This window comes from Pseudomonas nitroreducens, from assembly GCF_024170165.1.
GTDB lineage: Bacteria > Pseudomonadota > Gammaproteobacteria > Pseudomonadales > Pseudomonadaceae > Pseudomonas > Pseudomonas nitroreducens_C.
The window spans coordinates 57,672-284,396 of sequence record NZ_JALJXP010000010.1; the positions used below are offsets into that span (position 1 = coordinate 57,672).

Annotated in this window: 190 protein-coding genes (1 of these 190 cut by a window edge); 100 read left to right on the forward strand and 90 right to left on the reverse strand. The window is 66.7% G+C overall.

The window, feature by feature from the left end:
* The 4 genes from cobF to J2T47_RS19690 all read left to right on the forward strand — a co-directional run.
* A protein-coding gene (cobF, locus tag J2T47_RS19675; protein ID WP_253450485.1) for a precorrin-6A synthase (deacetylating) crosses the window boundary here: on the forward strand, window positions 1-158 show its end. Its footprint begins 607 nt before the window's first position; 158 of the gene's 765 nt are visible here — the last part of the coding sequence; the start codon falls outside the window, past its left edge; its stop codon occupies window positions 156-158.
* 111 nt (window positions 159-269) lie between these two features.
* Window positions 270-836 (forward strand): cysteine dioxygenase family protein, encoded by a 567-nt coding sequence (locus J2T47_RS19680; protein ID WP_253450488.1) that lies wholly within the window; start codon window positions 270-272, stop codon window positions 834-836.
* A gap of 118 nt (window positions 837-954) precedes the next feature.
* Entirely contained in the window at window positions 955-2,091 is a 1,137-nt protein-coding gene (locus tag J2T47_RS19685; protein WP_253450492.1) for a response regulator, read from the forward strand.
* Window positions 2,092-2,130: 39 nt separating this feature from the next.
* The gene (locus tag J2T47_RS19690) at window positions 2,131-6,093 is read left to right on the forward strand and encodes a hybrid sensor histidine kinase/response regulator (RefSeq protein ID WP_253450496.1); all 3,963 of its coding nucleotides are present in this window, start codon (window positions 2,131-2,133) and stop codon (window positions 6,091-6,093) included.
* Between the two features lie 10 nt (window positions 6,094-6,103).
* Here the strand turns inward: J2T47_RS19690 and J2T47_RS19695 are convergent, their stop codons facing one another.
* Window positions 6,104-6,880: an IclR family transcriptional regulator gene (locus tag J2T47_RS19695; RefSeq protein ID WP_253450500.1), complete on the reverse strand. Its 777-nt coding sequence runs from the start codon at window positions 6,878-6,880 to the stop codon at window positions 6,104-6,106.
* Between the two features lie 177 nt (window positions 6,881-7,057).
* Here J2T47_RS19695 and J2T47_RS19700 point away from each other — a divergent pair, with 177 nt between their 5' ends.
* The 4 genes from J2T47_RS19700 to J2T47_RS19715 all read left to right on the forward strand — a co-directional run bounded on the left by J2T47_RS19700 (window position 7,058) and on the right by J2T47_RS19715 (window position 10,606).
* On the forward strand, window positions 7,058-7,816 hold the full coding sequence (locus tag J2T47_RS19700) for an ABC transporter substrate-binding protein (RefSeq protein ID WP_253450502.1): 759 nt from the start codon (window positions 7,058-7,060) through the stop codon (window positions 7,814-7,816).
* A gap of 110 nt (window positions 7,817-7,926) precedes the next feature.
* The gene (locus J2T47_RS19705) at window positions 7,927-8,583 is read left to right on the forward strand and encodes an amino acid ABC transporter permease (protein WP_081516969.1); all 657 of its coding nucleotides are present in this window, start codon (window positions 7,927-7,929) and stop codon (window positions 8,581-8,583) included.
* A complete protein-coding gene (locus J2T47_RS19710; protein WP_253450505.1) occupies window positions 8,580-9,323 on the forward strand; it encodes an amino acid ABC transporter ATP-binding protein in 744 nt (247 codons plus the stop codon). Before J2T47_RS19705 ends, J2T47_RS19710 begins: the two co-directional genes overlap by 4 nt.
* Window positions 9,320-10,606, forward strand: a complete 1,287-nt coding sequence (locus J2T47_RS19715; RefSeq protein ID WP_253450508.1) for an NAD(P)/FAD-dependent oxidoreductase — start codon at window positions 9,320-9,322, stop codon at window positions 10,604-10,606. The genes J2T47_RS19710 and J2T47_RS19715 overlap by 4 nt, the downstream gene beginning before the upstream one ends.
* A gap of 22 nt (window positions 10,607-10,628) precedes the next feature.
* On the opposite strand, the gene J2T47_RS19720 is transcribed toward J2T47_RS19715, so the two are convergent.
* Window positions 10,629-11,402: an AraC family transcriptional regulator gene (locus tag J2T47_RS19720; RefSeq protein WP_253450511.1), complete on the reverse strand. Its 774-nt coding sequence runs from the start codon at window positions 11,400-11,402 to the stop codon at window positions 10,629-10,631.
* A gap of 221 nt (window positions 11,403-11,623) precedes the next feature.
* Between J2T47_RS19720 and J2T47_RS19725 the strand changes: the two genes are divergently transcribed.
* The 4 genes from J2T47_RS19725 (at window position 11,624) to J2T47_RS19740 (ending at window position 16,742) form a co-directional block, all read left to right on the forward strand.
* A complete protein-coding gene (locus J2T47_RS19725; RefSeq protein ID WP_253450516.1) occupies window positions 11,624-12,718 on the forward strand; it encodes a polyamine ABC transporter substrate-binding protein in 1,095 nt (364 codons plus the stop codon).
* Window positions 12,719-12,946: 228 nt separating this feature from the next.
* On the forward strand, window positions 12,947-14,305 hold the full coding sequence (locus tag J2T47_RS19730) for a glutamine synthetase family protein (RefSeq protein WP_253450519.1): 1,359 nt from the start codon (window positions 12,947-12,949) through the stop codon (window positions 14,303-14,305).
* A 41-nt stretch (window positions 14,306-14,346) separates the two neighbouring features.
* Window positions 14,347-15,432: a polyamine ABC transporter substrate-binding protein gene (locus J2T47_RS19735; protein ID WP_253450522.1), complete on the forward strand. Its 1,086-nt coding sequence runs from the start codon at window positions 14,347-14,349 to the stop codon at window positions 15,430-15,432.
* 14 nt (window positions 15,433-15,446) lie between these two features.
* Window positions 15,447-16,742, forward strand: a complete 1,296-nt coding sequence (locus J2T47_RS19740) for an NAD(P)/FAD-dependent oxidoreductase (protein WP_253450525.1) — start codon at window positions 15,447-15,449, stop codon at window positions 16,740-16,742.
* Window positions 16,743-17,170: 428 nt separating this feature from the next.
* Here the strand turns inward: J2T47_RS19740 and J2T47_RS19745 are convergent, their stop codons facing one another.
* Both J2T47_RS19745 and J2T47_RS19750 read right to left on the reverse strand, forming a co-directional pair.
* Window positions 17,171-17,968 (reverse strand): helix-turn-helix domain-containing protein, encoded by a 798-nt coding sequence (locus J2T47_RS19745; protein WP_253450529.1) that lies wholly within the window; start codon window positions 17,966-17,968, stop codon window positions 17,171-17,173.
* A gap of 170 nt (window positions 17,969-18,138) precedes the next feature.
* On the reverse strand, window positions 18,139-19,185 hold the full coding sequence (locus tag J2T47_RS19750) for an RNA methyltransferase (protein ID WP_253450532.1): 1,047 nt from the start codon (window positions 19,183-19,185) through the stop codon (window positions 18,139-18,141).
* A 112-nt stretch (window positions 19,186-19,297) separates the two neighbouring features.
* On the opposite strand from J2T47_RS19750, the gene ampC reads away from it, so the two are divergent.
* Window positions 19,298-20,437 carry a class C beta-lactamase gene (ampC, locus tag J2T47_RS19755; protein WP_253450535.1) on the forward strand — a complete coding sequence of 380 codons (1,140 nt, stop codon included), beginning with the start codon at window positions 19,298-19,300 and terminating at the stop codon, window positions 20,435-20,437.
* Between the two features lie 187 nt (window positions 20,438-20,624).
* A complete protein-coding gene (locus tag J2T47_RS19760; protein ID WP_437181002.1) occupies window positions 20,625-21,710 on the forward strand; it encodes an MBL fold metallo-hydrolase in 1,086 nt (361 codons plus the stop codon).
* A 595-nt stretch (window positions 21,711-22,305) separates the two neighbouring features.
* Here the strand turns inward: J2T47_RS19760 and J2T47_RS19765 are convergent.
* Window positions 22,306-23,010, reverse strand: a complete 705-nt coding sequence (locus J2T47_RS19765; protein WP_253450538.1) for an MgtC/SapB family protein — start codon at window positions 23,008-23,010, stop codon at window positions 22,306-22,308.
* A 403-nt stretch (window positions 23,011-23,413) separates the two neighbouring features.
* On the opposite strand from J2T47_RS19765, the gene J2T47_RS19770 reads away from it, so the two are divergent.
* Together J2T47_RS19770 and J2T47_RS19775 are read left to right on the forward strand one after the other, a co-directional pair.
* Window positions 23,414-24,208 (forward strand): alpha/beta fold hydrolase, encoded by a 795-nt coding sequence (locus tag J2T47_RS19770; protein ID WP_253450541.1) that lies wholly within the window; start codon window positions 23,414-23,416, stop codon window positions 24,206-24,208.
* A gap of 216 nt (window positions 24,209-24,424) precedes the next feature.
* Window positions 24,425-25,048 carry a cell wall hydrolase gene (locus J2T47_RS19775; protein ID WP_253450544.1) on the forward strand — a complete coding sequence of 208 codons (624 nt, stop codon included), beginning with the start codon at window positions 24,425-24,427 and terminating at the stop codon, window positions 25,046-25,048.
* Window positions 25,049-25,058: 10 nt separating this feature from the next.
* Here J2T47_RS19775 and J2T47_RS19780 read toward each other — a convergent pair whose 3' ends face one another.
* Entirely contained in the window at window positions 25,059-25,580 is a 522-nt protein-coding gene (locus J2T47_RS19780) for an RrF2 family transcriptional regulator (protein WP_253450547.1), read from the reverse strand.
* Window positions 25,581-25,901: 321 nt separating this feature from the next.
* Here J2T47_RS19780 and J2T47_RS19785 point away from each other — a divergent pair, with 321 nt between their 5' ends.
* Entirely contained in the window at window positions 25,902-27,104 is a 1,203-nt protein-coding gene (locus tag J2T47_RS19785; RefSeq protein ID WP_253450550.1) for an NAD(P)/FAD-dependent oxidoreductase, read from the forward strand.
* 205 nt (window positions 27,105-27,309) lie between these two features.
* Here the strand turns inward: J2T47_RS19785 and J2T47_RS19790 are convergent, their stop codons facing one another.
* Window positions 27,310-27,918 carry a TetR/AcrR family transcriptional regulator gene (locus J2T47_RS19790; RefSeq protein WP_253450553.1) on the reverse strand — a complete coding sequence of 203 codons (609 nt, stop codon included), beginning with the start codon at window positions 27,916-27,918 and terminating at the stop codon, window positions 27,310-27,312.
* Window positions 27,919-28,021: 103 nt separating this feature from the next.
* Between J2T47_RS19790 and J2T47_RS19795 the strand changes: the two genes are divergently transcribed.
* The 4 genes from J2T47_RS19795 to J2T47_RS19810 all read left to right on the forward strand — a co-directional run bounded on the left by J2T47_RS19795 (window position 28,022) and on the right by J2T47_RS19810 (window position 31,464).
* Window positions 28,022-29,254, forward strand: a complete 1,233-nt coding sequence (locus tag J2T47_RS19795; RefSeq protein WP_253450556.1) for an oxygenase MpaB family protein — start codon at window positions 28,022-28,024, stop codon at window positions 29,252-29,254.
* A gap of 77 nt (window positions 29,255-29,331) precedes the next feature.
* The gene (locus tag J2T47_RS19800; protein ID WP_253450560.1) at window positions 29,332-30,354 is read left to right on the forward strand and encodes a DNA topoisomerase IB; all 1,023 of its coding nucleotides are present in this window, start codon (window positions 29,332-29,334) and stop codon (window positions 30,352-30,354) included.
* Between the two features lie 100 nt (window positions 30,355-30,454).
* Window positions 30,455-31,153 carry an AzlC family ABC transporter permease gene (locus J2T47_RS19805; RefSeq protein ID WP_253450563.1) on the forward strand — a complete coding sequence of 233 codons (699 nt, stop codon included), beginning with the start codon at window positions 30,455-30,457 and terminating at the stop codon, window positions 31,151-31,153.
* Window positions 31,150-31,464: an AzlD domain-containing protein gene (locus tag J2T47_RS19810; RefSeq protein WP_253450566.1), complete on the forward strand. Its 315-nt coding sequence runs from the start codon at window positions 31,150-31,152 to the stop codon at window positions 31,462-31,464. Before J2T47_RS19805 ends, J2T47_RS19810 begins: the two co-directional genes overlap by 4 nt.
* Window positions 31,465-31,477: 13 nt before the next feature.
* Here J2T47_RS19810 and J2T47_RS19815 read toward each other — a convergent pair whose 3' ends face one another.
* Window positions 31,478-32,122, reverse strand: a complete 645-nt coding sequence (locus J2T47_RS19815; RefSeq protein ID WP_253450568.1) for a TetR/AcrR family transcriptional regulator — start codon at window positions 32,120-32,122, stop codon at window positions 31,478-31,480.
* 117 nt (window positions 32,123-32,239) lie between these two features.
* Between J2T47_RS19815 and J2T47_RS19820 the strand changes: the two genes are divergently transcribed.
* The 8 genes from J2T47_RS19820 to J2T47_RS19855 all read left to right on the forward strand — a co-directional run bounded on the left by J2T47_RS19820 (window position 32,240) and on the right by J2T47_RS19855 (window position 38,679).
* Window positions 32,240-32,575: a hypothetical protein gene (locus tag J2T47_RS19820; protein ID WP_253450571.1), complete on the forward strand. Its 336-nt coding sequence runs from the start codon at window positions 32,240-32,242 to the stop codon at window positions 32,573-32,575.
* A 74-nt stretch (window positions 32,576-32,649) separates the two neighbouring features.
* Window positions 32,650-33,315, forward strand: a complete 666-nt coding sequence (locus J2T47_RS19825; protein ID WP_253450574.1) for a M24 family metallopeptidase — start codon at window positions 32,650-32,652, stop codon at window positions 33,313-33,315.
* Window positions 33,316-33,330: 15 nt separating this feature from the next.
* The gene (locus J2T47_RS19830) at window positions 33,331-33,672 is read left to right on the forward strand and encodes a gamma-glutamylcyclotransferase family protein (protein ID WP_253450577.1); all 342 of its coding nucleotides are present in this window, start codon (window positions 33,331-33,333) and stop codon (window positions 33,670-33,672) included.
* 81 nt (window positions 33,673-33,753) lie between these two features.
* The gene (locus J2T47_RS19835; RefSeq protein WP_253450580.1) at window positions 33,754-34,182 is read left to right on the forward strand and encodes a TOBE domain-containing protein; all 429 of its coding nucleotides are present in this window, start codon (window positions 33,754-33,756) and stop codon (window positions 34,180-34,182) included.
* A 279-nt stretch (window positions 34,183-34,461) separates the two neighbouring features.
* Window positions 34,462-34,737, forward strand: coding sequence for a PepSY domain-containing protein (locus J2T47_RS19840; RefSeq protein WP_253450583.1), 276 nt, complete (start codon window positions 34,462-34,464; stop codon window positions 34,735-34,737).
* Window positions 34,734-36,008, forward strand: coding sequence for a sialidase family protein (locus J2T47_RS19845; RefSeq protein ID WP_253450586.1), 1,275 nt, complete (start codon window positions 34,734-34,736; stop codon window positions 36,006-36,008). The genes J2T47_RS19840 and J2T47_RS19845 overlap by 4 nt, the downstream gene beginning before the upstream one ends.
* Window positions 36,005-36,646, forward strand: a complete 642-nt coding sequence (locus tag J2T47_RS19850) for a hypothetical protein (protein WP_253450589.1) — start codon at window positions 36,005-36,007, stop codon at window positions 36,644-36,646. Before J2T47_RS19845 ends, J2T47_RS19850 begins: the two co-directional genes overlap by 4 nt.
* On the forward strand, window positions 36,643-38,679 hold the full coding sequence (locus tag J2T47_RS19855) for an LTA synthase family protein (RefSeq protein ID WP_253450592.1): 2,037 nt from the start codon (window positions 36,643-36,645) through the stop codon (window positions 38,677-38,679). The genes J2T47_RS19850 and J2T47_RS19855 overlap by 4 nt, the downstream gene beginning before the upstream one ends.
* Before the next feature lie 208 nt (window positions 38,680-38,887).
* Here J2T47_RS19855 and mntP read toward each other — a convergent pair whose 3' ends face one another.
* A complete protein-coding gene (gene mntP / locus J2T47_RS19860) occupies window positions 38,888-39,457 on the reverse strand; it encodes a manganese efflux pump MntP (RefSeq protein WP_253450595.1) in 570 nt (189 codons plus the stop codon).
* A gap of 531 nt (window positions 39,458-39,988) precedes the next feature.
* Here mntP and J2T47_RS19865 point away from each other — a divergent pair.
* From J2T47_RS19865 to J2T47_RS19875, 3 genes are all read left to right on the forward strand, one after another.
* The gene (locus tag J2T47_RS19865) at window positions 39,989-40,204 is read left to right on the forward strand and encodes a hypothetical protein (protein WP_253450598.1); all 216 of its coding nucleotides are present in this window, start codon (window positions 39,989-39,991) and stop codon (window positions 40,202-40,204) included.
* A 375-nt stretch (window positions 40,205-40,579) separates the two neighbouring features.
* Window positions 40,580-42,079: an APC family permease gene (locus J2T47_RS19870; protein ID WP_253450601.1), complete on the forward strand. Its 1,500-nt coding sequence runs from the start codon at window positions 40,580-40,582 to the stop codon at window positions 42,077-42,079.
* A 104-nt stretch (window positions 42,080-42,183) separates the two neighbouring features.
* On the forward strand, window positions 42,184-43,365 hold the full coding sequence (locus tag J2T47_RS19875; RefSeq protein WP_253450604.1) for an iron-containing alcohol dehydrogenase: 1,182 nt from the start codon (window positions 42,184-42,186) through the stop codon (window positions 43,363-43,365).
* 3 nt (window positions 43,366-43,368) lie between these two features.
* Here J2T47_RS19875 and J2T47_RS19880 read toward each other — a convergent pair whose 3' ends face one another.
* Window positions 43,369-44,271, reverse strand: a complete 903-nt coding sequence (locus J2T47_RS19880) for a LysR family transcriptional regulator (RefSeq protein ID WP_253450606.1) — start codon at window positions 44,269-44,271, stop codon at window positions 43,369-43,371.
* A 215-nt stretch (window positions 44,272-44,486) separates the two neighbouring features.
* On the opposite strand from J2T47_RS19880, the gene J2T47_RS19885 reads away from it, so the two are divergent.
* Both J2T47_RS19885 and J2T47_RS19890 read left to right on the forward strand, forming a co-directional pair.
* Window positions 44,487-45,872, forward strand: a complete 1,386-nt coding sequence (locus J2T47_RS19885; protein ID WP_253450608.1) for an NAD(P)/FAD-dependent oxidoreductase — start codon at window positions 44,487-44,489, stop codon at window positions 45,870-45,872.
* A gap of 18 nt (window positions 45,873-45,890) precedes the next feature.
* The gene (locus J2T47_RS19890) at window positions 45,891-46,235 is read left to right on the forward strand and encodes a cupin domain-containing protein (RefSeq protein ID WP_253450610.1); all 345 of its coding nucleotides are present in this window, start codon (window positions 45,891-45,893) and stop codon (window positions 46,233-46,235) included.
* On the opposite strand, the gene J2T47_RS19895 is transcribed toward J2T47_RS19890, so the two are convergent.
* Entirely contained in the window at window positions 46,225-47,709 is a 1,485-nt protein-coding gene (locus J2T47_RS19895) for a PucR family transcriptional regulator (RefSeq protein ID WP_253450612.1), read from the reverse strand. The two genes, J2T47_RS19890 and J2T47_RS19895, sit on opposite strands and share 11 nt — an antisense overlap.
* Window positions 47,710-47,944: 235 nt before the next feature.
* Here J2T47_RS19895 and J2T47_RS19900 point away from each other — a divergent pair, with 235 nt between their 5' ends.
* Window positions 47,945-48,994, forward strand: coding sequence for an ABC transporter substrate-binding protein (locus J2T47_RS19900; protein ID WP_253450614.1), 1,050 nt, complete (start codon window positions 47,945-47,947; stop codon window positions 48,992-48,994).
* A gap of 130 nt (window positions 48,995-49,124) precedes the next feature.
* On the forward strand, window positions 49,125-49,610 hold the full coding sequence (locus J2T47_RS19905; RefSeq protein WP_253450617.1) for a GFA family protein: 486 nt from the start codon (window positions 49,125-49,127) through the stop codon (window positions 49,608-49,610).
* A gap of 2 nt (window positions 49,611-49,612) precedes the next feature.
* On the opposite strand, the gene J2T47_RS19910 is transcribed toward J2T47_RS19905, so the two are convergent.
* Complete coding sequence (locus J2T47_RS19910; protein WP_253450619.1) at window positions 49,613-49,828, reverse strand: DUF1127 domain-containing protein; 216 nt, start codon at window positions 49,826-49,828, stop codon at window positions 49,613-49,615.
* A gap of 109 nt (window positions 49,829-49,937) precedes the next feature.
* Here J2T47_RS19910 and J2T47_RS19915 point away from each other — a divergent pair, with 109 nt between their 5' ends.
* The gene (locus tag J2T47_RS19915; protein ID WP_253450622.1) at window positions 49,938-51,446 is read left to right on the forward strand and encodes a winged helix-turn-helix domain-containing tetratricopeptide repeat protein; all 1,509 of its coding nucleotides are present in this window, start codon (window positions 49,938-49,940) and stop codon (window positions 51,444-51,446) included.
* A gap of 235 nt (window positions 51,447-51,681) precedes the next feature.
* Entirely contained in the window at window positions 51,682-52,671 is a 990-nt protein-coding gene (locus tag J2T47_RS19920) for an AraC family transcriptional regulator (protein ID WP_253450625.1), read from the forward strand.
* 263 nt (window positions 52,672-52,934) lie between these two features.
* Here the strand turns inward: J2T47_RS19920 and J2T47_RS19925 are convergent, their stop codons facing one another.
* Window positions 52,935-54,869, reverse strand: a complete 1,935-nt coding sequence (locus J2T47_RS19925; RefSeq protein ID WP_253450628.1) for a tyrosine-protein phosphatase — start codon at window positions 54,867-54,869, stop codon at window positions 52,935-52,937.
* A 140-nt stretch (window positions 54,870-55,009) separates the two neighbouring features.
* The gene (locus J2T47_RS19930) at window positions 55,010-55,402 is read right to left on the reverse strand and encodes a GFA family protein (RefSeq protein WP_253450631.1); all 393 of its coding nucleotides are present in this window, start codon (window positions 55,400-55,402) and stop codon (window positions 55,010-55,012) included.
* Window positions 55,403-55,613: 211 nt separating this feature from the next.
* On the opposite strand from J2T47_RS19930, the gene J2T47_RS19935 reads away from it, so the two are divergent.
* Both J2T47_RS19935 and J2T47_RS19940 read left to right on the forward strand, forming a co-directional pair.
* Complete coding sequence (locus J2T47_RS19935; protein ID WP_253450634.1) at window positions 55,614-56,828, forward strand: MFS transporter; 1,215 nt, start codon at window positions 55,614-55,616, stop codon at window positions 56,826-56,828.
* Window positions 56,829-57,020: 192 nt separating this feature from the next.
* A complete protein-coding gene (locus J2T47_RS19940; RefSeq protein ID WP_253450637.1) occupies window positions 57,021-59,291 on the forward strand; it encodes a TonB-dependent receptor in 2,271 nt (756 codons plus the stop codon).
* Window positions 59,292-59,624: 333 nt separating this feature from the next.
* Here J2T47_RS19940 and J2T47_RS19945 read toward each other — a convergent pair whose 3' ends face one another.
* Window positions 59,625-61,001: an ATP-binding protein gene (locus J2T47_RS19945; RefSeq protein WP_253450640.1), complete on the reverse strand. Its 1,377-nt coding sequence runs from the start codon at window positions 60,999-61,001 to the stop codon at window positions 59,625-59,627.
* A complete protein-coding gene (locus J2T47_RS19950; protein ID WP_253450643.1) occupies window positions 61,001-61,723 on the reverse strand; it encodes a response regulator in 723 nt (240 codons plus the stop codon). Before J2T47_RS19950 ends, J2T47_RS19945 begins: the two co-directional genes overlap by 1 nt.
* A 188-nt stretch (window positions 61,724-61,911) precedes the next feature.
* On the opposite strand from J2T47_RS19950, the gene J2T47_RS19955 reads away from it, so the two are divergent.
* The 3 genes from J2T47_RS19955 to J2T47_RS19965 are packed head-to-tail and all read left to right on the forward strand — an operon-like array spanning window position 61,912 to window position 64,894.
* Window positions 61,912-63,057 (forward strand): ABC transporter substrate-binding protein, encoded by a 1,146-nt coding sequence (locus J2T47_RS19955; RefSeq protein WP_253450646.1) that lies wholly within the window; start codon window positions 61,912-61,914, stop codon window positions 63,055-63,057.
* Window positions 63,054-64,118 (forward strand): FecCD family ABC transporter permease, encoded by a 1,065-nt coding sequence (locus J2T47_RS19960; protein ID WP_253450649.1) that lies wholly within the window; start codon window positions 63,054-63,056, stop codon window positions 64,116-64,118. Before J2T47_RS19955 ends, J2T47_RS19960 begins: the two co-directional genes overlap by 4 nt.
* Window positions 64,115-64,894 carry an ABC transporter ATP-binding protein gene (locus J2T47_RS19965; protein WP_253450652.1) on the forward strand — a complete coding sequence of 260 codons (780 nt, stop codon included), beginning with the start codon at window positions 64,115-64,117 and terminating at the stop codon, window positions 64,892-64,894. The genes J2T47_RS19960 and J2T47_RS19965 overlap by 4 nt, the downstream gene beginning before the upstream one ends.
* A 31-nt stretch (window positions 64,895-64,925) precedes the next feature.
* Here the strand turns inward: J2T47_RS19965 and J2T47_RS19970 are convergent, their stop codons facing one another.
* The 8 genes from J2T47_RS19970 to J2T47_RS20005 all read right to left on the reverse strand — a co-directional run bounded on the left by J2T47_RS19970 (window position 64,926) and on the right by J2T47_RS20005 (window position 72,127).
* Window positions 64,926-65,849: a 2-hydroxyacid dehydrogenase gene (locus J2T47_RS19970; RefSeq protein WP_253450655.1), complete on the reverse strand. Its 924-nt coding sequence runs from the start codon at window positions 65,847-65,849 to the stop codon at window positions 64,926-64,928.
* Window positions 65,850-65,965: 116 nt separating this feature from the next.
* Window positions 65,966-66,988, reverse strand: coding sequence for a GlxA family transcriptional regulator (locus J2T47_RS19975; RefSeq protein WP_253450658.1), 1,023 nt, complete (start codon window positions 66,986-66,988; stop codon window positions 65,966-65,968).
* A 168-nt stretch (window positions 66,989-67,156) separates the two neighbouring features.
* Complete coding sequence (locus tag J2T47_RS19980; RefSeq protein WP_253450661.1) at window positions 67,157-68,383, reverse strand: MFS transporter; 1,227 nt, start codon at window positions 68,381-68,383, stop codon at window positions 67,157-67,159.
* A gap of 24 nt (window positions 68,384-68,407) precedes the next feature.
* Window positions 68,408-69,148, reverse strand: coding sequence for an SDR family oxidoreductase (locus J2T47_RS19985; RefSeq protein ID WP_253450664.1), 741 nt, complete (start codon window positions 69,146-69,148; stop codon window positions 68,408-68,410).
* A gap of 68 nt (window positions 69,149-69,216) precedes the next feature.
* Window positions 69,217-69,801: a TetR/AcrR family transcriptional regulator gene (locus J2T47_RS19990; protein ID WP_253450666.1), complete on the reverse strand. Its 585-nt coding sequence runs from the start codon at window positions 69,799-69,801 to the stop codon at window positions 69,217-69,219.
* Window positions 69,802-69,881: 80 nt separating this feature from the next.
* Window positions 69,882-70,322 (reverse strand): hypothetical protein, encoded by a 441-nt coding sequence (locus J2T47_RS19995; protein ID WP_253450668.1) that lies wholly within the window; start codon window positions 70,320-70,322, stop codon window positions 69,882-69,884.
* 546 nt (window positions 70,323-70,868) lie between these two features.
* The gene (locus tag J2T47_RS20000) at window positions 70,869-71,831 is read right to left on the reverse strand and encodes a bifunctional GNAT family N-acetyltransferase/nucleoside diphosphate kinase regulator (protein ID WP_253450671.1); all 963 of its coding nucleotides are present in this window, start codon (window positions 71,829-71,831) and stop codon (window positions 70,869-70,871) included.
* Between the two features lie 107 nt (window positions 71,832-71,938).
* On the reverse strand, window positions 71,939-72,127 hold the full coding sequence (locus tag J2T47_RS20005) for a cellular communication/signal transduction (protein WP_253450674.1): 189 nt from the start codon (window positions 72,125-72,127) through the stop codon (window positions 71,939-71,941).
* A 274-nt stretch (window positions 72,128-72,401) separates the two neighbouring features.
* On the opposite strand from J2T47_RS20005, the gene J2T47_RS20010 reads away from it, so the two are divergent.
* The 7 genes from J2T47_RS20010 to J2T47_RS20040 all read left to right on the forward strand — a co-directional run bounded on the left by J2T47_RS20010 (window position 72,402) and on the right by J2T47_RS20040 (window position 77,054).
* Window positions 72,402-73,238 (forward strand): PhzF family phenazine biosynthesis protein, encoded by an 837-nt coding sequence (locus J2T47_RS20010; protein WP_253450677.1) that lies wholly within the window; start codon window positions 72,402-72,404, stop codon window positions 73,236-73,238.
* Window positions 73,239-73,424: 186 nt separating this feature from the next.
* Window positions 73,425-74,333, forward strand: a complete 909-nt coding sequence (locus J2T47_RS20015; protein WP_367399512.1) for an alpha/beta fold hydrolase — start codon at window positions 73,425-73,427, stop codon at window positions 74,331-74,333.
* Window positions 74,334-74,543: 210 nt separating this feature from the next.
* Entirely contained in the window at window positions 74,544-75,131 is a 588-nt protein-coding gene (locus J2T47_RS20020) for a hypothetical protein (protein WP_253450682.1), read from the forward strand.
* Entirely contained in the window at window positions 75,128-75,523 is a 396-nt protein-coding gene (locus J2T47_RS20025; protein WP_045214467.1) for a hypothetical protein, read from the forward strand. Before J2T47_RS20020 ends, J2T47_RS20025 begins: the two co-directional genes overlap by 4 nt.
* 34 nt (window positions 75,524-75,557) lie before the next feature.
* Window positions 75,558-75,878, forward strand: a complete 321-nt coding sequence (locus tag J2T47_RS20030; RefSeq protein ID WP_253450686.1) for a hypothetical protein — start codon at window positions 75,558-75,560, stop codon at window positions 75,876-75,878.
* A gap of 63 nt (window positions 75,879-75,941) precedes the next feature.
* Entirely contained in the window at window positions 75,942-76,460 is a 519-nt protein-coding gene (locus J2T47_RS20035; protein WP_253450689.1) for a hypothetical protein, read from the forward strand.
* Between the two features lie 111 nt (window positions 76,461-76,571).
* Window positions 76,572-77,054, forward strand: a complete 483-nt coding sequence (locus J2T47_RS20040) for a hypothetical protein (RefSeq protein ID WP_253450692.1) — start codon at window positions 76,572-76,574, stop codon at window positions 77,052-77,054.
* Between the two features lie 34 nt (window positions 77,055-77,088).
* Here the strand turns inward: J2T47_RS20040 and J2T47_RS20045 are convergent, their stop codons facing one another.
* Window positions 77,089-77,988, reverse strand: a complete 900-nt coding sequence (locus J2T47_RS20045) for a LysR family transcriptional regulator (RefSeq protein WP_253450695.1) — start codon at window positions 77,986-77,988, stop codon at window positions 77,089-77,091.
* Between the two features lie 105 nt (window positions 77,989-78,093).
* Between J2T47_RS20045 and J2T47_RS20050 the strand changes: the two genes are divergently transcribed.
* Complete coding sequence (locus tag J2T47_RS20050) at window positions 78,094-79,065, forward strand: DMT family transporter (RefSeq protein ID WP_253450698.1); 972 nt, start codon at window positions 78,094-78,096, stop codon at window positions 79,063-79,065.
* 90 nt (window positions 79,066-79,155) lie between these two features.
* On the opposite strand, the gene J2T47_RS20055 is transcribed toward J2T47_RS20050, so the two are convergent.
* Window positions 79,156-80,643, reverse strand: coding sequence for a TolC family protein (locus J2T47_RS20055; RefSeq protein ID WP_253450701.1), 1,488 nt, complete (start codon window positions 80,641-80,643; stop codon window positions 79,156-79,158).
* A 62-nt stretch (window positions 80,644-80,705) separates the two neighbouring features.
* Window positions 80,706-87,812, reverse strand: coding sequence for a DUF4347 domain-containing protein (locus tag J2T47_RS20060; RefSeq protein ID WP_253450704.1), 7,107 nt, complete (start codon window positions 87,810-87,812; stop codon window positions 80,706-80,708).
* Between the two features lie 334 nt (window positions 87,813-88,146).
* Here J2T47_RS20060 and J2T47_RS20065 point away from each other — a divergent pair, with 334 nt between their 5' ends.
* Window positions 88,147-88,734: a phage tail protein gene (locus tag J2T47_RS20065; protein ID WP_253450707.1), complete on the forward strand. Its 588-nt coding sequence runs from the start codon at window positions 88,147-88,149 to the stop codon at window positions 88,732-88,734.
* 18 nt (window positions 88,735-88,752) lie between these two features.
* The gene (locus tag J2T47_RS20070; RefSeq protein ID WP_253450710.1) at window positions 88,753-89,325 is read left to right on the forward strand and encodes a phage tail protein; all 573 of its coding nucleotides are present in this window, start codon (window positions 88,753-88,755) and stop codon (window positions 89,323-89,325) included.
* A gap of 23 nt (window positions 89,326-89,348) precedes the next feature.
* Here J2T47_RS20070 and J2T47_RS20075 read toward each other — a convergent pair whose 3' ends face one another.
* A complete protein-coding gene (locus tag J2T47_RS20075) occupies window positions 89,349-89,651 on the reverse strand; it encodes a DUF6916 family protein (protein ID WP_253450713.1) in 303 nt (100 codons plus the stop codon).
* 97 nt (window positions 89,652-89,748) lie between these two features.
* Here J2T47_RS20075 and J2T47_RS20080 point away from each other — a divergent pair, with 97 nt between their 5' ends.
* The gene (locus tag J2T47_RS20080; RefSeq protein WP_253450716.1) at window positions 89,749-90,240 is read left to right on the forward strand and encodes a GNAT family N-acetyltransferase; all 492 of its coding nucleotides are present in this window, start codon (window positions 89,749-89,751) and stop codon (window positions 90,238-90,240) included.
* Here the strand turns inward: J2T47_RS20080 and J2T47_RS20085 are convergent.
* Genes J2T47_RS20085 through J2T47_RS20105 form a run of 5 tightly spaced genes read right to left on the reverse strand, consistent with a single transcriptional unit; the run spans window position 90,228 to window position 96,218 of the window.
* Window positions 90,228-91,208, reverse strand: a complete 981-nt coding sequence (locus J2T47_RS20085) for a sulfotransferase family protein (protein WP_253450720.1) — start codon at window positions 91,206-91,208, stop codon at window positions 90,228-90,230. The genes J2T47_RS20080 and J2T47_RS20085 overlap by 13 nt on opposite strands.
* Window positions 91,196-91,996, reverse strand: a complete 801-nt coding sequence (locus tag J2T47_RS20090) for an aspartyl/asparaginyl beta-hydroxylase domain-containing protein (RefSeq protein ID WP_253450723.1) — start codon at window positions 91,994-91,996, stop codon at window positions 91,196-91,198. The genes J2T47_RS20085 and J2T47_RS20090 overlap by 13 nt, the downstream gene beginning before the upstream one ends.
* A 33-nt stretch (window positions 91,997-92,029) precedes the next feature.
* Window positions 92,030-94,126: a site-2 protease family protein gene (locus tag J2T47_RS20095; RefSeq protein WP_253450725.1), complete on the reverse strand. Its 2,097-nt coding sequence runs from the start codon at window positions 94,124-94,126 to the stop codon at window positions 92,030-92,032.
* Window positions 94,123-95,442, reverse strand: coding sequence for an efflux RND transporter periplasmic adaptor subunit (locus J2T47_RS20100; RefSeq protein WP_253450728.1), 1,320 nt, complete (start codon window positions 95,440-95,442; stop codon window positions 94,123-94,125). The genes J2T47_RS20095 and J2T47_RS20100 overlap by 4 nt, the downstream gene beginning before the upstream one ends.
* Complete coding sequence (locus J2T47_RS20105) at window positions 95,439-96,218, reverse strand: efflux RND transporter periplasmic adaptor subunit (protein ID WP_253450731.1); 780 nt, start codon at window positions 96,216-96,218, stop codon at window positions 95,439-95,441. Before J2T47_RS20105 ends, J2T47_RS20100 begins: the two co-directional genes overlap by 4 nt.
* 175 nt (window positions 96,219-96,393) lie before the next feature.
* Here J2T47_RS20105 and J2T47_RS20110 point away from each other — a divergent pair, with 175 nt between their 5' ends.
* Window positions 96,394-97,074 (forward strand): phytanoyl-CoA dioxygenase family protein, encoded by a 681-nt coding sequence (locus J2T47_RS20110; protein WP_253450734.1) that lies wholly within the window; start codon window positions 96,394-96,396, stop codon window positions 97,072-97,074.
* A gap of 12 nt (window positions 97,075-97,086) precedes the next feature.
* On the opposite strand, the gene J2T47_RS20115 is transcribed toward J2T47_RS20110, so the two are convergent.
* The 4 genes from J2T47_RS20115 to J2T47_RS20130 all read right to left on the reverse strand — a co-directional run bounded on the left by J2T47_RS20115 (window position 97,087) and on the right by J2T47_RS20130 (window position 99,623).
* Window positions 97,087-97,515: a thioesterase family protein gene (locus tag J2T47_RS20115; RefSeq protein WP_253450737.1), complete on the reverse strand. Its 429-nt coding sequence runs from the start codon at window positions 97,513-97,515 to the stop codon at window positions 97,087-97,089.
* Window positions 97,512-98,270, reverse strand: coding sequence for a class I SAM-dependent methyltransferase (locus tag J2T47_RS20120; protein ID WP_253450740.1), 759 nt, complete (start codon window positions 98,268-98,270; stop codon window positions 97,512-97,514). Before J2T47_RS20120 ends, J2T47_RS20115 begins: the two co-directional genes overlap by 4 nt.
* Window positions 98,263-98,754, reverse strand: a complete 492-nt coding sequence (locus tag J2T47_RS20125) for a MarR family winged helix-turn-helix transcriptional regulator (RefSeq protein ID WP_253450743.1) — start codon at window positions 98,752-98,754, stop codon at window positions 98,263-98,265. The genes J2T47_RS20120 and J2T47_RS20125 overlap by 8 nt, the downstream gene beginning before the upstream one ends.
* A 119-nt stretch (window positions 98,755-98,873) precedes the next feature.
* Window positions 98,874-99,623, reverse strand: coding sequence for an SDR family NAD(P)-dependent oxidoreductase (locus J2T47_RS20130; RefSeq protein WP_253450746.1), 750 nt, complete (start codon window positions 99,621-99,623; stop codon window positions 98,874-98,876).
* A gap of 174 nt (window positions 99,624-99,797) precedes the next feature.
* On the opposite strand from J2T47_RS20130, the gene J2T47_RS20135 reads away from it, so the two are divergent.
* Window positions 99,798-100,703 (forward strand): LysR family transcriptional regulator, encoded by a 906-nt coding sequence (locus J2T47_RS20135; RefSeq protein WP_253450748.1) that lies wholly within the window; start codon window positions 99,798-99,800, stop codon window positions 100,701-100,703.
* 4 nt (window positions 100,704-100,707) lie between these two features.
* Here J2T47_RS20135 and J2T47_RS20140 read toward each other — a convergent pair whose 3' ends face one another.
* From J2T47_RS20140 to J2T47_RS20155, 4 genes are all read right to left on the reverse strand, one after another.
* On the reverse strand, window positions 100,708-101,652 hold the full coding sequence (locus J2T47_RS20140; protein ID WP_437181003.1) for a Dyp-type peroxidase: 945 nt from the start codon (window positions 101,650-101,652) through the stop codon (window positions 100,708-100,710).
* Between the two features lie 142 nt (window positions 101,653-101,794).
* Entirely contained in the window at window positions 101,795-102,412 is a 618-nt protein-coding gene (locus J2T47_RS20145; RefSeq protein ID WP_253450754.1) for a LysE family transporter, read from the reverse strand.
* A 67-nt stretch (window positions 102,413-102,479) separates the two neighbouring features.
* Entirely contained in the window at window positions 102,480-103,142 is a 663-nt protein-coding gene (locus J2T47_RS20150; RefSeq protein WP_253450757.1) for a DUF998 domain-containing protein, read from the reverse strand.
* 179 nt (window positions 103,143-103,321) lie between these two features.
* Window positions 103,322-103,492: a hypothetical protein gene (locus J2T47_RS20155; RefSeq protein WP_253450760.1), complete on the reverse strand. Its 171-nt coding sequence runs from the start codon at window positions 103,490-103,492 to the stop codon at window positions 103,322-103,324.
* A 74-nt stretch (window positions 103,493-103,566) separates the two neighbouring features.
* On the opposite strand from J2T47_RS20155, the gene J2T47_RS29255 reads away from it, so the two are divergent.
* Together J2T47_RS29255 and J2T47_RS20160 are read left to right on the forward strand one after the other, a co-directional pair.
* On the forward strand, window positions 103,567-103,692 hold the full coding sequence (locus J2T47_RS29255) for a hypothetical protein (protein ID WP_301295640.1): 126 nt from the start codon (window positions 103,567-103,569) through the stop codon (window positions 103,690-103,692).
* A 107-nt stretch (window positions 103,693-103,799) separates the two neighbouring features.
* On the forward strand, window positions 103,800-104,441 hold the full coding sequence (locus J2T47_RS20160) for an HAD family hydrolase (RefSeq protein WP_253450763.1): 642 nt from the start codon (window positions 103,800-103,802) through the stop codon (window positions 104,439-104,441).
* An 11-nt stretch (window positions 104,442-104,452) separates the two neighbouring features.
* Here the strand turns inward: J2T47_RS20160 and J2T47_RS20165 are convergent, their stop codons facing one another.
* From J2T47_RS20165 to J2T47_RS20185, 5 genes are all read right to left on the reverse strand, one after another.
* Window positions 104,453-105,226 carry an alpha/beta fold hydrolase gene (locus J2T47_RS20165; protein WP_253450766.1) on the reverse strand — a complete coding sequence of 258 codons (774 nt, stop codon included), beginning with the start codon at window positions 105,224-105,226 and terminating at the stop codon, window positions 104,453-104,455.
* 82 nt (window positions 105,227-105,308) lie between these two features.
* Window positions 105,309-106,145 carry an oxidoreductase gene (locus J2T47_RS20170; protein ID WP_253450769.1) on the reverse strand — a complete coding sequence of 279 codons (837 nt, stop codon included), beginning with the start codon at window positions 106,143-106,145 and terminating at the stop codon, window positions 105,309-105,311.
* Between the two features lie 29 nt (window positions 106,146-106,174).
* On the reverse strand, window positions 106,175-106,675 hold the full coding sequence (locus tag J2T47_RS20175; RefSeq protein ID WP_437181004.1) for a cytochrome P460 family protein: 501 nt from the start codon (window positions 106,673-106,675) through the stop codon (window positions 106,175-106,177).
* Between the two features lie 14 nt (window positions 106,676-106,689).
* A complete protein-coding gene (locus tag J2T47_RS20180; RefSeq protein WP_253450772.1) occupies window positions 106,690-107,697 on the reverse strand; it encodes an alpha/beta fold hydrolase in 1,008 nt (335 codons plus the stop codon).
* Between the two features lie 58 nt (window positions 107,698-107,755).
* Window positions 107,756-109,105, reverse strand: coding sequence for an epoxide hydrolase family protein (locus J2T47_RS20185; RefSeq protein ID WP_253450774.1), 1,350 nt, complete (start codon window positions 109,103-109,105; stop codon window positions 107,756-107,758).
* A gap of 220 nt (window positions 109,106-109,325) precedes the next feature.
* Here J2T47_RS20185 and J2T47_RS20190 point away from each other — a divergent pair, with 220 nt between their 5' ends.
* From J2T47_RS20190 to J2T47_RS20200, 3 genes are all read left to right on the forward strand, one after another.
* The gene (locus tag J2T47_RS20190; RefSeq protein ID WP_253450777.1) at window positions 109,326-112,124 is read left to right on the forward strand and encodes a PAS domain-containing protein; all 2,799 of its coding nucleotides are present in this window, start codon (window positions 109,326-109,328) and stop codon (window positions 112,122-112,124) included.
* Window positions 112,124-112,495 carry a response regulator transcription factor gene (locus tag J2T47_RS20195; protein ID WP_253450780.1) on the forward strand — a complete coding sequence of 124 codons (372 nt, stop codon included), beginning with the start codon at window positions 112,124-112,126 and terminating at the stop codon, window positions 112,493-112,495. The genes J2T47_RS20190 and J2T47_RS20195 overlap by 1 nt, the downstream gene beginning before the upstream one ends.
* 89 nt (window positions 112,496-112,584) lie before the next feature.
* The gene (locus tag J2T47_RS20200) at window positions 112,585-113,214 is read left to right on the forward strand and encodes a response regulator transcription factor (RefSeq protein WP_253450783.1); all 630 of its coding nucleotides are present in this window, start codon (window positions 112,585-112,587) and stop codon (window positions 113,212-113,214) included.
* Here J2T47_RS20200 and J2T47_RS20205 read toward each other — a convergent pair.
* The 5 genes from J2T47_RS20205 to J2T47_RS20225 all read right to left on the reverse strand — a co-directional run bounded on the left by J2T47_RS20205 (window position 113,192) and on the right by J2T47_RS20225 (window position 119,149).
* Window positions 113,192-116,095: an ATP-binding protein gene (locus tag J2T47_RS20205; RefSeq protein WP_253450786.1), complete on the reverse strand. Its 2,904-nt coding sequence runs from the start codon at window positions 116,093-116,095 to the stop codon at window positions 113,192-113,194. The two genes, J2T47_RS20200 and J2T47_RS20205, sit on opposite strands and share 23 nt — an antisense overlap.
* A gap of 112 nt (window positions 116,096-116,207) precedes the next feature.
* Window positions 116,208-116,627, reverse strand: coding sequence for an organic hydroperoxide resistance protein (locus J2T47_RS20210; RefSeq protein ID WP_253450789.1), 420 nt, complete (start codon window positions 116,625-116,627; stop codon window positions 116,208-116,210).
* A 22-nt stretch (window positions 116,628-116,649) separates the two neighbouring features.
* Complete coding sequence (locus tag J2T47_RS20215; RefSeq protein ID WP_253450792.1) at window positions 116,650-117,039, reverse strand: hypothetical protein; 390 nt, start codon at window positions 117,037-117,039, stop codon at window positions 116,650-116,652.
* Between the two features lie 174 nt (window positions 117,040-117,213).
* A complete protein-coding gene (locus J2T47_RS20220; RefSeq protein ID WP_253450795.1) occupies window positions 117,214-117,963 on the reverse strand; it encodes a creatininase family protein in 750 nt (249 codons plus the stop codon).
* Between the two features lie 298 nt (window positions 117,964-118,261).
* On the reverse strand, window positions 118,262-119,149 hold the full coding sequence (locus J2T47_RS20225) for a DMT family transporter (RefSeq protein WP_253450798.1): 888 nt from the start codon (window positions 119,147-119,149) through the stop codon (window positions 118,262-118,264).
* 190 nt (window positions 119,150-119,339) lie between these two features.
* Here J2T47_RS20225 and J2T47_RS20230 point away from each other — a divergent pair, with 190 nt between their 5' ends.
* The 5 genes from J2T47_RS20230 (at window position 119,340) to J2T47_RS20250 (ending at window position 124,380) form a co-directional block, all read left to right on the forward strand.
* The gene (locus J2T47_RS20230; protein WP_253450802.1) at window positions 119,340-120,251 is read left to right on the forward strand and encodes a LysR family transcriptional regulator; all 912 of its coding nucleotides are present in this window, start codon (window positions 119,340-119,342) and stop codon (window positions 120,249-120,251) included.
* Window positions 120,248-121,150 carry a LysR family transcriptional regulator gene (locus J2T47_RS20235; RefSeq protein ID WP_253450806.1) on the forward strand — a complete coding sequence of 301 codons (903 nt, stop codon included), beginning with the start codon at window positions 120,248-120,250 and terminating at the stop codon, window positions 121,148-121,150. The genes J2T47_RS20230 and J2T47_RS20235 overlap by 4 nt, the downstream gene beginning before the upstream one ends.
* Window positions 121,151-121,434: 284 nt before the next feature.
* A complete protein-coding gene (locus J2T47_RS20240) occupies window positions 121,435-122,058 on the forward strand; it encodes a glutathione S-transferase family protein (RefSeq protein ID WP_253450808.1) in 624 nt (207 codons plus the stop codon).
* A 55-nt stretch (window positions 122,059-122,113) separates the two neighbouring features.
* Entirely contained in the window at window positions 122,114-124,150 is a 2,037-nt protein-coding gene (locus tag J2T47_RS20245) for a pyridoxamine 5'-phosphate oxidase family protein (RefSeq protein WP_253450811.1), read from the forward strand.
* Between the two features lie 14 nt (window positions 124,151-124,164).
* Window positions 124,165-124,380, forward strand: coding sequence for a hypothetical protein (locus tag J2T47_RS20250; RefSeq protein WP_253450814.1), 216 nt, complete (start codon window positions 124,165-124,167; stop codon window positions 124,378-124,380).
* 206 nt (window positions 124,381-124,586) lie between these two features.
* Here J2T47_RS20250 and J2T47_RS20255 read toward each other — a convergent pair whose 3' ends face one another.
* Complete coding sequence (locus tag J2T47_RS20255; RefSeq protein ID WP_253450817.1) at window positions 124,587-126,170, reverse strand: amidohydrolase; 1,584 nt, start codon at window positions 126,168-126,170, stop codon at window positions 124,587-124,589.
* Between the two features lie 130 nt (window positions 126,171-126,300).
* Here J2T47_RS20255 and J2T47_RS20260 point away from each other — a divergent pair, with 130 nt between their 5' ends.
* Complete coding sequence (locus tag J2T47_RS20260) at window positions 126,301-127,248, forward strand: LysR substrate-binding domain-containing protein (protein WP_253450820.1); 948 nt, start codon at window positions 126,301-126,303, stop codon at window positions 127,246-127,248.
* Window positions 127,249-127,251: 3 nt separating this feature from the next.
* On the opposite strand, the gene J2T47_RS20265 is transcribed toward J2T47_RS20260, so the two are convergent.
* The 7 genes from J2T47_RS20265 to J2T47_RS20295 form a co-directional block, all read right to left on the reverse strand.
* Complete coding sequence (locus tag J2T47_RS20265; RefSeq protein ID WP_253450823.1) at window positions 127,252-128,313, reverse strand: ornithine cyclodeaminase; 1,062 nt, start codon at window positions 128,311-128,313, stop codon at window positions 127,252-127,254.
* Between the two features lie 309 nt (window positions 128,314-128,622).
* Window positions 128,623-129,111 (reverse strand): Lrp/AsnC family transcriptional regulator, encoded by a 489-nt coding sequence (locus J2T47_RS20270; protein ID WP_253450826.1) that lies wholly within the window; start codon window positions 129,109-129,111, stop codon window positions 128,623-128,625.
* A gap of 119 nt (window positions 129,112-129,230) precedes the next feature.
* Window positions 129,231-130,574 (reverse strand): APC family permease, encoded by a 1,344-nt coding sequence (locus J2T47_RS20275; protein ID WP_192382689.1) that lies wholly within the window; start codon window positions 130,572-130,574, stop codon window positions 129,231-129,233.
* 113 nt (window positions 130,575-130,687) lie between these two features.
* The gene (locus J2T47_RS20280) at window positions 130,688-131,431 is read right to left on the reverse strand and encodes an N-formylglutamate amidohydrolase (RefSeq protein WP_253450830.1); all 744 of its coding nucleotides are present in this window, start codon (window positions 131,429-131,431) and stop codon (window positions 130,688-130,690) included.
* Complete coding sequence (locus J2T47_RS20285; RefSeq protein WP_253450833.1) at window positions 131,415-132,755, reverse strand: glutamine synthetase family protein; 1,341 nt, start codon at window positions 132,753-132,755, stop codon at window positions 131,415-131,417. The genes J2T47_RS20280 and J2T47_RS20285 overlap by 17 nt, the downstream gene beginning before the upstream one ends.
* A gap of 15 nt (window positions 132,756-132,770) precedes the next feature.
* On the reverse strand, window positions 132,771-133,412 hold the full coding sequence (locus J2T47_RS20290) for an isochorismatase family cysteine hydrolase (protein ID WP_253450837.1): 642 nt from the start codon (window positions 133,410-133,412) through the stop codon (window positions 132,771-132,773).
* A gap of 2 nt (window positions 133,413-133,414) precedes the next feature.
* Window positions 133,415-134,272: a MurR/RpiR family transcriptional regulator gene (locus J2T47_RS20295; protein ID WP_253450840.1), complete on the reverse strand. Its 858-nt coding sequence runs from the start codon at window positions 134,270-134,272 to the stop codon at window positions 133,415-133,417.
* A gap of 200 nt (window positions 134,273-134,472) precedes the next feature.
* On the opposite strand from J2T47_RS20295, the gene J2T47_RS20300 reads away from it, so the two are divergent.
* Complete coding sequence (locus tag J2T47_RS20300; protein ID WP_253450843.1) at window positions 134,473-135,054, forward strand: sugar O-acetyltransferase; 582 nt, start codon at window positions 134,473-134,475, stop codon at window positions 135,052-135,054.
* 13 nt (window positions 135,055-135,067) lie between these two features.
* On the opposite strand, the gene J2T47_RS20305 is transcribed toward J2T47_RS20300, so the two are convergent.
* Complete coding sequence (locus tag J2T47_RS20305; RefSeq protein WP_253450846.1) at window positions 135,068-135,319, reverse strand: hypothetical protein; 252 nt, start codon at window positions 135,317-135,319, stop codon at window positions 135,068-135,070.
* A 171-nt stretch (window positions 135,320-135,490) separates the two neighbouring features.
* Complete coding sequence (locus J2T47_RS20310) at window positions 135,491-135,844, reverse strand: VOC family protein (protein WP_253450849.1); 354 nt, start codon at window positions 135,842-135,844, stop codon at window positions 135,491-135,493.
* 142 nt (window positions 135,845-135,986) lie between these two features.
* Between J2T47_RS20310 and J2T47_RS20315 the strand changes: the two genes are divergently transcribed.
* Window positions 135,987-136,763 carry an AraC family transcriptional regulator gene (locus tag J2T47_RS20315; RefSeq protein ID WP_253450851.1) on the forward strand — a complete coding sequence of 259 codons (777 nt, stop codon included), beginning with the start codon at window positions 135,987-135,989 and terminating at the stop codon, window positions 136,761-136,763.
* A gap of 253 nt (window positions 136,764-137,016) precedes the next feature.
* Here the strand turns inward: J2T47_RS20315 and J2T47_RS20320 are convergent, their stop codons facing one another.
* The 5 genes from J2T47_RS20320 to J2T47_RS20340 form a co-directional block, all read right to left on the reverse strand.
* Window positions 137,017-137,883: a hypothetical protein gene (locus J2T47_RS20320; protein WP_253450854.1), complete on the reverse strand. Its 867-nt coding sequence runs from the start codon at window positions 137,881-137,883 to the stop codon at window positions 137,017-137,019.
* A gap of 10 nt (window positions 137,884-137,893) precedes the next feature.
* Entirely contained in the window at window positions 137,894-138,724 is an 831-nt protein-coding gene (locus J2T47_RS20325) for an OmpA family protein (protein ID WP_253450857.1), read from the reverse strand.
* Window positions 138,725-138,774: 50 nt separating this feature from the next.
* On the reverse strand, window positions 138,775-143,475 hold the full coding sequence (locus J2T47_RS20330; RefSeq protein WP_253450860.1) for a YadA-like family protein: 4,701 nt from the start codon (window positions 143,473-143,475) through the stop codon (window positions 138,775-138,777).
* Window positions 143,476-143,523: 48 nt separating this feature from the next.
* Window positions 143,524-144,393, reverse strand: coding sequence for a hypothetical protein (locus J2T47_RS20335; protein WP_253450862.1), 870 nt, complete (start codon window positions 144,391-144,393; stop codon window positions 143,524-143,526).
* 103 nt (window positions 144,394-144,496) lie between these two features.
* Window positions 144,497-146,230: a LuxR C-terminal-related transcriptional regulator gene (locus J2T47_RS20340; RefSeq protein ID WP_367399511.1), complete on the reverse strand. Its 1,734-nt coding sequence runs from the start codon at window positions 146,228-146,230 to the stop codon at window positions 144,497-144,499.
* A gap of 56 nt (window positions 146,231-146,286) precedes the next feature.
* Between J2T47_RS20340 and J2T47_RS20345 the strand changes: the two genes are divergently transcribed.
* On the forward strand, window positions 146,287-146,787 hold the full coding sequence (locus J2T47_RS20345) for an ATP-dependent zinc protease family protein (RefSeq protein WP_253450864.1): 501 nt from the start codon (window positions 146,287-146,289) through the stop codon (window positions 146,785-146,787).
* On the opposite strand, the gene ptrR is transcribed toward J2T47_RS20345, so the two are convergent.
* Complete coding sequence (gene ptrR, locus J2T47_RS20350) at window positions 146,784-147,683, reverse strand: putrescine utilization regulator PtrR (RefSeq protein ID WP_253450866.1); 900 nt, start codon at window positions 147,681-147,683, stop codon at window positions 146,784-146,786. The genes J2T47_RS20345 and ptrR overlap by 4 nt on opposite strands.
* Window positions 147,684-147,805: 122 nt before the next feature.
* Between ptrR and J2T47_RS20355 the strand changes: the two genes are divergently transcribed.
* Window positions 147,806-149,194, forward strand: coding sequence for an aldehyde dehydrogenase family protein (locus tag J2T47_RS20355; protein ID WP_253450868.1), 1,389 nt, complete (start codon window positions 147,806-147,808; stop codon window positions 149,192-149,194).
* Window positions 149,195-149,265: 71 nt separating this feature from the next.
* Here J2T47_RS20355 and J2T47_RS20360 read toward each other — a convergent pair whose 3' ends face one another.
* The gene (locus tag J2T47_RS20360; RefSeq protein WP_253450870.1) at window positions 149,266-151,542 is read right to left on the reverse strand and encodes a nitric-oxide reductase large subunit; all 2,277 of its coding nucleotides are present in this window, start codon (window positions 151,540-151,542) and stop codon (window positions 149,266-149,268) included.
* A gap of 192 nt (window positions 151,543-151,734) precedes the next feature.
* Between J2T47_RS20360 and norR the strand changes: the two genes are divergently transcribed.
* Both norR and J2T47_RS20370 read left to right on the forward strand, forming a co-directional pair.
* Complete coding sequence (gene norR / locus J2T47_RS20365) at window positions 151,735-153,303, forward strand: nitric oxide reductase transcriptional regulator NorR (RefSeq protein WP_253450872.1); 1,569 nt, start codon at window positions 151,735-151,737, stop codon at window positions 153,301-153,303.
* 537 nt (window positions 153,304-153,840) lie between these two features.
* Window positions 153,841-154,164, forward strand: a complete 324-nt coding sequence (locus tag J2T47_RS20370; protein ID WP_253450874.1) for a hypothetical protein — start codon at window positions 153,841-153,843, stop codon at window positions 154,162-154,164.
* 49 nt (window positions 154,165-154,213) lie between these two features.
* On the opposite strand, the gene J2T47_RS20375 is transcribed toward J2T47_RS20370, so the two are convergent.
* The 3 genes from J2T47_RS20375 to J2T47_RS20385 form a co-directional block, all read right to left on the reverse strand.
* A complete protein-coding gene (locus J2T47_RS20375) occupies window positions 154,214-154,432 on the reverse strand; it encodes a hypothetical protein (protein WP_253450875.1) in 219 nt (72 codons plus the stop codon).
* 966 nt (window positions 154,433-155,398) lie between these two features.
* A complete protein-coding gene (locus tag J2T47_RS20380) occupies window positions 155,399-155,635 on the reverse strand; it encodes a hypothetical protein (protein ID WP_253450877.1) in 237 nt (78 codons plus the stop codon).
* A 2-nt stretch (window positions 155,636-155,637) separates the two neighbouring features.
* Complete coding sequence (locus J2T47_RS20385) at window positions 155,638-158,025, reverse strand: DUF637 domain-containing protein (protein WP_301295627.1); 2,388 nt, start codon at window positions 158,023-158,025, stop codon at window positions 155,638-155,640.
* Between the two features lie 475 nt (window positions 158,026-158,500).
* Between J2T47_RS20385 and J2T47_RS20390 the strand changes: the two genes are divergently transcribed.
* On the forward strand, window positions 158,501-159,028 hold the full coding sequence (locus J2T47_RS20390) for an integrase core domain-containing protein (RefSeq protein WP_253450880.1): 528 nt from the start codon (window positions 158,501-158,503) through the stop codon (window positions 159,026-159,028).
* A 306-nt stretch (window positions 159,029-159,334) separates the two neighbouring features.
* Here J2T47_RS20390 and J2T47_RS20395 read toward each other — a convergent pair whose 3' ends face one another.
* The 3 genes from J2T47_RS20395 to hemN all read right to left on the reverse strand — a co-directional run bounded on the left by J2T47_RS20395 (window position 159,335) and on the right by hemN (window position 172,252).
* Window positions 159,335-159,646 carry a hypothetical protein gene (locus J2T47_RS20395; protein ID WP_253450883.1) on the reverse strand — a complete coding sequence of 104 codons (312 nt, stop codon included), beginning with the start codon at window positions 159,644-159,646 and terminating at the stop codon, window positions 159,335-159,337.
* Window positions 159,643-170,691: a two-partner secretion domain-containing protein gene (locus tag J2T47_RS20400; protein WP_253450886.1), complete on the reverse strand. Its 11,049-nt coding sequence runs from the start codon at window positions 170,689-170,691 to the stop codon at window positions 159,643-159,645. Before J2T47_RS20400 ends, J2T47_RS20395 begins: the two co-directional genes overlap by 4 nt.
* Before the next feature lie 163 nt (window positions 170,692-170,854).
* Window positions 170,855-172,252, reverse strand: coding sequence for an oxygen-independent coproporphyrinogen III oxidase (hemN, locus tag J2T47_RS20405; RefSeq protein ID WP_253450889.1), 1,398 nt, complete (start codon window positions 172,250-172,252; stop codon window positions 170,855-170,857).
* Between the two features lie 457 nt (window positions 172,253-172,709).
* Here hemN and J2T47_RS20410 point away from each other — a divergent pair, with 457 nt between their 5' ends.
* From J2T47_RS20410 to J2T47_RS20435, 6 genes are all read left to right on the forward strand, one after another.
* Entirely contained in the window at window positions 172,710-175,358 is a 2,649-nt protein-coding gene (locus J2T47_RS20410) for a nitrate/nitrite transporter (RefSeq protein ID WP_253450892.1), read from the forward strand.
* Between the two features lie 75 nt (window positions 175,359-175,433).
* The gene (locus J2T47_RS20415; protein WP_253450894.1) at window positions 175,434-179,198 is read left to right on the forward strand and encodes a nitrate reductase subunit alpha; all 3,765 of its coding nucleotides are present in this window, start codon (window positions 175,434-175,436) and stop codon (window positions 179,196-179,198) included.
* A complete protein-coding gene (gene narH, locus J2T47_RS20420; protein WP_253450897.1) occupies window positions 179,195-180,754 on the forward strand; it encodes a nitrate reductase subunit beta in 1,560 nt (519 codons plus the stop codon). The genes J2T47_RS20415 and narH overlap by 4 nt, the downstream gene beginning before the upstream one ends.
* Window positions 180,747-181,517 (forward strand): nitrate reductase molybdenum cofactor assembly chaperone, encoded by a 771-nt coding sequence (gene narJ, locus J2T47_RS20425; protein WP_253450900.1) that lies wholly within the window; start codon window positions 180,747-180,749, stop codon window positions 181,515-181,517. The genes narH and narJ overlap by 8 nt, the downstream gene beginning before the upstream one ends.
* A 35-nt stretch (window positions 181,518-181,552) precedes the next feature.
* The gene (gene narI, locus J2T47_RS20430; RefSeq protein ID WP_253450903.1) at window positions 181,553-182,236 is read left to right on the forward strand and encodes a respiratory nitrate reductase subunit gamma; all 684 of its coding nucleotides are present in this window, start codon (window positions 181,553-181,555) and stop codon (window positions 182,234-182,236) included.
* Window positions 182,237-182,261: 25 nt separating this feature from the next.
* Window positions 182,262-183,089, forward strand: coding sequence for a peptidylprolyl isomerase (locus J2T47_RS20435; RefSeq protein ID WP_253450905.1), 828 nt, complete (start codon window positions 182,262-182,264; stop codon window positions 183,087-183,089).
* 6 nt (window positions 183,090-183,095) lie between these two features.
* On the opposite strand, the gene J2T47_RS20440 is transcribed toward J2T47_RS20435, so the two are convergent.
* Window positions 183,096-183,359: a hypothetical protein gene (locus J2T47_RS20440; RefSeq protein WP_253450909.1), complete on the reverse strand. Its 264-nt coding sequence runs from the start codon at window positions 183,357-183,359 to the stop codon at window positions 183,096-183,098.
* Between the two features lie 217 nt (window positions 183,360-183,576).
* Between J2T47_RS20440 and J2T47_RS20445 the strand changes: the two genes are divergently transcribed.
* Window positions 183,577-184,758: a GGDEF domain-containing protein gene (locus J2T47_RS20445; RefSeq protein ID WP_253450912.1), complete on the forward strand. Its 1,182-nt coding sequence runs from the start codon at window positions 183,577-183,579 to the stop codon at window positions 184,756-184,758.
* An 81-nt stretch (window positions 184,759-184,839) separates the two neighbouring features.
* Here J2T47_RS20445 and aguA read toward each other — a convergent pair whose 3' ends face one another.
* Together aguA and J2T47_RS20455 are read right to left on the reverse strand one after the other, a co-directional pair.
* Window positions 184,840-185,955: an agmatine deiminase gene (aguA, locus tag J2T47_RS20450; protein ID WP_253450914.1), complete on the reverse strand. Its 1,116-nt coding sequence runs from the start codon at window positions 185,953-185,955 to the stop codon at window positions 184,840-184,842.
* Between the two features lie 301 nt (window positions 185,956-186,256).
* Window positions 186,257-187,144: a LysR substrate-binding domain-containing protein gene (locus J2T47_RS20455; protein WP_253450917.1), complete on the reverse strand. Its 888-nt coding sequence runs from the start codon at window positions 187,142-187,144 to the stop codon at window positions 186,257-186,259.
* Between the two features lie 446 nt (window positions 187,145-187,590).
* Here J2T47_RS20455 and J2T47_RS20460 point away from each other — a divergent pair, with 446 nt between their 5' ends.
* The 8 genes from J2T47_RS20460 to J2T47_RS20495 all read left to right on the forward strand — a co-directional run bounded on the left by J2T47_RS20460 (window position 187,591) and on the right by J2T47_RS20495 (window position 199,056).
* Window positions 187,591-188,859 (forward strand): OmpP1/FadL family transporter, encoded by a 1,269-nt coding sequence (locus J2T47_RS20460; RefSeq protein WP_437181005.1) that lies wholly within the window; start codon window positions 187,591-187,593, stop codon window positions 188,857-188,859.
* Window positions 188,860-188,926: 67 nt separating this feature from the next.
* Window positions 188,927-189,592, forward strand: coding sequence for a DUF3313 domain-containing protein (locus J2T47_RS20465; RefSeq protein ID WP_253450923.1), 666 nt, complete (start codon window positions 188,927-188,929; stop codon window positions 189,590-189,592).
* 138 nt (window positions 189,593-189,730) lie between these two features.
* The gene (locus J2T47_RS20470; RefSeq protein WP_253450926.1) at window positions 189,731-191,752 is read left to right on the forward strand and encodes an alkyl/aryl-sulfatase; all 2,022 of its coding nucleotides are present in this window, start codon (window positions 189,731-189,733) and stop codon (window positions 191,750-191,752) included.
* A gap of 76 nt (window positions 191,753-191,828) precedes the next feature.
* Complete coding sequence (locus J2T47_RS20475) at window positions 191,829-192,824, forward strand: AraC family transcriptional regulator (protein WP_253450929.1); 996 nt, start codon at window positions 191,829-191,831, stop codon at window positions 192,822-192,824.
* Between the two features lie 181 nt (window positions 192,825-193,005).
* Window positions 193,006-193,539, forward strand: a complete 534-nt coding sequence (locus J2T47_RS20480; protein WP_253450933.1) for a sigma-70 family RNA polymerase sigma factor — start codon at window positions 193,006-193,008, stop codon at window positions 193,537-193,539.
* Window positions 193,536-194,510 (forward strand): FecR domain-containing protein, encoded by a 975-nt coding sequence (locus J2T47_RS20485; RefSeq protein WP_253450936.1) that lies wholly within the window; start codon window positions 193,536-193,538, stop codon window positions 194,508-194,510. The genes J2T47_RS20480 and J2T47_RS20485 overlap by 4 nt, the downstream gene beginning before the upstream one ends.
* 228 nt (window positions 194,511-194,738) lie before the next feature.
* Window positions 194,739-197,264: a TonB-dependent siderophore receptor gene (locus J2T47_RS20490; protein WP_253450939.1), complete on the forward strand. Its 2,526-nt coding sequence runs from the start codon at window positions 194,739-194,741 to the stop codon at window positions 197,262-197,264.
* 322 nt (window positions 197,265-197,586) lie between these two features.
* Entirely contained in the window at window positions 197,587-199,056 is a 1,470-nt protein-coding gene (locus J2T47_RS20495; protein WP_253450942.1) for a sensor domain-containing diguanylate cyclase, read from the forward strand.
* Window positions 199,057-199,084: 28 nt separating this feature from the next.
* Here J2T47_RS20495 and J2T47_RS20500 read toward each other — a convergent pair whose 3' ends face one another.
* From J2T47_RS20500 to hflK (J2T47_RS20515), 4 genes are read right to left on the reverse strand one after another with little or no spacing between them, the layout of a single operon-like run.
* On the reverse strand, window positions 199,085-201,064 hold the full coding sequence (locus J2T47_RS20500) for a heavy metal translocating P-type ATPase (protein ID WP_253450945.1): 1,980 nt from the start codon (window positions 201,062-201,064) through the stop codon (window positions 199,085-199,087).
* Window positions 201,065-201,107: 43 nt separating this feature from the next.
* Window positions 201,108-202,136, reverse strand: a complete 1,029-nt coding sequence (hflK, locus tag J2T47_RS20505) for a protease modulator HflK (protein WP_253450949.1) — start codon at window positions 202,134-202,136, stop codon at window positions 201,108-201,110.
* Window positions 202,129-203,190, reverse strand: coding sequence for a protease modulator HflC (gene hflC, locus J2T47_RS20510; RefSeq protein ID WP_253450952.1), 1,062 nt, complete (start codon window positions 203,188-203,190; stop codon window positions 202,129-202,131). The genes hflK (J2T47_RS20505) and hflC overlap by 8 nt, the downstream gene beginning before the upstream one ends.
* A 27-nt stretch (window positions 203,191-203,217) precedes the next feature.
* A complete protein-coding gene (hflK, locus tag J2T47_RS20515) occupies window positions 203,218-205,176 on the reverse strand; it encodes a protease modulator HflK (protein ID WP_253450955.1) in 1,959 nt (652 codons plus the stop codon).
* Between the two features lie 367 nt (window positions 205,177-205,543).
* Between hflK (J2T47_RS20515) and J2T47_RS20520 the strand changes: the two genes are divergently transcribed.
* From J2T47_RS20520 to yghU, 3 genes are read left to right on the forward strand one after another with little or no spacing between them, the layout of a single operon-like run.
* A complete protein-coding gene (locus J2T47_RS20520) occupies window positions 205,544-206,683 on the forward strand; it encodes a phosphotransferase enzyme family protein (protein ID WP_253450957.1) in 1,140 nt (379 codons plus the stop codon).
* A 33-nt stretch (window positions 206,684-206,716) separates the two neighbouring features.
* Window positions 206,717-207,319, forward strand: coding sequence for a nicotinamide riboside transporter PnuC (gene pnuC / locus J2T47_RS20525; protein ID WP_253450961.1), 603 nt, complete (start codon window positions 206,717-206,719; stop codon window positions 207,317-207,319).
* A 58-nt stretch (window positions 207,320-207,377) separates the two neighbouring features.
* Window positions 207,378-208,214, forward strand: a complete 837-nt coding sequence (yghU, locus tag J2T47_RS20530; RefSeq protein ID WP_253450965.1) for a glutathione-dependent disulfide-bond oxidoreductase — start codon at window positions 207,378-207,380, stop codon at window positions 208,212-208,214.
* Window positions 208,215-208,386: 172 nt separating this feature from the next.
* Here yghU and ycaC read toward each other — a convergent pair whose 3' ends face one another.
* A complete protein-coding gene (gene ycaC, locus J2T47_RS20535) occupies window positions 208,387-209,016 on the reverse strand; it encodes an isochorismate family cysteine hydrolase YcaC (protein WP_192319086.1) in 630 nt (209 codons plus the stop codon).
* 186 nt (window positions 209,017-209,202) lie between these two features.
* Window positions 209,203-209,613 carry a helix-turn-helix domain-containing protein gene (locus J2T47_RS20540; RefSeq protein WP_253450968.1) on the reverse strand — a complete coding sequence of 137 codons (411 nt, stop codon included), beginning with the start codon at window positions 209,611-209,613 and terminating at the stop codon, window positions 209,203-209,205.
* Window positions 209,614-209,975: 362 nt separating this feature from the next.
* On the opposite strand from J2T47_RS20540, the gene J2T47_RS20545 reads away from it, so the two are divergent.
* Together J2T47_RS20545 and J2T47_RS20550 are read left to right on the forward strand one after the other, a co-directional pair.
* Window positions 209,976-212,870 carry an ATP-binding protein gene (locus tag J2T47_RS20545; protein ID WP_253450971.1) on the forward strand — a complete coding sequence of 965 codons (2,895 nt, stop codon included), beginning with the start codon at window positions 209,976-209,978 and terminating at the stop codon, window positions 212,868-212,870.
* A gap of 248 nt (window positions 212,871-213,118) precedes the next feature.
* The gene (locus J2T47_RS20550; protein WP_253450974.1) at window positions 213,119-214,018 is read left to right on the forward strand and encodes an acetoacetate decarboxylase; all 900 of its coding nucleotides are present in this window, start codon (window positions 213,119-213,121) and stop codon (window positions 214,016-214,018) included.
* A gap of 18 nt (window positions 214,019-214,036) precedes the next feature.
* On the opposite strand, the gene J2T47_RS20555 is transcribed toward J2T47_RS20550, so the two are convergent.
* The 7 genes from J2T47_RS20555 to J2T47_RS20585 all read right to left on the reverse strand — a co-directional run bounded on the left by J2T47_RS20555 (window position 214,037) and on the right by J2T47_RS20585 (window position 219,999).
* Entirely contained in the window at window positions 214,037-214,639 is a 603-nt protein-coding gene (locus J2T47_RS20555) for a hypothetical protein (protein ID WP_253450977.1), read from the reverse strand.
* Between the two features lie 137 nt (window positions 214,640-214,776).
* Window positions 214,777-215,028, reverse strand: a complete 252-nt coding sequence (locus J2T47_RS20560) for a hypothetical protein (RefSeq protein ID WP_253450980.1) — start codon at window positions 215,026-215,028, stop codon at window positions 214,777-214,779.
* 138 nt (window positions 215,029-215,166) lie between these two features.
* Window positions 215,167-215,619 (reverse strand): universal stress protein, encoded by a 453-nt coding sequence (locus J2T47_RS20565; protein ID WP_253450983.1) that lies wholly within the window; start codon window positions 215,617-215,619, stop codon window positions 215,167-215,169.
* A 91-nt stretch (window positions 215,620-215,710) separates the two neighbouring features.
* Window positions 215,711-216,751, reverse strand: a complete 1,041-nt coding sequence (locus tag J2T47_RS20570) for an AraC family transcriptional regulator (protein ID WP_253450986.1) — start codon at window positions 216,749-216,751, stop codon at window positions 215,711-215,713.
* Between the two features lie 173 nt (window positions 216,752-216,924).
* Window positions 216,925-218,202, reverse strand: a complete 1,278-nt coding sequence (locus J2T47_RS20575) for a DSD1 family PLP-dependent enzyme (RefSeq protein WP_253450989.1) — start codon at window positions 218,200-218,202, stop codon at window positions 216,925-216,927.
* Window positions 218,203-218,218: 16 nt separating this feature from the next.
* A complete protein-coding gene (locus J2T47_RS20580) occupies window positions 218,219-219,613 on the reverse strand; it encodes a D-arabinono-1,4-lactone oxidase (protein ID WP_253450992.1) in 1,395 nt (464 codons plus the stop codon).
* Between the two features lie 17 nt (window positions 219,614-219,630).
* Window positions 219,631-219,999, reverse strand: coding sequence for a c-type cytochrome (locus tag J2T47_RS20585; RefSeq protein WP_253450995.1), 369 nt, complete (start codon window positions 219,997-219,999; stop codon window positions 219,631-219,633).
* 384 nt (window positions 220,000-220,383) lie between these two features.
* Between J2T47_RS20585 and J2T47_RS20590 the strand changes: the two genes are divergently transcribed.
* The 6 genes from J2T47_RS20590 to J2T47_RS29490 all read left to right on the forward strand — a co-directional run.
* Window positions 220,384-220,866: a formate dehydrogenase subunit gamma gene (locus tag J2T47_RS20590; RefSeq protein WP_253450999.1), complete on the forward strand. Its 483-nt coding sequence runs from the start codon at window positions 220,384-220,386 to the stop codon at window positions 220,864-220,866.
* Window positions 220,860-222,419, forward strand: a complete 1,560-nt coding sequence (locus tag J2T47_RS20595) for a formate dehydrogenase beta subunit (protein ID WP_253451002.1) — start codon at window positions 220,860-220,862, stop codon at window positions 222,417-222,419. The genes J2T47_RS20590 and J2T47_RS20595 overlap by 7 nt, the downstream gene beginning before the upstream one ends.
* Window positions 222,416-225,346: a formate dehydrogenase subunit alpha gene (gene fdhF, locus J2T47_RS20600; protein WP_253451005.1), complete on the forward strand. Its 2,931-nt coding sequence runs from the start codon at window positions 222,416-222,418 to the stop codon at window positions 225,344-225,346. Before J2T47_RS20595 ends, fdhF begins: the two co-directional genes overlap by 4 nt.
* Window positions 225,343-225,558, forward strand: a complete 216-nt coding sequence (locus J2T47_RS20605; RefSeq protein WP_253451008.1) for a formate dehydrogenase subunit delta — start codon at window positions 225,343-225,345, stop codon at window positions 225,556-225,558. The genes fdhF and J2T47_RS20605 overlap by 4 nt, the downstream gene beginning before the upstream one ends.
* 157 nt (window positions 225,559-225,715) lie before the next feature.
* A complete protein-coding gene (locus J2T47_RS20610; RefSeq protein ID WP_253451011.1) occupies window positions 225,716-226,543 on the forward strand; it encodes an FAS1-like dehydratase domain-containing protein in 828 nt (275 codons plus the stop codon).
* Window positions 226,544-226,619: 76 nt separating this feature from the next.
* A partial coding sequence (locus tag J2T47_RS29490; protein ID WP_437181006.1) for a hypothetical protein occupies window positions 226,620-226,725 on the forward strand: 106 nt, incomplete at its 3' end.

The window sequence follows — 226,725 nt, forward strand, 5'->3', positions numbered from 1 at the left end:
ACTGGGGCGCCTACGTCGGCACGGCGGACGAAATCCTCCGTAGCGGGCGGCTCGCCGAGGTCGGCGAAGACATCCAGCGCACTCGCCGGGCAGCCCGCGAGGCCAACGGCTGGATCATGGACACCTACCTGCTGCGGCGCACACCCAAGGACGAATGAGCGCTTGCCTGGGGCGGATACCCCATGCCGGATCAGGTTCCGAGCAGGCCCGGCAAAAGCGGCTAGAGTGATTGGCGTTGTGTCGCCAACGCCCGCCGGAGCGCACCGCTCATGCCCAACGCCAGCCTCGCCCGTTTCATCGAACACGCCACCCAGCTCAACCGCCAGGAATCCGAACCCTGCCAGTGCGTGGCCTCGCTGGCGCCCTTCATGATGGAACTGCTGGCCCATGCCGGTGACTTCCTCGAAGCGCACCACTACCAGAGCGACCCGTTCCACTACGCGCGCAACCTGATCTACCAGGCGCCCGATGACAACCTGTCGCTCTACGCCCTGGTCTGGTCGCCGGGCCAGTGGACGCCAGTACACGACCACGGCAGCTGGGGCGTAGTGGGCATAGTCGAAGGCGTGCTGGAGGAGCGCAGCTACGTCTGCCTGTCCGCCGATCGCCAGCGTGACGAAGGCATCGAACTGGTCAAGGGCGGCATGATCCTGCTGCCGCCGGGCGCGGTCACCAGCTTCGTCCCCAACCCCGACCACATCCACGTCACCGGCGTCCCCGCCGACCGTCCGCGCGCGGTCAGCCTGCACCTTTACGGGCGGATGATGAACAACTACCACATCTACGACGTCGAGGCCGGCACCCGGCACTTCGTCGAGGTCGAGCACAACGGTTGAATCACCCGCCGGGCCTGCCTGCCGAACCACCGCAGAGACTTGCCCGACGCGATCTATACTGACACCGGCGCGCGGACAGGAACTCCCGCAGCGCATGCCCTGTGGCGGAGGATGGTCAATGAATGCACCTGGTCCCGTTGTTCGTCCGACGATCCTGATCGTCGACGATGCCCCCGAGAACCTCACGCTGCTCTCGGACCTGCTCAAGCTGCTGTACCGCGTCAAGGCCGCCCGCAGCGGAGAGAAGGCGCTGCAGGTCGCCCTGTCCGACGAGCCACCGGACCTCATCCTGCTGGACGTGATGATGCCCGGCATGGACGGTTTCGAGGTCTGCCGGCGCCTGCGCGACGATGCCCGCACGCGCCACATCCCGGTGATCTTCATCACTGCGCAGAACACTGCCGACGAAGAACTCCGCGGCCTGGAGCTGGGCGCGGTGGACTACCTGACCAAACCGATCAACCCGCCCACCGTGCTGATGCGCGTGGACAACCAGCTGCGCCTGAAGGCCGCCGCCGACTTCCTGCGTGACCAGAACGAATACCTCGAGCAGGAAGTGCAGCGCAGAACCCGCGAGCTGGCGGCCATCCAGGACGTCACCATCATCGCCATGGCGTCCCTGGCCGAGACCCGCGACAACGAAACCGGCAACCACATCCGCCGCACCCAGCACTATGTCAGCGCGCTGGCCGAGCACCTGGCGCAGCGGCCGCGCTTCGCCGCCGAGCTGGATGAGGAAACCCGGCAGCTGCTGTTCAAGTCCGCACCGCTGCACGACATCGGCAAGGTCGGCATCCCCGACCACATCCTGCTCAAGCCCGGCCGCCTGACGCCCGAGGAATTCGAGCTGATGAAGACCCACACCACACTCGGCCTCGATGCCCTGGAGAAAGCCGAGGAGCGCCTGGGCATGGACGTGCCCTTCCTGCGTCTGGCCAAGCAGATCGCCTACGGCCACCACGAAAAATGGGACGGCACCGGCTACCCGCAGGGCCTGGCCGGTGATGCGATTCCCCTGTCGGCGCGGCTGATGGCGGTGGCCGACGTCTACGATGCGTTGATCAGCAAGCGCATCTACAAGTCGCCGATGACCCACACCAGCGCAGTGGAGTTCATCCGCAGCCAGCGCGGCCAGCACTTCGACCCGGACGTGACCGATGCCTTCCTGGCCCTGCAGGACAGCTTCCGAGGCATCGCCGAGCGCTTCAACGACGGCGCCCCGACCGAACCAGCCCCGGTTCCGACCGGGGCCTGATTCGCAGCGCACGCGGCAACCCTGCCAGGAGGCGGCCCGATGTTGACTCCGCTCGGCTATCTTCAGCGCCTCAGGCTGCGTACCCGGCTGGTGCTCGGCTTCGGCGGCATCCTCCTGCTCGCCCTGTTTCTCGGCCTCTACGGCCTGCACGTACAGCGCCAGCAGATCGAACAGATCAACGTGATCTACGAGAAGGAGATGCTCGGCCTCTCGCACATCGAGGCGGCCCGGGTTGCCCTCGCGGGGATGGGGCGCAGCATTCGCCAGTTCGTCCTGGCATCAGACGAAAACGGCCGGGCCCAGGCGGTCAAGCAGTTCAACGAAGTCCGCAGCAACCTGCGCGAGGAAATCGAACTGGCGCGCCCGCTCATCTACCGTACCGCGGCCCAGCAGGGGCTGGTGCGCTTCGAAGCCGCCTACGAGGAGTACCAGGACCAGATCAAGCACGTGCTGGAGCTCAACGATCAGCCGATCCGCCACGGCCAGTCCACCGACCTGGGCGCCATCGCCCTGCTCTCCTCCACCGCGCTGCAACGGCCGGGCGAGGTAGCCAACCAGGCGCTGGCCGAGGTAGCTCAGGTCAAGCGCCAGGGCGCCGATCTGGAAGTGAACCTGGCCACGGAGCGCTTCTACCGCAGCGTCCAGCTGACCATCTGGCTGCTGGTGCTGGGCCTGGGCGGCGGCGCGCTGTTCGGCATTCTGATCAGCCAGTCGATCCGCCGGCCGGCCGACCAGCTGCGGTTCTCGGTGGATGCCCTGAGCAAGGGCGAGCTGGATGTGCAGGTACCCTTCCAGGATTACCCCAACGAGGTCGGCGAGATGGCGCGGGCGATCACGGCCCTGCAATCGGAAGCCCGGCAGATGGCCGACCAGCGCTGGGTCAAGACCGAGTTGGCAACGCTCAGCGGGCAGATGCAGGCCGTCGCCGGCACCACGCAGCTGGGCGATGCCGCCCTGTCATCGCTGGCGCTCCCCCTGGCGCTGCGCCGCGCGTCATTGCATGTGCATGAGGAGCAGAGCGCCGAGCTGCTCCTGCTGGGCAGCTATGCCGCCCCGCAGGACCTGCCGCAGCGCGTCCCCATGGGGCAGGGGTTGATCGGACAATGCGCGCGGCAGCGGGAACCGATCCGCCTGTCCTTGCCCGAGCGCAGCGTCGAAGGCGAATACGCCTTGCCGCTGTACCTCGAAGTGCTGCCGCTGATCCACGGTGAACGCCTGGTCGGCGTGCTGGCCCTGGAGCTGATGCAGCCGCCCGGCGCAAGCCAGCGCGCGCTGCTCGAAGAGTTCCTGCCGCTGCTGGCGATGAACCTGGAAATCCTCGAACGCACCTCGCGCACCGAGCAGTTGCTCAAGGAGACCCTGAGCCAGGCGGAACTGATGGAGCAGCAGGCTGCTGCCCTGCAGGAAAGCGAAAAACGCCTGCAGTACATCCTCGACTGCAGTCCGGTCAGCGTGGCCATCGCCACCCGCGACCGCCTGCACCTGGTGAATCCGGCGTTCGTCGAGAACTTCGGCCTGAAGGTCGGCGATGCCGCGGTCGGCCTCTATGTCGAGCGGGCCGACCGCGAGGCGGTGTGGAACGACATGCTGGCGGGCGAGCAGATGATCGAGCGCGAGGTGCGCATGTACGACAGCCGCGGTGGCGAGCGCGACATCCTCGCCACCTACCTGCCCGTGCTCCATCATGGCGAGCCCGCCGTGCTCGCCTGGCTCTACGACATCACCGCGCGCAAGCTGGTGGAGCAGCAGACGCGCCGCGCCAAGGAGCTGGCCGAGGATGCGACGCGTGCCAAGAGCGAGTTCCTCGCCAACATGAGTCACGAAATCCGCACACCGATGAACGTCATCATCGGCATGAGCAGCCTCGCCCTGAAAAGCGGGCTGAACCCGCGCCAGCACAACTACGTGCAGAAGGTCCACCGCTCCGCCGAGGGCCTGCTGGGAATCATCAACGACATCCTCGACTTCTCCAAGATCGAGGCCGGCATGATGACCGTGGAGCACGTCGAATTCCGCCTGGAAGACGTGCTGGAGCAGTTCACCGCGCTGGTCGGTTTCAAGGCCGAGGAAAGGTCGCTCGAACTGCTGTTCCAGCTCGACCAGCGCCTGCCCACTTCTCTGGAGGGCGACCCGCTGCGACTGGGGCAGGTCCTGCTGAACCTGGGCAACAATGCGGTGAAGTTCACCGAGCAGGGGGAGATCGTCCTGGGCATCGAGCCGGTGATGATCGGCAGCGGCGACGCCGAACTGCACTTCTGGCTGCGCGACACCGGCATCGGCATGACCGCCGAGCAGTGCGGCCGCATGTTCCAGTCGTTCATCCAGGCCGACACCTCCACGTCGCGGCGCTATGGCGGTACCGGGCTGGGACTGTCGATCTCCAGGAGCCTGGTGGAACTGATGGGCGGACGCATCTGGGTGGAAAGCGAACCGGGCAAGGGCTCGGTGTTCCACTTCCACGCACACTTCGGCATTCCCGAGACTGCCGCACCAAGGCGCATGCTGCGCGCTGACGAACTGCTCGGGGTGCGCGCCCTGGTGGTCGACGACAACGCCTCGGCTCGCGAGATCCTCTCGGGGATGGCGATCAGCTACGGGCTGGAGGTGGACGTCGCACGCAACGGCAGCGAAGCACTGGAATGGATCAGCGAGGCCGAACATCGCCAGTTGCCCTACCACCTGGTGCTGGTGGACTGGCAGATGCCGGGCATGGACGGCATCGAGGTGGTCGCACGCCTGCACGATGGCCACTGCGAAAACGTCCCGGCGGTGATCATGGTCACCGCCTTCGGCCGCGAGGAAGCACTGGAGGCCGCCCAGCAGCGCGGCGTCGAACTGGGCACGGTGCTGACCAAACCGGTGACACCCTCCACCCTGCTGGAATCGATCAACATCGCCCTGGGCAAGCAGAGCGTGGTCGAGCCGCGCAGCCGCGAACGCCAGAGTGCCACCGACGAAGCCCTGGCCCGGGTCGCCGGCAGCCGGGTGTTGCTGGTGGAGGACAACGAACTGAACCAGGAACTGGCGATGGAGTTGCTGGGAGATGCCGGTATCGAGGTGGTGCTGGCCTGCAACGGCCAGGAAGCGCTGGACCGGCTGGCCGTCGACAGGCGTTTCGACTGCGTGCTGATGGACTGCCAGATGCCGGTGCTCGACGGCTACGCGGCCACCCAGGCGCTGCGCCGGCGCCCGGAGCTGGCGCAACTGCCGATCATCGCCATGACTGCCAACAACATGGCCGGCGATCGCGAACTGGCGCTGGCGGCCGGCATGAACGACCACATCGCCAAGCCCATCGACCCGCCCGCGATGTTCCTCACCCTGTCGCGCTGGATCGAGCCGCGGCAGCACCCGGAAACCGCGAGCGCGCCGACCGCACCGCCGGCCGGCCGCTTCGACCTGCCTGGTATCGACAGCCGCGCCGGGCTGGCGACCTGCGCTGGCAAGGCAGCCCTCTACGAACGCCTCCTGCAGCGCTTCCGCACCAGCTACCGGGACTTCGTCGACGAATTCCGCGCCCTGGATACTGCGAGCGACCCGACAGCTCGCCGCCGTGCGGCCCATACCTTGCGTGGTGCGGCCGCCAATATCGGCGCCCTGGCGCTGGCCAGGTCCGCCACGGTACTGGAAGACGCCTGCCAGGGGCCTTCGCCGGAAGAGCTGATCTCGCGACTGCTGTTCGATGTACAGGCGCAGCTGGAGACAGTGCTGACGAGCCTGGAGACTCTCGGCGCCGTGCCGGCCGCAGAGCCGCCGGCCGCCGCCATGCCCGAGGAGCAGATCGCCGCACTCCTCAAGCAGCTGCACGCCTTGCTGGAGGACAGCGATACCGGCGCCGGCGAGCTGATCGGGCGTCTGGGCAGCGCCTTCCCGGACGCGCCCCGCGCCGCGCTGCTGCGGGAGATCACCGAAGCCGTCGAAGGCTTCGACTACGAGCGCGCCCTGGAACAGCTGCAGCGGCTGCTGGACGCGACGCCAGAGCCCCTGCAGCCGCCAGCCTGAGCCGGCGGCCTCAGAGCGTCCGGATCGAGGTGCTGATGGCCCGCGCGCACTCGATGGCCGCCGGCGCCAGGCGGCGTTCGGCGTCCTCGCGGGTCCAGCGGCTGGTGGGCGCCACCACGTGCACCGAAGCCACCGGCCGCCCCTGGCTGTTGCGCACCGGGGCGGCCACCGCCATGTCGCCGAGGAACAGCTCCTCGCTGTTGATCGCATAGCCCTTGCGGCGAATCTCGGCGATCTCCGCGAGGATTTCCTCCAGCGAAGTGCGGGTGTACTGGGTGTGGCTCGACAGGTCGCTGCCCTGCAGCAGCTCGAGCACCTCGTCATCGCTCAGCGCACTGAGGAAGGCGCGGCCCGAGGCGGTGCAGTACATGGGAATGCGGCTGCCGATGGGCAGGTGGATCGGGATGAATTTCGGCCCGACGAAGCGCGCCACGTAGAGCATGTCGGTGCGTACCGGCTCGGTGAGGTTGGTGGTCTCGCCAGTAGTCTGCGCCAGCTCGGCGAGGAAGGGATTGGCGACGTCCACCAGGGTGTCGGCGGCGAGGTAGTTGTAGCCGATCTCCATCACCTGCGGGGTCAGCTGGAAGCGCTTGGTCTGCGGGTGCTTGCTGACGTACCCCAGCGCTTCGAGCGTGTGGATCATCCGCTGCGCCGAGCTCTTGGTGATGTCGGCGGCCTCGGCCACCTCGGCCAGGTTCATGGTGCGATTGCTCGCATTGAATCCGCGCAGCACGGCCAGGCCCTTTTCCAGCGACTGATTGAACAGGCTGTTTTCGTTGTCACTCATGTCTCGTCCTTGGCAAGGAACTCGCCTTTATCAGGCATTGAATATCGATATGCGATATTTATAAATCTCTTTACGATTCTTGTAAATCATTTATATTGCAGCCAACGCCTCCTGCCGATACTCGAGGCCATCCATAACGCATAAAGACAACAATCCGCGTCAAATGGGAGTTCACCAATGCATCCTCGCCTCCGCGTGTTTTCCTGCGCCCTCGCGCTCGTCGCCAGCTGCGCTGCATCTTTCGCCGCCCAGGCCGAACCTCTGAAAGTCGGGGCTACCGCCACCGGCGTGCCCTTCACCTTCCTCGACGTCAAGACCAACAGCATCCAGGGCATGATGGTCGACTCCGCCCAGGCCGTGGCCAAGGCCGGCGGCTTCGAGGTGGAAATCGCCCAGACCACCTTCGCCGCGCTGATTCCTTCGCTCACCGCGAAGAAGATCGACCTGATCTCCGCCGCCATGCTGCGCACGCCCGAACGGGAGAAGGTGGTGCAGTACTCCGACCCGGTGTTCGAATACGGCGAGGGCCTGGTGGTACGCGCCGACGACGACAAGGCCTACACCAGCATGGATGACTTCAAGGGCGAAGTGGTCGGCGCCCAGGTCGGCACCATCTTCATCGACAAGCTCAACCAGCGCGGCATCTTCAAGGAAGTGCGCGGCTACGACTCCCTCGCCGACCTCACCCGCGACCTCGCGCTGGGCCGCATCAAGGCCGGCTTCGGCGACCACCCGATCCTCGCCTACCAGATGGCCAAGGGCACGCTGAAGAAAGTCCGCCTGGTGGACAGCTACCAGCCGCAGATCAAGGGCGAAGTCTGCCTGATCCTGCGCCAGGGCGACCCGCAGCTGCTCGCCCAGGTCAACCAGGGCATCGCCAGCATCAAGGCCGACGGCACCCTCGCCGCCATCATCGGCAAGTGGCACCTGGACTGACGTCCGCCCTTCCTCACGCCGCTACCAAGACTTACCCGTACCTTTCGCCGGCCCCCGCGCCCGGTGAAGGGTAACGGCCGCCCTCAGATTCACGCTCACGGACACCTCCCATGTTTCTCCAGAATGCTCTGGACTTCCTGCCCATTCTCCTGAGTGGCGCGGTGGTCACCGTGCAGGTCACGATTGCGTCCTTCCTGCTCAGCTCGCTCATCGGCCTGGCCTTCGCCCTGATGATGGTGTCGAAAGTCCGCGCCGTGGCGCTGTTCGGCATCTCCGTGGTCAACGTGATCCGCGGCCTGCCGATCATCGTGCAGCTGTTCTACATCTACTTCGTGCTGCCGGACTTCGGCGTGCAGCTTTCCGCCATGCAGGCCGGCATCATCGGCCTGGGCATCGCCTACTCGGCGTACCAGGCGGAGAACTTCCGCGCCGGCATCCAGGCCATCCAGCAGGGCCAGATCGAAGCCGCCGAGTCACTGGGCATGCGCGGTCCGATGATCATGCGCCGGGTGGTGCTGCCGCAGGCCTTCCGCATCGCCCTGCCGCCCTACGGCAACACCCTGGTGATGATGCTCAAGGACTCCTCGCTGGTGTCCACCATCACCGTGGCCGAGATGACCCGCGCCGGCCAGCTGATCGCCTCCTCGACCTTCGAGAACATGACCGTCTACACCCTGGTCGCCCTGCTCTACCTGGCCCTGAGCCTGCCGCTGTCGTACGCCCTGCGCCGCCTCGAAGCGCGCATCGCCACGAGGAAGAAAGCATGATCCGTATCCAGTCGCTGCACAAAAGCTACGGCAGCACCCGCGTTCTCGAAGGCATCGATCTGTCGGTGGACAGCGGCCAGGTGGTGTGCCTGATCGGCCCGTCCGGCTCGGGCAAGTCCACCCTGCTGCGCTGCATCAACGGTCTGGAAACCTACGAGGGTGGCGACATCCTGGTCGGGCAGGAGCGCGTCGACCGCCACGCCCACTCCATCCATGAAATCCGCACCCAGGTGGCGATGGTGTTCCAGCGCTTCAACCTGTTCCCCCACCGCACGGCCTTGCAGAACGTGATGGAAGGCCCGGTCTACGTGAAGAAGGAACGCCCGGACGAAGCCCGCGCGCACGCCCGCGCCCTGCTGGAAAAGGTCGGCCTGAGCCACCGCATGGACGCCTACCCGGACGAACTCTCCGGCGGCCAGCAGCAGCGCGTGGCCATCGCCCGTGCCCTGGCCATGCGGCCGAAGGCAATTCTCTTCGACGAGCCAACCTCGGCGCTGGACCCGGAACTGGTGGGCGAAGTGCTGGCAGTGATGCGCAAGCTGGCCGACGAAGGCATGACCATGGTGGTGGTGACCCACGAGATGGGCTTCGCCCGCGAAGTGGCGGACAAGGTGTGCTTCCTCTATGGCGGGCGCATCGTCGAGGAAGGCGCGGCCAAGGATGTGCTCGGCGCGCCGAGCCAGCCGCGCACCCAGGAATTCCTCCGCCGTCTGCTCAACACCGATGGGGGCCAGGCATGAACGCCCAGCCCCTGGCACTGCCGCCCTCGCTCTGGGCAGCCACTGCGAACGCCGGCCCGGCCACGCCGGCGCTGGCTGAGAACAAGCAGGTCGACGTCGCCATCGTCGGCGCCGGCTACACCGGGCTGGTCACCGCCCTGCACCTGGCCCGCAACGGCGTGCGGGTCTGCGTGCTGGATGCCGGCGAGCCGGGCTGGGGCGCTTCCGGGCGCAACGGCGGGCAGGTGATCCCCGGCCTCAAGCATGACCCGGATGACCTGCGCCGGATGTTCGGCGGCGACAAGGCCGAGCGCCTGATCGAAGTCGCCGGCGGTGCGGCCGATGAAGTCTTCGAGCTGATCCGCCGCTACGACATCGACTGCGAAGCCACCCGCAAGGGCTGGATCCAGCCCGCCGCCTCGCCGGCCGCCCTGCGCGCCATCGAGAAGCGCGCCGAACAATGGCGCCAGCGCGGCGTGCCGGTGGAGATGCTGGACAAATCCAGCGTCGCACAACGCATCGGCAGCAATGACTACCTCGGCGCCTGGGTCGACCCGCGCGCCGGCAGCGTCCAGCCGCTGAGCTACGTGCGCGGGCTGGCCCGTGCTGCGCTGAACGAAGGCGCTGCTGTCCACGGCCATACCCGTGTGAGTGACCTGCGTCGTCACGGCAGCGGCTGGCAACTCGGCACCGACAGTGGGCACAGCGTGACCGCCGAACGGCTGATCCTCGCCACCAACGGCTACACCGATGACCTCTGGCCGAAACTGCGGCAGACGGTGATCGCCGCCAACAGCTTCATCGTCGCCACCAGGCCCCTGCCGGACCACCTGCGGCGCAGCGTGCTGCCCAATGGCGAAGTCTGCTCGGATGCGCGGCGGCTGCTGCTGTACTTCAAGCAGGACGCCCGTGGCCGGCTGTTGCTGGGCGGTCGCGGGCCGTTCGCCGAGCCGCGTTCGCCCGGCGACTGGCTGCACCTCAAGCGCTCGCTGCTGGGGCTGTTCCCGCAGCTGGCCGAGGTCGAGTTCGAGTACCAGTGGAGTGGCCGCGTGGCGCTGACCCCGGACTTCATGCCGCGGCTGCACGAACCGGCGCCGAACCTGAGCATCCTGCTGGGCTACAACGGTCGCGGCATCGCCATGGCGTCCACCCTCGGCCGGCACCTGGCGGAACGCCTGCTGGACCGTGAGAAGGACTTCCCCTTCCCGGTCACGCCGGTACGGCCGATTCCTTTCCACGGCCTGCAGCGCCTGTACCTGGGCGTGGGTATCGCCTGGTACCGCCTGCTCGACGCCGTTCTCTGACGAGTCCCGGCCTGACGCCTTGTCAGGCCGGACTGCCTTCCTGCAGCGCCGCCAGGTAAGCGCGTGGCGGCTGCCCGGTGTGCTCGCGGAAGCAGCGGTAGAACACCGACAGCGAATTGAAGCCCACGGCGAACGCCAGTTCATCGATGCGCGCTGCCGGCTCCTCGCGCAGGCGCTCCAGCAGATGGCCGATGCGCGCCTGGTTCAGGTAGCGGTAGAAGCTCTGCCCGAGCACCTGGTTGAGCAGGTAGGAAATCTGGTTGCGCGTGTAGCCGGTCGCCCGCGCCAGGCGTTCCAGGTCCATCTCCGGGTCAAGATAAGGATGGGCGCTGCCGAAGTAGGATTCGATATCCAGCAGCATCTTCCCCACCTGGGCGGAGTTCAGGCCCAGGCGGCGCTGGTCCTTGACGCCCTCCTCGCGCTGCTCGCGCACTGGCGTGGCGTACTCGTGGACGCGCCAGATCAGCCCGTCGCGCACGGTGATCGCCTCGCTGGCACGGAACGAGGCCAGCCGGCTGCTGCGCCGCAGCGTCAGGCGCGAACGGTACTGGATGAACGCGGTGTCGCCATCGGCGCGAATCTGGTCGATGTGCTCGATATGGTGCTGCGGGCTGCGCGGCATCGCTGTGCGGATGTAGCCGGGCAGTTCGCTGGCGGGGATTTCCAGGTCGTTGTAGAAGTCGCAGTACTGCACCTGCGGATGGAACATCGCCAGCACGCCCTCGACGTCGCGGTTCATCCAGCACTGGTGGTAGCGCGTGACCACTTCGCGGGTGCGCTCGGTTTCATCGTTCATGGTTTTCCCTCCGCCTGGGCCGCAGCGTAAGGCGCAGGCTGCGCGCTGCACAGTGCCGCGGGTCCGCAGCAGCATCGCCGATTCCGCCCGTGCACGGAAGAACGACGCAAAGCCGCGCCGCGCCTAGTTTTCGGCCAGGGCCGAAAACAACAGAACAAGGCCCGTTTCCCACCTGCCGATCGCATTGGCGCCGCGCTAGCCGGCGTCCTCCAGGAGTGAAGATGAACAAGCGTGCTTTGGGTTGTCTGGCCGGCCTGCTGGCCGGTGCCGCGTTGCCGGTGCTGGCGGCGCCGCAAGAGGTGCATTTCGCCAACTGGGCCGACTACATCGGGCCGACCGTACTGGCGGACTTCCAGAAGGAAACCGGAATCAAGGTGGTGCTCGACGCCTTCGAATCCGACGAAGTGCTGGAAGCCAAGCTGCTCACCGGGCATTCCGGCTTCGATGTGGTGGTGCCCTCGGCGGACTTCCTCGCCCGCCAGCTCAAGGCCGGCGTCTACCGTCCGCTGGACGACGCGCTGCTGCCCAACCGCAAGAACCTCGACCCCGACCTGCTGGCCCGCGTGGCCCAGTCCGACCCGGGCAACCGCTTCGCCGTGCCCTACCTCTGGGGCACCGTCGGCATCGGCTACAACCCGGTCAAGGTCAAGGCCGCGCTGGGCGCCGACGCGCCGCTGGACTCCTGGGACCTGGTGTTCAAGCCGGAGAACCTGGCCAGGCTCAAGGGCTGCGGCGTGGCCTTCCTCGACTCGCCGGCGAAGATCCTGCCGCTGGCCCTGCACTACCTGGGCAAGGACCCGAACAGCAACAACCCGGCGGACTACGAAGCCGGCACCAGGCTGCTGGAAAGCCTGAAGTCCTCGGTCACCTACTTCAGCTCCACCAAGTACATCGCCGACCTCGCCAACAGCAACATCTGCGTGGCCATCGGCTTCTCCGGCGACGTGCTGCAGGCGCAGAAGACCGCACAGGAAGCCGGCGGCTCGGTGGACGTCGAGTACAGCGTGCCGAAGGAAGGCACCAACATCTGGTTCGACAACCTGGCCATCCCCAAGGACGCGCGCAACCCCGAGGGTGCCCATGCCTTCATCAACTACCTGATGCGCCCGGACGTGATCGCCAGGACCAGCGACTACCTGCACTACGCCAACGCCAACGTGCCGGCCAAGGCGCTGATGGACCCGAAAGTCCGCGAAAATCCGGCGGTCTACCCCAACGCCGAACTGGTCAAGGGCATGTACGTCAGCCTGCCGCCGAGCCCGTCGATCCTGCGCCTGATCACCCGCAACTGGAGCCGGATCAAGTCCGGGGTCTGATTCCCGACACCTCCACTTCTTCGCAACAGCCCCGGCCGCCCCTGGCGCCCGGGGCTGTTCTGCATTCGAACGGGCGCCTTTTTCACGGCGATTCCCAAGCCTTGCGGAAAGTGGATAGAACGCGGTCGTGCCTCCGGCCGACACTAGCCTCGCTGGCAGCAACACGCTGCACGTGCACCCATTACAAAATCCCCCTTTTATAAAATCAAAAAAACGCCCGAGGCTTGTATGACCACCCCCGCCGAGCAACTGGAGCAACGGCTGAAGCAACAGAAAATCACCGAAGTCGAATGCGTGGTGAGCGATCTCACCGGCATCGCCCGCGGCAAGATTTCCCCCACCAACAAGTTCCTCGGCGAAGGGGGCATGCGACTCCCCGAAAGTGTCCTGCTGCAGACCGTCACCGGCGACTTCGTCGACGACGACATCTACTACGACCTGCTCGACGAAGCGGACATCGATATGGTCTGCAAGCCCGACCCGGACGCCATCTACCTGGTGCCCTGGGCGCTGGAACCGACCGCGATGGTCATCCACGACACCTTCGACAAGGTCGGCAACCCCATCGAACTCTCCCCGCGCAACGTGCTCAAGCGCGTGCTCAAGCTCTATGCCGACAAGGGCTGGAGCCCGGTGGTGGCGCCGGAGATGGAGTTCTACCTGACCAAGCGCAGCAGCGACCCGGACTTCCCGCTGGAAGCCCCCGTGGGCCGCTCGGGCCGCCCGGAAAGTGGCCGCCAGAGCTTCTCCATCGACGCTGCCAACGAATTCGACCCGCTGTTCGAAGACGTCTACGACTGGTGCGAACTGCAGGGCCTGGACCTGGACACACTGATCCACGAGGACGGCCCGGCGCAGATGGAAATCAACTTCCGTCACGGCGACGCACTGAGCCTGGCCGACCAGATCATCGTGTTCAAGCGCACCATGCGCGAAGCCGCGCTCAAGCATGACGTCAGCGCCACCTTCATGGCCAAGCCGATCACCGACGAGCCCGGCAGCGCCATGCACATCCACCAGAGCGTGCTGGACATCGCCACCGGCAAGAACATCTTCGCCGCCGAAGACGGCAGCATGAGCCAGCTGTTCCTGCACTACATCGGCGGCCTGCAGAAGTACATCCCGAAGATGCTGCCGATGTTCGCGCCCAACGTGAACTCCTTCCGCCGCTTCCTGCCAGACACCTCCGCGCCGGTGAACGTCGAATGGGGCGAAGAGAACCGCACCGTGGGCCTGCGCGTCCCCGCCGCCCCGCCGATCGCCATGCGCGTGGAAAACCGCCTGCCGGGCGCCGACGCCAACCCCTACCTGGCGCTGGCCGCCAGCCTGCTGTGTGGCTACCTGGGCATGATCGAGCAGATCAACCCCAGCGCCGCCGTCCAGGGCCGCGCCTACGAGCGCCGCAACCTGCGCCTGCCGATCACCATCGAGGACGCGCTGCAGCAGATGGAAGACTGCGACGTACTCAAGGAATTCCTCGGCGAGAAATTCGTCCAGGGCTATGTGGCGGTCAAGCGCACCGAGCACGAGAACTTCAAGCGCGTGATCAGTTCCTGGGAGCGTGAGTTCCTCCTGCTGAGCGTCTGATTCCGCTTCACCGACTTCACAACAACAATTCGGGAGTCCCCATGAGACTGCTGCGCACCCTTGCGCCCTTCGCCCTGGCAGCCCTTACCTCGGCCGCACACGCTGCACCAACGGTCAGCATCTACAACTGGACCGACTACATCGCCCCGGACACCCTCGCCGGCTTCCAGAAGACCACCGGGATCAAGCCGGTGTACGACGTCTTCGACTCCAACGAGACCCTGGAAGGCAAGCTGCTGGCCGGCCGTTCCGGCTACGACGTGGTGGTGCCGTCCAATCACTTCCTGACCCGTCAGGTGCAGGCCGGCGTGTTCCTCGAACTCGACCGCAGCCAGCTGCCGAACTGGAAGCACCTGGACCCGGTACTGCTCAAGCTGCTGGAACAGAACGACCCGGGCAACAAGCACTCGGTGCCCTACCTGTGGGGTACCAACGGCATCGGCTACAACGTCGCCAAGGTCAAGGAAGTGCTGGGCGTCGACAAGATCGACTCCTGGTCGGTGCTGTTCGAGCCGGAGAACATCAAGAAGCTCCAGGCGTGCGGCGTGGCCTTCATGGATTCGCCCGACGAGATGATCCCCTCGGTGCTCAACTACCTGGGCCTGGATCCCAACAGCACCAACCCGGCGGACTATCCCAAGGCCGAGGCCAAGCTGGTGGCGGTGCGCCCGTACGTCACCTACTTCCACTCCTCCAAGTACATCTCGGACCTGGCCAACGGCAACATCTGCGTGGCCTTCGGCTACTCCGGCGACGTCTTCCAGGCCGCCGCCCGCGCCAAGGAGGCCAAGAACGGCATCGAGATCGCCTACAGCATTCCCAAGGAAGGCGCGAACCTGTGGTTCGACCTGATGGCGATTCCGTCCGACGCCGGCCATCCGGAGCAGGCCCTGGCGTTCATCAACTATGTCCTCGATCCAAAGGTGATCGCCGGCATCAGCGAATACGTCGGCTACCCCAGCGCCAACGCTGACGCCAAGACCCTGCTGCCCGAGGAAATGCAGAACAACCCCGAGGTCTACCCGAGCCAGGCCGTGCTCGACAAGCTGTACATCGCCAAGGCGCCGCCGCCCAAGATCATGCGCCTGATGACCCGCAGCTGGAGCAAGATCAAGTTCAACCAATGAAACGAGAAAGCGCCATGAAGCACACCGAGGAGCACGCCGCGTCCTACTACGCCGCGACCGCCCGCGACCGTCAGCAGTACCCTTCCCTCGCGGGGGAGGTGCGTGCGGATGTCTGCGTGATCGGCGGCGGCTTCACCGGCGTGAACGCGGCCCTGGAGCTGGCCCGCAAGGGCCACTCCGTGGTGCTGCTGGAAGCCCGGCGCATCGGCTGGGGCGCCAGCGGGCGCAATGGCGGGCAGCTGATCCGTGGCATCGGCCACGACGTCAGCGGCTTCGCCAAATACGTCGGCGAGGAAGGCGTGCACTACCTCGAGCAGGCGGGTGTCGATTCGGTGGCCCTGGTCGCCGAGCGCATCCGTGAGCTGGATATCGAGTGCGACCTGCGCTGGGGCTTCTGCGAGCTGGCCAATACCCCGGCGCAGTACACCGCGATGGTCCGCGAGCAGGAGTCGCTGAGCACCTCGGACTACCCGCACGAGACCCGTCTGGTGCCGCCGGAGCGCATGCGCGAAGTGGTCGCCAGCGACCTCTATGCGGGCGGGCACATCGACATGGGCTCGGGCCACCTGCATCCGCTCGACCTGGTGAAGGGCGAGGCGCGCGCGGCCAAGGCCTTCGGTGCGCAGATCTTCGAGCAGAGCCCGGTGCTGCGCATCGAGCACGGCACCACTGCCGTGGTGCACTGCGCCCAGGGCCGCGTACTGGCAAAGACCCTGGTGCTCGGCTGCAACGCGCACCTGGAGGAGCTGGAACCCAGGCTCACCGGCAAGGTACTGCCCGCCGGTAGCTACGTGGTGACGACCGAGCCACTGTCCGAGGAACTGGCAGCGCAGCTGATCCCGCAGAACATGGCGCTGTGCGACCAGAAGGTGGGGCTGGACTACTACCGCCTGACGGCCGACCGCCGCCTGCTGTTCGGCGGCGCCTGCCACTACTCCGGGCGCGACCCGGCGGACATCGGTGCCTACATGCGGCCAAAGGTGCTCAAGGTGTTCCCGCAGCTGCAGCAGGTGAAGCTCGACTACCAGTGGGGTGGCATGATCGGCATCACCGCCAATCGCTTCCCCCAGGTCGGCCGGCTGAAGAGCCACCCCAACGTGTACTTCGCCCAGGGCTATTCCGGCCACGGGCTGAACGTCACGCACTGGTCGGCCAGGCTGCTCGCCGAAGCCATCCACCAGGGCGAAAGCAAGGGACTGGACCTGTTCAGCGCCGTGCCGCACCTGACCTTCCCCGGAGGCAAACTGCTGCGCTCGCCGCTGCTGGCACTGGGCATGGCATGGTATCGGGTGCGGGAATTGCTGGGCTGATCGGCGTCGCCGGATGCCAATCGCGGACGGAGTCCGCTCCTACGTAGCCGTCCAGCGCAGGAGCGGACTTTGTCCGCGATGATTCATCGGCTGCTGCGTCTCACGCGATACGCGCCCGCATCCTTGAAATCACTCGCCCCGTAGGGCGCATAACCCGGAACGGGTTATCCGCCGCAATGGCGGATAACGCCACAGGCGTTATGCGCCCTACGTGTTGCATCGGTGCCAAGCGGGTTCGCGAGCAAGCTCGCTCCTACAAGGTCGGCTCCGGTGCGCTCTTCGTAGGAGCGAGCTTGCTCGCGAACCAGGCCCAACATCGAAGTAACCGGATAGCAATCGCGAACGGAGTCCGCTCCTACGTAGCCGTCCAGCATAGGAGCGGACTTTGTCCGCGATGATTCATCGCCCGCTGCGGCGCCAACCTGGAATCAGGCGCGCCCCTGCCGGGCGGTGACCTTCGGATACTCGCCAAACAGCGCGAAATAAGACTGGGAAAACCGCCCCAGGTGCCAGAACGACCACTTCATCGCCACCTCGGCCACGGTCATGCCAGACTCGGCGGCGGCCAGCAGGTCGCGGCGGGCGGCGTTCAGGCGGCGGTTGCGCAGCCAGACGATGGGCGGCATGCCGGCGTAATGCAGGAACGACTGCTGCAGAGTACGCGGCGAAACACCCGCCTTGGCGGCGAGGTCGGCCATGCCGAACTGCTCGTCGGGGCAGTCGTTGACCACTTCCTTGACCCGCTGCACCACGCGTTTGGCCTGGACGATCGAGCGCGCGCGGCGCCCCTCTTCCAGCGGCGCTTCGCAGAGCAGCGAGAAACAGTGGGAGACGATGCTCTGCGCCACACCCGGCGCATCCATCGGGTCGTCGCCGGCCGAAGCGCCGGTGAGCAGGTTGCTCAGCGTAGTCGCCACCGACTGGCAGTGGCCCGAGCGCAGCGGCGTCAGCACCAGGTCAGCGAAGGCGTCGGCCGGCTGGCCCCAGCTCGCGGATTCCTTGATCACCACCGCCACCTCGCGGTAGTTCTCCGGCGTGACCCAGGCGTTGCGGGTTTCCCCGTCGAGCAGGTAGAGCGCGTTGTCGGACATGTCGAAGCTGAACACCAGCGCACCGGGAGGGGCATGGAACTCCTGCTCCACGCGCAGGTTCATCTGCTCTTCAAAGAGCTCGATGCCCTCGACCTCGGCATGCAGGATGCGCCCGGAGAAGCGCCCGGCGGACATCTGCGTGTACTGCTGTTCCCAACCAGGAATGGCTATGCGCTGCTGATCTACTTCTTGTGCTTCGACAACCCGGATCGCCATACCCAGCCCTGCTGGTTCTTTCAGATGCGGCAGGCTAACAACCGTCGCGATACCCGTGCAAGATCTCGAACAGCAAAGGAGCGCGGTAATTACTCGCTCAGACGAGAATTCCGCCGACCGGAGCTGGCGATCAGCTCGGTCGCCCGCGCACGCAGCTGGCCGCAGCCGCCATCGACATCCTGCCCGGCGCTGTTGCGCACCTTGGTCAGCACGCCGCGGCTGTGCAGGTAGCGGACAATCTCGACGATGCGCTCGCCGTCCGGGCGCTGGTACTGGTCGCCTTCCAGCGCGTTGAAGGGGATCAGGTTGAGCACGCCGAACTTGCCCTTGAGCAGGCGCAGGATGCCATCGAGTTCTTCCTGGCTGTCGTTGATGCCCTTGAGCAGCGTCCACTGATACTGGATCGGGTAGTCCGTAGCACGGGCATAGGCCTCGCCCTGCTCCACCAGCTCCTCGGGCGTCAGCTTCGGCGCGCGTGGCAGCAGGTGTTCGCGCAATTGGGCATTGCTGGTGTGCAGCGACAGCGCCAGGGCCGGCTTGATCCGCTGCTGCGGCAGGCGCTCGAACACCCGCGGGTCGCCGACGGTGGAGAACACCAGGTTCTTGTGGCCGATGCCGCCGTCGGTGCCGAGGTAGTCGATGGCTTCCAGCACGTTGTCGAGGTTGTGCGCCGGCTCGCCCATGCCCATGAACACCACTTTCTTCACCGGTCTTACGCGGCGCGCCAAGACCAGTTGGGCGACGATCTCGGTGGTGGAGAGCTGGCGCAGCAGGCCGCTCTTGCCGGTCATGCAGAAGCGACAGCCCACGGCGCAGCCAACCTGGGTGGACACGCACACGCCGCCGCGCGGCAACAGCACGCTCTCCACCATCTGCCCATCGGCCAGACGCACCAGCAGGCGCTCGGAGTTGTCTCCAGCGGGATGCCGGGAATGGATGGTCGCCAGGGCGTCCAGCTCGGCAGCTATCTGTGCCACGCCATTGCGCACGCTCAGCGGCAGGAAGTCCTCGGAGGCCTGGCGCCTGGTGCCGGCATCCAGCGATTTCCCCTGCAGCCAGGCGCGTAGCATCCGTCCGCGGTGCAGGGGCAGCGCGCCGAGGTCGGCGAGGCGTTGGTCGAGGTCATGGATTCGCATGGGGCGCGAATCCTACCACCGCCGTGGGCGGCGGCGTAGCGCTACCGGTCTGGCTGGAGACCTGAGCACAGCGGTGCTAGGGTCTGCCCATTGCACTGCCCAGGAAGTCGTCATGCACCGGACCGCCCCGCTCTTGCTCACTCTCACCCCTCTGCTCTTCGCCGGACTCGCCCAGGCCGCCCCGCCGGACTTCGACGCCAGGGTGAACAAGCTCGCCCAGCAGGTCATGCGCGAGCAGAACATCGCCGGCCTCGCCATCGGCGTCACCGATCACGGCCAGCAGTATTTCTACAACTTCGGCATGGCCTCGAAAGAGAGCAAGCAGCCGGTGAGCAGCGACACGCTGTTCGAGATCGGCTCGGTGAGCAAGACCTTCACCGCCACCCTCGCCGGCTTCGCCCAGGCCAGCGGCAAGCTCAAACTGCAGGACAGCCCGACGCGCTACCTGAAGGAACTGCGCGGCAGCGCGCTGGACAAGGTGACGCTGATCCAGCTCGCCACCCACGTCAGCGGCGGCTTCCCGCTGCAACTGCCTGAAGAGGTGAAGACGCCGAAGCAGCTCACCGACTACTACAAGGCCTGGCAGCCGCAGTACCCGGCCAATACGCAGCGCACCTACGCCAACCCCAGCATCGGCCTGCTCGGCATCGCCACGGCGCGCGCGCTCGACATACCGTTCAAGACCGCCCTGCAGCGCAACGTCTTCGCCCCGCTGGGCCTGAGCAACACCCACATCGACGTACCGGTGACCCGCCAGGCGATCTACGCCCAGGGCTACGACAAGGACGATGCGCCGGTGCGGGTGAACCCCGACCTGGTTGCCGACGAGGCCTATGGCGTGAAGACCAGCAGCCGCGACCTGCTGCGTTTCGTCCAGGTGCAGCTGGGCGAGGTGAAGCTCGGTGACAAGCTGCGGGCCGCCGTGGATGCCACCCGCACGGGCTACTACCAGGTCGGCCCGATGACCCAGGACCTGGTCTGGGAGCAATACGCCTACCCGCCCAGGCTCGCCGAACTGCAGCAGTACAACGGCAGCAGCATGCTGGAGAGCCAGCCGGTGAAGCCCCTGCGCAAACCGCTGCCGCCCCGGCAGGACGTCTGGGTGAACAAGACCGGCGCCACCGGCGGTTTCGGCGCCTACGTGGCGTTCGTCCCGTCGAAGCAGCGCGGCATCGTCATCCTCGCCAACCGCAACTACCCCAACGAGGTGCGGGTGAAGCTGGCCTGGGACATCCTGTCGAAGCTCGACTGAGCCGCCCGCTTTCCCACTTCGCTGCCATACGGTTCGCGAGCATGGCTCGCTCCTGCAGGGGAACTCTGACGCTCCCTGCCCCCTATCGATAACGGTGATGTTCTGAATCAAAATGCCGGTAATGCTCCCTGGCGGCGGAACCTGTAGCGTGCTTCCCTGACGCATTCCGCCACTGAGGATCAGTGCCTTGCCCCGTCTCCCACTGCAACGCGCGCCCATCGACGACTACAGCCACTCGCCGCAATACATCGCCGGGCGATTCCGCAACCTCAAGGCGCGCCCGGCCGAGATGCCCGAACCGAGCGGCAGGGTGCTGTGGGATCTGCTCTTCAACAAGCCGAAGAACACCGTGCCCCGCGCCCCGGTACCCGTACGCGCGCTGAGCCGCGACGAGCTGGAGCAAGCCCCGGACCGTAGTCTGTACCGCCTCGGCCATTCCACCCTGCTGCTCAAGCTGCGCGGCGGCTGGTGGCTGACCGATCCGGTGTTCTCCGAGCGCGCCTCGCCCTTCAGCTTCGCCGGGCCCAAGCGCTTCCACGCGCCGCCGATTGCCCTGCAGGATTTGCCGCCGATTCGCGGGGTGATCCTCTCCCACGACCACTACGACCATCTGGACCGCGCCACCATCGCCGTGCTCGCTGCCCGTGCGGAAGTCTTCCTCACCCCGCTGGGCGTCGGCGACCGCCTGCTGGACTGGGGCGTGCCAGCGGAGAAGATCCGCCAACTGGACTGGTGGCAGAGCACCACGGTGGATGGCCTGTGCCTGACCGCCACCCCGGCGCAGCATTTCTCCGGGCGCGGCATGCGCGATGGCAACCGCACGCTGTGGTGCTCGTGGGTGATCGAGGACGACAGCCTGCGCATCTTCTTCAGCGGCGACACCGGCTACTTCGACGGCTTCGCCGAGATTGGCCGGCGCTTCGGCCATTTCGACCTGACGCTGATGGAAACCGGCGCCTACAACGAAAACTGGCCCTATGTGCACATGCACCCGCAGCAGACCGTGCAGGCACACCAGGACCTCAACGGGCGCTGGCTGCTGCCGATCCACAACGGCACCTTCGATCTGGCCATGCACGCCTGGTACGAGCCCTTCGAGCGCGTGCTGGAAATTGCCGGCGAGCGCGGGTTGACCGTCACCACGCCGATGATGGGCGAGCGCATCGACATCCAGGCGCCCCATCAGGGTGAGCGCTGGTGGCGCGGCGTGGTGGCCGAGGAAGCCCGCACGCCGGCACCGCGCTGCGGCTGCCGGGCCGCTCGCGAGAGCTGAGCTCTTGTAGGATGGCGTGGAGCGCAGCGATACCCATCCTACGAAAAGCCGCGTCACGCCATGCAGGCTCTGGCTCTTGAAGACTTCCAGAGAAACGCCCGCGCACTCCGAACGCCCCGTTCAGGAGGCCTCGTTGAAGCGGAGTTTCAGGGGTTGAGCGACATGGATGTCGCGAGAGCTGCGATAGGCCAGGGACGGCCCTTCGCAGCGTGCCCCTGAAACTTCGATTCAACGAGGGAATTTTTCGCCTAAGCGAAAAACCGGATGTCCGGGGCAAGACCTTTGCCTACTTTGCGTCGTTTGGCAAAGTAGGTCGCCCGAGGGGGCGAAACTCGAAGCCCGCGCGTGCGCCGAAGCGGCGCGGAACACCCAAGCCAAAGCAGCACACCCGAAACATAGGGACAAGCCCTGCCGATGGATCGCGCGCATGGCGCGCTCCTACAGATCCGTCGTCAGCACAACGGCGGATAACGCCGGCGCCTTATGCACCCTACGGGTTGGACTTCGAGGCTTTGGACCTGTGCCATGCGGTTCGCGAGCAAGGACTGGGCGCTCCCCCTCGGTCCTACGAAAAGCCTATACGCGCTACAAAGTTTCAATCACTGGCCAGCTCGAACAGCTGCCAGCGCACCGAGCTAACGCCCTTCTCCAGGCTGATGCGGCTGACCATGAGTTCCAGCTGGCCGGTGGCGCCATGGCCGCCGAGCAGTTCGGCGCGCACTTCGAGTTTCGCCGGGTTGGCCTGGTCTTCGCTGTGCAGCGATTGCAGGCGCAGTTCGCTGCTGTCCAGGCTGTGCAGCATCAGGCTGCGCACCTGAATCTCGTCTTCGGCGCGGCAGATGATGGCGACGCCATAACGCTGCTCGGCCTCGCTGGCCGGCAGCACGTCCTGATGGTTGATGCGCTGGGCGATGTCACGCAGCAGGATGTTGGCGCAGAGCACCACCACGCTGCCGAGCGCGGCTTCCAGCAGTAGCCCCATGCTGCACAGCACGCCGATGGCGGCAGTACACCAGAGCGTGGCGGCGGTATTCAGGCCGCGCACGTTCAGGCCGTCACGCATGATCACGCCGCCACCGAGGAAGCCGATCCCGGAAACCACATAAGCGGCAATGCGCGGCGCATCGGCGGAAAGCCCCGGCATGGCCTGGGTCATCAGCACGAACAGGCAGGCGCCGGTGCTGACCAGCGCGTTGGTGCGCAGGCCGGTGAGACGCTGGCGCAGTTGGCGTTCGGCGCCGATCAGGGCGCCCAGAATGAGTGCAGCGGCGACCCGCAGCAGGAAGATTTTCCAATCCATGTTCCACCTCGTTCGCGGCGCGCGACCGCTCCATGCGCCGGGCAAGGCCGGCGCGCATTCGGGTGATGGATTGCGAGAGAGCGAAGGGCCGGACCGGCCCCGCAGGGGAATGGTGCAACGTCATCCCGTGGCGGGATGCATAGCGCCACTGTCCGCAACGCAGCGAGACAGTGGCAGGGTTCTGCCGGACGGCTCGCTGTTCAGACCTGTCGCAATCGACCAGGGCAAGTGTCCAAGGCAGGACTCCTCTTCAATTCAAAAAAAGCGGCCGGACCCGGTGTGAGCACTGCCCGGGACAGCTACCGGCCGCGAGTCGTCATCATCGCCGAGCTGCCTTAAGGTTTCCTTAGCAGGCTATCGGACCTACCATGGCCCCCCCGCCCGAGCCACTCTGGAAATTCGTATGTCGTCTGCCGTCAGCACCCATGAGCACTGGATCAGCAGCGAAAAGGGCCAGCTGTTCGCCCAGGACTGGACGCCCGCCGAACACACCGGCGAGCCGATCCTGCTGCTGCACGACTCGCTGGGCTGCGTGACCTTGTGGCGTGACTTCCCCGAACAGCTCGCACGCGCCACCGGCCGCCAGGTGATCGCCTACGACCGCCTCGGTTTCGGCCGCTCCGAGCGCTACCCCGGCGCCCTGCCCCTGGATTTCATCGACGACGAGGCGCGCAGTTTCTTCCCCCTGCTGCAACAGTACTTCGGCTTTGAGCGCTGTGTGGTGTTCGGCCACAGCGTTGGCGGAGCCATGGCAGTGGCCTGTGTGGCACGGCATCCACGGACCTGCGCGGCGCTGGTCACCGAATCGGCCCAGGCCTTCGTCGAACACCGCACCCGCGACGGCATCCGCGCCGCAGAGCTGGAATTCGCCCGCGAGGGCCAGCTGGAGCGCCTGCAGAAGTACCACGGCGACAAGGCCTTCTGGGTGCTGCGCGCCTGGGTCGATACCTGGCTGTCCGACGACTTCAGCGACTGGAACCTGGACGCCGAACTGGCCCAAGTGCAGTGCCCGATCCTCAGCCTGCATGGCGAGCAGGACGAGTACGGCTCAGCCGCGCACCCGGAGCGGCTCACTTCGGTCCCCGGCGTGCCGACCATGCTCCGGCTGCTGCCCGACTGCGGTCACGTTCCGCACCGCGAGCAGCAGCCGGCGGTGCTGCAGGCAGTCACTGAGTTCCTCCAGCGCTATCTGCCATAGGCTCTATTTGCCGTACCCCCCGTCAGCCGTGGGCTGCGGGATTACCGCCTGGCTGGAAAGTTGAATCTAATCGTGCAGGGCACAGTCACAACGTCCAGGCGCTGTCGGCTCTCGTACCTTGATTGATAGAGACGGCCTCAAGGGCGTCGTTGCACAAGCGATTGGCAGGACTCGCGCAACGACCGGACTGGTTTCGTTGCGCAGGTAGGTTCGCTCATGTGCCGCCTTATTCTTCCGCTATTGCTGCTCACCCTGTGGGCACCCTTCTCTATTGCCGCCTCCATCGGCACTTCCACCGACGAGAAAGCCCAGGCCGCCGTGACCAAGGCCGAAGTGCTGGAGCAGCAGGTCGCCCACCCGGCCACGGCAGTGGCCAACCCGGCGCCCATCAGCAAATCCGAGGTCAAGGCGCTGGACCCGGCGGGCAAGGCGCCGCTGGACGACGCCCTGGTCTGCCTGTCGCGAACCATCTACTGGGAAGCCAAGGGTGGCGGCAAGGCGGACATGGAGGCAGTGGCCAACGTGGTGCTCAACCGCATGGGCCACGGGGGCTTCCCCGACACCGTATGCGGCGTGGTCAAGCAGGGCCAGGAGCAGAAGCATTGCCAGTTCTCCTGGTGGTGCGACGGCCGCTCCGACCAGGTGGAAGAGAAGAATCGCTACGACATCGCCAAGGAAATCGCCCGCCGGGCGCTGAACCAGCAGCTCAGCGACCGCACGCGCGGCGCCATGTACTTCCATGACCGACACGTTTCGCCGTCCTGGGCGAAGGAATACATCCGCACGGCAGAGACCGACGAGTTCGTCTTCTACAAGCCGCGCGGCGGCGATGCGCGCTAGGGCTTTCCAGTCAGCTGACGGCGCTGCTGCCGTCGCGCTGACCGTCCATCCAGCGCACCAGAGCCTCGCCGAATTCCGGTGGCGCCTTGCGCCCGACACGCCGCGCGAGGTCGAGCACGGTGTGCTGGGCCAGGGCTTCTTCCATGCGTTTCTGCGCGGTGAGCATGACCGCATGGATCGAGCAGGTGCCGCAGGTCGCCCACTCCGGCGGCGAGCCTTCGAACACGGCGCAGCGGCCACGGATGTCGCGGCACTCGAAGATCTGCTTGTCGCCGTCGATGGCCTTGACGATATCCAGCACGGTGATTTCGTCCGCCGGCCGCGCCAGGCGGAACCCGCCGCGCACGCCTTCGGTGGCCGCCACCAGTCCGGCCTTGGCCAGCCTGGTGAAGACCTTGGCGAGCAGCTCCTGGGGCACGCCCTGCAGTTCCGCCAGCGTACGCACGCTGGAGTCGCGGCTGTCGCCCTTCTCGTCTGTCAAAAAGAGCAGGCAGTGAATGCCGTACTCCACGCCCGCACTGTACAAAGCCATCACAAACTCCGACTAAATCAGTCGTATTATTCTCAAGCCACAGGGGGCATCCGGCAAGCACTTACGCATGCATTCTGACGAACTGTCACCTACAGCCCGCGCCTTCCAGCACTTCTACCTGTTCCCTGGATAAACAGAAGCAGCGGGATTTTCGCCACTCGGCCGTGACGAACGGTCGGAGTTTGCGACAGAAATCGGTTGCGCCCTCGAACTACGACAAATATAGTCGTAGTTATTCCGAGGCGAGCCAGGAAGCGAACCGCTCCGATATCAGGCACTCGGGAACCCCTTTCGGACTCATCCTTTTCGTCGGAGACCACCATGAAACAACGCATCCTGATCGTCGGCACCGGTTTCGCGGGTATGTGGAGCGCCCTGAGCGCCACGCGTCTGCTCGACCTGCACCAGCGCACCGACATCGAGGTCGCGGTGCTCGCACCCCAGGCCGAACTGCGCATCCGCCCGCGCTTCTACGAGCCGAACGTGCACCAGATGGCCGCGCCGCTGGGCGACCTGTTTGGCGCCGTGGGCGTGACCTTCATCCAGGGCAGCGTCGAGCAGATCGACGTCGATGGCCGCCAACTGGACTACCGCAATGCCGGCGGCGAAGTCGCCACCCTGGGCTTCGACCGCCTGATCCTGGCCAGCGGCAGCAAGGTCGCCCGCCCCGCCCTGCCGGGCATCGAACACGCCTTCGACGTCGACGACATCGACCAGGCCGTGCGCCTTGAGACGCACATTCGCGCTTTGGACCAGCTGCCGGAGTCCGCGGCGCGCAACACCGTGATCGTCGCTGGCGGCGGCTTCACCGGCATCGAGACCGCCGCGGAAATGCCGGCACGTCTGCGTGAAGTGCTGGGTGCGGATGCCAAGGTGCGCGTCATTGTGGTCGACCGTGGCGCCGAGATTGGCGGCGCGCTGGGTGTCACCTCGCAGTCCGTGGTCGCCGAAGCCTCCACCGAACTGGGCGTGGAATGGCGCCTGAACGCTTCGGTGGAATCCATCGACGAGAACGGCGTGACCCTCTCCAGCGGCGAGCGCATCGAAGCCAAGACCGTGATCTGGACCGCCGGCGTGCGCGCCAGCTCGCTGACCGAACAGGTGGCCGGCGAACGCGACCGCCAGGGCCGCCTGCACGTGGACCGCAACCTCCAGGTGATCGGCCAGGACGCGGTGTTCGCCACCGGCGACACGGCTTACGCCGCCACCGATGACGTTGGCAACTACGCGCTGATGACCTGCCAGCACGCCATCGCCCTGGGCCGCTCGGCCGGCAACAACGCCGCCGCCGATCTGCTGGGCGTGGCGCCCATCCCCTACAGCCAGGTGAAGTACGTGACCTGCCTGGACCTGGGCGCCTGGGGCGCGCTGTTCACCGAGGGCTGGGACCGCCAGGTGCGCTTCCAGCGCGAGGAAGGCAAGAAGATCAAGACCGAGATCAACACCGTGTGGATCTACCCGCCGGCGGCTGACCGCGCCACTGCACTGGCAGCGGCCGACCCGATGATTCCCGTCGTGGCCTGATGCGCTGAATGAAGCCCCGGTCGGCGCGAGCCTGCCGGGGCTTTTTCATGCCTGATTCGAACGATTTTCCCTGTAGGAGCGGGCCATGCCCGCGATCCGCGAGCAGTGCTCGCGAAGTCATCGCAGCCAATCTGAAGCCCCCTGCGAACAGCGTGATCTGACCTGAACGCCGGCCTTGCCGGCGGATCGCGAGCATGGCTCGCTCCTACAGGTGGCGCGTGGTACGTGGTGCGCAGAGCGATTCGACCATCCGCGCCAGCGTCTCGATCACCTCCCCGCGCCCCAGCAGCGGTTGAGCCTCGCTGAGATAGCGCGCGGTGGTGTACTGCACCGAATTGATCACCACGAAAAGCACCGCCGGCAGGTTGTCGATGCGGTAATCGTCGAAGTGGCGCATCAGGTATTGCCGGCACACCTCCATCATCTGCTGCTCCAGGCTCTGGAACACCGGCGCGGAATTGAGCCGGTGCCAGTGCCGCAGCAGCTCACGCTGCGCCGCATCACCTTCCACCTCCGCGAAGATGCCCTCCAGCACCGCACGGGTAACGCTGCCGATGTCAGCGCCCAGCAGCGGCATCACGCGCTCGTGCACCACCTTCATCAAAGTCCCGGCGCGCTGCATCAGCAGGGCCTCGACGATCATCTCCTTGTTGGCGAAGTACTGGTAAAGCGAGCCGACGCTGACCCCGGCTCGCCGCGCGACGTGGTTGGTGGTCAGACCATCGAGGCCACGCTCGCCGATTTCCAGCGCTGCCGCCTCGACCAGCACGGCCACCATTTCGCTGGCGCGCTGCTGCCTGGGTTGCTTCCTCATGTCTCTCTCCTGGTGCGAGCCGGATGCGAGTTGAATGCGAGCAAATACTCGCAATAGCGTAATTCGACGAATCCGCCCGGCCACCCAACCAAGGTATGAATCGATGAGCGCAACCGCCCTGCCCACCCGCCACGGCGCCGACCTGCAGCGCGCCCGCCGCACCGCCGCACCGGTAAGGCGCTTCCTCAAGGGTCCGAGCGAGCCGGACGCCGCGACCTGGCAGGCTATCGGCGAGTCCCTCACGGTAGGCGATGCGCCCATGGATGCGCTGGTGGAATGGATGTTCGAAGTCGGGCTCGGCTCCGGCATGCGCCTGTACGAACAGGCACTGCACCAGGGCATCGCCGCCATCCCTGAGGCACCCGAACCGCTGAAGACCTTCTTCGCCCGAGTCGAGGCACTGCCCGACTGGGTCGATCTGCAACTGCTCGATGAAGGCGCCCGTGCCTGCGGGCTTTCCGGCCTCACCGGCATGCGTGTGCTGCGCGATCTGGGCCTGCTGGCCGGCTACCAGGCTTCCGGCATCAACCGCACGCTGGTGCTTACCGGCGCGCTGGAGAAAGGCCCGCAGCGGCGCATCGCCGAAACCACCAAATGGTGGATCGACTGCACCCGCCCCGGCGGCATGGCACGGGGTGCGGCAGGCTATCGCAGCACGCTGCATGTCCGGCTGGTGCATGGTCTGGTGCGACGGAGGGTTTCACGGCTGGAGGACTGGGACTCCGCCCACTATGGCCTGCCGGTCAACCAGGGCGACATGCACGCGACCTACCTGGCCTTCTCGGCCATCTTCCTGATTGGTCAGCGCATGCTCGGGGTTGTCCTGAGCCGCGCCGACCGCGAAGCCATCATCCATCTCTGGCGCTACATCGCCTGGCTGATGGGCGTCGAGGAGCGCTGGTTGTGCGCCAGCGAGAACGACGCGATACGCGCGCTCTACCACAACCTGCTGTCCCAGGCGCCGCCGGACGACAGCAGCCGCATCCTCGGCTCGGCGCTGGTGGACGAACCCCTGCAGCGCCACTACGCCAACCTCGCCTGGCTGCGCGGGCGGCTGAATCGCGCCATCCACCTGAGCATCGCCGGCACCTTCATTGACGCCCCCGGCCGTCGCGCCCTGGGCCTGCCCGGCAGCAGCCTGCCCTGGTATCCGCTGCTCAGCGCGCCGCCGCGCTTCGTCTGCCACTGCCTGCTGCGCGCGCTGCCCGGCGGCCGCGACTGGCTGGTGCGCCATGGCCTGCAAAGTCAGGAAGACTACCTGCGCACCCTGTTCGGCGGTGCCGATCCCCGGCTGATCTCGCCCACGCACCTGGCAGCGGAGGACGCCCGCCTCTGAATCCGGCCGAGTGAAAAAAACGGCACTCGCAGCATCCTTCAGCGATCCATACACGCAAGGACCTTCGAGGAGCCGCCATGAGCACACCGCCGGAGTTGCTGGAGCTACCTTCCGACCTGCACTACGTCGATGACAGCCTGCCGGGCATCAGCCGGCGCCGCCTGCGCGGGCGCTTCGCCTACTTCGATCCCGGCGGTGAGCGCATCCGTGTGGAAGCGGAAATCCAGCGCATCGACCAGCTCGCCATTCCGCCGGCCTATATCGATGTATGGATCTGCATCGACCCGCTGGGCCACCTGCAGGCCACCGGGCGCGACGTGCGCGGGCGCAAGCAGTACCGCTATCACCCGCGCTGGACCGAGGTCCGCGACAGCGCCAAATACGACCGACTGCTGCGCTTCGGCGAGAGTCTCCCAGCCCTGCGCCGGCATATCGAGCAGGACCTGGCGCTGCCTGGCCTGGGCGCGGAGAAGGTGATGGCGACCGTCGTCGCTTTGCTCGACCGCACCCTGATTCGCATCGGCAACCAGCGTTACCGCAAGGAGAACCGCTCCTTCGGCCTCACCACCCTGAACAACCGCCATGTCGAGGTACAGGGCGCGCGCATCCGCTTCGCCTTTCGCGGCAAGAGCGGCGTAAAGCACAGCGTGGACATCGAGCACCCGCGCCTGGCGCGCATCCTCCGGCGCTGCCTGGAGCTGCCCGGCCAGCAGTTGTTCCAGTACCTGGACGAAGACCGCCAGCGGCACATGATCGACTCCCGCGACGTCAACGCCTACCTGCGCGAACACGCCGGCGAGGAATTCACCGCCAAGGACTACCGCACCTGGGCCGGCACCGCCCTGGCCCTGGAGTACTGCCGCAAGACCCGCTGGGAAGGCGAGAAAGGCGCCAGCCGGCAACTCAAGCAGATCATCGGGCAGGTCGCCGACGAACTGGGCAACACCCCGGCCATCTGCCGCAAATGCTATGTGCATCCGAAGGTGATCGAGGCCTTTCTCGCAGGCGAACTGGACGGGCTGCGCAAGGAGCGCAAACGGCAGAATCTCAGCGCCGAGGAAGCGACCCTGCTGGCCTTTCTGTCCGCTGAGCCACTCTGAAACTGGCCGGGCGAGGCAACAACGACAGCAAGATTGTTCAAGCCAGGCGACCGCTCTCTCTGTCACGCTGAGGACACTTATCTGCCTGCAAGAAACGCTCATGTCACAAGATCAGCTTCCCTCCCGCGCCTTCCTCAGGGGCGCCATCGATATCATGCCGCTGTCGCTTGCGGTCCTGCCCTGGGGCCTGCTGGCCGGTTCCCTGGCCATCGACGCCGGACTTTCGCCGCTGCACGGCCAGGGCCTGTCCGCCATCGTCTTCGCCGGCGCGGCGCAACTGGTGGCCATCGGCATGCTCAAGGGCGGTGCCGGGTTCTTCTCGATCATGATCACCACCCTGCTGCTCACCTCCCAGCACCTGCTCTACGGCATGACCATGCGCCCGGTGATCTCCGGGCTGCCCGGGCGCTGGCGTGCCGGGCTGGGCTTCCTGCTCACCGACGAGTTCTTCGCCCTGACCAGCGGCCACGACAAGCAGACCTTCAACCGCTGGTACGCCCTGGGCGTGGGCCTGACCTTCTACATCGCCTGGAACCTCTTCACCCTCGCCGGCGTACTGGTAGGCAGCAGCATTCCAGGGCTGGAGCACCTGGGCCTGGACTTCTCCATCGCCGCCACCTTCGTCGCGCTGATCGCGCCGGTGGTGAAGAACGTGCCCACCGTGGTCTGCGTGGCGGTCTCGCTGTTCTGTTCGGTGCTGCTGAGCTACTGGCAGGTCGGCTCGGCGCTGGTACTTTCCGGGCTGGCGGGGATGCTCGCCGGCTTCATCTGTCAGAAATTCTCGGGGGTGCGCGCATGATGGTCTGGGCAGTGATCTTCGGCATGGGCCTGATCGTGTTCTTCAACCGCTACGTGTTCCTCGAACCGCGCCTGCCGATCCGCCTGGGCAGCAACGTACGGCAATTCCTCGGCTTCGCCGTGCCGGGCATGCTCACGGCGATCTGCGGGCCCATCGTGTTCCTTCCGGAGCACCAACTGAACCTGCGCCTGGACAACCCCTACCTGCTCGGCGCCATCGTCGCCGTGGCCTTAGTGCTGTGGACGCGCAACGTGCTGCTCAGCGTGATCCTCAGCATGGGCGCGTTCTACCTGTTGCGCTGGTGGCTGTGACCGGCGTCAGGCTTCAGCCCGCCCCGCTCCGCCCGTAGTACGCCAGCACCAGTTGCACCAGCGCTTCCTCGATGCCCTCGCGCCGCCCCGGCGCCAGGGCAGCGGGATCCTCCAGCAGGGCGCGCAGCACGCCACCGACCGCATGGGCGAGGACGAACACCTCGGCCTCACCGAGCTTGCGCAGTTGCTGGTCATGGCTGATCAGGCCGTGGGTCACCAGGTGGGTCATGACGCTGCCGCGCAGGGCTGGCAGCGGGCTGCCGCCGCCACGGGTCATCAGGTAGTGCATCAGCGCCTTGTGCGCGCCGGTACGTCCGCCGTAGGCGCTGACGGCGGCGTGGATCACCGCGCGGATGCGCTCGCCAGGCGTTTCCGGCGGGCGGCCGGTGAGCGCGTCCATGATGCCGGTCGCCAGCGCCGCCAGCTCACGCCGCGCCAGTTCGTCGAGGATGCGTTCCTTGTTGGGGAAATACTGGTAGAGCGAACCGACGCTCACCCCCGCCAGTTCCGCCACATGGTTGGTGGTGAACCCCTCCAGGCCGTGCCGCTCGAGGATGCGCCGCGACGCCTCCAATATGAGCTCGACCTTCTCCAGGGCCCGCGCCTGCCGCGGCAGGCGACGGCTATCTGGCTGATTTTCCGTTGTTTTTCGGGTCACCTGGGGCCACCGGGAAAGCGAGTACAGCGAGCGCCGCGTCCTACCTATCATGGCAGCCACCCACAGCCCGGCAAGGCGAGCGGATGAACCGCAGCGGCCGGTGCAGGAGCCCCCGCCATGAGCCACAAGAGCCACACCGCGCAACTGGACGACGACATCTGCGTGCACATCTTCGCCGCGTCCGGCGCCATGGTCGGCGTGTGCCTGACAGTGGTGGGCATCCTGCGCATCATCGTCGGCCAGCACCGTGTCGACCTGATCGGCCAGGACATGCTCGCGGTGAACACGGTGATCTACCTGGCCACCACCCTTGCCGCCTACTTCGGCCTGCGCACCCGCAAGCTGCAGCGCAACCATCGCCTGGAACGCATCGCCGACACCCTGTTCCTGGTGGGCCTGAGCCTCACCACCCTGACCACCGCCTTTATCGCCTGCGCCATGTCCTGCTGTTGAGCCGACGATTGAATTCCGCCATCGCTATGTAGAAATATATATATCGACAAGCCTGTCCCGTAGAGAGAAGAAAAATGAATACCGCCGTGTACGCCAAGGAAGCCGTCGGCGCGAATTACGCGCTGGAATCGATGCAGTACGCCCAGGCCCGCACCTGGGAAGCCGTGGACGCCATCGCCGCCGCGATGCGTCCCGGCCTGACCGAGCTGGAAGCCGTCGCCATCGGCAAGCAGGTCCTTGCCGACCTGGGCATGGAGCGCATCTGGCACCCGCTGCTGATCCGCTTCGGCGCCAATACCCTGAAGACCTTCAAGCAGCGCTCCGAAGGCAACCCGGTGCTGGGCGAAAACGACATCTACTTCATCGACATGGGCGTAGTCTGGCGCGGCCATGAAGGCGATGCCGGAGCGACCTTCGTCACCGGCAACGATACTGAAATGACTGCCTGCGCAGCAGCGGCGAAGACGCTGTTCGAACGCGTCGAGGCGCGCTGGCGCGAGACCGGCTGCAGCGGCGTCGAACTCTACGACTTCGCCCACCAGCAGGCCGAATCCATGGGCTGGAAGCTCAACCTGGACATCAAGGGCCACCGCGTCAGCGACTTCCCCCACGCCATCTACCGCGCCGGCGACCTGGGCGACTACGCCGAACATCCCAACGGCGGCCTGTGGATCCTGGAAATCCAGATCGCCCACCCGAGCAAGGACTACGGCGCCTTCTACGAAGACCTGCTGGCCTGACCCGGAGCCCCTGCGATGACTGAACACGTACTGCTGTTCTCCTACGGCACCCTGCAGGACAAGGCCGTGCAACTGGCCAGCTTCGGCCGCGAGCTGCAGGGCCGCGCCGACGCGCTGGTGGGCTTCCGCCAGGACTGGGTGGAGATCACCGACCCGGCCGTGCTGGCCACCAGCGGCAAGACGCACCACCCCATCGTCCAGTACAGCGGCGAAGACGCCGACCGGGTGCCCGGCAGCGTCTTCGAGATCACCCACGAGGAGCTACTGGCGGCGGACGCCTATGAGGTGTCCGATTACCAGCGGATCAACGTCCGCCTGCAGTCGGGCCTGCAGGCGTGGGTCTATGTGAAATCCTGACGCAGGCGTTGTGGTGGCAAGTGCATAGCGTTTTTTGACACGCTGGTCAGAATTTTCTGAAGCCCCACGTGGAGAAAAACAATGAAAGTCAGTGCACGCAACGTCTTCAAAGGCAAGGTTCGCGAAGTTCGCGCCGGCGCGGTCAACAGCGAAGTCGTCCTCGAGCTGGCGGGCGGCGAGACCCTGGTGGCCGTGGTCACCGTGGAAAGCGTCAACAGCCTGAAGCTGGCCGCCGGCGCCGAAGCCGTCGCCCTGGTCAAGGCGCCCTGGGTCATGCTGATGACCGAAGCCAGCGATATCCGCCTTTCGGCGCGCAACTGCCTGAACGGCAAGGTCGTCAGCGTCACCGACGGCGCGGTCAACGCCGAGGTGGTGATCGAGCTGGCCGGCGGCACCAAGGTCTACTCCATCGTTACCCGCGACGCCGTTAGCAAACTGGGCCTGGCCCCGGGCGCCAGCGCCACTGCGGTGATCAAGGCCTCCCACGTGATCCTCGGCGTGCCGGCCTGACCTGCTCTCGCGGAGCGTCGCCCGACGCTCCCTTGCCATGGCCGATCACGCTGATCGGCCATGGCGCACCCCACCGAATGCAACGCCCCCCGGCAACGACACAGAAAGTCATCAAAAGCGGTTTGGCGCGCTGCCGGATCAGCCGTTAGGCTCGCCGGAAAGCAGCCGGAAAAATCCTTCAGACGCCTTATCACAAGCAATGTAACTGCTTGTTATATTTAACATTTAATTCACATTTCGCTTTCTAACTTGGCGCCTTCCACCCACCGGACAGGCCCCATGCGGAAGCTCATTTCTTTCCTCGCGGCACTCGGCAGCGCCGACCTCGCCTTCGCCGACGCGCAATGTACTCGCGCGGACAGATCCACCTGGCAGCAGGAATCGCTCTTCCGCTCGACCATGAAGCAGCAGGGCTACCGCATCACCAAGTTCCGCGTGACGCCGGGCAACTGCTACGAGATCTACGGCTTCAACCCGCAGAGCGACCGCGTCGAGCTGTACTTCCACCCCGTCACCTTCGCCCTGGTGAGGGCCGAGCCGGTGCTGCGACGATGAAGACCCTTGCCCTGCGCTCCGCCGGCGGCCTGCTGGTCGCCGCCGTGTTCGGCTTTGCCTGGTACCAGTCGCCCTCCTTCGAGGTCGCCGACTTCGCCGTCAGCGAAGCCTCCGCGACCGCAGCCCCGGCAGACCTGACCCGGCGCTTCGCCTCCTCGGACATGCGCGACTTCGTGCACTCTGCCTCCCTTGCCACCCTGCCCGACGGCGCGCTGATGGCGGTGTGGTTCGCCGGTACCCGCGAAGGCTCCGCCGATGTGCAGATTCGCGCCGCGCAGTTCGACGCCGGCACCCGCCAATGGTCCCCCGAGCGCGTGCTGGCCACGCGGATCGGCACCGAGCGGGCCGTGCAGAAGAACATCCGCAAGCTCGGCAACCCGGTCATCGCCCTCTCGCCGGATAACCGCCTGTGGCTGTTCTACGTCTCCGTCTCGGTGGGCGGCTGGGCCGGCAGCGCGATCAACGCCATGCACTCGGACGACCTCGGCCAGACCTGGAGCGCGCCGCGCCAACTGGTGACCACGCCCTTCCTCAACCTCAGCACCCTGGTGCGCGGCGCACCGGTATTCCACCGCGATGGCTCCATCGGGCTGCCGGTCTACCACGAGTTCATGGGCAAGTTCGCCGAGTACCTCTACCTGAATCGCGACGGCGAGGTGCTGGACAAATTCCGCATCAGCAAGGGCAAGCATTCGCTGCAGCCGACCGTGGTGGCACAGGATGGCCGGCAGGCGGTCGCGCTGCTGCGCTATGCCGGCGAGCAGCACCACCGTGTGCTGGCCAGCCGCACCAAGGACGCCGGGCAGACCTGGAGCGAACCGCAGCCGGTGGAACCGAGCAACCCCAACTCGTCGCTGGCCGCCGTCGGCCGCAGCAACGGCAACCTGCTGGTAGCGATGAACGACCTGGAGGACGGTCGCTTCCGCCTCACCCTCTACGAAACCGACGCACAGCTGCGCAATTGGCGGCTGGTCTCACAGCTCGACGAATCCCCCGACCCCTGGGGCGACCCGGTGCCGCCGGAAGTCTTCCGCGCACTGATCGGCGCGACCTGGGACGAAGTGGACGCGCGGCAACAGAAGACCCTGGAGCAGAACTTCCTCGCCAGCGTCAGCCAGCGCATGTGCGAGTCCGGCCAGTGCCGCTTCGAGTACGAGTACCCCTACTTCGCCCGCGACGCGGCCGGTGCCTATCACCTGGTCTATTCGTGGAACGACACCTTCATCAAGCACGTCAGCTTCAGCGACGCCTGGGTCGAGGGCCAACCATGACATTCGGACTCTGGCAGGCGCATCTGGCGCTGGCCCTTGCGCTGTTCCTGCTCATCGCGCCCTTCGGCAGCGCCCGCCACTGGCAGGCGCTGAAGCTGGCCATGGCAACCGGGCTGACCTTCGTTCCCGTCGACGGCCTGTCGCTGGCCATGGTCGTGCGCAGCTTCACCCATGACCTAGCCAGCAGCCTGCTGGTGCTGCTCATGGGCTTAACCCTGGCGCGCTTCGGCGTGATGCAGGTTCGCGCCGTCCACCTGCGCGAGGTGCTGCTGGCCGTGGCGGTGCTGGCGCTGGTGCTCTATCCGGCCTCCCTGGGCCTGAGCTACCTGGACCCGTTCCGCTGGGGCTACGAGCCAACCTGGCTGCTGCTGGCGATGGCCGTGCTGACCCTGTTCTTCCTGCTGCGCGGCAACGGCCTCGGCGCGGCGATGCTCCTCATCGCGACCCTGGCCTACGCGTTGCGCGGTGACGGTTCCGGCAACTACTGGAACTACCTGATCGACCCGCTGCTGGCGCTCTACGCCCTGATTTTCTGCCTGATATGGACGGGCCAGACCGTGCTGCACCGTGCCCGCACACTTCTCTCCGGCGAGCGCAGCACGCGCCACCCCATGGACTTCGCCGAGACTGATCGATGAGCTGGATTCGCTCCCGACGCCTGCACTACCTGGCCGGCATCGTCGCCGTGCTGTTCACCTTGTTCGCGCTGCTGCGCGGCGTATTCCTGTTCGGCTTCTCCGGCCTGCCCTGGCAGGCGCTGGGGGAGAACGGCGACCTCCTGCGCACCCTCGGCATCGGCCTGCGCTTCGACCTGCGCCTGGCGCTGCTGGTCGCGCTGCCGCTGATGCTGCTGGCCTGGCTGCCGTGGTTGAACCTGCTGCGCAGCCGCGCCATGCGCTACCTTGCCCGCGCCTACCTGGCACTCGCCGTGGGGCTGGTGCTGCTGGTCTACATCATCGACTTCGGCCATTACGCCTACCTGGGTGTGCGCATCAACGCCACGGTGCTGCGCTTCATCGAGGACGCGCAGATTTCCACCGGCATGGTCTGGCAGAGCTACCCGGTGGTCTGGATCAGCCTGGGCTGGCTGGCCTGCCTGGCGCTGACGCTCGCCGTGTTCTGCCAGCTCGAACGGCGGACACTGGATCGACCCGCCACCTCCATCCCGCGCTGGCCCGTCGCCGCCGGTTCCGCGCTGGTCACCGTGCTGGTGTTCCTCGGCTTGCTCGGCCGCGTCGACAACCTCAACCTGGAGAACCCGGTGCCGCTGCGCTGGAGCGACGCCTTCTACAGCGGCGATCCGCAGATCGCCGCGCTCGGACTGAACCCGGTGGTGTTCCTCTACGACACGCTACGCGTCGACCCGGTCGCCTATGACGAAGCCGAGGCCCGCAAGCACTACCCGCTGATGACGAACTACCTCGGCATCGACCAGCCCGACGGGCAGGCCCTCGACTACCGCCGCCAGCAGCCCGCGCAACCAGCAGCGCTGGCCAGCGGGCGCCAGCCCAACGTGGTCTTTGTCATGCTCGAGTCCTTGGGCACCAGCGCCGTCGGCGCCTACGGCAACCCGCTGAACCCGACGCCGAACCTCGACCGCATCGCTCGCGAAGGCTGGTTCTTCCGCCACTTCTACGTGCCGGTGACCGGCACCGCGAAAACCGTCTGGGCCAGCATCACCGGCGTGCCGGACGTCACCCGCGAGCAGACCGCCACGCGCAACCCGCTGATCTCCCGCCAGCACAGCCTGATCAACGCCCTGGACGGCTACGAGAAGTTCTACATGATCGGCGGCAACGCCGGCTGGGCCAATATCAACGCGCTGATCCAGCGCAGCATCGACGACGTGCAGCTGTACGAGGAGCGCCACTGGCAGGCGCCGCTGGTGGACGTCTGGGGCATCTCCGACCTGGACTTCTTCAAGGAAGGCACTGCGGTGCTGCGCCAGTTGCCGAAGGACCAGCCGTTCTTCGCCTACCTGCAGACCTCCGGCAACCACCGGCCCTTCACCATCCCCCGTGACAACGACGGCTTCCAGGCCCTCGACCTGCCGCTGGAGAAGGTCCAGGCTGCCGGCTCACGCAGCCTGGAACAGTTCAACGCGGTGCGCCTGCTCGACTTCAACATCGGCAAGCTGCTGGAAATGGCCGAGCGCGACGGTTACCTGGACAACACCCTCTTCGTGTTCTTCGGCGATCACAACACGCGCATCAGCCAGATTCCGCACATGGCGCCGGGCTTCGAACAGCTCGGGCTGGAGAGCAACAACGTGCCGCTGATGATCTACGCACCGGGCCTGCTGCAGCCCCGCGTGTTCGACGAGGCCGTCGGCCTGGCCGATCTTCTGCCCACCGTGCTCGGCCTGCTCGGCAAGCCCTACGCCAACGGCGGCATGGGCCGCGACCTGCAACTCGCCGCTCCGGAAGGCGAACGCGTGGTGCCACTGGTGCTGCGCGAGGGCACCTTCCCGATCATTGGCGGCGTGACCCAACGCTTCCTCCTGCAGATGCAGCACGACGGCAGCTCGCCGACTCTGCACGACATCTACTCGCCCACGCCGATGGAGGACGTCGCGCAGCAACACCCGGAGGAATTCCAGCGCCTCGCCGCGCTGACCCGCGCCATGCACGAGACCTCGCGGGCGATGCTGTACCGCAACGTGCGCGAATGAAAGCTAGCTGCAGAGCGTGGGATCGTCAGGTGCGTAGGAGCGGGGGATGCCTGAACGTAGGGCGCATAACCCGGGACGGGTTATCCGCCAGCCAGCCCGACGGCGGATAACGCTGCGCGTTATTCGCCCTACGTTCGAGGAAATCTGAAGCTTCACTGCAATGAAAAAGGGCCGCACGATGCGGCCCTTTCTTCTTCGGGTCGTCGACTCAGACCGCCGACAGGTGCTCGTAGAGGATGGTCGCGCCCACCAGCATCAGCACCACGCCGCCGATGATCTCGGCGCGCTTGCCGACCACCGCGCCCAGCACGCGGCCGAGCATGGTGCCGATGGTGACCATGGTCATGGTGGCGAGGCCAATGGCAGCTGCGGCAACCCAGATGTTCACGTCGACGAAGGCGAGGCCTACACCCACTGCCAGGGCGTCGATGCTGGTGGCCACGGCGGTCACCGCGAGCACCCAGAAGGAATGCTGCGAGGGCTTTTCGTCTCCGCCTTCGTCGTCGTGGCGCACGCCGTTGTAGATCATGTGCAGGCCGAGCACGAGCAGCAGGCCGAAGGCAATCCAGTGGTCCCACTCGACGACATAGCTGCTGGCGGCCTGGCCGATGAACCAGCCGATCAGCGGGGTGATGGCTTCGATCACACCGAAGATCAGACCCGTGCGCAGGGCTTCGGAAAGGCGCGGCTTGTGCAGGGTCGAGCCCTTGCCGATGGCGGCGGCGAAGGCGTCGGTGGACATGGCGAAGGCCAGGAAGATCAGCGAGATGGGATTCACGTACAACTCCAGCCGGGCACGAGACAACGACAAGACACTGCGAGCCCGGCTTGAGCGCAGTCATGTCGTTGGTCTCGCCAATCCGGTTGGATGCACTGGCCACGGCAGGTTGCCGATCATGTTGACCAGGGCGACTTCACGCAGGTGTGAAGCCAGGCTACTCCCCAAAGAGGCGGCGATCTTAACAGGAGTTTGTGAAGAAAGCGTCACGCCGGTCGGGTAATCGGCCCCTTGGCAACCTGCCGTTACTCATTAGCCGAACGGCATGGATTCGTTAGCTGCACTTCAGGATAGGTTGTTTTTCGCTCAACACGGCAGCGCCCGCCGTATCTTCATTTCCAGCTGTATGCCGCTGCCCGCAAGGCTTTGCCGGAACGCCACGCATCAGCGGTGAACGCACGTTGCGCCGGGCGAGCAGCGATTCGATCAATCCCAGCAGTTTTCCTCATGGGTTCGCCCGCTTACCGGTCAGTAGACTGTGGCCACTCGCGAGCAACACCCATCAGAAGTCCACTACCCGAGAATTCCTTCATGAAACTGCTCTCTGCCAGTGTCCTGTCCCTTGCCGCCCTGCTCGCCAGCCAGGTGTCCATGGCCGAAGAATCGCCGCTGATGACCAACCGCCTGACCACCGCCAACTACGAGGCCATGCAGGCCAGCCGCGCGAAGACCGACGCCGAGCAACAGACCGCGCAGAATGCCCAGCCGGACGCCGAGAAGAAGGCCGGGCAGGACAAGCACTGCTGATACCGCTGTACACCGGGAGCGCGCCGCCGCTCCCGGTTCCTGCCGTTCCCGCGTCTTACCTGCCCTCCGCCCAGCCTGATCGTTGGCACGCCCGCTCCTGTACGGGCAATCCCCTGCCTGCCCTGGCATCATTCCGGCTACCACCCCACAAACATCAGCCCTAATTGATGTCAGCCCAATCAAATATGAATTTTTCCTGATGCGGCAGCGCCCTACTCTGGCTCCGCGCTGCACTGACAGCGCCAGCTACTCAGCCGTCCTCTAGAGACGCGGGTTCTCGATAACAACTCCAACTGCCCCGAGGATCTCCCATGCGCCTTCGCCCGCTCATGCCTGGCCGTGAATCCCCCTTTTCCCTGAACACCGGAGGCCGGCATGTCTGACCTTCGCCGCTCCACCCTCGCCAATGGCGATGAAAGCCTGCTTGCCAGCCACGGCTACCGCCAGGAGCTGGACCGCGGCCTGAACCTGTGGTCCTCGTTCTCCGTCGGCTTCGCCACCATTTCCCCGGTGGTCGGCATCTACTCGGTGATGTCCCTGGGCGCCATGAGCGTCGGGCCGTCCTGGGTGTGGATCGTGCCCCTGTGCCTGCTCCTGCAGTTGACCGTAGCGCTGGTCTATGCCGAACTGTCCTCGCAGTTCCCCCTGGCGGGCGGCTGCTACCAGTGGGTACGCCGGCTGATCGGCGACCGCGCGGCCTGGTTCACCGGCTTCCTCTACCTCGCCTCCGCCCTCGCCTCGCTGACCACGGTGGCCTACCTGGGCGGCTTCTGGCTCGGCCTGCTGGTGACCGGCGAGCCGCCGTCAGCCAACGCGCAGGTGCTCTGCGGCGCGGCGCTGCTAGCCCTGGGGCTGGGCGTGAACCTGCTGGGGATCAACCCGCTGAAATACTTCGTCAACGCCGGCATCTTCGCCGAGGCCATCGCCTCCATCGGTATCGGCGTGCTGTTGCTGCTGTTCTTCCGCAACCACTCCTTCGAGATGCTGTTCAGTAGCCTCAATGCCCTGGAAGTCTCCGGTGGCACTTACTGGTCGGGGTTCCTCACTGCACTGGCCGTGGGCGGCTGGGCCTTCCTCGGCTTCGATGCCTGCTCGCAGATTTCCGAGGAAACCACCGACGCCCGCGTCTCCACGCCACGCGCCATCCTGCGCTCGATGCTGGTGGTCGGGCTGACCGTGATGCTCACTGCCTTCGCCGTCACCCTGTCGTACAAGGACCCGGCCGCCGTGGTCAGCGGGCAGATCATCGACCCGGTGACCCCCGCCGTGGTGGACGCCTTCGGCGCCTGGGCCGAGCGGCCGTTCGTGGCCATCGTGCTGGTAGCCTTCGTCGCCTGCGTGGTGTCGGTACAGACCTACATCGGCCGCGCCATCTTCGGCATGGCCCGCGATGAAATCCTCCCCGGCTCCGCCCTGCTGCGCCGCGTGGACAAGCGCAAGGTACCGATGGCGGCGATGGTCTGCAGCACCCTGCTGGCCAGCCTGGGCCTGGCCCTGGGGCTGAACGCCACCGCGGTGGGCACGCTGATCGCCTTCGGCAGCGGCGGCTTCTTCTTCGTCTTCCTGATCGTCGCCGCCAGCGCGCTGTATGCCCGCCTGAGCGGCCGCTGGGACCCGGACAAGGGCGCCCTGAAGCTCGGCCGCAAGGGCCTGCTGGTCAACGTCATCGCCGTGGTCTGGCTGGTGTTCGAGGCAATCAACGTGGCCTGGCCGCGGGAAATGCTCGCCCCGCCCGGCGCGCCCTGGTTCCAGGTGTGGGCGGTGGTCGTGGTGTTCTCCGTCCTCGCCCTGTTCGGTCTGGCCTACCTGTTCATCGCCAAGCCGCACCGGCGCATCGCCACCAGCCTGAGCTTCGCCGGCCGCGCCGTCGGCTGAGCCACCCCGGCACCGGGACACCGGTGCCCTCCTTTCCTTCCTGTCCGGCCGGGCTGCCCAGCACCCCGGCACGGGCAGGTCATGCCTGCAATCCGGAGCTTCCCATGTCCACCCTGAACTACTGGAACTACCCCACGGAAATCCTCTGCGGCGTCGGCGCCCTCGACCAGCTGGCCGAGCGCTGCCGCCTCGCCGGGATGCGCAAGCCGCTGCTGGTCACCGACCCCGGCATGCTCGAACTGCCGCCGCTGCATGAAGTGCGTCTTCGCCTGGAAGCCGCCGGCATCGACTACGCGCTGTTCCACGGTTTTTCCAGCAACCCCGCGCTGGAGGAAGTCACCGCCGGCGCCCAGGCCCTGGCCGAAGGTGGCCACGATTCGCTGATCGCCCTGGGTGGCGGCAGCGCGCTGGATGCGGCAAAGGGCATTGCCCTGCTGAGCCGCGACGCCGACGGCCTGCGTCACTTCGAATGGTCGCAACTGATCGTGCAGTACCCGACCCTCGGTGATCATCCGGCCCTCGACCTGCCGCCGCTGATCGCCATCCCCACCACTGCCGGCACCGGTTCCGAGCTGGGCCGCGAAGCAGTACTGACCGACACCTCGCGCGGCATCAAGATCGTCGTCGGTCACCGCGAACTGCTGGCACGCTCGGTGATCCTCGACCCGGCGCTGACCGTCGGCCTGCCGAAATCACTCACCGCCGCCACCGGCATGGACGCCCTGACCCACCACCTGGAGTCGCTGTTCTCGCCGCTCTACCACCCGATGTCCGCCGGCGTCGCCATCGAAGGCGTGCGCCTGGTCAAGGAACACCTGCAGCGCGCCGTGCACAACGGCACTGACCTCGCCGCCCGCGAAGGCATGCTGGTGGCATCGGCCAGCGCGGCGGTGGCCTTCCAGAAAGGCCTCGGTGGCGTACACGCGCTGGCCCACCCGCTGGGCGCGAAGCACCACAAGCACCACGGCCTGCTCAACGCGGTGCTGCTGCCGTATGTGCTGGTGGCCAACCGTTCGGCCATCGAAGCGGACGCCACGCGCCTGGCGCGCTACCTGGAACTACCTGAAGCCAGCTTCGACGGCCTGCTCGGCTGGGTGCTGGAGCTGCGCTCGGCCGTCGGCATTCCTCATACGCTCAAGGAGCTGGGCCTCCATGGCGAGGACGCGCAGTGGGTCGGCGAACAGGCGGTGGCGGATATTTCCTCCTCCGAGACCAACGCCCTGCCGCTGCAGGCCGAGGACTACTCGCGCATCTATCTCAACGCTATCCACGGCACGCTCGCCTGAAACTCAGGCGCCGAGACCGTGCACGCTCAGCAGGTCTTCGATGAAGGCGCGGGCGGCCTCGCTGCGGGGCCGCCCGGCGTAGGTGATCATGCTGTGCGTCACCTCGTAGCAGAGCTTCTCCGGTAGCAGCGGCTTCATCCGCCCGCGCTCGACCCAGATGTTCGCGTAGTGGGTCGGCAGGTAGCCCAGGTGCGTGCCGGCCAGCACCGAATGCGCCACCGCCTCCATGTGATGCGCGGTGGCGCTGCTGCGTTCGGGGCGGAACGGCAACTCCTGGTCCGCCGGCAGGAAGCCATGGCGCACCCAGTTGTACTCGGCGATCTGCTTCAGCGTCGGCTTGCGCGCGGAGAACAGCGGGTGACGCTCGCCGCAGAACACGCCGATCTCCTCGGTGTACAGCGGCAAGTACTCCAGCGTTGGTCGGGTACGGCTGAAGTAGGAGATCGCCAGGTCCAGCTGGCCGTCGATCACCGCCAGCTCCAGCTCGGTGGGCGAGTTCACGTAGAGGTTCAGCTGCACGTCCTGCTCGCGGCCGTGGAAGGCCGCCAGGGTCTCGTCGAAGCGCGCCTGCGGCAGCGTCGTGACGTTGTCCGCCAGCCCCAGGTACAGCTCGCCGACCAGTTGCCCGGACAGCGCCTGGGCCTGGTCGCGGAACAGCCCGATGGCGTCGAACATCGCCTGCGACGCTTCGAGAATCCGCTGCCCTTTCGCGGTCAGGCGGAAGCCGCCCTTGCCGCGTTCGCACAGGCGATAACCCAGGCGCTTCTCCAGGCTGCCGATGTGCATGCTGATGTTCGACTGGCTCATGTTCAGCTCGGCCTGCGCCGCGGTGAAGCCGCCGCACTTCACCACGGAGGCGAAGATGCGCAGCAGGCGCAGATCGAGGTCGGTGAAATTCCTCAGCATGACGGGCTTCCGGCACTGGACGGGGCTGGCAGTCTACTGCACCGCCGGCCCTGCGCCTAAGCCCGCGGGCCCGCCAGCGGCAGCGCAATGGCCAGCCGCTGGCGCGTTCGTATGTTTGTATGAACAACCAGGGGCCGATACTTAGAAATGCACGATAGGGAGCCGGCCGCACCGCGGTCAGAGTAGGCGCAAACAACAACCCATGGACCCCCACCATGAAGCGCTCCCTCTGGCTCCAGGAAATCGCCGACGAACTCACCCCCACCGAACCGCTGCGGGAACACCTCGATGCCGACGTCGCCATCATCGGCGGCGGCTTCGTCGGCCTGTGGACGGCCCTGCGCCTGCTGGAGCTGGACCCGACATGCCGCATCGTGATCCTCGAACGGGACATCTGTGGCGGCGGCGCCTCGGGGCGCAATGGCGGCTTCGTGATGTCCTGGTGGCCGAAGATCAGCTCGCTGGTGGAACAGTGCGGCCAGGAAGAAGCCCTGCGCCTGGCCCGTGCCTCGGAGGCGAACATCGCCGAGATCGGCCAGTTCTGCGAGGAGCACGGCATCGACGCGCACTTCCGTCGCGGCGGCTGGCTGTGGACCGCTACCACCGCCGCCCAGCGCGGTTCCTGGAAAGGCGTGCAGCGCACCTGCGAGAGCCTGGGCGCCAACGTCTTCCGCACCCTGCCGGACAACGAAGTGGAGCGCCGAGCCGGCTCGCACCAGCACCTGGAAGGCGTGATCGAGGACAGCAACGCCACCGTGCAGCCCGCCCGCCTCGTTCGCGGCCTGCGCCGGGTCGCCCTGGAGAAGGGCGTGCGGATCTTCGAGAACACCCCGGTGGACGAAATCCAGCGCACCCAGCCAGCCGTGCTGCGCACGCCCAATGGCTCGGTCACCGCGCCGCGCGTGGTGCTCGCCACCAACGCCTGGGCCGCGCAGATTCCGGAACTGAGCCGCATGGTCCTGCCGGTCACCAGCACCATAGTCGCGACCCGGCCGATGCCCGAGCGCCTGGAGCAGATCGGCTGGACCGGCGGCGAATCCATCACCGACTCGCAGCTGATGGTCGACTTCTACCGCACCACGAAGGACGGCCGCATCGCCTTCGGCAAGGGCACCGGCATGATCAACTATGCGAGCAGGATCGACGACAGCTTCGACGATAACCCGCGCCTGACCGAGGAAACCGAGCAGGACTTCCGCCGCACCTACCCCAACCTCGCCGACGAAGCCATTACCCACGCCTGGTGCGGCCCCATTGATCGCACCTACGACAGCATGCCGGTGTTCGGCCACCTCGACGGCGCGCCGCACATCTTCTACGGCATCGGCTGGAGCGGTAACGGCGTCGGCCCGACCCGCCTGGGCGGGCGCATCCTCGCCAGCCTGGTGCTGGGGCGCAACGACGAGTGGAGCCGCTGCGGCCTGGTGGGCCGCCAGCCCAGGCGTTTCCCGCCCGAGCCGGTGCGCTACGTCGGCGGCCTGATGGTGCGCGGCGCCGTGCAACGCAAGGAGCAGGCCGAAGCGCAGAACCGCAAGCCGTCGTGGATCGACCTGCGACTGGCCAAATTCGCCCCCGTGGGCCTGGAAGACAAGAGCGCCTGAGTGCGCCAGGAGAAACCGATGAACCAGCCGATCCATCTGCCCGATACCGCCCGCTTCGCCCTGCCCGCCGCCGTGCCGGCCAAGGAGCCGGTCGGCACGCCCATCGCCGAGGCGGCCACCCACGCCGCCGAAGGCCAGGGCGGCCTGCTCACCGGCGTGTGGGAATGCACTCCGGGGCGCTTCCGCCGGCAGATCCTGCAGCGCGAATTCAGCCACTTCATCAGCGGCCACGGCTTCTTCATCCCCGATGGCGGCGAGCCGATCGAGCTGCGCGCCGGCGACGCCATCCTGTTCCCGGAAAACAGCCAGGGCACCTGGGATATCCGCGAAACCCTGCGCAAGAGTTTCGTGATCATTCCCTGAGGTCGTTGCCCAGCCCGGCGATCTGCGCCGCGCGCAGGGCAATCCAGAGGACGGCGACGTCCTCGGTGGAGTCCAGCGAGAGGCCGGTGATCTCCTCGATGCGGCGGATGCGATAGACCAGCGTCTGCCGGTGCACGTTGAGCCGCTCGGCGGTCTTCTGCCACGAGCGGTTCTGCTCCAGGAACACCTGCAGGGTCTGCTGCAGCTGGGCGCTGTGCTCGCCGTCGTAGTCGGCCAGCGCACCCAGCGCGCGGCGATGCACCAGCAGCGCCTCCTCAAGGCTTGAGGGCAACCACAGCAGCTCGCCGGCGGCGCGGGCGTAATGCGCCAGCGGGCGGCTCGCCGAGGTGTGTGCCAGGGCCAGGCGCGCTTCGCGCAGGGCCTCGCTGGTACGCCCGGAATGCCCCAGCGGGTCGGACAGGCCCAGCGGGCAACCCAGCACCTGCTGCACTGCCGGCGCCGACTCGGCATTGGCCAGCAGCAGGATCAGCTCCTCGCCCTGGGCCCGCGCCAGCACCGCTACGCCCTGCAGATGCAGGCGCTGGCTCCAGCGCTCGGGCAGCTCCGTCTGGCCACGGGCAATGGCGAACAGCGCCTTGGCCACCGGATAACCCATCGCGTTCAGCCGCTCGTGGGCGGGCCGCTCGCTCAGGCGCTGCTGCAGCAGATCGTCCAGCAATTCCCAGCCCTGGCGCAGCACGCGCTCCTGTTCCAGCTGCTGACGTTCCAGCTCGATGCCCAGCACCGCCGTAACGTGGTGCAGCAGGCCGTAATCGAGCAGGCCGCCGCACGCGAGAATCTTGCATGCCGGAATCGATGGCAGGGCCATGGACAGCGCGTCGCCCTCCTCCGAGGCGTGGCGGGTGACCGTGGTCGCCGTGCTGCTGCGCTTGGCCAGGCGTTCGCGCCAGTCCGCCGGCAAGGGTTCCAGGCCCGGATGCCAGGGCTCCAGGGTCTGCGCGTCGAACAGGTAGAGACGCGTGCGCAGGTCCGCGGCCAGGCGCTGCAGGAGAAATTCCAGGCCGTTGTTGCGCAGCGCCATGCGCGCACTCTCGTAGAGGCGCGTCACTGCGCTGCGGCGCTCCAGTTCCTCCTGCTTGCTGGTGTCGATGATGGCCCGCGCCACCGCCGAGAACGGCACCGACTTGTGGATCAGCAGCAAGGGGAAATCCAGCTGCTGCGCGGTGGCCAGCAGCGTCTCTATGTCCCTTGGCGCCTGCATGTTCTCGCCCAGCATGAGCCCGGCGACACGCGCCGCAGCCAGGCGTTCGACGTACTCGCGCTGGGGCTCGGCGCCCGCCGGAATGCCCATGCCGGTGGTCATCAGCAGCTCGCCTTCGCCCAGCCACTGCGCCGGGTCGGGCAACTCGCACACGTGCGCCCAGCGCAGCGGCCGCGCGGTGTGGCTGGCGCCGCTGACCAGGCGGGTGGCCAGGGCGGGGTCGTCGAGAATGTCCTGGATCGAAATCGGCATGGCATCTCCGGAAAAAGCGGGCAATCCCTCAGGTCAGGCTGGGGCCGACAGAGCATCCCACCGGCCACACGGGCTGGAATCCGTACAAAGGTATGAACCAGCCGGGGGCGTTTTGTAAATCCGTCTGATGTTACGCCAGGTGCGCCGGGCGGAGACTGGAACGCAGGCCGGATCGCCACGAACGCCCGGCCCACTGCCTCACGCAGCCTCACAAGCCCCATCGGAGCCAATAACAATGCCAAAGTCTCTGAGCAGCGCCCTCGTCCTTTCCCTCGCCTGCCTCCCGCTCACCGGCCTCTCCGGCCTCGCCCTGGCCGACATCACCGTTGCCTCCCAGGGCGGCGCCAACAAGGCCGCGCAACAGAAAGCCTATTACGAACCCTACAGCGCCCAGACCGGCAGCAAGATCATCGCCGACGAGTTCAACGGCGAGATGGCCAAGGTCAAGATCCAGGTCGACACCGGCAGCGTCACCTGGGACGTGGTGGAACTGGAAATGCCGGAACTGGCCCGCGCCTGCGACGAAGGCCTGCTGGAGGAACTGGGCAGCGACCCGGCCATCGCCGCAATGACCCCCAAGGTGGTCAAGGGCGCCATCCAGCCCTGCGGCGCCGGCATCTTCGTCTGGTCCACGGTGCTCGCCTACAACGCCGACAAGCTGAAGGTCGCGCCCACCGGCTGGGCCGACTTCTGGGACGTGAAGAAGTACCCGGGCAAGCGCGGCCTGCGCAAGAGCCCGATGTACACCCTGGAATACGCGCTGATGGCCGACGGCGTGCCGTACAAGGACATCTACAGCCTGCTCGCCACCCAGGAAGGCCAGGACCGCGCCTTCCGCAAGCTCGACGAGATCAAGCCGTACATCCAGTGGTGGGAAGCCGGCGCGCAGCCGCCGCAGTACCTGATGTCCGGTGACGTGGTGATGAGCGCCGTCTACAACGGCCGCATCGCCGCGGTGCAGAACGAGAGCAACCTGAAGGTGGTGTGGGACGGCGGCATCTACGACATCGAGACCTATGCCATTCCCAAGGGCGCGAAAAACGCCGCCGAAGGCCGCAAGTTCATCGAGTTCGCCCTGCAGACCCAGCAGCAGAAGGCCTACTCCGACCACATCGCCTACGGTCCGGTGAACCTCGCCGCCGCTGCCGAGATCGCCCCGGCCCAGGCCCGCGACCTGCCCAGCGCACCGGAGAACCTGGACAAGCAGCTGGCGATGGACGCCAGCTTCTGGGCCGACCACGGCGAACAGCTGCAACAGCGCTTCAACGCCTGGGCCGCGCGCTGAGGCCCGTGCACGCCTGAACCCGAGGCCCGCCACTGGCGGGCCTTCTTCATTTCCGCGGCGCTCATCAGCGTGGCTGAATCCTCCACCTGCGCTACGGTCAACTCCCAGACCAGCGTCCGGGAGAGAAACCATGCTGCTCGAAGGTTCCTGCCACTGCGGCGCCGTGCACTTCAGCCTGCACAGCGCCCACCCCTACCCTTACCAGCGCTGCTACTGCTCGATCTGCCGCAAGACCCAGGGCGGTGGAGGCTACGCGATCAACCTCGGCGGCGACGCCGCCAGCCTCAAGGTGCGCGGGCGCAAGCACATCAGCATCTACCACGCGAAGATCCGCGAGGAAGGCCAGCGCACCCACACCAGCAGCGCCGAGCGACACTTCTGCAGGCAGTGCGGCAGCGGGCTGTGGCTCTACGATTCGCGCTGGCCGGAGCTGATCCACCCCTTCGCCTCGGCCATCGACACGCCGCTGCCAGTGCCGCCGGAGCACACGCACCTGCTGCTGCGCTCCAAGGCCGAGTGGGTCGAGGTAGAGGCCGGGCCGCGCGACCTGCAGTTCGACGATTACCCGCAGGAGTCCATCGCCCAGTGGCACCAGCGCCTGGGCGTGGAAAGGTAGCCTCAGGCACGCCAGAACGGCTTGGCGATCTCCCGTGCCACCTGGCGACGGGTCAGGCCGATGTCCTCGATCAGGTGCGGATTGGCCCTGGCCATGCTCGCAAGCTGCTGGCGCACCCGCGTCCGCGCCTGCCACAGGGCCAGCAGCTGCAGCAGGGCCGGCAGGCTCAACGAGCGGAGTGAAGCTTCCGGCAGCAGCAGGCGGGGAGTATCGTGCATGGCAACCTCCATTCGACTCGTGCCTCATGGGGCCGAGCATGGCGGTCGCCCAAAGCGCCGTCCTGAAGCGGCGCCAAACACTTGCAAAAACTTCCAAAGGGGGGACGTCATGCAGCAATCGCGTCTGGCTTTCGGCCCCTTCGTGCTCGATGGCCCCAGCGGTGTGCTCAAGCGCGACGAACGCGCCGTCGCCATTGGCTATCGCGCGCTGAACCTGCTGCAGACCCTGCTCGAAAGGCCCGGCGAAATCCGCACCAAGGCCGAGCTGATGGACGCCACCTGGCCCGGCCTGGTGGTCGAGGAAGGCAATCTCACGGTACAGATCGCCCACCTGCGCAAGGTGCTTGGCGAGGCGCCGAATGGCAGTGCGTGGATCACCACCGTGCCCCGCGTCGGCTACCGCTTCAGCGGCGCCGTGCAACGTCTGGATGACGCGTCGCGCACGCTGCCGGCCCTGCCGGAAGAGCCATCGATAGCCGTGCTTCCCTTCGTCAACCTGGGCGACGACCCGCAGCAGGCGCTCTTCGCCGACGGCCTCACCGAAGACCTCACCACCGAGCTGTCCCGCGTCGGCGGGCTGTTCGTCATCGCACGCACCTCGGCCTTCGCCTACAAGGGCAAAGCCATGGACGTACGCGAAATCGCCCGCGAGCTGGGCGTGCGTTACCTGCTCGAAGGCAGCGCCCGGCGTGCCGATGAGCGCGTGCGAATCAACGCCCAGCTGGTGGACGCCAGCAGCGGCGAACACCTCTGGGCGGAGCGCTTCGAGAGCCGGGTGGAAGACCTCTTCGACCTGCAGGACCAGCTCACCGGGCAGATCGTCCAGGCCCTGCTCGGCCACCTGCGCGCACCGCTGCCACGCAACCGGCCGCAGAGTCTGGAGGCCTACGAGCTTTGCGTGCGTGCCCGCCAGCTGATGGACGATTCACCGCTGGCCGCGCGGGAAGCGCACCTGATGCTGAGCCGCGCCATCGCCCTCGACCCGCAGTACGCCGAGGCGCGGCGCTGGCTGGCGATGAACCACTGGATGGGCTGGATACACAGCGGCGGCCCGACCCCGCAGGAGCGCGAAACCGCCCTGGCGCAAGCGCGCGAGGCGGTGGCCATCGACTCCAACGATGCCGGCTGCCGCTGGAGCCTGGCCTACCTGCTGACCTACGAGCGCGAATATGCCGAAGCCGACGCGCAGTTCCAGCGAGCGCTGGAACTCGACCCCAACGATGCCGACGCCTGGACGGCACTGTCCGACGTCAGGGTGCTGGCCGGGCGCATCGACGAAGGCCTGGAGCACATCCGCCGGGCCTTTCGCCTCAATCCCTTCCCCGCCGGCTGGTACTACCTGACGCTGGGCCAGGCGCAGTACGCAGCGCGCGATTACCCAGGCGCGATCCAGACCCTGCGCCGCGGCGAAACCTACCGCAGCAGCTCGCGGCGCTTCCTCGCCGCCAGCCTCGCCCAGCTGGGCCGGCTGGACGAAGCGCGGGCGGAAACCGAGTTCTTCCTGGTCACCAATCCCGGCTTCACCATCCGCCACTGGGTGGCCACCGAGCCCCTGCGCGACGCGGCCGTGCGCGAGCACTTCGTCGAAGGCTTCCGCAAGGCGGGACTGCCGGATTGACAGGTTGCGTCACCTCGTAGGGCGCATAACCCGGAACGGGTTATCCGCCATAGCGGCACGCCTGCAGGAGCGCGCCGTGCGCGCGATCGCGGGCATGGCCCGCTCCTACAGGGAAGTACCGGTGTCCGGCCTGACCCGCCATTTGCGCTTCACTCGGCCACCGACACGCAGTTGTAACCCTCGCCGACTAACGTGCTCGCCCATCTTTCCTCCCGGCGCTGCCAGAAGACGGACCATGACGGTAGACACGAGCACCTCGCGCAAGCAGTTCCTGATCCGCTCCGAACACATGAGCGCCGACGACTTCGGCGAGCTCTACACGCGGATGTTCGGCAACCTCTACTCGGGCATGCCGCGTCCCGAAAAGCCCATCGTCATCGGCGGGGTCTACGGCCGCTACGAGGGCGTGAGCTTCCGCCGCCTGAGCTTTCACGGCGATCTGCTGGCCGAGATGCCGGACCTGGACGACGAGATCACCTTCATCTTCCCCAGCGCCGGGCGCGTGGTCTTCAACCAGTGCAGCGACAGCGTCGGACTGCCCAGCGTGGGCCTGGCCATGGAGAAGGCTTCCGTGCGTTCGGTGGGCTTCATCGACGGGCATGCGCACCACGGCCTGTCGGTGCGTCGCTCGCTGTTCGCCCGCCGCCTGGCGACCCTGCTCGGCCGGCCGATCACCCACAAGGTGCGCTTCCAGCCGCGGGTCGACCTGAGCAACGACGCCTACCAGGGCATCAAGGCCATCGTCGCGATGGCCACCGGCAACGAGTTCGACCTGCTGATCAACTCCAGCGCGCTGATGCCGGCGCGCCTGCAGGAAATGCTGGTGGATTCGGTGCTGGAGATCTGGCCGCACAACTACAGCGAGGCGCTCAGGCGGCCCGCTCCGCAGATCGCTCCGCGCCATGTGAAGCTGGCCATGGACTACATCCAGGAGCACCCCGATGCGATGGTCAGCGGCAGCGACCTGGCCGAGCTGACCAATGTCAGTTTGCGCGCCCTGCAGGAAGGCTTCCGCCGCTTCGTCGGCAGCTCCATCGTCGCCTACCAGCGCGAAGTGCGCCTGCAGCGCGCCTATCACGCCCTGCAGCAGGACAGTGCGCAGTCGGTCAGCGAGATCTCCCTGGCCCTGGGCTTCAGCAACGTCGGGCGCTTCTGCCAGTACTTCCAGAGCGCCTACGGCATGAGTCCGGCGGACCTGCGCAAGGGGTTGCCGGTTTCGGCGTAGGGCAGCCATCGAACTGGTTCGCGAGCAAGCTCGCTCCTACAGCCAGCTGGAAACACCGCGCGGAGGCTCTTCGTAGGAGCGAGCTTGCTCGCGAACATCCCACCGAAACAGCAATTCAAAACCGAGAGGAGCGGTCTCCGTCCGCGATTGGCCCCACTTCACGCCGGATACCATCGCTCCCTATGGCTTCCGTGCTCCGGTGCCCAAAAGCAAACGGCCCACCGCGTATTCCGCGACGGGCCGTTCTTACAGCGCGAGGCTTATCAGAACTGATAGCTGGCCTTCAGCGTGCCGCTGGCACCATGGCTGCCGCTGCCGCCCAGTACGCCCGCTTCGGCGCCGACGCTGAAGTCGCCCTGGCTGGCGGTCAGGCTGAACGCGCCGCTGAACTGGTCGCGGTTGTCGAAGGCGGCGCGCTGGGACACGTCCAGGCCCAGCAGGTGGCCTTCGCTATCGACCTTGTAGTCGCCCAGCGCGTGGTCGTAGCCCACTTCCAGGCCCGGCACCATCTGCCAGCCGCTGCCCAGCGCCACCGGGGCGAACGAAGCCTTGAGGTTGGCGTAGGCGCTGCGACGGTTTTCGCTGATGTCGTCGACGTCCAGTGCCAGTTCGCTGCCCTTCTCCTGGAAGCCGTCCAGGTCCAGGTGGCTGTAGCGCAGGCCGACGCTCGGCTCCAGGGTGACGGTGGAGACGGCGGTGCGATAGCCCAGGGCGATGCTGCCGCCACTCAGGCTGCCGTTGGTGTCGCCCTTGGCCTTGCCCAGGCCGCCGCCGATGTCGCGCTTGCTGTCGTAGTCGAGCCAGCCGTAGCTGAGGTCGGCGTCGACGAACAGGCCCTGCTCCAGGCTGTCGAGGGCGAAACGCGCGCCGCCACGGAGGAAGGTCAGGTCGGTGTCGACGTCACCACCGGCGCCGCCAACGCTGCCCTTGCTGTAGCCGAAGCCGGCGTTGCCGCTGAGCTGCTCGGAGAAGCGCTGGGTCACGCCGATCATCATGCCCTGGGTGTGTTCGTTGCTGCTCTCGGCGTTCGACGTCGAGGAGTTGCCCTGGTAGCCGGCCAGCGCGGTGGTCCACAGGCGGGTCTGCCCGCTCTTCAGGTCGACACCGCTGGCATAGGGCGCGGCGGCGCGGTCGATCAGCGCATCCTGGCGCAGCAGGTAGCTGGCCGCATCGGCATGCACCTGGCCGCCGACGGTGGACTCGACGCCGCCGAGGGTGCCAGCGTCGATGGCCGACTGCAGGTAGTAGTTGTAGGCGGTGTAGTCACCGGACAGGCTGCTGTTCTGCAGCTGGGTCAGCAGCTGCGCGCCGGCAGCCGAGTTGCCGGAGAGGCCTGCGACACCTGGCAGGGTGCTGTAGTAGACCATCTTGCCGCGCAGCACGTAGATGGTTTCCTGGGACAGGCCGAGGCCTTCCTTCAGGTAGTTGTCCATGGTGCCGTATTCGGCGGTCACTTCGTCCAGGCCGGCCTGCAGGTAGCTGGCCTGCACACCCAGCAGCGGCTCGTAGATGGCCGCCATGCTCGCCGGCAGCATCGCCAGGGTCGCCTTGACCCGCGCGGCGGTGTAGTCGTTGGTGGCCAGGTAGTTTTCCATGATGGTGGCGCTGTCCACGCCGGCGATGCTCAGCAGCACGGCGGCGGTCCAGCCGGTGCGGTCCTTGCCGGCGGTGCAGTGGAACAGCGCGGCGCCGTCGGCGGCGGCCAGCTCGTTGAACAGCGTGGTGAACTGGCCACGCATGCCGGCGTCGTTGACGAAGGCGCGGTTGGTCTCCTCCATCATCTCGATGGCCTGGGCGGCGCTGGTGAAGGAGATGTTGGTGACATTGGCGCCGGAGGTGGTGCTGCCGATGATGTCGATATTCTGGTAGTTCGCCCCGGCCGGCAGGGTGTCCGGCGTGCCGGCGATTTCGCTCGGGGTACGCAGGTCGAACACGTCGCTGATGCCCAGGCTGTTGAGCACCGCCAGGTCATTGCCCTTGGGCGTCAGCGCGTTGGAGCGGTAGAACACCCCGGAGCGCATCACACCGTCGTTGGACGTGGTGTAGGCGGTGGTGGTGCCGGCGATGTCGCGGAAGTTGTCGATGCCGGCCAGGTGCGGAGTGTCCAGGGTGTAGGTCTCGGCCGCGTTGGCGCAGGCGATGGACAGGCTGAGCAGGGACAGGCCGAGGGATGCGGAAAACAGGGCACGATGAAACACGATGTAGCCTCTTTGAGCTTTGTTGGCGGGGCTACTATCGGCAGGGTTTTCGAGCGCGAATATGACAATCCTGCAGCAAAGGGAAATGCCGGCGCGATCTGTCCGTGGCGTGCGTTTTCTGTCCGTGATCGACGCTTTTTCTAGTCTTCGCGCCGCCCGCCCGGCTCGCGGTCGCGCTCGTAGCTATGGCGCAGGGGAAACGCCGGAAGCCATGCCTCGCGGCGGCAGGTCCAGAGTTCATAGGTCGGCCGGAAGCGGTCCGGTTCGTCCAGCACCCCGAGGCTCACTTCCACTTCGTCACCGCTGCGGCCGAACACCGAGGAGCCGCAACGCGGGCAGAAGCATCGGCCCTGATACTCCTGCGTGTCGCCCTCGATACGCACGGCGCTCTCGGGGAAGATCGCCGACGCATGGAACAAAGCGCCGTGGTGCTTGCGGCAGTCCAGGCAATGGCAGATGCCGACCCGATAGGGCTGGCCCGTGGCCTCGATGCGCACGCTGCCGCACAGGCAGCTGCCGGTGGTCTTGTCCATGTTGTACCTCCTCGGGTGCTGGAAGATCAGTTGACCGGCACTGACGGCGCCCGCTCCGCCAGTCCGACCCACGGCCGATTTGGCCGTTTCGCGATATTCGTCGTCCGGATCGCGTGAGACAGCCAGGGTTCGCACGCCTAGCATAGGCCTCCCAATACGTAGAACCCGGCGCGCCCTGCCCGCGCGCCACACCTTGCTGCCCCGGAGTCCCATGTCTACCACCGCTTCCCCCCTGGCCGCGCCGACCCTGGCCAGCCAGGCCAGCCCGCTGGTCATGCGCGTGATCGGCGCCTGCGCCCTCGCCCATATGACCAACGACCTGATCCAGGCCGTGCTGCCGTCGATCTACCCGGTGCTCAAGGCCAACTACGGCCTGAGCTTCACCCAGGTCGGCCTGATCACCCTGACCTTCCAGCTCACCGCCTCGCTGCTGCAGCCCTGGGTCGGCTACCACACCGACCGCCATCCCAAGCCCTGGCTGGCACCGCTGGGCAGCGTCTGCACGCTGATCGGCATCCTCATGCTGGCCTTCGTCGGCAGCTTCCACGCCATCCTCCTCGCTTCGGCGCTGGTGGGCATCGGCTCGTCGACCTTCCACCCGGAAACCTCGCGCATCGCGCGGCTGGCCTCCGGCGGGCGCTACGGCCTGGCGCAGTCCACCTTCCAGGTCGGCGGCAACGCCGGCAGTGCGTTCGGCCCGTTACTGGCAGCGGCCATCATCATTCCGTATGGCCAGGGTAACGTGGCGTACTTCGGCCTGTTCGCGGTGTTCCTCGTCGGCGTGCTCTGGGGCCTGAGCCGCTGGTACAGCCATCACCTCAACCTGTTCAAGCTCAAGGCCGGCGGCGTGGCCACCCACGGGCTGTCCAAGGGCCGGGTGACTGCCTCCCTGGTGGTGCTGGCGCTGCTGGTGTTCTCCAAGTACTTCTACATGGCCAGCTTCACCAGCTACTACACCTTCTACCTGATCGAGAAGTTCGACCTCTCGGTGGCCAGTTCGCAGCTGTACCTGTTCGGCTTCCTCGGCGCGGTGGCGGCCGGCACCTTCTTCGGCGGCCCGGTGGGCGACCGCATCGGCCGCAAGGCGGTGATCTGGTTCTCCATCCTCGGCGTCACGCCCTTCACCCTGGCGCTGCCCTACGTCGACCTGTTCTGGACCAGCATCCTCAGCCTGGTGATCGGCTTCATCCTCGCCTCGGCCTTCTCCGCCATCGTGGTCTACGCCCAGGAACTGGTGCCGGGTAACGTCGGCATGATCGCCGGGGTGTTCTTCGGCCTGATGTTCGGCTTCGGCGGCATCGGCGCGGCCCTGCTCGGCCACCTGGCCGACATCCACGGCATCGAGTACGTCTACAAGCTGTGCTCCTACCTGCCGCTGCTGGGCTGCCTGACCATCCTGCTGCCGTCGACGAAGAAGAAAGCTTGAGCCTCCTGCCGCCGGCCCCGAGCCGGCGGCAGACCCTTCGCCCGGCCGTTCGTGCGCGGGCAAATGTAATGGATTGTTGTAAAGCGCCTCGCGCCTCGCCGGCGATACATTTGCGCCGCCTGGGCAACGGGCCCTCACTGTTAGCCTTTCCGCAATGCAAATAACTCGCATTTGCCGGAGAGCTTTCCGTCCATGTCGTCCCGCCTGAATCTCACTCCCGTTACCCGTTCCGAAGCACCTTTCACCCTCGCCCCCATCGTCGGCCTCGCCACCTTCATGGCAATTCCGCTGTCGGCCTGGGCCGACGCCGCGCCCAGCGCCGATGACCAGGACACCCTGGCCCTGCCCGACAGCACCGTGCAGGCCACCCAGGAATCGCCGTACAAGGTCGACCACGCCAGCTCGACGAAGTACAGCGAACCGCTGCGCGACACCCCGCAGAGCGTCACCGTGCTCTCCGAGACGCTGCTCAAGGAGCAGAACGCCCAGAGCCTGAAGGACGCCCTGCGCAACGTGCCGGGCATCACCTTCAACTCCGGCGAGGGCGGCGGTGGCGTCGGCGACAGCCTGACCATCCGCGGCTTCAACGCCGACGGCAACATCTACCGCGACGGCGTGCGCGACCCGGCCAAGTACTCCCGTGACGACTTCTTCAACACCGAGGGCGTGGAGGTCTTCAAGGGCTCCAGCACAGCGGCCTGGGGTGTCGGCGCCGTGGGCGGCGCGGTCAACCTGGTGACCAAGACCCCGCAGCTGGACGACTTCAATCTGCTCAGTGGCGGCGTCGGCACGGCCAACTTCAAGCGCGGCACGCTGGACGTCAATCACCGCATCGATGGCCTCGGCGAAGGCGCGGCGTTCCGCGTCAACGTGATGGGCGCCAACACCGGCACCGACGGCCGCGACTGGGTCGGCGACGAGCGCTACGGCTTCGCCCCGTCCCTGGCGCTGGGCCTGGGCACCGACACCCGCGTCACCCTGGCCTACGAATACCTGCACGACAACGCCACGCCCGACTACGGCATCCCCACCGTCAACGGCAGCAATGGCAGCTCGCCGCACCGTGCTGGCGGCGCCAGCTGGAGCAGCTACTGGGGCTGGCGCAACCTCGACTACGAGAACAACGAATCGCACCGGGTGAACCTGAAGTTCGCCCACGACTTCAACGACGCCCTGAGCCTGGACAGCCGCTTCACCTGGTTCCACCTGGACCACGACTTCTTCGTCACCACCCCCGGTGGCGATGCGAACGCCGGCGCGCCCGGCATCCAGGCCGGCAAGGGCATCTACCGGCGCAACATCAACACGCCGCTGCGCGAGCAGACCAACGAGACCTACAGCAACCAGACCAACCTGACCTGGCGCGTCGACACCTTCGGCATCGGCCACACCCTGGTCGGCGGTTTCGACCTGAGCAAGCAGACCCTGGACTCGAAGACCGGTGCGCTGACCGCCGCCAGCCGCACCACCATGGGCAACCTGCCGGTGGCCAGCAACGACTGGTCGAAGTACCCCTATGCGCTGGACACCTATACCTCCGCCAAGCAGTCGGTGGAGCAGCTCGACAAGGCCTTCTACCTGCTCGACACGCTGAAGTTCGACGAGCACTGGCAGCTGCACCTGGCTGCCCGACAGGACCACTTCGACACCCGCGTGCTGGACAGCGAAACCCGCGCCATCCAGAGCGCCGCCTGGGTCGACAAGGGCAGCTCCTCGCAGAACGAGAAGCTCACCAGCGTGCACACCGCGCTGACCTACAAGCCGGAGGAGAACGGCAGCCTCTACGTCAGCTACGCCAACGCCAGGCAGCCTTCAGGCGTACTCGCCGTGGCGCAGACCGGCAGCATCGCCTCGACCAGGGGCGACCGCGGCAAGACCTACGAAGTGGGCAGCAAGTGGGAGTTTCTCGACGGCCAGCTGGCACTCAACGGCGACGTGTTCGAGACCAAGCGCCAACTGACCTACATCGATGACGAGGAGCTTTCCGCCTACACCGGCGGCGAAGAGCGGGTGCGCGGCATCGAGCTGTCCGCCAGCGGCAACATCACCCGCAACTGGTCGCTGTACGCCGCCTACGTGCACCAGAACAGCAAGCTGGTGAAGCCCTACAACGGCTCGGACAAGGGCGTGCAACTGGCCAACACCCCGCAGAACGCCCTGAGCCTGTGGAGCACCTGGCAACTGCCGGACGACCTGGCCCTGAGCTACGGCGTGCAGTACGTGGACGACGTGAAGATCTACCCCGGCCTGGGCTCGACCATGACCCGCGCCGGCCAGACCACCGTGCCCGGCTACGTGGTCCACGACGCCATGCTCAGCTGGCAGGCGACCCAGGACGTGCAGCTGCGCCTGAACGTCAACAACCTGTTCGACAAGCACTACTGGAGCCAGTACAACGGCCGCGGCTACGGCGTGCCGGGTGCGAGCCGGGGCGCGGTGCTGAGTGCGGATTATTCGTTCTAGGCCGGACCGCCTGGGCTTGCGTAGGAGCGGACTTCGTCCGCGATGTTGTCCGGCGCGATGCAGACCTGTCGCGGACGGAGTCTGCTCCTGCGAGAGCAATCTGGTCCCCTTCAACCGCGAACCTGTCCACCAACAGGACTCCCTCCCCGGAAACCCGGCGGGCGGGTTCGCGACCCAATCCCCGCACCGATCTTCTTTTGTAGGAGAATCGAAATCCGTCGGCTATCTGCACGAGGGTCGACGAGCTCTTGTAGGAGCGAGCTTGCTCGCGAACAGCCTGGCACCGTGCCTTGCGGGTTCGCGAGCAAGCTCGCTCCTACAGGGTGTTCTGCTTCAGGCCCCACGGTCGAACAGCAGCGTCGCTTCCAGCCCGCCGCCCTCGCGGTTGCGCAACTCCAGCCGTCCGTGGTGCGCCGCGGCAATGGTCTGGGCGATGCTCAGCCCAAGCCCATAGCCGCCGGTGGAACGATTGCGCGAGGGCTCCAGCCGGTAGAAAGGCTCGGTCACCCGCTCCAGTTGCTCCGCTGGAATGCCCGGTCCGCGATCCAGCACGCGGATACGCAGGGCCTGTTCGCTGTCCTCGACCTCGATATCGGCGCCACCGGCATAACGGATGGCGTTCTCCAGCAGGTTGAGCAGCGCCCGCTGCAGACTCAGCGGGTAACCGGCCAAGGGCTGCAACGCGCGGCCGGACAGCGAAACCCGCTCGCCCTGCTCCTCGAAATCCGCCTGCAGGCTCTGCAACAGCGCGTTCACATCGAGGTTCTGCCGCGCCTCGTCGAGGTCGCTACCGCTGATGAAATCCAGGGTCGCGGTGACCATGCCTTCCATGTCGTCGAGGTCCTTGCGCAGCTTCTGCCGCGCGGTTTCGTCGGCGAGCATTTCGGTGCGCAGGCGCAGGCGGGTGATGGGCGAGCGCAGGTCGTGGGACACCGCAGCAAGAAAGCGCATGCGCTCGCCGAGGTTGTGGATCAGCCGCTGCTGCATGGCATTGAAGGCGCGGGCGGCGCGGCGCACTTCCAGCGGGCCTTCCTCGGCCAGCGGCGGGCGCTGGATATCCTGGCCCAGGCCTTCGGCGGCGCGCGCCAGCTTGTCCAGCGGGCCGATGGCCAGGCGCACCGCCAGCAAGGCCAGCAGCACCACCACGAGGATGCGCAACAGGTACAGGCGCAGCAGGTAATCCAGCGCCACGTCGAGGGTCGACTGGCTGCTCCAGCCCTGCCCTTCGACCATGGCGATACGCAGCCACCCGCCATCTCCCATCGGCGCCTCCAGCAGCAGATGCGCTTCCACACCGTTACCGGAGAACAGTCCAGTCAGCCCGCTGCGATCGCCAGCGCCATCGCGCAGTTCTACGCGCAACAGGCGCAAGCCCTGGGAGTCGCCACCCTGGTCGTGAACGGCGCGACGCAACAGGCGCTCGGCTGCCGGGTCGAAGGAGCCGTCCGGCGCATCCGCCGACGCCACCAGGCGCGCCTCGAAGCCGGGCCGGTCGAGCGCACTCAGCGCCTCGGCAAAGTCCTGCGGCTGGCGCTGATGCAGATGCTGCAGGTCGGTCAACCGCGCGGCCGCCAGGCGCAGGGGAATCTCCAGCGCCTGGGTGTGGCGCACGTCGTACCAGATGCTGCCGGTGAGCACCTGGGCGGCGATCATGCCGCCGACCAGGATCACCACCAGCCGCCCGAACAGCGTGCGCGGCCACAGGCGCATCAGGCGCTGACCACGTCTTCGGCGGTGAGCATGTAGCCCTGGTTGCGCACGGTGCGGATCAGCCTCGGCGACTTCGGGTCGTCCTCCAGATGCTGGCGCAGGCGGCTGATGCAGACGTCGATGGCGCGGTCGAAGGGTAGGCGTTCCTTGTCGAACACCTGGCGCAGCAGGAAGTCACGGCCCAGCGGGCGATTGGGATGCTGCAGCAGCAAACGCAGCAGGCGGAAATCCGAGCCGGCCAGGGCGATGCTCAGCCCGGCCGGCGAGCGCAGGTGGCGGGCGCGGGTATCCAGCTCCCAGCCGGCGAAGCGCAGGGTCGCCGCCTCGTCCACCTGGGCGCGCTGCGGGAAGCTCTGCACCCGGCGCAGCACCACCTTGATCCGCGCCAGCAGCTCGCGCGGGTCGAAGGGCTTGGGCAGGTAGTCGTCGGCGCCCATCTCCAGGCCGATGATGCGGTCGATCAGCGTGCCGCGCGCGGTGAGCATGATCACCGGCACGTCGCTGCGCGCGCGCAGGTCGCGGCACAGGGTCAGGCCGTCCTCGCCGGGCAGCATCAGGTCGAGCACCACCAGGTCCACCGGCTGCACTTCCAGCTGGCGCTGCATCTCGCGGCCATCGGCGGCGGCGGACACCTGGTAGCCCATGCCCTTGAGGTAATCGGCCAGCAGCTGGCGGATTTCGGGGTCGTCGTCGACGACGAGGATGTGGTCTGGCCTGGACATCGGGAAACTCGCGGCGGGTCGCTATCGTTCCGGCTGCCGGGGCGGGCTGCACGGCGCAAATGTAATGGAATGTTGTGGCGCGGGATTTCGCGCCCCTCCAATACAAAGCCGCCCGGCTCACCGGCAACGGCAGCGGTAGAGTGGTTTGCAAATGCGATTAATTCTACTTCATGCCCAGGTCGTTCCGCATGCCCTTCCTGTCGTTCCGCCCTTCCCGCCCCCGTCTGACCCGCTCCCTTGCCACCCTCGCCCTGCTCTGCCTCGGCTGGTTCGGGCTCGCCCTGCCCGCCCAGGCACTCACCGTCACCGACGTGCTCGGGCGCAAGGTCGAGGTCAACGGCAACGCCCAGCGCGTGGTGCTGGGTGAAGGCCGGCTGTTCTTCGCCCTGGCCCTGCTCGACCGCGACAACCCCTTCCAGCGCGTGGTCGGCTGGCAGAACGACGTGCGCCTGCTCGACCCGCACACCTTCGACGTCTACGCCCAGCGCTTCCCCCAGGTGATGCAGATCCCGCTGATCGGCCAGGCCTCGGAACAGAGCGTCAGCGCCGAGCAGATCCTCGCCCTGAAGCCGGATCTCGCGGTGTTCAGCATCGCCGGCGAAGGCCCGACCCAGCACAGCCCGATTGCCGACATCCTCGCCGCCGCCGGCGTGCCGGTGCTGTTCGTCGACTTCCGCGTGCATCCCATCGAAGGCGTGCGCACCAGCCTGACCGCGCTGGGCGCGGCACTCGGTCGCCAGGCCGAGGCGGACCAGTACCTGAAGTTCTACGACGCCCACCTGCAGCGCATCCGCGACGGTGTCGCCGGGCTGGATGAGGCGCACAAGCCCAGCGTGTTCCTCGAACTGCTGGCCGGCGTCTGGCAGGCGCCGGGGCACACCACCGGCAAGAGCGGCCTGGGCAGCGTGATCGACACGGTCGGCGGGCGCAACATTGCCGCTGGCGTGGTACCCGGTGCGCTGGGCGATATCAGCGTGGAGTACGCGCTGTCGGCCAGGCCGGATATCTACATCGCCACCGGCAACCGCCATCCGGGGCTGATCCTCGGTGCCGGCGTCAGTCAGCAGCAGGCCCGCGAGAGCCTGCAGAAGGTCCTGCAACGCCCCGAGTTCGCCACCCTGGATGCCATTCGCAACGGCAAGGCCCACGGCCTCTGGCACGACTTCTACAACTCGCCGTTCAACATCCTCGCCATCGAGGCCATGGCGCGCTGGGTCCACCCGGAACGTTTCACCGATCTCGACCCGGCAAAGACCCAGGCGCAGATCAACCAGGACTTCCTGCGCATCGGCCTGGACGGCACCTACTGGATCGACGCCGGCCAGCCTGAATGAACGTCACCGCCGACCACATCGACCTGCAGCTGGCGCGCCGTGAGCGCCGGCTGCAACTGCGCCGCCGTGGGGCGGTGCTGGTTGCGCTGCTCGCCCTGCTACTCGGCTCCATGACCTGGGACCTGCTCAGCGGGCCGTCCGGGCTGACGCCTGCAACACTGTTCCATGGCCTGCTGCATCCGGGGGCGCTGGAACCGAGCCAGCGGGTGATCATCTGGAACGTACGCCTGCCCTACGCGGTGATGGCGCTGCTGGTGGGCGGCGCGCTGGCGCTGGCCGGCGCGGAGATGCAGACCATCCTCGACAACCCGCTGGCCAGCCCCTTCACCCTCGGCGTGTCATCCTCCGCGGCGCTGGGCGCCTCGCTGGCGATCTTCTTCCACCTGGGCAATGCCTGGCTCTCGGCCAACGCTGCGGTGTCACTGGCAGCCTTCGTCTTCGCCTGTCTTTCGCTGGTGCTGCTGCAACTACTCTCGCGCCTGCGCGGCGGCGGCGTGGAAAGCCTGGTGCTGTTCGGCATCGCCCTGGTGTTCAGCTGCAACGCGGCGGTCGCGCTGCTGCAGATGATGGCCAGCGAAGACGTGCTGCAACAGCTGGTGTTCTGGACCCTCGGCAGCCTCGCCCGCGCCGACTGGCACAAGGTCGGCGCGCTGGCTCTGGTGCTCGCGCTGTGCCTGCCCTTCTCCCAGGCCGCCGCATCGAAGCTCACCGTGCTGCGCATGGGCGAGGACCGCGCCCGCAGCCTCGGCGTGGACGTGCGCCGCCTGCGCCGCTTCGCCCTGCTGCGCATCTGCCTGCTGTCGGCGTGCGCGGTGGCCTTCGTCGGCACCATCGGCTTCATCGGCCTGGTCGGCCCGCACATCGCGCGCATGCTGATCGGCGAGGACCAGCGCTTCTACCTGCCGGCCAGTGCGCTGGTCGGTGCGCTGCTGCTGTCTCTGTCGTCGGTGGCCAGCAAGCTGCTGATGCCCGGGCTGATCGTGCCGGTGGGCATCGTCACCGCACTGGTGGGCGTGCCGATATTCGTCAGCCTGATCTGCCGCGGAGGGCGCAGCGCATGAGCCTGCTCGCACAGAACCTGACGGTCGCCTACCGCCGCCATACCGTAGTCCACGAGGTGACGCTGCCGGAGCTGAAACGCGGTACCCTCACCGCCCTGATCGGCCCCAATGGCGCCGGCAAGTCCACCCTGCTGCGCGGCCTCGCGGGCCTTGAGCGGGTGCGCGGCGACCTGAGCCTGGACGGCCAGTCGCTCGCTTCGTTGTCGGTCGGCGAACGCAGCCGACGCATCGCCTACATGCCGCAGAACCTGCCCGGCGGCATTGCCCTGAGCGTGCTCGACGCGCTGCTCGCCAGCCTGCGGGTCAATCCGTTCGACACCGAGCTGCGCCGCGCCGATCCGCTGGCCGCCGCCCTCGAAGCGCTGCGCCGGGTCGGCATCCTGCACCTGCGCGACCAGCGCCTGGACCGCCTCTCCGGCGGCCAGCGGCAGATGGTCAGCCTGGCCCAGCTGCTGGCGCAGCGCCCGCAGGTGCTGCTGCTGGACGAACCCACCAGCGCGCTGGACCTGAACTACCAGCTGCGGGTCATGCAGTGCGTGCAGGAGGAAGTCCGTCGTCACGGCCTGATCGCCATTGCCGTGCTCCACGACATCGGTCTCGCCGCGCGCTATGCCGATCAGCTGGCGGTGCTGCACCAGGGCCGCCTCGTAGGCGCGGGCGATGCCGAGAGCATCCTTACGCCGCAACTGTTCGGCGAGGTGTATGGCGTGCAGGCGCGAGTCGAGCGCTGCTCGCAGCAGACGCTGCAGATCATCATCGATGCAGTCGCCTGCTGAGAAACCGGCGCACAGGGGCGCCGGCTGACGCTCAATAGCCGGTCTGGCGATTCACCCTGTGCAGCAGTTCGGCGCCATCCAGGTCGCGCAGGATGTTCTTCGCCACCGCCGCCGCGCCGCCTTCCACCTGCATGGTGCTGGCGATGTGCGGAGTGACCCAGACGTGCGGGTGCGACCACAGCGGATGGTCTTGCGGCAGCGGTTCCTCACGGAACACGTCGAGAATCGCCGCGCCGACCTGCCCCGCGTCCAGCGCGGCAACCAGATCAGCCTCCACCACATGCTCGCCGCGGCCGACGTTGATCAGCCCGGCGCCCCTGGGCAGCTGCGCCAGGGTCTCGCGGTTGAGGATGCCGCGGGTGCTGTCGGTCAGCGGCAGCAGGTTGACCAGGATGTCGCACTGGGACAGGAAGCTCGCCAGTTCCTCGGGGCCGGTGTAGGTCTGTACCCCGTCGATCTGCCGCGCGGAACGGTTCCAGCCCAGCAGCTGGAACTTCAGGTGGCGCAGTTGCGCAAGGCAGGCCTGGCCGAGCTGGCCGAGGCCCATCACGCCGACGCGGCTGGTCGCCGCCGGCAGGATGCTCAGCGGCTCCCACACCTGACCGGCCTGCTGCACGCGGTAGGCCGGCATCTCGCGGTGCAGGGCCAGCGCGGACATCACCACGAACTCGGCCATGATGTCCGCCAGGGAGTCATCGACCATACGCACCAGCGCCACTGACTCGGGGATCTTCGACAGGTCGAACTGATCCACCCCGGCGCCCGCCGCGAACAGCACGCGCAGGCTGGTGTAGCGCTGGATATCCTCGACCGCCTTCCAGGTCAGCAGGTAGGTGACATGGGCCGGGTCGACCGCCTCGAAGCCTTCGACGAATTCCAGGTCGGGCACCTGGGCGGCCAGCAGCGCTCGCCACTTGTCCGCGTGTTCGGGTTCGGCGTTGTAAAGAAAGATCACGTCCTGTTCCTCGCTCTTGTTCTTCGCACGTCCGCCCAGTTAACCAGCCGATCCGCGCGAGGAACACCATCGGCAAGGCACTGCGGGCACGCAGACCGACTCGCCGACGACCTGCGCTACTTGGCCGAGCGCACGCAGCCGAAGCGCACTTCCTTCGACGGCGAATGGCCGAAGAAGGACGTGTAGCACTTGCTGAAATGGCTGGGCGAAACGAAGCCGCAAGCCAGCGCCACTTCCACCAGCGACAGGTCGGAATGCTGCAGCAGGCGGCGGCTTTCGGTGATGCGCAGCTCCAGGTAGTAGCGTACCGGCGAGGTGCCCAGCTGCTCCTGGAACAGCCGCTCCAGCTGACGTTTGGAGCGCCCCACGCACTCGGACAGCTGGTCGGTGCTCAGCGGTTCCTCGATGTTCGCACTCATGAGGTTGAGCACGTCGCGCAGCGGCTGGGTCATCTTCTCGTGCAGTGCCGGGCGGGTGCGCCGGTAGCGCGATTCCTCGAAGGCAAGGATGTCGACGATGCCTTCCACCAGCTCGCGGCCGTGCAGCTGGTGAACCCACTCCAGTACCAGGTTGAAGGCGCCGGTGGGGCTGCCGGCGGTCAGGCGATTGCGGTCGAGGATGTAGCTCTCGGCAGTGACCACGCTATTACGCGCGACCTCCGCCAGCGAGGCGCGGTTCTCGGGGTGCACCGCGCACTTGTGGCCATCCAGCAGGCCGGCCTTGCCGAGGAACCAGGCGCCGTTCCACAGGCCGGCCAGGGCGATGCCGCGCTCGTCGGCCTGTTGCAGCAGACGGCTCAGGCCGGGCATGTCTTTCAGCGGCGTGCGCAGGCCGCCGCAGACCACCAGCAGGTCCATGTCCAGATACTTGCTCTGCAGCGCCGCCGCAGGGCAGATCACCAGGCCCAGGTCGCTGGTCACCGACTCGCCGTCGAGGCTGAAGGTACGCGTGGCGAAGGCGCCCTCCTGGATCAGGTTGGCGGTGACCAGGGTGTCCAGCGCCTGGGTGAAGGCCGGCAGGGAGAAGTTCTCCAACAGTACGAAGCCGACCTTGCGCTGGCGTTGCGGCTCGGCCTTGCGCTCGCCGACGAAACGCAGGTTCTGCCCCTGCATGGACTCGCTGAACTGTCGTCTTTCCACCGCTGCACACCATTGTGAATTCTTGTTGGCAGGTCCTTCAGCTCAGGTGTTCACCTTGTCGCCCACCCGGCACAAAGCCGGTTCTGCCGCTTGTGGAAAGGATTATACAAACGCCCCGCGCTGGGCCATAGCACTGCGCGGGGGCCGGCGCGCCGCCAGCTCGGCATGTCAGGTGGATGCCTGCACAGTCCGCCGATAGCCCAGCCAGACCAGCAGCGCTGCCAGAACCTGGCTGCAAGCAAAGAGCAGGAACACCGCCCCCGTGCTCCACTGGGCAACCAGCAGGCTCCCGGCGATGGCGGGCGAGAGGATCGCTCCCAGCCGCCCGGTCGCCAGCACCAGCCCCACGCCACTGGCGCGGATCGCGGCGGGGAAGGATTGCGGCGCGAGGACGAACAGCGCTGCGATAGTCCCGTTGAGGGCCATCCCCGCTAACACGCCAACGGCAACCGGCAGCGCCGATTCGGCGACCAGCCAGGCCATGAGCGCCATCACCAGCGCGTTGAGCAGCAGCAGCCCGAGCAAAAGAGCCCGTCCCCCGCTGCGGTTCGCCGACAGTCCCACCAGCAGCGCGCCGAGCATGCCGCCGCAGGACAGCAGCAGCCCGTCGACGGCCCCCTGCTGCTCGGTAAATCCGTTGCGGACCATCAGCGTCGGCGTCCAGCTCATCACGAAATAGAAGCCCGCCATCGCCAGCAACAACGCCAACGCCAGCGATGCGGTCAACCGCCACTGGTGGGCAGCGAACAACTGCCCGTAGACCTCGCGGCGCGGCACTCGCGGCGTGCTGGCTGCGAGCCTGATGAACTGCGGCGACTCGCGCAGCCAGAGTACTCCCGCCAGCGCGCCAGCCAGCGTGACTGCGCCACCGGCCAGGAACACATAGCGCCAGCCGATCCATTCATTGAACTGGTGCGCCAGCAGCCCGCCCAGGCCCGCGCCCAGGGCGAAGGCGACCGATTGCAAGGCAATGGCCAGGTTCCTCCGGCGTGGGCTGGCCGACTCGTAGGCCAGCACATTGGCGCCCACCAGCACCGCGCCGATGCCCAGACCGGTAAGTACCCGAAGAAGCAGCAGCTGGTAGTAGTCCTGGCTGCCGAACGACAGCAACATGCTCAGGCCGCTCAACGACAGCGCCGCCAGCAGCAGTGGCCGGCGGCCGTGCAGGTCAGCCCGGGAGCCGAGCAGCGAACCACCGGCCATACCCAGCAAGCTGGCGCTGAGCAACACGCCAAGCTGGCCCGCACCCAGCTCCCACTCCGCAGACACGCGGCTGCCGGTAAAGGCCATCGCCATGACGTCCAGCCCATCGATGACGTTGAACAGCATGCACAGCACGACCGCGCTCCATCGCGAGCGCGCGCAGGTGTCACTCTCGGTCAGGGCCTTGGACACGGCGTCTTCCTGGGGGTTTGCGAATTACAGGGCATAGCCGCCATCCAGTGTCAGGCTTGCTCCGGTCATGTGGGCCGCTGCCGGGCTGGCGAGGTACGAGACCAACCCGGCGATTTCCACAGGCTGGGCCACTCGCCCCAGCGGGACCTGCTGCGCCAGCGCCTGCAGATGGGTTTGCGTCATGTCGGTCGCGGTCGGGCCCGGCTGGATATTGTTGACGGTGATCCGGCGCCCCGCCAGGTCCAGCGCAAGCCCCTGCACCAGCCGTGCCACAGCGGCCTTGGTCATGGAGTACACGGCGCCCTCCACCGACGTACGGCCGGATGCCGTGTTGCTGCCGATGGTGATGACCCGCCCACCGTCTCGCATGCGGGCCACCGCAGCCTGGACCGAGAGGATGACACCGCGGATGTTCACGTCGAGCATCAGGTCGAGGTCCTCGACGCTGAGCGCGTCGATACGCGCAAGCCGCAGCACGCCGGCGTTGACCACCGCCACGTCGAGTTCACCCAATTGCGCGACTGCCGCCGACACCGCGTCCCGTATGGCGCAGGCATCCTTGCTGTCGGCCTGGATGGCCAGCGCACGGCCGCCGCTGGCTTCGATCTCCTCCACCAACGCCTGGGCGCTGTCCGGCCGCGACACATAGGTCAGCGCCACGGCGAATCCGTCAGCGGCCAACTGCTTCGCCGCCGCCGCGCCGATGCCCCGGGAGCCGCCAAAAACCATGGCAACCTTGTTGCGCCCTGCTTCGTTGATCTTCATCGCCTCACCTTTATTGACTGATCAGTCCAGAATTTGACGAAAAAAAACGCGCGAATCGCGTCGACTGTTCATTGGCTTTTCAGACGCTCGACGGCGAACCGCGCCATCGCCTGGAGAGACCCGGCATCCGCGCCACCGCGGGCGCCGAGCTGGATACCCATCATGGTCATCTGGATGAATGACGCCGCCTCGGACGGGTCGATCCGCTCGGCCAGTTCGCCCTGTTCCTGCCCTTCGCGGATGCGCGATTGCAAGCCAGCATGAAGCCGGGCGGAACCGCGCTCCGCGAGCGCCCGGACGTCGGCGTCGGTACCGCCGAACTCGCAGAGCGCACCAACGCCCATGCAGCCCAGGGCACGCAGCTCATCGTCGGATTCGATCAGCCCGATCAGCAGGTCCGCGATGCCTTCAGCCGGCGATGCCGGGCTGTGCAGGCGGCCCAGGTGCTTGCGCAGCGTGCCGTTCTGATAGACCTCCAGCGCTTCGAGATACAGCGTGCGCTTGTCGCCAAAGGCGTTATAGAAACTCTGCCGGCCGATACCCATCGCCTGCAGGAGATCCTCGGTCGAGGTGGCGGCAAAGCCCTTCGCCCAGAACACCCTTGTCGCGTGTTCCAGTGCCAGCTCGCGGTCGAATTCACGTGGTCTGCCCATGGCGAAAGACTCACCTTATTGGACTGACCTGTCAATAACCTCAGAGCGCCACTGATCGTAGCGCCCTCCTTCGCCCACCATCAGGCCACAGCCGAATCCTGCGACGCAGCCACACGCTTGCCCAACGGCGTCCGGCCGAAGCCATCGGCGGCAAGGGTCTGTTGTGCCGGCTCTTGCGCATTCACGCGCATGCCCAGCGGCGTACGGCTGAATCCGTCGGAGGCCAGGGTCTGCTTTGCCGGCTCTTGCGCATTCACGCGCATGCCCAGCGGCGTACGGCTGAATCCGTCGGAGGCCAGGGTCTGCTGTGCCGGCGCTTCCGAGTTCACCCGCATGCCCAGCGGGGTACGGCTGAAACCGTCTTCAGCCAGCTGCGGTGCCACGCCCTTTTCAGCCAGGGGCGTCAACTGGAAGCACGCGGCGCCGTGGGTGCAGCTGGCTTCGCTGGCGGCATTCGCGTGCACTGCAACACCGGCCAGCGAGAAGGCAACGGCGGTCACGAAGGTCTTCAGGTTTTTCATGGCATCGATCCTCAGGGGTCAGGGGGACAGCTCATCGACGCGGGACACAGCGCACTGGAGAACCCTGAGGTGCCTGCCGTGCCGATGAGCTGTTGGAACCCATTAAGAGCGCCTGGGGTATCTGCAGCGTGTCGGAAACAGCCGTCACCATCTCCGCGCATGTCGCAGAGGCCGGCAGATACAGTGGAATACAGAAGAAGCGAGGCCCACTGGGTTTTGCCCAACGGGAAGATGCAGAAGCAGAGGCCTGAGAGGTGGTTTGCCGAGGCGTGCCTCACGGGCCACGCCCGTTTCGTACGCCAGCTCGTGCGCCCTGCGTGTTACCGGGGATGCTCCGCGCAGACGGACTGAGGCATCAGAGGTGGATGATTACCTGAGTTCGGCGCATGTCCGCTATCGGCCAGTAACGGATGTTGGCGGACGCCATTAGCGTTGGCCGCCAACATGCGGCGCATCTCCGTATTGCTGTCTCGGCCGATGCAATGTCCAACGGAGCGCGCGACCGTGTCATCTGGAGGATGGACAAACACCGGGCCAGAGGCGCAATTACAGATGGAAATCGCCCGCGGCCTCCGGCTGGTAAAGCACTTTCCTGATCCCGATTCGGCGAGTCCGATCAGAAATTCTCCAGTCGATGGCATCCCCTTCCTGATAGCCCAGGATGGCGGCGCCGATGTCGGAACACACTGAATGCTTCCCGGCGCTGCTGTCCGCGTCTTCAGGGTAGACCAAGGCCACCTCGATCTCTTCGTCGTCCAGCTGCAGCAAGGTCCGAGAGTTCATGGTGACGACATTGCGCGCCACCTGCTGAGGTTTGACGACAATGGCTCGCTCAAGCTCATGTTCGAGTTCAACAACGGCCGGGCCTTGCTCGAAGGCGATCAGACTCTCGAGCCTGGCCTTGTCGATTTCAGTGATGTAGATCTGCGTGGAGTCGACAATGGCACCTTCGCGCAAGAACTGGAGATAGCGCCCCGCCGTCATGGCAAATGACTTCAATCCCGGCGTTTCGCTCTCAAGCAGAAAGCCGCTGCGCAGAAAGGCTTTCAGCGAGCGCGCGTTGTCCGGGTGGATCTTGGCGATGAGCTTCTCGGCGCGCATATCGAGGAAGGCCAACTTCATGCCTTCGCGGATCGTGCGGGCACCAAGGTTTCGCCCCCATCTATCGCTGTCTCCGATGGCCAGGACTATCTCGCAATTGGAGCCGGTCTTGATGAGGCGGACAAAGCCCACCGGAGTGTCATGCCGGTCATAGGCCATGAAGAATCGGCCGCCCCGATTAAAGAGATGGGTCAGGATCGGCAACTGAGTCCGATCGATGGCTTGCTCGATGGAGCGGGAGACATGTCGTGAGTCGCTCAGGTAGCAGGTGACGCGCTCATCTTCCAACCAATCCATCAGCTTCAGCGCGTGTGCCCGAGTAATTTCAGGACACAGCGAAATGAAAGGCTTGTTCATCTTCACCCCACTTATCTGTAAAGGATGAAAGCCCTTCATGGCTGTGGCCATGACGGTTCTTTCGGCAACCGGCTATCTTAAGACATATCGGCAGCAATACCGACCAGCCAGCACATGCTTCCTGTAGAAGCGCGTACAAACCTGGGGCAGATCAGGTTCTATCCTGGGTCATTCCACTCTTGCACTTCCTGGCCCGCCAGGCAGGACCTGACCAGGTCGTCGAGCAGGTCCATCAACTCGGGGTCCATGAACGGGTAGTCGTCGGGGATATCCAGAGCGTGAATTCGCTGGTACTCAAGCAAACGCGCGTACTTCGCCTTCAGGCGGTGCAGGTGCTTGCGCTCCATGACAAAAATCACATCTGCCCAACGGATATCCGCTGGGCAGATGGTTACGAGGTGGCGGTAGGGTAGGCGAGAACCTTGACCGGGGCTGGATTGCCAAGGCCTGTTCCGCGCGGGGTGCGGAACAGCCACCTGGCCGTCTTGCCGCTGCCAACGCGCGCCGCTGGCCGCCCCTCGCAAAGCTCAGCGATCCGGGGCCCCTTCCATTGTGTCCATGCGACGACTAGCCTCGGCCTCCGATCGGCGATTGCCCGCCGTTATTTATCCAGGAAATCCGATGCCGCTTTCTTTGCAGTTCGAACAGGTCGATGTGTTTGCCGAGCACCCTTACGAAGGTAATGCGCTGGCAGTGGTCGTGGATGCCGATGAGCTGACCACCGAACAGATGCAGGCGTTTGCGCGGTGGACGCAGCTCAGCGAGACCACTTTTCTGTTGAAGCCTCAGGCACCGGGAGCACACTACCGCGTGCGTATCTTTACGCCGTTGCGAGAGCTGCCCTTTGCCGGCCACCCGACCCTGGGCAGTTGCAAGGTCTGGCTGGATCAGCAGGACAACCTCGAGCTTGCCGAGATTGTCCAGGAGTGCCCGACGGGCCTGATCCGCATACGCAGGCAAGGCCGGCAACTGGCGTTCTCCGCTCCGCCACTCAAGCGCAGCGGACCGCTGGATGCGGCGAAGCTGAAACTGATTGAACAGGGGCTCGGCCTCGCCACCGGGCAGGTCCGCGCCAGCCAATGGGTCGACAACGGCCCGGGGTGGGCCGGTGTGCTGCTGGCCAGTCGCAATGAAGTGCTGGCCATCAGGCCCGACTACGCCGCACTGCAAGGGCTGAATGTCGGCGTCATCGCTCCGTGGACGGGCCCGGACGCTGAAGCCGATGCGGAGGTCAGGGCTTTCATGGGCGAGGAATGCAACGAGGACCCCGTCACGGGCAGTCTCAATGCGGGCCTGGCCCAGTGGCTGATTGGCAAGGGCATCGTGGGCGAACGCTATACGGCCAGCCAGGGTACGGTGATCGGGCGCCGCGGACGAGTACAGATCGAAAGCATCGACGGGATAATCTGGGTAGGCGGAGAGGTGCAGCACTGCGTTTCCGGCAGGGCCGTCTTCTGATGGACAATGGGCACAACTGACAGATCAGTTCCCCGTCCACTGAATGTCCTTTCCAGGGTCGAAGCAGTGCGTTAGCGGGAAGGAATCCCCCACGCAGAGATGGCAACACAGGCGGCGAAAACAGCGGCCCGTGCTGGACTCGCAAAGCGGACTACGCTCCTCCAGTCGACCTCTGGAGAGTTCATGATGATCCGCTCCCTGCTGACTGCATCCCTGCTGGTGATCCTGAGCATTCCGGCGCATGCCGGCGTAATGGCTTTCCCCTCCTCCTTTCGTACCCAGGACGTTGCCGTAGACGGCGCGACCATCCACGTACGCGTCGGCGGCAAGGGGCCGGCGGTGGTGCTTCTGCACGGCTTCGGCGATACCGGCGACATGTGGGCGCCCCTGGCTGCAGACCTGGCCAGGGACCACACCGTCGTGGTGCCGGACCTGCGCGGCATGGGCCTGTCCTCCATCCCCGCCGCCGGCTACGACAAGAAGACCCAGGCCGGCGATGTTCGCGCCGTGCTGGCCTCCCTGGGCATCGAGCACTCGGTGGTGGTCGGCCATGACATCGGCACCATGGTCGCCTACGCCTACGCCGCCCGATATCCGCAGCAGACCGAACGCCTGGTGGTGATGGATGCTCCGGTGCCCGGCATCGCGCCGTGGAATGACATCGTTCGCTCGCCCATGCTCTGGCACTTCGACTTCGGCGGCGCGGACATGGAGCGCCTGGTAGCCGGGCGCGAGCGCATCTACCTGGACCGCTTCTGGAACGAGTTCGCCGGCGACCCGCACAAGGTCGACGAAGCCACCCGGCAGCATTACGCCAAGCTCTACGCCCGCCCCGGCGCGATGCATGCGGCCTTCTCGCAGTTCCGCAGCATTCGCCAGGATGCCGTGGACAACGAGGCGTCGAACAAGACAAAGCTGACGATGCCGGTGCTCGCTGTCGGCGGTGAAAAGTCCTTCGGCGCCAACGAGGCCATCGTCATGCGCAATGCTGCCGACGACGTCACCGAAGTGGTGGTGCCAGGTGCCGGGCACTGGCTGATGGAAGAGGCGCCGACGCCGACGATCCAGGCGATTCGACAGTTCATCTCCCCCTGACTGGCCTCCCCCCTATAGGAGCGGGCCATGCCCGCGAAGAGCGCCAACAGGCGCTCTTGCGCTCCCCTTCGCCGCAGCAACTTCACTGCCGTCTGTCACAAAATTCCTACAAGCAGGTTGACCATCAAAACCTGCGCCTCTAGTTTCCTACCCTTCTTTCGCCGGGGTGTGCTGCGCTCGGGCGATCACAACGGCAAAGGAATGTCCGTCATGCTCAAGCCCCTCAGGCCCTGGTTGCCTGCCCTGCTGCTTTGCAGCCCGCTCGCCGCGCAAGCGGAAGGTCCCTCTGGCGATTTCTGGCTGATTCACCAGCAGGGCAGTCTCTACAAGAACGAAATCTTTGTCGTCGATGGCGACCCCGCCAACATCTACGACCGCAAGAACGGCGTGCGCTCGCTGGGCGTCTATGAGCTCCATGAGGAAGGCGCCAAGCCGACCTTCACCGCCTATGACGTCGAAGTCGACTGCGCGAAGAACCGCGTGCGCCTGAACGGGGCGCAGAACTACGACAAGTTCTACAACGATATCCGTCCGAAGAAGGTTTCCAAGGAATGGCAGAAGAAGCCTGAGGCGTGGATCGCCCAGAGCCGCGACTTCCTCTGCAAGCCCGACGCCCACGTCGAGCAGAAGATGTACCCGCTGGGCAAGATGCCCATGACACAGCTGGTCTCGGCCGCCCCTGGCCTGTTCCAGCTGCGCAACCGCGAGCACGCCAAGGACCTGATCCTGCAGATGGTCGACAAGGGCTTCGAGCAGATGCCCGTGAAGAACGCACCGGCCAAGGAGGGCGTGCAATGAAAGGTCTACTCGCACTGGGGATGATCGCCATCCTGCTCGGCGGCTGCTCCGCCATCCCCACCCTGCCCGAGGCGCAGGCGCGCAGCTACTGGAAGGGCCGCCCGGCCGGCGACGCCATCGACCACTTCGGCGCGCCCAGCGATATCGGCCTGGCGCCGGAGAACGACTGGGTCGTGCTGATCTACCGCCGCGACACCTCCTACGTCTCCCGTGAAGCGCTCGGCACCTATACCGGCCCGCAGAACGGCCAGCTGGTGCACACCGAGTACTGGGGCGATGTGGTCCATTCGGCCAGCTGCGAAATCCGCGTGGCGATCAACCGCGCCCGGCAGGTGGATTACCTGCTGACCCGCGGCAATTGCGGCGGCATCGCGCTGAAACCTGAAGCCTGAGCCCAGGCCTCCCCAGCCAGGAAGGAACCCAAGCATGCCCAGCATGAGCTACCTGACGAAAGCTGCATTCCCGCTGTTCGGCCTCCTGGGCATTGCCTCGCAGGCTGTCGCCGAAGAAGTGAAGGTGACGGAGCTGCTGCGCAGCGGCTATGAAGTGAAGGCGGCCTACGTGGCGCCGGGGCGGGTCACGCAGATCCACTTCCTGATCCTGCAGAAAGGCACGTCGGTCTACCAGTGCGGCACCTACGAGGCCAGCTCCCTCGCGCAGCAGTTCTACGACTACTCCAACACCTTCTCCTGCTCGGCAGTCGGTGACTGGGTGCCGAAGAACGCGATTCCCGGCCTCAAGCAGTAATCCGGAGAAGGCCGGCATCCACCGATGCCGGCCGGACCGCCCCCCCAGTCAAGGATGACCCTCATGAAACTGCGCCTGCTGCCCGCCAGCCTGCTGCTTGCCTGTACCCTCGCCCACGCCGCGGACCAGCCGCCCGTGCCCAAGCCCCTGGAAGAACAGGTCAGCCGCCTGGTCGAGCTGTACAAGGACAGCTTTGCCACCGGCTACCCCGAGGCCACCCGTGTGCAGACCCTGAAGGCCGGCCCGGGCAACGAACTCACCCTCGCGGTCTTCACCATCGAAGGCTTCGACATGGGCAACAACTACAGCCAGTACCTCGCGGTGTTTTCCTCCACGCCCAACGAGGAAGGCCAGGAGCATTACAGCCTGCTGGACGCGATGCAGATCGGCGGCGGTGGCTGGCGCTCGGTCGAGAAGCTGGATGCCCGGCTGATCGCCGACCCGGCGGGCCAGCGCACCCTGATCGACATCCCGGTGATGGAAAATACCGATGACGACTCACCGAACTTCCCCAGCCGCGCCGGCGTGATCCACCTGGCCCTGGAAGGTTCGCAGACACCGCGACTGGTGGAGCAGCACTGAGGCAGCGCGCCTGAAGTACCAGGCCCGATACCAAGTCGATAACAAACCGCTCTAAATTTGTTTCCCCGGCGGCCGCCATTGCGGATACCCATCCTCAGCGGAAGCCCGTCCATGACTACCATCAGCGCCGTCAGCGCCACCAACGTTCGCTATACCAGCGCCTCGACCTCGGCCGCTTCGAGCACCTCCAGCAGCAGCGAAAGCAGCGCCAGCAGCGACGCCACCGGTACCTCCCAGGCCTCGGCCAGTTCCTCCACCCAGGCGACGGGCGGAGCGGCGGGTGGCGGCGCTGCCGGCGGCGCGAGCGGCAGCTCCGACAGCAGCAGTTCCGACACCACCCTGGAGAAGCTCAAGCAGGCCATGGAGCAGGCACAGAAGGAGCTGGAAGAAGCCGAGCAGGAACTGGCCAGGGCCAGCCAGGGCGGCGGCCAGACCGAGGAAGAAAAGCAGGCCCAGCAGATCGCTGCCCAGGCGGCCCAGGCGCGGGTTTCGTCTGCCTCGGCAGCGGTAGCCGCAGCCACCGCGGCCTATTCCGAAGCCCTGACCGATTCGGGCAGCAGCACCAGCGGTACCTCGGTGAATACCACCGCGTAAGGCTGGCCGCCCCTCTCTCCCGCCCCGGCGCGATTCAACGAATGGCGGCCCCCTCACCCATCAGGTAGGTCACCAGTTGCCGGGCGTGGGACGACAGCGCATCCCAGTCCGCGACGCAGATGCGCAGTTCACGGGTGGCCCAGGCATCGGCGAGAGGCACCACTGCCGCCGGCAGTTCCTGCGCCATGCGCGTCGCCGCCGCTTCCGGCAGCATGGCCACGCCTACCCGCTGGGCGACCAGCTGGGCAATGGCATCGAAGCTCGGCGCGCGCACGCGCACCTTGAGCGGCATCGCATTGCGCACCGCCATCGCCTCGACGAAGCGCTGCATGGCGCGCTCGGCGGGCAGACAGACGAAGGGGAAACTCAGTGCATCGCGCAGGCTCGGCAGGTGCTGGCCGGCCAGCGGATGATCCTGCGGCACCAGCAGTACCAGCTTGTCGTTGCGGAACGGCAGCGACAGCAGCCCGGCGGTGGGCAGGTTGCCGTCGTAGACGCCGATGTCGATCTGCCCTTCCTGCACCGCGCGCAGCACATCCTTGCTGTTCTGCTCGGTCAGTTGCAGGTCCACTTCCGGGTAGTCCGCCAGGAAGGGCCCCAGCGCGGTGGGCAGGAAAGTGCTGTTGGCCACGGTGGAAGCCGCCAGGCGCAGGGTGATGCGCCGCTCTCCACTCAGTTCCTGCAGGGTGTCGCGCAGCTGCCGGGCCTCCTTGAGTACCCGCTGGCTGGCCTCCAGCACCAGGCGGCCGGTTGGCGTGAGGGTCATGCCGTCGCTGTGCCGGGCGAACAGGGCGAGCCCGCAGCGCTCCTCGAACAGGCGCAGGCGGTTGCTCGCCGCCGAGACCGCCACTGGAACCGAAGCCGCCGCCTTGCTCAGGCTGCCGGTGCTGGCGATGGCGGCGATCAGGCGCAGATCGGCAAGATCGAAATGCATGAAGCGTTCTCCAAAAACGAAAGCCACGTTCGCCAACTTGCGATTCTAGCGGAATGGCCTTCTCTCTAGAATAAAGCCTTTCTCCTGCCTTGCGTCCGTGCCGCCATGAATAGCCTGACCTCTCTCTACCAGCGCAGCCTGCAGAACGGCGTGTTCTTCGCCGTGCTGTCCGCCACGGGCTTCAGCCTCAAGGCGGTCTTCGTGAAGCTCTCCTACGCCGCCGCACCAGTGGATGCGGTGACGGTGCTGGCCATCCGCATGGGCCTTGCACTGCCGCTGTTCCTCTGGCTGATCTGGCTGAGCCGCAGCCCGGAACAGGCCCGCCTGACGCCGGCAGATGGCGTGCGCATCCTGCTGCTCGGGTTGTTCGGCTATTACCTGTCCAGCCTGTTCGACTTTTACGGCCTGCAGTACATCAGCGCCGGGCTGGAACGGCTGATCCTGTTCACCTACCCGACCCTGGTGCTGCTCCTGCAGATGGCCGTGAACCGCGAGCGCCCCGACTCCCGGACCCTGGCCGCCATGGGCTTGTGCTACCTGGGACTGGGCATCGCGCTGGTGCATGACCTCCGCGTCGAAGGCGGCGGCGGACAGATCCTGCTGGGCGCCCTCTGGGTGTTCGCCAGCGCCGTGACCTATGCCCTCTACTACATGGGCACAGCCGCCGTGGTAAGGCGCGCGGGCTCGATGCGGCTGGCCGGGCTCGCCGGCGGCGCTTCATCGGTGATGGTGCTGATCCACTACGCGGTGAGCGGCGACGTGCAGCAATTGCTGGCACTGCCCGGCGCGGTGTGGGTCCACGGCTCGCTGATGGCGCTGATCTCCACCGTGCTGCCGATCTACTGGATGGCGCTGGCGATCCAGCGCATGGGCGCGACCCATGCCGCCGCGTTCGGAAACCTCGGCCCGGTGCTGACGGTGTTCGCGTCCTGGGCGCTGCTGGGCGAGGCGATCACGCTCTACCAGATTGCCGGACTGGCACTGGTGTTGTTCGGGGTGTCGCGGTTGTCCGGGGCCAAGGCAGCGCCTCAGCCTGCGCCGAAGCAGCACGCCGAGGATTGCAAGGCGACCGGTTGAGCGCATCGGCTCGGATGATCCGCGCGCTCACGGCGGGCGTGCAGCCCTCGGCGTGCCAGTAGCGTTCCGGCACTGGCACGCCAGGGGCGATTACTGCACGTTGCCGCTGTCGAGCTGACGTTCCTTCTCGGCCAGGCCGTTCGCCAGGGTGGTCAGCTTGGTGTCGGCGGCGTTGCCGGGCAGCGGATCGACGCCGGCCGAGGCGAACACCTGGCCGTAGCTGTTGCGCAACTCGGCATAGGCCAGGTCGCGACGCAGGTCCGCCTGCAGGGCATTGAGTTCGCCCTGGATCAGGTCCAGCTCGCCGATGCCCTGCGCCTGGTGGCGGTTGCGCAGCTGGCCGACGATCTGGTTGTCCAGGCTGGCCAACTCCTGGGTGGTGACGAACTGGCGGCGCGCCTCGTTGTAGTTGGCGTTGGCCACGTAGAGCTGTGCCAGCACGGCCATCGACATGGCCTGCCGACGGGCCACGTTGACGTCTTCGCCCGCCTTGGCCACGTCGATGGCTGCCGGGGCGGACAGCACGTTGAACAGGTTCCAGGTGACCTTCACGCCGTAGTCGGCCCAGCGGTTGTTGACCAGGAAGCTGTTGGAGTCGTAGTGCCCGCCGGCGGAGAATTCCAGGCCCGGCAGCAGGCGCAGCATGGCCTTGCGGGTTTCCGCGGCGCTGATACGCGCCTGGTAGTCCTGCTCGCGCAGTTCCGGGCGGCTGGCCAGGGCCTGCTGCTCCAGTTGCTCGAGGCCCACTTTCAGCTCGGGCACGTCGTAGCCTTCCGGCGCGGCGAGGGTCAGCTCGGTGCCCAGCGGCAGGTTGATCAGGGTGGCAAGCTCGGTCTTCGCCAGCGACAGCGCACGACGCTGCTCCTCCAGCTGGCGGCTGGCCTCGATCAGGGCGCGCTGGTAGCCCAGCGCCTGGACCGGGTCGCCGATACGCTGCTGGCTCATCTGCTGGCTGTCCTTGCGCGCGCCGTCGACCCGCGCCATCAGCGCGTCGATGCGGTCGAGCAGGCGCTGTGCGGCGACCGCGCGCCAGTAGGCCGAGCGCACGTCCTGGATGATGGTCTGCACCACCTTGCGCCGACGCTCCTGGACGATCAGGCGCTGGTCGGCCTGCTGCTTGGCGCTGACATAGCTGACGCCGAAGTCCAGCACGTTCCACACCATGGTCAGGTCGGCGACGTCGCGGTCGCGGTCCTGCGAGGTGGAGGGTTCCAGCGACTGGGTGTTGGTCAGCACGCTCTGGCTGCTCGAGGCGCTCTGGTTGTTGCGCCCGGCGTAACCCGCCTCGAGCGCCATGCGCGGCAGCATGTCGAAGGTGGCGAGATCGAGTTGCCGGCGCGACAGCGCCTCCTCCATCACCTTCAGGCGCGACTCGAGGTTGTACTTCACCGCACGGGCCATGGCCTCGTGCAGGGTCAGCGGGCCGCTGAGCGGCTCCTGATCCTTGAACATCGCCTGCAGGTCGTCGCGGGCGCGTTGCTCGCTGACACTGCGGTCGATGGGTTGCGTGGTGACAGCGCAGCCGGACACGGCAAGCGCCAACAAGCTGATCCCTAGCAAGGTCGTGTGTTTTTTCATCCCTGGCCGTCCCCCTCGTTACGGCTTCGTTCTTGTGCTTCTTCTGCTTGGCGATGTGGTCATCAGGATGCGTCGCGGTCCTGGGCTACTTGCCCCAGCGCCCAGGCCAGCTCACGCAATGGTTGTTGTTCGGACTCGTGGATCTGCTGCAGTTGCTGCGTCAGGCTCGGCGCGCCGAAGATGCCACGGATGCCCTGGTCGATGTCGCCGCTGCGACGATCGAAGGCCTTCAGCGGCGAGTTGTCGTCGCTACCGGCGCTATCGAAGATGCCGGCCAGCGTGCTGCTGCCGAATACCCCAGCGTCGCCGCCGCCGAAACCGAGGAAGCCCTTGCCGCTGCCGTCGCCGAACGACGAACTGCCAAAGGCCTGGGCAATGAAGCTCTGCGACGGCGCGCCGTTATGCACGAAGATATTGCCCAGCGGTGGCAGGCCACCAGTTCCTTCGCTCGGGAACAGCGACGGCGGCAGCACCGGCGAGGCGCCCTGCGGCGTGACGACCACCGGCACATTGGGTTGCAACGGGGTAGGCGACGGCACGGCAGGCACAGCCGGCGTGGTGATCCGGAACTCCGGATCGCCATCGGACAGCGAGCCGATCACATAGCTGTCGCCCCGCAACGAGTTCGCCAGCGCGTTGCCGGCCGCATCGCTGATGCCGCCAGCGTTGACCGCCAAGCCCAGGCTGCCCTGCCCGCTCACGCTGCCGACCGTCACACGGTAGATGCGCGCGTCCAGTTGCACGACGGAGAGAATGCTGCCGCTGGCGGAGTTGCTGGTCACCATGGAGAAGTCGCCGGCATCGACGCCACTGACGTCCTCGTCGAAGGTCACCAGGAAGTTCACCGTGCTCGCGCCGGTGGGCGACGGGTCCAGCCGCACGACCCCGGTGGCGGTGGGCGCGCGGGTATCCACCAGCACACCATGGCTGTCACCGACGCCGTTCAGGGATGTATTCAGCGCGTTGCCGGTGGCGTCGCGCAGGGAGCCGCCGTTGGCGGAAAGCCCACTGACCTGGATGCCGTCGGCGTCGTTGTCGCCAGCCTGGACGGTGTAGCGGAATACCAGGCTGTTGCTGCCCGAACCGCTGACGTAGTCGGCGTAGACGGTGCGCCCGCCCATGTCGATGGCCAGTTTCGGCGAGCCGTCGACCACCACGGCTTCGCTGGTCTGCACCACGAAATCGAGGGTGTCGCCCGCGTTATTGAGGCTCCCCGCAGGCACAGTGACTGCGGTAACGGTCGGCGCATCGCGGTCGACGCTGTACACCGCACCCGTCAGCCCGCCGCTCAGGGGGTTGCCTGCCGTGTCAACGATACCAGTGGCGCCGCCATTGAGGTTCAAGCCCAGCGTGCCGGTCCCCGAGACGTCGCTGACGGTGATCTGGTAGGTACGCGCGTCGATCTGCTGCAGGCCGCTCAGGCTGCCCGCAGCGGTACCGGTGCCGACCAGCGCAAAGTCACTCAGGTCGACGCCGCTGACGCCTTCGCTGAAGGTCACGGTGTAACGCACGCTGCCGGCATTGGTCGGCGACGGGTCGAGGGTGACGATGGCGCTGGGTGTCGGTGCCACGGTATCGACGATCACGCCGGAGGTGGCACCCACATTATTGAGCGTCAGGTTCATGTTGTTGCCGACGGCGTCGCGCAGGGTCGCGCCGTTGGCAGCAAGACCATTCACGCTGATGCCGTCGGCGTCGTTGTCACCCGCCTGGACGGTGTACTGGAAGACCAGGGTCGAAGTGCCGGAGCCGGCGACCAGGTCGGCGAATACCGTATGGCCGCCGATATCCAGGGACAGTCGCGGGGTGCCGTTGACCAGCACGGCTTCGCTGGTGTTGACCACGAAGGTCAGGGTATCGCCGGCGTTGTAGGGAACGCCGACCGGCACGCTGACACTGCTGACCGTGGGCGCCACGGCATCGACCAGCACGCCGGTGGTACTCGCCACGCTGTTGAGGCTGGCAACGATGTCGTTGCCGGCGCTGTCACGCAGGGTGGCGCCGCCGGTCTGGATGGACGAGCCAAGGCTGATGCCGTTGCTGTCGAACTGACCGCTGGATACCACCAGGCGGAACAGCAGGGCCGTGCCACCGCTGCCACTGACGTATTGGGCCAGGACAGTGCCGCCACCATCCAGAGTCACGGCGATGCTCGGCGTGCCGCCACTGGTGTCGACGATCACGTTCTCGCTGAAGTTGACGACGAAATCGAGGTTCTGCCCCGCCACATAGGTGCCGTTGGCCGGCACCGTGACACTGTTGACGACAGGCGCCACGCCGTCGATTACCAGGTTGGCGCGACTGGCCAGGCTGTCGATGCTGGCCGGGTCCGGCAGGTCGCTGAAGGCATCGTCCAGGCGCGCGTTGAAGATCCTCGCGCCGTTGAGCGACAGCGCGCCGACGCCGGCAATGTTGAGGTCCGCGCTCTGGTCGCCGGCCTGCACGGTATAGAGGAACGACAGGATGTTGCTGCCGCTGCCGCCCAGGTACTGGGCGGTGCGGTCGATGATGCCGGTTTCCAGCAGCAGGCTCGGCCTGCCGGAGGTGGTGTCGACGCTGACGCTCTGGTCGAACTCGACGAGGACCAGAATCTGATCGCCGACCTTGTAGGTGCCGTCCGGGGTGCCGGCACTGACGCCGACGATACGCGGGTTGGGCTGCTCGACGTTGATCGAGATGATATCGGTATCGGTCTGCTGGCCACCGGAGCCGGACTGCCCCTGGTCATTGGTGATGATCTGCAGCGAAGCCGCGCCGTGGTAGCCGGCCAGTGGGGTGAAGCTCAGCCCTGCCAGCGCATTGTTGATGTCGGCGAGGGAGCCATCGAAAGTCATGATGGCATCGACGGTGCCATCACCGGCCAGGAACGACAGGCCCGAGGTGCTGCCCAGGGTGATCAGCCCGTTGATGCCGACGAGCGTCACGCGCAGGTTCCCACCCGCGACATCCACGTCCGAGATGGAGATCGCGTTGCCATTGCCGGCGCTGAAGACCAGCGTTTCGTTCGAGAGCACCGTCTGGGCACCCGGCACGCTGTTCACCGGAGCGTCGTTCACCGGGCTGATGGCCAGATTGAAGGTGGCCGATGAAACCTTGGCGCCACCCGTGCCGGTATTGCCGCGGTCATCGAGGCTGACCGTCACGGTGACGTTGCCCGAGGCATTGACTGCTGACAGGTAGCTCACCTGGCTGCCGGCGATGAAGGCGTTGATATCGCTCAGGCTACCGCTGAGCACCAGTTGGTTGGTGCCCGAACCCGTCAGCGTCACGCCGGCACCGGCCAGGGCACTGAAAGTGCCGCTGCCTGCGGCGACGCTGAAGGTCGCCCGGACCACACCCGATCCGGCGTCGATGTCGCTGAAGCTGATGCCGTTCAGCACCAGGGGGACGTCCTCGCTGCCGCTCACCGGCAACGACGGCACCACGGGGATGCCCGGAGCATCGTTCACCGCATCGACCTGCAGGATCAGGCTGCCGCTGTCGGTCTTCGCCGGGCCACCGCTGTTGCCCAGGTCAGTGATACTGACACCGAGGGTGACGTTGCCGTTGAAGTTCGCGTTCGGCGAGTAGAAGAGGTTCATCCCGGCGATGTAGGCGTTGATGTCCGCGACCTTGCCGGTGAGCTGCACAGTGTTGGACCCAACGCCGACCGTGACGTTGCTGCTGGGGATCGCCAGCACGGTGCCGCTGTTGGCCGGCAGCGTGAAGGTAACCTGAACGTTGCCGGTACCCGCGTCGACGTCGGAGACGACGATGCCGGTAATGGGCCCGGTGGTGTCTTCGCTGAGACTGATCACGCCAGGCAGGCTGAGCTGTGGGGAATCGTTGGCGGCGGTCACGGTCACGCTGCGGGTGGCGTCGACGCTGTCGAGCTGGCCGTCGCTCACGCTGAAGCTGACGCTGCGCGTGGTGGTGTCCGGGGTGTCCGAGCTGTTGCTGTAGGTCACCGAGCGCAGCGCTGCCTGCCACTGGGCCGCGCTGGCGCCACTGGCGGAAGTGAAGGTCATTGTGCCAGTGGCGGCGTTGTAGCTGCCGCTGATGTCACCCATGGTGGCAGGATCGTTGGTGAATCCGAGCACATCCTCGGAGGGCCGCAGATTGCCAGTGATCTTCACCGAGGCGCTGTAGAGCAGCGGCGAATCGATGTCCGACACGGTAAGGCCGCTGTCGACCACCACCGGCGTGGACGCCACGTCCGCCCCTTCGACGAACGCCGCGCTGCCGCCACTGCTGGCGACCACCGGGGCGTCGTTGATCGCGATGACGGTGACGCTGGCGGCATCGCTGGACAAGGAAAACGGCGTGGTGCCGCCGCTGCTGGAAGCGTCGAGCTTGAACCCCTGTTGACCGGCGGTGAAGCCGCTCTGGTCCCAGGCCTTGAAGGTGAAGCTGGCAGTGGTGCCATGGACGCCGTCGGGCACGAAGCGCACGCGATCGCTGCTGCGCAGCAGCAGCGCCGAAGCCGTGGAAACGGTACCGACGTCCTGCCAGCTGGCGCCGCTGTCCAGGCTGAACTGCCAGGTGCCACCGACGCCGGAGTTCAGGCCGGTGATGGCAATGCCCTGCACCGCGCCCGTGTCCACGTCGCTGACCTGACCGGTGATGAGGCTGGAAACCGCCTGTCCGACGTTATTCACGTCACCGTCGGTCAGCGTGTTGAGCATCGGGCTGGAGGGGGTCAACACGGGTGCATCGTTGACGCTGCTGACGCTGATTGTTGCCTGCGCGATGCCCGTCGAGAACGCCGTGCTGCCGCCGTTGGAGCTGGTATCGGAGGTGGAGCGAATGCCGTTGAGGGAAGCGATGCCGAAGGTCTGGTCCCAGGCGCGAAAAGTCAGTGTGGCCGTCCCACCGTTTTTGCCATCGGGCACATAGCGAAGCAGGGTACTGCCCGACAGCAGCAGCGCGCTGCCATTGGACACCGCGCCAACATCGGTCCAGGTCACGCCATCGGTGGAGTACTGCCAGACGCTGCTGCCGGAGCTGGCCGTCAGGGCAATTCCGCTGGCGGGGCCATCGACGTCGGCGTAGGTAACGCCGGCCAGCAGGCTGCTGACCGTGACGGCCTGGGAGCTGGTGTCTTCGTTGGTACCGACCCAGGTGTAAGGGCCGCCAGACAGGGTCGGCGCGTCGTTGATGGCGGTGATCGCCACCTGGACGACGGCGCTGTTGGAGTCGACGCCAGCGCTGTCGGTGACCACGAAATTGATCTGCCGGGTGGTATCGGAACCCCCGAAGGTCGGGTCATCCGAGCTGGAGGAGAAACTCACCGAGCGCAGGACGGCCTGCAACGCGGCGGCGCTGCCGCCACCGGTGATCGTCAGGACGCCGGTGGCGCTGTTGTAGCTGGTGGCGAAAGCGCCCGGGCTGCCGACGGTGAGGGAATCGCCGACGCGCAGATCGCTGATGGTGACCGTGGCCTTCTGGAAGCTGTTGCCGTCGTCCACCAGGGTCAGCGTGGGGCTCAGCGCCACTGCGGCTGCGTTCTCGGTGTAGCCGATGGCGTTGTTGGCAGGCGCGAGCATCGGGGCGTCGTTGGTGGCGATCACGCTGAGAGTGACGTTCGATGCTGCGCTGGTGCCGCCATCGCCATCGGAAACGGTCACACTGATAGTGCGCGCCGCAGTGTTCGGGTCAAGCCCGTTGCTGTTCACGTAGGTCAGGTTGCGCACCAGCGCCTGCGCTGCCGCTGCGGTGGCCACGGAGTTGAAGGTCACCACCAGGTTGCTGCCGCCGCTGCCCCCCGTGTAAGTGCCGATGAGCACGCCGCCGTAGGAGATATTGGCGCCCGAAACGCTGATCTGGCCGGCGCCGGTCCCTTGGTTGCGAATGCCCAGGACGTCCTCCAGCGATTGCTGGCCGGAGGTGATTGCCACGCGCAGCTGACCGCCATCGAAGTTCGCCGAGTCGCTGTCGCTCACCGTGGCCAGGCCCGCCGCATCGATCAGCGTCGGCCCGTTATCTTCGGTGAAGCTTGCGGTCTTGCCATTGAGCCCGCCGAGCACCGGATCGGCGTTGGGCCCCTTCAGGTCGGTGAGCAGGACCTGCTGCAGGTCGATGTTGGCGACCGATGTGGAGCCGTTGAGATTGGTGACGCGCAGGGTAAAGCTGCTGATGTCGTTGAACAGTGAACTGTCGATGTTGACGGTCAGTGGTCCCTGTGCACCCGAGAAGGTGAACGACTGGGTAACCGTAGCGCCCCCGGAAATCGCGCTGACGTCCAGCCGGTAGTTGCCGCCGAAGGACTGGATCACCAGGCCATCCAGGTCGAACTTGCCAAGATCAACGTTATCCGCGGTCCAGGTCAGCTGGTAGTAGTAGTTGCTGTCCCCGTCAGCCACGGAGCTCGTTCTGAAATAGATCGAGTCCGGCGAGCTCTCCCGCACTGCGCCCGTGGACTCACTGAGGGTGAAGCCATCCACCGTGTTGCCGCCGGTGTTGTTGGTCCAGTAGGTGTCGCCCAGCGACTGGTTTGCCGAGGGCAGCGCCAGCAGGTCGGCATAATCGGGGCCGCTGTCGGAAGCCCAGGGGCGCTGCGTCTCGATGCTGCCGGTGTGGGCTTCCAGCGTCCAGTTGCCGCCCAGGGCCGCGGCGCCGGTGCGATCGGTGGAGGCAGCCACGTCGGCGCGGGTAAGCACCGACAGTTGTTGCAGCAGCACTTCGCCGGAGCCCTTGGCCACGTCGCAGCCGTAGAGAAGGATGTCGCCATCGGCATCCAGGCTGTCGCCGATGGCGGACAGTTGCGAAGCCTTACTGGCCAGGTTGTCGGTGCTGAGCACGGTGTTGCCCAGATGCACTTCACCCTCTTCGCCGTGGCTGAGGATATGGATGGCGTCGATGCCGGTGCGACCGTTGAGGTACTGGGCGATCTGCTGCAGGCCGTCCTTGTTGCCGTCGAGCACCACCACTTCGGTACCCGGCTTCAGGCTGGCGACCAGTTGCTGGTAATTGGCGACCTTGCTGTCGACGAACACCACTTCATGGCGCTGGTCGGAGGAAGCAGTGGGGGCTGCGGCGAGGGTGTCGTGGGAGGACGAGTCGGTGGGTGTTTTGTCCTGGGCGGCGGGATGATCGGCGCTCTGACTGGCGGCGGTATCCGCGACGGTGGCGGCGACCGCGCCGTCGAACATCATCCTGGCTTCGAGGCTCAGGGCCAGTGGGGAGCGCATGGCGCCCGACTGATGCTTGCGAACGGCCGACGACGCGAACCAATGCCTGAACATATGGCCTCCTCCCTGAGAGCACACACGCAAAGCCGCACCGGCTCCGGTACGACGACTGCAAGCTGGCAAATTGTTATTGGATTGATCTCACCATAATGCCTGATGGAAAGCTGACGTCAATGGCCCGATAGCCGGCACTTGCCGGCAATTCGATCAATAACAGCGAGCCCGACGCACTCACGGATATCGTCTATGTTTCCTCTCGGCCCGATCGCCAGCGGATTGGTCGGCGGGCCAGTCCCGTGATGAAGCGATAACAACTCAAAGTAGGGAAATGATCATGAGTGAACAGTCCTATCTCGGCTCGATCAGCGGCTGGGCCCCGAATTTCGCACCGCGCGGCTGGATGTTCTGCGCCGGGCAGATCCTCGCCGTCCAGCAGAACACCGCGCTGTTCTCGCTGCTGGGCACCGTCTACGGCGGCAACGGCCAGAACACCTTCGGCCTGCCCAACCTGCAGGGTCGCGTCCCCGTCGGCACGGGCCAGTCGCCGGGGACATCCATGTACGCGCTCGGCCAGGTCGGGGGCACGGAAAGCACCACCCTGACCACCGCTCAGATGCCGATGCACACCCACGCCGCCGTCAGCACCCTCAGCGCCTCGTTGCCGACCAGCACGGCAGCCGCCACTTCGGCCACGCCCAGCGCTACCTCGGTGCTGGCAGCCGCCAATGGCGCCTACGGCCGCGACGCCGTCGACGTGAAGATCTACGCGCCGGCACCGGGCTCGGTGAACCTGCCGCTGTCCAGTTCGGCGACGGTCAACGTCCAGCCGGCCGGTGGCTCCCAGCCACTCTCCATCGTGCAGCCGTTCCAGGCCATCAACTACATCATCTGCGTTTCCGGGCTGTATCCCTCGCGCAACTGACGACTAAAGGAGCACCACATGGATGTCGATAGCTACATGGGCGTCGTCGCACCCTTTGCAGGCAGCTTCGCGCCGAGAAACTGGATGATCTGCAATGGCCAGCAAATGAGCATCTCGCAGAACCAGACGCTCTATGCACTGCTGGGCACCACCTACGGTGGCGACGGCGTCAACACCTTCTGGCTGCCCAATCTTGGCGGGCGCGCGGGCATCGGCCAAAACGCCAACTACCCGCTGGGTGCCCAAGCCGGTACGGAACACACCACCCTGACTACCGCGCAGATGCCGATCCATAGCCACGGCGCCATTGCGGAGGCCACCGTGCTGCTGCAGCAGTCCGGCAACGCAGCCAGTGCCAGCCAGGCGACGACCAGCGATACGCTGGCGCAGTCGGTGGGTGTCGCCGGGCGTGACGCCGTCACGGTGCAGATCTACGGCCCCGCACCGGGCTCGGTACAACTGCCGGCACAGGGGCAACTGAACGTGACGCTGGCGGTGGCCGGCGGCAGCCTGCCTGTCTCGATTCTGCAGCCCTATCTGGCGCTGAACCAGTGCATTTGCACCGTCGGGGTTTTCCCCAGCCGCAACTGATCGGCCCGGCCCGCTGCCAGGCCCTAGCTGAACAGGGCCTGGTAGTGGCGCTGGCCGTCGACCGTCGCAGCCAGCGGCGCCAGGTGGATTTCGTAATCACGCCCGCTCGGGCTGCTCAGGCGATACTGGGCCTCGAGCAGCAGCACCTGCATCGGCGTGGTGAAGATCAGCGCGAAAGGCCTGCGGAAACCACCGCCGACCTCGCGTCCTTCGATCACGTTGTGCAAGGTCAGCTGGACCGGATCGGGAACGGTGTGCGCGGTGAATACCTGGCCGAGTTCAGAGCTGAATGCCTGGGCCGTCAGGCCCTGGAGGTCGATGAGCATGAGGTCACTCCCTGATCGTTGAATGGCGGGCTGCGCCTGCGCGAAGCCTGGAAAACCCGAGCCTGAAAAAACCAAGCGTGGAAAACTACAACAGCCCATGAGCGAGATAAAGACCCGCCCCACCCTGCTTCGCCGCGCCGCCGGCAGCGCCGACGAACCCTGGCTGAAGCGCCTGTTCGCGCAACTGCGCGGCCTGGACGCGGCACTGATCGAAGCCTGCCCCGCCCTGCTCGACCAGCAGTGGCAGCTGCAGCAGCGCATCTTCGCCAGCGACTATCCCGACGCCCGTACCGAACTGCTCCTGCTCGACGGCGAACCCGTCGGCGTGCTGACCCTGGACGACCGCCCGGACAGCCTGCGCATCGTCGAAATCGGTTTCGAAATCCATCAGCGCGGGCGCGGCCTGGGGGAAGAGTTGCTGCGTGAGGTCATCGCCCGTGCCGACCACCAGGGCAAAGCACTGGAGCTGGCGGTCATGAGCCACAACCCCGCCGTGCGCCTGTACCAGCGCCTGGGTTTCGAGCTTCTGTCCGGCGCGCCGGACGAGGCGCAATGGCAGATGCGTCGCGAGCCCGTTCAACTCGTCTGATCCCTGCGCAACGCCTCCAGCTCCCGGTAAGGCGTATCGGCCCAACGAGCCACACTGTCACGCAGCAGCGGCGAAGCGGAGTCGCGCTTGTTCCGGGAATCCGCGACGAAAGCCTCGCCCGGACGCTTGGCATTGAGCCGACTGACCGCCATTGCCTGCTCGACCTGCTCAGGCGCCAGTCGCAAATGATCGCGCAGACGCCCGCCCAACACCTGCGGCAACTCCTCGTAAGCCACTGCCAGGCCGCCATGCTCGCAGCACGCTTCCACCGCCAGCGCCAGCAAGCGCCCCAGGCGACGAGCGATGTACTCCTCCCGCGGCGCCACCGGCTCATCGGCCAGGTTCAACGGCGACGGATTCAGCTGGCCGGGGATCATCTGCATGCCCGGCATCTTCAGGTGCGATGCGGCGATCTCCAGCGGGTCGCGGTACAGGAAGATCCACGGTGTATCGGGGAAGCAGCGGCGAATCAGCGGAAGCTCGAAGAGGTTCCACGCATCGAGCTTCACCACCAGATGCTGCGCCGGCGGCCCCGCGTTCTGCGCCAGCGCCGACAGCATCGCGATGACGGCCTGCTCCTGCCGGCCTGCCTCCCAGTCGTGGAGATAGTGGCTGCGCAGCAGGCTGTCCAGCGGGCCGGGTTCGGACAGCACCAGGTGGCTGTCGAGCCCGGCGAGCATCTGCGCCAGCAGCGTCGAGCCGCAGCGCGAGGCGTGGAAGACCAGCAGACTCGGCGCCACGCCGGGGCTCTCGCGCTGCCAATCCAGCAGCTCCGTCAAGCCGGTCTCGCGGCGGAACGCCAGGTTGAAGGGCAAGCGCAAGGCCTGCTCCACGTCGTCATGGAAGAATGGCCGGGTCAGGCGCTGTTCGCCGAACCAGCACCAGTCCAGGCGCCAGCCCTGTGGGTCACTCCAGGCTCGAATAGGCCGCCAGCCCGTGAAGTCCGGCGCAGGGGTCAGGCTCTCCATTGGTCACTCCAGACTTTGCGGGCCAGGCGCATCGTGGCGCGAACATCAGCAGCGGAAAAATGCAGGTCGCGGGCGGCCCCCAGAGCGACCACCCGCTCCACGAAGTCTGCGCTGTCGGTCATCGAGCGCAGCGCCTGGGCGAGTTCAGGCTCCTGCTCTACCTGCACGCGGAACTGCTCGAATGCCAGGACCGCCCGGCCAGGACGCAGGCCCGGCGTATCCGCCAGCCCCTGCTCGATCAGCGCCAGCAGCCAGTCGTTGCGCTGGCAGTCGAGCACCAGATGAATGCGCTCCCCGGGGCCCGGATTATCGACCCGATGCGGGCGGGCGAGATCGACGAACCAGCATTCACCCGGACGCATCGGCACCTGCAGTCCGTCCACCAGGAACTCGACACCCTCGGGGCTCAGCAACGGCAGGTGCAGGCGCAGATCACTGTCGGGCAGCCCCAGATCGGGATCGCAGTGCTCGTGAATCCGCGAGCCGCAGCCCAGGCGCAGCAGGCGCGCGCTACGGATCGTCGTGCGGAAGGCACCCAGTGCGGCCTGCCAGACCGCACTGCGCCGCAACAGGTCGCTGGCCAGCGGTGTGCCCTGCCCCGGCGCCAGCGGCATCACGGCGTCGTCGGGGGTGATCAGCGCAACGCCGCTCCAGTCCCCTTCGTAGAAGCCACTGTTGAAATGCCCTTGCCAGGCCGCCTGGTCCACGGCAGCCAATGCGTCGAGCAACGGCTGCAACGGGATATCCAGCGCGAGCCGTGCGCAGCGGGGTAACGATGTCGCGCTCATGGAACTCTCCCTGCTCCGAGAAAAGCCGCCGCCTCAGAATCCGCTTTCCCTCACCCCCAGTGCCGCCAGCCGCCGCCAGGCAAGCCCCAGGATCGACTGCCCACTGCCGTCCAGCACCACCATGCCGCGCTGCGGCTGCACCAGCGGCCACGAAGCATCGCGCAGGCTCAGACGCACGCCGTACTGCGCCTGGACCGGCTCGGCACGCTGCTGGGCATCGCGGCGCACGGCGATCGGGCCATGGTGATCGGAACTCAGTGCCTCCAGCTCGACGAAGACCGCGCCGTTGGCGTCCACCTCATCCAGCTGCACCGGCACGGCCGGGCGGGCTGGGTCGTCGGCGATGAAGCGCCCCTGCGCGCCGCTCTGCACGCGCCACAAGTCTGCCTCAGCCAGATAGCCGCGCAGGCGCACGCCAGGCTCCACCACGCGCACCAGCACATCGGCGGGCTTGAGCCACCGCCCCGTACTCAGGTCGGGCAGCAGGTCGCGCACGACCCCAGCCTGCGGCGCGCGCAATTGCAGGCGCTCGCGCTGGGCGGCGAGGCCGCGGTACTGGGCCACCGACTCCGCCAGCCGTTGTTCGAGAATGCCGACATCGGCAGCCGTCTCGCTACGGCCCGCCTGACGGCGCAACTGCAACTGCAGCAGATCGATCTCGCGGCGCACGATGAGCTGTCTGGCATCGAGGTCCGGCGAGGTCAGTTCCAGCAGCAACTCGCCCTGCTCCACCGTCTGGCCATCGCGCACCAGCAGCCGCCCGACCTGAGCAGCCGCCGGTGCATGCAGCGCCACGGCACGCGTCGCCTCCAGCTGCGCCGGCACTTCCACGGCACTGCGCCAGGGCACGACCAGCAGCGCCAGCAGAGCCAGCAGCGCCAGGCCAAGCCCGACGACCTTGTGCGGTGCAGCCTGCTCGCGGCGCTGCCACCATTCCTGCAGCTCCCGCCAGATCGGCAGACCGATGAACCAGACCAGCTCCACCAGCATCAGGAAGATGCCCAGCAGCTTGAAGAACAGGTGGTAGACCGCCAGGGCGATACCGAAGAACAGCACCGCGCGCCAGATCCACGAGCCGTACCCCCAGATCAGCAGACGCCGGCGCAACGGCACGGGCCAGGGTTCAGGCATGGGTTCACCGTAGCCGAACAGCGCCTCGCGCAACCGCCAGCGACACAGCGCGAAAGCCCGTGCCTGGAGGTTCTCCACGCCGAGCAGATCGGTAAGCAGGAAGTAGCCGTCAAAACGCATGAACGGATTGAGGTTCACCAGCACCGTGGTGATCCAGGTAGCGCTGGCCAGCATGAAGGCCGAGGTGCGCAGCGGCCCGTCCGGCAGCAGCGACCAGGCCAGCAGCGCGAGCACGGCCAGTACCAGTTCGGCCAGCACGCCGCCGGCTCCGATCAACAGCCGTGAGCGTCGATCACTGACGCGCCAGGCATCGCTGACGTCGGTGTAGAACATCGGCAGCATCACCATGAACGCCACCCCCATGCTCTGCACCCGGCAGCCGGCCCGCTTGGCCATGAAGGCATGGCCAAACTCGTGGCAGAGCTTGGCGAAGGTCAGCGACACGCCGAAGGCCAGCGCCCCGCCCAGGCTGAACAGATGCGGGAAGGTCGCCAGGAAGCGCTGCCAGTCCCGCGCCACCAGGAACAGGCCGAGGACGAACACCAGTGGCAAGCCCCAGCGCAATATCCACCCGCCGTTGCGCTGCAGGACCGGCCAGGCGCGATTGAGGAAGGCATCCGGGCGCCACAGCGGAATCCGGAAGAACAGGTACTGGTGCAGCACCTTCTGCCACAGGCTGCGCTTGTGCAGCGCCGCTTTCTGCCCATAGCTGGAGCGCTGTTCGGCGTCCACGGCGGCGATCAGGTCATGCCCACGCAGGAAGCGCAGGAACTCTTCCAGCTCCTGCGCGCCCAGCGCCTCGCCGGTTTCCGCATTGGCCGCCCCCAGCACCCGCCGCGGGTCACCCAGCGCCCAGTGGCGCAACAGCCGCACCGCAGCGCCGCCGAGTTTGAAGTAGCGTCCGCGCAACGGGTCGGCCAGCGTCCATTGCGGCGCCCCGTCCAGCGCGGGTGCGGCCGGCGACAGCTGCAGGTCCGGTCGCAGCGCCGGCAGCATCACAGCCCCAGGCTCTGACGCGCAGCCGCCAGCGGCCGGCGCAACAGGTAATAAGCCAGCGGGGCGCGATCGCCATACAGCTTCGCGGTGCCGCGCAAGCCGATGCGCGGGGGCGCCTCGTCGAACGCCGCGTCCAGCCGATACGCCAGTTGCCCGGCGGCAGTGGTCTGGGCCTCGTAGGCGGAACGTTCCAGGCGAGCGTCGTGCCGCCGCAGCGGGTCGCTGTCGAGCAGCAGCACGACTTCGGAGCCGGGTTCCAGGGCAATGGCATCGCCCACCGCCAGATCGATGCGAAGCTCCGCCTGGTGCGGGTCCGCCAATTCCATCAGGCGCTCGCCGGTCTGCACCGGCTTGCCGGTCCAGCGTGCGGCATCGGCGAACACCGCAATGCCGTCGCGCGGCGCCCGCACTTCAGCACGGGCCAGCAGATCACGGGCATAGTCACGCTCGGCGCGCTTCTGCTCCACCCGTGCCGCCAGCAGATCAACCTTCGCGCCCGACTCGGCATCGGAGAAAGCCCGTTGTGAATTGGCCTTCAGCTCGGCTTCGGCTACGCCAAGGGAGCGTTCGGCCACATCGGCCTGGGCCTGCAAGGTGGTGGCATCGAAGCGCACCAGCAGATCACCGGATTTCACCGCCTGGTTGGGCTTGACCAGCACCTGCTGGATCACCCCGTCCAGCGGCGCGGCGATCACCTGACCGTCCAGCGGAACCACCTCGGCCGGGGCCAGCACCGTCTGGCGCACCGGCACCAGCAGCAGCAGGCAGAGCGCGGCAGCAATCGCCAGCAGTTTCTTCTTCGGCCAGCGCAGCCGCCAGGGCTTGCGCGGCTGCAGGGCCGTCCAGGCATGCGCATAGGCATCGCCCAATTGCACCAGCAACGCCTGCTCTGCCTCGCTCCACGACTGCTCGCGGGCCAGCCAGAGACCGCCGAAGACTGCGCCTTGACGATCAGCCAGCGGCAACCAGAAGACATCCCCGGCGGAAAGCTCCTGCCAATCAGCCTGCTGCTGTGCACCCAGCAGCTGAAAATCCACGCGCTGCGCTGTGCCCTGCGCGTCGTGCTGGTGCAACTGGCTGCACGCCTGCTCGACAAAGGCCACGAAGGGGGCATTGGGCTCCACCATACTGATGCCGGTGAGCGCCCTGACCTTGCCGGCGATCAGCAGCGCCGCATGGCGGTAACCGAACAGCGCCTGGGCGTCGTTGACCAGGTGATACGCCAGCTGCTCCACCGTCGAGCAAGACCGCGCCTGCCGCTCCAGAGCGAGAAACTGTGCAAAGACCCGCTCGGCCAGACCGACCTGCGGCGCGTTCATGGCGTCTCCGCGAAGCGCGCGGTACCACTCATGCCGGCCAGCAGGCCTTTGGCGTCCCCCGGCAGCGAAGCGATCAGCGGCAACATCTGGCTGCCCTCATCGATCCGCGCGCCCAGGCGTTTGACTTCTACCTGCAGCGGCTGGCCGGTCTCATCGGGCACGAAGGTGAAGGACTGCCCCACCTTCAGCCGGGACACCCAGCGCGAAGGCACCAGCAGGCGGATTTCCAGGCTGCGGTTGTCGACGATTTCCAGCAGCGGCGCGCCGCCGGAAACGCTCTCGAAGGGCTGCGCCTTGCGCTGCACGACCTGCCCGTCGAAGGGCGCGACCACCGCACAGCGGCCAACCTGGACCTTGTAGACCTGGGCCTGCGCCTGGGCTTCGGAGAGCTTGGCCTCGGCCAGCGCAACTTCGAAGCGCCCCACCGAATTGAGCGCTGCCAGCTGGCGGTTGTGTCCCAGCTGCTCGTTGGCCGCCCTGGCGCCGGCCTGGGCGGCATTGAGCTGAGCCTGATAGGCCGAGCAGTCGAAGCGCACCAGCACATCGCCCTTGCGGAAGGACTGGCCGTCCGCGAACGGCATTTCCTGGATACGCCCGGCGAGCTCGCTCGACAGCATCGCCTGGTCCCGCGCCCGCAGGATGCCGCGGACATCCCCCGAACCGGCGGAGGACGACGGGCTCGACAGCAAGGGGTCGTCCTGCGCGGGGTCCGCGGCATAGGCCGCACCCGCCACGCACAACGACACCCCAAAACCCAGCCAGATCCCTTTATGCATTGTCAGCTCTCCCTGCAGATCGGCGGAGTCTACGGTACTCCGCAAGCGGCGGGTATTGGCCGCAGCAGAATTCCTCCGTAGGCTTGGCTGCCGGCCAGCGCCGGCGAAAACCCGGCTCGACGCGACAACCGCTCTAGGCCGGGCCCGGCGGACAGACCTCAAGGAAGACAGGCAAATGGAAGCAGCCAGGTTCGATCTCCAGCGACTCCACGCCGAAGGTTATACCCTGCTGCGCCAGGTGATCCCGCTCGCCTTGCTGGAGGAGCTGCGCGCAGCCTTCGATGCCAACATCCTGCCTTCGGATCGCTGGCCCGTGCCCCGCGGCATGGACTGGCGCCACGCGCAGATCGACCTGGAGCCCTGCGCACAGGCGGTCTGTCGACTGCCGCCACTGCTGGCGGCAGCCGGCGCGCTGATCGGCGAGCGCTTCTTCCTCGCCCATGCCGAAGGACGCGAACCCCTGCCCGGAGGCGGCCATCAGCAACTGCACCGCGATCTGTCCGCCCTGCGTCCGGGCGACATGGCCAGCGCCCTCGTCTTTCTCGATGACTTCTCGCCGGAAAATGGCGCCACCCGCGTCGCCCCCGGCAGCCATCGGCCCGCCCCCGGCGAGCCGCCCTTCGACTTCCTCGACGAGTCCCGCTCCCTGCAGCTGAGCGGCCGGGCCGGCGACATCCTGGTGTTCGACGTCGACCTCGTGCACGCCGGCAGCCTTAACATCAGTGGCGCGCGGCGCCGCTCGATCCTGGTCAGCTACCGGGCCGAGCCTCTCTATGCAGCTCACCTGGAGACGATGGGCCTGCGCAATGTGCAGATGGACACCGCCGAGCGTTTCGATCCGCCGCCGTCATCCTGAGCGGTACGCCAGCTAGCCACCAGACGCAGCGGACTTTTCCCCCAACCGCTGGACGAAACGCTGCAGATCGATGATCGCGCGCCGATGCGTACCGGCACCGATGACGCCCGCCTCGTCGCGACACTCGACACGGAACACCAGCGTCTTTCCATCGATGGCGGTCAGCTCTACTGACGCCGTCACCGTCATCCCCACCGGCGTTGCGGCAATGTGGCTGACATCCACCAGGGTGCCCACCGTGCGCTGTTCCGGTGTCAGGAAGGGCCGCAGGCCTTCGATGCAGGTCTGCTCGATGAAGCCGATCATCATCGCGGTGGCGAACACTGGCGGCATGTCGGCAAAGCCCGGCCAGTCGGGCGCTACCTGGGGCACCGTGTGTCGCTCTGCAACGACCAGGGTTTCGCTGTGGGTCAGCCCTGCGGCAAGTACTTGCGGGCTCATACGCGTCCGATCCTCATGTTGATCGGCCAGCTGACCCGATGCCGCGCGGCGGGGTCGCCCCAGCGCTCGGCCATGTCTTCGGCGAAGTCATGCAGCAGGTCTTCGCGCCCGGCCTCGCGGGCGCTGCGCAGCGCCGACCAGGTGCTGACGTAACCGAGGAACTCTTCGAGGTTCCATTCCAGGCGAATGGCGATTTCCGGGCCGGGAAACTCGGCGAAGGGAAAGTCGAGGGTGGCATAGCCGCTGTCCACCAGCTTGCGTTCGGCCGGCCAGTAGGGGCCGATCTCCTTCCAGTAGAACTGCTCGAAGCGCTCGCCCAGCGCGCCCTCCAGCCGGAGCACGCCATAGCTGATCAGCGCCAGGATCGCATTGGGCTCGGCGACCCGCCGCACCTCGGCATAGAACCTCGGCAGGTCGAACCAGTGCGCGGCCTGCGCGGCGGTGATCAGGCTGGCACTGCGGCTGAGCAGCGGCAGGTCCTCGGCCGGGGCGCAGGCGTAGTTGACGTTCTCCTGCGGCGCGCTGTGGGCGATCTGATCGGCACTGGGATCGAAGCCGACCACTGCATTGAAGTGCCCGGCCAGTTGCCGGGTCAGCTGGCCGCTGCCGCAACCGACGTCGACCGCCAGCACCCGGTCGGGCGCCATCGATGCCAGGTACGGCGCCAGCTCCGCCGGGTATTCGGGGCGGAAGCGCGCGTAGGCCTCGCCCCCCTGGTCGAACCAGTTGCGCAGGTCGGCAGAGGGATTACTCATGGCGGGCAGCTCCTGTCTTGATGCATTGCTTGGCATGGCTCAGGCGTTGCGAGAAGCCCTGCTCCTCCAGCGCCCTGGCGGTGTCTTCGAGGACGCGGCGCAGGGGATGGCCGATCTCGCTTTCCAGCTGCTCGATGGCTTCGAAGGTCGCCGCCCAATGGGCGTTGAGCTTGCTCACCAGCTTCTTCCCTGCCGGAGTCAGTTGCAGCACGCTCTTGCGGCCGTCTTCGGCGCGCTGTCGACTGATCACGCCGTCCGTTTCCATCTGGCCGACGGTCTGGCTGATGGCGCCCTGGGTCAGGTGGGTACGCGCGGTGATCTCGGTGACCGTCTGCGCCCCCGAGCGGATGGCACGCAGCACCGGCGTGTAGCGGGCCCGGTAGTTCATGCCCATCTGCTGGTAATGCTCTTCGGCGCCCAGCTCCACCAATTCCGACACGTAGCGCAGCAGTTCACCCAGGCCGGGTTCGTTCTTTCGGTTCATCGCAGCCCTCTCCTTCGACGGCCCCAAATTACATTAGCACTAATGTAAATGGCAAGCCGGTGCGAAGGAGAAGCCGCAAGACCGGGCAGCGCTTGCGCCCTGCCCGGCCGGTTGCGCGGTCAGACCTGCGCCATGCCGCCGTCGACGAACAACTCGATGCCATTGATGAAGCTGGCCGACTCCGAAGCCAGGAAGGCCACCGCCTTGCCGATCTCCCGCGGTTCGCCCAGGCGGCCCAGCGGCACCTGGCTGGCCAGCGCGTCGAACAGACCCTGGCGCGCTTCCTCGGGCACCAGATCGCCAAGACCGGGAGTGCGCACCGGGCCGGGGCTGACGACGTTGACGCGGATGCCACGCTCCTTCAGGTCCAGCGCCCAGGAGCGGGCGAAGTTGCGTACGGCCGCCTTGCTGGCGCTGTACACGCTGAAGTTGGCGGTGCCCTGGATCGAGGTGGTGGACGAGGTGAGGATCACCGAGGCGCCATCGGTCAACAGCGGCAGCGCCTTCTGCACGGTGAACAGCACGCCGCGCACGTTGGTACCGAAGATGCGGTCGAAGTGCTCCTCGGTGATCGCGCCCAGCGGCAGCATGTCACCACCGCCGGCGTTGGCGAAGAGGATGTCCAGGCGGCCGGCGGTTTTCGCGATCTGTGCGTAGACCGCATCGAGATCGGCGAGCACCGAGGCGTCGGCGCGGATAGCGGTGGCGGCCGGGCCGATGGCTTCCACGGCGGCATCCAGTTCGGCCTGGCGGCGGCCGGTGATGAACACACGGGCGCCCTGGGCGGCGAGTTCCTGCGCGGCGCCGAGGCCGATGCCAGTGCTGCCGCCAGTGACCAGTGCAACTTTTCCAGTGAGGGACTTGTTCATGATGATCTCCTGAGATTCGCGTTTGTGGGTTCTGCCTCGTGGCCTGCGTCTGTCGCGGCTTTGCGGTGAGGCATGGCGCTACTCTAGGGCCCGTCGATTGATGGAAAAAGCGCATACAATGGAATGACTATCCATATCCATGGATAATCAAATGATCCCTTCAGAGGAATTTCCATGGATCAGCTCCAGGCCATCCGTGCCTTCGCCCGCGTCGTGGAAGCCGGCAACTTCACCCGCGCCGCCGACTCGCTGGACATGCCCAACGCCACCCTGAGCAAGCTGGTGCAGGAACTGGAGGCGCACCTGGGCGTACGTCTGCTGCAGCGCACCACGCGGCGCGTCACGGTGACGCCGGAAGGCCAGGACTATTACGCCAAGGCCACCCGCGTGCTGCGCGACCTGGAAGACATCGACTCGACCTTCAACATCGCCCGCAGCAAGCCGCGCGGGCACCTGCGCATCGACGTCGGCGGCTCCACCGCGCGGGACGTGCTGGTGCCCCTGCTGCCGGATTTTCTCGCGCGCTATCCGGACATCCGCATCGATCTGGGCGTGTCCGACCGCTCGGTGGACCTGATCGGCGACAACGTCGACTGCGTGATCCGCGGCGGCGCGCTGGACGCCTCGTCACTGGTGGCGCGCGGCATCGGCCAGGCGACCATGGTCACCTGCGCCTCCCCCGAATACCTGCGCCACAACGGCATCCCCGCCTACCCCGAGGAGCTGCGCAACGGCCATCGGCTGGTCAGCTACCTGTCGCCGCAGAATGGCCGGGCGGTGCCCTTCCGCTTCGAGCGCGATGGCGAACGCAGCGAGCTGAAGCTCGAGCACCGCATCGGCGTGAACGAAAGCAACGCGCACCTGGCCGCCTGCGTGGCCGGCCTGGGCATCGTCCAGACCTTCTCCTACGCCGCCGGCGCCGCCCTGCGCGATGGCTCGCTGGTGGAAATCCTTGCGGAGTGGCGCCCGGCGCCCTACCCCTTCCACGTCGTCTACCCGCACAACCGCTACGTCACGCACCGCCTGCGGGTGTTCATCGACTGGCTGGTGGAGTGTTTCCCGGCCAGGGTCGCCGGCTGAGCCCTCAGGGCTGCCTGCCGGCCAGCGCCTCGAGCAGTTCGGCCGAAGGCACGAAGAACAGGCTGCCGGTCACCGCCTTGCTGTAGTCCAGCAGGCGGTCGTAGTTGCCGGCCGGGCGGCCGACGAACATGTTCTCCAGCATCTCTTCCACTGACGCCGGCGAGCGCGCGTAGCCGATGAAGTAGGTGCCGAACTCCCCGGCGCCGGGCCGGCCGAAGGGCATGTTGTCGCGCAGGATCTTCACCTCCTGGCCATCCTTCTCCAGGGTGGTCAGCGAGCTGTGCGAGCAACTCGGCTTCACGTCGTCACCCAGTTCGATATCGGCCAGCTTGGTACGGCCGATGATGCGCTCCTGGGCTTCGGTGGAGAGCTGGTTCCAGCCGCTCATGTCATGCAGGTACTTCTGCACCAGCACATAACTGCCGCCGGCAAAGTCCGCGTCCTCGTCGCCGATCAGGGTGAAGTACGGAACCTCGCGGCCTTCCGGGTTCTCGGTGCCGTCGACGAAGCCGATGATGCTGCGCATGTCGAAGTAGCGGAACCCCTGCACCTCGTCGACCACCGTGACCGCATCGCCCAGGCGCGCCATCAGTTGCGAAGCCAGCTCGAAGCACAGGTCCATCTGCTCGGCGCGGATGTGCAACAACAGGTCGCCCGGCGTGGACACCGCGACCCGCTCGCCGCTACCGATCTCGCGGAAGGCATGCAGGGAGGCCGGACGTGGAGCGCCGAACAGTGCATCCCAGGCGGCCGAACCGAAGCCCACCACACAGGACAGGTTGCCCGTGGGTACGCGTTTGCCGACCGAGCGAACCAGCGCGGCGACGTCTTCGCAGAGCGCACGCATCGGACTCCAGTCTTTCCCCGGCGTCAGGGTGGCGACCAGGAAGATCGCGCTGCGGGTGATCGGGCTGTCAACCGACTGGGGTTCGGGGGATTGGTTGAGCATGGTCGCCATTCGCCGCCATTGGAATCGGGGAGGATGAGATTATCAAAGCAGGTCGCTCGCCACCGTGACAACGCAGGGGCGATAAAACAAAAGGCCGGTCTTTCGAGCCGGCCTCTGCGACAGACAATCGCCGCGTCGCACCCTAGCGCATCGCCGCCAGTTTGATGCCGAAACCCAGCAGACAGGCGCCAGCCAGACGCTCCAGCAGATTGGCCACGCGCGGGTTGGCGCGCATGCGCTCGGCCAGCTTGTGGGTCAGCAGCACGGCCACCAGCCCGTAGAGGAAGGTCACCACCGCCACGGTCGCCGCCATGAAGGCGAAAGTCACCAGCCCCTGGTGCTTCACCGGGTCGACGAACAATGGCAGGAAGGCCATGTAGAACACGATGGCCTTGGGGTTGAGCAAGGTGATCAGCATGGTCTGGCGCAGATAGTGGCCGTTGTCCATGCGGCTCTGCCGCGGCGCCTCGCCGGGCTTGCTCATCAGCATGCGCAGGCCCAGCCAGGCAAGATACCCCGCACCCAGCCACTGCACCGCGTGAAAGGCAGCCGGGTAAGTGGCGAGCAGCGTCGCCACGCCAGCTACCGCCATCCACAACAATACCTGGTCGCCGAGGATCACCCCGCAGGTGGCCGCCAGCCCTGCCCTCACCCCGCCCTTGCCGGTCGCGGTGATCAGCGCGAAGTTACCGGGGCCGGGTATGGCCAGGAGCACCACGAAGGCAATCAGGAAGGCGCCGTAATCGGTTACGCCGAACATGGGAAATTCTCCTGGGCAGGGCAAGGCAGAAAGCGGCGAGTCTAGCACCGCAATCGGCAGCGGCTGCTCAGCGCCCTTGCAAGCGGCTCTCCAGCCTGGTCGCGGGCACGTCTGCAGAACGCAGCGCGAGCCACGCCAGGGTCGCGACCCAGATGACCGAAACTCCGTAGTTGAGCCGCTGGTAAAGACCGAAGCCATGCCCCTCGGCGACGGCCCTGCCCATCAGCGCCACGGTTACCAGCGCCAGTGCCAGGCACAGCAGCGAGAACCAGCCGAACCCCGGTGATGCCAGCAGCCGCTTGCCCAGCAATACCCACAGCGCGCTGGCCAGCGTCAGCGAAAGGAACATCAGCAGGCCCGCCAGGTTGTGGACCTGCTGGGAAGCTGAAGGCTGCACTGGCGCACAGCCCTGGTCACAGGAGAAATAACCGGTGGCGAAACTCGCCAGGCCGTGCAGCGCAATCAGCGCGGCACTCAGCAAGGCCAGCCTGGATGCCGGGAACCGACGGGCCACGCCGAGACCGAACAGCATGAACAGAACCCCCAGGGGGAAATTGTTCACCCAGGCGGAATATGCCTGCGTGGGCGCACCGGCCGCCCCCAGTTGGCTCATCGCCTGGTCGAGATGGCTGTAGCCGGGAAAACCCAGCGCGGTCAACGCCACCCCGGCAAACAGCCAGGGGGGGATCAACAGGCCCAGGCGCAGGAAATTCCGTTCGAGGGTGGTCACGCGTTGGCACTCCTTGTCATGTGATTGAACGACCTTGTTCTTCCGGGCTGGGCGTCTTCGCAGCCTGTGCGCCAGGCACATTCAGGCTGATCGGAGCCTTCGTCCGCCAACGCTGCGTGCAGGCCGGCAACCTCCAGCGCTGACGGTAGGCGGGACGCGCTCGCCCGAGCCGCCTGTCCTCAGCAAAAGGCGCCGGCATCGACCACATCGTAACCCAAGCGCTCGTGCAGATCGCTGGCAGCCTGCCTGGCTCGTGCGTCATCCCTGGCAATGGGCAACGCGCTCTGCTCGGCAACACCGGCGGGGCGAGCATCGGCAAGCAGATCGCGTTCGAGAATGGCGATGTCCACGCCCTGCGCGTTGCTGCGTGCAATGGCCCGGGCCGAGATGATGCTCGCCGACGATCTCCCGCCAGGGTCGCCTGGTGCAGTTGTTCCCCCAGCTCCAGGCGCCGGCGCGGCAGGTACACCTGCTCTACGCCAGCGACCGGCGCATGTCGCCCTGGCCGCGCAGCTTCGTCGATCAGGCAGTCGCCGAACTGGGTGTCTGATCGGCCTGAGTCCGTTATCGCGATCTCGCACAAGGGTTGACGCACAGGCTGTCTTCGCTAAGGTCGGGGGGCGCAACAGACATTCATCCATCAAGGAGCCGCAACCTGTGCAGCAAGCAAGCAGCAGCGTGGACACCGTGGTTTTCGATCTTGGCGGCGTGCTGGTCGACTGGAATCCGCGCCACCTCTACCGGAAGCTCTTCGCCGGCGACGACGCGGCGATGGAGGCCTTTCTGGCGGACGTCTGCAATACCGCCTGGAACGAAAAGCAGGATCGCGGGCGCCCCTGGGCCGAGGCCATCGCCGAGGCTGTCGCGCAGCATCCTGCCCATGCGTCGAACATCCGCGCGTACCGCGAGCGCTGGGACGAAATGCTCAATGGCGCCCTGGAAGACACCGTGCAGGTGCTGGACGAACTGCACCGCGGCGGCGTGCGCCTGCTGGCGCTGACCAACTGGTCGGCGGAGACCTTCCCTGTGGCGCAGGAGCGCTTCGGCTTCCTCGACAGGTTCGAGGGCGTGCTGGTCTCCGGCCAGGAAGGCCTGATGAAGCCGGAGCCGGAAATCTTCCAGCTGCTGATCCGCCGCTACGGCCTGACGCCCTCGCGCACGCTGTTCATCGATGACGTGCAGAAGAACGTCGACGCCGCAGCGGCGCAGGGGCTGCAAGCGGCACAGTTCGTCAACGCCTCACGGCTGCGCCAGGACCTGCAGCGTCTAGGCCTGCCGGTCGCAACGCTGCAGCACTGACGGGCGCGCCGTCAGTAACCGCTGGCGGCCTTCTCGATGGAACGCGCCACCGCCTCGGGGTGCGAGACCATCACCACATGGGAAGCACCGCTGACCACCTCGACGTCCTTGGCCTTGGCGCGCTGCGCCATGAATGCCATCGCCTGGGGCGGGATGTTGAGGTCCTGGTCGCCGTAGACGAACCACGAGGGGATGGCCGTCCAGGCGGCCGCGCCGGCCTTCTCGTTCAACGCCGCCTCGGTGACCGGCCGTTGCGCCGCCGCCATCAATGCGGCTTCGCCAGCGGGCACATCGGCGGCGAACTGATCGTGGAACTTGTCCTGCTGGATGTACAGGTCCTTGCCGCCATCGGCCAGCGCCACCGGGGCGGCCAGGGTCGGGCCGAGGGTGCTGCCGGGGAACCTGCCGGCCAGCTCGGCGGCGCTCTCGCCCTTCTGCGGGGCGAATGCGGCGACATAGACCAGCGCCTTGACGTTGGCCCGGTCGCTGGCCGCCGCACTGATCACATTACCGCCGTAAGAGTGGCCGACCAGCACCACCGGCCCCTTGACGCTGCCGACGATGTTGCCGATGTAGGCGCCATCGCTGGCCACGCCGCGCAGCGGGTTGGCGGCGGCGATCACGCGGTAGCCGTCCTTTTCCAGGATGCGGGTCACGCCGTTCCAGCTGGAGGCGTCGGCGAAGGCGCCATGCACCAGCACCACCGTCGGTTTCACCGGAGCAGCGAAAGCGCTGCCGGCCAGCAGGCCGCTGGCGAGCGCCAGGGCGGTGAGGGTTGTCTTCATGGTGGATCTCCTTGCTGAGGATGTGAGGAATAAAAAGCCCCGCACGGCGGCTCGGGGGAATCTCGGACCGTGCGGGGAACGCTCATGCCGAGCGGGGAAAATCGCTGGATTGGCTCAATTCGCGCCACAGGCGCAGCTCCGCCAGGCGAGCCTTTTCGGCGCTCTCGATGGCCTGCAGCGCATCGCTGCCCAGGGCCAGGCGCAACGGCGGACGATCCATCCAGGCCACCGCGAGGATCGCCTGCGCGGCGCGTTGCGGATCACCCGGTTGCTGGCCGTCGTAGGCGCGCTGCCGGCGCGCCACCGCACCGACCACGGCGTCGTACTCGAAGCGCCCTTCCGAGAGGCTGGTCGAGGCGCCGGCAAAGTCCGTACGCAGGCCGCCGGGTTCGATGATCGTCACCCGCACGCCGACCTGCGCCATCTCCCGCGCCAGCACTTCGGAGAAGCCCTCCACGCCCCACTTCGCCGCCGAGTAGGGCGCGCGCCCCGGCGCACCGATGCGTCCGCCCACCGACGACAGCTGGATGATGTGGCCGCTGCGCTGCCGGCGCAGAACCGGGATCGCCGCCTTGGTGACGATGATGGTGCCGAACAGGTTGGTCTCGATCTGCCGGCGGAATTCCTCCAGCGAGGTGTCTTCCACCGAGTTGACGTTGCCGTAGCCGGCGTTGTTGACCAGCACGTCGAGCCCACCGAACTCCTCGGTCATCTGCGCCATGGCGTCCTGCGCGGCGGCCGGGTCGGTGACATCCAGCGGCGCCAGGCGCAGCGTCTGCGGGTAGAGCCGGGCGAGGTCGGCCAGGGCATCCGGGTCGCGGGCCGTGGCCAGCAGCCGGTGCCCGGCCTGCAGTACCGCTTCGGCCAACGCACGGCCCAGTCCTCGGGAGCAACCGGTAATCAGCCATCGTTGGTTCATGGAAACCTCCAGGGTTCGCGAGGGGGCTATCAGGGGGCGTAGCGGGTGAAGACCAGGTCATGGTCCTTCACCCGCGCCTGGTGGCAGGCGAAACAGGTCTGGTGCTGCGCCTCGTCGGCAGGCTTGCCGTCGATGAAGCGGGCGAAACCCCAGCCGCCGGTGGCCGCGTACTTCTTCGAGTCCTTGACCATGAACTGCACGGTGGTGGCCGCACCGGGGATCGACGCCGGCTCGAACTCCGGCGACTGCACGTGCTTCCAGGCGAGCTTGGCCAGCACGCTGCCGTCGGGGAACGGCAAGGTGCCGGCGCGATAGGCCTTCATGGCGATGTCGTTGCCCAGTACGGCGCGCAGCTCGTTCAGCGGCGCCGCCTCCTGGGCCGGCGCCACCAGCTGCCAGTGGCGGTAACCCTCGGGCATGCGCACGCCGTAGATCGGCGAGGCGTCGCTGTCAGCCCTGGCGCCCGTCGTCGCCAGCAGGGCGAAGCCGGCCAGGGTGACGCGACGCAGCATGGTTGCTGTGATGTTCATGGTGACCCTCCGGCTCACAGGTGATCGGCGTCGACCACCGCCTTGACGAAGGCGTCCGGCGCCTCCTGCGGCAGGTTGTGGCCGATGCCGCCAGTGATCAGGCGGTACTCGTACTTGCCGCTGAAACGCTTGGCGTAGGCCTCGGCCGGCGGGTGCGGCGCGCCGTTGGCGTCGCCTTCGAGGGTGATGGTCGGCACCTTGATGGTCGGGAAGGCCGCGAGTTTCTTCTCCAGCTCCGCGTAGCGCGGCTCGCCTTCGGCAAGGTTCAGGCGCCAGCGGTAGTTGTGGATGGAGATCGCGCCGTGATCGGGGTTGTCCAGGGCCTGGGCGCTGCGTTCGAAGGTGGCGTCGTCGAACTTCCACTGCGGCGAAGCCAGCTGCCAGATCAGCCTGGCGAACTCGTGGCGGTACTTGTCGTAGCCGGCCTTGCCACGCTCGGTGGCGAAGTAGAACTGGTACCACCACTGCAGCTCGGCAGCCGGCGGCAGCGGCGCCTTGCCCGCTTCCTGGCTGCCGATCAGGTAACCGCTGACCGACACCAGCGCCTTCACCCGCTCCGGCCAGAGTGCCGCGACGATGCCCGCCGAGCGCGCGCCCCAGTCGTAGCCAGCCAGCACGGCGCTTTTGATCTTCAGCGCATCCATGAAGTCGATGACGTCCACTGCCAACGCGGCCGGCTCGCCGTTACGCCGGGTCGAAGCGGAGAGGAAGCGCGTCTCGCCATAGCCACGGGCGTAGGGAACCAGCACGTGATAGCCCTTGACGGCCAGTTGCGGCGCTACCTCGGTGTAGCTGTGGATGTCGTACGGCCAGCCGTGCAGCAGGATCACCACCGGACCATCGGCCGGGCCGGCTTCGGCGTAGGCAACGTTGAGCAGGCCGGCGTCGACGTGCTTGAGCGTGCCGAAAGCCGGGTCAGTCGACGGCGCGGTAGCGGCCTGCGCCACCGAGCAGGAAGTGAATTGCGCGAGGGCGATGGCCAGCGCCGAGGCGCCGAACAGCGGGTGCTTGAACAGGGTCATCAGGAGTCTCCAGGACAGGCGTGCGGCCTGCACGGTGGTTGCCGGCATTCGGCGGGATTCAGTGGCTGGTGAGGCTGGCTCGCAGCGGGCGGAACGCCTCGCGCAGTTCCTCGCTGAACAGCTGCGGCTGCTCCCAGGCGGCGAAGTGGCCGCCCTTGTCCACCGCGTGGAAGTAGTCCAGCGACGGATAGGCGCGCTGCGCCCAGCTCTTCGGCGCGCGGTAGATCTCGCCGGGGAATACCGTGATGGCCACCGGCACCTTGATCTGCGCGGTCTTCTGCGCGGCGGCGCTGAAGTTGTTGTTGTTGTTTTCCCAGTAGAAGCGCGAGGAGGAAGCACCGGTGTTGGTCAGCCAGTAGAGCGAGATGTCATCGAGCATCTCGTCGCGGCTCAGCACGCGCTCGGGCTCGCCGCCGCTGTCGGTCCAGGCGGCGAACTTCTCGTACATCCAGGCGGCCATGCCGACAGGCGAGTCGGCCAGGGAATAGCCGATGGTCTGGGGGCGGGTCACCATCATTGCGCCGTAGGCGGCATTGCGGCCGAAGAAGGTACTCAGCGCGTCGAAGGCGCGGCGCTCGTCGGCACCCAGTCCGGCGGGCGCCGGCGCGCCGCTGTTGATCGGCCCGACCAGTTCCGGCGGCACCGTCGCCGGCATGTTCAGGTGGATGCCGAGCAGGCCGGGCGGCGCCAGGCGGCCGAGGGCATCGGAGATCACCGAGCCATGGTCGCCGCCCTGGGACACATAGTGGCTGTAGCCCAGGCGCTTCATCAGCACGTCCCAGGCGCGGGCCACGCGGTCCGGGCCCCAGCCGGTGGCGGTCGGCTTGCCGGAAAAACCGTGGCCGGGAATGGCCGGGATGACCACGTCGAAGGCGTCTTCCGCGCGTCCGCCATAGGCCACCGGGTCGGTCAGCGGGCCGATGGTCTTGAGGAACTCCAGCGGCGAGCCGGGCCAGCCGTGGGTGAGGATCAGCGGCATGGCATTCGGTTCTTTCGAGCGCACGTGGATGAACTGGATGTCCACGCCATCGATGCGGGTGATGAACTGCGGCAGCGCGTTGAGCTTGGCCTCGGCACGGCGCCAGTCGTAGTCCTTGCCCCAGTAGTCCACCAGCGCGCGGACCTTCTCCAGCTGGATGCCCTGCGAGGCGTCATTCACCGTCTCGCGGTCCGGCCAGCGCGTCGCGGCGATGCGCCGGTGCAGGTCGTCCAGTTGTTCCTGGGGCACCTGGATGCGGAACGGCCGCACGCTGTCATCGGCGATGGCGGCGTTGCTGGTGGTGGCGGCAAAGGTCTGTTGCAGCAGGTGATGCTGGCCGTCACCGAGCAGGAACAGGCCCACGGCGGAGGCCATGAGCGTGCGGCAGAAGCGGCGACGAAGGTGAGGCGATAACGGGGCGGCTGGCATGGTCGATCTCCCTGAGTCACTGGCCGACGGATCGGCGACCTGCAGCGATCTCACCAAAGCCCGCGAGGTACCGCGATTGCACCATGGTGTCGGTCGATACCTTGGTATCGGGCCACCGCGTGACGCACCAGCGGTACCGCAGCCGACACCTAGGTATCATTGGCAGCCCCGCCAGTGAGGCGCATGCTCGCCCCTCGGCCAGCGCCGGGAGAGGACCGGTATGCACAACGAAGTCGTCGACAAGTTGCCCGACATGGCGTGGACCGCCAGCGTCGAAGGCCGCCTGGAAAGCGTCAACCAGGCCTGGCGTGCCTATGCCGGCCGGAATGTCGATACCCTCGGCGAGCATGCCTGGCAGGCGCTGGTGCACCCCGATGATCTGCCGGCGCTCCAGCATGGCTGGCGTGTTATCCGTCAGTGCGGCGTTGCCCACGACCTTCAGGCCCGCCTGCGCCGGCACGACGGTGTCTATCGCCGCTTCCTGCTGCGCGCCCGCCCGCTCACCGACGAGCTCGGCGCCTGCGCTGGCTGGTGTGGCCAGAACATCGATATCGACGACCTGCTGCCTGCCGCGCCGGCCGCCATCACGCAGGGCACCCAGGACCTCATCGACAGCATCCCGGCGTTGATCTCGCTGATGACGCCCGCCGGCGAGCTGGAGTGCGTCAACCGGCACAACCGCGAGTACCTCGGCGCCAGCTTCGACGAGCTGCGGCGCTGGACCAGTTCCGACACCATCCATCCCGACGACCTGCCCTCGGCACTGGAAGCCTGGACGCACTCGGTGGCCACCGGCGAGCCGTACAACTTCCAGCAAAGGGTACGCGGCGCGGACGGCATCTACCGCTGGTTCCACGTGCGCGCCCTGCCCCACCGCGACAGCGACGGGCGCATCCAGCGCTGGTTCGTGCTCAAGGTGGACATCGACGAGCAGAAGCGCGACCAGGTGCTGATCGCCCAGGCCCAGCAGTCGCTGGCCCGCGCGCTGGGGGAAGTCAGCGCTTCCGAAGACCGCCTGCGCACCCTGATCGATGCCGTGCCGGGATTCGTCTGGCGCACCGATCCGGACGGCAGCGTGGAATTCCTCAACCAGCGCTGGTTCGACTACACCGGCATGACCGCCGAGAACGCGGCCGGCGTCGGCTGGATGACCGCCCTGCACCCGGACGATGCACCGGCGCTCGGCGTGTACTGGCAGGGCCTGCTGGAAGCCGGCAGCGCCGGCGAGTTCGAGGCGCGCCTGCGGCGCTTCGACGGCAGCTACCGCTGGTTCCTGATCCGCGCGGTGCCCCAGCTGGACGGGGCCGGCCGGGTGCTGAAATGGTACGGCGGCAACACCGATATCCATGTGCGCAAGTGCGCCGAACTGCTGCTCGCCGGCGAGAAGCGCCTGCTCGGCCTGATGGCCGGCGGCTGTGCCCTGCCGCAGGTGCTGCAGACCCTCTGCGAACTGGTGGAAGCCAACCTCGAAGGCAGCCGCTGCGCCGTCACCCTGGTTGCGCCGCGCCACGGCCGCTCGCCGGAAGCGACACTGCGCCTGCAGGCCGGCGCCGCACCGCACCTGCCCGAGTCGCTGCAGGGTGGTGTCGACGGCCAGCCGCTGGGTGCCCAGAGCAGCCCCCAGGCACTGGCGGTGCTGCTGGGCAGCATGGTGCGGGTCGACGACCTGGCCGGCGAAGTGCGCTGGCCCGAGTGGCGCCAGCAGGTGCAGGACTGCGGCCTGCAGGCGCTGGCGGCAATGCCGGTGGTGTCCACCGATGGCGAGGCGAGCGGCATCCTCTCGGTCTACTTCACCCAGCCCCGTGCGCTGGACGAAAACCTCTGCGCGCTGATCGGCCAGTTCACCCACCTCGCCAGCATCGCCATCGACCGCGCCCGCAGCGAAGCGGCCCTGCGCCAGAGCGAAGCCTTCCTGGCCAAGGCCCAGCGCATCAGCCTCACCGGTACCTTTTCCTGGCGCGTGGACAATGACGAGATCGCCTGGTCGGAGGAAATCTACCGGCTGCTCGACCTGCAGCCGGGGCTGACGCCGGGGTTCGAACTGATCTTCTCGCGCATCCACCCGGACGACCGCGCCACGGTGGAAGCCATGCTCAGGCGCCAGCGCCGCGACGGCTGCGATTTCGAACACGAGCACCGGCTGCTGCTGCCCAGCGGCGCCGTGCGCCACGTCCATCTCGTCGCCCAGGCCACCCGCGAGGCCGACGGCGCGCTGCTGTACATCGCCACGGCGCAGGACGTCACCCAGCGCCGACTCGCCGAGGAAACCCTGCACCGGACCCGCGCCGAACTGGCCCACGTCGCCCGCGTCGCCAGCCTCGGCGCGCTGACCGCGTCCATCGCCCATGAGGTCAACCAGCCGCTGGCGGGCATCATCACCAACGCCAGCACCTGCCTGCGCATGCTCGGCGCGGAAACGCCTAACCTGGAGGGCGCGCGGGAAACCGCAAGGCGTACCATCCGCGACGGCAACCGCGCGGCGGATGTGATCAAGCGCCTGCGCTCCCTGTTCGCCCGCCACGAGGCGGTCAGCGAGCAGGTCGACCTGAACGAGGCCACGCGGGAAGTCATCGCCATGCTGCACAACGAACTGCAGCGCCACGGCGTGACGGTGCTGCCCGCGCTGCAAGAGGGCTTGCCTGCCGTGAGTGGCGATCGCGTGCAGCTGCAGCAGGTGATCCTCAACCTCATCCTCAACGCCATCGATGCGCTGAGCGATGTGCATGACCGCCCGCGGCAGCTGCGCATCAGCACCGGCCACGACCTGGACGCGAGCATCTTCCTGGCGGTGCGCGACAACGGCGCGGGCTTCGCGCCGGAGGATGCCGGCCGGCTGTTCGATGCTTTCTTCAGCACCAAGCAGACGGGCATGGGCATCGGCCTGTGGGTCAGCCGCTCGATCATCGAGCACCACACCGGCCGGGTCTGGGCCACCACCCACGACGGGCCGGGCTCCACCTTCATCTTCGCGCTGCCCCCGGCATCACCCAGCCACGACCAACCGATGGAGATCCGCTGATGGCCACGCCCCTGCTCGTGTCGGTGGTCGATGACGACGAATCGGTGCGCGAATCCCTGCCGGACCTGCTGCGTGAGTTCGGCTTCGAGGTGAACGCTTTCTCCTGCGCGGAGGACTTTCTCGCCTCGGACGCCCTGCAGCGCACCCGCTGCCTGATTCTCGACGTGTCGATGCCGGGCATGAGCGGGCCGCAACTGCAGAAGGAACTGGCGCAGCGGGCGATCCCCGTGCCGATCATCTTCATCACCGCCTACAGCGACGCGACCACCTGCCCGCGCCTGCTCGCCCAGGGTGCGGTGGCCTGCCTGCTCAAGCCATTCAGCGAAGCGGAACTGCTCAAGGCGCTCAGCGCCGCCCTGCCGGTCGGCTGACAGCCCGGTCGACGCCACTCGGAGGACATGGCATGTTGCACCACTCTCCCCCTCATCCACGCTCATCCCCGCGAACGGAAACCCGGCCCATGCCAGAGGCGACACCTATCGTCTACGTGGTCGACGACGACATCTCGGTGCGCGAGTCGCTGGAGCTGCTGATCCGCTCCGCCGGCTGGCAGCCGGTGCTGTTCGATGCCGCCACGGCCTTTCTCGGCGCGCCGCCGAGCCACGCGCCCTGCTGCCTGGTGCTGGACGTCAACCTGCCGGACCTCAACGGCCTCGACCTGCAGCGCAGCGTGGCGGGCGCACGCCCGGCGATGCCGATCATCTTCATCACCGGTTATGGCGACGTACCGCTTACCGTGCGCGCGATGAAGGCCGGCGCGGTGGAATTCCTCACCAAGCCGTTCGACAGCGACACGCTGCTGCAAGCCATCGCCGACGCCCTGGAGCACAGCCGCGCCGCGCTCGGCCAGCAGTCCCGACTGGACTCGCTGCGCCAGGCCTACGCCCTGCTCACCAGCCGCGAGCGCGAAGTGCTGGAGATGGTCGTGGCCGGCCGCCTGAACAAGCAGGTGGCGGCCGACCTGGGGATCAGCGAGATCACCGTGAAGGCACACCGTGGCCGGGTCATGCGCAAGATGCAGGCGCGCACCCTGCCGGACCTGGTGAACATGGCGGCGCTGCTCGCCATCACGCCGGCCGCGGGCCGCTAGTTTCGACTCCGGCGGTATCGCCCAAGGTCCGGCGCAGTTCGTCCAGCTGACGAACGTCCAGCGTGTCCAGGCCCTCTTCGAGCTGGCAGCTGTGCAGCAGCTCCAGCGCTGCAGCCGTCTCTCCCTGCCTGGCCCGCAAGCGCGCCAGGTCCAGGCTCGAACGCAGCACCCAGGCGCGAGCGCCCTGCCCGCGCGCCAGGGCCAGCGAATCCTGCAGCACATGCGCCACCGCCTGATCCCCTTCTTCTCCCAGCGCCCCGATGATCTGCGCCTCGATGCGCATCAGCTCCGGCAAGGCATAGGCATCACCGCTGCTGCGGCAGTGCGCGATGCAGCGCCGCGCCACACCTGATGCGCGGCGGTATTCGCCGGCGAGCACCAGGCCCTCGGCCAGGGCGATCTCGAAGGAGGTGGTCAGCAACTCGTAGCGCATGCCATGCAGGCGCGTGAGGCTTTCCTCCAGCTGGCGCACGGCGTCGCCGGGTTGCTCACGGCGAATGGCGATGGCCGCGCGCAGCCCCGCCGTCGCTGCCTGGTACGGCGCAAAGGCGTTGGCCTCGGCGATCCGGCTGAAGGTCGCCAGGCTACGCTCGGCCTTGTCCAGCTCACCGGTCCAGATGTGGATGCACAGCGTCCACACCAGGGCGATGCAGTGGGTCGCAGGGTGGTTGAGTTCCGCCGCCTCGGCTTCCACCTGCTCCGCCCAGCGCCGCGACTGGTCGGCGCAGCCGAGCAGCCACAGCGTGCGGGCCAGGGCCAGGCCGGTACGGTTGTGGTGGTCGAAGCCATAGTGCAGCGTGCGGCTGCGCTCCGAGGGCAGGCTGTTGCGCAGGGACTTTTCCAGCTCCTCGCGCGCTCGCTGCTGGTCGCCCAGCAGGTGGTGGGAAATGCCCGCCAGCGAGGCGGCTACCGCCACCGCTTCCGGCTCGCCGAGGGTATCGCCGACCAGCACCGCGCGCTCCGCCCAGGCCAGCGACGAGGCGAAGTCGCCGATGCGCTCGTAGAATATCTGCAGGCGCCCCAGCACCCGCAGTTCGGCCCAGTGATCGCCCAGCGCCACGGCGATTTCCAGCGCGCGCAACAGGGCCTTGCCGGCGGCCTCGCTGTTGCCGCGGGTGAACATCAGCACCAGCCCGAGGGCGGCCTGCAGTTCCATTTCCGTGGGCGTGCCGAAGTAGCCCAGCTCCAGCAGTTCGGTGGCCCGCGCACACCAGGTGCGGCACTCCACCTGCAGCGAATAGTGCAGGAACAGCGGTGCGCTGGCCGCCGCCAGCGGCAGCGCCAGGCCGGGGTCGCCCTGCGGGCCGAAGCTCCACTCCAGTGCGCTGCGCACGTTGCCCAGCTGACTGGCCAGGCGCGCGCAGCCCTCGTAGATCACTTCCGGCATGCTGCCCAGCTGCTCCAGCAACCACAGGTAATAGGCGGCGTGACGGAAGGCCAGTGCGTGCGCGTCCTCGAAGCCGTGAGAGGCCGCCTTTTCACGGGCGAAGGCGCGGGTCATCTCCAGCAGCCTATAGGCCGTGGCAGCTTCGCTGCGGTCCACCGCCACCAGGCCCTTGGCGGTCAGCTCATCGAGGAGGGCGGCGGCTTCCAGCGCGTCGATCCGAGCGTCGGCGACGACCTGCGCGGCCGCCTCCTGGGAGAACGGCCCGACGAAGATCGAAAGGCGGTCGAACACCAGTCGCTCGTATTCGGACAGCAGGCCGTAGCTCCAGTCCAGCATGGCGCGCAGCGTCTGGTGGCGTGGCTGCGCCGTGCGCCGACCGGACCAGCTGAGGGAGAAACGCTCGCCCAGCAGCCCGTGGGTGGCCTTCACCCCATGGATCGCCACACGCACGGCCGCCAGTTCGATGGGCAGGGCCATGCCGCCCAGGCGCCGGCACATGTCGGCGATCAGGCCAGGGTCGCCGTCCTGCCATTGCAATGAGGCATTGGCGGCCCTGGCGCGCTCGACGAACAGCCGTACAGCAGGGAACTCCAGCAGGGTTTCGACCGGCACAGCGTGCGGGTCTTCGGGGAAGTCCAGCGGGCCCAGCCAGTGCGCCTCCTCGTCCCGCGCGCGCAGCGGCTCGCGGCTGGTGGCCAGCAGGCCGACGCCGGGCGCAGCATCGCGGATGCGCTCGGCCAGTGCGGACACCGCGTCCACCACGTGTTCGCAGTTGTCGACGATCAGCAGCAGGTCCTGGCTCTTGAGGTGTGCCAGCAGCACCGCCAGCGGGTCCTCGGCCTGCACCGGCACGCCCACCGAGGCGGCCAGGGCCGAGGCCACCAGCTGCTCGTCCTCCACCTGGGCCAGGTCGATGAAGCGCACGGCCTGCCGGCGCTCGGCGAGCAGGCGATGGCCGACCTCGTTGGCCAGGCTGGTCTTGCCGACCCCGCCAGTGCCGACGATGGTGAACAGCCGTGGCTCACGCAGGCGCTGCAGGATCATCTGCACATCGGCCTCGCGGCCGATCAGCCGGACCCGCGGCGGCAGGCTGCCGACGCCTTCGCCCATGCTCACCGCTGGCAGCGTTGCCGGGGCGGCTTCGCTGCCGTGGTTCACCGGCGCGACGAAGGCATAGCCGACGCCGACCTGGGTAGCGATGTAGCGCGCACCGTCCTCGCCGTCGCCCAGGGTGCGGCGCAGGCCGGTCATGTGGAAGCGCAGGCTGCCCTCTTCCACCACCATGTCGGGCCACACGCGCTTGAGCAGCTCGCGCTTGGAGAGCACGCGGCCGGGCTTCTCCAGCAGGGCGAGGAGCAGGTCGAAGGCGCGTCCGCCGATATCCATCGGCTGTGCATCGCGGGTAAGCAGGCGCTTGCCGGGGACGACCCGGAACGGGCCGAATTCGATAGGCGCTTTCAGTGAGGAGGACGGATCGTCCGCTGCGGACTCCACGGGGCGTTTCTTCCGACAGGGGGAGTGGGCGCGAGACTGGCCCGCAAGTCCTAGCAGGATAGGAGTTTCGAGCGCGCGATCAAGCCTTTCCCGCGTGCTTTCATGCGGGCTGTCACGCTAAAAGGCTCAGGCTGACCGCCATGTTGCCGCGCAACGCTTTCGAGTAGGGGCAACTGAGCTGTGCGGCATCCACCAGCCGCTGTGCCAGCTCGGGGTCCAGGCCCGGCAGGTGGATCGCCAGGCGTGCGCGCAGGAAGAAGCCGTGCTCGCCGTGCATGAGTTCCACCTCGGCATCCACCGATGTGTCCGCCGGGAACTCCAGCTTGCGCGCATTCGCGGCATGGCGCAGGGCGCCGATGAAACAGGCCGACCAGCCGGCGGCGAACAACTGCTCGGGGTTGCTGCCCTGCCCCGGGGCGCCCGGCGGGGTCAGCCGGACCTGCAACCGACCATCATCACTGCGTGCTTCACCATCACGGCCGCCACGGGTATGGACGCGGGCGGTGTAGAGAACCTTCTCGATCGACTGCATCGGGACTTCCTGAAACCTGGATTCAGTGGGCGGCGACGGTGCGCCTGCGTCGCGCCGGCTTCCTGATCGCGCGCAGGGCGGGTACCTCGACCCGTGCTGCGCTGCGTTTGGCGCTCAGCTCCTGCCGGGCCAGTTCCAGCAGCCACGCGCGGAAGGGAACGGCCGGGTCGTAGCGACCGCGCTGGCGGTCGACCTGGCGCAAGGTGGCGCGCAGCAGGTCGCCCATCTCCTGCTGACCAATGCGGCCGGCCTGCGCCTGGCCTTCGAAGAAGGCGATGAGCAACGGCAACACGGCCAGGTACAACTGGCGCGATGCGGCCTCGTCGGGCTCGCCGGAGCCGAGGATCAGCGCGCCGAATTCCGCGTTGCTGCGCCGCCCGGCCAGATTCATGCAGCCATCGTGCTGGGTCATGGAGGCCTCCCTGATTAGCCAATGACACCCGGCTGCCAGCGTCGCAGGGCCGGCGCAATCGGGCGAGTTATCTGCTGTTAGCTGTTGTTAGCTGGCCGATTTTTCGCCGTGTACACAGCAGAAACCCGAGCCAGGCCCGGGTTTCCGTGTGGTTGACGCTGGGGCGGATGGCGCTCAGAGCGGCGACGGTTCCCCGCTGAACGCCTCGACCGCCTGCACCAGTCCCTGGGCGGCCAGCATCACCAGTTCGCGGCCCTTCTCCGGTGTGGCCAGGCCCGGATCGGAACCCATGCGGCCGTCCGGGTGACGTGCGCGGAAGTCCGCCGCTTCGCGGATCGGGCCCCAGTTGGCGATCGGCGGCGAGTACTCGGCCGACTTGATGTGCTGCGGATAGGCCCACTGGGTGACGGCGATCTCCGAAGGCGTGGCGTGGATGCCATGGCCCTTGGGGAACTGCCGGTTGGCCAGTTCGCCGACGCCTTCCAGGTCCCACCAGTTGCACAGCTTCAGGGCGAACCCGGCCGGGCGGCGGGCGAAGCTGGCCTGGGCATAGAGTTCGGAGAAGGCCGCCTCGATGGAGGCGACGTTACCGCCGTGGCCGTTGAGGAAGAGGATCTTCTCGAAGCCGTGGGCGGCCAGGGAATTCACCCAGTCGCAGATGGCCGCGATGAAGGTCGAAGGACGCAACGTGATGGTGCCGGGGAAGCCCAGGTGATGCTGCGCCATGCCGATGTTGAAGGTCGGCGCGATGAGGATGTCCGCCGACTTCTGTGCTTCGTGGGCAATGATTTCCGGGCACATCCAGTCGGTCCCCAGCAGGCCGATGGGGCCGTGCTGCTCGTTGGAGCCGATGGGGATGACGATGGTCCGGCTGCGGCCAAGGAACTGCTCGATTTCGGACCAGGTGCAAAGTGGGAGGAGCATGGAAGACCTCGCGATTCGACGGGTTCGCCTGCGGGATGAGCGTGCGGCGCACGTTCAGGCTGTGGGGCTCCCCGGAACGCTGGCCGGGCTGCCCTGGCCGGGAATGACACCACGCCGGCCGCGGGGCGGACATTGCACCATGGTGTCTATCGGGGGGCGGCGCACCCGGTTGACGACGGACGTTGTCCGCCGTTCGCGGGCAAGCTCGCTCCTACAACTCCCGGCGGGCGTAGGAGCAGACTTTGTCCGCGATCGATCGGCCCAATCCTGGCCTCCCATGAAGCACAAGTATCCGCATTTACAAGGCTTTCGGCCGGATCGAATACAACCCCGCCAGCAGGATCAGCAACGCGCCGATGACGGTCCAGAGAGTCGGCGTCTCGCCGAACACGACCAGACCGATCAGCGTGGCGAAAGCCAGCAGCGAGTAGTTGAACGGCTGCAGCGTCGAGGCCTGGGCGTACTTCAGCGCCTGGATCAGCAGCAGCTGGGCGATCACCCCGGAGACGGCGACGATCGACATCAGCAGCGCTTCGTGGGGCGTCGGCGTGACCCACGCGGGAAGCCCGGCCGAGGTGGCCGCCACGGCGCCGACCACGGCCATGTACAGGGTAGTGGTGGCAAAGGAGTCGGTCTGGCTGATACGCCGCGAGAGGATGTTGAAGAAGGCGAAGGTCAGGGCCGCCGCGAGCGGGATCAGCGCCGCGGGCTCGAACACGCCCATGCCGGGGCGCAGGATCAGCAGCGTACCGCCGAACCCCACGGCCGCCGCCAGCCATTGCCGGCCGACCATCCGCTCGCCGAGGAACAGCCGCGCCAGGCCCAGCGTCATCAGCGGGAACACCGCGTAGAGCGCGTGGGTCTCGGCCAGCCCGAGATAGCGCAGGGCCAGGCCGAAGATGGCGATCTCGGCGACGCCCAGGAGTGAGCGAACCACCTGCTGCCAGCGGCTGGCACTGCGGCTGGCGGCGCGAACGCCGCCCCGGGAGCGGCAGACGATGAGCGCGAACAGCACGAAGACCCAGTAGCGCACCATCACCAGTTCGGCCACCGGCAGGTGCCGGACCAGCACCTTGGTGATGCCGTCCTGGCAGGCGAAGATGAGCATCGACAGCAGGCACAGGGCGATGCCCAGGCGCGGATTGTTGGCAGCGGCCAGCGTGGCGGCCGGGGTCTTGCTGGTCATGGGAGAAGGCTCTTGGCGGTGGCGGCCTCGCGGCGGGCGCCTGCAGCGCTTGTGCCGGAGCGGCCGGGGCGCGGTCAAGCCACAGGGCGCTGGCAAGCACGCCGATGTCGCCTGCAAGCTGCCGGTACTTCAATCCGGCGCGGCTTCCCACTACAGTCTGGCGACCCGCTCAAGGCGACAACGGTGATCCATGGACAGGTTTCAGGAAATGACAGTGCTGCTGGCCGTGGCCGAAGCCGGCAGCTTTGCCGCTGGTGCGAAGCAACTGGGTCTGTCCCCACCCAGCGTGACCCGCGCCATCGCCGCACTGGAGCAGCGCCTGGGTACCCTGCTGCTGGCCCGCAGCACCCGCAGCGTGCGCCTGACCGAAGCCGGCCAGCGCTACGTCGAGGACTGCCGGCGCATCCTGCAGGAGTTGCAGGATGCCGAGGAACTGGCCGCCGGCAGCGCCCTGCGCCCGCGCGGCAACCTGACGGTGACCGCCCCGGTGCTGTTCGGCGAGCTGTACCTGACCCCGCTGATCGCCAGCTACCTGGACGCCCACGCCGAAGTGACGGTCAACGCGCTGCTGGTGGATCGCGTGGTGAACATGCTCGACGAGGGCATCGACGTCGCCGTGCGCATCGGCCAGTTGCCCGAGGGCAGCCTGACGGCGCTGAAGGTCGGCGAAATCCGCCCGGTGGTCTGCGCGTCCCCCGCCTTCCTCGACCGCCACGGCCGCCCGCAGCACCCGAACGACCTGCTCGACGCCCCGGTGGTGATCGCCGCCACCAGCGTCCTGCTCACCGACTGGCAGTTCGATACCGCGCAGGGCCCGCTGACCCTGCGCCCGCCGTCGCGCTTCGTGGTCAGCTCGAACAACGCCGCCATCCACGCCGCGCGCCTTGGCGGTGGCTTCACTCGGGTGCTGTCCTACCAGGCCGCCGAGGCCGTGGCGCGGGGCGACCTGGAAATCGTCCTCGCCGGATTCGCCACGGCGCCGCTGCCGATCCACCTGCTCTACCAGGAGGGCCCGCGACTGCCGGCAAAGGTCCGCAGCTTCGTCACCCATTGCGCGGAACGCCTGCGCGCCGACCCGGCCCTGCAAGCCGCCAGGCCGTGAGCCGCTACCGGGAAATGCAGGCGTTCGACGCCGTGGCGCGCTCCGGCAGCCTGGCTGCGGGCGCACGGCAGCTGGAGCTGTCCACTGCCACCGTGATGCGCCTGATCGCCACGCTGGAATCACGCCTGCACTGCGAGCTGCTGCTGCGCGGCCCGCGCGGAATCGAGCTGAGCGCCAGTGGTGAAGCCTTCGCCGCCAGCTGCCGGCAGATCCTGCAGGGAATCGACGAGGCGGAAGGCTCGCTCGACGGCCTGCAGGCGCACCCGGCCGGGCAACTGAACCTGTCGCTGCCGCTGCTGATGGCCGACCGCCTCTTCGCGCCCATCGCCCTGGACTACCTGGCGGCCTTTCCCGAGGTGCGCCTGGTCAGCCGCCACCGGGAGGACCTGCCGCGCCTGCTGGAGGACGGCATCGACGTGGCCCTGGTGATTGGGGCCCTGCCCGACTCCTCCGGCTTCGCCCTGCCGGTGGGCACAGTGCGGCCGGTGATCTGCGCATCGCCCGAGTACCTCGCGCGGCATGGCGTGCCGCAGGCGCCGGAAGACCTCAAGAAGCACCGCATCATCCTTGCAGGGAACCAGGGCGCGGTTGGCGAGTGGCGCTTCCGCCACCAGGGCGCGCCGCGCTCGGTGCGCCTGACGCCGCGGCTGACATGCAGCACCACCCAGGCGGCGATTCGCGCCGCCAGCCTGGGCCTCGGGCTGACCCGCTGCATGAGCCACGAGGCCCATGCCGAACTGAGCAGCGGGCGCCTGCAGGTGGTACTGCAGGATTACGCGGCACCGGGGCTGCCGGTTCAGTTGATCTACCGCGAAGGCCGCCGCGCGGCGGCGCGGGTGCGCACCTTCCTGGATTTCGTGGTGCCGCGCCTGCGGGCGCATCCGGCGTTGCGCGGGTAACGCACGGCGCTCTGGGCGGTTCGCGAGCAAGCTCGCTCCTACAAGGAATCGCCGGTGCTGGCCTGTAGGAGCGAGGGGGACGCCATCGTTATTGCTCGCGAACATCATCGTTGCAGCCTATCCGGCGACCTCCGACCGATTCTTCCGCATTCTGAAACGCTGGATTGCCCGTCCTGGTGATTCTGCGCGCCGGCCATCGGGCGCAGCATTCACCCATCAGCTCGAGTGCCCCGCCAAGGACCGACTCGCGCTGCCCACCCAATCCAGCCGACGGAGTCACTGTCATGTCCCACGCTCTCAAGCTCTACCACTTCCCCCTGTCCGGCCACGCGCACCGCGCCGAGCTGATGCTCTCGCTGCTGCAGCTGCCCGCCGAGCTGGTCTTCGTCGACCTCGCCAAGGGCGCGCACAAGCACCCGGACTTCCTCGCCCTGAACGCCTTCGGCCAGGTGCCGGTGCTGGATGACGATGGCGTCATCGTCAGCGATTCCAACGCCATCCTAGTCTACCTGGCGAAAAAATACGGCAACGGCCGCTGGCTCCCGGAAGACCCGCAGGGCGCCGCCCGCGTGCAGCGCTGGCTGTCGGTGGCTGCCGGGCAGGTCGCCTACGGCCCCGCCGCCGCGCGGCTGATCACCGTGTTCGGCGCCGCCTTCAACGCCGAGGAAGTCGCCACCCGCGCCCACACCCTGTTCCAGGTGATGGAGCGCGAGCTGGCCAAGTCGCCCTTCCTGGTCGGCAACGAGGCGACCATCGCCGACGTCGCCAACTACTCCTACATCTCCCACGCGCCGGAGGGCAACGTCTCGCTGCAGGACTACCCGAACCTGCGCGCCTGGCTGGCCCGCGTCGAAGCCCTGCCCGGTTTCGTGCCGATGCCGCGCACCGCCATCGGCCTGCAAGCCTGATGCACCCCGTGCTGCCGGGGCCACCCGGCAGCCACTTCGTCGCGAGGTGAGCGCCATGTTCCAGTTGCCCAAGCACCGTACCTCGCCCTGGCACGCCGGGGAGAAGGCCATCCAGGAACGCGTCGGCGTCGCCGAGCGCATGGAAGTCCATGGCCAGAAAGTCATCCGCGATTACATGCCCGACCAGCACCGCGAGTTCTACCACCAGCTGCCCTTCATCATCGCCGGCGCCGTGGATGACCGGGGCCGGCCCTGGGCGACCCTGCTCGAAGGCGCGGAAGGCTTCGTCACTTCGCCCGACCCGAAAAGCCTGCTGATCGACAGCCTGGCCGACAGCCAGGACCCTGCCGCCAGCGGCCTGCAGGCCGGCCAAGCGATCGGCCTGCTGGGCATCGAGCTGCACACCCGCCGGCGCAACCGCATGAACGGCGTCCTTCGCGAGGTCGACGGTGGCCGGCTGACAGTGGCCGTCGAGCACTCCTTCGGCAACTGCCCGCAGTACATCCAGAAGCGCGACTGGAGCCGCGACGAGCAGCGCTACAGCCAGCGCGCCCCACGCGAGGACTTCAGTGCGCTGAACGAGGAGCTGGCGACCATCGTCCGCAACGCCGACACCTTCTTCGTCGCCAGCTACGTGCAACACGAGGACGGCGAGCGCTCGGTGGACGTCTCCCATCGCGGCGGCCGCCCCGGCTTCGTCCGGGTCGACGGCAACCGCCTGACCATCCCCGACTATGCCGGCAACCTGCACTTCAACACCTTGGGCAACCTGCAGGCCAACCCGCAGGCGGGGTTGCTGTTCGTCGACTTCAGCAGCGGCGACGTGCTGCAGGTCCATGGCCGCAGCGAAATCCTCTTCGACAGCCCGCTGCTGGCCGCCTTCGAAGGCGCCGAACGCCTGTGGACCCTGGACGTGCAGCAGGTAGTACTGCGCCGCAGCGCCCTGGCGCTGCGCTGGAGCTTCCAGGAGTTCTCGCCCACCAGCCTGATGACCGGCACCTGGGCCGAGGCCGACGCCAGGCTGCGCGAACGTGAAAAGCGCCAGCAGTGGCAGGACTGGCAAGTGCTGCGCGTAGAGCAGGAAAGCGAGGACATCCGCTCGTTCTACCTGCAACCGCCAGCCGGCACCGCCGTGAGCTTCGCGCCGGGCCAGCACCTGCCCGTGCGCCTGACGGCTGGCGAACAGCCGCTGATCCGCACCTACAGCCTTTCCAGCGCGCCGTCGGACGGCCAGTTGCGCATCAGCGTGAAGGCCCAGGGCACGGCATCCCGCCACCTGCATGAGCAGGTGCGCGCGGGCGATCACCTGCAGGTCCGCGCGCCCATGGGCAGCTTTACCCTGAAGAGCGACAGTGTGCGGCCGGTGGTGCTGATCGGCGCAGGCGTGGGCATCACCCCGCTGCTGTCGATGCTGCGCGAGTTGCTGGTCGGGCCGTCGCGGCACGTGTACCTGTTCCAGTCCGCGCGGACGCTGGCCCAGCTGCCGTTCCAGCGGGAGATCACCGAACTGCGCCAGCGGGCACCGCTGTTACAGGTCCATCGTGCACTCAGCCGTCCCGAAGCAGAGGCATTACCGGGCCGTGACTTCGAACAGGCCGGCCGCCTGGATATCGAGGCGATCAAGGCGCGGCTGCCGCTGGACGATTACGACTTCTACGTTTGCGGCCCCGGCGAATTCACCCAGGCGATCTACGACGGCCTGCGCGGCCTGAGCATCGCCGACGCACGCATCCACGCCGAAACCTTCGGCCCCTCGACGCTCAAGCGCCGGGGCGATGGGCAGACGCCAACGCTGGTGCAGCCGCCTGCGGCCAGCGAACCGGTGCCGGTGTACTTCGCCGGCTCGGCCAAGGAGGCACGCTGGAAACCCGAGAGCGGCAGCCTGCTGGAACTCGCCGAGTCTCGCGGCCTGGCGCCGGACTTCAGCTGCCGCGGCGGCTCCTGCGGCACCTGCAGAACGAAGATCGTCAGCGGCCAGGTGCACTACCCCAACCCGCCGGCGGAACTGCCCGAGGCCGGCAGCGTGCTGATCTGCTGCGCCGTCCCGGCGCAGGACGACGGCGGCGTGCAACCGCTGGTGCTGGACCTCTAGGAGGCGAATCGATCATGAACGCACTGACTGCAATCGACAGCGCGAGCGAACGCTTCCCGCAGTGGGACGAGGCATTCCTTGAACCAGCCGAACCGGGTTTCTGCGGTCCGAACGAGGCGGAAGTGGGCTTCCTGCTGCCGCAGCTGATCTCGACGCCGGGCTGCCCTTCTCGTTCACGCACGATGGAACTCGGCGCGGCGTTCATGCGCTGGCTGAAAGGCCCCCTGTAGGAGCGAGCATTCCAACCAGACCCTGAAGTGAGCGCTAGCTTTGTTCGCGAGCAGCCAAAACGGCGGATAACGCTGGCGCGTTATGCGCCCTACGGAACCGCGAGACAACCCTCTCCCCCGCCCTGGCTACGCGCCCCGCTCCGAAGGGAGAGGGTTAGGGAGAGGGCAAGCCCACGCGCAGGATTTCATGCAGCTGCAGGCTCGCTTTACTCGTCCTCCCGCGCGGGAATCCACCACTCCTCGCCGCGCACCGTGCGGATGTACTCCGGCCAGCGGAAGCGGTGCGGAACCTTGAAGTCCTTGGGCAGCAACGGCGCCTGCCACTGTTCGCCGCCAATGCCGCCGCCGGTGCGCTCATTGAACTCGCGGGTCGCCTCGGCCAGCAGTCCGGCATCGGTGAACAGCTCGATCAGGGTGCTGCCGATGGTCTTGGCGGCCACGTCGATCATCGGGTCGATGGTCTCGCGGATGCCGCCCAGGGCGTTGGACACCCAGTCCGGGTAAGTGAAGCCGGCGGGCGCGCTGAGCATCGGCCGGGCCACGTAGAGGCGCACGGTCGGGCAGTGCCAGGTGTATTCGGGGTAGTCGTCGGAGGTCAGGTACTTCTGCCAGGCGGGCATCTGCAGGCGCATCTGCCGCTCGCATTCCTGCGGTTCGATCAGCGCCTGGGTGGCCGGCAGGAAGGGTTCGTCCATGGGCTCCAGGCCGAGGTTCAGCTGGATTTCCCGCGCCACCGCGATGGCCTGTTCACCCCAGCTCGGCGCGCCGATGGCAGCGAGGTTGTCGTAGCAGGCCTGGGCCAGCGCGTGGTTGGCCAGCCCGCCACGGGATTTGCAGACCCAGGTCTTCTTCCACTGGCAGCCGGTGGCCATGGCGGCGGCGGCGGCGTTGTTGTCCATCACCGTGGAGATGGTCTCGGCCTGCTCGATGGAGTCGCAGCGCAGCAGGTACTGGATCTGCGAGATGTGCGGCGGCAGGTTGTCGGCGGTGGCTTGCCCGGCGGTGAGGATGGCTTCGTTGAAGCTCCACAGCCCGGTGAATGGCAGGGTCGAGCGGCGCAGGCTCTCGTTCAGCGTGTAGAAGTGCACCAGCGCGTCGTTGGCGCCGGGGGCACGGGCAGCCAGGTGGTTCTGCGGGATCGGGCTGTAGCGGTCGGCGGCGATCCAGTTCTGCGGGTCTTCGCAGGTGAAGGTGTAGATGTACGAGTAGGCGATGCCGCAGTGGGTGTCCCAGGTGGTGGTGTTGTTCAGCGGCAGCATGTAGGTGGGGTGGAAGCTGACGGCGGCGGCGAGGTCGTCGTAGTAGCCCTTGGCAGCGTGCACGGGCTTGGAGGCACGCAGTTTTTCCGCCGGCTCGCCGAAGAATCTGATCGTGCCCTGGATGCCGAATTCCAGCATCGCCGCCTTCGCCGCCAGCACGCCGCCCAGGGCGCTAATGCCCAGCGCGGAGTGCGGGTCGGTGTGGCCCGGCGCGTACTTCGACAGACCTTCGCGCGGCATCGGCCGGGTTGCCGCCGCCTGGCAGTTGCCGGGCACCGCGTCGTATTCGGCGTAGGTGGCGAGGATTGGCCCTTCGCCATTGCTGAAAGTAGCGACGAAGGCGGTGGGCATGCCGCCACTGCCCTCTTCCACCGTGAAGCCTTCGTTGCGCAGCAGCTCCACATACCAGGCACAGGACTTGTACTCGCGGAACGCCGGCTCGGCGAAATGCCAGATCACCTGGTGCCAGTCGGACAGTTGCTGGCGGTGCTCGTCGATCCACTGCTGGACGTAGGCCTTGAATTTCGACATGGCGGCTTCCTCATCGTTGCCTGTTGTAGTTGTCGTGTGGCCTAGTATTGGTGAAGCGGAATTTGCAACAAGCGCAGGATTTCGCCACCCCATGTCCTGATAGTTTCACCAATTGAACAGTGATCGACCTATGCACTTTCCCTCGATGACCGCCCTGCGGGCGCTGGATGCCGTGGCGCGGCTGGGCAGCGTATCTGCCGCCGCGACGGAGCTGAACCTCACCCGCAGCGCGGTCAGCCACCGCATCGCCACACTGGAGGAACGCCTCGGCTTCGCCCTGACCGAGCGCACCGGGCGCGGCATTCGCCTGACCTATCGGGGGGAAAGGTATGCCCGCGACGTGCGGCGCATCCTCGCGGAGGTACAACTGGCCGGCAGCAGCTTCGACGAGCAGCAGGTCAGCGGCCCGCTTTGCGTGAGCTGCAATCCCGGCTTTGCCACCTACTGGCTGTGCCAGCACCTGGGCGACTTCCTCGCGCAGTACCCGCAGGTGCAACTGCACGTGGTGACGCCGCGGGTGCCGCAGGACACCAGCGCCAGCGATGCCGACCTGTTCATCGCCTACGGCAGCGGCGACTGGCCGAACCAGACGGTGGAGCAACTGGTGGCGCTGCACTTCTTCCCGGTCTGCAGCCCGCGCCTGATCCACTCCCGCGGCGGCCTGCAGCAGCCGGCGGACCTGGCCCACTACACGCTGCTGCACATGAATGATTTCGCCGACTGGCGCCTGTGGCTGGGCGCGGTGGGCGCCAGTGCCATCGATCATCGCTCCGGGGTGCTGTTCGCCGATGCGCCCTGCACCATCGCCGCGTGTATCGCCGCCCAGGGCGTGGCCATCGGCGACAACCTGCTCAGCGGCGACGCCCTCGCCCGCGGCCTGCTGGTGCGTCCGTTCGACATCACCATCCAGTCCAGCCGTGGTTACTTCCTGGTGACCGATCCGGTGAAGGCCGAACGTGCGGTGGTGAAGGCCTTCAGCCAATGGCTGAGGGCCCGGGTCGCCGCCACCACGCAGAGTGCCAGCGACCTCAGCCGCCCGCCCCTGGCGATTTCACCGGAGGCGGAGCTGGCACGCTGACGGTCAGGCGATACGGCGCAGCCCTTTGCGCGCCTTGGCGGAGCGGGTGTAGCGGAACAGGTCCTTGGGGTCGTTGTCCTCTTCCTCGCTCCATGGCACCAGGTCGATGCGCTCGCCCAGACCCAGGCGGCTGGCCTGCTCGTTCACGTAGCGCAGCACGGAATAGTCTTCGAGGGCAAAGCCGACCGAGTCGAAGATGGTCACCTGCTCGGCGCTGTCACGCCCGGCGAGCTGGCCGGTGAGCACTCGCCACAGGTCGTTCACCGGGAAGTCCGCCGGCATCTGCTGGATTTCTCCCTCGACGCGGGACTGCGGCTCGTACTCGACGAATACCTTGCCGGCGCGCAATACGTCGGCGTGCAGCTCGGTCTTGCCCGGGCAGTCGCCGCCCACGCCGTTGATGTGCATGCCCGGCTCGATCATTTCCGGGGTGAGGATGGTCGCGTAGGCCTTGTCGGCGGTCACCGTGGTGACGATGTCGGCGCCGCGCACGGCCTCGGCGGTGGAGCCAGCGCGGATGATCTTCAGGTTGGCGACGTCCGAGAGGTTTCGGATCAGCTTCTCGGTGGCCTGCGGGTCGATGTCGTAGACAGCGATTTCCTCGATGCCCAGGTGGTGATGGAAAGCCAGGGCCTGGAACTCGCTCTGCGCGCCATTGCCGATCAGCGCCATGCGTCGCGAATCCGGACGGGCCAGCGCGCGGGCGGCCATCAGCGAGGTGGCGCAGGTACGCAGTGCGGTGGCCACGGTCAGCTCGGACAGCAGTACCGGATAACCGGTCTCGACGTCAGCCAGCACGCCGAAGGCCATGACGGTGAACAGCCCGCGCTGGGTGTTCTGCGGGTGGCCATTGACGTACTTGAAGGCATAGCGGGCGGTGTCGGAAACCGGCATCAGTTCGATGACGCCGATCTCGGAGTGGTTGGCGACGCGGGCGGATTTGTCGAAGGACTCCCAGCGCACGAAGTCCTCGGCGATGGTGTCGGCGAGTTCGCCGATGAAGCGGGCGACACCGATCTGCTGGACCAGTTGGGACATCGTGGGGACGTCGACGAAGCGAGTCATGGTGGGACCTCCGATTGTTGTGATTGGACTTTTCTGTCGGTGTATTCGAACGGCACCGCCCCGCTCCAGCATGCCGCGAACAGCGGGCACAACAAGGTCGCAGAGGCCCTGGATCAGGTCTGCACTTGAGGAGAGGGGCCACAGGATTCTCCCACCGGCCCCGGAGAAAACCCGGCTGTAATGCAGGGCTTCGCCGGCCGATCCGGCTGTATTGGAGGGTCACGACAGCCGATTCGGCTGTGCTCGGAGCAGCCGCTGGCGGGGGGAGATCACCGGAAGAAAACGCAGGAGAAAAGCGAGCCCGCAGCGCTAGCTGGCGGACTCCTTGATGGTCGTCAGCTCAGGGTGGGCGACCAGCTTGTCGATGTGCAGGCTCTCATCGTTCAGCCAGGTTTCGGTGAGCGCGCGGTAGTGTTCCATGTCGCGGCAGCGCATGCGCACGCTGTAGTCGAAGGTGCCGCTGATCAGCTGGCAATGCAGCACTTCCGGGCAGGCCACCACCCGCGCTTCGAAGGCTTTCTGCGCGGTGCGGCCACTCTGGTTGGACAACGCGACCAGCACCAGCAGCGACAGGCCCGAGGCGATCCGCTGTTCGTCGATGACGGCGCCATAGCCACGGATGATGCCGTGCTTCTCCAGCTTGCGGACGCGCTCCTGGCACGGGCGCGGGGTGAGATGGACCAGCGCCGACAGCTTGCCGTAGGTGATACGCCCCTGGTGACGGAGGATGCGGATGATCTCCTCGTCGATGCGGTCCAGGGTGAAGGGCGTGGTGCTGTCCTGATCTTTCCTGCTCATGCTGTTTCGCGCTAGCTCATCGGAGTTGGCGGCGTCCCTGCACCGCCCGATCTTTATGGGGCACGCCCCGCCGTCTGTCAAAGCGCGCCGTGCCGTCTGCGACAGCACGGCGCACCCCTTCAGATTTCCCGCGCCAGCTCGCTGCCGTTACCGCGTCGGCTGAGCACCGCGAGGTACACCAGGCCGATGGCGATCCAGCCCGCGCCCAGCTCCTGCGCCTCACGACTCATGCTGAACAGCACGTAGGCGATGATCACCAGGCCAACCAGCGGGAACACCAGGTGGCGCAGCACCTGGCCGCTCTTCTGGCGGATGAAGTAATGGTTGATCACCGCCAGGTGCAGCAGGCAGAAGCCGGTCAGCGCGCCGAAGTTGACCAGCGAGGTGAGCACGTCGGGCGAGTCGAGGAAGTAGATGCCGATGCCCAGCGACAGCACGCCCACCAGGTACAGGCTGATGTGCGGGGTCTGGTACTTCGGGTGCACCTTGGCCAGCACCCGCGGCAGCTTGCCGTCGCGGGCCATGGAGTACAGCAGGCGCGACACGGCGGCCTGCGAGGTGATCGACACGGTCACGCCCCAGGCCAGCGCGGTGGACACTGCGGTCAGCGTGGACAGCCAGCTGCCGCCGGCCGCTTCGGCGATCTCGTAGAAGGCGGTGTCGGCCGACTTGAAGGTCATGCCGGCGGCCAGGTCAGTGGCCAGCCAGGTCTGCACGATGAAGATGGCGCCCATGACGAACAGCGCGATCAGCGAGGCGCGGCCGATCTGCTTGGCCGGGTCGCCCTTCACTTCTTCGGCGAGGGTGGAAATCGCGTCGAAACCGAGGAACGACAGCACCGCGATGGACACCGCCTTCATCACCAGGCCGAGGTTGAAGTGCTCGGGCTGCAGCAGCGGTTCCAGGGTCAGCCGGCCATTGCCCAGGCCGCCTTCCAGCGCGTGGTAACCCACCGCCAGGAAGATCGCCAGCACCGCGAGTTCGGCGATCAGGAACAGCAGGTTGAAGCGTGCCGCCAGGGTGATGCCGCGCAGGTTGATGAGCGTGGCGGACACCAGGAAGATCAGCATGAACACCAGCTTGGGGATCGCCGGGAACAGGTGGTTCAGTGCCAGCGCGCTGAACACGTAGAGCAGCGGCGGGATCAGCAGGTAGTCCAGCAGCAGCACCCAGCCGGCGATGAAGCCGACGTTGGGGTGGATGCCGCGCTGGGCGTAGGAGTACACCGAGCCGGCGATGGGAAACGCGCGGGACATCGCGCCATAGCTCAGCGCGGTGAACAGCATCGCCACCATGCCCACCAGGTAGGCCATGGGCACCATGCCGTGGGCGTCGGCATGCACCCAACCGTACACGCCGAAGGGGGCGATCGGGATCATGAAGATCATCCCGTAGATCACCAGGTCGCCGAGCGTCAGGCTGCGGCGGAGTTGTTGCTTGTATCCGAACTGTTCGATAGCCACGGGGCACTTCCTCTGGGAACGGCAGCATTCAGGGTTCGGCGCTCATGCGCTGAATTGTTGTTGTTTTCAGAACCTGCCCGGCCATTCGAACGCGGCCAGCAGGGCTGGGGTCCTCAGAGCCAGGGAGCCAGGCGTGTCGCCCAGGCTTCCACCCCTTGCGGGGTCCGCAGTCCGTCATTGCGGATTTCGATCAGCACGGCGTCCACGCCGCGTTCGTCGCCATGCACCGGGACGGTCATGTCCTCCAGCGGGTCGATCACATAGGGCTGGTTGGCGCCGATTTCTTCTCCACTCTCCCTCAGCCCGGCGACCATGCGCTGGGCATAGGCTTCGGCCTTCGCGAAGAGCACCCCGGCGACCCACGGACGCGGCTCGCCGCGATAGCTCGGGGTGAAGCTGTGCACACCGACCAACCGGGTTGGCCGGCCGGCCGCCAGGCGCTCGTCGAGCAGCGCGGTGAGTTGCCGGTGGAAGGGTTCGAACAGGCTCGCCACCCTCTCCTGCCGGGCCGCTGCGCTCAGGTTGCAGTTGCCGGGGATCGGGTAGATCTCGCTGTGCTCGGGAATCGCATCCGGCGCCGACAGCGGGCGGTTGAGATCGATCAGCAGGCGCGAGTAGTTGGCCACCAGCAGCGTGGCGTCCAGACGCGCCGACAGCTCGCGGGCCAGCTCCAGCGCGCCGATGTCCCAGGCGATGTGCTCGGCCGCCGCCGCATCGTCCAGGCCCAGCTGCGCCAGTTCCTCGGGGATGTAGCGGCTGGCGTGCTCGCAGACCAGCAGTACCGGGCTCTTGCCCTGCGGGTTGACGATCTCGAACGGCGGGCGCCGGTAGAGGCCGGATTCAGTAGAACTTTGCATAGGATTCACAGAGTTGTTCTTCGCTGAGTTCGCGGGTCAGCGCCAGTTCCTGGCGCTTCATGGCGGCGTAGGTCTGCAGCAGCGCGGGCGGCAGCTGGGCGCACAGTTCGCTGTCGGCGAGCAGCAGGCGCTGGGCCTCCTCCAGCGAAGCGGGCAGCGACCTGATGCCCAGTTCTTCGCGCTGGGCATCGCTGAGGCTGTGCGGGTCGACATCGGTCACCGCCGACAGCGGCAGCTCCTGCTGCATGCCCAGGCGCCCGGCGATCAGCACCGCGGCCATGGCCAGGTGCGGGCTGGCAGTGGCGTCCATGGGGCGGAATTCCAGGTTGAACTGGCGCGCCTTGGGCTTGCCTCCGATCTCCACCACCGGGCAGATGCGCAGCGCGGCTTCGCGGTTGCGCAGGCCCAGGCAGGCGTAGGCGGCACTCCAGTGGTGCGGCTTCAGCCGCAGGTAGGAGACCGCCGTCGGAGCAGTGAGCGCGCACAGCGCCGGCAGGTGACGCAGCACGCCAGCAGCCCAGTGCTCGGCGAGCTTCGACAGGTTGGTCGGCGCGGCCTCGTCGTAGAACACCGGGGTGCCGTCCAGGCGTTGCAGGCTCAGGTGCAGGTGTACGCCGTTGGTCACGGCGCCCGGTGCCAGCAGCGGCGTGAAGGTGCTGCGCCAGCCGAACTGGCGGGCGATCTCGCGGGTGACTTCGCGGACGTTCACCGCGCGGTCGGCAGCGGCAACGCCCTGGGTCGGCCGGCAGGTGACCTCGTACTGGTTGCGGCCGTATTCGGGCAGGAACATCTCCGGCTCGGCGCCGATCTGCTCCAGCGCACTCATCAGCCAGCCGCCGAAGTTGCCAGTCTGCCGCTGGGCCTGCAGGGAGAAGGCGGCAGCATGCTCCTCCGCCAGGCCCAGCAGGTTGAATTCGTGTTCGAAGGCGGCGGTGACTTGCAGATCGAGTTCCCGGTAACGGGCGATCTCTTCGCGCAGCAACGTGCGCGGGCACACCGGCCAGGGCGCGCCGGCGGTGGTCACCAGGTCGCCGTGCAGGTAATCCAGCGGCGCGGCCTGGGCGTCCGGGCCGTTTTCCAGACGCACGCGGCTGTTCGGGTCGGGCAGCAGGCGCAGGTCACCGTGGCTGCCCCAGGGGTTGTCGTCGGCGATGATGTCCTGGGGCGTCAGCGCGCTGTTGGCGGGCACCCAGCCACAGCCGGTGGCCAGTTGCTCGGCGACTTCGGATTCGGGAAGCGAGCGGCCACGGGTGATGCCGCAGAGATCGGTGGTGACGAAGCTGGTCAGGCGCATCGGGGCGGGATTGTTGTTGTTCTGACTCATGGCGTTCTCCCGGCCTCAGGCCAGCGCGGCGATGCGGGCCAGCACACTGTCGGTGTCGGCGATCCAGCAGTAGCCCTTGATCGCTTCCAGGCAGGCCTGGTGGCGTTCGGCGGTGTGGGTGGCGCAGGCGTCTTCCACCAGGGTGACGAGGTAGCCGCGGTCGGCGGCGTCGCGCACGGCCATGTCCACGCACTGGTCGGTGACCACGCCGCAGATGATCAGGTGGCGGGTATTCAGGTTGCGCAGCACATAGTCGATGGCAGTGGAGTTGAAGACGCCCGAGGAGGTCTTGGGCAGCACGATCTCGTTCTCCCGCGGTGCCAGGGCGTCGATCACCTGGGCGTCCGGGCTGCCCTTGGGCAGGTGCATGTCGGAGAGCTTGTGGTCCAGCGAGCGGTCGCGGCCATCGGCGGTGAGGCTCTCGATGATGGTGTGCAGCACCTCCCCGTCCACCTCGCGCATCGCCGCCAGCAGGCGCTGCTGGTTGGGGATCACGCTCGCTTCCACGCGGTCGTAGAAGTAGCGGTGGGTCACCGGGTCGACGTGGGCATCGCGGCCGGGGATGACCCAGGCGTTCTGCATGTCGACGAACAGGATGGCGGTCTGGCCGGGGGTGAACGGGAGATCACGGGGCGATTGGTGGGGCAAGCTGAACACGGTCATTCCTCGAGGATGTGGCTGCCGAAGGCAGCTCTCAGGTGGTCGATGCCTTCCAGGCGCTCGTCGAGCTGGCCGTCCATGCGCGCTACCAGGCTGGCGATCAGCGCCTCGACCTGGGCCATGGTCGGCACCAGGGTGTCGAAGGGCGATGGGGACTCCACCGGCGCGCTGATGATCAGGTCGGCGAACTCGCGCAGCGGCGAGTCGTAGATGTCGGTGAACAGCACCACGCGGGCACCACGGGTCTTGGCCGCGCGGGTCACGCCCAGCGCCTGGGCCTGGTAGCGGCGGTAGTCGAACACCACCACCAGGGTCTGGCGGTCGATGTCGCCCAGCTGGTCGGGCAGCGCGGCGCCGTCGTCCAGCAGCAGGCAACCGCCGCGCAGCATGCGCAGGTGCGCCACCAGATAACCGGCGAGGAAGCGGCTGAAGCGGCCGCCGTGGCAGAGCACGCGCAGCCTGGGGTCGAGCAGCCAGTCGCCGAGCAGGCGCACGTCGTCGGCCTGGGTCAGCGCCAGGGTGCGCTGGATGCCTTCGCTGGCGTCGCTCAGGTAGTTGGACCAGACGTCGTCGCGGCTCATGCCTTCGCGGCGCCCGGCGAGCAGGGTGCGCGGCGAGCGCAGGCGGTCGTCCACCTCGGCCATCAGCGCGTTCTGGAAGTCGCTGTAGCCGCTGAAGCCGAGTTTCTTCACCAGGCGCAGGATGCTCGGGTCGCTGACCCCGGCCTGGCGCGCGAGGCGCGACATCGGCCCGAGGCCGGCGCGCGGGTAGTCGTCGAGCAAGGCGCGCAGGACCTTGCGCTCGGCCTTGGTGAGTTCGACTTCCGGGGTATTCAGGCGATCTTTGAGTGTGAGCATGGAGGCGCCTCTTGTTATGGCGCCATTTGTATAATGCGCTTCAGAAACTTTCAATACGTATTTTTTGTAGCATTCACTACAAATCACCAGCACACTCCTCCGCTCCGCGACGCAGAGCCCTTGGAGGCTGTTGCCCAGGGAGGGAACCGGCTTGTCCTGTGCGCGTCGAACACCTCTCAACGCAACAAGGACCCGCCTCGATGAACGAACTGGAAAAAGCTGCCGCCGGGCTGCTCTACGACGCCAACCACGACCCGCAGGTACTGCGCCAGCGTGCCGAGGCCAAGGCGAAGCTCTTCGAGTACAACCACAGCCATCCGGATGACCGCGAGCGCCGCGAGGCAATTCTCCGGGGGCTGTTCGCGTGCATCGGCGAAGGCTTCGTGATCGAGGGCCCGCTGCATTGCGACTACGGCTTCAACATCGAGATCGGAGAGCGCTTCTACGCCAACGTCAACCTGGTGATCCTCGACGGCGCCAGGGTCACCATCGGCAATGACGTGTTCATCGCGCCGAACGTCGGTATCTACACGGCGGGCCACCCGCTGGACGCCGAGCGGCGCAACCGGGGATTGGAGTACGCGCACCCGGTGAGCATCGGCGACAACGTATGGATCGGCGCCGGGGTGAACATCCTCCCCGGCGTGAGCATCGGCGCGAACAGCGTGATCGGCGCCGGCGCCGTGGTGGTGCGTGACACCCCCGAAGGCGTGCTGGCGGCCGGGAACCCGGCGCGGGTGATCCGGCCGATCAGCGAGGCCGACCGCCAGCGCTACCGCTGAAGGCCGCGCCTGCTCAGGCGTCGTCGAGCCCCTCGACCCAACGCTCGGCCGCGTCATGGGATGCCTGGAAGGCTTCCTCATGGGATTCCCACGGGCCAACCACCACGTCCAGCGGCGACACGCCGGCCGGCATCTTCGCCAGCGACAGCAGCACCTCGCCGACCTTGCCCGGCGCGATGTAGCGCGGCGACATCAACACGGCGACGCCGCTGGAGGTCAGGTATTCACTGGGCGCCATGAACTCCGGCTCGACTGACTGCTGCATGCGGATCTCCCCCGGCCCGGAAGGCCTGCTCTGGATGGCGGCGGAGCGCGCGACATGCGACTCCCACTGTTTCCCAGACCCGGAGCGCAGAACGACAGTTCCGGCAACTGCCGCCCTCCTCGCCAGCAGCGGACAAACGGGCGTGGCAGCACGCAGGCTGCGACACAGCCTTCAGTCCGCCGTCCACACCGCCAGTTCGTAGCCGTCCGGGTCGATGAAATGGAAGCGTCGGCCGCCGGGGAAGGCGAAGGTCGCGCGGCTGATGGTGGCGCCGGCGGCCTCCAGGCGCGCCTGGGTCTGCGCCAGATCGTCGGCATAGAGGATCACCAGCGGACCGCCGGGGCGTACCGGCTCGCCGGTGGTGAAACCGCCGGTGAGACGACCGTCGCTGAACTCGGTATAGGTGGGCCCGTAATCGGTGAAGGTCCAGCCGAAGGCGCTGGCGTAGAAGGCCTTGCTGCGCGCGATGTCGCTGACGTTGAACTCGATGTTGTCGATCTGACGGTCGTTTCCGCGAATACCCATGGTCGCCTCCTGGCAAGTCGTGACGGGCCGATCCTACGGCAATTCCCCGGCGCCGGGCGGGCCGCGGCTCTCGGCCGCCGGGCTGTTGGCCATTTCCAGCAGATTGACGAATAATCGTCGCATCCCAGCCAGATTCGCCGCCATGCTCAACATCCCCCTCGCCAGCGTCGACCACGTCGACCGCGCCGTGCTCGCCATCGGCACCGACTACCCGCTCGGCACGCTGCTCAAGCCCCACGCGCACCGCCGGGCGCAGTTCCTCTATGGCATGAGCGGGCTGATGGAGGTGGAGACCGAGGACGGCGCCTGGGTGATCCCGCCCTACAGCGGCGTGTGGATTCCCGCCGGCAAGCAGCACCGGGTGCTGATGCGCGGCGTGAGCACGCGCAGCCTGTACATCGACCCGCAGGTGCCGGTGCGCGACACTTTGCTGTGTCAGGCGCTGACCGTCTCGCCGCTGCTGCATCACCTGCTGCTGGCCAGCGTCGAGGTACCGGCGCTGCACGACGAGGGCGGCCGCGACGGCGACCTGCTGCGTCTGCTGCTCCACGAACTGCGCCAGGCACCGAGCCTGCCGTTGTTCGCCCCGCTGCCGTCGCACCCGCGCCTGGTGGAGCTGTGCCGCGACTTCCTGCGCGCACCGGACATCGGCATCACCGCCGATCGCTGGGCCGCCGAGCTGCATTGCAGCACGCGCACCTTCAGCCGCCTGTTCCGCCAGCAGACCGGCCTGTCCTTCGGCGCCTGGCGCCAGCAGGCCTGCCTGCTCGCCGCCGTCACCCGCCTCGCGGCGGGCAACCCGGTCACCCGCGTGGCGCTGGAACTGGGCTACGACAGCCCGAGCGCCTTCTCCAGCATGTTCCGCCGCAGCCTGGGCGTGGCGCCCAGCAGCTACCAGGCGTCGGCGGACAGCGCCTAGCCGCTCCTGCGCAATCGGGCTGCCCCTTGCCGCCCGCCTCCCGGGGAACGGCGATGACCAGGAGCGTGTCCGGCCTCGATGCGCTCATGCAGTTCCCTGGCTCTCTGCTGCCGAATTGCGCGGGAAGGTAAAACTGCCTTCCGGCAAGGTCATCCAGGTCGCTGGCCCAGCGCGCGTGGAACAGGTGCAACGGGTAGAACCAGGCAAAAAAAACGGCCCGATACGGGCCGTTTTCTTATCCTCTACTCGCAGCTCACTTGCCCAGCACCTGGGTGACCGTCTCGGGGTAGTACGCGACCTTCAGGGTATGCGGCTGCCCCATCAGTTGGCCGTCGCCGTACCAGGTGATGTTGTCCTGGCGCAGGGTCATGCCGTCGCTGGTGTACTGGTATTCGCCGCCGTTGGAGGTGCTGAAGGCGAAGCGCTCGCTGTCCATCTGCTTCAGGTCGAAGCGGGTGCCGGGCGGGGGCATCATTTCCTTCACGCGTTTGAGGTAGGCCGGCGCCAGTTCGGAGAACAGCTCGCGGGTGCGCGCCTGGTACTGCGAATCGGTGAGGCCGGGAGTCTGCTGCAGCTTCTCGGCGATCAGGCCGAAGTACTCGGCGTCGGTGCGGGCCAGGGCCATGCGCACGGCCATGACTTCGCTCAGGCGAGCCTGGTCGACCTGCAGCTTGCCGTCGGCGCCTTTCTGCGGGGCGATGAACTCGTTGCCGTCGACCTGGATCAGCGGCGCGGTAGCCAGGTAGGCGGCGCAGGCGATCTGCTGGCCGGCGTGGTTGCCGTTGACCAGCAAGGCGGTGACACCGCCCTTCTCTTTCAGGCTGGTGGCGCTTTCGCCACTGGCGGCGACGAAGCGGTCGACTTCCGCCTGGGTCGATTCACCGCGGGCCAGGCCGCAGAGCTGCTGCATCACGGCGGGGTTGCGCTTGCCGTCCACCAGCGGGCTCATGCTGAACACGGCGTTGCGGATGATCGGCAGGGCCGGGTAGTCCAGCGTGCCCAGTTTCTGTTGGGTGGCAGCGGCGGCCCGGGGGGCGGTTGCCTGGTCGGAGCCTTTGCAGCCGGCCAGCAGGCAGACGGGAATCAGCATCGCGGTCAGCCATTTGCTTTGGGTGTTCATGGCGTGTTCCTCACTCTTGAGCTTGCGCCGCAACGGCGCTGGATTCGATGACGACCCGGCGATCGGCCGCCAGGCAGTTGATCAGTTGGGCGCGCGGCAGGTCCGGGCAATCGGCCACCGGCTCGGCAGCGCCAGCACCGCGTACCCGCATCGAGGCGGACGGCACGCCGGCGGCGGCGAGGTAGTCGCGCACCGCTTCGGCACGGCGGCGCGACAGATCGAGGTTGTAGGCCGGCGAGCCGAGACGGTCGGTGTGCCCGGTAATGCTGATGTGCGCCGGCTGCTGCGCCTTCAGCTGCCCGGCCAGGCGCGCCAGGCTGCTGCGGCCGGCGGGGCTGAGTTCGGCGCTGTTGAAGGCGAAGGTGGCATCGCCGCCGAGGGTGACGCGCTGTGCCGGAACGGGAGCCGGCGCCGTCACCGGGGACTGCTCCGGCGCGGGCCGGGCCTGATCCAGGCAATCGACCGGCGAGAACAGGAAGGTCTGGGCCTGCATGTCCTTGTCGAACAGCACCTTGTACTGGCAGACCAGGTCCTCGCGGCCGGCGCGACGGAAGCGCAGGACATAGTCCCACTCGTGCACACCGAACATCCCTTCATTGAAGTGCGGGGTGCCGAGCAGTTCGTAGAGCTGGTCCTTGCTCATGCCCGGCTGCACCTTGCCGAGGTTCTCCAGGTTCACGTAGCTGCCCTGCGGGCGGTAGGAATCGGCGATGGCCGGGAACTGCGGATCGGCGCTGTGGCCCTGGGCATCGACCACGCTGTGGCTGCCGCAGGCCGCCAGCAGCAGACCGCTGCAGGCCAGCGCCAGGGTGCACAGGTTGCGAATGGTGAAAGTGTTCATCTTGACCTCCTCTGCGCAGCCCGACCGGAGCCGGGCCGCGACGCAATGACTTACCACTGGTAACCGAGACCGACGGCGACGCCGGCGTCACCCTGGCTGCTGGTGCTGCCCTGCAGCTTGGTGACCCATTTGCCGTTGTCGGAGATGCGCGAGACGCCAACCGCCAGGGCGCCCTGGCCGCGGTAGTTGCCCAGCCCGACGGTGGCCATGCTGGCCCCGGCCGAGTGCGGCTGCGGCAGGGTCGCCATGGCCATGGCCCCGGCGATACCGGCGCTGAGGATGTCGTCCTGCTTCTTCAGGTCGTGGCGCAGCGCGTTGTAGCGGGAGTCGGTGTAGTCGTAGAACTGGTTGGAGATGTCACCCATGCTCTGCTGCAACTGGCTGACGTTCACCGCGTCGGTCGGCGCGGTGCCGGCGGCGACGTTGGTGATCTGCCGCTCGTTGCCGGCGCTGCCCACCGAGACGCTGTTGGCGCGGTCGGCCACCGAGTTGGCGCCCAGTGCCACCGAGTTCTGCGCCTGGGCGCTGGAACCGTTGCCCAGGGCCGTGGCGTTGGCGCCGCTGGCCCGCGCGCGGGTGCCGATGGCGGCACTGTTGCTGCCCGAGGCCTCGGCCCCGGCACCGCCGGCTACTGCGTCGGTGCCGGTGGGACGTGGCTTGGGCAGGTTGCTGCTGTTGTTTACCTGGAACATGCCATCAGTGCCGTTCTGCAGCTGGGTAATGTCGGTCTTCGCCTGGGTGACGCGATTGTCGACGTTGTTGATGGTGCTGTTGATCGTGTCGCCGTGGTCGCGCAGCTGGGAGACGTTGACCGCATCGGTATCGGCCTCGCCGGCCTTGACGTTGGTGATCTGCCGTTCGTTGCCGGCACTGCCCACCGAGACGCTGTTGTCGCGATCGGCCACCGAGTCGGCGCCCAGGGCCACGCTGTTGGCGGCCTCGGCACTGGCCCCGGCACCGATGGCCGAGCTACGCTCGCCGGTGGCGGCAGCGCCGTCACCCATGGCCACCGAGGAACTGCCGGTGGCGCTGGAGCCGGTGCCTACCGCCGTAGCGCCCTCACCGCTGGCAGCAGCGTTGCTGCCGATGGCGCTGGCGTTGCTGGCACTGGCATTGGCGCCGTCCCCCATGGCCAGGGACGAGGTCCCGGAAGCCTGGGCGGCCGGGCCGACGGCGATGGAGTCAGCACCGCTGGCAACCGAGTCGGCTTTCTGCGAGTTGGCGTGGAAGTACTTGATGCCGCCCAGGGTGATGTTGTTGATCTGGGTGGTCACCTCGTACAGCTGCGAGCCGTTCACTGCATCGGTGGAAGTGGAGTTGATATCGCCGGCGGCGACGTTGGTGATCTTGCTCGGCCCACGCCCGGCCCGATTGGCGCTGAACGCACCCTCCTGATTGTTGGCGTCCGGGTCCCAGAGCAGCGCGTCCTGGGCCAGCTGGTCGGTACGGTCGGCTACACCCTTGAGTTGCGAGACGTTCACCGCGTCGGTTTCATCGGCACCGGCGGCGACGTTGGTCACTCGACGCTCGGCACCGGCGGAACCAACCGAGACTTCGCCCGCCGGCAAAAGCCCGGAGACGACCGCGCCGTTTGGCACGAATGCCGGATTGGCGAGTTTGGCCGTCGTCGTGCTGTTGGCCCCCAGGGCCACGCTATTGTCCGCAGAAGCGCTGGCATTGCGGCCCAGCGCCAGGGCGCTGTCACCCGTTGCCCCGGCCTGGTAGCCGACGGCCGTGGAGCCCTGCCCCTTGGCGTAGGCATCCTCTACCGGCAGGCCCTGGTCATTGGTGCGCACGTAGCGAATGCCACGGCCGTTCGTGGCAACGTTGGCCTCGCTGTCGTCACCGAAGACGTTGCTCACGCGGTTATCGACATGGGTCACGCGGTTGTCGACGTTGGTGACGTTCTCGTTGGTCTCGTTGAGCTGCGACATGTTCACTGCGTCGCTGTCATCCGAACCCCGGGCGACGTTGGTGATCTTCGTGCCACCGGTCTTGGTCACCGCGTTGTAGGTATCGCCCTGCATCACCACCTTGTTGTAGTTGATGGTGCCGGTGACCGGGTCGCGCTCGTACTTCACCGCGCCGGCGTCGCCATCGGCCACCTGGTCGCCCAGGGCCTTGAGCTGGCTGACGTTGACACCGTCGGTGTCGGCGGCGCCCGCCGCCAGGTTGGTCAGGCGGCGTTCACTGCCGCTGGAGCCGATGGAGACCTCTCCGGTGGCCGTACTGGCGGCAACACTGGTGGCGCCGGCCGGGACGTAGCCGGACAAGGCCAATTGGGTGGCCGTGCGGTTCGCCACGCTATCGGCACCCAGGGCGACGCTCCTGTTGGTCTGAGCGCTGGCACCGCGCCCGAGAGCCATGCTCCCGGATGCCCCGGCTTGGGTATTGGCGTCACGTCCCAGGGCAATGCTCTCGGACGCAGCAGCGCTGGCCTCGCGACCTAGCGCCACGGCGTCGGATGATGTGGCGCTAGCCTCGCGACCGATAGCAACCGAGTTGCTCTTGGTCACACTGCTGCCAGTACCCAGCGCGATGCCGTTACTGACATCCGCCGAAACGATGCTGCCATTGCCCATGGCCATGCTGTTGCTGGCACGGTCACCGACGATTGTGCCGGTACCCAGCGCAACGGTATTGCTCGCGTTGATTCCGATCCGACTACCGCTGCCCAAGGCCAGGCCATTGCTGGAGTTGGTACCGACCACGGCAGCGCTGCCCAATGCGACGGAATTGGTTGCGCCGGTCACGGCGGACGTACCCAGAGCCAGCGAATTGTTGGCATTGGCCTTGGCGCCATTGCCTAGCGCCGCTGCGCTCTTCGCGCCTGCGGCGACTTGGCTGCCACTACCCAGCGCGAGGCTGTTGTCAGCGCCCTGGTTGACCGTGGCGCCGCGCCCCAGGGCAGCCGAACCATCCGCTGCCGCCAAGGTGCCAGTGCCCAGCGCGGTGGCATTGCTGTTGGTGGCATTGCTACTTGCGCCCAGGGCCACCGAATTGGCGCCGACCACCCCGCTTTTGTGGCCCAGCGCCAGGCTGCCGGTGGATATTTCGCCCGAAGCGGAGTTGACCACCGAGGCACTGGAGCCCAGGGCTATCGAGTCCGCCGCATCGACGGTGGCCGCCGTGCCGAGGGCCAGGCCGTTTTCAGCACCGGCCTCGACGTTTGCGGTACTGCCCAGCGCAACGGAGCCCCTCGCACCGGCCACCGAGCTTTCGCCCAGGGCGGTGGATCTGGAGGCCTGCGCACTGGCGCTGTAGCCCAGGGCAGTGGCGTTGCTCGCATTTTCGGCGACCTGACTGTTGTTGCCCAGCGCCAGGCTGTCGGTGGCGCCATGGCTGACCGTCGCACCGTTGCCCAGGGTCAGCGCGTCGTTGGACAGGGTCTGCGCCCCGTTGCCGATGGCGATGCCTCTGGCACCCTGCACCTGGGCATCGTTGCCGACCGCCAGGCCCTGGCTGGAACTGTCGCCCACTTTGGCTCCAGCGCCGATGGCGGTGGCTTGGCGGCTCTGGCTGGTTGCCCCACGGCCCACCGCCAGGCCACTCTCAGCGTCAGCAGTGGCTCCATAACCGACCGCCGTGGAGCCCTGCCCCTTGGCGTAGGCGTCAGTCACCGGCAGGCCGTTGTCGTTGGTGCGGACGTAACGAATGCCGCGGCCGTTCTGCTGGATGTTGGTGGTGCTGTCGTCACCGAAGACGTTGCTCACGCGGTTATCGACATGGGTGACGTTCTGGTTGGTCTGGTACAGCTGCGAGCCATTCACCGCATCGGTGGAGGTGTTGCTGACGTTACCCGGAGCAACGTTGGTGATCTTGTTCCGTTGGCTGCCGCCATGGCTGGCGCTGAACGCGCCCAGGGTCTCGTCCCAGAGCAGTGCGTCCTGGGCGATTTGACCAGTCACACCCTTGAGCTGGGCGACGTTGACTGCATCGCTATCGGCACTGCCGGCAGCCACGCCGGTGATCTGCCGGTACACGCCGGTGCTGGCGTCCCCCACGGCGACGGCACCCTGGGTGCTGGTGGTGGCGTTGATGGCATCGGCCTGGGCCTGGGTCACGCCGATGGGCACATAGCCTGCCTGGTTGGCGGTGGTACTTGCGATGGAGCCGGCGCCCAGTGCCACGCCGCCGAGGGTGTTGGCCTTGGCGCCAGTGCCCAGCGCCATGGCGTTCTGCTCAGTGGTCACGGCGTTGTTGCCGATGGCGATGGCATCGGCGCCGGAGGCGCTGGTGCCATTGGCATCGTTGACGTTGCCGATAGCCATGGAGTTGCTGCCATCGATCTTGTTGTTCAGACCGATTCGGCCGCCGTTGACGAACAGTTCGTTGCCCAGGGTCAGCGAGTTGGTGCCATCCTTCTGCGTTCCGGTACCGTAGAACAGCACCCGACCGGTCTGGGTCGACTTGTCCGAAGACAGGCAATTGGCATTGTTGCCGTCGTACTTCCAGCCCATATAGCCGTCCTTACCGGTGTCATGCATGTAATTGCAACCCTGGTTGGACCCGCTGTCGTTGACGTACAGGCCGGCATTGCCTTCCACCAAACCTTCCTTGGTCTCGGCCGCGCCGGTGAGCCCGCTGGCTGCCAAGCCAATACTCAGCGCCAGCAGCGACAGCGCCAGTTTCAGCGGACGGCTTGCGCCGGCACCACGACGACCACTCTTGCCGACGCGACTGGTCAGCTCCGAGGCAACGCACCAGGTGGCGCGACTGCGCGACCACACCAGACGATAAATCCTGTTCATGAGAAGCTCCTTCCAGGGGGCCTGCCCCTGGATTTCTGCAAAGGGAAATCAGCGGGAGGACAGCTGCAGGGCGCGGCTGGACTGGATCAGTTGCGGGCGCTCCATGGCCGTCGGGCGCGACTGCTGCAGCGCGCGCTCGTAAAGGCGCAGTGCGCCGGCGTGGTCCTGGCGGACGTAGTCGAGGTAGCCACCAGCGAACAGCCCGGCCTCGGTGCGCAGGTCACGCTTGACTGCGTCGGGGGCCTGCAGGCCATCGATCTGGGCGAACACTGCGGAGCTGTCGGACTTGCCCTGGAACAGCGCGAGCAGGGCGCGCTGGTGCTCGTCGACCGGCTTGATGGCACGGGCGAGCTTTTCCACCCGAGCCTTGGTAACGGCCGGTTTGACGCCGGCGTCGCTGCCCTGGCGCGCGCTCACCCAGAGGTTCCAGAGGCCGGCGTAGGCCTGGACCTGCGGATTGGGAGAGGTCTTCTGCAGTTCGGCGAAGGCCTTGCCGGCCTGGTCGAAGCGCCCCAGCGCGGCGAGGTTCACCGCCGACGGCAGGGCAATCACCGCGGCCTGGTCACTGCCCTTGAGGGCGTCGTAGAACTGCCGGGCGCGCATGTGGCGGCCGCCGGCATCCTCGATGAAGGCCTGCTCGGCCAGGGCACGGGTGCCACCCTGCCCTTGCGCGCCGGCTTCGCGCAGCAGCGCCTGGGCCGAGGCCAGGTCGCCTTCGAGCAGTTGCTCGTGCGCCAGCATTACCAGAGGCTGCGCGACGGATTGCACGGTGGGTCGCGCGGCAGGTTGAGCGGCGCCCGGAGGTACGGGTTGGGCCGGGCCGGCGAGGGCCGAACCGGTGGCGACCAGCAGGGCCAGGGCGATGGCGGAGAGCTTGCCGGAGCGAGTCCGGTCGGCAGTTTTCGAAGGAAGGTTCATGGCGGCAACTCCTGTAAAAGTTCGAGTTGCTGTCATGCTAAGAACGACCCGGGCAAAGCGAACTCAGAGTCCTCCCCGCTCCGCCATCAGAGTTTTTCGGCAGTCAGGTGGGCGCCGCCAGGGCCAGTTCCAGCTCCAGGTCGATGACCAGGCGCTCGACATTGCGCTCGATGCCCATCCGTCCGTTCAAGCGCTGCGCCAGGCGCAGCAGGTACTGCTGCAGGATGATGCTGCTAACCCCTCCCGAGCCCTGCAGCTCCAGCCGCACCAATAACTGCCCCGGCTGCACCGCACGCGCGGCGAGCATGATTTCCAGCGGCTCGCCGAGCAGCTCCAGCGCGGCGCCCAGCCAGTGGCCGAACAGCCCGGCATCCAGCCAGGCATGCAAGGGATGCAGACAACGGTTGTCGAAACGGCAATCGGGATACACCGCCCGGCAGCGCTCGATGATCGCGCCGATTTCGCAGGGCTGCTGCACCGGCGCCGGGTGGTCTTCGCGCGGGTTGCTGGTACTCCTGCGCTGGCGCAGCGCCTGGAACAGGCGGGCCAGCCCGGGAGTGGCCGGGTGCAGTTCGAGGCGCGTCAGGTGGGTGGCCAGTTCCTCCAGCGCCGCGGTGTCGATCTCGCGCAAGCGATGCAGCTGCGCCTCGGCGGCCAGGGCCCGATCACGCCACTCGAGCAGCTCGCCTTCGCTGTCGGTGATGTCCTGCAAACCTCCCAGCACGCCGGTCGGCTGGCCGCTGGAGTCACGACAGGGGACCATCCAGGCATGCAGCACGCGGTACCTGCCGCGCAATTCCGCGCGCAGGGTGACGCTGACCGGCACGCCCTTGTCGACCACCGCCTGGAACTTGCCCGGCAAACTCTCCCGGAACTGCAGCGGCAACCACGGGCTTTCGGCCAGCGGCGTGCCGAGCGCCTCTTCCGCGCCGACGTCATGAAAGTCGAGGAAGCGCTGGTTGCAGAACAGCAGTCGACCATCGACGCCACGCACGAACATCGGATTGGGTGCGGCATCGACCAGCTCGCGCAGCATGCCGATTTCCGCCGGCAGCGGCTCGGCCACCGCCGCACCGGGTGAACTGTCCGGCACCAGCCCGTTGCGCCGGGCAATGTCCGCCAGCTCGACGCTGGAGCCGACACGCAGTTTCTCCAGCAGGTGCGCCTTGTAGGTGCTCACCGTCTTGAAGCTGATGCGCAACTGCTCGGCGATGCGCACGTTGGAATGCCCCTCGGCGATCAGCTGCAGCACGGACAGCTCGCGGGGGGTCAGGCTGCCCAGCACATTCTCCGGGCCTGACTGCATGTACTCGCGGGCGAAGTGACCGCGCCCGGCCAGCACATCGGCGATGGCCTTGAGCAGCAGCGGAGCACTTTCGCTCTTGCTGACGAAACCCGCGGCGCCGGCCTGGAAGCACAGCGGGGCGAAGTGCGCCGGGTTCTGCCGGCTGTAGACCAGCACCTTCTGCCGCGCATCGCGCGCGCGCAGGCGGCGCAGCAGATCGAGCCCGCCGGCGCCCGGCAGGATCAGTTCGAGAATCACCAGGTCCGGCCGGTTTTCCCGCGCCAGGCTCAATGCCGTGGGCACGTCAACCGCCTCCCCTGCCACCTCGTGGCCCATCTCCTCCAGCAAAATGCGCAAGGCATCGCGCACAATCGGTGTCGCATCCGCGAGCAAAACCCTGGCCATAGCTTTCCTGCCTTGTCCGAATTCCATCTCCCTGGCGCAACAGCATAGGCACATCTGCTCATCGGCACCGGAAGCACACCGCTCATCGGAATGATGGCCATGCGCCATTTTCCGAATGATTCGACGACCAGGATTTAACGCCGCCATAACTTTCCCGGCTCAACCATGGACTCGTCCGCCACGCGAATCCCTGGAGAATGACCATGGAGTTGAATTCTCTCTCGCTCGCCATGCTGGTCCTGACCTTCGTTGCCTCGCTGAAATCCCGTTCCGGGCACCGCCCGGTGAACGGCTGGATCGAGGAGGCACGACTCTACCCCGGAGCGATTGCACTGAAGGCCAAGCTGGACACCGGCGCTCTCACCTCGTCCATGGACGCGCGGGATATCCGCTACTTCAAGCGGAACTCGCAGCAGTGGGTCAGGTTCCGCGTGGTCGGCAGGCATCGCGACAGCGGCGAAGCGTTCAGCCAGGAGTTCGAGCGCCCGCTGGTGCGCCGGGTGAAGCTGCGCGGTGCCGGTGGAGTCGACCATCGCCCGGTGGTGACGATGGAAATAGGCATCGGCCAGCAGATGCTGGTCGAGGAGTTCTCCCTGCGCGACCGCAAGGACATGCTCTACCCGCTGCTGCTGGGCCGCCGCACCCTGGAGCGCATCGGCCCGGTGGACACCCGCCGCACCTTCACCCAGGCACCCCGGCACTAGCCGCGCGCGGACGGGCCTCGCGCCATGTCCAGCGCCGCCGCCTGCTCGTCCACCAGTTGACGGAACAACTCCAGCGAGCGCGAGCGCGAATCGCTGCGCCAGATCAGCCAGGTGTTCAGCCGGGCGAACTCCCCCGCCATCGGCCAGGCACTGACCGAGGCGCTGCCGGGCATGTTGCTCAGCATGCTGCGCGGCATCACTGCCAGGCCCCCGCCGGCGCTCACGCAGGCGAGCATGCTGTGGTAGGACTCCAGTTCGCGGATGGCACCGGGGGCCGCGCCATCGGCGGCGAACCAGCGCTCGAAGTGGTGGCGGTAGGAGCAGTTGTCGCGGAACACGTAGATCATCTCGCCATCCGCATCCCGCCCACGCTGGATAGCCGCGTGGTGCGACGGCGCCACCACCAGCATCTCCTCGTCGAACACCGGCACGCCCTCCAGCGCCGGATGCTTTATCGGCCCGTCGACGAAGGCGGCGATCAGCTCGCCGGCAATCACCCCGTCGATCATCTCGCCCGACGGCCCGGTGGACAGGTCCAGTTCCACCTTCGGGTACTGCTGGTGGTAGCGCGCCAGCAGGCGCGGAATGCGCACCGCCGCCGTACTTTCCAGCGAGCCGATGGGGAAACGCCCGGTAGGCTCCTTGCCGGACACCACCACCCGCGCCTCTTCCACCAGACCGAGGATGCGCGTGGCGTAGACGAGGAAGTCATGCCCGGCCAGGGACAGCCGCAGGCGGTTGTTCTCGCGGATGAACAGCTCGGCGTCGAGGTCCGCTTCCAGCTGCTTGATCCGCGTGGTCAGGTTGGACGGCACGCGGTGCATGGCCTGCGCGGCCGCGGCGATGCTCTTGTGGGCCGCCACGGCGCAGAAGATTTCCAACTGGACCAGGTCCATATCATTCTCCAAACGAGAGCGTAATCGTCATTATTATTCAGTTTTCATAAGCATCAATCAACGCGACACTGGCTCGCACAGACACCCGACCGGCCCACCCGGCCCACTTCCAGGAGCGAGCCATGAGCATCTCCCCGCAGACCCACGCGATCTCCCGCAACCCCGCCACCGGCGAGGTGATCGACAGCTACGCCTTCGAGTCCGCCGCGACGCTGGAGCAATCCCTGGCCCGCGCCGCCCAGGGCTACGCCTCCTGGAAGCGCACGCCCATCGAGCAGCGCGCCGCCGCCCTGATACGCCTCGGCCAGGCCCTGCGCGCCAACGCCGCTGCCCTCGCCGCCACCATCACCGCCGAGATGGGCAAGCCCGTCACCCAGGCCCGCGGCGAAGTGGAAAAGTGCGCCGGCCTGTGCGACTGGTACGCCGCCAACGGCCCGCAGATGCTCGCCCCGGAGCCGACCAGCGTCGAGCACGAGCGCGCCTGGATCGAATACCGTCCGCTGGGCCCGATCCTCGCGGTGATGCCGTGGAATTTCCCCATCTGGCAGGTGCTGCGCGGCGCCGTGCCGGCGCTGCTGGCGGGCAACACCTATGTGCTCAAGCACGCGCCCAACGTCATGGGCAGCGCCTACCTGATGCTGCAGGCGTTCCAGCAGGCGGACTTCCCGGCCGGCGCCTTCGAGGTGATCAACGTCGGCAATGACCTGGTGTCCCAGGCCATCCGCGACGAGCGCATCGCCGCCGTTACCGTGACCGGCAGCGTGCGCGCCGGCTCCGCGATCGGCTCCCAGGCTGGCGCCGCGCTGAAGAAGTGCGTGCTGGAGCTGGGCGGTTCGGACGCCTTCATCGTGCTCGCCGATGCCGACCTCGACGTCGCCGTCAAAGCCGCCGTCGCCGGGCGTTTCCAGAACTCCGGGCAGGTCTGCGCCGCGGCCAAGCGCTTCATCATCGAGGACAGCATCGCCGACGCCTTCACCGAGCGCTTCGTCGCCGCGACCCGCGAACTGGTGATGGGCGACCCGACCCAGGCGCAGACCTACGTCGGCCCCATGGCCCGCTTCGACCTGCGCGACGAGCTGGACGACCAGGTGCAGCGCACCCTGGCCGAAGGCGCCACCCTGCTGCTGGGCGGCGGCAAGGCCGAAGGCACGGGCAACTTCTACCAGCCCACGGTGCTGGGCGATGTCACCCCGGACATGACCTCGTTCCGCGAGGAACTGTTCGGCCCGGTGGCCTCGATCATCCGCGCCAGGGACGCCCGCCACGCGCTGGAGCTGGCCAACGACAGCGACTTCGGCCTGACCGCCACGGTGTTCACCGCCGACCTCGCCCGCGCCCGGCAGATGACCGCCGAGCTCGACGTCGGCGGCGTGTTCATCAACGGCTACAGCGCCAGCGACCCCCGCGTCGGCTTCGGCGGCGTGAAGAAGAGCGGCTTCGGTCGCGAGCTGTCGCACTTCGGCGTGCGCGAGTTCTGCAACGCGCAGACCGTCTGGGTCGACCGCCGCTAAAACACCCGGCGCAAAAAAGGCGGCCCACCTGAAGAGGTGGGCCGCCTACCAACACAGCACGCTACGATTCGTCAGTCCTGTTGTGCGACACCTCCTTGCACCGATGCGGTTGCGCCAGAAGTAACGGGCGAGAGGACGCCGGAGACCACCTGCCAGGTCATCGACAGCGCGCCGATGATGAACACCACGTCACCGAAAGTGCGCACCCAGCGCAGGGTCTGCAGCAGCGGCTGCTGCATGAAGGCTTCGCTGCGGGCGTACCACAGGCCGACGTCGACGCTGGCGTGGAACTGGATGATGCCGATCGGCAGCAGGCTGGTGGAAAGCATCAGCACCAGGCCGCCGTTGAGGCACCAGAAGGCGGTCTTCATCAGCCGCTCGTTGAACTGCAGGTCCGGGCGGATGTAGCGCAGCACCAGCAGGGTGAAGCCCAGGGCGAGGAAGCCGTACACCCCGAACAGCGCAGCGTGGGCGTGGGTCGGCGTGGTGTTCAGGCCCTGGATGTAATACAGCGAGATGGGCGGGTTGATCATGAAGCCGAAGACCCCGGCGCCGAGCATGTTCCAGAAGGCCACGGCGACGAAGCAGGCCAGCGGCCATTTCACCCGCTGCATCCAGGCGGCGCGGTTCTTCAGCCGCCAGTTCTCCCAGGCCTCGTAGCCCAGCACCACTAGCGGCACCACTTCCAGGGCGCTGAAGGTGGCGCCGACCGCCATCACCGGCGTGGTGGTGCCGGAGAAATACAGGTGGTGGAAGGTGCCCGGCACGCCGCCGAGCATGAACAGCGAGGCCGAGGCCAGGCTCGCGGTGGTGGCGGCGCGCACGCTCACCAGGCCCATGCTGGAGAAGATGAAGGCCAGTGCAGTGGTGGCGAAGACCTCGAAGAAACCCTCCACCCACAGGTGCACCACCCACCAGCGCCAGTACTCCATCACCGACAGGTTGGTGCGCTCGCCATAGGACAGGCCGGCACCGTAGAACAGGCCGATGGCGATCACCGAAGCGGACAGCAGCGCCAGCAGGTTCTTGTCGCCCGGCTTGCGGAACGCCGGGAGGATGCCGCGCAGCATCAGGGCGAGCCAGAAGGCGATGCCGAGGAACTTGCCGATCTGCCACAGACGGCCGAGGTCGACGTACTCATAGCCCTGGTGGCCCAGCCAGAAATTCCACTGCGGCGGCAGGATCTGCGCGATGGCCAGGAAGTTGCCGACGAAGGAGCCCAGCACCACCACGACCAGCGCCCAGAACAGGATGTCGACGCCCAGCTTCTGGTATTTCGGGTCCTTGCCGCCGTTGATGATCGGCGCGAGGAACAGCCCGGCGGCGAGGAAGCCGGTGGCGATCCAGAACAGCGCGCTCTGGATGTGCCAGGTGCGCAACAGCGAATAGGGGAACCACTGCGACAGCGGTATGCCGTAGAAGTCCTGGCCTTCCACGGTGTAGTGGGCGGTGCCGCCGCCCAGCATGACCTGGAAGGTGAACAGCCCCACCACCAGCAGCAGGTACTTGCCCAGGGCCTTCTGCGAAGGCGTCAGGCCGACCAGGCTGATCGGGTCGTGCAGCGGCGGGTGCGGCTCCTCTTCTTCCTTGCGCAGGAAGGCCCAGGCCCAGACCAGGAAACCGACGCCGGCGATCAGCAGCACCACGCTGACGATGGACCACATGACGTTCTCGGCGGTCGGCTGGTTGCCGATCAGCGGCTCGTGGGGCCAGTTGTTGGTGTAGGTGGCGACGGAGTTCGGGCGCTCGGTGGCGGCGGCCCAGGCAGTCCAGAAGAAGAAGTGGGTCATCGCTTCACGCCGCTCCAGGCTCGGCAGCGTGTTCTCCTTCATTGCGAAATGCTGGCGGCTGGGCTGCAGCGCCGGGTCGTTGCCGAACAGGGCGACGTAGTAAGCGGCGGTCTGGCGGATCGCTTCGACGCGGCGCTCGCTCAGGGTCAGCACGCCGTTGTCGGTACGGTTCTGCCGGTATTCACGTTGCAGGCGATTGCGCAGCACGGCCTGCTGGTCGCTGTCGAGCTCGCCGAAAGCCTTGCCGTACAGCTCGTGGGCGCCGATGTCGAGCCAGGCGGTCAGCTCGCGGTGCAGCCAGTCGGCGGTCCAGTCCGGCGCCTGGTAGGCGCCGTGGCCCCAGATGGAGCCGAGCTGCATGCCGCCGACGCTCTGCCAGGCGGTCTGCCCGTCGAGGATGTCGGTACCGGTGAACAGGTGCTCGCCGGAGGCACTGCGCACCTCATCCGGGATCGGCGGCGCCTGGCGGTAAACCTCGCGGCCGAAGTAGCCGAGGATACCGAAGGTCACTGCCAGCACCGCCAGCAATGTCCACCAGAGTTTGCGGTATTCACCCATGGCACACCTCCGGGGAGGCGGCCACGGCTGCGCAAGCGGCGGTGTCTTCGCAGGCTGAATGTCCTAAAGTGTTTTCGGGCGAATCGTCGTACATGATGCGACTCCTGTGTCAGGCTTATCCTTCAGATGGCAAGCCGCGTGCCACCCGATAACACTTTTGGAATCAAGTACCTGGAAAGCAGAAGAGTCTAAATGACCGCTCACGCAACGGGTTCAAAAGACCTCATCAAGGTAAAAAGTACCTCCTTCCTCAACCGGCTCCTGGCGGACCTGCCCAGCGACCTGCCGGCCGCCGTGCGCCTGCAACGCCTGGTCGCCGCCCTGCGCGACGAATTCAGCTGCAGCGCGGTGGTGCTGCTGCGCCTGGATGGCGACCGCCTGCAGACCCAGGCCGCCGTCGGGCTGGACCTTGAAGTGCTGGGGCGCAGCTTCCAGGTCGAGCGCCACCCTCGCCTGGCACGCATCCTCGAGGAGCGCGAACCGGTGCGGTTCGCCGCCGACAGCGAACTGCCCGATCCTTATGACGGCCTGCTGCAGGACAGCCCCGACAAGCCCCTGCCCGTGCATGACTGCATGGGCATGAGCCTGCGCGTGCAGGACCGCTTGTGGGGCACGGTGACCCTCGACGCGCTGCGCCCTGGCAGCTTCGATGCCTCCGTGGCGCGGCGCCTGCAGGAATGCGCGCCGCTGATCGAGACGGCGCTGCGCATCGGCCAGCTGGAAAACGAAGTGCGCGGCCTGCGCCTGGCGCGCAGCGGCCTGGTGGAACCGGCGGTGGAGTCGCAGAGCAGTATTCTCGGCGACAGCCCGGTGCTGCGCGGCCTGCTCAATGAGCTGAAGATCGTCGCCGACGCCGAACTGCCGGTGTTGCTGCAGGGCGAGACCGGGGTCGGCAAGGAGCTGTTCGCCCACTGGCTGCACGCCAACTCGCCGCGGGCGCGCAAGCCGATGGTGCACGTCAACTGCGCGGCGCTGCCGGAAAGCCTCGCCGAGAGCGAGCTGTTCGGTCACGTGCGCGGGGCCTTCTCCGGCGCCACCCAGGACCGCCAGGGCCGCTTCGAGACGGCCAGCGGCGGCACCCTGTTCCTCGACGAGATCGGCGAGCTGCCGCTGGCGATCCAGGCCAAGCTGCTGCGCGCCCTGCAGAGCGGCGAGATCCAGCGCCTGGGCGCGGACCGGCCGAAGCACGTGGATGTGCGGATCATCGCGGCGACCAACCGCAACCTCATCGAGGAAGTGCGCGAGGGGCGTTTCCGCGCCGACCTCTATCACCGACTCTCGGTCTACCCGGTGCACATCCCGCCGCTGCGCGAGCGCGGCCACGACGTGCTGATGCTCGCCGGGCATTTCCTCGAACTGAACCGCGCGCGCTTGGGGCTGCGCTGCCTGCGCCTGAGCGCGGAGGCCGAGCGCACGGTGCTGGCCTACGCCTGGCCGGGCAACGTGCGCGAGCTGGAACATGTGATCAGCCGGGCGGCGTTGAAGGTGCTCAGCCAGGCGGACTCACGCCACGCGCTGCTGAGCATCGAAGCGGCCGGCCTGGGCCTGGAGGTGACGACCCATCCGGCGCCGGCGATGGTCTCCACGCGGGCAGCCGGCGAGACGCCCTACTCCCTGCAGGCCGCGGTGGACGACTACCAGCGCCAGTTGCTGCAGGACGCCCTGTTGCGTCACAACGGCAAGTGGGCCAGCGCCGCCCGCGCCCTGGAGATGGACCCGAGCAACCTGCGCAAGCTGGCGCGGCGGCTGAACCTGCTGTGATCTGGCGAGTGCGCGAGAAGCGCTCGGCCTGCTCGCCGCCCAGGTAGGCGTCGAGGGCCATTTCCACCCGTGCCTCCACCGCAGGTTTCGATTGCCTGCGCGCTACCGGACGGGCAAGAGACTCGCGAGCGCTTCACCCGCCAATCCCTTCTTGGCCTGCCGGAATTCACGCCGCCAATGCGCCCTGGCTCTCGGTCAACCGAGCCAGCGACCCGTCGTCGAAGAAGGCACCTGGGAAACACGTCAGCCATTTCCCAAGCTCCTACCAGATAGGGTGGAATCCCTCTCAAGGCCTGGATGCCGGGCAGCGAGCGAAGCTAAAGTAGCCGCACATTATCGACAGTACGCCGCTCATTACAGGCACGTTCCTGAATGATCGCCTTGGCGAAAGAAGCCGCGCACAGCACAGACATGAACCGGAAATGCCGAACGGCGCGGATCAGGTAAAGGAGTTTTGCGATAACGCAAAAGACGCGGGCCGACGGTGGTAGCACACCGTCGGCCCGCTAACCACAACCAGCTAAACAGGAGCTGACCATGGCTGGCGCCAATCATACGTCACACACCGCCCCAACTGAACGCCGCAATGCAGAGCGGTTCGTCCCGCTGGAAGGTGCTTCGCAACACTGCATCAACCCACGCAATGCCACGCTGTACCTGAACGCGGACGCACCCGCCGATGCGTTGTACGACGCAGCGGAGCATCGATTGATGTCACTGATCGAGCTGCTCACCACACTACGCCAGGGCGACCCGGAGCAGAGCCCCAGCTGCGCGGTCAGTCGTTCGCTGTTGTTGCTGGCCTCCGATGCTTGGTCGTTGTATCAGGCGGACCATGAGCAGCGGGGCAGGCAGCGGTAAATCGCAGGCAATAAAAAACCCCAGCCGTTGGCTGGGGTTTTTATTCAAATCAGGGCTGGAATTTATACAAAACACCCAACTCATCCAAGATATTCGAATCAGGCAAACCCTCTATATTCAAAGCCACCCGTTCACCTGCTCGAATTTTGCCGACTGCGATTCTCGTCATTGTGAAGGAAAGCCCGCAGTGGTTTTTGAGGAAGGCTCTAAATTTGGCATTATCAAATCTTGGCGCCCTGCCATGAACCAATAGCATCATATGCTGCATCTCCTATATCCAGGCCTTGATTTCAAAAGGACGCAAAAGCTGCTCATTTCTCCACCCTTCAATACAAGATACAAATTACGCATAAGGCTATGCAGAAAACCATAAATGTAAACCGCCCAATCTGCTCCCCGCCTGCATCACCAGCGTATCTCAAATAAAGATGCGGACCATACATTGTCATATCATATAAATATGCAAAAACATTAACCAGAAATATACTTTGCAAAACAATTCGCGTGGCTCCGTCAAGGGCTGACTTAGCATTAATTCCGCTCAATACAAAAATAACCATTGCCAAGAAGACTAAAAATGAAATCTTTAGCCGTTCATCCAGCCTGTTTAGCAAAATATACTTGCGCATCATTTTCATCACCCCTTAAGTATTCATTTACTCAAGAAAAAAGCAAGAAAAAAGGGGGCAGATTTATTTTCTGCACACTAATAATGACCCGTCAGCTAGCATTAGGCTAGGAAAAATATATTCGCCAAATTCTTCCGCTACGGTGAAAGCGTTCTAATAATCTCTACAACTCCCTTCCACTTTCTAACCACAAAAACAACAGATAAGAAAATCGAAAAAATCGGTAAGAAAAATTTAAAAATTATAGATTGAACTGCATCACTCACATCCAGCAGCGCCATCACAAGCGATGCCAAAGAGAACAAAACAAACGAAACAACTAAAAACACAACCACAACTATCATTGCAAGCAAAATAACCCTGATTAGGTTCATATCATAACCCAAAGATCAGTCCGCCAGTTTACTTCCAAAATCATAACCCTTGACCCCATATCGGCCGAGATTAGAGTAGGAAAAATAAATCTGCCCCCTTTTTTACTTTTTTACTTTTTTACGAAGATTAGATAAGCCTTGGCCGGCACGTAACTCGTTAGAGTCAGGTATTGCGCTAGGCTCAACCTTAATTTTCCAAACCGCCCCAGCCCCTTTTGCAGCAACGAATCACTACTTTAGCAAAGAGCTCCTCGCCAATTTCAGCGACGCCACAAAGTCATCCAGCGGAACTCGTAAAATTGAATCTTTCAAGTCCGCAAATATCTCCAACTCTAAATTTTCTTTTCCTTTATCTTGATTAATCTGAGCAACCGGCTCACCTTTGTATTGAACCTCTGTCGTGAGATGCTCGTATCGCACATCACTAGAGCGCAGGATTTCAAAATCAGGATTTCGTTCGAGTCTCATAATCACAGCTTCGGATCAAGGAATGTGGAGAAGGAGCCATCGCTGTTATAGCGTATACCCCTACCATCAGGAACTCGAATCTCAAGTCCGCCTCGACTGAGATTTGTGTACACAGCCTTCGGATCAGTGACTATTTCATCGACAATCCTCTGAGCCACTGAATTTTGATTTTCGATTCCGCCGGTAAGCTTTGGAAATGTTCCCGTCGCTCTCTGCCCGGATGCGTGTTTTGTCAAGGCTCTAGCAGCCTTAGTTAAACCCTCCTTGTTGATTGGTTCAGCTGCAGCAGCAACAAGGTCATTAGCAGTACGACCACCGAAATTCTGAAGAGCCGTTGCTGATCCTTTTGCAGCCTCACCCGATTCCTTCCGCAGCCCTGCAGCCACCTTGGCGAGTGCGGGGCCTGCGCCCATCAAAACAGCTTTTGCCGCCTGCGCCAAGGAGAGTACAGCAACTGCTGTCTCCGCCGTATCGGTGGTATCCAGGCGCTTTTGCTCGGACTCCGTCGCGCTGAACAGGTCATTTTTCAACTGGTCCGGATCGACCAGGAATTGATCAGTCAGGAACTGATTGACCAGTCTCCGCGCCTCGGGCGTGACCTTCTCGGCCCCTTCGCCATGCGCTGCCACGGCTTCCAGCGCGGCCATCATGTCCTGTGGCGTAACCTTCTCGGCCCCTGGCGAGCAGAGCTCAGGTTTCTGCTTGCAGAAGTCCAGAGCCCCATCCACGAAGCTCTTGGCGTGGTCGCGGTGCAAGTCGTGGTTGTACTGCGTGGAGTTCTGCGCCACCCAGGCACCGGTCTGGAGTTGGTCCGGGCCGGCATCTTGATTGGACGCGGCAACGGCCAGCAGACCGATCAGCTGTGAGCTGGTGGTCATCAACTGATCGCGCGTATCCGGACTCAAGCCGCTGAACGTGCTGTCCAGGCTGGCCACCAGCGCTTCGTTGGCACCGGCCGCCGCCGCGCCGGTAGCGAAGTCGCCACCACTGACCACCGAGGCGATGCCGCCCATGAGGGCGTGCATGGCAATGTTCTGTGGGCTACCGGCTGGGGCGCCGATGTTGCCCACCTGGTTGAAGCCTGCCGCTGTAACGGTGTTGTAGAGGCTGTTCTTCATCGCATCGTTGAAGCTGCCGCCTTGGTCCAATGCTTTGCTCAGGGCGGCGCTGGTGACGTTCTGCATGCCCTGGTTGGCGGCAAAGCTACCGACGCCGTCCCAAGTGTTGAGGTTGGCAATGGTTCTGCCGCCCACCACTTGGGTGTTGGTCTCGGCACCGCTCCAGGCGTTGAAGTATTCCGCCGTCATGCCGCCAACCAGGCTGGCGATGGCGGCTTGCTTGAGGGTGTCGCCGGTCAGGACTTTGCTCAGGTCGCCCTGGTTGTTGATCAGGTTGACGGCGGTGGAGCTGGCAAGGCTGCCCGCCGCACCCACGCCCGCGCCGGTGGCAAAAGCACCCGCTCCCGCTCCGCTGAGCGCCCCCGACGCCGCCCAACCGCCAATCGCTGCCGCTGCAATGGCTACGGCCAACTGGGTGGCCGGGCCCATCCCGGAGTGGCTGTAGGAGTAGCTGTCGTGCAGCTCCTTCACCGCCCGCCAATCCACATCACCGCGCGCTTCGGCGTCCTTGAGCCAGGCGAGGTTCGGGTCGGCTTTCACCATCGCGTCGATGGCTTCGCCCACGGACTTTTTATCGATGTGCTGGTATTCGATATTCAGGCCGTCCACGGCCTTGATGGCGAGGTTGCCTTGGGCGATCAGTTCGCTCTGGCGCAGCGCTTCGTCCGTGCTGCCCTTGCCTTTGGAGCTGCTCCAGGCCAGGTCGCTGTCGCTTTTGTGGTGGGCCTCCTGGTGCAGGTCCTTCACCGCTTCAAAGGTCACCGCGCCGCCGCTGACGATGGCAATGTCACCACCACTGTCGAGCTTGGCCGCCTGGTAGCGCTGGTCGCCTCCGCTGAGGATGGTGATGTCGGAGCCGGCGTGGATTTCGCTGCCCACGGCGCTGACGTCGGTGACTTCGTCGCGCTGGGTTTCTTTCTTGCCCCAGCTGCCTTTTTCCTTCTTGTCATAAAGGCTGTAGTCGCTGTCGTTGGCGGCCAGCACTTGGATCTTGTCGCCAGCCACCAGGTAGGCGTCGTGGCCGGCGTTGATCCTGCTGCTGATGAGGCTGAGGTCTTCGCCGGCGGCGATGAGTACGTCGCCACCGGCCTTGATCTCGGTGCTCTGCTGACTGACGTGGTCGTCCTGTTTGATGGTGCGGGTGTCGCCCTTCTTGCCGTTGGAGTAGCTGTGCGCTTCGTCGGCTGCCGAGGCGAGGGTGACGTCGCGCCCGGCGCTGATGGCGATGTCGCGGCCGGCGTCGATACGGCTGGGCGAGCCGGGGTTTGGCAACGCGTGCGTTGCCCCGGCGAGCGACCCGCCAGGGATGGCGGGGCCGGGGGTGCAGTGAGCGACGGAGCCGCGACAGGGATGTCTGCACCGTGCTCCTGCACTTATTCAGATCGCGTTGTTAAAGATCGAAAAGACGAAGTTCCGACCTTACTGATAATTCGACAGGGAAAGCCATTCGCTCAACCGCTCCGGCTGGCAACGAGCGAAATCCGGCACGGCGATTCGCTCGCCGCGCAAACCCAATTGGGTTGTCGAGGAACTGATTCAGCTCAAAGCACTGATGCCAACGGCAGGCTGCCGACGTGTCACCGATACCTTCAACCGGCTGCATGCCCGGCGGCGACAAATGACGGTGAGCAAGTCGTTCGTTGCCTACACCCTAAGCCGCGAGCGGTACGCGGTGGCGTGTCAGCGACGAGCCTTGCGGCGGCGAACTCCGTACTCACCTGTGCGGAATGCCGTATGTGCGTTGGACATGACGGGGAAGCAGGACGTCCATGGACAGCAACACAGCATCTTCGGCCTGATCGATCACGGCACGCGCCGACTTCTGCGACTGGAGTGCCTGGCCAACAAGAACGCCTGGACGCTGTTGGGGCATTTGTTTCTGGCAGTCGGTCGATACGGAAAACCTCACGCCCTGCGCACGGACAATGAGCGGTTTTTTACCGGTCGGATTTTCACTGGAGCACTGCGTCTAGCAGGCATTCGCCGCCAGCGCACGGACATCGGTTGTCCATGGCAGAACGGACGCATTGAAAGACTGTTCGGCACGCTGAAAGCAAAGCTCGATCGATGGCGTGTGCTGGACGGTGAACAATTGCGGGTAGCTCTGCGGGAATTCGACGTTTGGTACAACCGCGTGTGGCCGCACCAGAACTTAGGTGGACGGACACCATGGGAGGTTTGGTGCGGGATCGATCCGTACCGACGTGTAGTGAAACGCGTGGAATGGTTCGAAGCCTGGGACGGATTGCTTTGCGGCTTTTACCTGGACGGGTAGGTGCCAAGGGATTTGCGTACGGGGAAATCGTCTGTCCACGGAACAGAGGAATTCAGCTGCGCGAGTGACGGGGAAACGATAGAAATCGGGAAATTTTTAGCGGTGGATCAGTAGAAAACCCGACGAGCGAAGCGTCGGCGAGGCGGAAGGTCGAATGAAACACTCGAAATTCCACCCCGCCGCAAGGCGGGGAAAGTCGTTTGGACACTTGGACGGGACACCCAGCGAGCAATAACAACACCCTAAGCCAAACGTGCATTAATTTATCAGGGAAAATATATCCATTCAAACCCACCCCCTTTGCCCTTATGCAATGAAAAAGGCCGTGAAATACAAAAACAAACTCAAAGAAAATATCATCATCCTTACGAACTGAACTCCAGTATCCCCCTCACAAAAAGCACCGAATCCGGCTATAAAGAGCCGCATATCAAACAAGAAAGCAGCGACATTCATTAAACAGAGAATTTGAAACCCTCCCCAGCCCCACACACCATTTTCATCATACTTAGCTAATAAACGTGCAATCACCCCTAAAAACAAAAAAACAAGAAAAGAGCATCTTATCCAAACGGAAACATATCTACTTGGAAAGAGCAGATCATCTTTGCGAATCACTTCAATTCTCCCGCACGCTCTTTAATTGCATTTTTCAAGTCGAAAACTGTTATTCCTGCGGCAGCCCTATTACCGGCGGCCTCACCGAGTGCTTTCACTAATCCGTAATTTATCAAATAATCTTCAAAGACATTTTGTCCGCCGGACTTCAGATCACCCGAATAATACCCCCCGCCTACTGTTGCAGCATACCCGAACAGAGAAAGAGTTGCAGCCGACACACCTGTTGGAGTGGCAATTATTCCTGCCGAAAATATTTTTCCTAGTGCATTCATATCTTCTAAATTCTTTGCTCGCAAATACAAGTCTGTACTTGCATTGCCTACATCTATACCAGCCCCATAAATCAAGCAATAAGCATCAGCGCAACTATTATACTGCGGGTAATAAACTCTATCTCCAACAAGGCTTCCAAGCGTATATCGACCATCCGAATCAACTACACTACCAGTCAGCCAATCTCTCTGCTCTGACTCAACCCCAACACCCAGCCCGCTATTAGGGAATATCTTCGAAAACCCAGTCTCTGCCTCACTGGTCCAGTTGTACCCCGCAGCGTTTTCCTTGATGTAGGCAATGACCTCCGGATCAGCCTTTTCAAAGGTCTGGACATACAATCCGCTATTACCCAACGGTATCCAGTTGCCAGCCGGGTCGTAGATTCCCGGCAGCGCTACGACCATATCCGTCGCAGGCGTTCTACCATCGTCGGTAGAGGCAATGCGCAGGGCCGCTTCAATCTGCTCGGCGGTAAAGCGGCCGTCGCTTTCCTCGGCCAAAGCGGCGGCCAGCTTCTTCGCGCCATCGTGCAACTGGGCGTTGTAGGCCGTGCCACTCTTGGCAATCTCGGCCCCCAGGTTGACGTCGCCATTCACCGCCATCGCGGCCATCACGCCGGCGATTTGCGAGCCCATCAGTTCGAGGTTCTGGTCGCCGCCGACCATCTGGCTGAGCAGCTTGATCATCGCTTCGTTGGCGCCCGCCGCTGCTGCACCGGTCTTGAAGTCGCCGCCGGCGGCTTCGGCCAGCAGCCCGCCCATCAGGGCGTGGGCCATGACTTTCTGCGGGCTGCCGTCCGGGTAGTTGACCGCGTCGCCGATGAAGTTGAAGCCCACGGCCATGCCGATGTTCCGCGCCTGGCCGGCCATGGCGTCACCGAGGTTGTCGGCGTAGCTGCCGCCAAAGGCGGCCTGCTGCATGACCGACTGGACCATGCCCTGGGCAATGCTGTAGGCGGCAAAGCCGCCGATGCCTTCTGCTGTGCTGAGGTCGAAGCCTCGGGTGATGTCGTTGACGTTGTCGTGGGTAGCGCTGAAGTACTCGTTCAGTTGCGGCGTGACTACGTAGGCCGTGGCGGCCGCGATGGCGTAGCTCTTGAGTGCATCGGCACTGGCAGCCTGTTGTAGCCCCTGGCCGATATCGCCACCGTTGTTGATGGTGCCCACCGCGAGGTTGCTGGCCATCGGGCCGTAGACCGGGCCGAGGTACGCGGCCGCGACGATGGCGATGATCAGCGACGGCCCAGCGCCCAGGCTGGAACTGCTGTGGGAGTACGAGTCGTGAAGCTCCTGCACGAGGCGCCAGTCGACGTCGCCACGGGCTTCGGCGTCCTTCAGCCAGGCCAGTTGCGGGTCGGCCTTGGTCATGGCGTCGATGGCCTGACTGACGTTCTGCTGGCCGATCTGTTTCACATCGATGTGCAGGCCGTCGACCGCGTGGATGACCAGCTCGCCCTGCGCAGTGAGCTGGCTCTGGCGCAGCGTTTCGTCCGTGCTGCCTTTGCCTTTGGAGCTGCTCCAGGCCAGGTCGCTGTCGCTCTTGTGGTGGGCTTCCTGGTGCAGGTCCTTCACCGCTTCAAAGGTCACCGCGCCGCCACTGACGATGGCGATATCCCCACCGCTATCAAGCTTGGCAGCCTGGTAGGTCTGGTCGCCGCCGCTGAGTAGGGTGATGTCGGAGCCGGCGTGGATTTCGCTGCCCACGGCGCTGACGTCGGTGACTTCGTCGCGTTGGGTTTCTTTCTTGCCCCAGCTGCCTTTTTCCTTTTTGTCGTAGAGGCTGTAGTCGCTGTCGTTGGCGGCCAGTACTTGGATCTTGTCGCCGGCCACCAGGTAGGCTTCGTTGCCGGCGCTGACCTTGCTGCTGATGAGGGTGATGTCCTCGTTGGCGGCAATGAGTACGTCGCCACCGGCGTTGACGGTGGTGGACTGTTGCTGGACGTGGTCGTCCTGTTTGATGGTGCGGGTGTCGCCCTTCTTGCCGTTGGAGTAGCTGTGCGCTTCGTCGGCTGCCGAGGCGAGGGTGACGTCGCGCCCGGCGTTGATGGCGATGTCGCGGCCGGCGTCGATACGGCTGGCGATGCTGGTGACGTCGCGCCCGGCTTCGAGTTGCAGGTCGCGCCCGGCGCTCAGTTCGGAGCCGTATTGGGTGACGCTGGATTCGCTGCCCTTGGCCCGGCGCCGCTGGTAGTCAAAGCTGTCGACTTCGGTCTGGCTGCCGATGAGCAGGTCCCGGCCTGCACTGAGGCTGGCGTCGGTGCCGGCCTCGATGCGGCTGCCGATGGTCTGGATATCGCGCCCGGCGACAATCTGGAGGCTGCCGGCGGCTTCGATGCGTGAGGCCTGGCTGACGAGGTCGTCGCGCAGGCGGTCGGTGCCGCTGGTGACGTCGTGGGTGCTGACGGTGCGGGCGTTGATGACGTCGCCGGTCAGGGCTGTGAGGGTGACGTCACGTCCGTTGATGACGCCGCCGTTGGTGTTGCGCAGGTTGTCCAGGGCAAGCAGGTCGAGGCGTTTGCTGGCTTCGATGCGGCCGCTGTTGTCGAGGTTGACGGCGGTGGCGGCGAGGTCGTTGCTGGCACGCAGGGTGCCTTGGTTGACCAGCTCGCCACCGCTGATCAATGTCAGGTCACGGCCCTGGATCAACGCGCCGTCGCTGGCCAGGCGCTGGTGGGCGTTGGCCAGGTAGAGCACCGGGGCCAGGACTTTTTCGCCGTTCACGTCGATTTCTTCGAGCCAGACGATGTCGTGGGTCAGCGCGGCGACCTGGTCGGCGGAGAGGCCTACGCCCAGGCTCAGGCCAACCCTGGCCTTGTAGGCGATGGCGTTGTCCATGAGGTACTTGAAGAGCTGGTCCGCCTCACCCCACCCCGCCAGGGTGTTCTGCCCGGTGCGGTTGTACAGGGCCTGCTGCACCAGGCGTTGTTCGTAGAGGCCGTCGCCCAGGCGTTTCTGGGCCTTGTCCGGGTCGTAGCCGAGCAGGCCGAGGAGGTAGTCGGAGCTGAGGAAGCTCTTGAGGCTGGTGAGCTCGGGGTTGGTTTCGATGAGGTATTTGTGGCTGTTGTCGGGGCGCGCGGTGCTGGGGACGCCCTGGACCTGGGCGACGTTCCAGGAGGGTGCGCTGGCGCTGTCCGGGGCCTGGGGGCCGCCGTCGAGGTGGACGGCTTCGGCGCTGTCACGGGCGCCGCCGGTGCGCTGGGCGCCGCCGCTGATACCGGTGCTGTTCCACTGCAGGTCGTCGGCGCGGCCGCCGGCGCCATCGAGGCTGCGCTCGCGCTGGGTGAGCTGGATGGTCTGGCCGCTGAAGCTGTAGCTGCCGCCGGCTTCGATGGTCTGCGCGCCGCTCTGGGTGCCTTCCTGGCCACTGAGACGGAACAGGCCGTTGCTCCCCTGGGGAAGGCTGAAGCTGGGTTGGCTCACGGGGTCGATGCGCTGTTCGGCCAGGCCTGCGGGCAAGGGTTGAGCCAGGGTGGGCGCAATGGACAGGCGCTCCACCGGCTCGACGGTGCCCCCAGCGGTCACCTGGCCGGCACCGGAGTCGTTCTGGTAGGCGGAGATGACGCTGTTGTTGAGGTGCTGGCTGGCGTCGATGCGGACGTCGCCGCCGGCCTGGATGGTGGCGGAGGCGATGGGTGTGCCGGTGATGTCGACGCTGTAGCGGATCAGCTTCTGGAAGCTGTTGGGCCCGGGGTAGCCGCCGGCTTCGAGGACTTCCAGCACGCTCAGGGCGCCCGGTTGGTAGTCCGGGGAGCTGGGGTCGTTGTAGCGATTGAAGGCGTCGCGGGCGGCGACGAAGTTTTTGTATTCGAGGGTGCGGCGAGTGTAGTAGTGGCCGTCGAAGTGGTTCTCGACGCCACCCCCTGCGCCGACGTTGTCGAGGGTGTCGGCGTTCACCGCGATATCGCTGGCAGCCCAGATGGCGCTGAAGCGGTTGGTGAACTGGCTGCCACTGAAGCTGAGGCTGCCGCCCGAGCGCAGGTAGGCGCTGGCGGAGTCGGCGGTGAGGATGTCTTCGAAGGTTTCGACGGTGTAGAAGTCGAGCTCGCAACCATTGCCGGCGCAGCGGTCGTCGCGGCGGAATTCGACATGGCCGGAGATGCGCTGCCGCTCGACTTCGAGGATGTCCTTGCGATTGAGCAGGACGCTGCTGTGCAGGCTCATGTCGCCCAGGCTTTCCAGTGTGCCGGAGATGTTTTCCAGGGTGCCGGTCCAGGCGCCGGCGTCATTCGCTGCAAGGTCCAGACGGCCCAGGCTGTAGATGTCGGCATAGCGGTTGGTCAGCCCGCCGCTGACGCGCAGGGTCATGTCGTCGCCGCTGAAGAGCAGCGCGCCATTGCTTTCGCCGTCGTTGAGCAGGTCGCCGGTGTTGATCCGCAACTGGCCGGCGCTGCCGAGGGTGCCGTGGTTGTTCAGCGTGCCGCTGTTGGCGGTGAGGCTGCCGGCGGCGGTGACGCGGCCGTGGTTGCTCAAGGTGCCGGCGCCGAGGGTGACGTTTTGCCCACCGGTGACGCTGGCGCCCTGGCTGATGTCGAGCTGGCTGGCGGAGAGGTTGAGGTCGCCCAGGCTGCTGACGCGGCCGGCGCCGCTGTAGGTGCCGGTCAGTTGGAGGTCGAGGCTGCCGTCACTGGCGAGCAGGCCGTCGTTGCTCCAGTTGCCGCCGCGCCCGGTCAGGGCCTGGCTGGCAAGCAGCTGGCCGCTGGCGGTCTGGCTGAACTGGCCGATGTCGAGGTTGAGCCAGCCGGCCTGCAGGACGCTGCTGTTGCTCCAGCGCTCGGCGGTGATGTCGAGGCGGCCGGTGGTGATGAAGTGGCCGCCGGCCTGGGTGATCTGCCCGGCGCTGACGCCAAACTGGCCGGTGCCGACGTGCAGGAAAGTGCCGCCGTCGTTGGCGAGCCCGCCGAGGTTCAGAGCGAGGTCGGTGTTGGCGGTTTCCAGGCGACCGTTGGTGTTGTCGAGGTAGCCGGTGGTGAGCGTCGTGGCGCCGCTTTGGCCGAGGGCGCGCAGGCGGCCGTTCTGGTTGCGGAGGGAGGCGGTGTTGAGGTCCAGGGTGCCGCTGCTTTCGATCAGGCCGCTTCGGTTGTCCAGGGCGTTGCGCAGGCTGAAGTCGATGCTCATGGCGCCGATCTGGCCGCCCTGGTTGTCGAGGTTGTCGCCGTTGAGCACGAGGGTCTGCGCGGCATAGAGGCCGCCGCCCTGGTTGTCGAGGGTGGCGGTGCTGAGGCGGTGGTCGCCGCTGACTGCGGAGAGGTGGCCGCTACGGTTGTCGAGGCCGCTGGTGGCGGTGATGTCGAGGCTGTGCGCCTGGGTGATGCCGGCGTTGTTGCTGAACCCGCCAGTGATCAGTTTGAGCGCGCCTGTGAGGCTGGCGAGGATGCCGCCGGCACTGTTGTCGAGGCTGGCGCTGTGGAGGTCGAGGTTACCGCTCTGGCTGAGCAGGCGGCCGTTCTGGTTGCTGATGGCGCCTTGGGTTTCAAGGGTGATGTTGCCCTGCCCTTGCAGGGTGCCGCCGCTGTTGCTGACGCTGGCGGCGCTGATGGCGAGGCTGCCGGCCTTGCTGAACAGCAGGCCGTCCTGGTCGTTGAGCAGGTCGCCGCGCAGTACGAGGGACAGGTCGCCCAGCGCCGCGAGAGTGCCGGCGGCGCGGTTGTCGAAGTGGCCGGCCAGGAGTTGGAGCAGGCCCTGGCTGGCGATCTGGCCTGCCTGGTTGTCGACGTTGGCGGCACTCAGGTCGAGCCGCGTACCACTGGCGATGACCGAGCGGGCGCCGATATTGAGCAGGTCGCCCAGCAGGTGCAGGTCGAGGTTGCCCTGGCTGGTCAGGCTGCCGCCGCTGTTGTCCAGGCGGCGGGCGCTGAGGTTGATGCTGGCGGCGTTGATCTGCCCGCCCTGGTTGAGGAGCTCGGTCTGCGCCTGGTCGAGGGTGAGTTGCTGCTGGGCGCTGATCACTCCGCCCGCGCGGTTATCCAGTTGGCCGGCGATGCTCAGGCGGGTGCCTTGCTGGCCGGAGAGGTAGCCACCCTGGTTGTTCAGGCTGGCGGCTCTGACGCTTTGCTGGCCGAGGCTGACCAGGGCACCTTCGCCGTGGTTGTCCAGCGCGCCACTGAGGGTGAGGTCGAGGGTCCCGAGCTTGCTGGAGAGGGTGCCGCCCAGGCTGTTGTCTAGGTCGGCGGCGTTGACCAGCAGGCTTTGCCAGCCGGAGAGCAGGCCCTGGTTGGCGTTGCGCAGGGCGCCGGTGTTGAGGGTGAGTTGCTGGGCGCTGATGATCCGCCCGGCGTCGCCGTTGTCGATACTCGTGGCGTTGAGGGTGACGCTGTTGGCGCTGGAGATTTCCCCGCCACGGTTGTCGAGGTGGCGCAGGTTGTCGATGCGCAGCAGGCCGCCGACGCTAAGCACGGCGCCACGGTTGTCGAGGTCGCCGCCGGCGAGGTCGAGGCTGAGGTCGCCGCCGGTGATCAGCCGGCCTTGTTGCTGGATGAGTTGCTGGACTCGCAGGTTGAGCTGGCCGCCGGCGGAGAGTTCGCCGCTGTGGCGGTTGTCCACGGTGTTGGCGGTGAGGTCGAGCACGCCCTGGGTGGTGATGAGGCCGCCGCGGTTGTCGATGTTCTGCGCGCGGAGGGCGAGTTGCTGCTGGCCGCTGATGATGCCGGCCTGGTTGTCGAGGTCGGCGGTCGTGGCATCGAGCCGAGCTTGCGCGGTGAGGCGACCGTTCTGGTTGTTGACGGCGCCGGTGGTCAGCGTGAGGTCCTGCCCGCCACTCAGGCTGCCACCCTGGTTGTTCAGGCTGGCACTGCGCACGTCGAGCGTGGTGCCGGCCGCCAGGGCGCCGTCGCCCTGGTTATCCAACTGGCCATCGAGGGCCGCGTCTATTGCGCCCTGGCTGGCGACAGTGCCGCCGATGCTGTTGTTCAGGGTGCCGGCGCGCAAGGACAGCTGGTGTTTGCCGTAGAGCACGCCCGACTGGCTGTTGTCGATGGCGCCGCCCAGCACCTGCACGCTCAGTTTGTCGCCGGAGACGAGGCGCCCGCCCTGGTTGTTCAGCCCGGCGAGGGTGAGCCAGAAGCTCTGCTGGCTGGAGATTTCGCCGCCGGCGCTGTTGTCGAGTTGCGCGAGGTTGCGCAGGAGCAATCGGCCCGGCGTGGCGATCAGGCCGCCGGAGCTGTTGCCGAGGCTGCCGCCGGTGAAATCGAGGTCGATGCCGCCGTTGCTGACCAGTTGGCCGCCGCCGTGCTGGTCCAGTGCCCGTACCTGGCCGGCCACCTGTCCGGCCGACTCCAGGCGCCCCTTCTCGCTGTTGTCCAGCCGCGCATAGGCCAGCAGCAGGTCGGCGCCGCTGAGGATGCGCCCGGCCTGGGCGTTGAGCAGTGTGGCGCCGCGCAGGTCCAGCACGCCCTTGGCGCTGAGCACGCCGCCCTGCCGGTTATCGAGGGTGGCCGCGGTGACGCCGAGGGTGGCGTCGGTGAGCAGTTTGCCGCCCTGGTTGTTCAAGGCGTTGGCGCTGACGTTCAGCGCCTGCGCACTGGAGAGGGTGCCAGTGCGGTTGTCGACCTGGGCCGCCGTGACCGTGAGCACGCCTTCGCTGATCAGTTGGCCACGGTCATGGTTGTCCAGCACGCCGGACAGTTGCAGTTCGACGTTGCCCTGGCTGCTGACGCGTCCCTGGCTGTTGTTCAGGTGTCCGCCACGCAGCAGCACAGCGTCCTGCCCTATCAGGTCGCCGGCCTGGTTGACCAGGTCATCACCGGTCACTTGCAGCCGGCCATCGCTGGCGATGCGCCCGGCGCTGTTGTCGAGTTGGCCTGCATCGAGGCTGACGGTGCCGTGGCTGCTGATTTCGCCGCGCTGATTGAGCAGTTCGCCGGCGCGCAGGTCGATTCCGTGGGTGGCGCCGATCCAGCCGCCCTGGCGATTGTCGAGGGTTTGTGCGGCAAGACCGAGGGCACCGCCACTGAGCAGGCTGCCGCTCTGGTTGTTCAAGCCGCTGACCTGCAGCGTGAAGCCATGCTGGCTGGACACTTCGCCGCCTGCGCTGTTGTTCAATTGCTCCAGGTTGCGCAGCAGCAGCTGGCCGGGCGTGGTCAGCAGCCCCCCCTGACTGTTGTCGAGGCTGCCACCGGTGAAATCGAGGTCGATGCCGCCGTTACTGACCAGTTGGCCGCCGCCGTGCTGGTCCAGGCTATTGAGCTGCCCGCTGACCCTGCCAGCGGCTTCGAGTCGGCCTTGGTTGCTGTTATCGACGCGGGCCTGGCTGAGCAGCAGGTCGGCGCCGCCAAGGACGCGCCCGGACTGACTGTTGAGCAGGCTGGCGCCACGCAGGTCGATGCGGCCCTTGCCGCTGATGACACCGCCCTGGCGGTTGTCGAGGGTGGCCGCGGCGACGTTGAGCGCCGCGTCAGTCAGCACCTTGCCGCCCTGGTTGTTCAGGGCATTGGCGCTGATGTTCAGCGCTTGTGCACTGGAGACTGTGCCGGCGCGGTTATCCACCTGCGCCGCCGTGACGGTCAGAGCACCCTCGCTGCTGAGTTGCCCGCCAGCCTGGTTGTCGAGTGCTCCTGAGAGTTCGAGGGTCAGGTCGCGCTGGCTGCTGAGCACCCCGCCCTGGCTGTTGTCGAGCGTGGCGCCGTGCAGGCTCAGGCCCTGCTGGCTGAGCAGGCTGCCGCCCTGGTTGACCAGGCGATCCACCTGAACTTGCAGGCCGGCATCGCCGAGCAGTTGGCCGCCGCTGTTGTCGGCGCGGGTAGCCTGAACCGTCAGGGTGCCGCGACTGGAGATCGCCGCGCCCTGATTGAACAGCTCCGTGGTGCGCAACTCGAGCGCATTCATGGCGCCGACCCAGCCGCCCTGGCGGTTGATCAGTTGCTGCGCGAGGACTTGTAGCGAGGCTTCGCTGAGCAGCTCGCCGCCGTTCTGTTCGAAGCGTTCGACCTGGGCGAGGAGATTGCCCTTGGCGCCGATCCGCCCGCCACTGGCGTTCAGGACGGTGCGGGCGTTGAGTATCAGGGCGGCAGTGTCGCTCTGGATCAAGCCCGCGTTGCTCAGACTCTCCAGCGCCAGATTCAGGTCGCGCCGGGCAACGACACGACCTTGATCACGGTTGTCCAGGCTGCCGTCGGAAAGGTTCACCGAGGCATCGCCGACGATCTGGCCGCCCCGGTTGTCCAGCGCGGCGGCCTGAACGGCCAACTCGCCCTGGCTGGAGATCAGCCCGCCGCCCTGGTTGCTCAACTGACCGGCACGCACCCATTGGGCGCCCTCGCTGCGCAGGCTGCCGCCCTGGCTGTTGTTCAGTGCCCCAGTAACCTGGGCGCTGAGCATCCCGTCGGTGGACAGCAGCCCCTGCTGGCTGTTGTCCAGCGTGCCGAGCGTCAGGTTCAGCGCCTGCGCGGCGCTGAACAGGCCCAGTCGGTTGTCCAGGGTGCCACCCTGCACCTGGATGAAGGCCGCACTGACCTCGCCGCCGCGGTTGCCCAGCAGCCGCCCGGACAGGCTCAGGGCGTTACTGGCCAGCACCCGGCCCTGGTTGTTCAGGGTGGTGGTGTTGACCGTGGTGTTGCTCGCGCGCAGGCTGGCGCCCGGTGCGTTGTCGAGCATGCCGCTGACGGTGGCCTCAAGGTTGCGACTGGCGACCACGCTGCCGCTGTTACGCAGGTTCTGCGTGGCGATCGCCACGTCGCCCTGGGCGTTGCGGCTGTTGTCCGGGTTGACGCCGGCTTCGAGGATGCCGTTGTTGCCGATCTGCGCGGCGCTGACCTGCACGCGCGAACCGGCAGCCACCTGGCCCTGGTTGCTCAGCGTGCCATTGGCCGCCAACTCGACGTCACCCGCCGCATAGGCCGGGCCGCTGACGCTGATGTCCTGCGCCTTGGCGCGCAGGCTGCCGGCGGAACTGGCCTGCGAAAACGTCAGCTGGCCGTTGGCGTCGATCTGGATATCGCCGGCACTGGCGGCCATGTTGCCGGCCAGCCTCACTCCCACGCCCTGCTCCGTACCCACCAGGCGGATGGCGCCGGCGTACATACCGCCCAGCGCCGAGCTGTCGATGGCCAACTGCGGCTTCGGGCTGCCGTCGTCCGGCTTGGCGGTGGCAGCGAGACTTTCCGCATCCACCTGATTACGCCCGGCCACCACGGTCAGTTGGTTGGCATGCAAGGCGGCATTGATTCGGGTAGCGCGGCTGATCAGCTCGAAGCGATCCTGGTCGAGCCCGTTCAGCCCCGTCCCTTCGATGGCAATCTCGCCGCCGCTGACGTCGTAACCCTGCAGGCGCCCGGCATCCAGCAACGGCTTGCCGGTGGTCAGCGTCGCCCTTGGCGTGTTGATGAAGCCGCAACCGTTGCAGGTGATCCCATGGGGGTTGGCGACTATGACGTGGGCGGCCTGCCCGGCCACTTCGGTGTAGCCGCGCAGTTGCGAGGGGTTGGCCCCGGTGACTTCGTTGAGGATCTTGTTGGCCGCGCCGCCCTTGAGGTTCGGGTTGCCGACGATCATCCCGCCCCGCTGGGTGATCTGGGTCTTGTCGATGGCGTTGTTGAGGATCAGCCCCTGCTCGCCGACGTTGTAGTCGCTGAACCTGTTGTGGGAGAGGCCCGCTCCGTTGGGCGTGGCGATGTTGACGATGGGCACGCCATTGCCCGCCGCACCTACCGTGGTGTTGCCACCCGCTGCCGAATCCACCGCCAGCTCTGCCGCCGCCGCAACAAGGGGGTTGAGGATCAGCAGCCCCGACAGGACGCTGGCGAGCAGTTGGCAGGCGGGGTGGCGAATGTCCATCTTGCGCGTCTCGTCACAAATAACCGGGACGCAAATCCTAGGGACTAGGCAAGCACGGAAATATCAGCCAGTTCCCTCCCTGGCGTGGGATCGGTCTTCATCTACCCAAACGACAACGGCCCGCCAGGAAGGCGGGCCGTTCTGCATCGGAAAACAAACAGTGTCAGATGGTGCGCGAGAAGCGCTCCTGCTGCGCGCCCCCCAGGTAGGCGTCGAAAGCCATGGCCACGCTGCGCATCATCAGCTGGCCCTGGGGCAGCAGCACCAGCGCGTCGTCGTGCAGTTCGATCAGGCCGTCGCCGACCTGCTCCTGCAACTGACGCAGCGCGCCCTCGAAGTACTCGCCAAAGCGAATGCCATGGCGCTCCTCCAGCGGGGCGTAGTCCACCCGGCCATGGCACATCAGCGCGCTGATCACCTCGCGGCGCAGGCGGTCGTCGTCGGTCAGGCGATAGCCCTTGTGCACCGGCAGCAGGCCCTCATTGAGCCGCGCGTAGTACTGCGACAGCTCCTTCACGTTCTGTCCGTAGGTGTCACCGACCTTGCTGATGGACGACACACCGAGGGCGATCAGGTCGCAGTCGGCATGGGTCGAATAGCCCTGGAAGTTACGCTGCAGGGTGCCGTTGCTGCGGGCCACGGTGAGTTCGTCGTCCGGCAGGGAAAAATGGTCCATGCCGATGTAGACGTAGCCCGCTTCGGTCAGGCGCTGGATGGTCAGCTCCAGCAGTTCCAGCTTGCGCTCCGGTGGCGGCATGTCCTCGCGGCGGATCAGCCGCTGCGCGCGTACCCGCTCGGGCAGGTGGGCGTAGCTGTAGGCGGCGATGCGGTCGGGGCGCAGGGCGATGATCTTGCCGAGGGTGGTGTCGAAGCTCGCCACGGTCTGCAGCGGCAGGCCATAGATCAGGTCCACCGAGACCGACTTGAACTTCGCCTCGCGCGCCGCCGCCACCAGGTCGAAGACCTGCTGCTCGCTCTGCACGCGGTTGACTGCTTCCTGCACCTTCTCGTCGAAATCCTGCACGCCGAAGCTCAGGCGGTTGAAGCCCTGGGCGCGCAGCTCGGCGATGCGCTCGCGGCTGATGGTGCGCGGGTCGACCTCGATGGAGAATTCGTGGGCGTCGCTTTCGTCGAGGTTGAAATGCTCGCGCAGGCTGTCCATCACCTCGCTGAGCTGCTCGCTGGTCAGGTAGGTCGGCGTGCCGCCGCCCAGGTGCAGCTGGGTGAGCTTGCGCGTGCCGTCGAACAGCTCGGCCTGCATGGCGATCTCGCGCTTGAGGTAATCCAGGTACTCCACGGCGCGGTGGGTCTTCTGGGTGATGATCTTGTTGCAGGCGCAGTAGTAGCAGAGGCTCTTGCAGAACGGGATATGGATGTACACCGAGAGCGGCTTGGCCGCGCTCCCGTTGCCGGGATGGTTGCTGCGCCGGGCGGCCGCGCGGTAGTCGTCGGCGGCGAACGCGCCATGGAACTGCGGCGCGGTGGGGTAGGAGGTGTAGCGCGGGCCGGGACGGTCGTACTTCTCCACCAGCGCGCGGTTGAAACTCATCGATTCGGGCATGACACGGGCTCCTGAGGCGCTGGCAGTCTGTCGCTGCGAGTCGCCGCCGCACGATACTCCGCTCAAGCTACGCGCCTCCTGCGCAGGATCAAGAAGTTCTGTCGTACAGGACGAATCTCCACCTTCCTGCAGTAGCTGCTGATCGAGGGCAGCACGCCTGTTCACGCATTGGCAATTGAATGGCCATCGCTATTTACTTTTATATACAGCGAAACACCAAGTTGCGCACGTTCGCAGCAATATCCCGCCTCGTTTTGGAATTCCCCTTGATCTGTGTCTAGGCTGGACCTCTGCAGCACCTTCGAGTGCGAAGAAAAAATAGAGATTCCACAAGACTGACCGTGATTCGGCTTATGGCAAGACCCGCGAGTACAGGTACCCACTCACCTGTCCGGGGTGGCTACGGCTGGATGGAACGAACCGTTGCTGACGGTACCTTCAAGGGACTGCGTGCAGAATGGCTACTTCAATTCCAGCCGGCGACCGCTATCGCGCCCTCGGCTTGTCGACCCTGGCCTTTACCCTGTGCTTCGCCGTATGGACGCTGTTCTCCATCCTCGGCCTGCAGATCAAGAACGAGTTCGGCCTCAGCGATACCCAGCTCGGCCTGCTGATGGCAACACCGGTGCTGACCGGCTCGATCTCGCGCATCTTCCTCGGCCTGTGGACCGACCGTTACGGCGGCCGCTGGGTGTTCGGCCTGCTGATGCTGGTGTCGGCCGTCTGCGTCTACCTGCTGACCTTCGCCAACAGCTTCCCGATGCTGCTGGTGGCCGCGCTGGGTGTGGGCCTGGCCGGCGGCGGCTTCATCGTCGGCACCGCCTACACCGCCACCTGGTTCGAACCGGCGCGCCAGGGCACCGCGCTGGGCATCTTCGGCGCCGGTAACGTCGGCGCCGGCCTGACCAACCTCGCCGCCCCGCTGCTGATGCTTGCCCTGGGCTGGCGTGGCGCGGCACTGGTCTACGCCATCGTGCTGGGGGTGATGGGCATCCTGTTCATCCTGCTGGCCAAGACCGACCCGCAGGCCGCCACCCGCCAGGCCAAGGCCGTGCCGCTGGCCGAGCAACTGGCGCCGCTGGCCGAGCTGCGCGTGTGGCGCTTCTCGCTGTACTACTTCTTCGTCTTCGGCGCCTTCGTGGCTCTGGCCCTGTGGCTGCCGCACTACCTGATGGAGGTCTACGGCCTGGGCCTGGCCGCCGCCGGTTTCGTTGCCGCGCTGTACACCGTGCCGGCCTCGCTGTTCCGCATCCTCGGCGGCTGGCTGTCGGACCGCTACGGCGCGCGCCGGGTGATGTACTGGACCCTGAGCCTGTCGGTGATCTGCACCTTCCTGCTCAGCTATCCACCGACTCGTTACGTGGTCACCGGCGTGCGCGGCGAGGTGGAGTTCGCCATGCACCTGGGGCTGATCGGCTTCGCCGCGATCATCATCGTGCTGGGCTTCTTCATGTCCCTGGGCAAGGCGGCGGTGTTCAAGCACATCCCCACCTACTACCCGCAGCACGTCGGCGTAGTCGGGGGTCTGGTGGGCATGATGGGCGGCCTGGGCGGCTTCCTGCTGCCGCTGACCTTCGGCATGCTCAATGACGTGGTCGGCATCTGGCAGAGCTGCTTCATGCTGCTGTTCCTGATCGCCGCCGGCGCCCTGGCCTGGATGCACTACGCGATCCGCATGGCCGAGCGCGTGGAATGGGCCGAGCGCAGTTCCTCCCGCGACCTGCCGGAACTCTCCACCCCCAGCAGCTTCGTGCTGCGCGAATGGCACCCCGAAGACCCGACGTTCTGGGAGCAGACCGGCAAGCGCATCGCCACGCGCAACCTGTGGATCTCCATCCCCAACCTGCTGCTGGCCTTCGCCATCTGGATGGTCTGGTCGGTGGTGGTGGCCAAGCTGCCGCTGGCGGGCTTCGAGTACAGCGCCAACCAGCTGTTCTGGCTGGCCGCCCTGCCCGGCCTGTCCGGCGCCACCCTGCGCATCTTCTACAGCTTCATGGTGCCGATCTTCGGCGGACGGCGCTGGACGGCGCTGTCCACCGCCTCGCTGCTGCTGCCGGCGCTGTGGATCGGTTTCGCCGTGCAGAACCCGAACACGCCGTACCTGGTGATGCTGATCCTCGCGCTGCTCTGCGGCCTGGGCGGCGGCAACTTCTCCTCGAGCATGGCGAACATCTCGTTCTTCTTCCCCAAGCAGGCCAAGGGCGCGGCCATGGGCCTGAACGCCGGGCTGGGCAACCTGGGCGTGAGCGTCATGCAGTTCGCCGTGCCGCTGTGCATCACCATGGCGGTGTTCGGCGGCCTGGGCGGCGAGCCACAGATGACCAGCGCCGGCACGCCGCTGTGGCTGCAGAACGCCGGCTTCATCTGGGTGCCCTTCATCATCGTCGCGACTCTGGCCGCGTGGTTCGGCATGAACGACATCGCCAGCGCCAAGTCGTCCTTCGCCGACCAGATGGCGATCTTCAAGCGCAAGCACACCTGGCTGATGAGCGTGCTCTACACCGGCACCTTCGGCAGTTTCATCGGTTTCTCGGCCGGCTTCCCGCTGCTCGCCGGGCACCTGTTCCCCGGTGTCGACGTGCTCAAGTTCGCCTTCCTCGGCCCGCTGATCGGCGCGCTGGCCCGCGCCTTCACCGGCGGCCTGGCGGATCGCTTCGGCGGCGGGCGGATCAGCCTCTGGGTGTTCGTCGCCATGGCCGTGTGCGTTGGCGGCGTGCTGTTCTTCATCGAAGGCAAGGACCAGCCGGGGGCCTTCTGGGGCTTCCTGGCGATGTTCCTGCTGCTGTTCTTCTTCTCCGGCGTGGGCAATGCCAGCACCACGCAGATGATCCCGGCGATCTTCCGCATCATGACGCCGCGCCTGTTCCCCAGCCTGCCCGCCGAGCAACAGTCACTGCAGAGCGAGAAGGAGTCCGCCGCCGCGGTGGGCTTCATCTCGGCGGTGGCGGCCTATGGCGGCTTCTTCATCCCGAAATCGTTCGGCAGTTCGTTCGACCTCACCGGAGGCCCGGAATGGGCGCTCTACGGGTTCATCGTGTTCTATGGACTGTGTATCGCGCTGACCTGGTTCTACTACACCCGTGGCAATGCCGAAGTTCGTTGCTGACGAGCTGCGTTGCTGAAGAGTCGCGTTGCTAGAGAGGCGCGTTGCTAACCGCGCGCCCTGCCAAGGAGGAGAAACATGAGCTTCTTCATCGACCGTCTGCGCTACCTGGTCAAGCGTCCTCCGGAGTTCGCCGGTGGCCACGGCGAAACCCGCGATGAGAGCCGCGACTGGGAAGACGGCTACCGCCAGCGCTGGCAGTTCGACAAGATCGCCCGCTCGACCCACGGGGTGAACTGCACCGGCTCCTGCAGCTGGAAGATCTACGTGAAGAACGGCCTGGTCACCTGGGAAACCCAGCAGACCGACTACCCGCGCACCCGCCCCGACCTGCCCAACCACGAGCCCCGTGGCTGCCCGCGCGGTGCAAGCTACTCCTGGTACCTGTACAGCGCCAACCGGCTGAAATACCCCATGGTGCGCAAGGCGCTGGTGCAGCTGTGGCGCGAGGCGCTGGCGACCCACAAGGACCCGGTGCTGGCCTGGGCGAGCATCGTCGAGGACCCGCAGAAGGCGAAGCAGTACAAGTCCATCCGTGGCCGTGGCGGGTTCGTCCGCGCAGACTGGGACGAGATGCAGACCCTGGTAGCCGCCGCCAACGTCTACACCGTGAAGACCTACGGCCCGGACCGCGTCGCCGGCTTCTCGCCGATCCCGGCGATGTCGATGGTTTCCTATGCGTCGGGCACCCGCTACCTGTCGCTGATCGGCGGGGTGTGCCTGTCCTTCTACGACTGGTACTGCGACCTGCCGCCCGCCTCGCCGCAGGTATGGGGCGAACAGACCGACGTGCCCGAGTCCGCCGACTGGTACAACTCCGGCTACATCATCGCCTGGGGTTCCAACGTCCCGCAGACCCGCACCCCCGACGCGCACTTCTTCACCGAGGTGCGTTACAAGGGCACCAAGACCATCGCCATCACCCCGGACTACGCGGAAATCTCCAAGCTCTGCGACGAGTGGATGAGCGCCAAGCAGGGCACCGACTCCGCGCTGGCCATCGCCATGGGCCATGTGATCTTCAAGGAATTCCACCTGGAGAAACCCAGCGCCTACTTCACCGACTACATCCGCCGCTACACCGACATGCCGATCCTGGTCGAGCTGGAACAGCGCGACGACGGCAGCCTGGTGCCAGGCAAGCAACTGCGCGCCAGCGACTTCGACGGCAACCTGGAGCAGGCCAACAACCCCGAATGGAAGACCGTGGCCTGGGACGAGAGCGGTGATCGCCTGGTAGTACCGCGCGGCGCCATCGGCTTCCGCTGGGGCGAGAGCGGCCACTGGAACCTGGAGCAGGTCGACGCCGACGGCAAGGAAATCAGCCTGCGCCTGTCGCAGCTGGGCCAGCATGACGAAGTGGCGCGGGTGGCCTTCCCCTACTTCGGCGGCATCGAGCGCCAGCACTTCCCCAACGTCAAAGTGCGCGACGTCATCTACCACCACGTGCCGGCCAAGCGCCTGAAACTGGCCGATGGCCGCGAAGTGCTGGCGGTCACGGTGTTCGACCTGACCGCTGCCAACTACGGTATCGACCGTGGCCTGCAGGCCACCGTCGGCGGCGCGGGCGAGGACGATGGCGCCAGCGACTACGGGCAGATCAAGCCCTACACCCCGGCCTGGCAGGAGGCGATCACCGGGGTGCCGGCGGCGCAGATGATCCGCATCGCCCGCGAGTTCGCCCACAACGCCGACAAGACCCACGGGCGTTCCATGATCATCGTCGGTGCCGGGATGAACCACTGGTACCACATGGACATGAACTACCGCGGGCTGATCAACATGCTCATCCTCTGCGGTTGCATCGGCAAGAGCGGCGGCGGCTGGTCGCACTACGTCGGCCAGGAAAAGCTGCGCCCGCAGACCGGCTGGACGCCGCTGGCCTTCGCCCTCGACTGGCACCGCCCGCCGCGCCACATGAACGGCACCTCGTTCTTCTACAACCACTCCAGCCAGTGGCGTTACGAGAAACTGGAAGTGAAGGAGCTGCTCTCCCCGCTGGCCCGCCCGCAGGACTTCAGCGGCAGCCTGGTGGACTTCAACGTGCGCGCCGAGCGCATGGGCTGGCTGCCCTCCGCGCCGCAGCTGGGGATCAACCCGCTGCGCCTGGCCGCCGCCGCCCAGGCTGCTGGCAAGAGCACCGTGGACTACACCGTCGAGCAGCTGAAAAGCGGCCAGCTGAAATTCGCCAGCGAAGACCCGGACAACCCGCAGAACCACCCGCGCAACCTGTTCGTCTGGCGTTCCAACCTGCTCGGTTCCTCCGGCAAGGGCCACGAGTACATGCTCAAGTACCTGCTGGGCACCAAGCATGGCGTGCTCGGCAAGGACCTGGGCGAAGTGGGCAAACAGAGGGCCGAGGAAGTGGTTTGGAAGGACGACCCCATCGAAGGCAAGCTCGACCTGCTGACCACCCTGGACTTCCGCATGTCCACCACCTGCCTGTATTCGGACGTGGTGCTGCCCACCGCCACCTGGTACGAGAAGGACGACCTCAACACCTCGGACATGCACCCCTTCATCCACCCGCTCACCGCCGCCACCGACCCGGCCTGGGAAGCGCGCAGCGACTGGCAGATCTACGACGGCATCGCCCAGGCCTTCTCGCGCCTGTGCGTCGGCCACCTGGGCGAGGAAACCGACCTGGTCACCCTGCCCCTGCAGCACGACAGCCCCGGCGAGCTGGCCCAGCCCGAAGTGCGTGACTGGAAGAAAGGCGAGTGCGAGGCAATCCCCGGCAAGACCATGCCGTCGCTCATCGAGGTCAAGCGCAACTACCCGGAAACCTACGAGCGCTTCAGCTCCGTCGGCCCGCTGCTGGACACCATCGGCAACGGCGGCAAGGGCATCGCCTGGAAGACCGAGACCGAGGTCGACCTGCTCGGCAAGCTCAATTACCGCAAGCTCGAAGGCTCCGCCGCCGGCCGGCCGAAGATCGCCTCGGCCATCGACGCCGCCGAGATGATCCTCGCCCTGGCGCCGGAGACCAACGGCCAGGTGGCGGTGAAGGCCTGGGCGGCGCTGTCGAAGATCACCGGGCGCGACCACACGCACCTGGCCAAGCCCAAGGAAGAGGAGAAAATCCGCTTCCGCGATCTCGTGGCGCAGCCGCGCAAGATCATCTCCAGCCCCACCTGGTCGGGCCTGGAAGACGAGCACGTGAGCTACAACGCCTGCTACACCAACGTCCACGAGCTGATCCCGTGGCGCACCGTCACCGGCCGCCAGCAGTTCTACCAGGACCACCCGTGGATGCGCGCCTTCGGCGAGAGCCTGATGGTCTATCGCCCGCCCATCGACACCAAGGCCGCCGCCAGCGTTGCCGCGCCGAAGAGCAACGGCAACCCGGAGATCGCCCTGAACTGGCTGACCCCGCACCAGAAGTGGGGCATCCACTCCACCTACAGCGACAACCTGCTGATGCAGACCCTGTCGCGCGGCGGGCCGATCGTCTGGATGTCCGAGGATGACGCGCGCTCCATCGGCGTCTCCGACAACGACTGGATCGAGCTGTACAACGCCAACGGCGCCATCGCCGCCCGCGCAGTGGTGAGCCAGCGAGTGCGCCCGGGCATGGCGATGATGTACCACGCCCAGGAACGCATCCTGAACATCCCCGGTTCGGAGATGACCGGCACCCGCGGCGGCATCCACAACTCGGTCACCCGGGTCTGCCCCAAGCCGACCCACATGATCGGCGGCTACGCGCAGCTCTCCTACGGCTTCAACTACTACGGCACCGTGGGCTCCAACCGCGACGAGTTCGTCATCGTGCGCAAGATGCGCCGCATCGACTGGCTCGACGGTGAAGGCAACGACTATCAGCAGGAGGCCGTCAAATGAAGATTCGTTCCCAGGTCGGGATGGTCCTGAACCTCGACAAGTGCATCGGTTGCCACACCTGCTCGGTCACCTGCAAGAACGTCTGGACCAGCCGCGAAGGCATCGAGTACGCCTGGTACAACAACGTCGAGACCAAGCCCGGCATCGGCTACCCCAAGGAGTGGGAGAACCAGAAGAAATGGAACGGCGGCTGGGTACGCAACGCCGACGGCTCCATCAACCCGCGCATCGGCGGCAAGTGGCGGGTGCTGGCGAACATCTTCGCCAACCCGGACCTGCCGGAGATCGACGACTACTACGAACCCTTCACCTTCGACTACCAGCACCTGCACAGCGCCAAGCAGGGCGAGCACCAGCCGGTGGCGCGGCCGCGTTCGCTGATTTCCGGGCAGCGCATGGACAAGGTGGAATGGGGCCCGAACTGGGAAGAGCTGCTGGGCACCGAGTTCGCCAAGCGGCGCAAGGACATCAACTTCGACCAGGTCCAGGCGGACATCTACGGGCAGTTCGAAAACACCTTCATGATGTACCTGCCACGCCTGTGTGAGCACTGCCTGAACCCGGCGTGCGTGGCCTCGTGCCCCAGCGGCGCGATCTACAAGCGCGAGGAAGACGGCATCGTCCTCATCGACCAGGACAAGTGCCGCGGCTGGCGCATGTGCATCAGTGGCTGCCCGTACAAGAAGATCTACTACAACTGGAAAAGCGGTAAGTCGGAGAAGTGCATCTTCTGCTATCCGCGCATCGAGACCGGCCAGCCCACCGTCTGCTCGGAAACCTGCGTCGGGCGCATCCGCTACCTCGGCGTGCTGCTCTACGACGCCGACCGCATCGAGGAAGTGGCCGCCTCCAAGGACGACCGCGACCTCTACCATCGCCAGTGCGAAATTTTCCTCGATCCGCACGACCCGGCCGTCATCGCCCAGGCGCGCAAGGACGGCATCCCCGACAACGTGATCGCCGCCGCGCAAGCCTCGCCGGTGTACAAGCTGGCCATGGACTGGAAGCTGGCCCTGCCGCTGCACCCGGAGTACCGCACCCTGCCGATGGTCTGGTACGTGCCGCCGCTCTCCCCGATCCAGTCCGCCGCCGAGGCCGGGCACGTGGAGTTCGACGGCGTGCTGCCCAAGGTCGAGTCGCTGCGCATCCCGGTGCGCTACCTGGCCAACATGCTCACCGCCGGCGAGGAAGCCCCGGTGGTGCTGGCGCTGAAACGCCTCATGGCGATGCGCGTGTACATGCGCGCCAAGCACGTCAACAAGGAGCTGAACACCGAAGTGCTGCAACAGGTCGGCCTGACCCAGAACCAGGTCGAGGAGATGTACCGCTACCTGGCCATCGCCAACTACGAGGATCGCTTCGTCATCCCCACCGGGCACCGCGAGCACATCCCCGAGGCCTACGCCGAACGCAGCGGCTGCGGCTTCACCTTCGGCGACGGCTGCAACGGCGGCGGCAACAACCAGGTCAGCCTGTTCGGCGGGCGCAAGAACACCACCACGCTGGTCAAGCCGGTCGAGACCTTCGACCCGGTGGAGGACAGCCGCCATGGGTAACTACGAAGCCATCCCCAAACCTCACGACGGCCCCATCGTTGGCCTGCTCAGCCTGCGCGTCCTCGCGCGCCTGCTCGACTACCCCAGCGCCGAGCTGCAGGCGGCCTGCGCCGAAGCCGTGGAAATTCTGGACGGCGAGGACCGCCTGCCGCTGAAGCTGCGCGCCGAGCTGGCGCAGTGGTGCGGCGAGCTGGCCGCAGGCGAGTTGCTGGACCTGGAGGAAGCCTACGTCGAGCTGTTCGACCGCGGCCGCGCCACTTCGCTGCTGCTGTTCGAGCACGTGCATGGCGAATCCCGCGATCGCGGCCAGGCCATGGTCAACCTGCTGGCCGAGTACGAGGCCGCCGGCTTCCAGCTCGACGCCCGCGAACTGCCGGACTACCTGCCGCTGTTCCTGGAGTACCTGTCCACCCGCAGCCACGAGGAAATCGGCCAGTGGCTGGGCGACATCCAGCACATCCTCGCCCTGCTTGCCGCGCGCCTGGATGAACGCGACACCTGCTACGCGCTGGTGCCCCACGCCCTGCTCGCGCTGATCGGCGCCACCGAAGCCGTCGAGGAGCAGCGCCCGGTAGCCGCCAGCGAAGAACCGGACAACACGCCCCAGGCGCTGGATGCGGTGTGGGAGGAAGAAGCCGTGCGCTTCCACGCCGAAACCGACAAGGACTGCAGCCTGCAGTCCGCCGAAGGGCGACGCCTGGCCGAGCGCAAGTACGAAGCGCTGCCCCAGGTCGTCCAGATCATGCCGTCAGAGCGCCCATGAGCTAACGCCAACGAGCTAATGAACGGAGGCCCATCATGTTCGAGCAATACCTGCTCCAATTCATCTACGGCATCTACCCCTACCTCGCCGGCACGGTGTTCCTGCTTGGCAGCCTGATGCGCTACGACTACGGCCAGTACACCTGGAAGACCGGCTCCAGCCAGATGCTTTCGTCAAAGCACATGCGCCTGGCAAGCAACCTCTTCCACATCGGCATCCTGGCCATCTTCGGCGGCCACCTGGTCGGCCTGCTGACACCGCACTGGGTCTACGCGCCGTTCCTTTCGGCCGGGCACAAGCAGCTGATGGCGATCATCTTCGGCGGCATCGCCGGGGTGCTCTGTGTCATCGGCGGCGCCATGCTGCTCTGGCGGCGGCTGACCAACCCGCGGGTGCGCGCCTCCTCCAGCGTGATGGACAACCTGATCATCGCCCTGCTCCTGCTGCAGGCCTGCCTGGGCCTGACCACCATCTTCGAATCCATGGACCACCTGGACGGCGGCATGATGCTGGCCCTGGCCAACTGGGCGCAGGCCATCGTGTTCTTCCGCGGGGGCGCCGCCGACTTCGTGATGGAGGCGCCGCTGATCTTCAAGCTGCACATCTTCCTCGGCCTGACCATCATCCTGCTGTTCCCCTTCACCCGCCTGGTGCACGTGTGGAGCATTCCACTGGGCTACTTCGGGCGCAGCTACCAGATCGTCCGCCGTCGCGGCTGAGCGCTTGCCTCATAAGGAAACGCAGATGGACATGATTGCAGTCGAGACCCTCCCCGATGCGCCGATCCCGGTGATCCGCGTCGGCGACACCGAACTGACCGAGGCGGACATCGCCAAGGAAACGCCCTTCCACCCGGCCTCATCCCTGGCTGACGCGCAACTGAGCGCGGTGCGTGCGCTGGTGGTCCGCGAACTGCTGACGCAGCGCGCCGCCATGCTCGGGCTGACCGCCAGCAACGAGGATGAAGACCAGGCCGTGGCGACCCTGCTGGAGCGCGAACTGAACGTGCCCGAGCCGGACGAAAGCAGTTGCCAGCGCTACTTCGACACCCACCGCGAGCGCTTCTCCGAGCCGACCCGCCTGCGCGTAAGGCACATCCTGCTACCGGCCGCGCCGGAAGACGCCAAGGCCCGCGACGCGCACTACCGCCTCGGCGAGAAGCTGCTGAAGGAGCTGGCCGCGCACCCGGAACGCTTCACCGAACTGGCCCAACGGCATTCCGCCTGCCCGTCGAAGGACGAAGGCGGCGAGCTGGGCTGGCTGACCTCCGGGCAGACGGTCGCCGAGCTGGACCAGGCCCTGCAGCGCCTGCCGGTGGGCCTGCATGACCGGCCGCTGGCGTCGCGCTACGGCTGGCACATCGTGAGCGTCGACGAACGCCAGGAGCGCAAGCCACTGCCCTACGCCCAGGTCGCCCACCGCGTGCACCACAGCCTGCGCGAGGAATCCACCCGCCACGCGCTGCGCCAGTACCTGCTGGCGCTGGAGAAGGAGTTCGGCGTCAAGGGCTTCAGCCTGGACGCCGACCCCATCGAAGGCTCGGGCAACCGGCGCAGCGATATCGGGCTCTGACGCGGCTCAGGAGCGCTCGCGGCGTACCGTGGAGAGGAAACTGGTGGGGATCGACATCAACAGGATGTAGGCCGACACCGCCAGCATCAGGCCGCCGCTGCCCAGCAGCAGGTAGCGACGCTCCTTCACCACGGTCACGTCCAGGCCGCCGGAGAAGAGAATCCAGCCCAGCCCCGCCAGCGCAACGGTGAACAGGATGGCGATCAGGTAACTGGCCGCGACGATCAGCATCCAGAGCGGGTTCCAGCGCCTGCGCGGCGGCTTTTCCATGGCTTCGGGCCTCCAGCCCCACATCGAACACTCACTAATCGGCGCAGTCTGATGGCCACTGGCCGCTTTCGCAATGCGACGAAAGCGCAGGACGTGCTGTCCAGGCGCGACGGAACTGGCGCAAACCCGACCGGAAGAGGCAGTTTGGCATACCGAAAAACCGGCAAGGGCGCTTACAATCACGGTTTTTGCCGACAGTGCAGTACGGTTTTCCAAAATGGCGCTCGATCCACCCACCATGTTGACCATCACGGTCGCCCTCGCCGCGGCCGCAGCGCTGTACCTGGCCATCGAATGGGGCAGCGTGCGCGAACGCTCGCTGCTCTACTGGAGCGCCGGCTTTGCCACCATCACCATCGGATCCACCCTCGCCCTGTTGCGCATGAGCGGCTACCTGCTGGTAGGCATCTGGTTCGCCAACGGCCTGCTGGTGCTGGCGCACTGGTTCTTTCTCTACGGGGTGGCGAAATTCACCGAGGCGCGGCTGTCGCGGGGCTGGCTGCTGGTGCCGATCACCTGGGCGGCACTGCTGGCCTTGCCCGACGGCGGCCCGCTGTGGTCCAAGCTCATGCTCCTGGCCAACTCCTGGCTGGTCGCCCTGCTCTCTCTGCGCGCCAGCTACCTGCTGCGGCCCCACGGCAAATCCCTGAGCGTGGGCGCGGTGCAGCTGCGCTACGTCATGCTGGTGCACGGCGCCTTCTACCTGGCCAAGGGTGCCACGGTGATCATCCCCGGCACGCTGATCGACCTGGCGGCCTTCCGCGGCGAGATCATCCAGATTTCCCTGGTCGAGGGCGCCATGGCGATTATGCTGATCGCCCTGTCGATGACCGGCACCGAGCGCTACCGCCGCGAGAAGCGCATCGCCCGCCTCGCCGCGCGCGATCCGCTGACCGCCCTGTACAACCGCCGTGCCCTGGAAGTCCGCGCGCCGCGCGTGTTCGAGGACATTTCCGCGGAGCGCCCCGGCGCGCTGCTGCTGATCGACATCGACAACTTCAAGCAGGTCAACGACCTGCACGGCCATACCGCCGGCGACCGCCTGCTGGTGGCGCTCAGCGAGATGATCCGCGCGGCGCTGCCGGAGCGAGCCGTGGCGGCGCGCCTGGGCGGTGACGAGTTCGTCATCCTGCTGAGCAACGTTGGCGGCGGGCAGGTGCTGGAGCTGGCCGGCAAGCTGCGCGAGCAGTTCCAGAGCACCGCCACGCAGAACTTCGCCACGCCCCAGGCAGTGACCCTGAGCATCGGCGCCAGCCTGTTCGACCAGCCGCCGGCGAGCCTCGCCGCGCTGATCGAGCAAGGCGACGCCGCGCTCTACGAGTCCAAGCGCGGCGGCCGCGACAGCATTCGCCTGATGGATCGCACGGTGGCCGGGGGTGATCCGCTGCGGTTGGGGTGATGGCCAAGGCCGAGGATTCTTCACGCAAGAAAGAACGCCGCAGCTCCTGATGGAGCGGCGGCGTTCTTACTGGGGCGAACTTCAGGCGCGGCGCGCCGGCGCTGCGTACTGCGGCATGGTGATGCAACCGATATTGCCGCCCCCCAGGAGGATTTCCCGCGAGTTGTCGATGCCGATCACCCGCTTGTCCGGGAACAGCTCGGCCAGCACGCCCTGGGCGATGCAGTCGTTGGGATCGTTGAAGAACGGCATCACGACGGCCGAGTTGCCGGTGTAGAAGTTGATGTAGGAAGCGCAGATCTTCGTGCCTTCCTGGCGGTCGAAGCTGCCGTCCACCTGGTCCAGACCCTCGGCTTCGGCGGCGGTCCACTCCAATACCTGCGGCTGTGGCAGCTTGTGCACCGCAAGAGCATTGCCACGGGCGTCACGGGCGCTGCGCAGCACGTCGTAGGCCTCCTGGTAGATTTCCCACTGCGGGTCGCTGCGATCGTCCGTCCACTGCATCACCACCACGCCCGGCCGCACGAAGCAGGCCAGATCGTCGACGTGGCCGTCGGTTTCGTCGAACTTGCACCCGCGCGGCAGCCAGATCACGTGCTCGGCGCCCAGGTAGTCGCAGAGCCGGCGGGTGACCTCTTCCTTGCCCAGGTGGGCATTGCGGTTGCGATTGAGCAGGCACTGCTCGGTGGTCAGCAGGGTGCCCTGGCCGTCGCTGCGGATGCTGCCCATCTCGGCGATGATCGACGCGCGATAGCGGTCGAAGCCTTCGATCTCGAGGATCTTCTGCGCGATCTGGTCGTCCTTGTCCCAAGGATAGTAGAGGCCGCCATCGAGGCCGCCGTAGGCGTTGAACTGGAAGTCCACGCCGCGCATTTCGCCCGTCTCGTCGTTGACCAGGAAGGCCGGGCCGCTGTCGCGGAACCAGGTGTCGTTGCAGGTCATCTCCACAACGCGCACGTGCTCGGGCAGCATGCGCCGGGCGTTGGCGTACTGCGCGGCAGAGGCGCAGACGGTCACCGGCTCGCTGCTGGCGATGGCACTGACCACCTCGACCCAGATCTTCTGCGCCGGCTTGCCGCCGTTACGCCAGACGTCCGTGCGCTCCGGCCAGCCGAGCCAGCAGCGGGCCTTGGGTTCGAATTCACCGGGAAGGCGGAAGCCATCGGCCTTGGGCAGGGTCGAGTGAGTGCGGGACATCGGCGGTACTCCGGAATCAGGGGCTGGGATGCCTCAAGGTTGCCGGCTAGCCGCGAAGAGAACCATTGATGAATTTCGCGGATTAGCTGAATTCAATTCATCGAAAATCCACAAAAAGATGAGCCCCACCAACACCACCGACCTTACCGGCAAACCTCGCCGTAGGATGGGTGGAGCCTGCGACACCCATGCTGCCTGGGCTTCACGGCGCATCGATGGGTATCGCTGCGCTCCACGCCATCCTGCCTGGCGTTCATCCTGCGAGACTCAGGTTAAGCCAGCAGAAAAGCCCGTGCCGGACTCACATGTCATTGAGCTGGTCGGTCATCCATTCGATGAAATCCGCCACCGCCGGCTTCTCCAGGCGCAGGCGCTCGCAGACCAGGGCGTACTGCCCCAGCGAGGTGATCTGCGCGGCGAACGGGCGCACCAGGCGGCCGCTGGCCAGGTCTTCGGCGCTGGTGAGGTTGTCGCCGATGGCCACGCCCTGCCCGCGCACCGCCGCCTCCATGGTCAGACCGGCGTGGCCGAGGTAGACGTGGCGGCTGGGGCGGATATCGCTGGCGTGGGTGGTCAGCCAGGCGGTCCAGGACTTGCCGTCCTGGTCGTCGTGCAGCAGGCAGTGGCGCGCCAGGTCTCGCGGGTGCTTGAGCGGCGACTGGTTGAACAGGCCGGGGCTGCACACCGGGAAGAACTGCAGGGTCGGCAACGGCCGCACGAAGTAGCTGCTGGCGTCCGCCGGGCCGGTGCCGTAGGTGATCGCCAGGTCGATCTCGGCGGCCGGCCCCGGCGCCTCCAGCGGCTGCTCATGCAGGTGCAGGATGATCTCCGGATAACGCTCGGCGAAGTTCGCCAGCCGGCCCACCAGCCACTTCTGCGCCAGCTCCACCGTCACCGCGATGTGCAGCTGCGCCTGGGAGCCGGGGTCACGCAGCTCGTCACACGCCGTGCCGATCAGCTCGAAGGCCTGTTGCAGGCTGCGCAACAGGCGCCGCGCCTGGGGAGTGGGCTGCACCTGGCGGCCCTGGCGCTCGAACAACGTCGCCCCGAGCTGTTCTTCGAGCTGGCGAATCTGGTGGCTGACCGCGCTGTCGGTGACGCACAGCTCGGCGGCGGCGCGGCCGAAGTGCGCATGGCGGGCGGCGGATTCGAAGGTGCGCAGGGCGGTCAGCGATGGCAGGCGGCGCATGGCGGCAAGTCTTTTCCGGGAATGGCGGCGGGCATGCTGACCGAGGCGGCGCACTCGGCGCAAGGCGGGTGAAGCGGGCGATGCACAGATTGGCCGCGTCACTCATTTCGCGACAACCGCTGCACCTGCGGAGACCGCCTCGCTTCACGGCACAGCAACCGTTCGGCCACGGGTAACCCGGCGAACCGGCGACGGGACACTCTTTATGCCCACCCTGGTGTCGTGTGAAGCACATTGATCGCCTCTTGAAGCAAAAACCCGTTTGCATATCCCGTATCGCTATCTAGGCTCTTTCTCACACCCGGCTCGCGCACGAGCCTCGGGCTTGTCGTCTCCAGCACGCATTCGGAGCGAGTGCCTTTCACGGGCCAGCATGCCGTGAAAGCCAGTCATGGATCAGCAGGGGATGCTCGATGACACGAGACAGCAACGGCGCCGGACGGGCCATCAGCGCAGGCATTGCGACGTCACTTTGTATTCTGTTCTGCGGCCCTGCCGCTGCCGGCGGAATCATGATCTACGAGGCCGGGCAGGAAGGCATGGGCCTGGCCAACGCCGGCGCCGCCGCCCTGGCTACCGACCCCAGCGTGCTGATGAGCAACCCGGCCGGCATCGCGAAGCTCAAGGGCACGCAGATCAGTGCCAACGCCCAGGTCATTCTCGGCGACCTGCGCTTCTCGCGTGACGACAACAACCAGTTCGACGGCAACGAAGGCGGCAACGCCCTGGAGTGGCTGCCCGGCGCCAGTTTCTTCGTCAGCCACCAGGTCGACGACCGCTCGGCCATCGGCTTCGGCATGTACGGCAACTTCGGCCTGGCGCTGAACTACGACGACGACTGGGCCGGCCGCTACTTCAGCCAGGAAACCGCGATCATCGGCGTGTCGTTCCAGCCGACCATCGCGCACAAGTTCACCGATGACCTCACCGTCGGCATTGGCCCGCGCATCGTCTACGGCTACTACCGCACCGAGATGGCGATCAACAACAACCTGCTGGGCCTGCGCGACAACCCCGACGGCCAGCTGGAATACAAGGACACTGACGTCGGCGTCGGCGTCAACCTCGGCCTGCTCTATGACCTCAGCGAACGCACGCAGATCGGCCTCGCCTACACCAGCAAGGTCAAGCTGGAGTTCGAGGACAGCCCGCACGTCAGCAAGATCAGCAACCCGATCATCAATGCCGCGCTCAACCGTCTCGACGTGAGCTCTCTGGAGCTGGACGTGAACATCCCGCAGACGGCGACCCTGAGCATCGCCCACCAGTTGGACCCGCAGTGGAAGCTGCTGGGTAGCCTGGGCTGGCAGGACTGGAGCGAGTTCGGCGAGATCGGTGTGGACGTCGACGCCAACGCCGGCGGCGTGGATCGCACCGTCGACCGCAAGTACAAGGACACCTGGCACGCCTCCGTCGGCACCCAGTACCAGGCCACCCCGCAATGGCGCTGGAGCGTCGGCCTGGGCTACGACAGCTCGGCGGTGGACGACAAGGACCGCACCGTGGACAACCCCATGGCCGAAACCTGGCGCGTGGCGACGGGGGTGAACTACCAGGTCGAGGAAGGCCTGGACCTGCACCTGGCCTATACCCTCGTCTGGCTCGGCAACATGGACGTCGAGCAGACCAAATCGCGCTCCGGCGAAACCTTATCCGGCACCTACAAGAATGCTGCCCTGCACATCATCGGCGGCGGTGCGACCTGGCGATTCTGACTGTTTTTTCAGCAACCACGCGACGACAAGAGCGCGCCCGACTGCAACATCCACAAGGAGCAATACCATGCAAGTCAAACTCCTGGCCCTGTGCCTGGCTTCACTGACGTTCGCCGGCTGCGCCAGTAAATACGTGGAGCCGGAGAACTACTCCGGATTCCTCAAGGACTACAGCGTCCTCAAGGAAGAAAAATCACCTTCCGGCGCGCCGGTGATGCGCTGGATCAAACCCGGCATCGACGTCAGCCAGTTCACCAGCGTCTATGTCGAGCCGAGCCAGCTCTACCCCAAGCCGCAGCCCAGCGAGAAGATCCCGCAGACCACCCTGGACGGCATCACCAAGTACTATGACCAGTCGCTGCAGACCCAATTCGCCAAGGTCCTGCCGCTGGCCAGCGGACCCGGCGCGGGCGTGCTGATCGTGCGCCCGGCGATCACCGCCGTCAGCGCCTCGACCAAGGGCCTGCAACCCTACGAGGTGATCCCCATCGCCCTGATCGCCGCCGGCGTCAGCACCGCCACCGGCATCCGCGACCAGGACACCAGCATCGCCACCGAAGCGGCCTTCCTCGATGGCAGCGACGGCAAGGTGGTCGCCGAAGTCGTGCGCAAGGGCGCCGGCACCGAGCTGGAGAACTCCTCCCAGGTCATGAGCGCCAACGACGCCAAGGCCGTGCTCGATGGCTGGGCGCGGGACATGGTCAAGTCCTACGAACAGCTCAAGCACAAGTGATCCCGGGCGTGGCCTGCCGGTCGGCAGGCCACGCATCACCGGCCCCGACGCCCCACCTCATGCCGTGAGGAATCCATCGAAAAACAACGCTGGCAGTTGCCGCGCAGGTACAGCGCATTCCGCAAGAAGGAGCTTGAAATGAAAGCGATCGACCGTCACTCGAGTCCGCTTGGGCATTCGCCAGCCGGCAGCATCTGGAAGTTCAGCGCCTCGTTCGCCCTCGCCGCCGCCATCTCCATGACCACCCAGGCCTGGGCCGCCGAGTCGCCCAAACCCGCCACCGAGGCCACCAAGACCGCCAACGACGCCCTGCTCAAGGAGCTGCCGTTCGACGACAAGACCTCGTTCGAACTGGCCCACAAGGGCTTCATCGCCCCGCTGCCGTCCGAGCCGATCAAGGGCGAGAAAGGCAACCTGATCTGGGACCCGGCCAAGTACAACTTCATCAAGGAAGGTGAAGCGGCGCCGGCCTCGACCAACCCGAGCCTGTGGCGGCAATCGCAGCTGATCAATATCTCCGGTCTGTTCGAGGTCACCAAGGGCCTCTACCAGGTGCGCAACTACGACCTGTCGAACATGACCATCGTCGAGGGCAAGACCGGCATCACCATCTTCGACCCGCTGATCTCCGAGGAAACCGCCCGCGCGGCGCTGGAGCTGTACTACCAGCACCGGCCGAAGAAACCGGTGGTAGCGGTGATCTACACCCACAGCCACGTCGACCACTACGGCGGCGTGAAAGGCGTGGTGAAAGAGGAAGACGTGAAGTCGGGCAAGGTGAAGATCTACGCACCCAAGGGCTTCCTCGAACACGCCGTGGCCGAGAACGTGATGGCCGGCACCGCCATGAGCCGCCGCGCCAGCTACATGTACGGCAACCTGCTGCCGCCCACTGACACCGGCCAGCTCGGCGCCGGCCTGGGCACCACCACCTCCGCCGGTACCGTGACGCTGATCCCGCCGACCGACATCATCTCCCAGACCGGCGAGAAGCATGTCATCGACGGCCTGCACTACGAGTTCCTCTACGCGCCGGGCAGCGAGGCGCCGGCCGAGATGATGTACTACATCAAGGAACTCAAGGCGCTGAACACCGCCGAGGACTCCACCCACACCCTGCACAACACCTACTCGCTGCGCGGCGCGAAGATTCGCGAACCGCTGCCCTGGTCCAAGTACCTCAACCAGGCGCTGAAGATGTGGGGCGACGACGTGCAGGTGATGTACGCCATGCACCACTGGCCGGTCTGGGGCAACAAGGAAGTCAACGAGCACATCGGCCTGCAGCGCGACATGTACCGCTACATCAACGACGAAACCCTGCGCCTGGCCAACAAGGGCCTGACCATGACCGAGATCGCCGAGCAGGTGAAACTGCCCAAGGCGATCGCCACCAAGTTCTCCAACCGTGGCTACTACGGCTCGCTGAACCACAACGTGAAGGCGACCTACGTGCTCTACCTGGGCTGGTTCAACGGCAACCCGGCAACCCTGCACGAGCTGCCGCCGGATGAAGAAGGCAAGCGCTACGTCGACATGATGGGCGGCGCCGACGCGGTGCTGAAGAAGGCCAAGGAGTACTACGACAAGGGCGACTACCGCTGGGTGGCCGAGGTGGTCAACCACGTGGTCTTCGCCGACCCGAACAACCAGGCGGCAAAGAACCTGCAGGCCGACGCCCTGGAGCAGATGGGCTACCAGGCCGAGAGCGGGCCGTGGCGCAACTTCTACCTGACCGGTGCGCAGGAACTGCGCAACGGCGTGCAGAAGCTGCCGACGCCTGACACCGCCAGCCCCGACACCGTCAAGGCGATGGACCTCGACCTGTTCTTCGACTACCTGGCCATGCGCCTGAAAGGCCCGGAAGTCGAGGACAAGAAGATCACCCTGAACTTCGACTTCACCGACCTCAAGCAGAAGTACCTGCTGCAGATGGAAAACGGTGTGCTCAACCACACCGAGGGCATGCAGGCCAAGGATGCCGACGCCACCATCAGCCTGACCCGCGACACCCTCAACAAGCTGATGCTCAAGCAGGCGACGCTGAAGGACGCCGTGACCAAGGGCGATATCAAGGTCAACGGCGACCAGGCCAAGCTCGAAGAACTCATGAGCTACATGGACAACTTCGACTTCTGGTTCAACATCGTCACGCCCTGACCGGGCCGCAACAGCCAGGCCGGCGGCACGTGCCGCCGGCCTGCATTCTTCCCCGCAAGCCAGGAAGCCAACCGACATGGATACCGTTCGCGGCACCGCCTTCCTCCAGTTCGGCGACCTGCTCGCCGAGCGCGGCGCCTCGCTGCGCGCTCACCTCGCGCCACACCGCATCGACCTGAACGTCGTCGGCGACTACGAAAAGAAGTTCTCCTACCGCAGCCTGGTGCAGATTTTCGAGGACAGCGCCCGCGCGCTGCACATGCCCGAGTTCGGCCTGGAACTGGCAAGCCGGCAGAAATCCAGCCTGCTCGGCCCCCTGCAGCACCTGGCGCAAACCGCACCCACTGCTGGTGAAGGGCTGGCTGCGGTGGTGCGCTACATGCGCGTCTACAGCCCATCGATCCTGTTCCGCCTGGAACGTCGCGGCGGCAGCGCCCTGCTCTGCTTCGACAATGCCTTGCCGTGTATCGAGGAGATTCCGCAGATCGTCGAGAAGTCCCTGTTGCACGGCCAACTGATGATCGCCGAGTTGCTGGGCACGCCGTTCCGCCCTACCACCGTGCTGCTGCGCCATCAGCCTCAGGCCGGGCTGGCGGTCTACCAACGCTACTTCGGTTGCCCGGTGCTGTTCGGCCAGGAGCACAACGCCCTGGTGATCGCCCAGAGCGACCTGCAGCGTCCCTGCGCGCGCCACGATGCGACGCTGCACTCCATCGTGAAGTTCTACCTGGAGGCGCACTCCGGCTCCGACGACAAGCTCGGCGCCCAGGTCGAGCGCCATATCCAGGCCCTGCTGCCGCGGCAGCGCTGCAGCCTGGAACAGGTAGCACAATTGCTCGACCTGCACCCGCGCACCCTGCAGCGTCGGCTGGCCAGCGATGGCATCGATTTCGAGGAGCACGTCGACCAGATCCGCCGCCGTCGCGCCGAACAGCTGCTCGGCCAGTCCGACCTGGCCATCGCGCAGATCGCCCAGGAACTGGGTTACCGCCGCACTACCTCGTTCTGCCGGGCGCACCACCGCTGGTTCGGCATGGCGCCCATCGAGCATCGGCGCGCGCTGAAGGCCTGATCACCCAGCCCCTGCAGAAACGGGCCATCCCGCGACCGAGGGCAGAGCACGCCACTGCAGCGGTCCGGCCGCCCCGTCGACCACTCCAACATTCCCTGCAATGCCTTGTTGCCCTGACGCCGGCCATTCGGTTATTTTGATAATAATTCGCATTTGCGCAATCCCACTCGCCCGGCCTTCCATGACACGACCCATCGCCTGCGCCCATCGCGCCCAAGTGGCCAGCCTCTATCGCGAGAACCACGGCTGGATCCAGCAGTGGATCAATCGTCGCCTGGGCAACGCCAGCGACGCCGCCGAGCTGGCCCAGGACGTTTTCGTGCGCCTGCTGGCGCAACCTCGGGAGTTCGAGAGCGAGGTGCATGCCCGCGCCTACCTGAGCCGCATCTCGCTGCACCTGTGCGTCGACTTCTGGCGCCGCAAGCAGCTGGAGAAGGCCTGGCTCGAAGCCCTGGCGCTGGTGCCGGAAAGCCATTGGCCGTCGCAGGAACACCAGGCGATCATCCTGGAAACCCTCGCTCAGCTGCAGGACCTGCTGGAACGCCTGCCACCCAAGGTAGCCGCCGCCTTCAGCCTGTCGCAGCTGCACGGCATGGGCTACCGGGAGATCGCGCAGGAGCTGGGCGTGTCCGTGCGCACGGTGACCAAGTACATCGCCCAGGCCATGTTCCAGTGCGCCCTGCTCGAGGCGGAACTGGACGGAGTGCTGCAATGAGCACGCGCCCCGGCCTCGACCACGCCACCCTGGAAAGCGCCGCCGACTGGTTCGCCCGCCTGCAGGAATCGCCCAACGACGACGAACTGCAAGCGCAATGGCGCCGCTGGCTGGACCAGGGTGAATCGCAGCGCCTGGCCTGGAGCTACATCGAACGTATCGGCCAGCGCTTCGCCGGCCTGCAGCAGCAAGGCCCCGCCGCACACCGGACGCTGGCCACCCTGCGTTCCGGCAAGCAGACGCGCCGCCGGCTGCTCAGCCAGTTCAGCGTGCTCGCCGGCGCCGGCCTGTTCGGCTGGCTGGGTTGGCGCGCCAATCCCATCGACAGCCTGCACGCCTGGCGCGCCCAGTACCGCACGGCGGTGGGCGAGCGCCGCAGCGAGCGGCTGAGCGACGGCACGCAAATCTGGCTCAACAGCGACAGCGCACTGGACGTCCACTTCGACGACAGCCGCCGCGAGCTGGTGCTGTACGCCGGTGAAGTGCTGATCGAGACCGGCCACGGCGACAACCGCCCCTTCCAGGTACGTACCCGTGCCGGCCTGCTGCAACCGCTGGGCACCCGCTTCAGCGTGCGGGAAATCGGTCCGCGCACGCAGCTCAGCGTCTACCAGGGCGCGGTGCGCACCACCCTGCAGGACAGCGGCGCCAGCCTCACCCTGCAAGCAGGCCAGGGCGTCGTCTTCGATGCCCGCGACGCCGGCCCGCTGACCCGCGCCGAAGCCCGCCGCGAAGCCTGGAGCCGCGGCCTGCTGCTGGCCGAGGACATGCCACTGGAAGAGTTCATCAGCGAGCTGGGCGGCTACCGGCGCGGACACCTTGGCGTCGACCCCGCGCTGGCGCGCCTGCGCGTCATGGGCAGCTTCCCGCTGGGGGACACCGACCAGGCCCTGGCGCAGCTGGAAGAAGCACTTCCGGTGCGTGTGCAGCGGCGTTTCGACTGGTGGGTGACGGTGGTACCGCGCAGCTAACCAGGCGCTGAACGCTTTCGTAGGGCGCATAACCCGGAACGGGTTATCCGCCATCAAGCTCGCGGCGGATAACGCTGACGCGTTATGCGCCCTACATGTGTTCGCGAGCAACGAACTTCCCCCTCAGGTGGCACCCTGCAAAAAAAGTTTTCGAGAATGGTTCCGATTTTCCGTTCAGCTTCGGATTACTAGGAAACACTCCTAATAACCGGACGCCAAGGAACCGGAATGTCACGCCAAGACCAGCACTTCCCGAGCAAGAAGCATCCCCTGATCCTCGCCATGGCCTTGAGCCTGGCCGCCGTCGCCCCGCTGTCCGTGTCCCCGGCGGCGATGGCTGAACAAGCACAACGGCAGAGCTTCGACATCCCCGCCGGCCCCCTCGCCCGCCAGCTAAACGAACTGGCAGCGCAGACCGGCCTGCTGCTGGCCGCCGATGCCGAGCTGACCCGCGAGCGCCAGAGCCAGGCCGTGCGCGGCAACTACAGCGCCGAGGAAGCACTGGACCTGATGCTGATGGGCAGCGGCCTTGCGGCGCAGCGCAACGGCTCCCGCTACCAGCTGGTGCTGATCCCGCAGGAAGACGCCGCGCTGGAGATGAGCGAAACCACCATCATGGGCCAGGGCATGGGCCAGGCCACCGAGAACAGCGGCAGCTACACGCCGGGCCTGACCAGCGTCGGCTCGAAGACCCCGACCTCGCTGAAGGAAACCCCGCAGTCGGTCTCGGTGATCACCCGCCAGCTGATGGACGATCGCCAGATCACCGACATCAACGAGGCCATGAAGGCGGTGCCGGGCATCACCGTGCAGAGCGGCACCTTCCGCCTGCAGGACTACTACTCGCGCGGCTTCGCCATCCAGAACATCCAGCTCGACGGCGCCGCGCCCATGGCCCTGGGTACCACCGCCGGCTCGTTCTACTCCTCCAACGTCTACGACATGGCCGAGTTCGACCACGTCGAAGTGCTGCGCGGCAGCTCGGCGCTGTTCGGCGGTACCGGCGACCCCGGCGGCATCATCAACCTGGTACGCAAGCGTCCGCTGGATACCTACCAGCTGAAGTTCAGCGCCTCCGCCGGCACCTGGGACAACTACCGCTCCGAGCTCGACGTGACCGGGCCGCTGGGCTTCGACGGCAAGCTGCGCGGGCGCGCGGTGGTGGCCTACCAGGACCGCCAGTACTTCACCGACAACCGCGCCACCGACAAGCCGATCTTCTACGGCGTGCTGGAAGCCGATGTCACCGACGACACCCTGCTCACCGCCGGCATGCGCTTCAACCAGGTCCACGAGACCGGCACCGCCAACGCCGTGCCGCGCTACAGCAACGGCGTCGATCTGGGCCTGCCGCGGCATACCGGGCTGTCGACCACCTGGGCCTACGCCGACGGTTTCTCCCGCGAATACTTCGCCAAGCTCGACCACCGCCTGAACGACGACTGGAAGCTCAACCTCAGCTACACCAACATCTACGACACCATCGAGACCAACAACGCCACCACCCTGGGCTCGGTGAACCCGGTGACCGGCACCGGCGTCACCCGCTACGGCACCTGGATCACCCAGTGGAGCGAGCAGGACCTCTGGGACGCCAACGTCTCGGGCAACTTCAGCCTGTTCGGCCTGGATCACCAGCTCACCGTCGGCGGCGACTACCAGGACATCGACAGCCGCTGGCAGGGCACTCCGCGCTTCGCCACGGCCGGCGGCGCGGTGGACGTGTTCGACCCCAACTCCACGCCCTGGACCGACCCCGGCCCGCGCCCGGACGTCACCCGCGACTACAGCCCCAACAGCCAGACCCAGTACGGCCTCTACTCCAGCCTGCGCCTGCAGCTGGCCGAGCCGCTGCACCTGATCCTCGGCGCACGGGTGCAACGCTACAAGTTCGACCAGACCTACCAGACCCTGGCCAACGGAGTGTGGGGCGTGCAGTCGCGAGTCGACATGCGCGAGCCGACCAGGACCACGCCGTTCGGCGGCATCGTCTACGACCTCACCGATGAGTGGGCCGCCTACGCCAGCTACGCGGAAATCTTCAAGCCACAGCAGAACTACATGGCCGGCCCGCTGGGCAGCGGCAGCACCCTCGACCCCATGACCGGCAAGACCTACGAGACGGGCCTGAAGGGCGAGCTGTTCGACGGCAAGGTCAACACCAGCGTGGCGCTCTACTACACCAAGCGCGAAGACCAGGCCGTGCTCGACCCGCAGTACGACGCCACCTCGGTGCTGTTCGGCGGCAACTGCTGCTACGTCAACGGCGGCGAAGTCGTCAGCAAGGGCGTGGACATGGAAATCTCCGGCGAGGTGCTGCCGGACTGGATGGTCATGGCCAGCTACACCTTGAACCTCAACAAGAACCGAACCGTCGGCGGCGAGCTGAGCACCATCACGCCCAAGCACATGGCCAAGCTGTTCAGCACCTACCGCCTGCCGGGCGACTGGTCGAAGTTCCGCGTCGGCGGTGGCGTCGATATCCAGAGTGCGACCAAGGTCAGCGGCACCGCCTCCTACTACGACAGCAACGGTAACGTGACCCAGGCCGACGTGCCGTTCGACTACCAGCAGAGCGGCTACGCGGTATGGAACGCGCTGGTCGACTACCAGCTGGACGAACACTGGAACGTCGCGCTCAACGGCAACAACCTGTTCGACAGGAAGTACTACCAGACGGTCGGCACCTCGACCTATGGCAACGTCTACGGCGATCCGCGCAACTTCATGCTGACCGTGCGCGCGACGTACTGAAGAGCCTGCCTTCATCAAAGCTTAATCTCGCACCGGCAGACTGCGCCCAGTCACCAAGGGTGCGTGACTCGTGAATGCTGCCTGATCCAGGCAGCATTTTTTTTGCCCGCACGAACCACCCGACGCCGGACTCGGCCGTAGGAGCGGACTCCGTCCGCGACAGGTCTGCATCACGCCGGAGTGCATCGCGGACGAAGTCCGCTCCTGCAGGGACCTATCACCTCTCATTCGATACCGGACAACCCCGCCGATTGCTGCTATATGCCTTGAGGCCCGCACCGATGTGCGGCGTCCCCCATTGTGCCCTTGTATGGATACCGGCATGCCGATCCGCCGTTCGAGTACCGCCCTTTTCGCCAGCCTGGGCCTGACCGTCGCCATTGCTGCCCTGTCGCTCGGGGCCATCCTGGAAATGCGCCGCGATGCCCTGGAAGTCGCCAGCGCCAATGGCCACAACATCGCCCTGCTGGTTCAACGCGACATCCAGCGCAACCTCGACCTCTACGCCATGACGCTGGAAGCGGTAGTCCACGCCCACGCACAACCCGAGGTGCGCGCACTGTCCAGCGAGGTGCGCGATTCGCTGCTCAAGGACTACACCGCTCCCACCCGTGGCATGGGCTCGGTGTTCATCACCAACGCCGACGGTCTGGCGACCTTCAGCTACGGCAAGGAAGTACCGGCGCGCATCGACCTCTCCAGCCGCGAATATTTCCAGGCGCAGCGCGACGCCAGCGGCCAGTCGCTGTTCCTCAGCCATCCCTACCAGCCCTTCTCGACCAACGCCGAAGCCAGCATCGCCCTGAGCCGCCGCCTGGAGCGCGCCGACGGCAGCTTCGCCGGCGTGGTGGCGGCCAACCTGGAGCTGAGCTATTTCCGCGAACTGTTCAGCGGCCTGAACCTGGGCGACGGCGGCGCGGTGAGCCTGCACATGCGCGACGGCACGCTGCTGGCGCACTGGCCCGAGTCGGCACCGGAGCCGGCGCGCACCGGCGCCTTCAAGCACTTCATGGCGAGCCACCAGGAGATCTTCTTCGACACCGGCAGCGACGGCCAGGAACGCTGGCACGACTTCCGCCCGGTGGAGGGCTACCCGCTGGTGTTCAGCGTCGCCTTGCCGTCCCGCGAGATCTACGCCGACTGGTACTGGCGCGCCAGCCTGATCGGCGTGCTGGGCATTGCCCTGGTCGGCGCGGTGCTTGGTCTGGCGCTGCTCGCCCTGCGCCAGATGCGCGAGCGCGACCGCCAGGAAGCCGAACTGCGGCGGGCCGCCAGCACCGACCCGCTGACCGGCCTGAACAACCGTCGCGCCTTCGACCTGCGCGCCAACCACGAATGGTCGCGCTACCAGCGCAGCGGTGCGCCCCTGTCCGTGATGCTGATGGATATCGACAAGTTCAAGGCCTACAACGACCACTACGGCCACCCCGCCGGCGACGCCGCGCTGCAGACCGTGGCGCGGGTGATCGCCGAGTGGTCGCGGCGCCCGGCCGATTGCGCGGCGCGCTTCGGCGGCGAGGAATTCGTCGTGCTGCTGGGCGACAGCGGGGAAGCCGATGCCCTGGAGCTGGCCGAGCGCATCCGCGCCGCCCTGCAGGCGCTTGCCGTGCCGCACGAATATGGCCCGTTGGGCGTGCTCACCCTGAGCATCGGCGTGGCCAGCACCTCGCGGTTCAGCCCGGCCGACTGGGCCGAGCTGCTGCAATCCGCCGACAGCGCGCTGTACCAGGCGAAGAACGGCGGACGCAACCAGGTGGTGAGCTTCCGCTCGGCAGCAGTACAAGCCTCCTGAGCACGCCCGCCCAGTTAAACCACAGGCGCTAGGCCTGCGGCGCCAACACCTGTTGCGGCGCCGCTGCGGGGTGCTGCGTCAGGTGTTCGTCGTAACGCAGCAGGCGCCCGGCATTGGCCAGCACCAGCAGCGTGCTGAGGTTGTGCAGCAGCGCTGCAATCATCGCCCCGGCCGCGCCGAGCAGGCCGAAGGCCGCCGCAACGACGATCGCCAGGGTCCAGCCCAGACCGATCAGCACGTTGACCTGCAAGGTGCGACGGCACAGGCGGCTCAGGCGGACACTGGTGCCCAGCCGGCGCAGGTCGCCATTGATCAGCACGATGTCCGCCGCCGCCAGGGCAATGTCGGCGCCACCCGCGCCCATGGCCACGCCCACCGCGCCAGCCTTGAGGGCCAGGGAGTCGTTGATGCCGTCGCCGACCACCAGTGGGCGGAAGCCGCTCTGCAGTTCCTGGTTCACCTGGTGCAGCTTGTCTTCCGGCAGGGCCTGGGCCACCACGCTGCCGATGCCAACCTGCGCGGCCACCGTATCGGCCACGCTGCGTCGGTCACCGGTCAGCAGCAACTGACGGCGCAGGCCGAGTTCGCGCAGCTGCTCCATGGCCTCGCCGGCTTCGACCCGCACGTTGTCAGCCAGCAGCAGCCAGGCGAGGAAGCGTCCGTCCAGCGCCAGGCCGGCAATCGGTCCGTCATGCTGCGGCACCTCGGGCAAGGCGATGCCCAGGCGCTGGAACAGTTCCGGCCGGCCCAGCGCCGCCGCGCCCTCCTGCGTCTGCGCCACGACGCCGAAGCCCTGGCGCTCGTGCAGCTCGCTCAGCGGCAGTTGCCGTTCATGGGGCACCAGCGCCGCCAGCGCGCGGCTGACCGGATGGCTGCTGGCGGCGCCCAGGCTGGCAGCCAGCCGCGCGATGGCATCCTGGGACTGGCGCGGGTCGGCGCTGACGATGCTGTGCAGGCGCAGCTCGCCGTAGGTCAGGGTGCCGGTCTTGTCGATCACCAGCGAAGACAGGTCGGCCAGCTCTTCGAGGAAGGCCGAGCCGCGAATCAGGATGCCGTGCCGCGCCGCCACGGCGATACCGGCAACGGCGGTGGCCGGGGCGGCCAGCACCAGCACGCAGGGGCAGGCCGCCACCAGCACGGCGAGCATCGCCTGGGCGTCGCTGGTGATGAACCAGGTGGCGGCGGCGATCAGCAACACCAGCAGCAGGTAGCGCCCGGCGTAGCGCTCCAGCAGGCGGGTGATCGGCGGCTTGGCCTGTTCGGCGCGCTGCATCAGGGCGATGACCTTGCCCAGCGTGGAGTCGTCGCCGGTGCGGGTCACTTCCACCCGCAGCAAGCCATCGAGGTTGATGGCGCCGCCGTAGATGTCCGCCCCCACCGCGACTTCCACGGGCACCGCTTCGCCGGTGATCGGCGCGGTATCGAGGCTGGCCTGCCCTTCGAGCACGCGGCCGTCGGCCGGCACCCGGTCGCCGGCACGTACTTCGACCTGGTCGCCAGCCTTCAGGCTGGCGTTGTCCACTTCGCGCACCTGGCCATCGGCGCCGATCACCCGCGCCTGGCTACGGGTCAGCCGGCCGAGTGCCTCGATGGCCTCCTGCGAACCGAGCACGCTGCGCTCTTCGAGGACGTGGCCGAAGATCATGATGATCGGCAGCAACGCCGCCGTGGCCAGGTCGCCGGTGGCCCAGGCGCCGAGCATGGCCAGGCCGATCAGTTGATCGGTGAGGCCGTGCAGGCTGGGATGCAGCAGGCTGTGCCAGGCCGAACGCAGCACCGGCACCGCCACCAGCAGCGAGGCTATGCCCAGCAGCAATTGGGCCACGCCCTCCTGCTCGGGCGCCAGCCAGCGCCACGCCAGCCCGAGGCCGAGCAGGCCCAGGGCGAGCATCGCCAGGCTCAGCTGGCGCGCGGCACGGCGGCGCTCGTCGACGGAGAGCAGCCCGGAGGTCAGGTGCAGGTGGCTGTGACCGTGATGGTCATGGCCGTGGTGGTGATGGCCACTCATGCCGGGAAGCTCCTGCTGGCAGAGAAAGACGGAACGAACGCGGTCATTGCTTTGGCCCCTGCAGGATCATCCGTCCTGCGTCGTCGGGGTTCACTGCCGTCACCGAGCCGGCACGCGAGAGGATCGCCGGGACCTTTTCGCGGTACAGGCGCAGCAGCAGGCCCGGGTCCTGCTGCTGGCCGAGGCTGACGATGCTGGCAGTATCGCTGCGCGCGCGGGCCAGCCGCTCGGTCGCCTCGGCGTGCGCCACCTGGACGATACGGTCGGACGACTGGGTCGCCTGCTGTTGCTTGCGTGCAGCGTCGTTGCGGGCATTGGCCACCAGTTGCTCGGCCTGCTGGCTGGCCGTCAACACGGCATTGAAGGCGCTGACCGCCGAGAGCGGCAGGGATGACTGCACGTCGACCCGGACGATCTCGATGCCCAGGCCGGCATGCTCCTGCTGCAGCTTCGCCAGGCTGGCATTGATGCCTTGCTGCAGGTCGCCACGCAGGCGCTCGCGGCGCTCGGCCAGGCCGGAATCGCCGCCCACCAGCTCGGGGCGCGCGACCAGGATGGCGTCCATGTCGCGGGACGCGCAGACCTGCACCGCATTGCGCTCCACCAGGCGATCCAGCGCCGGCTCCACGTGCTCGCCCTGCAGGGCGAAGGCGTAGGGATCGCTGACCTTGTAGAAGACCCGCACGTCCAGCTGCACCACGCCGGAATCGCCGGTCAGCAGGTAGCCGGAACCGGCGCTGGAATCGTTGGCCAGGGTGCCGTCGTAATCGGTCTTCTGTGCCTGCTCCGAACGCAGCAGCAGTTCGACCCGGCGCTCGGTCACACGGCCGGCCGAAGGCAGCATGATCACCTCCTCGAAGGGACGCGGCCAGGCCAGCAGCAGGCCGGCGTTCTGGATACGGTCCTGGGCGCCGAGGCGCAATACCACCGCGCGGCTCTCCGGGCCGATCTGCCGGACATTGCCGAGCAGCCAGCCCAGCGCTGCCAGCAGCGTCACCAGATACAACGCCAGGAAGCCGGTGCGCCCGGCCTGCAGCCAGGGACTCGGCCGCCCCTGCTCGGGCTTACTCATGGGCAGAACCATTGGCATGCGCCGCCGCGGGCAGCGTCGGGCCATCGACCAGCACGCGGAACGGCGCTGCGTCGGTGCGCAATACCAGGCGCGTGCCGGGGTTGACGATGGTGCCGAGGGTGTCGAGGGAGCGCAGCAGGTTGTACAGCTCCGGCGCGCCGGCATAGGCCTTGCCGTAGATTTCGGCAGCCTCGACCTGGGACTGCGCCTGGATATCGGCAGCCTTCACGTTGGCGTCGGCCTCCAGGATGCGCGCATCGCGCTCGGCGGCAGACTGGATCTCGGCCGCCTTGCGCTTGCCTTCGGCGGTGCGCTCGGTGGCGATGGTTTCGCGCTCGGCGCGCATGCGGTCGACCGTGGCGTCGAGGGTCACCTTCGGCAGCGTCAGGCGCTCGATGCCCACCTGCACCACCCGCACACCGTAGGTGTCGCCGAGCTGCTTGTCGATCTGCTGGCGCAGGCGCTGCTCGAAGTCGTCGATGCGCACGCGGCTGCCGTCGACGTTGACCAGGTCGGCCAGCTCGAAGCCGCTGGCGGTGGTCTCCAGCGCCGAGCCGACCAGGGTGCGGATCTGCCGCGCGGCTTCGTCGGGCTGGTTCTGCACCGCGCGCATGAAGCGCTGGATGCTCTCCGGGTCCGGTGCCACCTGCCAGGCGATATAGGCCTGGACGATGATCCGCAGGCCGTCGCGGGTGCCGACGTCCTGCAGGCCGCTGGAAGTGGTGCGCAGGCGCAGGTCCACCGGCACCGCCGCCTCGAAGGGTACCGGCCAGCGCCAGGCCAGGCCCGGCTGGATCAGCACCCGCGAGGGATTGCCGAAGCGGGTGATGACCGTCGCCTCGCCCACCCGGACCTGGACGAAGCAGGCCGTGGCGGCCATCGCCAGCACCAGCAGCGCGGCCACGCCTATGCGTCGCCAGGCGTGGCCGGGCTCGCCGCGGCCGTGCTCATGATCGTGGTCGTGCGGGTGACCGTGGCCATGGTCGTGGGAATGATCATGGCCGCAGTCATGGGAGGAATGCCCGTCATGGGCGTGGGTGGCGTTCGAGCTCAAAGGACGCGCTCCTGGGCTGCGGCGGGATCAGGGGAAACCCAATGAAGGGGCGCCGGGCGCGGCATAGCCACGCAGGTCCAGCGTCGGCGCCTGGCCGGCGGCCAGGCGGTGGTCGATGATCAGGCTGTTGGCCCCGTTCAGCCCCTGGCTCAGGCGGCCCAGGTACTGTTCGAGGAGGAAGGCCTGGCCGGCACGCTGCCAGGCCGTGCGCTCGGCGGCGAAACGCAGCTCGGCGGTACGCGCCTTGCTGGTGGTTTCGTGGGCGTCGGCCGTGGCCTTGTCGGTCAGCGTGGTGGCGTTGAGTTGCGCGATGTTCGCCTGCTGCGCGGCGAGGCCGCGGTCGCGGGCGATCAGGGCCTGGGCGGTGATCTGCGCCGCCTGCACGGCGTGGTAGGCGTTGGCCGCGCCAGCCGGCGGGTGGATCGCCTCCACCGAAGTGGCGAGCAGCTCCACGCCGCTGTCGAGGCGATCGAGGTCAGCCTGCACCGCGCGGCCGATGTCGTGGCCGAGGGCTTCGCGCTCGGCACCGAGTACGCCGTCCAGCGTGCGCCCGGCGAAATCATGCACCAGCACGCGATTGGCGATGCTGCGCAGCAGTTGTTCAACGTCGGTGCTGTGGTAGGTCGCCGCCAGCGCGGCCTGGTCGCTCAGGCCGATGCGGTAGATGAAGCGCACGTCCATGTTGACGATCTGGAAGCTCTGCCGACCGCCATCGACGCCGGCGATGATCTGCGAGTTCTCGCTCAGGTGGGTGGCGTCCCACAGGCGGTTGGCATTGGCCGGAGCCGGCCCTTCGGCCGGCGCCAGCGGCTCGGCGGCGCTGTCCGAGCCCGAGGTGGCCAGCTCGCGGATGACGCCGTTGTCCACGTTCAGCACCTTGCCGAACGGCCACGGCAGCCCGACATGCAGCCCCGGCTGGTAGACCTCCAGCGGATTGCCGAAGCGCTCGTAGACGCCGCGTCCATTCATGGGCACCTCGACCACGCCGGTCAGCAGCCAGCCGACCACAGCCACCAGCGCAGCCACCGGCAGGAAGGCGCGGCGCATGAAATCGAAAGCCCAGACCTGGCGCAGATCGATACCCAGGCGCTGCTGCAGCTCGCCCTGGATGAACGCCAGCGGGCGCGGCGGCCATTGCAGGGACCCGGCGACCAGGCTGCGCGCCACCAGCACCGGCTCCTGGCGCGGGCGACGCGGGCTGAACACCGACAGCAGCGCACGCAGCAGCAGCTCAACCGCCGCCAAGCCCGGCAGCAGGCCGATCAGCACCGCCAGCCGCGCCGGCCACAGGCGCTGCCCGTCCACCAGTACCAGGCAGGCGATCGTCAGTACCTGGACGACCATGACCAGACGCAGCATGGCCGCCAGGGACTCGGCTTCCGGGCAGGTGACCTCGGTTTCGGCAGCCAGGTGGCGTTCCACCACCACCAGGCAGAAGGCCGAGGCCACCAGGATGCCAACGACAATCCAGGTCAGTTGGCCGGCCGTTGCCGGCACCGGAAGGTCGAAGCGCCAGGCGTCCTTCACCAGCAGCAGAGCGAGCCCCGCGAGGCCGAACAACCACAGCGCCTCGCCGCCGATGCGCCGGACCTGCAGGCGACAAGCCTCGACGCCCCGTTCAAGCCAGCGCTCGTAACCGCTCAGCGGTTGCGCGTCGGGCGCGGCCGGCGTCTCGTCTTCGCGCTGCCAGAAGCGCAGCGGCGCCGGCCGCTGGCCGATGGCCCGGGCGCGCCAGCGGGCGACCCACCAGGCCGACTGGGCGCTCGCGCCGAGCAACAGCAGCGACGCTGCGTTGACGTCCAGCAGGGCCACCCAGTGAGAGCCGGCGGAGAACAGGCCGACCAGGTAGCCCACTGCCCACAACAGCAGCGCCACCAGCGCCGGCAGCCAGGTCAGCAGCACCAGCGGCCGCGACAGCGTCAGCGAACGCTGGAAGCGCGGCAGCCCATCGAGTGGCTCCGCCTCGATGTCCAGATCGACTCTCATGAAGACTCCAGGAAGGCCAGGCAGCTCCGACAACCAGCAGGAGATGCCATCGACGGGCAGCCGGCGGGCGCCCGAGAGGGAGAAAAAGATATGTTATAACTCAGGAAGTTAAGGATTTGTTAACGAATATTTCGCACCGTCTGCCCGCGAACGGCCCCTGCCACCGAGGGTGACTTCAGACCCGCCGGCGCCCCGCCCGCCGCACCCGGATCGGGCGGTAGGCGGAACACCCAGGGAAACGCCGGGCCCATGACGGTGTGCGAGGCCCGCCACAGCAATCCCCACATTCCTCGCCGGATGCTGGCAAAATCGCCCGCCGCAAAAACCTGCGTACGGCACGTGCCAGCACCGCAAGTGGAGACCCTGCATGACCAAACGCCTGAGCCATGGCATGGGCCTGGAGCCCGTGGAGCCCGACTGGCCAGCGCTGACCGAGATGGAAGTCGCCAGTCTGCTGGAAGGATTCGGCCAGGCCGACGCCCGCCTGACGTGGCACAGCCCTCGGCCGTTTTCTGCTGCCGCGCTGGTGGAAACCGCCCGCGGCCCCTTGTTCGTCAAGCGCCACCACCCCAGCGTGCGCAGCGTTGCGCAACTGGTCGAGGAGCACACATTCCTCGACCATCTGGCCCGCCACGGCGCGCCGGTCCCCCAGGTGCTGCGCGATGAGCACGGTCGCAGCGCCATTGCTCGCGACGGCTGGACCTACGAGGTCCACACGCAGGCCCGGGGGCTGGACCTGTACCGCGACGCGCTGTCCTGGACGCCCTTCCGGCACAACGCCCATGCCTTCGCCGCCGGCGTCGCCCTGGCGCAGTTGCACCGGGCTGCCGGGAGCTTCGATGCACCGTCGCGCAGCACCGACGTGCTTTTCAGCAACCTCAACCTGTTCGGCGCACAGGACCCCATCGCCGCCATCGAGGCGACCTTCCCGCGCTTCCCGGCCCTAGCCCAATACCTGCAGGCGCGCCCGTGGAAGGAAGCGCTGAGCGAGCTGCACCTGCCGCTGCAACGCGCCCTGCTGCCCTACCTGCAGCGCCAGCCGGTGTTGTGGACCCACAACGACTGGCACGCCTCCAACCTGCTGTGGAGCGACGACAGCCCACAGGCACAGGTGGCCTCGGTGCTGGACTTCGGCCTGAGCGACCGCACCTTCGCCCTCTTCGACCTGGCCACCGCCATCGAGCGCAACCTGGTGCCCTGGCTGGAACTGGACCAGGGCCGCGCCGCCGTGGCCGACCTCGACGCCCTCGACGCGTTGCTGAGCGGCTACGCCAGCGTGCGCCCGCTGAGCCGCGACGACCTGCTCGCGCTGGCCGCGCTGCTGCCGCTGGTGCATGCGGATTTCGCCCTCTCCGAAATCGGCTACTTCCACGGCCTGCTCGGCTCGGAGGAAAATGCCGCCCTGGCCTACGACAACTACCTGATCGGCCACAGCCGCTGGTTCGCCGACAGCGAAGGCCAGCGGCTGCTCAACCATCTGCGCCAACTGGCGGCCAGGGCGATCTGACTCGCCCGAACAAGCATTCTGAGGAAAACGGGCATGTCTGCTCTGGAAATCATCGCGGTGATCGTCAACGTGCTCGGCGTCTGGCTCACCGCCCGGCGCATCCGCTGGTGCTGGCCGGTGAACGTGGTCGCGGTACTGCTCTACGCGTGGATCTTCTTCAGCGTGAAGCTCTACTCCGACATGCTCCTGCAACTGGTCTTCGTGGTACTGCAGTTCTACGGCTGGTGGCAATGGAGCCAAGGCAGCAGCGACCACGGTAAGGTCCGCGTCGAGCGTCTGCCGCTCTCTACAGCCATCTCCAGCTGCCTGGCCGGCGCCGCCGGCGCCCTCGCCCTGGGCTGGGCGATGCACACCCACACCGACGCCGCCCTGCCCTGGCTCGACGCCGCGCTCAGCGCCTTCAGCCTGGTGGCGAGCTTCTGGGCCGCACGCAAGTACGTCGCCAGCTGGTGGCTGTGGATCCTCCTCGACGTGGTCTACACCGGGGTATTCCTCTACAAGGCGCTCTACCTCACCGCCGGGCTCTACGCCGGCTTCATCGTGCTGGCGATCTACGGCCTGCTGGCCTGGCGGCGCGAGCTGCACGACGACACGGGCGGGTATCCCGGCGCAGCAGCGAACTGGAAAAACGGCTGACGCCACAGCGGGCAGGCAGTTAGCATCCAGGGTTCAACCCACAAGGTGAGAACTCGAGATGGCGAACGATACCTACACTCCCCCCCGCGTCTGGACCTGGGACAAGAGCAACGGCGGCGCCTTCGCCAGCATCAACCGGCCCATCGCCGGCCCGACCCAGGACAAGCAGCTGCCGCGCGGCAAGCACCCGCTGCAGCTGTATTCGCTGGCCACGCCCAACGGCGTGAAGGTCACCATCCTGCTCGAGGAGCTGCTGGAACTGGGCGTCACCGAGGCCGAGTACGACGCCTGGCCGATCAGGATCAGCGACGGCGACCAGTTCGGCAGCGGTTTCGTCGAGATCAACCCGAACTCGAAGATCCCGGCCCTGCTGGATACCGGCGTGAAGCCGGAGCTGCGCATCTTCGAATCCGGCTCGATCCTGGTGTACCTCGCGGAGAAATTCGGCCACTTCCTGCCCAGGGACCTGGCCAAGCGCACCGAGACGCTGAACTGGCTGTTCTGGCAGATGGGCAGCGCGCCCTTCCTCGGCGGCGGCTTCGGTCATTTCTACGCCTACGCGCCGGAGAAGTACGAGTACCCGATCAACCGCTACGCCATGGAGGTCAAGCGCCAGCTCGACGTACTCGACCGCCAGCTCGCGGAAAACCGCTACATCGCCGGCGACGAGTACAGCATCGCCGACATGGCGATCTGGCCCTGGTACGGCGCGCTGCTGAACAACCAGGTGTATGAGGCGGCTGAGTTCCTCGACGTGGAGAGCTACACCCATGTGCGCCGCTGGACCGACGAGATCGCCGCGCGCCCGGCGGTGCAGCGTGGCCGCCGGGTCAACCGCACCTGGGGCGATGACGCCTTGCCGGAGCGGCACAGCGCCGAAGACTTCACGCGCTGAGCTTCATCCGTAACGTCGGCCCTGCCGACGGATCGCGGGCATGGGCTAGGCGCCCCCGCCCGTCCTACAGGGGAAACCCTGCGTTGGGCGGTTCGCGAGCAAGCTCGCTCCTACGAAAAGCACAAGAACCGGAGCCTCGCAGGAGGCTCCGGTTTTTCATTTCAGCAGTCTTTTACTTGCCAGCCGTCAGGGTGCTGTAGGCAGTGATCAGGTTGCGGTAGTCCGGGATGTGATTGGAGCACAGCGCCGCCAGCCCTTCGATATCGTTGCGCCAGTCGCGGTGCAGCTCACAGGCCACGCCGAACCAGGTCATCAGCTGCGCACCGGCCGCTTCCATCCGACGCCAGGCGGCGTCGCGGGTCATCTCGTTGAAGGTGCCGGAAGCATCCGCCACCACGAACACATCGAAGCCTTCCGCCAGGGCCGACAGCGCCGGGAACGCCACGCAGACCTCGGTCACCACGCCGGCGATGATCAGCTGTTTCTTGCCGGTGGCCTTCACCGCTTTCACGAAATCCTCGTTGTCCCAGGCGTTGATCTGGCCGGGGCGGGCGATGTACGGGGCGTCCGGGAACTGCGCCTTCAGCTCGGGAACCAGCGGGCCGTTGGGGCCGGTTTCGAAGCTGGTGGTGAGGATGGTCGGCAGGTTGAAGAACTTCGCCAGGTCGCCCAGCGCCAGCACGTTGTTCTTGAACTTGTCCGGATCGATGTCGCGGACCAGCGAGAGCAGGCCGGCCTGGTGATCGACCAGCAGTACGGCGGCGTTGTCTTTGTCCAGGCGGTTGTAGGTGGGGTTGGCCATGGTGAAATCCTCGATTTGCTTTCAGTGGGTACCGGCTGGGCCGGAAGGTTTTGGATTCGGTTGCAGTGGGTCACTGCCTGGAACAAAGATTAAATTCGACACCCTTGACGCACCAGACCGCAAAAATCGCCTCTAGCGTTCCATTAAAAGAACGAACAGCCGCAAAGGCGCGACCGGGTGATCGGGCTAACCCGCGTGTCGCCAGGTGGATTCGCGCACCCCATCGAAGAAGCGTCGCTGCCAGCTCAGCGGCGTGACACCTTCGATGCGGTAGAAGATCCGGCAGAAATGCGCCTGGTCGCAGAAGCCGCATTGCAGGCCGATCTCCGCCAGCGGGAAGGTCGATTCGCGCATCAGTTGCTTGGCCTTCTCCACCCGCTGGACTCGCATCCAGGCCTGGGGCGAATGCCCGGTGGTGACCTTGAACTTGCGGGTGAAATCGCTGCGCGACAGCGCACAGGCGGCAGCCAGGTCGCTGACCGTGATGCCGCTGTCCAGATGCTTGAGCAGCAGCGCCTGGGCACGCTCCTTCTGCCAGGGGGCCAGGTCGCGCTTGGGGGCGTCCACTGGAATCTGGCTGATGAGTCTCTGAAGCATGCTGGTCCCTCCCCTGCGGTCTGCGAACCATTCTTGGTGGGCGCAGGGGTAGCGGCGAGTTAAAGCTGGTTAAACCGCATTAATCCGCCGCAGAACAAAAGCGGCGGCTCGACGGCAGAGAGCAACGGTTCTCTGGGCCCGCACAGCCGCCCGCCAACACCACACAAGTGCCAGCAACCGGCCGCCATGCCTTGCACGGCGGGGCTTGCAGCACAAGGACCGGTGACAGCGGGCACCCTGCCAGCCAGCGCCGAAGTGGGCCGGGCGTTAATCGTTATTAAGCCCGCAGGCAAAACGCCACGCCTGGCGCAGGATGGCTCAACGCTGAGCCGTCGTTTACCCTGACTGCGGTTCACGAAAGAATGGCCAATCGACCGGAGAGTCGATGGACCTGTGCCACCGGGCTGACGCCAGGACTGGCGCGCAATCTGCCCCCAGCGTGCGAAAGCGACTACCAGACGATGACTCCCGATGCCGTGGCCACGGTCGAAACCGTGCTTCATTTCGGCCCCTACCAGATCTACCCCGCATCCCGCGTGATCCTCGAGGCCGGCCGCCCGCTGCGCCTGGGGCAACGCGCGCTGGACATCCTGCTGGCGCTGCTGGAACGTGCCGGCCAGGTGGTCAGCAAGCGCGAGCTGCTGGCCCGTGCCTGGCCCGGACAGGACATCGACGAAGGCAACCTGCGGGTCCACATGACTGCCCTGCGCAAGGCGCTGGGAGACGGCCAGAACGGTCGGCGCTTCATCGTCACCATCGCGCTGCGCGGCTACAGCTTCGTCGAGCCGCTGACGGCTTCGGCGCAGGCGATGCCCGCCCCCGATGACGGCCAGTCGGCGGACCACAACCTGCCGCCCCGGCGCAATCGCCTGCTGGGCCGCGAGGCCGAGCTGGAGCGTCTGGTCAGCGAGCTGCCGCGACGTCGCTGCGTCAGCCTGGTGGGCTGTGGCGGCATCGGCAAGACCAGCCTTGCCCTGCAGGCCGCCGAGCGTTTCATCGGCCAGTATCCCCACGGCATCCGCATGCTCGACCTCACCCCGTTGCAGGACGCACGGCCGCTGAACAGCACCCTCGCCAGCGCGCTGGGCATTCCGGGGCTGGCCGGCGAATCGCTGGAGCGGCTCTGCAGCCAGGTCGCCGACCGGCATATGCTGCTGCTCATCGACAACTGCGAGCACCTGATCGAAGCGGCCGCGCACCTGGTCGAGTGCCTGCTGCGCCACGCGCCGCAGATCCACATCCTCGCCACCAGCCGCGAAAGCCTGCGCGCCACCGGCGAATACATCCTGCCGCTACGGCCGCTCGGCTGCCCGCCGGTGCAGGTCGGCAGCATCGAGGACGCCCTCGCCTACCCCGCCGTCGCGCTGCTCATCGAGCGGACCCGGGAGACCCACGAAGACTTCGAGTTCCGCCCCGCAGACCTGCCCCGCGTCAGTGAAATCTGCCGGCGCCTGGAGGGCATTCCGCTGGCGCTGGAACTGGCCGCCGGCCATCTGGGCCAGGCCGATGGCAGCATCGACGCGCTATTGCAGGACGGCTACCTGGACCTGCCGCTGCAGTCCGAGGAATCGCCCAGCCGCCACGAACACCTGCGCGCGATGCTCGACTGGAGCTACACGCTGCTGCGCCCCGCGGAGCAATCCTGCCTGCGGCGCCTGAGCGTGTTCCGCGGCGGCTTCACCCTGGACTCCATCGCCGCCGTCCTTGGCCAGCCGGCGGACCTGGGCGCGGCCTTCGTGCTGGTGAACCAGCTGACCGCCAAATCGCTGCTGACCACCGAGATTCGCCGCGACGAAGTCACCTACCGGCTGCTCGAACCGACCCGCCTGCACGCGCTGGAGAAACTCCAGGCCGCTGGCGAACTGCACGAGGCCCGCGAACGCCATCTGCAGCTGTGCCAGGACGCGATGCAGGCTGCGCAGAACGAATGGGAAAGGTCCGCCTCACTGGGCTGGCTCGAGCAACATTCGCCGTGGCTCGCGGAGGTTCGCGCCGCCCTCGACTGGGGCCTGCATGCGGAAGTCCGGCACACCCGGGCAATCCACCTCGCGGCCTGCTCGGCGCCGCTGTGGCAGGAACTGTCGCTGCTCCACGAATACGGTCCCTACGTGAGCGCGGCACTCGGCCTGCTCAGTGCCGAGTCCGCTTCGTCGCTGCAACTGGCCATGCGCCTGGAGCTGGCGCTGGGCAACACGACCTACCACGACGTGCGCAACAGCCAGGCAGACGAGGCCTTCCAGAACGCCCGCTACCTCGCCCGGCAGATTGGCGACCGCGACGGTGAACTCACCGCGCTGTCTGGCGGCCTGGCCGTGCTGCTGTGGGCCGGCCAGTACCAGCAGGCCGCCGAGCAGAGCCGGCAATTCGACCGGCTGAGCGACGGCCAGGGTGAGATGCTCGCCACCAGCGCCCTGCGCCTGAAGGTGCTGGCGCTGCATTATTCGGGCAATCAGGTACGCGCCCAGGCCGTCGGCGATGAAGTGCTGCGGCGACTGGAACAGCAACGTCGGGCCAACCGTTTTGCCCCTTGTCTGGGCGTGCAGTACGACCAGCAGGTCGCCTCCCTTGCCACCCAGGCGCGCACGCTCTGGTTGCGCGGCTTGCCCGGACAGGCAGAGCGCATGGCTGCACAGGCCATCGAACTGGCCTGCGAGATCGACCACAGCGCCTCCATCGCCTACAGCCTCGCAGTGGCCGGCTGCGTCATCGCCTTCTACAACGGCGAGTTCGACAAGGCCCGCAGCCGCGTGCGGCAGATGATCGAGGTTGCCGAGCGTCACCGCGTGCCGTTGTTCAGCGACTGGGCGCGGCACTACGCATGGGCCATGCAGCTCGACTCGACCGCTGGCGCCACGGCACCCGCCGTCGGCCTGGTGCGCGACATCGTGCAGACCCTCGGCGGCCGCCCCCTCCCCGCCGATCAGGCGCAGCTGATGCGCGCCCGCACCGGCGCGGCCGGCTGGTGCGCACCGGAAATCCTGCGCAACGAGGCGGTCGCCCTGCTGGCGCGGGGCGACCGCGAGTCCCTGCTCGGCGGCGAAACCCTGCTGACCCGTGCCCTGACGCTGGCGCAGGAGCAAGGTGCACTGGCCTGGGAGCTGCGCTCGGCCACCTGCCTGGCGGAGCTGTGGAGCGCACAGGGCAAACCGGAAGCTGCGCGGCAACTGCTGGAGCCGGTCTACCGATGCTTCACCGAAGGTTTCGACTCGCCGGACCAGCGCAGAGCACGGCAATGTCTTGAGGCCTGCGCCCACTGACGACGCGCCGCACCCTGTAGGAGCGCGCCATGCGCACGATCGCGGGCATGGCCCGCTCCTACAATGGGACGTCCATGCCAGCCGGGGAAGCAGACGCGAGCATCTGTCAGTGCCCCCGATACACAACCCATCGGCCCCACACCAACCCGCTTGACATTAAAGTTAACTTTAAACTTAGGGTGAACCCATCCGCCTCCCGGCTCTCACGCCGGGCGGCTTCCCACAGGGTCTACCAGAAGGTCAAGCAGATGAAGGCGCGGTTCAAGGCAGTGGAGTTCGGCACCCAGAGCGTTGAAGTGATCGAGGGCGGCTATTACGACCGCTACCGGATGAACCCGGACCTGAACGAGGTGGCGAAGGACCCCGCCGCCGGCAACATCGACTACTTCCGGCGCTTTCCCAAGCAGATGGTCGCCTCGCGCGTCGGGCCGACCTGGGCGCCGAACTTCTACTACCGCACCAGCAGCATCCAGTTGCTGTTCCTGGCGCCGATCGAGCGCCTGCGTGCGACGCTGCCTGCACCACTGGAACCGCTGCGTGCCCTGCCCGGCCAGGGACTGGTGGCACTGACCTTCTTCTCCTACTCGGTGTGCGACAACGACCCGTACGATGAAGTCTCGGTCGCCATCGTCATTCGCCGTCCAGGCGCCAGGGGCAGCCATGCCCTGGAACTACTCGACGCCGTGCGCCGCCGCAGCTTCGTCGCCCATGTGCTGGCCCTGCCGGTCTCCACCGAGATTGCGCGGGTGCGCGGTGTGCATGGCTACCAGTTGCCGAAATGGCGCACCGGCATCGAGGTGAAGATCGGCAGCGAAGTGTCGGCCAGCATCCAGGGGCCCGACGGCACCGCCGACCTCGTCCTGCAGGCGCCGCTGCCGGCGCTGCAGATCGCCACCGCGCAATCGCGCCTGGGCACTGCCACCATGGTTCATCAGGTCGATGGGCGCTGGCATCAGACGCGCGTGCAGAGCAACACCCTGGCCTACGCGCAGAAGCTGCTGCCCGGCAACGTCCGGCTCACCCGCAACGGCGGGCCGCTGAGCCAGTTGCTCGATGGGCTGGGCGCGTCGCGCATCCTGCGCCTGGATGTGGTCAAGGACGCGCAGATCGTGCTGCACCTGCCAGCACTGCTGGAGAGCCAGCCCTGACAGGCGCAGGCGGGCGCCTTACTGCGGCTGGACGCTGACGGCGACGGCGGAGGTCACCCGCATCACCAGTTGACGCCCCACATACTCGGGTTTCATCACCACGTCCGGGCGGACCTGCACCGTGTGCTGGCTGCCGTCGGCAAATTGCAGGGTGGCGGTGCGCCTGGCGGTGTCCATGGATTTGACCGTGGCGGTGATCTCCACCGTATCGGCCGCGAGCATGCCGGGCTTGCTGCCCGGTTGCGCCGTCGCCATCAGCCCGGCAGCGCCACTGCCGCTCTCCTGGCCCGGCTCGCGCAGGTAGACGACACGCTCCAGCGTGACGATGGCGCGCACCCGATCACCCACCTTGATCTGCTCGAAGTTGCGCATCTCCGCTGGCGCACGCAGGGTGCGGCTGTTGCCGTGGTCGTCCTTCAGGGTAACGGTTCGCTCGGTCCGGTCGATGGCAGTGACGCTGGCCTGCATTTCCTCCGTCTCGGTCATCGCACCGCCCGGCACACCCTTGGCAACCGACTCGGTGCTGTCGTACTGGTAACTCAACTCATCGTTCTTCTCGCTCTGGCAACCGACCAGCACGCCAGCGGCGAGGGACAGGCAGATCCAACGGGACACACTCATCGGGCAACTCCTTGCGTCAGGGGTGTTTGCGTTGTGGTTTTGCCGACAGGAACAGGAGCACGCCTGCCGGTGCTGCCTGGCTGCGTGGTTTTATCGAGCCTAGCAGCTGCCCGGCGCTTCACCTCGGCATCCGCCACTCAGTACTTGATGTCCCGCGCAGTCTCGCGCCCCTGCTGCTTGGTCTGGCGTTTGTCCTGGCGGCACTGGGCGTTGTACTTCTGGTCGGCGGCGCGGCAGTCCTGCTTGGTCTGCCGGGCATCCTGGCGGGTTTCCTGGCGCACGTCGCGCGCCTGGCGACGCTGGTTGCCCTGCTCGGTGGCCCAGGCGGAGCCGGCCGAGGCAACGAGGAAGGTCGCCGCGAGAATGGCGGTGAACAGGGAACGGGACATGGCATCACCTCCTGCCGCGCAGGGATCGGGACTATGCAGTACAGCCGATTTCCCGGGGGCCTGCCGGTGGTGCCGGGTGGTTCGCCGTGCTGTTCGACGAAAGGCAATGCCGGCTGCCGCGCTGCCGGCGGAACCGCCTTACTGGTCGCGCACCAGCAGCACCGGACGCTTGCTCGACTGCAGCACGCCTTCGGCCACGCTGCCCAGCATCAGGCGCTGCACGCCACGCCGGCTGTGGGTGCCCATGACGATGGCATCGGCCTTGACCGCGTCGGCCTCGGCCTCGATGCGGTCGGCTACCTCTTCGCCCGCGGTTTCCATGTTGATTCTCTGGTAGGTGGCGCGCACAGCGTGCTCCTCGACCACTTCCCGCGCCTTGCCCAGGATGTCGTCGGCCGCCTTGAGCGCGGCGGCCTGCAGCGCCTCGGCGTCATAGTACTTGGCGTAATAAGGCAGGTGCCCCAGCGGACGGTCGACGATGGTGATGACATGCAGTTCACCGCCGCTCATGCGCACCAGTCTTGCGCCTTCGGCCAGGGCTCGGAACGAAACGGGGCTGCCGTCGACGGCGGCCAGTACGTGCTCGTACATGCTGTGCTCCTCGTTGTTTGGGCAGTTCGACCTTAACTGCGCGGGCCGGGGCCGCCCTTGTGCCGTGTCAATGTAATCGCCGGATGGCGACTCAGTGCGCCAGAGCGACCTCATCACGGCAGGCAGACGGGCTCAGCCCGGTCCAGCGCTTGAAGGCGCGGCGGAAGCCGCGTACGTCACTGTAGCCAAGCGCCTCGGCAATGCGCTCGATGGGCATTTCCGGGTTGTTCAGCAGGCTCATGGCGCGGGCATGGCGCACCTGATCCTGCAACGCATCGAAGGTGATGCCGTGCTCGCTCAGGCGACGGCGCAGCGTGCGGCTGCTCATGTTCAGCTCGCTGGCGACCTTGTCGATCGGGCTGCCGTGGGCCAGGTCGCGGGCGATGGCGCGCTCCACCGTTTCCAGCAGGCCGGTCTTCTGCTGCACCTGGGCCGATTCGTTCTCCAGCAGGCTCAGCGCCTGGCGCAACGCGACAGGGTGATGGCTAGGCAGTTGCACATCGAGCCAGTGGCTGGCGATGGCCACGCGGTTGTGCAGGCAGCCGAACTGCAGGTTCGGCCCGAGCAGGCGGCGATACTCGGCTTCATAGGCGGGCGCGGCGTGGGTGAACTCGAAGCGCAGGGGCTGGAACTGGGGGCCGATCAGGGTGCGGTTGTAGACCAGCAGGCTGGCGAAGAACTCCTCCACGGCGAATACCTGAATGTCGGCAAAGGGCAGCCGGCATTCCACTTCGATGAAGCTCTCTTGCGGCCCCTCGATCAGGTTGCAGACCGCGATGCCGCCGGTGGTGTGCTGGAAGCGGCGGCCCAGTTCGAAGGCATCGCGCAGGTTCCTGCACAGGGACAGCACATGGCCGAGCAAACCGAGGGTGCCCAGCACGTTGTGGTGACCGACCAGCAGCCCCAGGCCGCACTCGGGCAGCGCCGCGAGGGCGCGCTGGATCATCGCGACTGTCTGCCGGTAGCTGACGCGCTGGGCCGGATCCTGCAGTTCCTCGGCGGTGAAGCCAAGCCCACGGCACAGCCGCTCGCCGCTTACGCCCTGGGCGCTGGCGACCTCGGCCAGGGTCTGCAGCAGGAAGGGCGAAACCAGGGCCAGGTCGTATTGCGCATCGATGCTAGTACTGGGCATGCAGGCTGCTCTCGATCGGGGGCGCCGGCGATTCTTGTTATGTGGCTGGCGCACGATGGCCGCATCATAACGCTTTCGCAGGCCCGCCAAGAGCGGGCGTAACAGAATATTACAGACACCTCTGGAACAGCAGCTGGCGCAAGGCTCCCCGCCCTGCACCCGCTCTGCGCTGGTCAGCTATACACCGGCCATTGCTCGACGATACGCCCTCCCCGCACCGCCAGCAGATCACCGAACTGCAGCAGGATCGACTCGGACTGGGTCGGGCGCAGGAACATCTGGTCGTCCACCTTCAGGCCGACGGCGCTGGAGCCGTTGACCATCTCCTGATTCGAGCTGCGCCCGTACAGGCCGTTGAACTGCAGGCCTCGGGGCGATTCGGGCTCGGCCAGCCAGTTGCCGCCGTAGACGAAGAAGGTCTCGCGCTGGTTCGGGTCCCACCAGGAGAACAGCTTCGACTTGTCGTCCAGCGCCGGAATCAGCACCGGGCCGGTGCTCTTGATCACTGGCGTGGCGATGAAGGCGGCGGGCTGGTGCTCCACCAGCGAAGGCAGGTCGTAGTGGGTCGGCTTGACCAGCGCCGAGCCCACCGATACCTCGGTGCTGGTGCGCTCGTTCTCGTGCATCCTGAAACTCGGGCTGCCGGCGGTATTGAGCGTCAGGCCCGGCTTCCACAGCGTCGGGTGCTGGCTGCGGGCGTAGTCGACGAAGCCGTCGTAGAGCGTCATCACCTTGGCAAAGAGTTCCTCCGAGGAGCCGAGCACCTCGGGCACGCCCATGCCGACGAAGGGGTCGTAGCCCATGAAGCCGGCGAACTCCAGATGCTGCGGGTTGGCGCCGATGATGGTGAGCATCCTGCCCAGGGTTTCTTTGTCAGCCACGCCGCCGCGGTGCAGGCCGACGTCCAGTTCGATGTTGATCCGCAGCCGGGTGTTGCGCCCCTGCGCCAGCGCCAGGTACTGCTGCAGGCGCTCGGGGGTGTCGAGCAGCCATTGCAGCTGGGTGGTCGGGTCGAAGGGGCCGCGCAGGTTCTCGTAGAACTGCTGCGCCGAACCCACCGGCAGCGGCTTGCCCAGCAACAGGTCGGAGTCGGGAAAGCGCTCGGCGTCATGGTTGAGGAAGGGCTGATGGAAGGACATCATCCGCCGGGTGCCGGCGCGCCTGGCGATGTAGTCGAGCAGTTGCGGCGACGGCAGGGACTTCTCCACCACGCGCAGGTGCTTGCCGGTGCGGGCCACTGATTGCATCACAACGTCGACGTTGTGATCCAGGCGGTCCAGGTCGATCAGCATCACCGGGCGCATCGGCCCGTGCTCGCGCAGCTCGCGGTTGAGCCGGGCGAAGTACTCGTCATACGGAGCGCCGTGGTCGCTCGGGCGCAGCCAGGCACCGGCACCGGCGAGCAGGACGCCCGCCCCTGCCGCGCCGACGATGAAATTGCGTCGTTTCATGGATTTTTCTTCCTTGTCAGGCCACGCCCAGGATCGATGACAGGTGGGCATTGAGGAACTTGCCCTGGGGGTCCAGCTCGCGGCGCACCTCGGTGAATTCCTTCCAGCGCGGATACAGCGGTTGCAGCGTGCGCGCATTGAGCGTGTGCAGCTTGCCCCAGTGCGGCCGGCCGGCGTATTTCCAGAAGATCGGCTCCACCGCGGCGAAGAAGTTGTGGTGGTCCATGCTGTAGTGCTGGTGCACGGAGATCGAGCAGCTGTCGCGGCCCTCGAACATGCTCAGCGGGATGTCGTCGGCCTTCACGTAGCGGTACTCGATGGGGAACCAGGTGCGCAGGTCCTTGTCGTTGATCAGCTTGAGGATCTCGCGCAGGCAGGCCGGGCCGTGTTCGGCCGGGACCGAGTACTCCATCTCGTTGAAGCGCACGTTGCGCACGTTGGCGAAGACGTCGTAGGAGTCGCCGATGCGGTCGTCGAAGCTGGCGACATGGCGCAGGCTGTTGAGCAGGAAGCGCCGTGCGGCGGGGAAATCGCTGCCGTATTTGTCCAGGCCCTCGATGATGCTGACGAACTCGTTGCCGCCCTCCTTCGCCGGGTCCTGCGGCGCCGTGGGCGGGTCGGTGGTCTCGTTGAGGGCGATGGACAGTGCATAGTCGGAATGGGTCATGACCTGCATTTCCCAGTGCTGGTTCTCGCGGGTGTTCTTCTCCACGTCTTCCAGCAGTTCCTCGGTGCTGGCGACCCACTGCTTCTCGTGCAGGCGAAACGCCGCACGGTTCTGCAGGCGCACGCGGGTGGCGATGCCGAACGCGCCGAGGGACACCCGCGCGGCGTTGAACACCTCGGGGTTTCGCTGGGCGTCGCAGTCCAGCACGTCGCCGCTGGCGGTTACCAGTTGCAGGCCGGTCACACGGGTGGAGTAGGAGCCGAAGCCGACGCCGGTGCCGTGGGTGGAGGTGGAAATCGCCCCGGCCAGGGTCTGGTAGTCGATGTCCGACATGTTCGGCAGCGCCTGGCCGATTTCCTTCAGCGCCGGGCCCATGAGCGACATCGGCGTGCCGGCGGCGAACTCTGCCTGCAACGTGTCGGCGTCGTGGCCGAGCAGGCCGTTGAAATAGGCCAGAGAAACCAGCGTGCCGTCGGTGGGCACCAGGGCGCTGAAGGAATGCGCCGAGCCCACCGGGCGCACCTTGCCCTGGGCCTGGCGGATGACCTGCACCAGCTCGTCGAGGCTCTGTGGGGCCAGGCGCGCCGCCGGCAGGCAGCTCTGCCCGCCGGACCAGTTGCGCCAGGGGATCAGCCGCGGCGCGCGGGCCAGTTCGGCCGCCAGCGAGTGGCTCGACAACGAGGCATACGCCCCGGCAATACCGGCACTCTGCAAGAGCTGACGCCGGGTGAGTTGAATAGGCATCGAAGGAACCCCCGCGCTTACTGGACAGACTGGCCGGACATGAAGGAAATCAGCGCGAGGAACTCGTCCTCCGAGCACTGCATGCACATGCCCATCGGCGGCATGCCCTTGAAGCCGTTGATGCTGTGGTCCAGCAGGCTGTCGGCGCCCTGGGCGACGCGCGGCTGCCAGGCTTTCACGTCGCCCGCCTGCGGCGCGCCGGAGGCCGGGTTGGCGTGGCAGAGCTTGCAGCTGCTGTCATAGATCTTCGCCAGCGCGGGATCTGCGGGCGACAGCACGGCCGCGCTGCGGGCCGCTGGCGGCGCGGCATCGTCGCCACAGCCACCGAGCAGGCCGGTCAGGGCCAGCAAGGCAAGCGCAGGCCAGGGTGTTGCGGGTTTATGCATGGTGCTCCCCTTTTCTTCCCGCACGCGGCGACGGCGCGGATTCTTGTTGTCATGGGTAGCTGGCAGGTTAAGGCGGGCAGCGGCCGCACCTGAGGGCATTACCGGCCAATAAGGGGGCTCTCGGCGGACAAGGTGGCGGTTTGGGTCCCCTGTCGGTTTCAGGATGCGCAGGGTCGTTCGAGTGCTATCCCTAATCCAGAGGGATGGCAATCTTTCCAATTGTCACGGACCAGGCGCGCACAGATGCTTGGCCGGACGGCAACACCCCATAAGAACGATGGCGCCCCGCAAAGCCACGCAGACCGTGACGTGGCCGGTTCGCCGCCGCCGAAGGATTCCGGGTCGCCGCCCACCGCAGGCGCCCGCGATGTCGAGGTGCGCTGTATGCCTGATGATTCGCTTCACCTGCCCCTGATCCACGATGTGCTGGAACGTCTCAAGGCCACGCCCGGCGCCCTGCTGCCGGTGCTCCACGCCATCCAGGACTGCGTCGGCTACATTCCCGACGATGCCGTCGCGGAAATCGCCCATGCACTGAACCTCAGCGTCGCCGAGGTACGCGGGGTGATCAGCTTCTACCACGACTTCCGCACCGCGCCGCCGGCCCGCCATACGCTGCGCCTGTGCCGCGCCGAATCGTGCCAGAGCCGCGGCGCCGAAGCCCTGGCCGCGCAGCTGCGCGAACAGCTCGAACTGGACGACCACGGCACCAGCGCCGACGGCCGCATCGCCCTGCGCCCGGTCTACTGCCTGGGCGCCTGCGCCTGCTCGCCGGCGCTGGAGCTGGACGGCCGGGTCCACGCGCGCCTCACCGCCGAGCGCCTGCGCGAGCTGGTCAACGGTTGCCGGGAGGACGCCGCATGCTGAAGCTGTTCGTTTCCTGCGATTCGGTGGCCCGTGCGGTGGGCGCCGACGAAGTGACCGACGCCCTGGTCGCCGAGGCCGAACGTCGCCAGTTGCCGCTGGACATCCAGCGCACCAGCTCCCGTGGCCTGTACTGGCTTGAGCCGCTGCTGGAGCTGGACAGCTCCGCCGGCCGGCTGGGCTTCGGCCCGCTCACGGTCGACGATGTTCCCGCCCTGCTCGACGCCCTCTGCGGTGACCCGGCCAGCCATCCGCTGGCCCTGGGGCCGGTGGAAGAGATTCCCTACCTGAAGAGCCAGCAGCGTCTGCTCTTCGCCCGCGCCGGCATCACCCGGCCGCTGTCGCTGGACGACTACCGCGCCCACGGCGGCTTCGAGGGTCTGACCCGCGCCATCGGCATGGAAGGTGCCGACATCGTCGCTACAGTGCTTGACTCCGGCCTGCGCGGCCGTGGCGGCGCGGCCTTCCCCGCCGGCATCAAGTGGCGCACGGTACGCGATGCGGCCGGCAGCCAGAAGTACGTGGTGTGCAACGCCGACGAAGGCGACTCCGGGACCTTCGCCGACCGCATGCTGATGGAAGGCGACCCCTTCCTGCTGATCGAGGGCATGGCCATCGCCGGCCTCGCCGTCGGCGCAAGCATGGGCTACCTCTACGTGCGCTCGGAATACCCGGACTCCATCGCCACCCTGAACCAGGCGTTGAAGCTCGCCCGTGACGCCGGCTACCTCGGTGAAGACGTCGGCGGCAGCGGCCGCGCCTTCGAGCTGGAAGTGCGCGTCGGCGCTGGCGCCTATATCTGCGGCGAGGAAACCGCCCTGCTGGATTCGCTGGAAGGCAAGCGCGGCGTGGTCCGCGCCAAGCCGCCGCTGCCGGCGCTGCAAGGCCTGTTCGGCCTGCCGACGCTGGTGCACAACGTGCTCACCCTGGCCTCGGTGCCGATCATCCTGGCCAAAGGAGCACAGTTCTACCGCGACTTCGGCATGGGCCGCTCGCTGGGCACCATGCCCTTCCAGCTGGCCGGCAACGTCCGCCACGGCGGGCTGGTGGAACGCGCCTTCGGCCTGACCCTGCGCGAGCTGGTGGAAGGCTACGGCGGCGGCACCGCCAGTGGCCGCCCGCTGAAGGCCGCGCAGGTCGGCGGCCCGCTGGGCGCCTGGGTGCCCCCTTCGCAGTTCGATACCCCGCTGGATTACGAAGCCTTTGCCGCCGTCGGCGCCATGCTCGGCCACGGTGGCGTGGTGGTCGCCGACGACAGCCTGGACATGGCACGCATGGCCCGCTTCGCCCTGCAGTTCTGCGCCGAGGAATCCTGCGGCAAGTGCACGCCCTGCCGCATCGGTTCGACCCGTGGCGTGGAGGTGGTGGACCGGCTGATCGCCGCCACCGACCTCGGCGCCCGCCAGCAGCAGGCCAGGTTGCTCGGCGACCTCTGCGACACCCTGCAATACGGCTCGCTCTGTGCCCTTGGCGGGATGACCGCCTTCCCCGTGGCCAGCGCCCTCAAGCACTTCCCCGCCGACTTCGGTCTGGCGACTTCGGAGGCCGACCAGTGATCAACTACTTCGATCCCTCCACGTCCGCAGGCAGCGACATCGACCTCGGCACCCCAGCGCGCGACAGCGACGTACAGGTCAGCCTGAGCATCGATGGCCGCGAGATCAGCGTGCCCGCCGGCACCTCGGTGATGCGCGCCGCCGCCCTGCTCGGCACCACCATCCCGAAACTCTGCGCCACCGACAGCCTGGAAGCCTTCGGCTCGTGCCGCATGTGCCTGGTGGAAATCGACGGCATGCGCGGCTACCCGGCCTCCTGCACCACACCGGTGAGCGAAGGCATGGTGGTGCGCACGCAGACGTCGAAGCTGGCGGACCTGCGGCGCAACGTGATGGAGCTGTACATCTCCGACCACCCGCTGGACTGCCTGACCTGCTCGGCCAACGGCAACTGCGAGCTGCAGACCGTGGCCGGCCAGGTCGGCCTGCGCGAGGTGCGCTACGGCTATGACGGCGCCAACCATCTGAAGGACCGGAAAGACGTCTCCAACCCCTACTTCGACTACGACCCGAGCAAGTGCATCGTCTGCAACCGCTGCGTGCGCGCCTGCGAGGAAACCCAGGGCACCTTCGCCCTGACCATCGAAGGGCGCGGCTTCGAGTCCCGCGTGGCGGCGGCCGGCGGCGAGAACTTCCTCGACTCCGAATGCGTCTCCTGCGGCGCCTGCGTGCAGGCCTGCCCCACCGCCACGCTGATGGAGAAGAGCGTGGTCGAGATCGGCCAGCCGGAGCGCGCCGTCATCACCACCTGCGCCTACTGCGGCGTGGGCTGCTCCTTCCGCGCGGAGATGAAGGGCAACCAGCTGGTGCGCATGGTCCCGGACAAGAACGGCCAGGCCAACCACGGCCACTCCTGCGTCAAGGGCCGCTTCGCCTGGGGCTACGCAACCCATCCGGACCGCATCAGCAAACCGATGATCCGCCAGCACATCGGCGACCCCTGGCAGGAAGTCAGCTGGGACGAGGCGGTCACCTACGCCGCCAGCGAATTCCGCCGCATCCAGACGAAATACGGGCGCGACTCCATCGGCGGCATCACCTCCAGCCGCTGCACCAACGAAGAGACCTACCTGGTGCAGAAGCTGGTGCGCGCGGCATTCGGCAACAACAACGTCGACACCTGTGCGCGGGTCTGCCACTCCCCCACCGGCTACGGTCTCAAGCAGACCCTGGGCGAATCCGCCGGCACCCAGAGCTTCGACTCGGTGATGCAGTCCGACGTGGTGCTGGTGATGGGTGCCAACCCCACCGACGCCCACCCGGTGTTCGGCTCGCAGCTCAAGCGCCGCCTGCGCCAGGGCGCGCAGCTGATCGTCATCGACCCGCGGCGCATCGACCTGGTCGACTCGCCCCACGCCCGCGCCGAGCTGCACCTGCAACTGCGCCCCGGCACCAACGTCGCCATGCTCAACGCCCTGGCCCACGTCATCGTCAGCGAAGGGCTGGTCAAGCAGGACTTCGTCGACGCGCGCTGCGAAACCAGCGACTTCATCCGCTGGCGCGATTTCGTCGGCCTGGCGGAGAACGCTCCGGAGGTACTCGGCCCGGTGTGCGGCGTGCCCGCCGAAGAGATCCGCGCCGCCGCCCGCCTCTACGCCAGCGGCGGCAACGCGGCGATCTACTACGGCCTGGGCGTCACCGAGCACAGCCAGGGCAGCACCGCGGTGATGGGCATCGCCAACCTCGCGATGGCCACCGGCAACGTCGGCCGCGAGGGCGTCGGGGTGAACCCGCTGCGCGGCCAGAACAACGTGCAGGGCTCGTGCGACATGGGCTCCTTCCCCCACGAGCTGCCCGGCTACCGGCACATTTCCAACGAGACCGTGCGCAGCCAGTTCGAACAGGCCTGGGGCGTGACCCTGCAGCCCGATCCCGGCCTGCGCATCCCCAACATGTTCGAAGCGGCGCTGGGCGGCACCTTCAAGGCGCTGTACTGCCAGGGCGAGGACATCGCCCAGAGCGACCCCAACACCCAGCACGTCACCGCCGCCCTGTCCGCCATGGAGTGCGTGGTGGTGCAGGACATCTTCCTCAACGAAACCGCCAAGTTCGCCCACGTGTTCCTGCCGGGCAGCTCCTTCCTCGAGAAGGACGGCACCTTCACCAACGCCGAGCGGCGTATCTCCCGCGTACGCAAGGTGATGGAGCCGCTGGGCGGCAAGGCCGACTGGGAAGCCACCGTGGCCCTGGCCAACGCCCTGGGCTACCCGATGGACTACACGCACCCGGCGCAGATCATGGACGAGATCGCCCGCCTGACGCCGACCTTCACCCGCGTCAGCTACGCCGAGCTGGACCGCCATGGCAGCCTGCAATGGCCGTGCAACGACGCCGCGCCCGACGGCACCCCGACCATGCACATCGAGCAGTTCGTGCGTGGCAAGGGACGCTTCATGCTCACCGGCTACGTGCCCACCGAGGAGAAGGTCAACGCCCGCTATCCGCTGCTGCTCACCACCGGGCGTATCCTCAGCCAGTACAACGTCGGCGCGCAGACCCGGCGCACCGACAACGTCGCCTGGCACGAGGAAGACCGCCTGGAAATCCACGCCAGCGACGCGGAAAGCCGCGGCATCAGCGATGGAGACTGGGTCGGCGTGGGCAGCCGTGCCGGGCAGACGGTGCTGCGTGCCAGGGTCAGCGAGCGCGTCGCGCCGGGGGTCGTCTACACGACCTTCCACTTCCCCGAATCCGGCGCCAACGTGATCACCACCGACAACTCCGACTGGGCCACCAACTGCCCGGAGTACAAGGTCACCGCAGTGGAGGTAGTGCGCGTGTTCCAGCCTTCGGAATGGCAGAAGCGCTACCAGGCGTTCAGCGACGAACAACGGCGCCTGCTCAAGGAGCGCCGCCACGCCCATGGCGAGAAAGCCGAGAAAGCCGAGAAGGCCGAGAAAGCCGAGAAAACCGAGGTCCGTCGATGAGCGTCGAGAACCTGATCAAGATGGCCAACCAGATCGGCCAGTACTTCTCCACCGAATCGGACCCTGCCCTGGCGGTCCACGGCGTGCAGCAGCACCTGCAGAACTTCTGGACGCCGGCCATGCGCCGCGAGCTGAAGGACTGGCACGCCGATCATCCGGGCACCGAGTTACATGCCCTGGTGCAGGCGGCGCTGAGCACGCAAAGCGCCTGACGGCAGTGTTCACACCGAGGCCGCCCCAGGGGCGGCCTTTTCATTGCTGCGCCGCGTCTTAGCCTGAGCTTGAACCGGGCTTCCGCAAAAGCGAATTCCTCCCCGTCCGCACGCGCCCGCATCATGCCGGGCATCACCCACAAAGCGGATACACGGCATGACCGACTTCGATCCCTCGGCATGGCTGGGGCGCACCCAGGAAGTGCACGACCAACTCAGCCGCAACCTCGTGCAGCGCATCGCGGCCACCTTCAATGCCCAGGCGCCGGCCCATGGCGAGGAACTGCCGTGGCTGTGGCACTGGTGCTTCTTCAACGACCAGGTCGCGGGCAATCGCCTGGGCCCGGACGGCCACCCGACCCTGGGCACCTTCATGCCCCCGGCCCATGGGCGCAATCGCATGTGGGCCGGGGGCCGCCTGGAATTCCTCGAACCGCTGCGGGTCGGTGCCGAAGCCTTCCGCAAGACGCGCATCGAGCGCATCGAGGAAAAAGCCGGGCGCACCGGCTCGCTGCTCTTCGTCACCCTCGCCCACGAGTACTGGCAGGGCCAGCAGCTGTGCCTGCGCGAAGAACAGGACATCGTCTACCGCGAGCCCTCGCCGCCGAAGCTGAGTGAGGGCGAGCCCGCGCCGCTGGCGGACTGGGAGGAAAGCATCGCGCCCGATCCGACCCTGCTGTTCCGCTACTCGGCGGTGACCTTCAACGCCCATCGCATCCACTACGACTGGCCCTACGTCACCGCCAGCGAAGGCTACCCCGGCCTGGTGGTGCACGGCCCGCTGACCGCCAGCCTGAGCCTCGCCGCGTTCGCCCGCGCCAACCCGCTGGCGCGCCTGCGCCGCTTCAGCTTCCGTGGCGTGCGCCCGCTGATCGCGCCGGAAACCTTCCGCGTCGGCGGCCGCCATACCGAGCCCGGCGTCGCCGAGCTGTGGGCCGCCAACGGCAGCGGCCTGTGCCAGCGCGCCGACGTGCTGTTCGACTGAGCATTCCCTTCGATCCACCAACACCGAACAAGCCATCCCGCGCTCGCCCAAGGCGGCGCCGCCCAGAGGAAACCCCATGACCCACAACCCCGAAGAACTCCAGGCCATCCGTGACGGCGTGCGCGCCCTGTGCGCGGAGTTCCCTGCCGAATACTGGCGCAAGATCGACGAAGAGAAAGGCT

Bases quoted from the DNA above. Each gene is read 5' to 3' on its own strand.
- J2T47_RS19680 (WP_253450488.1), top strand. From the start codon at position 270: ATGCCCAACGCCAGCCTCGCCCGTTTCATCGAACACGCCACCCAGCTC.
- J2T47_RS19685 (WP_253450492.1), top strand. From the start codon at position 955: ATGAATGCACCTGGTCCCGTTGTTCGTCCGACGATCCTGATCGTCGAC.
- J2T47_RS19690 (WP_253450496.1), top strand. From the start codon at position 2,131: ATGTTGACTCCGCTCGGCTATCTTCAGCGCCTCAGGCTGCGTACCCGG.
- J2T47_RS19695 (WP_253450500.1), bottom strand. From the start codon at position 6,880: ATGAGTGACAACGAAAACAGCCTGTTCAATCAGTCGCTGGAAAAGGGC.
- J2T47_RS19700 (WP_253450502.1), top strand. From the start codon at position 7,058: ATGCATCCTCGCCTCCGCGTGTTTTCCTGCGCCCTCGCGCTCGTCGCC.
- J2T47_RS19705 (WP_081516969.1), top strand. From the start codon at position 7,927: ATGTTTCTCCAGAATGCTCTGGACTTCCTGCCCATTCTCCTGAGTGGC.
- J2T47_RS19710 (WP_253450505.1), top strand. From the start codon at position 8,580: ATGATCCGTATCCAGTCGCTGCACAAAAGCTACGGCAGCACCCGCGTT.
- J2T47_RS19715 (WP_253450508.1), top strand. From the start codon at position 9,320: ATGAACGCCCAGCCCCTGGCACTGCCGCCCTCGCTCTGGGCAGCCACT.
- J2T47_RS19720 (WP_253450511.1), bottom strand. From the start codon at position 11,402: ATGAACGATGAAACCGAGCGCACCCGCGAAGTGGTCACGCGCTACCAC.
- J2T47_RS19725 (WP_253450516.1), top strand. From the start codon at position 11,624: ATGAACAAGCGTGCTTTGGGTTGTCTGGCCGGCCTGCTGGCCGGTGCC.
- J2T47_RS19730 (WP_253450519.1), top strand. From the start codon at position 12,947: ATGACCACCCCCGCCGAGCAACTGGAGCAACGGCTGAAGCAACAGAAA.
- J2T47_RS19735 (WP_253450522.1), top strand. From the start codon at position 14,347: ATGAGACTGCTGCGCACCCTTGCGCCCTTCGCCCTGGCAGCCCTTACC.
- J2T47_RS19740 (WP_253450525.1), top strand. From the start codon at position 15,447: ATGAAGCACACCGAGGAGCACGCCGCGTCCTACTACGCCGCGACCGCC.
- J2T47_RS19745 (WP_253450529.1), bottom strand. From the start codon at position 17,968: ATGTCCGCCGGGCGCTTCTCCGGGCGCATCCTGCATGCCGAGGTCGAG.
- J2T47_RS19750 (WP_253450532.1), bottom strand. From the start codon at position 19,185: ATGCGAATCCATGACCTCGACCAACGCCTCGCCGACCTCGGCGCGCTG.
- ampC (WP_253450535.1), top strand. From the start codon at position 19,298: ATGCACCGGACCGCCCCGCTCTTGCTCACTCTCACCCCTCTGCTCTTC.
- J2T47_RS19765 (WP_253450538.1), bottom strand. From the start codon at position 23,010: ATGGATTGGAAAATCTTCCTGCTGCGGGTCGCCGCTGCACTCATTCTG.
- J2T47_RS19770 (WP_253450541.1), top strand. From the start codon at position 23,414: ATGTCGTCTGCCGTCAGCACCCATGAGCACTGGATCAGCAGCGAAAAG.
- J2T47_RS19775 (WP_253450544.1), top strand. From the start codon at position 24,425: ATGTGCCGCCTTATTCTTCCGCTATTGCTGCTCACCCTGTGGGCACCC.
- J2T47_RS19780 (WP_253450547.1), bottom strand. From the start codon at position 25,580: ATGGCTTTGTACAGTGCGGGCGTGGAGTACGGCATTCACTGCCTGCTC.
- J2T47_RS19785 (WP_253450550.1), top strand. From the start codon at position 25,902: ATGAAACAACGCATCCTGATCGTCGGCACCGGTTTCGCGGGTATGTGG.
- J2T47_RS19790 (WP_253450553.1), bottom strand. From the start codon at position 27,918: ATGAGGAAGCAACCCAGGCAGCAGCGCGCCAGCGAAATGGTGGCCGTG.
- J2T47_RS19795 (WP_253450556.1), top strand. From the start codon at position 28,022: ATGAGCGCAACCGCCCTGCCCACCCGCCACGGCGCCGACCTGCAGCGC.
- J2T47_RS19800 (WP_253450560.1), top strand. From the start codon at position 29,332: ATGAGCACACCGCCGGAGTTGCTGGAGCTACCTTCCGACCTGCACTAC.
- J2T47_RS19805 (WP_253450563.1), top strand. From the start codon at position 30,455: ATGTCACAAGATCAGCTTCCCTCCCGCGCCTTCCTCAGGGGCGCCATC.
- J2T47_RS19810 (WP_253450566.1), top strand. From the start codon at position 31,150: ATGATGGTCTGGGCAGTGATCTTCGGCATGGGCCTGATCGTGTTCTTC.
- J2T47_RS19820 (WP_253450571.1), top strand. From the start codon at position 32,240: ATGAGCCACAAGAGCCACACCGCGCAACTGGACGACGACATCTGCGTG.
- J2T47_RS19825 (WP_253450574.1), top strand. From the start codon at position 32,650: ATGAATACCGCCGTGTACGCCAAGGAAGCCGTCGGCGCGAATTACGCG.
- J2T47_RS19830 (WP_253450577.1), top strand. From the start codon at position 33,331: ATGACTGAACACGTACTGCTGTTCTCCTACGGCACCCTGCAGGACAAG.
- J2T47_RS19835 (WP_253450580.1), top strand. From the start codon at position 33,754: ATGAAAGTCAGTGCACGCAACGTCTTCAAAGGCAAGGTTCGCGAAGTT.
- J2T47_RS19840 (WP_253450583.1), top strand. From the start codon at position 34,462: ATGCGGAAGCTCATTTCTTTCCTCGCGGCACTCGGCAGCGCCGACCTC.
- J2T47_RS19845 (WP_253450586.1), top strand. From the start codon at position 34,734: ATGAAGACCCTTGCCCTGCGCTCCGCCGGCGGCCTGCTGGTCGCCGCC.
- J2T47_RS19850 (WP_253450589.1), top strand. From the start codon at position 36,005: ATGACATTCGGACTCTGGCAGGCGCATCTGGCGCTGGCCCTTGCGCTG.
- J2T47_RS19855 (WP_253450592.1), top strand. From the start codon at position 36,643: ATGAGCTGGATTCGCTCCCGACGCCTGCACTACCTGGCCGGCATCGTC.
- J2T47_RS19865 (WP_253450598.1), top strand. From the start codon at position 39,989: ATGAAACTGCTCTCTGCCAGTGTCCTGTCCCTTGCCGCCCTGCTCGCC.
- J2T47_RS19870 (WP_253450601.1), top strand. From the start codon at position 40,580: ATGTCTGACCTTCGCCGCTCCACCCTCGCCAATGGCGATGAAAGCCTG.
- J2T47_RS19875 (WP_253450604.1), top strand. From the start codon at position 42,184: ATGTCCACCCTGAACTACTGGAACTACCCCACGGAAATCCTCTGCGGC.
- J2T47_RS19880 (WP_253450606.1), bottom strand. From the start codon at position 44,271: ATGCTGAGGAATTTCACCGACCTCGATCTGCGCCTGCTGCGCATCTTC.
- J2T47_RS19885 (WP_253450608.1), top strand. From the start codon at position 44,487: ATGAAGCGCTCCCTCTGGCTCCAGGAAATCGCCGACGAACTCACCCCC.
- J2T47_RS19890 (WP_253450610.1), top strand. From the start codon at position 45,891: ATGAACCAGCCGATCCATCTGCCCGATACCGCCCGCTTCGCCCTGCCC.
- J2T47_RS19895 (WP_253450612.1), bottom strand. From the start codon at position 47,709: ATGCCGATTTCGATCCAGGACATTCTCGACGACCCCGCCCTGGCCACC.
- J2T47_RS19900 (WP_253450614.1), top strand. From the start codon at position 47,945: ATGCCAAAGTCTCTGAGCAGCGCCCTCGTCCTTTCCCTCGCCTGCCTC.
- J2T47_RS19905 (WP_253450617.1), top strand. From the start codon at position 49,125: ATGCTGCTCGAAGGTTCCTGCCACTGCGGCGCCGTGCACTTCAGCCTG.
- J2T47_RS19910 (WP_253450619.1), bottom strand. From the start codon at position 49,828: ATGCACGATACTCCCCGCCTGCTGCTGCCGGAAGCTTCACTCCGCTCG.
- J2T47_RS19915 (WP_253450622.1), top strand. From the start codon at position 49,938: ATGCAGCAATCGCGTCTGGCTTTCGGCCCCTTCGTGCTCGATGGCCCC.
- J2T47_RS19920 (WP_253450625.1), top strand. From the start codon at position 51,682: ATGACGGTAGACACGAGCACCTCGCGCAAGCAGTTCCTGATCCGCTCC.
- J2T47_RS19930 (WP_253450631.1), bottom strand. From the start codon at position 55,402: ATGGACAAGACCACCGGCAGCTGCCTGTGCGGCAGCGTGCGCATCGAG.
- J2T47_RS19935 (WP_253450634.1), top strand. From the start codon at position 55,614: ATGTCTACCACCGCTTCCCCCCTGGCCGCGCCGACCCTGGCCAGCCAG.
- J2T47_RS19940 (WP_253450637.1), top strand. From the start codon at position 57,021: ATGTCGTCCCGCCTGAATCTCACTCCCGTTACCCGTTCCGAAGCACCT.
- J2T47_RS19945 (WP_253450640.1), bottom strand. From the start codon at position 61,001: ATGCGCCTGTGGCCGCGCACGCTGTTCGGGCGGCTGGTGGTGATCCTG.
- J2T47_RS19950 (WP_253450643.1), bottom strand. From the start codon at position 61,723: ATGTCCAGGCCAGACCACATCCTCGTCGTCGACGACGACCCCGAAATC.
- J2T47_RS19955 (WP_253450646.1), top strand. From the start codon at position 61,912: ATGCCCTTCCTGTCGTTCCGCCCTTCCCGCCCCCGTCTGACCCGCTCC.
- J2T47_RS19960 (WP_253450649.1), top strand. From the start codon at position 63,054: ATGAACGTCACCGCCGACCACATCGACCTGCAGCTGGCGCGCCGTGAG.
- J2T47_RS19965 (WP_253450652.1), top strand. From the start codon at position 64,115: ATGAGCCTGCTCGCACAGAACCTGACGGTCGCCTACCGCCGCCATACC.
- J2T47_RS19985 (WP_253450664.1), bottom strand. From the start codon at position 69,148: ATGAAGATCAACGAAGCAGGGCGCAACAAGGTTGCCATGGTTTTTGGC.
- J2T47_RS19990 (WP_253450666.1), bottom strand. From the start codon at position 69,801: ATGGGCAGACCACGTGAATTCGACCGCGAGCTGGCACTGGAACACGCG.
- J2T47_RS19995 (WP_253450668.1), bottom strand. From the start codon at position 70,322: ATGAAAAACCTGAAGACCTTCGTGACCGCCGTTGCCTTCTCGCTGGCC.
- J2T47_RS20000 (WP_253450671.1), bottom strand. From the start codon at position 71,831: ATGGCCACAGCCATGAAGGGCTTTCATCCTTTACAGATAAGTGGGGTG.
- J2T47_RS20005 (WP_253450674.1), bottom strand. From the start codon at position 72,127: ATGGAGCGCAAGCACCTGCACCGCCTGAAGGCGAAGTACGCGCGTTTG.
- J2T47_RS20010 (WP_253450677.1), top strand. From the start codon at position 72,402: ATGCCGCTTTCTTTGCAGTTCGAACAGGTCGATGTGTTTGCCGAGCAC.
- J2T47_RS20015 (WP_367399512.1), top strand. From the start codon at position 73,425: ATGATCCGCTCCCTGCTGACTGCATCCCTGCTGGTGATCCTGAGCATT.
- J2T47_RS20020 (WP_253450682.1), top strand. From the start codon at position 74,544: ATGCTCAAGCCCCTCAGGCCCTGGTTGCCTGCCCTGCTGCTTTGCAGC.
- J2T47_RS20025 (WP_045214467.1), top strand. From the start codon at position 75,128: ATGAAAGGTCTACTCGCACTGGGGATGATCGCCATCCTGCTCGGCGGC.
- J2T47_RS20030 (WP_253450686.1), top strand. From the start codon at position 75,558: ATGCCCAGCATGAGCTACCTGACGAAAGCTGCATTCCCGCTGTTCGGC.
- J2T47_RS20035 (WP_253450689.1), top strand. From the start codon at position 75,942: ATGAAACTGCGCCTGCTGCCCGCCAGCCTGCTGCTTGCCTGTACCCTC.
- J2T47_RS20040 (WP_253450692.1), top strand. From the start codon at position 76,572: ATGACTACCATCAGCGCCGTCAGCGCCACCAACGTTCGCTATACCAGC.
- J2T47_RS20045 (WP_253450695.1), bottom strand. From the start codon at position 77,988: ATGCATTTCGATCTTGCCGATCTGCGCCTGATCGCCGCCATCGCCAGC.
- J2T47_RS20050 (WP_253450698.1), top strand. From the start codon at position 78,094: ATGAATAGCCTGACCTCTCTCTACCAGCGCAGCCTGCAGAACGGCGTG.
- J2T47_RS20055 (WP_253450701.1), bottom strand. From the start codon at position 80,643: ATGAAAAAACACACGACCTTGCTAGGGATCAGCTTGTTGGCGCTTGCC.
- J2T47_RS20060 (WP_253450704.1), bottom strand. From the start codon at position 87,812: ATGCGCTCCCCACTGGCCCTGAGCCTCGAAGCCAGGATGATGTTCGAC.
- J2T47_RS20065 (WP_253450707.1), top strand. From the start codon at position 88,147: ATGAGTGAACAGTCCTATCTCGGCTCGATCAGCGGCTGGGCCCCGAAT.
- J2T47_RS20070 (WP_253450710.1), top strand. From the start codon at position 88,753: ATGGATGTCGATAGCTACATGGGCGTCGTCGCACCCTTTGCAGGCAGC.
- J2T47_RS20075 (WP_253450713.1), bottom strand. From the start codon at position 89,651: ATGCTCATCGACCTCCAGGGCCTGACGGCCCAGGCATTCAGCTCTGAA.
- J2T47_RS20080 (WP_253450716.1), top strand. From the start codon at position 89,749: ATGAGCGAGATAAAGACCCGCCCCACCCTGCTTCGCCGCGCCGCCGGC.
- J2T47_RS20085 (WP_253450720.1), bottom strand. From the start codon at position 91,208: ATGGAGAGCCTGACCCCTGCGCCGGACTTCACGGGCTGGCGGCCTATT.
- J2T47_RS20090 (WP_253450723.1), bottom strand. From the start codon at position 91,996: ATGAGCGCGACATCGTTACCCCGCTGCGCACGGCTCGCGCTGGATATC.
- J2T47_RS20100 (WP_253450728.1), bottom strand. From the start codon at position 95,442: ATGAACGCGCCGCAGGTCGGTCTGGCCGAGCGGGTCTTTGCACAGTTT.
- J2T47_RS20105 (WP_253450731.1), bottom strand. From the start codon at position 96,218: ATGCATAAAGGGATCTGGCTGGGTTTTGGGGTGTCGTTGTGCGTGGCG.
- J2T47_RS20110 (WP_253450734.1), top strand. From the start codon at position 96,394: ATGGAAGCAGCCAGGTTCGATCTCCAGCGACTCCACGCCGAAGGTTAT.
- J2T47_RS20115 (WP_253450737.1), bottom strand. From the start codon at position 97,515: ATGAGCCCGCAAGTACTTGCCGCAGGGCTGACCCACAGCGAAACCCTG.
- J2T47_RS20120 (WP_253450740.1), bottom strand. From the start codon at position 98,270: ATGAGTAATCCCTCTGCCGACCTGCGCAACTGGTTCGACCAGGGGGGC.
- J2T47_RS20125 (WP_253450743.1), bottom strand. From the start codon at position 98,754: ATGAACCGAAAGAACGAACCCGGCCTGGGTGAACTGCTGCGCTACGTG.
- J2T47_RS20130 (WP_253450746.1), bottom strand. From the start codon at position 99,623: ATGAACAAGTCCCTCACTGGAAAAGTTGCACTGGTCACTGGCGGCAGC.
- J2T47_RS20135 (WP_253450748.1), top strand. From the start codon at position 99,798: ATGGATCAGCTCCAGGCCATCCGTGCCTTCGCCCGCGTCGTGGAAGCC.
- J2T47_RS20140 (WP_437181003.1), bottom strand. From the start codon at position 101,652: ATGCTCAACCAATCCCCCGAACCCCAGTCGGTTGACAGCCCGATCACC.
- J2T47_RS20145 (WP_253450754.1), bottom strand. From the start codon at position 102,412: ATGTTCGGCGTAACCGATTACGGCGCCTTCCTGATTGCCTTCGTGGTG.
- J2T47_RS20165 (WP_253450766.1), bottom strand. From the start codon at position 105,226: ATGAAGACAACCCTCACCGCCCTGGCGCTCGCCAGCGGCCTGCTGGCC.
- J2T47_RS20170 (WP_253450769.1), bottom strand. From the start codon at position 106,145: ATGAACCAACGATGGCTGATTACCGGTTGCTCCCGAGGACTGGGCCGT.
- J2T47_RS20175 (WP_437181004.1), bottom strand. From the start codon at position 106,675: ATGAACATCACAGCAACCATGCTGCGTCGCGTCACCCTGGCCGGCTTC.
- J2T47_RS20180 (WP_253450772.1), bottom strand. From the start codon at position 107,697: ATGACCCTGTTCAAGCACCCGCTGTTCGGCGCCTCGGCGCTGGCCATC.
- J2T47_RS20185 (WP_253450774.1), bottom strand. From the start codon at position 109,105: ATGCCAGCCGCCCCGTTATCGCCTCACCTTCGTCGCCGCTTCTGCCGC.
- J2T47_RS20190 (WP_253450777.1), top strand. From the start codon at position 109,326: ATGCACAACGAAGTCGTCGACAAGTTGCCCGACATGGCGTGGACCGCC.
- J2T47_RS20195 (WP_253450780.1), top strand. From the start codon at position 112,124: ATGGCCACGCCCCTGCTCGTGTCGGTGGTCGATGACGACGAATCGGTG.
- J2T47_RS20200 (WP_253450783.1), top strand. From the start codon at position 112,585: ATGCCAGAGGCGACACCTATCGTCTACGTGGTCGACGACGACATCTCG.
- J2T47_RS20210 (WP_253450789.1), bottom strand. From the start codon at position 116,627: ATGCAGTCGATCGAGAAGGTTCTCTACACCGCCCGCGTCCATACCCGT.
- J2T47_RS20215 (WP_253450792.1), bottom strand. From the start codon at position 117,039: ATGACCCAGCACGATGGCTGCATGAATCTGGCCGGGCGGCGCAGCAAC.
- J2T47_RS20220 (WP_253450795.1), bottom strand. From the start codon at position 117,963: ATGCTCCTCCCACTTTGCACCTGGTCCGAAATCGAGCAGTTCCTTGGC.
- J2T47_RS20225 (WP_253450798.1), bottom strand. From the start codon at position 119,149: ATGACCAGCAAGACCCCGGCCGCCACGCTGGCCGCTGCCAACAATCCG.
- J2T47_RS20230 (WP_253450802.1), top strand. From the start codon at position 119,340: ATGGACAGGTTTCAGGAAATGACAGTGCTGCTGGCCGTGGCCGAAGCC.
- J2T47_RS20240 (WP_253450808.1), top strand. From the start codon at position 121,435: ATGTCCCACGCTCTCAAGCTCTACCACTTCCCCCTGTCCGGCCACGCG.
- J2T47_RS20245 (WP_253450811.1), top strand. From the start codon at position 122,114: ATGTTCCAGTTGCCCAAGCACCGTACCTCGCCCTGGCACGCCGGGGAG.
- J2T47_RS20250 (WP_253450814.1), top strand. From the start codon at position 124,165: ATGAACGCACTGACTGCAATCGACAGCGCGAGCGAACGCTTCCCGCAG.
- J2T47_RS20255 (WP_253450817.1), bottom strand. From the start codon at position 126,170: ATGTCGAAATTCAAGGCCTACGTCCAGCAGTGGATCGACGAGCACCGC.
- J2T47_RS20260 (WP_253450820.1), top strand. From the start codon at position 126,301: ATGCACTTTCCCTCGATGACCGCCCTGCGGGCGCTGGATGCCGTGGCG.
- J2T47_RS20265 (WP_253450823.1), bottom strand. From the start codon at position 128,313: ATGACTCGCTTCGTCGACGTCCCCACGATGTCCCAACTGGTCCAGCAG.
- J2T47_RS20270 (WP_253450826.1), bottom strand. From the start codon at position 129,111: ATGAGCAGGAAAGATCAGGACAGCACCACGCCCTTCACCCTGGACCGC.
- J2T47_RS20280 (WP_253450830.1), bottom strand. From the start codon at position 131,431: ATGCAAAGTTCTACTGAATCCGGCCTCTACCGGCGCCCGCCGTTCGAG.
- J2T47_RS20285 (WP_253450833.1), bottom strand. From the start codon at position 132,755: ATGAGTCAGAACAACAACAATCCCGCCCCGATGCGCCTGACCAGCTTC.
- J2T47_RS20295 (WP_253450840.1), bottom strand. From the start codon at position 134,272: ATGCTCACACTCAAAGATCGCCTGAATACCCCGGAAGTCGAACTCACC.
- J2T47_RS20300 (WP_253450843.1), top strand. From the start codon at position 134,473: ATGAACGAACTGGAAAAAGCTGCCGCCGGGCTGCTCTACGACGCCAAC.
- J2T47_RS20305 (WP_253450846.1), bottom strand. From the start codon at position 135,319: ATGCAGCAGTCAGTCGAGCCGGAGTTCATGGCGCCCAGTGAATACCTG.
- J2T47_RS20310 (WP_253450849.1), bottom strand. From the start codon at position 135,844: ATGGGTATTCGCGGAAACGACCGTCAGATCGACAACATCGAGTTCAAC.
- J2T47_RS20315 (WP_253450851.1), top strand. From the start codon at position 135,987: ATGCTCAACATCCCCCTCGCCAGCGTCGACCACGTCGACCGCGCCGTG.
- J2T47_RS20320 (WP_253450854.1), bottom strand. From the start codon at position 137,883: ATGAACACCCAAAGCAAATGGCTGACCGCGATGCTGATTCCCGTCTGC.
- J2T47_RS20325 (WP_253450857.1), bottom strand. From the start codon at position 138,724: ATGAACACTTTCACCATTCGCAACCTGTGCACCCTGGCGCTGGCCTGC.
- J2T47_RS20330 (WP_253450860.1), bottom strand. From the start codon at position 143,475: ATGAACAGGATTTATCGTCTGGTGTGGTCGCGCAGTCGCGCCACCTGG.
- J2T47_RS20335 (WP_253450862.1), bottom strand. From the start codon at position 144,393: ATGAACCTTCCTTCGAAAACTGCCGACCGGACTCGCTCCGGCAAGCTC.
- J2T47_RS20340 (WP_367399511.1), bottom strand. From the start codon at position 146,230: ATGGCGGCGTTAAATCCTGGTCGTCGAATCATTCGGAAAATGGCGCAT.
- J2T47_RS20345 (WP_253450864.1), top strand. From the start codon at position 146,287: ATGGAGTTGAATTCTCTCTCGCTCGCCATGCTGGTCCTGACCTTCGTT.
- ptrR (WP_253450866.1), bottom strand. From the start codon at position 147,683: ATGGACCTGGTCCAGTTGGAAATCTTCTGCGCCGTGGCGGCCCACAAG.
- J2T47_RS20355 (WP_253450868.1), top strand. From the start codon at position 147,806: ATGAGCATCTCCCCGCAGACCCACGCGATCTCCCGCAACCCCGCCACC.
- J2T47_RS20360 (WP_253450870.1), bottom strand. From the start codon at position 151,542: ATGGGTGAATACCGCAAACTCTGGTGGACATTGCTGGCGGTGCTGGCA.
- norR (WP_253450872.1), top strand. From the start codon at position 151,735: ATGACCGCTCACGCAACGGGTTCAAAAGACCTCATCAAGGTAAAAAGT.
- J2T47_RS20370 (WP_253450874.1), top strand. From the start codon at position 153,841: ATGGCTGGCGCCAATCATACGTCACACACCGCCCCAACTGAACGCCGC.
- J2T47_RS20375 (WP_253450875.1), bottom strand. From the start codon at position 154,432: ATGCAGCATATGATGCTATTGGTTCATGGCAGGGCGCCAAGATTTGAT.
- J2T47_RS20380 (WP_253450877.1), bottom strand. From the start codon at position 155,635: ATGAGACTCGAACGAAATCCTGATTTTGAAATCCTGCGCTCTAGTGAT.
- J2T47_RS20390 (WP_253450880.1), top strand. From the start codon at position 158,501: ATGACGGGGAAGCAGGACGTCCATGGACAGCAACACAGCATCTTCGGC.
- J2T47_RS20400 (WP_253450886.1), bottom strand. From the start codon at position 170,691: ATGGACATTCGCCACCCCGCCTGCCAACTGCTCGCCAGCGTCCTGTCG.
- hemN (WP_253450889.1), bottom strand. From the start codon at position 172,252: ATGCCCGAATCGATGAGTTTCAACCGCGCGCTGGTGGAGAAGTACGAC.
- J2T47_RS20410 (WP_253450892.1), top strand. From the start codon at position 172,710: ATGGCTACTTCAATTCCAGCCGGCGACCGCTATCGCGCCCTCGGCTTG.
- J2T47_RS20415 (WP_253450894.1), top strand. From the start codon at position 175,434: ATGAGCTTCTTCATCGACCGTCTGCGCTACCTGGTCAAGCGTCCTCCG.
- narH (WP_253450897.1), top strand. From the start codon at position 179,195: ATGAAGATTCGTTCCCAGGTCGGGATGGTCCTGAACCTCGACAAGTGC.
- narJ (WP_253450900.1), top strand. From the start codon at position 180,747: ATGGGTAACTACGAAGCCATCCCCAAACCTCACGACGGCCCCATCGTT.
- narI (WP_253450903.1), top strand. From the start codon at position 181,553: ATGTTCGAGCAATACCTGCTCCAATTCATCTACGGCATCTACCCCTAC.
- J2T47_RS20435 (WP_253450905.1), top strand. From the start codon at position 182,262: ATGGACATGATTGCAGTCGAGACCCTCCCCGATGCGCCGATCCCGGTG.
- J2T47_RS20440 (WP_253450909.1), bottom strand. From the start codon at position 183,359: ATGGAAAAGCCGCCGCGCAGGCGCTGGAACCCGCTCTGGATGCTGATC.
- J2T47_RS20445 (WP_253450912.1), top strand. From the start codon at position 183,577: ATGGCGCTCGATCCACCCACCATGTTGACCATCACGGTCGCCCTCGCC.
- aguA (WP_253450914.1), bottom strand. From the start codon at position 185,955: ATGTCCCGCACTCACTCGACCCTGCCCAAGGCCGATGGCTTCCGCCTT.
- J2T47_RS20455 (WP_253450917.1), bottom strand. From the start codon at position 187,144: ATGCGCCGCCTGCCATCGCTGACCGCCCTGCGCACCTTCGAATCCGCC.
- J2T47_RS20465 (WP_253450923.1), top strand. From the start codon at position 188,927: ATGCAAGTCAAACTCCTGGCCCTGTGCCTGGCTTCACTGACGTTCGCC.
- J2T47_RS20470 (WP_253450926.1), top strand. From the start codon at position 189,731: ATGAAAGCGATCGACCGTCACTCGAGTCCGCTTGGGCATTCGCCAGCC.
- J2T47_RS20475 (WP_253450929.1), top strand. From the start codon at position 191,829: ATGGATACCGTTCGCGGCACCGCCTTCCTCCAGTTCGGCGACCTGCTC.
- J2T47_RS20480 (WP_253450933.1), top strand. From the start codon at position 193,006: ATGACACGACCCATCGCCTGCGCCCATCGCGCCCAAGTGGCCAGCCTC.
- J2T47_RS20485 (WP_253450936.1), top strand. From the start codon at position 193,536: ATGAGCACGCGCCCCGGCCTCGACCACGCCACCCTGGAAAGCGCCGCC.
- J2T47_RS20490 (WP_253450939.1), top strand. From the start codon at position 194,739: ATGTCACGCCAAGACCAGCACTTCCCGAGCAAGAAGCATCCCCTGATC.
- J2T47_RS20495 (WP_253450942.1), top strand. From the start codon at position 197,587: ATGCCGATCCGCCGTTCGAGTACCGCCCTTTTCGCCAGCCTGGGCCTG.
- J2T47_RS20500 (WP_253450945.1), bottom strand. From the start codon at position 201,064: ATGAGTGGCCATCACCACCACGGCCATGACCATCACGGTCACAGCCAC.
- hflK (WP_253450949.1), bottom strand. From the start codon at position 202,136: ATGAGTAAGCCCGAGCAGGGGCGGCCGAGTCCCTGGCTGCAGGCCGGG.
- hflK (WP_253450955.1), bottom strand. From the start codon at position 205,176: ATGAGAGTCGATCTGGACATCGAGGCGGAGCCACTCGATGGGCTGCCG.
- J2T47_RS20520 (WP_253450957.1), top strand. From the start codon at position 205,544: ATGACCAAACGCCTGAGCCATGGCATGGGCCTGGAGCCCGTGGAGCCC.
- pnuC (WP_253450961.1), top strand. From the start codon at position 206,717: ATGTCTGCTCTGGAAATCATCGCGGTGATCGTCAACGTGCTCGGCGTC.
- yghU (WP_253450965.1), top strand. From the start codon at position 207,378: ATGGCGAACGATACCTACACTCCCCCCCGCGTCTGGACCTGGGACAAG.
- ycaC (WP_192319086.1), bottom strand. From the start codon at position 209,016: ATGGCCAACCCCACCTACAACCGCCTGGACAAAGACAACGCCGCCGTA.
- J2T47_RS20540 (WP_253450968.1), bottom strand. From the start codon at position 209,613: ATGCTTCAGAGACTCATCAGCCAGATTCCAGTGGACGCCCCCAAGCGC.
- J2T47_RS20545 (WP_253450971.1), top strand. From the start codon at position 209,976: ATGGCCAATCGACCGGAGAGTCGATGGACCTGTGCCACCGGGCTGACG.
- J2T47_RS20550 (WP_253450974.1), top strand. From the start codon at position 213,119: ATGAAGGCGCGGTTCAAGGCAGTGGAGTTCGGCACCCAGAGCGTTGAA.
- J2T47_RS20555 (WP_253450977.1), bottom strand. From the start codon at position 214,639: ATGAGTGTGTCCCGTTGGATCTGCCTGTCCCTCGCCGCTGGCGTGCTG.
- J2T47_RS20560 (WP_253450980.1), bottom strand. From the start codon at position 215,028: ATGTCCCGTTCCCTGTTCACCGCCATTCTCGCGGCGACCTTCCTCGTT.
- J2T47_RS20565 (WP_253450983.1), bottom strand. From the start codon at position 215,619: ATGTACGAGCACGTACTGGCCGCCGTCGACGGCAGCCCCGTTTCGTTC.
- J2T47_RS20570 (WP_253450986.1), bottom strand. From the start codon at position 216,751: ATGCCCAGTACTAGCATCGATGCGCAATACGACCTGGCCCTGGTTTCG.
- J2T47_RS20575 (WP_253450989.1), bottom strand. From the start codon at position 218,202: ATGAAACGACGCAATTTCATCGTCGGCGCGGCAGGGGCGGGCGTCCTG.
- J2T47_RS20580 (WP_253450992.1), bottom strand. From the start codon at position 219,613: ATGCCTATTCAACTCACCCGGCGTCAGCTCTTGCAGAGTGCCGGTATT.
- J2T47_RS20585 (WP_253450995.1), bottom strand. From the start codon at position 219,999: ATGCATAAACCCGCAACACCCTGGCCTGCGCTTGCCTTGCTGGCCCTG.
- J2T47_RS20590 (WP_253450999.1), top strand. From the start codon at position 220,384: ATGCCTGATGATTCGCTTCACCTGCCCCTGATCCACGATGTGCTGGAA.
- J2T47_RS20595 (WP_253451002.1), top strand. From the start codon at position 220,860: ATGCTGAAGCTGTTCGTTTCCTGCGATTCGGTGGCCCGTGCGGTGGGC.
- J2T47_RS20605 (WP_253451008.1), top strand. From the start codon at position 225,343: ATGAGCGTCGAGAACCTGATCAAGATGGCCAACCAGATCGGCCAGTAC.
- J2T47_RS20610 (WP_253451011.1), top strand. From the start codon at position 225,716: ATGACCGACTTCGATCCCTCGGCATGGCTGGGGCGCACCCAGGAAGTG.